The 209,666-nt window shown below is 71.1% G+C and carries 173 protein-coding genes, 1 tRNA gene, 1 rRNA gene, 6 pseudogenes and 3 riboswitches; of the genes and pseudogenes, 61 read left to right on the top strand and 120 right to left on the bottom strand.

Annotated elements, in window-relative coordinates; translation table 11 throughout:
- Positions 1-228, top strand: a pseudogene (locus ACIPSA_RS41065) (sulfate adenylyltransferase small subunit); the annotation flags it as partial.
- Between the two features lie 2 nt (positions 229-230).
- Positions 231-1,439: a sulfate adenylyltransferase subunit 1 gene (locus ACIPSA_RS41060; protein ID WP_402644657.1), complete on the top strand. Its 1,209-nt coding sequence runs from the start codon at positions 231-233 to the stop codon at positions 1,437-1,439.
- A 13-nt stretch (positions 1,440-1,452) separates the two neighbouring features.
- Here the strand turns inward: ACIPSA_RS41060 and ACIPSA_RS41055 are convergent, their stop codons facing one another.
- Together ACIPSA_RS41055 and ACIPSA_RS41050 are read right to left on the bottom strand one after the other, a co-directional pair.
- On the bottom strand, positions 1,453-3,789 hold the full coding sequence (locus tag ACIPSA_RS41055) for a bifunctional salicylyl-CoA 5-hydroxylase/oxidoreductase (protein WP_402644655.1): 2,337 nt from the start codon (positions 3,787-3,789) through the stop codon (positions 1,453-1,455).
- Between the two features lie 65 nt (positions 3,790-3,854).
- A complete protein-coding gene (locus tag ACIPSA_RS41050; protein WP_402644652.1) occupies positions 3,855-4,682 on the bottom strand; it encodes an enoyl-CoA hydratase family protein in 828 nt (275 codons plus the stop codon).
- 291 nt (positions 4,683-4,973) lie between these two features.
- Here ACIPSA_RS41050 and ACIPSA_RS41045 point away from each other — a divergent pair, with 291 nt between their 5' ends.
- Positions 4,974-5,426, top strand: coding sequence for an ATP-binding protein (locus ACIPSA_RS41045; protein ID WP_402644650.1), 453 nt, complete (start codon positions 4,974-4,976; stop codon positions 5,424-5,426).
- Between the two features lie 45 nt (positions 5,427-5,471).
- Here the strand turns inward: ACIPSA_RS41045 and argF are convergent, their stop codons facing one another.
- Both argF and ACIPSA_RS41035 read right to left on the bottom strand, forming a co-directional pair.
- Positions 5,472-6,503, bottom strand: coding sequence for an ornithine carbamoyltransferase (gene argF / locus ACIPSA_RS41040; protein ID WP_402644648.1), 1,032 nt, complete (start codon positions 6,501-6,503; stop codon positions 5,472-5,474).
- Between the two features lie 75 nt (positions 6,504-6,578).
- Complete coding sequence (locus ACIPSA_RS41035; protein WP_402644647.1) at positions 6,579-7,802, bottom strand: arginine deiminase; 1,224 nt, start codon at positions 7,800-7,802, stop codon at positions 6,579-6,581.
- 134 nt (positions 7,803-7,936) lie between these two features.
- On the opposite strand from ACIPSA_RS41035, the gene ACIPSA_RS41030 reads away from it, so the two are divergent.
- Positions 7,937-9,151, top strand: a complete 1,215-nt coding sequence (locus ACIPSA_RS41030; protein ID WP_402644645.1) for an SPFH domain-containing protein — start codon at positions 7,937-7,939, stop codon at positions 9,149-9,151.
- Positions 9,148-10,047: a hypothetical protein gene (locus tag ACIPSA_RS41025; RefSeq protein WP_402644643.1), complete on the top strand. Its 900-nt coding sequence runs from the start codon at positions 9,148-9,150 to the stop codon at positions 10,045-10,047. The genes ACIPSA_RS41030 and ACIPSA_RS41025 overlap by 4 nt, the downstream gene beginning before the upstream one ends.
- Here ACIPSA_RS41025 and ACIPSA_RS41020 read toward each other — a convergent pair.
- The 6 genes from ACIPSA_RS41020 to ACIPSA_RS40995 all read right to left on the bottom strand — a co-directional run bounded on the left by ACIPSA_RS41020 (position 9,986) and on the right by ACIPSA_RS40995 (position 19,012).
- The gene (locus ACIPSA_RS41020; protein WP_402644642.1) at positions 9,986-11,269 is read right to left on the bottom strand and encodes an MFS transporter; all 1,284 of its coding nucleotides are present in this window, start codon (positions 11,267-11,269) and stop codon (positions 9,986-9,988) included. The two genes, ACIPSA_RS41025 and ACIPSA_RS41020, sit on opposite strands and share 62 nt — an antisense overlap.
- 3 nt (positions 11,270-11,272) lie before the next feature.
- Positions 11,273-11,815 carry a DUF5825 family protein gene (locus ACIPSA_RS41015; RefSeq protein WP_402644640.1) on the bottom strand — a complete coding sequence of 181 codons (543 nt, stop codon included), beginning with the start codon at positions 11,813-11,815 and terminating at the stop codon, positions 11,273-11,275.
- Positions 11,812-13,695: a RiPP maturation radical SAM C-methyltransferase gene (locus tag ACIPSA_RS41010; RefSeq protein ID WP_402644638.1), complete on the bottom strand. Its 1,884-nt coding sequence runs from the start codon at positions 13,693-13,695 to the stop codon at positions 11,812-11,814. Before ACIPSA_RS41010 ends, ACIPSA_RS41015 begins: the two co-directional genes overlap by 4 nt.
- A 226-nt stretch (positions 13,696-13,921) precedes the next feature.
- Complete coding sequence (locus ACIPSA_RS41005) at positions 13,922-16,492, bottom strand: polynucleotide kinase-phosphatase (protein ID WP_402644636.1); 2,571 nt, start codon at positions 16,490-16,492, stop codon at positions 13,922-13,924.
- The gene (locus ACIPSA_RS41000) at positions 16,489-17,979 is read right to left on the bottom strand and encodes a 3' terminal RNA ribose 2'-O-methyltransferase Hen1 (RefSeq protein WP_402644634.1); all 1,491 of its coding nucleotides are present in this window, start codon (positions 17,977-17,979) and stop codon (positions 16,489-16,491) included. Before ACIPSA_RS41000 ends, ACIPSA_RS41005 begins: the two co-directional genes overlap by 4 nt.
- A gap of 97 nt (positions 17,980-18,076) precedes the next feature.
- Positions 18,077-19,012 (bottom strand): hypothetical protein, encoded by a 936-nt coding sequence (locus tag ACIPSA_RS40995; RefSeq protein ID WP_402644632.1) that lies wholly within the window; start codon positions 19,010-19,012, stop codon positions 18,077-18,079.
- Positions 19,013-19,199: 187 nt separating this feature from the next.
- On the opposite strand from ACIPSA_RS40995, the gene ACIPSA_RS40990 reads away from it, so the two are divergent.
- On the top strand, positions 19,200-20,138 hold the full coding sequence (locus ACIPSA_RS40990; RefSeq protein WP_402644630.1) for a D-alanyl-D-alanine carboxypeptidase family protein: 939 nt from the start codon (positions 19,200-19,202) through the stop codon (positions 20,136-20,138).
- 71 nt (positions 20,139-20,209) lie between these two features.
- Here the strand turns inward: ACIPSA_RS40990 and ACIPSA_RS40985 are convergent, their stop codons facing one another.
- The 5 genes from ACIPSA_RS40985 to ACIPSA_RS40965 all read right to left on the bottom strand — a co-directional run bounded on the left by ACIPSA_RS40985 (position 20,210) and on the right by ACIPSA_RS40965 (position 24,111).
- Positions 20,210-21,133 carry an LLM class F420-dependent oxidoreductase gene (locus tag ACIPSA_RS40985; protein ID WP_402644628.1) on the bottom strand — a complete coding sequence of 308 codons (924 nt, stop codon included), beginning with the start codon at positions 21,131-21,133 and terminating at the stop codon, positions 20,210-20,212.
- 130 nt (positions 21,134-21,263) lie between these two features.
- Entirely contained in the window at positions 21,264-21,734 is a 471-nt protein-coding gene (locus ACIPSA_RS40980) for a DUF6099 family protein (RefSeq protein ID WP_402644625.1), read from the bottom strand.
- 179 nt (positions 21,735-21,913) lie between these two features.
- Positions 21,914-22,360, bottom strand: a complete 447-nt coding sequence (locus tag ACIPSA_RS40975) for a nucleotide pyrophosphohydrolase (RefSeq protein ID WP_402644623.1) — start codon at positions 22,358-22,360, stop codon at positions 21,914-21,916.
- Complete coding sequence (locus ACIPSA_RS40970) at positions 22,357-23,553, bottom strand: ATP-binding protein (RefSeq protein WP_402644621.1); 1,197 nt, start codon at positions 23,551-23,553, stop codon at positions 22,357-22,359. The genes ACIPSA_RS40975 and ACIPSA_RS40970 overlap by 4 nt, the downstream gene beginning before the upstream one ends.
- Before the next feature lie 138 nt (positions 23,554-23,691).
- Complete coding sequence (locus ACIPSA_RS40965; protein ID WP_402644620.1) at positions 23,692-24,111, bottom strand: cell division protein SepF; 420 nt, start codon at positions 24,109-24,111, stop codon at positions 23,692-23,694.
- A gap of 195 nt (positions 24,112-24,306) precedes the next feature.
- Here ACIPSA_RS40965 and ACIPSA_RS40960 point away from each other — a divergent pair, with 195 nt between their 5' ends.
- The gene (locus tag ACIPSA_RS40960; protein ID WP_402644618.1) at positions 24,307-26,049 is read left to right on the top strand and encodes a hypothetical protein; all 1,743 of its coding nucleotides are present in this window, start codon (positions 24,307-24,309) and stop codon (positions 26,047-26,049) included.
- A gap of 9 nt (positions 26,050-26,058) precedes the next feature.
- Here the strand turns inward: ACIPSA_RS40960 and ACIPSA_RS40955 are convergent, their stop codons facing one another.
- Complete coding sequence (locus ACIPSA_RS40955; RefSeq protein ID WP_402644615.1) at positions 26,059-26,574, bottom strand: YceI family protein; 516 nt, start codon at positions 26,572-26,574, stop codon at positions 26,059-26,061.
- 87 nt (positions 26,575-26,661) lie between these two features.
- On the opposite strand from ACIPSA_RS40955, the gene ACIPSA_RS40950 reads away from it, so the two are divergent.
- The 6 genes from ACIPSA_RS40950 (at position 26,662) to ACIPSA_RS40925 (ending at position 33,462) form a co-directional block, all read left to right on the top strand.
- Entirely contained in the window at positions 26,662-27,159 is a 498-nt protein-coding gene (locus tag ACIPSA_RS40950; RefSeq protein ID WP_402644613.1) for a MarR family winged helix-turn-helix transcriptional regulator, read from the top strand.
- 139 nt (positions 27,160-27,298) lie between these two features.
- Entirely contained in the window at positions 27,299-29,116 is a 1,818-nt protein-coding gene (locus ACIPSA_RS40945) for a methylmalonyl-CoA mutase family protein (RefSeq protein ID WP_402644611.1), read from the top strand.
- A complete protein-coding gene (scpA, locus tag ACIPSA_RS40940; protein ID WP_402644608.1) occupies positions 29,116-31,290 on the top strand; it encodes a methylmalonyl-CoA mutase in 2,175 nt (724 codons plus the stop codon). Before ACIPSA_RS40945 ends, scpA begins: the two co-directional genes overlap by 1 nt.
- Before the next feature lie 6 nt (positions 31,291-31,296).
- Positions 31,297-32,286, top strand: coding sequence for a methylmalonyl Co-A mutase-associated GTPase MeaB (meaB, locus tag ACIPSA_RS40935; RefSeq protein WP_402644605.1), 990 nt, complete (start codon positions 31,297-31,299; stop codon positions 32,284-32,286).
- Between the two features lie 99 nt (positions 32,287-32,385).
- A complete protein-coding gene (locus ACIPSA_RS40930; protein ID WP_402644603.1) occupies positions 32,386-32,700 on the top strand; it encodes a hypothetical protein in 315 nt (104 codons plus the stop codon).
- A 141-nt stretch (positions 32,701-32,841) separates the two neighbouring features.
- On the top strand, positions 32,842-33,462 hold the full coding sequence (locus ACIPSA_RS40925) for a DedA family protein (RefSeq protein ID WP_402644600.1): 621 nt from the start codon (positions 32,842-32,844) through the stop codon (positions 33,460-33,462).
- A gap of 18 nt (positions 33,463-33,480) precedes the next feature.
- Here the strand turns inward: ACIPSA_RS40925 and ACIPSA_RS40920 are convergent, their stop codons facing one another.
- The 4 genes from ACIPSA_RS40920 to ACIPSA_RS40905 all read right to left on the bottom strand — a co-directional run bounded on the left by ACIPSA_RS40920 (position 33,481) and on the right by ACIPSA_RS40905 (position 36,973).
- The gene (locus tag ACIPSA_RS40920; protein WP_402644670.1) at positions 33,481-34,641 is read right to left on the bottom strand and encodes an MFS transporter; all 1,161 of its coding nucleotides are present in this window, start codon (positions 34,639-34,641) and stop codon (positions 33,481-33,483) included.
- Positions 34,642-34,667: 26 nt separating this feature from the next.
- A complete protein-coding gene (locus ACIPSA_RS40915; protein WP_402644598.1) occupies positions 34,668-34,892 on the bottom strand; it encodes a Chromate resistance protein ChrB in 225 nt (74 codons plus the stop codon).
- Between the two features lie 77 nt (positions 34,893-34,969).
- A complete protein-coding gene (locus ACIPSA_RS40910; RefSeq protein ID WP_402644596.1) occupies positions 34,970-36,175 on the bottom strand; it encodes a permease in 1,206 nt (401 codons plus the stop codon).
- A gap of 90 nt (positions 36,176-36,265) precedes the next feature.
- Positions 36,266-36,973 carry a PucR family transcriptional regulator gene (locus ACIPSA_RS40905; RefSeq protein ID WP_402644593.1) on the bottom strand — a complete coding sequence of 236 codons (708 nt, stop codon included), beginning with the start codon at positions 36,971-36,973 and terminating at the stop codon, positions 36,266-36,268.
- A gap of 34 nt (positions 36,974-37,007) precedes the next feature.
- On the opposite strand from ACIPSA_RS40905, the gene ACIPSA_RS40900 reads away from it, so the two are divergent.
- From ACIPSA_RS40900 to ACIPSA_RS40890, 3 genes are read left to right on the top strand one after another with little or no spacing between them, the layout of a single operon-like run.
- Positions 37,008-37,391, top strand: a complete 384-nt coding sequence (locus ACIPSA_RS40900) for a hypothetical protein (protein WP_402644592.1) — start codon at positions 37,008-37,010, stop codon at positions 37,389-37,391.
- Positions 37,384-37,713 (top strand): branched-chain amino acid transporter permease, encoded by a 330-nt coding sequence (locus ACIPSA_RS40895; RefSeq protein WP_402644589.1) that lies wholly within the window; start codon positions 37,384-37,386, stop codon positions 37,711-37,713. Before ACIPSA_RS40900 ends, ACIPSA_RS40895 begins: the two co-directional genes overlap by 8 nt.
- 20 nt (positions 37,714-37,733) lie before the next feature.
- Positions 37,734-38,540: a thioesterase family protein gene (locus ACIPSA_RS40890; RefSeq protein WP_402644588.1), complete on the top strand. Its 807-nt coding sequence runs from the start codon at positions 37,734-37,736 to the stop codon at positions 38,538-38,540.
- Between the two features lie 268 nt (positions 38,541-38,808).
- Here ACIPSA_RS40890 and ACIPSA_RS40885 read toward each other — a convergent pair whose 3' ends face one another.
- From ACIPSA_RS40885 to ACIPSA_RS40865, 5 genes are read right to left on the bottom strand one after another with little or no spacing between them, the layout of a single operon-like run.
- Positions 38,809-40,068, bottom strand: coding sequence for a TIGR02679 family protein (locus ACIPSA_RS40885; protein WP_402644585.1), 1,260 nt, complete (start codon positions 40,066-40,068; stop codon positions 38,809-38,811).
- Positions 40,059-44,252, bottom strand: a complete 4,194-nt coding sequence (locus ACIPSA_RS40880) for a TIGR02680 family protein (RefSeq protein ID WP_402644583.1) — start codon at positions 44,250-44,252, stop codon at positions 40,059-40,061. The genes ACIPSA_RS40885 and ACIPSA_RS40880 overlap by 10 nt, the downstream gene beginning before the upstream one ends.
- Positions 44,253-44,260: 8 nt before the next feature.
- Entirely contained in the window at positions 44,261-45,484 is a 1,224-nt protein-coding gene (locus ACIPSA_RS40875; protein WP_402644580.1) for a TIGR02678 family protein, read from the bottom strand.
- Positions 45,481-47,022, bottom strand: a complete 1,542-nt coding sequence (locus tag ACIPSA_RS40870; protein WP_402644578.1) for a TIGR02677 family protein — start codon at positions 47,020-47,022, stop codon at positions 45,481-45,483. Before ACIPSA_RS40870 ends, ACIPSA_RS40875 begins: the two co-directional genes overlap by 4 nt.
- A gap of 58 nt (positions 47,023-47,080) precedes the next feature.
- Positions 47,081-47,557, bottom strand: a complete 477-nt coding sequence (locus ACIPSA_RS40865) for an ATP-binding protein (RefSeq protein WP_402644575.1) — start codon at positions 47,555-47,557, stop codon at positions 47,081-47,083.
- A 233-nt stretch (positions 47,558-47,790) separates the two neighbouring features.
- Between ACIPSA_RS40865 and ACIPSA_RS40860 the strand changes: the two are divergent.
- A pseudogene (locus ACIPSA_RS40860) lies at positions 47,791-47,933 on the top strand (DUF397 domain-containing protein).
- 44 nt (positions 47,934-47,977) lie between these two features.
- Here the strand turns inward: ACIPSA_RS40860 and ACIPSA_RS40855 are convergent.
- Positions 47,978-49,318, bottom strand: coding sequence for a class I SAM-dependent RNA methyltransferase (locus ACIPSA_RS40855; RefSeq protein ID WP_402644573.1), 1,341 nt, complete (start codon positions 49,316-49,318; stop codon positions 47,978-47,980).
- A 65-nt stretch (positions 49,319-49,383) separates the two neighbouring features.
- The gene (locus tag ACIPSA_RS40850) at positions 49,384-51,435 is read right to left on the bottom strand and encodes an APC family permease (protein WP_402644570.1); all 2,052 of its coding nucleotides are present in this window, start codon (positions 51,433-51,435) and stop codon (positions 49,384-49,386) included.
- 604 nt (positions 51,436-52,039) lie between these two features.
- On the opposite strand from ACIPSA_RS40850, the gene ACIPSA_RS40845 reads away from it, so the two are divergent.
- Both ACIPSA_RS40845 and ACIPSA_RS40840 read left to right on the top strand, forming a co-directional pair.
- Positions 52,040-52,711, top strand: coding sequence for an NAD-binding protein (locus ACIPSA_RS40845; protein WP_402644567.1), 672 nt, complete (start codon positions 52,040-52,042; stop codon positions 52,709-52,711).
- Positions 52,711-53,382, top strand: a complete 672-nt coding sequence (locus ACIPSA_RS40840; protein ID WP_402644564.1) for a potassium channel family protein — start codon at positions 52,711-52,713, stop codon at positions 53,380-53,382. The genes ACIPSA_RS40845 and ACIPSA_RS40840 overlap by 1 nt, the downstream gene beginning before the upstream one ends.
- Before the next feature lie 146 nt (positions 53,383-53,528).
- On the opposite strand, the gene ACIPSA_RS40835 is transcribed toward ACIPSA_RS40840, so the two are convergent.
- The 9 genes from ACIPSA_RS40835 to ACIPSA_RS40795 all read right to left on the bottom strand — a co-directional run bounded on the left by ACIPSA_RS40835 (position 53,529) and on the right by ACIPSA_RS40795 (position 62,222).
- Positions 53,529-54,290 carry a DUF3159 domain-containing protein gene (locus tag ACIPSA_RS40835; protein WP_402644561.1) on the bottom strand — a complete coding sequence of 254 codons (762 nt, stop codon included), beginning with the start codon at positions 54,288-54,290 and terminating at the stop codon, positions 53,529-53,531.
- Positions 54,291-54,293: 3 nt separating this feature from the next.
- The gene (locus ACIPSA_RS40830; protein WP_402644559.1) at positions 54,294-54,692 is read right to left on the bottom strand and encodes an OB-fold nucleic acid binding domain-containing protein; all 399 of its coding nucleotides are present in this window, start codon (positions 54,690-54,692) and stop codon (positions 54,294-54,296) included.
- Positions 54,693-54,781: 89 nt separating this feature from the next.
- On the bottom strand, positions 54,782-55,501 hold the full coding sequence (locus ACIPSA_RS40825; protein WP_402644556.1) for a response regulator: 720 nt from the start codon (positions 55,499-55,501) through the stop codon (positions 54,782-54,784).
- Positions 55,495-58,041, bottom strand: coding sequence for an ATP-binding protein (locus ACIPSA_RS40820; RefSeq protein WP_402644553.1), 2,547 nt, complete (start codon positions 58,039-58,041; stop codon positions 55,495-55,497). Before ACIPSA_RS40820 ends, ACIPSA_RS40825 begins: the two co-directional genes overlap by 7 nt.
- A gap of 144 nt (positions 58,042-58,185) precedes the next feature.
- A complete protein-coding gene (locus tag ACIPSA_RS40815; protein ID WP_402644551.1) occupies positions 58,186-58,878 on the bottom strand; it encodes an ABC transporter ATP-binding protein in 693 nt (230 codons plus the stop codon).
- A gap of 66 nt (positions 58,879-58,944) precedes the next feature.
- The gene (locus ACIPSA_RS40810) at positions 58,945-60,135 is read right to left on the bottom strand and encodes an alginate lyase family protein (RefSeq protein ID WP_402644549.1); all 1,191 of its coding nucleotides are present in this window, start codon (positions 60,133-60,135) and stop codon (positions 58,945-58,947) included.
- Positions 60,136-60,278: 143 nt separating this feature from the next.
- Positions 60,279-61,040, bottom strand: coding sequence for a DUF3710 domain-containing protein (locus tag ACIPSA_RS40805; protein WP_402644546.1), 762 nt, complete (start codon positions 61,038-61,040; stop codon positions 60,279-60,281).
- A gap of 1 nt (position 61,041) precedes the next feature.
- Positions 61,042-61,596: a dUTP diphosphatase gene (gene dut, locus ACIPSA_RS40800; RefSeq protein WP_402644544.1), complete on the bottom strand. Its 555-nt coding sequence runs from the start codon at positions 61,594-61,596 to the stop codon at positions 61,042-61,044.
- 41 nt (positions 61,597-61,637) lie between these two features.
- Positions 61,638-62,222: a PaaI family thioesterase gene (locus ACIPSA_RS40795; RefSeq protein ID WP_402644542.1), complete on the bottom strand. Its 585-nt coding sequence runs from the start codon at positions 62,220-62,222 to the stop codon at positions 61,638-61,640.
- Positions 62,223-62,280: 58 nt separating this feature from the next.
- On the opposite strand from ACIPSA_RS40795, the gene ACIPSA_RS40790 reads away from it, so the two are divergent.
- Positions 62,281-62,748 (top strand): DUF3093 domain-containing protein, encoded by a 468-nt coding sequence (locus ACIPSA_RS40790; protein WP_402644539.1) that lies wholly within the window; start codon positions 62,281-62,283, stop codon positions 62,746-62,748.
- A gap of 392 nt (positions 62,749-63,140) precedes the next feature.
- Here the strand turns inward: ACIPSA_RS40790 and ACIPSA_RS40785 are convergent, their stop codons facing one another.
- The 4 genes from ACIPSA_RS40785 to ACIPSA_RS40770 all read right to left on the bottom strand — a co-directional run bounded on the left by ACIPSA_RS40785 (position 63,141) and on the right by ACIPSA_RS40770 (position 66,770).
- The gene (locus tag ACIPSA_RS40785) at positions 63,141-64,100 is read right to left on the bottom strand and encodes a hypothetical protein (RefSeq protein ID WP_402644537.1); all 960 of its coding nucleotides are present in this window, start codon (positions 64,098-64,100) and stop codon (positions 63,141-63,143) included.
- Between the two features lie 13 nt (positions 64,101-64,113).
- Positions 64,114-64,410 (bottom strand): DUF4193 domain-containing protein, encoded by a 297-nt coding sequence (locus ACIPSA_RS40780; RefSeq protein WP_005481602.1) that lies wholly within the window; start codon positions 64,408-64,410, stop codon positions 64,114-64,116.
- A gap of 450 nt (positions 64,411-64,860) precedes the next feature.
- On the bottom strand, positions 64,861-66,111 hold the full coding sequence (locus ACIPSA_RS40775; protein WP_402644535.1) for a sensor histidine kinase: 1,251 nt from the start codon (positions 66,109-66,111) through the stop codon (positions 64,861-64,863).
- 5 nt (positions 66,112-66,116) lie between these two features.
- Positions 66,117-66,770 carry a response regulator transcription factor gene (locus ACIPSA_RS40770; RefSeq protein WP_003993508.1) on the bottom strand — a complete coding sequence of 218 codons (654 nt, stop codon included), beginning with the start codon at positions 66,768-66,770 and terminating at the stop codon, positions 66,117-66,119.
- Between the two features lie 416 nt (positions 66,771-67,186).
- On the opposite strand from ACIPSA_RS40770, the gene ACIPSA_RS40765 reads away from it, so the two are divergent.
- Positions 67,187-67,360 (top strand): hypothetical protein, encoded by a 174-nt coding sequence (locus tag ACIPSA_RS40765; RefSeq protein ID WP_402644532.1) that lies wholly within the window; start codon positions 67,187-67,189, stop codon positions 67,358-67,360.
- 223 nt (positions 67,361-67,583) lie between these two features.
- Here ACIPSA_RS40765 and ACIPSA_RS40760 read toward each other — a convergent pair whose 3' ends face one another.
- The gene (locus ACIPSA_RS40760; protein WP_402644529.1) at positions 67,584-68,399 is read right to left on the bottom strand and encodes an inositol monophosphatase family protein; all 816 of its coding nucleotides are present in this window, start codon (positions 68,397-68,399) and stop codon (positions 67,584-67,586) included.
- 8 nt (positions 68,400-68,407) lie between these two features.
- Complete coding sequence (locus ACIPSA_RS40755) at positions 68,408-69,535, bottom strand: ferrochelatase (protein ID WP_402644526.1); 1,128 nt, start codon at positions 69,533-69,535, stop codon at positions 68,408-68,410.
- Between the two features lie 130 nt (positions 69,536-69,665).
- Here ACIPSA_RS40755 and ACIPSA_RS40750 point away from each other — a divergent pair, with 130 nt between their 5' ends.
- The 3 genes from ACIPSA_RS40750 (at position 69,666) to sepH (ending at position 73,672) form a co-directional block, all read left to right on the top strand.
- Positions 69,666-70,904: an MFS transporter gene (locus ACIPSA_RS40750; protein WP_402644524.1), complete on the top strand. Its 1,239-nt coding sequence runs from the start codon at positions 69,666-69,668 to the stop codon at positions 70,902-70,904.
- Positions 70,864-72,183 (top strand): D-arabinono-1,4-lactone oxidase, encoded by a 1,320-nt coding sequence (locus tag ACIPSA_RS40745; RefSeq protein WP_402644521.1) that lies wholly within the window; start codon positions 70,864-70,866, stop codon positions 72,181-72,183. Before ACIPSA_RS40750 ends, ACIPSA_RS40745 begins: the two co-directional genes overlap by 41 nt.
- Before the next feature lie 457 nt (positions 72,184-72,640).
- Positions 72,641-73,672, top strand: a complete 1,032-nt coding sequence (gene sepH / locus ACIPSA_RS40740; RefSeq protein ID WP_402644518.1) for a septation protein SepH — start codon at positions 72,641-72,643, stop codon at positions 73,670-73,672.
- A gap of 117 nt (positions 73,673-73,789) precedes the next feature.
- Here sepH and ACIPSA_RS40735 read toward each other — a convergent pair whose 3' ends face one another.
- Positions 73,790-74,641 (bottom strand): sulfurtransferase, encoded by an 852-nt coding sequence (locus ACIPSA_RS40735; protein ID WP_402644515.1) that lies wholly within the window; start codon positions 74,639-74,641, stop codon positions 73,790-73,792.
- Between the two features lie 321 nt (positions 74,642-74,962).
- Here ACIPSA_RS40735 and ACIPSA_RS40730 point away from each other — a divergent pair, with 321 nt between their 5' ends.
- Positions 74,963-75,763: a VOC family protein gene (locus ACIPSA_RS40730; RefSeq protein ID WP_402644513.1), complete on the top strand. Its 801-nt coding sequence runs from the start codon at positions 74,963-74,965 to the stop codon at positions 75,761-75,763.
- 99 nt (positions 75,764-75,862) lie between these two features.
- On the opposite strand, the pseudogene ACIPSA_RS40725 reads toward ACIPSA_RS40730, so the two are convergent.
- The 7 genes and pseudogenes from ACIPSA_RS40725 to ACIPSA_RS40695 all read right to left on the bottom strand — a co-directional run.
- Positions 75,863-75,994 (bottom strand): annotated as a pseudogene (locus ACIPSA_RS40725) (helix-turn-helix domain-containing protein); the annotation flags it as partial.
- 232 nt (positions 75,995-76,226) lie between these two features.
- A pseudogene (locus tag ACIPSA_RS40720) lies at positions 76,227-76,421 on the bottom strand (hypothetical protein); the annotation flags it as partial.
- 644 nt (positions 76,422-77,065) lie between these two features.
- The gene (locus ACIPSA_RS40715) at positions 77,066-77,716 is read right to left on the bottom strand and encodes a thymidine kinase (RefSeq protein ID WP_402644510.1); all 651 of its coding nucleotides are present in this window, start codon (positions 77,714-77,716) and stop codon (positions 77,066-77,068) included.
- A 46-nt stretch (positions 77,717-77,762) separates the two neighbouring features.
- The gene (locus tag ACIPSA_RS40710) at positions 77,763-78,953 is read right to left on the bottom strand and encodes an alkaline phosphatase family protein (protein WP_402644509.1); all 1,191 of its coding nucleotides are present in this window, start codon (positions 78,951-78,953) and stop codon (positions 77,763-77,765) included.
- Positions 78,953-79,549 carry a DUF5998 family protein gene (locus ACIPSA_RS40705; RefSeq protein ID WP_402644506.1) on the bottom strand — a complete coding sequence of 199 codons (597 nt, stop codon included), beginning with the start codon at positions 79,547-79,549 and terminating at the stop codon, positions 78,953-78,955. Before ACIPSA_RS40705 ends, ACIPSA_RS40710 begins: the two co-directional genes overlap by 1 nt.
- A 1-nt stretch (position 79,550) precedes the next feature.
- Entirely contained in the window at positions 79,551-79,964 is a 414-nt protein-coding gene (locus ACIPSA_RS40700) for a hypothetical protein (RefSeq protein WP_402644503.1), read from the bottom strand.
- Positions 79,965-79,981: 17 nt separating this feature from the next.
- Entirely contained in the window at positions 79,982-82,810 is a 2,829-nt protein-coding gene (locus tag ACIPSA_RS40695; RefSeq protein WP_402644500.1) for a GNAT family N-acetyltransferase, read from the bottom strand.
- Between the two features lie 178 nt (positions 82,811-82,988).
- Between ACIPSA_RS40695 and ACIPSA_RS40690 the strand changes: the two genes are divergently transcribed.
- Positions 82,989-83,270 carry an HPr family phosphocarrier protein gene (locus ACIPSA_RS40690; protein WP_391005010.1) on the top strand — a complete coding sequence of 94 codons (282 nt, stop codon included), beginning with the start codon at positions 82,989-82,991 and terminating at the stop codon, positions 83,268-83,270.
- 146 nt (positions 83,271-83,416) lie between these two features.
- Here the strand turns inward: ACIPSA_RS40690 and ACIPSA_RS40685 are convergent, their stop codons facing one another.
- The 4 genes from ACIPSA_RS40685 to ACIPSA_RS40670 form a co-directional block, all read right to left on the bottom strand.
- Entirely contained in the window at positions 83,417-84,112 is a 696-nt protein-coding gene (locus ACIPSA_RS40685; protein ID WP_402644497.1) for a GntR family transcriptional regulator, read from the bottom strand.
- A 188-nt stretch (positions 84,113-84,300) separates the two neighbouring features.
- Complete coding sequence (locus tag ACIPSA_RS40680; RefSeq protein ID WP_402644494.1) at positions 84,301-85,080, bottom strand: M23 family metallopeptidase; 780 nt, start codon at positions 85,078-85,080, stop codon at positions 84,301-84,303.
- A gap of 12 nt (positions 85,081-85,092) precedes the next feature.
- Positions 85,093-85,256: riboswitch (cyclic di-AMP (ydaO/yuaA leader) on the bottom strand.
- A 202-nt stretch (positions 85,257-85,458) separates the two neighbouring features.
- Positions 85,459-86,847, bottom strand: a complete 1,389-nt coding sequence (locus tag ACIPSA_RS40675) for a M16 family metallopeptidase (protein WP_402644493.1) — start codon at positions 86,845-86,847, stop codon at positions 85,459-85,461.
- Positions 86,844-88,247, bottom strand: coding sequence for a M16 family metallopeptidase (locus ACIPSA_RS40670; protein ID WP_402644490.1), 1,404 nt, complete (start codon positions 88,245-88,247; stop codon positions 86,844-86,846). The genes ACIPSA_RS40675 and ACIPSA_RS40670 overlap by 4 nt, the downstream gene beginning before the upstream one ends.
- 290 nt (positions 88,248-88,537) lie before the next feature.
- On the opposite strand from ACIPSA_RS40670, the gene ACIPSA_RS40665 reads away from it, so the two are divergent.
- Positions 88,538-90,997: a DNA topoisomerase (ATP-hydrolyzing) subunit A gene (locus ACIPSA_RS40665; protein ID WP_402644488.1), complete on the top strand. Its 2,460-nt coding sequence runs from the start codon at positions 88,538-88,540 to the stop codon at positions 90,995-90,997.
- On the opposite strand, the gene ACIPSA_RS40660 is transcribed toward ACIPSA_RS40665, so the two are convergent.
- Positions 90,994-92,058 (bottom strand): CobW family GTP-binding protein, encoded by a 1,065-nt coding sequence (locus ACIPSA_RS40660; RefSeq protein ID WP_402644485.1) that lies wholly within the window; start codon positions 92,056-92,058, stop codon positions 90,994-90,996. The genes ACIPSA_RS40665 and ACIPSA_RS40660 overlap by 4 nt on opposite strands.
- A gap of 157 nt (positions 92,059-92,215) precedes the next feature.
- On the opposite strand from ACIPSA_RS40660, the gene ACIPSA_RS40655 reads away from it, so the two are divergent.
- The 4 genes from ACIPSA_RS40655 (at position 92,216) to ACIPSA_RS40640 (ending at position 93,699) form a co-directional block, all read left to right on the top strand.
- Entirely contained in the window at positions 92,216-92,365 is a 150-nt protein-coding gene (locus tag ACIPSA_RS40655; protein WP_402644484.1) for a hypothetical protein, read from the top strand.
- Positions 92,366-92,378: 13 nt separating this feature from the next.
- The gene (locus tag ACIPSA_RS40650) at positions 92,379-92,909 is read left to right on the top strand and encodes a DUF6082 family protein (protein WP_402644481.1); all 531 of its coding nucleotides are present in this window, start codon (positions 92,379-92,381) and stop codon (positions 92,907-92,909) included.
- Between the two features lie 123 nt (positions 92,910-93,032).
- The gene (locus ACIPSA_RS40645) at positions 93,033-93,269 is read left to right on the top strand and encodes a hypothetical protein (protein ID WP_402644479.1); all 237 of its coding nucleotides are present in this window, start codon (positions 93,033-93,035) and stop codon (positions 93,267-93,269) included.
- Positions 93,270-93,453: 184 nt separating this feature from the next.
- Positions 93,454-93,699, top strand: coding sequence for a hypothetical protein (locus ACIPSA_RS40640; RefSeq protein ID WP_402644477.1), 246 nt, complete (start codon positions 93,454-93,456; stop codon positions 93,697-93,699).
- An 85-nt stretch (positions 93,700-93,784) separates the two neighbouring features.
- Here the strand turns inward: ACIPSA_RS40640 and ACIPSA_RS40635 are convergent, their stop codons facing one another.
- Complete coding sequence (locus ACIPSA_RS40635; RefSeq protein ID WP_402644475.1) at positions 93,785-94,951, bottom strand: citrate synthase/methylcitrate synthase; 1,167 nt, start codon at positions 94,949-94,951, stop codon at positions 93,785-93,787.
- Positions 94,952-95,049: 98 nt separating this feature from the next.
- Between ACIPSA_RS40635 and ACIPSA_RS40630 the strand changes: the two genes are divergently transcribed.
- The 4 genes from ACIPSA_RS40630 to ACIPSA_RS40615 all read left to right on the top strand — a co-directional run bounded on the left by ACIPSA_RS40630 (position 95,050) and on the right by ACIPSA_RS40615 (position 99,754).
- Positions 95,050-96,309 carry a citrate synthase gene (locus tag ACIPSA_RS40630; protein ID WP_402644473.1) on the top strand — a complete coding sequence of 420 codons (1,260 nt, stop codon included), beginning with the start codon at positions 95,050-95,052 and terminating at the stop codon, positions 96,307-96,309.
- A 54-nt stretch (positions 96,310-96,363) separates the two neighbouring features.
- Positions 96,364-97,305: a sucrase ferredoxin gene (locus ACIPSA_RS40625; protein WP_402644471.1), complete on the top strand. Its 942-nt coding sequence runs from the start codon at positions 96,364-96,366 to the stop codon at positions 97,303-97,305.
- Between the two features lie 101 nt (positions 97,306-97,406).
- Positions 97,407-99,077 carry an ATP-binding protein gene (locus ACIPSA_RS40620; protein WP_402644470.1) on the top strand — a complete coding sequence of 557 codons (1,671 nt, stop codon included), beginning with the start codon at positions 97,407-97,409 and terminating at the stop codon, positions 99,075-99,077.
- A complete protein-coding gene (locus ACIPSA_RS40615; RefSeq protein ID WP_402644468.1) occupies positions 99,074-99,754 on the top strand; it encodes a response regulator in 681 nt (226 codons plus the stop codon). The genes ACIPSA_RS40620 and ACIPSA_RS40615 overlap by 4 nt, the downstream gene beginning before the upstream one ends.
- Before the next feature lie 27 nt (positions 99,755-99,781).
- On the opposite strand, the gene ACIPSA_RS40610 is transcribed toward ACIPSA_RS40615, so the two are convergent.
- The 3 genes from ACIPSA_RS40610 to ACIPSA_RS40600 form a co-directional block, all read right to left on the bottom strand.
- The gene (locus ACIPSA_RS40610) at positions 99,782-100,840 is read right to left on the bottom strand and encodes an ABC transporter substrate-binding protein (RefSeq protein ID WP_402644466.1); all 1,059 of its coding nucleotides are present in this window, start codon (positions 100,838-100,840) and stop codon (positions 99,782-99,784) included.
- A gap of 173 nt (positions 100,841-101,013) precedes the next feature.
- Positions 101,014-101,877, bottom strand: coding sequence for an ABC transporter permease (locus ACIPSA_RS40605; protein WP_402644463.1), 864 nt, complete (start codon positions 101,875-101,877; stop codon positions 101,014-101,016).
- A complete protein-coding gene (locus ACIPSA_RS40600; RefSeq protein ID WP_402644461.1) occupies positions 101,867-102,682 on the bottom strand; it encodes an ABC transporter ATP-binding protein in 816 nt (271 codons plus the stop codon). The genes ACIPSA_RS40605 and ACIPSA_RS40600 overlap by 11 nt, the downstream gene beginning before the upstream one ends.
- Before the next feature lie 158 nt (positions 102,683-102,840).
- Between ACIPSA_RS40600 and ACIPSA_RS40595 the strand changes: the two genes are divergently transcribed.
- Positions 102,841-103,533, top strand: coding sequence for a response regulator (locus tag ACIPSA_RS40595; RefSeq protein WP_402644459.1), 693 nt, complete (start codon positions 102,841-102,843; stop codon positions 103,531-103,533).
- Positions 103,534-103,602: 69 nt separating this feature from the next.
- On the opposite strand, the gene ACIPSA_RS40590 is transcribed toward ACIPSA_RS40595, so the two are convergent.
- The 6 genes from ACIPSA_RS40590 to ACIPSA_RS40565 form a co-directional block, all read right to left on the bottom strand.
- Positions 103,603-105,207: a cation acetate symporter gene (locus ACIPSA_RS40590; RefSeq protein ID WP_402644456.1), complete on the bottom strand. Its 1,605-nt coding sequence runs from the start codon at positions 105,205-105,207 to the stop codon at positions 103,603-103,605.
- A complete protein-coding gene (locus ACIPSA_RS40585; protein ID WP_402644454.1) occupies positions 105,204-105,752 on the bottom strand; it encodes a DUF485 domain-containing protein in 549 nt (182 codons plus the stop codon). The genes ACIPSA_RS40590 and ACIPSA_RS40585 overlap by 4 nt, the downstream gene beginning before the upstream one ends.
- A 69-nt stretch (positions 105,753-105,821) precedes the next feature.
- Complete coding sequence (locus tag ACIPSA_RS40580; protein WP_402644451.1) at positions 105,822-106,499, bottom strand: response regulator; 678 nt, start codon at positions 106,497-106,499, stop codon at positions 105,822-105,824.
- Positions 106,496-107,647 (bottom strand): sensor histidine kinase, encoded by a 1,152-nt coding sequence (locus ACIPSA_RS40575; RefSeq protein ID WP_402644448.1) that lies wholly within the window; start codon positions 107,645-107,647, stop codon positions 106,496-106,498. The genes ACIPSA_RS40580 and ACIPSA_RS40575 overlap by 4 nt, the downstream gene beginning before the upstream one ends.
- Positions 107,644-108,159, bottom strand: a complete 516-nt coding sequence (locus ACIPSA_RS40570) for a DUF1453 domain-containing protein (protein WP_402644446.1) — start codon at positions 108,157-108,159, stop codon at positions 107,644-107,646. The genes ACIPSA_RS40575 and ACIPSA_RS40570 overlap by 4 nt, the downstream gene beginning before the upstream one ends.
- A 527-nt stretch (positions 108,160-108,686) precedes the next feature.
- A complete protein-coding gene (locus ACIPSA_RS40565; RefSeq protein WP_402644444.1) occupies positions 108,687-110,810 on the bottom strand; it encodes a type IIA DNA topoisomerase subunit B in 2,124 nt (707 codons plus the stop codon).
- Positions 110,811-111,249: 439 nt separating this feature from the next.
- On the opposite strand from ACIPSA_RS40565, the gene ACIPSA_RS40560 reads away from it, so the two are divergent.
- Positions 111,250-111,480: a hypothetical protein gene (locus ACIPSA_RS40560; protein ID WP_402644441.1), complete on the top strand. Its 231-nt coding sequence runs from the start codon at positions 111,250-111,252 to the stop codon at positions 111,478-111,480.
- 99 nt (positions 111,481-111,579) lie between these two features.
- Here ACIPSA_RS40560 and ACIPSA_RS40555 read toward each other — a convergent pair whose 3' ends face one another.
- The 7 genes from ACIPSA_RS40555 to ACIPSA_RS40525 all read right to left on the bottom strand — a co-directional run bounded on the left by ACIPSA_RS40555 (position 111,580) and on the right by ACIPSA_RS40525 (position 122,996).
- The gene (locus tag ACIPSA_RS40555; protein ID WP_402644439.1) at positions 111,580-112,440 is read right to left on the bottom strand and encodes a serine protease; all 861 of its coding nucleotides are present in this window, start codon (positions 112,438-112,440) and stop codon (positions 111,580-111,582) included.
- A gap of 124 nt (positions 112,441-112,564) precedes the next feature.
- The gene (locus ACIPSA_RS40550; protein ID WP_402644437.1) at positions 112,565-114,106 is read right to left on the bottom strand and encodes an RNA polymerase sigma factor; all 1,542 of its coding nucleotides are present in this window, start codon (positions 114,104-114,106) and stop codon (positions 112,565-112,567) included.
- A gap of 428 nt (positions 114,107-114,534) precedes the next feature.
- Entirely contained in the window at positions 114,535-115,422 is an 888-nt protein-coding gene (locus ACIPSA_RS40545) for a FadR/GntR family transcriptional regulator (RefSeq protein ID WP_402644434.1), read from the bottom strand.
- 162 nt (positions 115,423-115,584) lie between these two features.
- Positions 115,585-117,762 carry an ATP-binding cassette domain-containing protein gene (locus tag ACIPSA_RS40540; protein ID WP_402644432.1) on the bottom strand — a complete coding sequence of 726 codons (2,178 nt, stop codon included), beginning with the start codon at positions 117,760-117,762 and terminating at the stop codon, positions 115,585-115,587.
- A gap of 161 nt (positions 117,763-117,923) precedes the next feature.
- Complete coding sequence (locus ACIPSA_RS40535; protein WP_402644429.1) at positions 117,924-118,682, bottom strand: NUDIX domain-containing protein; 759 nt, start codon at positions 118,680-118,682, stop codon at positions 117,924-117,926.
- A 132-nt stretch (positions 118,683-118,814) separates the two neighbouring features.
- Positions 118,815-120,725, bottom strand: coding sequence for a glycogen debranching N-terminal domain-containing protein (locus tag ACIPSA_RS40530; protein WP_402644427.1), 1,911 nt, complete (start codon positions 120,723-120,725; stop codon positions 118,815-118,817).
- 705 nt (positions 120,726-121,430) lie between these two features.
- Positions 121,431-122,996, bottom strand: coding sequence for a DUF4192 family protein (locus ACIPSA_RS40525; RefSeq protein ID WP_402644424.1), 1,566 nt, complete (start codon positions 122,994-122,996; stop codon positions 121,431-121,433).
- A gap of 140 nt (positions 122,997-123,136) precedes the next feature.
- Here ACIPSA_RS40525 and ACIPSA_RS40520 point away from each other — a divergent pair, with 140 nt between their 5' ends.
- Positions 123,137-125,302, top strand: a complete 2,166-nt coding sequence (locus ACIPSA_RS40520) for a RecQ family ATP-dependent DNA helicase (protein ID WP_402644422.1) — start codon at positions 123,137-123,139, stop codon at positions 125,300-125,302.
- Between the two features lie 270 nt (positions 125,303-125,572).
- The gene (locus ACIPSA_RS40515) at positions 125,573-126,193 is read left to right on the top strand and encodes a hypothetical protein (protein ID WP_402644419.1); all 621 of its coding nucleotides are present in this window, start codon (positions 125,573-125,575) and stop codon (positions 126,191-126,193) included.
- Between the two features lie 305 nt (positions 126,194-126,498).
- On the opposite strand, the gene ACIPSA_RS40510 is transcribed toward ACIPSA_RS40515, so the two are convergent.
- From ACIPSA_RS40510 to ACIPSA_RS40500, 3 genes and pseudogenes are all read right to left on the bottom strand, one after another.
- A complete protein-coding gene (locus ACIPSA_RS40510) occupies positions 126,499-127,131 on the bottom strand; it encodes a hypothetical protein (protein ID WP_402644417.1) in 633 nt (210 codons plus the stop codon).
- Positions 127,132-127,199: 68 nt separating this feature from the next.
- Positions 127,200-127,901, bottom strand: a complete 702-nt coding sequence (locus ACIPSA_RS40505; RefSeq protein WP_402644414.1) for a ribonuclease HII — start codon at positions 127,899-127,901, stop codon at positions 127,200-127,202.
- Positions 127,902-127,983: 82 nt separating this feature from the next.
- Positions 127,984-128,602, bottom strand: a pseudogene (locus ACIPSA_RS40500) (TetR/AcrR family transcriptional regulator).
- Between the two features lie 292 nt (positions 128,603-128,894).
- Here ACIPSA_RS40500 and ACIPSA_RS40495 point away from each other — a divergent pair.
- Positions 128,895-129,171 (top strand): annotated as a pseudogene (locus tag ACIPSA_RS40495) (winged helix-turn-helix transcriptional regulator); the annotation flags it as partial.
- Between the two features lie 1,109 nt (positions 129,172-130,280).
- Here ACIPSA_RS40495 and ACIPSA_RS40490 read toward each other — a convergent pair.
- The 3 genes from ACIPSA_RS40490 to ACIPSA_RS40480 form a co-directional block, all read right to left on the bottom strand.
- Positions 130,281-131,186, bottom strand: a complete 906-nt coding sequence (locus tag ACIPSA_RS40490) for an ADP-ribosylglycohydrolase family protein (RefSeq protein ID WP_402644413.1) — start codon at positions 131,184-131,186, stop codon at positions 130,281-130,283.
- Positions 131,187-131,198: 12 nt separating this feature from the next.
- Entirely contained in the window at positions 131,199-131,858 is a 660-nt protein-coding gene (locus ACIPSA_RS40485) for a histidine phosphatase family protein (protein ID WP_402644410.1), read from the bottom strand.
- 119 nt (positions 131,859-131,977) lie between these two features.
- On the bottom strand, positions 131,978-132,583 hold the full coding sequence (locus ACIPSA_RS40480; protein WP_402644408.1) for a YdbC family protein: 606 nt from the start codon (positions 132,581-132,583) through the stop codon (positions 131,978-131,980).
- Between the two features lie 151 nt (positions 132,584-132,734).
- Between ACIPSA_RS40480 and ACIPSA_RS40475 the strand changes: the two genes are divergently transcribed.
- Entirely contained in the window at positions 132,735-133,268 is a 534-nt protein-coding gene (locus ACIPSA_RS40475) for a TerD family protein (protein WP_402644406.1), read from the top strand.
- Positions 133,269-133,271: 3 nt separating this feature from the next.
- Here the strand turns inward: ACIPSA_RS40475 and ACIPSA_RS40470 are convergent, their stop codons facing one another.
- The 3 genes from ACIPSA_RS40470 to nrdR form a co-directional block, all read right to left on the bottom strand.
- Positions 133,272-133,418 (bottom strand): hypothetical protein, encoded by a 147-nt coding sequence (locus tag ACIPSA_RS40470; RefSeq protein ID WP_402644403.1) that lies wholly within the window; start codon positions 133,416-133,418, stop codon positions 133,272-133,274.
- Between the two features lie 374 nt (positions 133,419-133,792).
- Positions 133,793-136,687: a vitamin B12-dependent ribonucleotide reductase gene (locus tag ACIPSA_RS40465; protein WP_402644401.1), complete on the bottom strand. Its 2,895-nt coding sequence runs from the start codon at positions 136,685-136,687 to the stop codon at positions 133,793-133,795.
- Between the two features lie 164 nt (positions 136,688-136,851).
- Entirely contained in the window at positions 136,852-137,403 is a 552-nt protein-coding gene (gene nrdR / locus ACIPSA_RS40460; protein WP_402644399.1) for a transcriptional regulator NrdR, read from the bottom strand.
- Between the two features lie 564 nt (positions 137,404-137,967).
- On the opposite strand from nrdR, the gene lexA reads away from it, so the two are divergent.
- Complete coding sequence (gene lexA / locus ACIPSA_RS40455) at positions 137,968-138,747, top strand: transcriptional repressor LexA (protein WP_402644395.1); 780 nt, start codon at positions 137,968-137,970, stop codon at positions 138,745-138,747.
- A gap of 228 nt (positions 138,748-138,975) precedes the next feature.
- Here lexA and ACIPSA_RS40450 read toward each other — a convergent pair whose 3' ends face one another.
- The 4 genes from ACIPSA_RS40450 to ACIPSA_RS40435 all read right to left on the bottom strand — a co-directional run bounded on the left by ACIPSA_RS40450 (position 138,976) and on the right by ACIPSA_RS40435 (position 145,514).
- Positions 138,976-140,952 carry an ATP-dependent DNA helicase gene (locus tag ACIPSA_RS40450; protein WP_402644392.1) on the bottom strand — a complete coding sequence of 659 codons (1,977 nt, stop codon included), beginning with the start codon at positions 140,950-140,952 and terminating at the stop codon, positions 138,976-138,978.
- 210 nt (positions 140,953-141,162) lie between these two features.
- On the bottom strand, positions 141,163-141,918 hold the full coding sequence (locus ACIPSA_RS40445) for a GNAT family N-acetyltransferase (protein WP_402644389.1): 756 nt from the start codon (positions 141,916-141,918) through the stop codon (positions 141,163-141,165).
- Positions 141,919-141,929: 11 nt separating this feature from the next.
- Entirely contained in the window at positions 141,930-143,891 is a 1,962-nt protein-coding gene (locus ACIPSA_RS40440; RefSeq protein WP_402644387.1) for an IucA/IucC family protein, read from the bottom strand.
- Positions 143,892-144,026: 135 nt separating this feature from the next.
- A complete protein-coding gene (locus ACIPSA_RS40435) occupies positions 144,027-145,514 on the bottom strand; it encodes a diaminobutyrate--2-oxoglutarate transaminase family protein (RefSeq protein WP_402644384.1) in 1,488 nt (495 codons plus the stop codon).
- A 287-nt stretch (positions 145,515-145,801) separates the two neighbouring features.
- Here ACIPSA_RS40435 and ACIPSA_RS40430 point away from each other — a divergent pair, with 287 nt between their 5' ends.
- Positions 145,802-147,034 (top strand): trypsin-like serine peptidase, encoded by a 1,233-nt coding sequence (locus ACIPSA_RS40430; RefSeq protein WP_402644383.1) that lies wholly within the window; start codon positions 145,802-145,804, stop codon positions 147,032-147,034.
- A gap of 64 nt (positions 147,035-147,098) precedes the next feature.
- Here the strand turns inward: ACIPSA_RS40430 and hflX are convergent, their stop codons facing one another.
- From hflX to miaA, 6 genes are all read right to left on the bottom strand, one after another.
- Entirely contained in the window at positions 147,099-148,592 is a 1,494-nt protein-coding gene (gene hflX / locus ACIPSA_RS40425) for a GTPase HflX (RefSeq protein ID WP_402644381.1), read from the bottom strand.
- 132 nt (positions 148,593-148,724) lie between these two features.
- Positions 148,725-150,335, bottom strand: coding sequence for a M1 family metallopeptidase (locus ACIPSA_RS40420; RefSeq protein WP_402644378.1), 1,611 nt, complete (start codon positions 150,333-150,335; stop codon positions 148,725-148,727).
- Positions 150,336-150,405: 70 nt separating this feature from the next.
- A complete protein-coding gene (locus tag ACIPSA_RS40415; protein WP_402644376.1) occupies positions 150,406-152,646 on the bottom strand; it encodes a RelA/SpoT family protein in 2,241 nt (746 codons plus the stop codon).
- 282 nt (positions 152,647-152,928) lie between these two features.
- Positions 152,929-153,798 (bottom strand): diaminopimelate epimerase, encoded by an 870-nt coding sequence (dapF, locus tag ACIPSA_RS40410; RefSeq protein ID WP_402644373.1) that lies wholly within the window; start codon positions 153,796-153,798, stop codon positions 152,929-152,931.
- A gap of 141 nt (positions 153,799-153,939) precedes the next feature.
- Positions 153,940-154,452 carry a hypothetical protein gene (locus ACIPSA_RS40405; protein WP_402644667.1) on the bottom strand — a complete coding sequence of 171 codons (513 nt, stop codon included), beginning with the start codon at positions 154,450-154,452 and terminating at the stop codon, positions 153,940-153,942.
- Positions 154,453-154,560: 108 nt separating this feature from the next.
- Positions 154,561-155,499 carry a tRNA (adenosine(37)-N6)-dimethylallyltransferase MiaA gene (gene miaA / locus ACIPSA_RS40400; protein ID WP_402644370.1) on the bottom strand — a complete coding sequence of 313 codons (939 nt, stop codon included), beginning with the start codon at positions 155,497-155,499 and terminating at the stop codon, positions 154,561-154,563.
- 182 nt (positions 155,500-155,681) lie between these two features.
- Between miaA and ACIPSA_RS40395 the strand changes: the two genes are divergently transcribed.
- Complete coding sequence (locus ACIPSA_RS40395; protein ID WP_402644368.1) at positions 155,682-156,029, top strand: hypothetical protein; 348 nt, start codon at positions 155,682-155,684, stop codon at positions 156,027-156,029.
- Between the two features lie 31 nt (positions 156,030-156,060).
- Positions 156,061-156,339 (top strand): antitoxin, encoded by a 279-nt coding sequence (locus ACIPSA_RS40390; protein ID WP_402644366.1) that lies wholly within the window; start codon positions 156,061-156,063, stop codon positions 156,337-156,339.
- A 77-nt stretch (positions 156,340-156,416) separates the two neighbouring features.
- Here ACIPSA_RS40390 and ACIPSA_RS40385 read toward each other — a convergent pair whose 3' ends face one another.
- From ACIPSA_RS40385 to ACIPSA_RS40365, 5 genes are all read right to left on the bottom strand, one after another.
- On the bottom strand, positions 156,417-157,130 hold the full coding sequence (locus ACIPSA_RS40385; protein WP_402644365.1) for a class III extradiol dioxygenase subunit B-like domain-containing protein: 714 nt from the start codon (positions 157,128-157,130) through the stop codon (positions 156,417-156,419).
- 90 nt (positions 157,131-157,220) lie between these two features.
- Positions 157,221-158,747, bottom strand: a complete 1,527-nt coding sequence (gene miaB, locus ACIPSA_RS40380; RefSeq protein ID WP_402644362.1) for a tRNA (N6-isopentenyl adenosine(37)-C2)-methylthiotransferase MiaB — start codon at positions 158,745-158,747, stop codon at positions 157,221-157,223.
- A 566-nt stretch (positions 158,748-159,313) separates the two neighbouring features.
- Positions 159,314-159,724: a CbtA family protein gene (locus ACIPSA_RS40375; protein ID WP_402644665.1), complete on the bottom strand. Its 411-nt coding sequence runs from the start codon at positions 159,722-159,724 to the stop codon at positions 159,314-159,316.
- Positions 159,715-159,936, bottom strand: coding sequence for a CbtB-domain containing protein (locus ACIPSA_RS40370; protein ID WP_402644359.1), 222 nt, complete (start codon positions 159,934-159,936; stop codon positions 159,715-159,717). Before ACIPSA_RS40370 ends, ACIPSA_RS40375 begins: the two co-directional genes overlap by 10 nt.
- 36 nt (positions 159,937-159,972) lie before the next feature.
- Positions 159,973-160,113: riboswitch (cobalamin riboswitch) on the bottom strand.
- A 43-nt stretch (positions 160,114-160,156) separates the two neighbouring features.
- Positions 160,157-160,582, bottom strand: coding sequence for a (2Fe-2S) ferredoxin domain-containing protein (locus ACIPSA_RS40365; RefSeq protein ID WP_402644663.1), 426 nt, complete (start codon positions 160,580-160,582; stop codon positions 160,157-160,159).
- Between the two features lie 105 nt (positions 160,583-160,687).
- A riboswitch (cobalamin riboswitch) is annotated at positions 160,688-160,812 on the bottom strand.
- A gap of 327 nt (positions 160,813-161,139) precedes the next feature.
- On the opposite strand from ACIPSA_RS40365, the gene ACIPSA_RS40360 reads away from it, so the two are divergent.
- Positions 161,140-162,564, top strand: a complete 1,425-nt coding sequence (locus tag ACIPSA_RS40360) for a hypothetical protein (protein ID WP_402644357.1) — start codon at positions 161,140-161,142, stop codon at positions 162,562-162,564.
- A gap of 7 nt (positions 162,565-162,571) precedes the next feature.
- Here the strand turns inward: ACIPSA_RS40360 and ACIPSA_RS40355 are convergent, their stop codons facing one another.
- Positions 162,572-162,979: a hypothetical protein gene (locus ACIPSA_RS40355; protein ID WP_402644354.1), complete on the bottom strand. Its 408-nt coding sequence runs from the start codon at positions 162,977-162,979 to the stop codon at positions 162,572-162,574.
- Between the two features lie 86 nt (positions 162,980-163,065).
- Between ACIPSA_RS40355 and ACIPSA_RS40350 the strand changes: the two genes are divergently transcribed.
- Positions 163,066-164,064 carry a TAXI family TRAP transporter solute-binding subunit gene (locus tag ACIPSA_RS40350; protein ID WP_402644352.1) on the top strand — a complete coding sequence of 333 codons (999 nt, stop codon included), beginning with the start codon at positions 163,066-163,068 and terminating at the stop codon, positions 164,062-164,064.
- 96 nt (positions 164,065-164,160) lie between these two features.
- Here ACIPSA_RS40350 and ACIPSA_RS40345 read toward each other — a convergent pair whose 3' ends face one another.
- Positions 164,161-165,567, bottom strand: a complete 1,407-nt coding sequence (locus ACIPSA_RS40345) for a sensor histidine kinase (RefSeq protein WP_402644350.1) — start codon at positions 165,565-165,567, stop codon at positions 164,161-164,163.
- 9 nt (positions 165,568-165,576) lie between these two features.
- Entirely contained in the window at positions 165,577-166,263 is a 687-nt protein-coding gene (locus ACIPSA_RS40340) for a response regulator transcription factor (RefSeq protein ID WP_402644347.1), read from the bottom strand.
- A gap of 299 nt (positions 166,264-166,562) precedes the next feature.
- On the opposite strand from ACIPSA_RS40340, the gene ACIPSA_RS40335 reads away from it, so the two are divergent.
- The 8 genes from ACIPSA_RS40335 (at position 166,563) to ACIPSA_RS40300 (ending at position 172,906) form a co-directional block, all read left to right on the top strand.
- Positions 166,563-167,339 (top strand): amino acid ABC transporter ATP-binding protein, encoded by a 777-nt coding sequence (locus ACIPSA_RS40335; protein WP_402644345.1) that lies wholly within the window; start codon positions 166,563-166,565, stop codon positions 167,337-167,339.
- Between the two features lie 85 nt (positions 167,340-167,424).
- The gene (locus ACIPSA_RS40330) at positions 167,425-168,261 is read left to right on the top strand and encodes a glutamate ABC transporter substrate-binding protein (protein ID WP_402644343.1); all 837 of its coding nucleotides are present in this window, start codon (positions 167,425-167,427) and stop codon (positions 168,259-168,261) included.
- A gap of 80 nt (positions 168,262-168,341) precedes the next feature.
- Positions 168,342-169,007: an amino acid ABC transporter permease gene (locus ACIPSA_RS40325; RefSeq protein WP_402644341.1), complete on the top strand. Its 666-nt coding sequence runs from the start codon at positions 168,342-168,344 to the stop codon at positions 169,005-169,007.
- On the top strand, positions 169,004-169,885 hold the full coding sequence (locus ACIPSA_RS40320; RefSeq protein WP_402644338.1) for an amino acid ABC transporter permease: 882 nt from the start codon (positions 169,004-169,006) through the stop codon (positions 169,883-169,885). Before ACIPSA_RS40325 ends, ACIPSA_RS40320 begins: the two co-directional genes overlap by 4 nt.
- 186 nt (positions 169,886-170,071) lie before the next feature.
- On the top strand, positions 170,072-171,703 hold the full coding sequence (locus tag ACIPSA_RS40315) for an FAD-dependent monooxygenase (RefSeq protein WP_402644335.1): 1,632 nt from the start codon (positions 170,072-170,074) through the stop codon (positions 171,701-171,703).
- Positions 171,704-171,754: 51 nt separating this feature from the next.
- A complete protein-coding gene (locus ACIPSA_RS40310) occupies positions 171,755-171,868 on the top strand; it encodes a putative leader peptide (RefSeq protein WP_402644334.1) in 114 nt (37 codons plus the stop codon).
- Between the two features lie 100 nt (positions 171,869-171,968).
- Entirely contained in the window at positions 171,969-172,508 is a 540-nt protein-coding gene (locus tag ACIPSA_RS40305; RefSeq protein WP_402644333.1) for a cysteine dioxygenase, read from the top strand.
- Positions 172,505-172,906 carry a rhodanese-like domain-containing protein gene (locus tag ACIPSA_RS40300; protein ID WP_402644331.1) on the top strand — a complete coding sequence of 134 codons (402 nt, stop codon included), beginning with the start codon at positions 172,505-172,507 and terminating at the stop codon, positions 172,904-172,906. Before ACIPSA_RS40305 ends, ACIPSA_RS40300 begins: the two co-directional genes overlap by 4 nt.
- 76 nt (positions 172,907-172,982) lie before the next feature.
- Here ACIPSA_RS40300 and ACIPSA_RS40295 read toward each other — a convergent pair whose 3' ends face one another.
- The 4 genes from ACIPSA_RS40295 to recA form a co-directional block, all read right to left on the bottom strand.
- The gene (locus tag ACIPSA_RS40295) at positions 172,983-175,511 is read right to left on the bottom strand and encodes an FtsX-like permease family protein (protein ID WP_402644329.1); all 2,529 of its coding nucleotides are present in this window, start codon (positions 175,509-175,511) and stop codon (positions 172,983-172,985) included.
- Complete coding sequence (locus ACIPSA_RS40290) at positions 175,511-176,122, bottom strand: ArsR/SmtB family transcription factor (RefSeq protein ID WP_402644327.1); 612 nt, start codon at positions 176,120-176,122, stop codon at positions 175,511-175,513. The genes ACIPSA_RS40295 and ACIPSA_RS40290 overlap by 1 nt, the downstream gene beginning before the upstream one ends.
- Before the next feature lie 163 nt (positions 176,123-176,285).
- Positions 176,286-177,146 (bottom strand): recombination regulator RecX, encoded by an 861-nt coding sequence (gene recX / locus ACIPSA_RS40285; protein ID WP_402644324.1) that lies wholly within the window; start codon positions 177,144-177,146, stop codon positions 176,286-176,288.
- A 3-nt stretch (positions 177,147-177,149) separates the two neighbouring features.
- Entirely contained in the window at positions 177,150-178,274 is a 1,125-nt protein-coding gene (gene recA, locus ACIPSA_RS40280; protein WP_402644322.1) for a recombinase RecA, read from the bottom strand.
- Positions 178,275-178,576: 302 nt separating this feature from the next.
- Between recA and ACIPSA_RS40275 the strand changes: the two genes are divergently transcribed.
- A complete protein-coding gene (locus ACIPSA_RS40275; protein WP_402644320.1) occupies positions 178,577-179,332 on the top strand; it encodes a hypothetical protein in 756 nt (251 codons plus the stop codon).
- A gap of 56 nt (positions 179,333-179,388) precedes the next feature.
- On the opposite strand, the gene ACIPSA_RS40270 is transcribed toward ACIPSA_RS40275, so the two are convergent.
- Both ACIPSA_RS40270 and ACIPSA_RS40265 read right to left on the bottom strand, forming a co-directional pair.
- Positions 179,389-180,672 carry an AI-2E family transporter gene (locus ACIPSA_RS40270; RefSeq protein WP_402644317.1) on the bottom strand — a complete coding sequence of 428 codons (1,284 nt, stop codon included), beginning with the start codon at positions 180,670-180,672 and terminating at the stop codon, positions 179,389-179,391.
- A 60-nt stretch (positions 180,673-180,732) separates the two neighbouring features.
- On the bottom strand, positions 180,733-180,927 hold the full coding sequence (locus tag ACIPSA_RS40265; RefSeq protein WP_402644315.1) for a DUF3046 domain-containing protein: 195 nt from the start codon (positions 180,925-180,927) through the stop codon (positions 180,733-180,735).
- Between the two features lie 80 nt (positions 180,928-181,007).
- On the opposite strand from ACIPSA_RS40265, the gene ACIPSA_RS40260 reads away from it, so the two are divergent.
- Positions 181,008-181,952 (top strand): hypothetical protein, encoded by a 945-nt coding sequence (locus tag ACIPSA_RS40260; protein WP_402644312.1) that lies wholly within the window; start codon positions 181,008-181,010, stop codon positions 181,950-181,952.
- Positions 181,953-181,964: 12 nt separating this feature from the next.
- Here ACIPSA_RS40260 and ACIPSA_RS40255 read toward each other — a convergent pair whose 3' ends face one another.
- From ACIPSA_RS40255 to ACIPSA_RS40245, 3 genes are read right to left on the bottom strand one after another with little or no spacing between them, the layout of a single operon-like run.
- Complete coding sequence (locus ACIPSA_RS40255; protein WP_402644310.1) at positions 181,965-182,273, bottom strand: AzlD domain-containing protein; 309 nt, start codon at positions 182,271-182,273, stop codon at positions 181,965-181,967.
- Positions 182,270-183,049: an AzlC family ABC transporter permease gene (locus ACIPSA_RS40250; protein ID WP_402644307.1), complete on the bottom strand. Its 780-nt coding sequence runs from the start codon at positions 183,047-183,049 to the stop codon at positions 182,270-182,272. The genes ACIPSA_RS40255 and ACIPSA_RS40250 overlap by 4 nt, the downstream gene beginning before the upstream one ends.
- Positions 182,950-183,912: an AraC family transcriptional regulator gene (locus ACIPSA_RS40245; RefSeq protein WP_402644305.1), complete on the bottom strand. Its 963-nt coding sequence runs from the start codon at positions 183,910-183,912 to the stop codon at positions 182,950-182,952. The genes ACIPSA_RS40250 and ACIPSA_RS40245 overlap by 100 nt, the downstream gene beginning before the upstream one ends.
- Before the next feature lie 119 nt (positions 183,913-184,031).
- On the opposite strand from ACIPSA_RS40245, the gene ACIPSA_RS40240 reads away from it, so the two are divergent.
- The 3 genes from ACIPSA_RS40240 to ACIPSA_RS40230 are packed head-to-tail and all read left to right on the top strand — an operon-like array spanning position 184,032 to position 190,648.
- Positions 184,032-188,963 carry an ATP-dependent helicase gene (locus ACIPSA_RS40240; RefSeq protein ID WP_402644302.1) on the top strand — a complete coding sequence of 1,644 codons (4,932 nt, stop codon included), beginning with the start codon at positions 184,032-184,034 and terminating at the stop codon, positions 188,961-188,963.
- A gap of 45 nt (positions 188,964-189,008) precedes the next feature.
- On the top strand, positions 189,009-189,851 hold the full coding sequence (locus ACIPSA_RS40235) for a DNA-formamidopyrimidine glycosylase family protein (RefSeq protein ID WP_402644300.1): 843 nt from the start codon (positions 189,009-189,011) through the stop codon (positions 189,849-189,851).
- A 32-nt stretch (positions 189,852-189,883) separates the two neighbouring features.
- Positions 189,884-190,648 (top strand): SDR family NAD(P)-dependent oxidoreductase, encoded by a 765-nt coding sequence (locus ACIPSA_RS40230; RefSeq protein ID WP_402644297.1) that lies wholly within the window; start codon positions 189,884-189,886, stop codon positions 190,646-190,648.
- Positions 190,649-191,014: 366 nt separating this feature from the next.
- Here ACIPSA_RS40230 and ACIPSA_RS40225 read toward each other — a convergent pair whose 3' ends face one another.
- The 9 genes from ACIPSA_RS40225 to ACIPSA_RS40185 all read right to left on the bottom strand — a co-directional run bounded on the left by ACIPSA_RS40225 (position 191,015) and on the right by ACIPSA_RS40185 (position 205,429).
- On the bottom strand, positions 191,015-191,485 hold the full coding sequence (locus ACIPSA_RS40225) for a Dps family protein (protein ID WP_402644294.1): 471 nt from the start codon (positions 191,483-191,485) through the stop codon (positions 191,015-191,017).
- Between the two features lie 198 nt (positions 191,486-191,683).
- The gene (locus tag ACIPSA_RS40220) at positions 191,684-192,058 is read right to left on the bottom strand and encodes a helix-turn-helix domain-containing protein (protein ID WP_164587610.1); all 375 of its coding nucleotides are present in this window, start codon (positions 192,056-192,058) and stop codon (positions 191,684-191,686) included.
- 109 nt (positions 192,059-192,167) lie between these two features.
- Entirely contained in the window at positions 192,168-192,713 is a 546-nt protein-coding gene (locus ACIPSA_RS40215; protein ID WP_402644291.1) for a CinA family protein, read from the bottom strand.
- Complete coding sequence (pgsA, locus tag ACIPSA_RS40210) at positions 192,710-193,501, bottom strand: CDP-diacylglycerol--glycerol-3-phosphate 3-phosphatidyltransferase (protein ID WP_402644289.1); 792 nt, start codon at positions 193,499-193,501, stop codon at positions 192,710-192,712. Before pgsA ends, ACIPSA_RS40215 begins: the two co-directional genes overlap by 4 nt.
- Entirely contained in the window at positions 193,498-194,973 is a 1,476-nt protein-coding gene (rimO, locus tag ACIPSA_RS40205) for a 30S ribosomal protein S12 methylthiotransferase RimO (RefSeq protein ID WP_402644288.1), read from the bottom strand. Before rimO ends, pgsA begins: the two co-directional genes overlap by 4 nt.
- A gap of 91 nt (positions 194,974-195,064) precedes the next feature.
- Positions 195,065-195,907 (bottom strand): helix-turn-helix domain-containing protein, encoded by an 843-nt coding sequence (locus ACIPSA_RS40200; RefSeq protein WP_402644286.1) that lies wholly within the window; start codon positions 195,905-195,907, stop codon positions 195,065-195,067.
- 277 nt (positions 195,908-196,184) lie between these two features.
- Entirely contained in the window at positions 196,185-198,896 is a 2,712-nt protein-coding gene (locus ACIPSA_RS40195) for a DNA translocase FtsK (protein ID WP_402644284.1), read from the bottom strand.
- Positions 198,897-199,020: 124 nt separating this feature from the next.
- Positions 199,021-199,704: a two-component system response regulator gene (locus tag ACIPSA_RS40190; protein ID WP_402644281.1), complete on the bottom strand. Its 684-nt coding sequence runs from the start codon at positions 199,702-199,704 to the stop codon at positions 199,021-199,023.
- 274 nt (positions 199,705-199,978) lie between these two features.
- A complete protein-coding gene (locus ACIPSA_RS40185; protein WP_402644279.1) occupies positions 199,979-205,429 on the bottom strand; it encodes a HAMP domain-containing protein in 5,451 nt (1,816 codons plus the stop codon).
- Between the two features lie 395 nt (positions 205,430-205,824).
- On the opposite strand from ACIPSA_RS40185, the gene ACIPSA_RS40180 reads away from it, so the two are divergent.
- Positions 205,825-208,581: a SpoIIE family protein phosphatase gene (locus ACIPSA_RS40180; protein ID WP_402644277.1), complete on the top strand. Its 2,757-nt coding sequence runs from the start codon at positions 205,825-205,827 to the stop codon at positions 208,579-208,581.
- A 53-nt stretch (positions 208,582-208,634) separates the two neighbouring features.
- Here the strand turns inward: ACIPSA_RS40180 and ACIPSA_RS40175 are convergent.
- From ACIPSA_RS40175 to rrf, 3 genes are all read right to left on the bottom strand, one after another.
- Positions 208,635-208,710, bottom strand: a tRNA-Thr gene (locus tag ACIPSA_RS40175).
- A gap of 86 nt (positions 208,711-208,796) precedes the next feature.
- Positions 208,797-209,459: a DegT/DnrJ/EryC1/StrS family aminotransferase gene (locus tag ACIPSA_RS40170; protein WP_402644660.1), complete on the bottom strand. Its 663-nt coding sequence runs from the start codon at positions 209,457-209,459 to the stop codon at positions 208,797-208,799.
- Between the two features lie 114 nt (positions 209,460-209,573).
- Positions 209,574-209,666: ribosomal RNA gene (rrf, locus tag ACIPSA_RS40165) — 5S ribosomal RNA — on the bottom strand; the annotation flags it as partial.

The raw sequence follows: 209,666 nt of genomic DNA, 5'->3' as shown, positions 1-209,666 counted from the left end.
GAGTGGGGCGGCCCGAAGGACGGCGAGACCGTCGAGAAGCGGCAGGTCCGCTACCGCACCGTCGGCGACATGTCCTGCACCGGCGCCGTCGACTCCGACGCCGACACCATCGACAAGGTGATCGCCGAGATCGCCGCCTCCCGGCTCACCGAGCGCGGCGCCACCCGCGCCGACGACAAGCTCTCCGAGGCCGCGATGGAAGACCGCAAGCGCGAGGGGTACTTCTAAGCATGAGCACGACCATCGACACCCTGCGGTTCGCCACCGCGGGCTCCGTCGACGACGGCAAGTCCACCCTCGTCGGCCGGCTGCTGCACGACTCCAAGTCGGTCCTCACCGACCAGCTGGAAGCCGTGGCGCGCGCCTCGGCGAGCCGGGGGCAGGACGGTCCCGACCTCGCGCTCCTCACCGACGGCCTGCGCGCCGAGCGCGAGCAGGGCATCACCATCGACGTGGCCTACCGCTACTTCGCCACGCCCCGCCGCCGCTTCATCCTCGCCGACACCCCCGGCCACGTGCAGTACACCCGCAACATGGTGACGGGTGCCTCCACCGCCGAGCTCACGGTGGTCCTCGTCGACGCCCGCAACGGCGTCGTCGAGCAGACCCGCCGGCACGCCGCCATCGCCGCCCTCCTCCGCGTCCCGCACGTGGTCCTCGCGGTCAACAAGATGGACCTGGTCGGCTACGAGCGGGCGGAGTTCGAGCGCATCGTCGACGACTTCGCCGCCCACGCGGCCGAGTTGGGGCTGCCGGGCTTCACCCCGATCCCGGTCTCCGCGCTCGTCGGCGACAACGTCGTCGACCGCTCGGCGCACATGGACTGGTACACCGGCCCGGCCCTGCTGGAGTTCCTGGAGAGTGTCCCGGTCTCCGCCGACCCGGCCGGGGCGCCGACCCGCCTCCCCGTCCAGTACGTGATCCGGCACGGCGAAATCCGGTACTACGCCGGGCAGTTGGTGTCCGGCTCGCTGCGGGTGGGCGACCGGGTGACCGTCCATCCGTCCGGCGAGACCTCCGTGATCACCGCGATCGACGTACTGGGCAGCGAGGCCGACGCGGCCCACGCGCCGCAGTCGATCGCCGTGCGCCTGGCCGACCAGCGGGACGTCTCGCGCGGCGACATGATCACCACGGGGGCGGACGCGCCCGTACTCACCCGGGACGTCCCGGCGGCCGCGTGCCACCTGGCCGACCGGCCGCTGCGGGTCGGCGACCGCGTGCTGCTCAAGCACACCACCCGGACCGTGCAGGCGATCGTGCGGGATCTCGCCGGTGCCACCGGGATGACGGCGAACGACCTGGGCCGGATCACCCTGCGCACCGCCGAACCGCTGCCGCTCGACGACTACGCGGTCTCCCGCCGCACGGGCGCGTTCATCCTGATCGACCCGGCGGACGGCGCGACGCTGACCGCGGGCATGGTGACGCTCGCCTGACCTCCGGACGCCGTCAAGTACCCAGCGAGAGCCGGGGCTTGGGGGCGTCGGTGCGTCCGGTCTGCGGACGCCGGCTGCCCGCGCGGTACGGGTCGGGCCAGACGACGCCCGGCCCCTCGTACCCCTGCTCGGCGGCGGCGTGCAGCGTCCAGTGCGGGTCGTAGAGGTGCGGGCGGGCCAGCGCGCACAGGTCGGTACGCCCGGCCAGGATCAGGGAGTTGACGTCGTCCCAGGAGGAGATCGCGCCGACCGCGATGACCGGGATGCCGGCCTCGTGCCGGATCCGGTCGGCGAACGGCGTCTGGTACGACCGCCCGTACTCCGGCTGCTCCTCGGCCACCACCTGCCCGGTCGAGACGTCGATCGCGTCGGCGCCGTGCGCGGCGAAGGCACGGGCGATCTCCACGGCGTCCTCGGCCGTGGTGCCGCCCTCGGCCCAGTCGGTGGCCGAGATGCGCACGGTCATGGGCCGCTCTTCCGGCCACACCCCGCGTACGGCGTCGAAGACCTCCAGCGGGAAGCGCAGCCGTTTGGCGAGCGAGCCGCCATAGGCGTCGGTGCGCCGGTTGGTCAGCGGGGAGAGGAAGCCCGAGAGCAGATAGCCGTGGGCGCAGTGCAGTTCGAGCAGGTCGAAGCCCGCGCGGGCGGCACGCCAGGCGGCGGCCGTGAACTGTTCGCGGATGTCGGTGAGCTGGGCGCGAGAGAGCTGGCGCGGGGTCTGGCTCTCCGGCTTGTACGGGATCGGGGAGGCGGCCACGAGCGGCCAGTTGGCGTCGGGCAACGGCTCGTCCATGCCCTCCCACATCAGCTTGGTCGAGCCCTTGCGGCCGCTGTGGCCGAGCTGCACGCCGATCGCGGTGCCCGGTGACTGGGCGTGCACGAACCCGGTGATCCGCCGCCAGGCCTCGCCCTGTCTGCCGGTGTAGAGGCCGGTGCAGCCCGGGGTGATCCGCCCCTCCTCGCTGACGCACACCATCTCGGTCATCACCAGACCGGCGCCGCCGAGGGCCCGCGAGCCCAGGTGGACGAGGTGGAAGTCACCGGGGACACCCTGCACGGCCGAGTACATGTCCATGGGCGAGACGACGACCCGGTTGCGCAGCGTCAGGCCGCGCAGCCGGAACGGGGTGAACATCGGGGGCGTGCCGGGCGGGCAGCCGAACTCGCGCTCCACGGCCTCGGTGAAGCGGGCGTCGCGCAGCCGGAGGTTGTCGTGCGTGACGCGGCGGCTGCGGGTGAGCAGGTTGAAGGCGAACTGGCGGGGCGGCCGGCCGAGGTACCGGCCGATGTCCTCGAACCACTCCAGGCTGGCGCGGGCGGCGCGCTGGGTGGAGGCGACGACGGGCTTGCGCTCCTCCTCGTAGGCGGTCAACGCCTGGGCCAGGGTGGGCTGTTCCTCCAGGCAGGCGGCCAGTGCGAGGGCGTCCTCGACGGCGAGCTTGGTGCCGGAGCCGATGGAGAAGTGGGCGGTGTGGGCGGCATCGCCGAGGAGGACGACGTTGCCGCAGGACCAGTGTTCGTTGACGACCGTGCGGAAGGTGGTCCAGGCGGACTTGTTGGAGCGCAGCGGCCGCCCGCCGAGCGCGTCCGCGAAGATCTTGGCGCAGCGCTCGACCGACCCCTGCTCGTCGAGTTCCTCGAAGCCCGCGGCACGCCACACCTCCTCGCGCATCTCGACGATGACGGTGGAGGCGCCGAATTGATTCTGCGGCCCGGAGGGCCTCGTTGAGGGGTGGTGGTCGGGAGACGGGCGGGCGTAGGGGTAGCCGTGCAGTTGCATCACGCCGTGCTCGGTCTCGGCGATCTCGAAGCGGAAGGCGTCGAAGGCGAAGTCCGCGGCGAGCCAGATGTAGCGGCAGCGGTGAGTGTCCACATGGGGCCGGAACACATGGGCGTAGGCCTCGCGGGTTGCGCTGTTCACGCCGTCGGCGGCGATGACGAGGTCGTAGGCCTCGGAGAGCCAGGCCGGGTACGGTGCCTCGCTGCGGAAGCGCAGCTCCACGCCGAGGTTGCGGCAGCGCTCGTGCAGGATTTCCAGGAGGCGTTTCCTGCCCAGGGCCGCGAAGCCGTGTCCTCCGGAGGTTTGGCGGGTGTTCCGGTGGACGATGTCGATGTCGTCCCAGCGGACGAAGTCCTTCTGGAGGGCCTCGTAGACCACGGGGTCTGCGTGTTCGATGCCACCCAGGGTCTCGTCCGAGAGGACTACTCCGAAGCCGAAGGTGTCGTCGGGGGCGTTGCGTTCCCAGATGGTGATTTCTCGGGTCGGGTCTAGGCGTTTCAGCAACGCTGCCGCGTACAGGCCGCCGGGGCCGCCGCCAATGATCGCGACGCGTAGGGGGTGGCTTGTCATGTCGTGCGACTGCGGGTCGCGTGTGGCTTGTCGCGCAGTTCCCCGCGCCCCTTTGGTTGGCATGGTCACCGCCCCTGCCATTTCGGCGGGCGCTTCTCCGTGAACGCCGCGTGGAACTCGGCATAGTCCTCGCCGTTCATCAGCAGCGCCTGTGTCGAGGCGTCCAGCTCCACCGCCGCCGCCAGCGGCATGTCCAGTTCGGCGGTCAGGAGCGCCTTGGTCTGGGCGTACGCGAGGGCCGGGCCGTCGGCCAGGCGGCGGGCCAGGGACCGCGCGGCCTCGTCGGCGTGGCCCTCCTCGGCCAGCTCGCTGATCAGGCCGATCCGCTCGGCCTCCGCCGCCCGCACCGGCTCGCCGAGCATCAGGAGCCGGGTGGCGTGGCCGAGGCCGACCACCCGGGGCAGTAGATAGGCCGCGCCCATGTCGCCGCCGGACAGGCCGACGCGGGTGAAGAGGAAGGCGAAGCGGGCCGAGGGGTCCGCGACCCGGAAGTCGGCCGCGAGAGCCAGTACCGCTCCCGCTCCGGCCGCCACCCCGTGCACCGCGGCGATCACCGGGAACGGGCACTCCCGTACGGCCCGCACGACCTGCCCGGTCATCCGGTTGAAGTCGAGGAGTCGCGCGGTATCCATGGAGAGCGTCGCGCCGATGATCTCGTCGACATCGCCGCCCGAGCAGAAGCCGCGGCCCTCGCCGGTCAGCACCAGGGCCCGGACGGACCTCTCCCGGGACAGCTCGGCGAGCAGGTCGCGCAGGTCGGCGTAGGCGCCGAAGGTGAGGGCGTTGAGTTTGTCGGGGCGCGCGAGGGTGACGGTGGCGACCCCGTCGGCGAGCTCGACCCGCAGGTGCTCCCAGTCGGAGGTGCGGGCGGCGGAGCCGGTGAAGGGACTCATGCGGCCTCCTTGGGCGGCGGTGCCTCACATAGCTCTACCCCATGAAGCTATCACCCATTTGTGACTGTCGTCACGAGTACGCGACAGGGGTCCCGCGGATGGCCGAGTCCCGTCACGCCCGTCACGGGTCGGCGACAGGGCGGTAACAACGGGAGGGGACGTGGGAGGCGGGCCGTCGGGCCGGGTAAGCCGCCCGGTACCGGGGCCGAAGGTCCCTTACGGTGCCCCTTGAGGGACGCTGAAGTCGGGCGCCGTACCATCTCTTGGGTTGAAAGCAGGACAGCCTGCTCCATGAACGGACTCGCCTTGTACGAACCCCCCTCCGCCCCAGCCTCGTGGCGCGTCGCGCTGCCGCACACCGCCGCCGCGGTGCCCGCGGCGCGTGCGCTGGTCCGCACGGCGCTGGCAGACATGGAGCACGCGGCCGACAGCGACACCGCTGAGCTGCTCACGGCGGAGCTGGTGGCCAACGCGGTGGAGCACACCGCGGGGAAAGGTCCGATAGAGCTGGTGGTGGAGATGCTGCCGACCAGCTGCCAGGTCGAGGTGCACGACCCGGACCCGGTGCCGCCCGGTCACCTCACCCGGCCCTCCCTCGAAGCCCCCGACCCGTGGCAGGAGCACGGGCGAGGTCTCCTGCTGATCCGCGCCCTGAGCTCGTCGTGCGGCCACCGCCCGACCGAGTCGGGCAAGGCGGTGTGGTTCAGGCTGCCTGTGGTACCGCGTCAGCGGCGTCCCACGTGACCTCGGCGGCGGGCCGCCTACCAGGACATGACCTGGTGAGGCCGGTCAGGCACGGTTGAGTGACGGGGCTCGGGCGAGGGTGGCCACGAGGACGGCCTTGATGGTGTGCATCCGGTTCTCCGCCTCGTCGAAGACGACGGAGTGCTCGGACTCGAACACCTCGTCGGTGACCTCCAGCTCGGTCAGTCCGTGCCGCTCGTGGATCTCGCGGCCGACGGCGGTGCCGAGGTCGTGGAAGGCCGGCAGGCAGTGCAGGAACTTCACGTCGTCGTTGCCGGTGGCGCGCAGCACGTCCATCGTCACGGCGTACGGGCCGAGCAGCGCTATGCGCTCGTCCCAGACCTCCTTGGGCTCGCCCATCGACACCCATACGTCGGTGGCGATGAAGTCGGCGCCGCGTACGCCCTCCTTCACGTCGTCGGTGAGCGTGATCCGGGCGCCGGACGCACCGGCGAGCTGCTGGGCCACCTCGACGATCGTCTCGTCGGGCCACAGGAGCCGGGGCGCGACGATACGGACGTCCATGCCGAGCAGGGCGCCGGTGACGAGGTAGGAGTTGCCCATGTTGTAGCGGGCGTCGCCGAGGTAGGCGAAGGCGATGCCGGTCAGCGGCTTGTCGCTGTGCTCGGCCATGGTGAGCACGTCGGCGAGCATCTGGGTGGGGTGCCACTCGTCGGTGAGGCCGTTGTAGACGGGGACCCCGGCGTATGCGGCCAGTTCCTCGACGACGCCCTGGCCGTGTCCGCGGTACTCGATGGCGTCGAACATCCGGCCGAGGACGCGGGCGGTGTCCTTGACCGACTCCTTGTGTCCCATCTGTGAGCCGGAGGGGTCCAGATAGGTCGTCGAGGCGCCCTGATCGGCGGCGGCGACCTCGAACGCGCAGCGGGTGCGCGTCGAGGTCTTCTCGAAGACCAGCGCGATGCTCCTGCCCCGCAGGTACTGCGTCTCGGTCCCCGCCTTCTTGGCGGCCTTCAGCTCGGCGGCCAGCTCGACCAGGCCGCGGAGCTCCTCCCCGGTGAAGTCCAGCTCCTTGAGGAAGTGGCGGCCGGCGAGGGCGGTCGGGACTGTCGCCATGGGGGGCGCTCCAGGGGTACGAGAACACAGGACTGAACACAGGACTGATGGAAGTCTATACGATCGACCACATTTCTATACAGCACCCCGTTCCACCGGACAGCTCATGCAGCGCGGACCGCCCCTCCCCCGCCCCAGCTCGCTGCCCGGGATCTCGATGACCTCGATGCCCTGCTTGCGCAGATGGGTGTTGGTGGTGGAGTTGCGCTCGTAGGCGACGACGACTCCGGGCTCGACGGCGAGGACGTTGCAGCCGTCGTCCCACTGCTCGCGCTCGGCCGCGTGCACGTCCTGGGTGGCGGTCAGGACGCGGATCTCGCTCAGCCCGAGGGCGGCGGCGATCGCGCGGTGCATGTGCTCGGGCGGATGGTCGGTGACCTTCAGCTCCTTCTCGCCCGCGCCCGGCTCGATGGTGTACGAGCGGAGCATGCCGAGACCCGCGTACTGGGTGAAGGTGTCGCCGTCGACCATCGTCATCACGGTGTCGAGGTGCATGAAGGCGCGCCGCTTGGGCATGTCCAGCGCGACGATGGTCCGGGCCGACCCCGCCGCGAACAGCTTGTGGGCGAGCATCTCCACGGCCTGCGGGGTGGTGCGCTCGCTCATGCCGATGAGGACGGCGCCGTTGCCGATCACCAGGACGTCGCCGCCCTCGATGGTGGACGGATAGTCGGCCTGCCCCTCGGACCAGACCCGGAACCTCTCGTCACGGAACAGCGGGTGATACCGGTAGATCGCCTCGAAGTGCACGGCCTCGCGCTGCCGGGCGGGCAGTCGCATGGCATTGACGGCGACCCCGTCGTAGATCCAGGCGGAGGTGTCCCTGGTGAAGAGGTGGTTCGGGAGCGGACCGAGGAGGAAGTCGTCGAGGTCCATCACATGGAAGCGGACGGAGATCGGCTCCTCGTGCGCGTCCAGGAACTCCCGCTTGGTCATCCCGCCGACCAGTGCCCCGGTCAGCTCGTGCGCGGGCAGGGACTCGAAGGCCGCCCGGAGGTGGTCGGTGGCCAGGGGGCCGTACTCCTTCTCGTCGAAGACCCGGTCCAGGACGAGGGTCCTGGCCTCCGGGATCTCCAGGGCCTCGGCGAGCAGGTCACCGAAGAGGTGGACGGTGACCCCGCGGTCGCGCAGCACGTCGGCGAACCCGTCGTGCTCGGCGCGCGCCCGGCGCACCCACAGCACGTCGTCGAAGAGGAGGGCGTCCTTGTTGCTGGGGGTGAGCCTTTTGAGCTCGAGATCGGGCCGGTGCAGGATGACGCGGCGCAGCCGCCCGGCTTCGGAGTCGACGTGGAATCCCATGCATCCATCCTGACCACCGGGGACCGCCTTCACCCTCTGCTCGACCGTTTCCGCACCTTCTTGTTTTCGTCCTATTGACGACAAGCGGCATCGCCGCTTATCGTCCACATGACGAAAATCAGCGAGGGGGCTCCATGGCCGACATCACCCGGCGCCTGGGCTGGCGCCATCTGCGCGGCGCTCCGACGGCGCACATCAGACACCACCGCTCGGGACAGCTCGCGCACGACGGCCCGGGGCTCAGCTTCTGGTTCCGCTCGCTGACCGCCGCCCTGTCCGAGGTACCGGTCGACGACCGGGAGCTGGCGATGACCTTCCACGCCCGCACCTCCGACTTCCAGGACGTGGCCGTGCAGGCGACGGTCACCTACCGGATCAGCGACCCGGCCGTCGCCGCCGCCCGGCTGGACTTCTCGATCGACCCCGACACCGGCGTGTGGCGGGGTGCGCCCCTCGAGCAGCTGGGCACACTGCTCACGGAGTCGGCCCAGCAGCACGCACTGGCCGTCCTCGCCCGTACGCCGCTGTCGTCGGCACTGGTCGACGGGGTGAGCGCGGTGCGCGAGCGGATCGCCGAGGGGCTGGGCGCGGAGCCCCGCCTCCCGGCCACCGGCATCGAGGTGGTCGCCGTCCGCGTGGTGGCGCTGCGGCCCGAGCCCGAGGTGGAGCGGGCGCTGCGCACTCCGGCCCGCGAGCAGATCCAGCAGGAGGCCGACCGGGCCACCTACGAGCGGCGGGCCGTGGCCGTCGAGCGGGAGCGGACGATCGCCGAGAACGAGCTGGCCAGCCAGATCGAACTCGCCCGCCGCGAGGAGCAGTTGGTCGAGCAGCGCGGCACGAACACGCGCCGCGAGGCGGAGGAGCAGGCGGCGGCGGACGCGGTGCGCGCCCAGGCGGAGGCGGCACGGACGGTCAGGCTCGCGGAGGCCGAGGCAGCCCGCTCGGTGAAGCTGGCCGAGGCAGAGGCGGACCGGTCGGTGAAGCTCGCGGAGGCCGAGGCCAACCGGTCGCTGCGGCTGGCCGACGCCGAGGCGCGGCGCACCGCGCTGCTGACCGACGCGGAGGCCGGCCGGACGGCCCGGCTGGCGGAGGCGGAGGCGGCCCGTTCGGTACGACTGGCCCGCGCGGAGGCCGAGGGCGCACGCGAGGTGGGTGAGGCGCGGGCGCAGGCCCAGGCCGCGTGGCTGCGGGTGCACGCGGACGCCGGAGTCGACGGCGTGGCGACGCTGCACGCCCTGACGGCGACCCGGCTGGCGGAGAACCTTCCCCGGGTCGACAGCGTGACCGTGTCCCCGGACGTGCTCACCGGGCTGCTGGCGAAGCTCGGCGGCCCGGGGGCGCGGGAGTGAGTCTCGCCCCGCGGGCCGTGCTGGTCCACCGCACCACGGAGTACGAGGAGCTGGTGGCCCGGCACGGCACGCACGGCCAGGCCGCCTTCTTCCTCGCCTCCCGCGGCCGCGACATCGACGAGGTCGCCGAACGCCACCACCGCACCCGCCGGGCGCTGGCCGAGGTCGCCTCGGCGGTGCCCCTGACCTGGCGGCAGAGCCGGGTGGAGCGGGCCGACCTGGACCGGTTCCTGTTCGCGCCCGAGGACGTGGTCGTCGTGGTCGGCCAGGACGGGCTGGTGGCGAACGCGGCGAAGTACCTCATCGGCCAGCCGGTCCTCGGCATCGACTCCGACCCCGGCCGCAACCCCGGCGTGCTCGTCCGGCACCGGCCGGCGGACGCGGCGACCCTGCTGCCGGCCGCCCTGGCCCGGGGCACCGGCGTCGACGAGCTCACCATGGTCGAGGCCGTCGCGGACGACACACAGCGCCTGGTTGCGCTCAACGAGATCTATCTGGGGGCGGCCGGACACCAGACGGCCCGTTACCGCCTGGGCCTCGACGGCGACGGGGGTGTCGTCGAGGCCCAGGCCTCGTCCGGGGTGCTGGTCGGGACCGGGACCGGGGCCACCGGGTGGCTCCGGTCGGTGTGGCAGGAGCGGGCCAGCGGGCTGCCGCTCCCCTCCCCCACCGAGGACCGGCTGCTGTGGTTCGTGCGGGAGGCCTGGCCGTCACCGGCCACCGGAACGTCGCTGGTGGCGGGCGAACTCGCGGCCACGGCGGCCCTGTCGGTCACCGTCGAGTCCGACCGGCTCATCGCCTTCGGCGACGGGATCGAGAGCGACGCGCTGGAGCTCACCTGGGGGCAGACGGTCCGGGTTCGGGTGTGCGGGGAGCGGCTGCGGCTGATCGGCTGACGCCCGGCGTCCACAGGGTCGTCGCCGCCAGCAGCGCGACCGCGGCCGACCCCAGGAGGACGGGTACGTTACCGAACCCGGCGGCCAGCGCGCCGCCCGCGAGCGCTCCGACCGGCACCGTGGCGAGCAGCGCGGCCTGCACGAACCCGGCGACGCGGCCCTGCATGCCGTCCGGCGTGGCCAGTTGCTGCAAGGTGGTCATGGAGATCGCCCACACGGTGACGGCGAGCCCGTAGCAGGCCTGGTAGGCGAGCAGCAGGGGGAACGCGTGGCCCAGCGCGGCCGCCGGGATCAGGAAGACCGCGCCGCCCGCCAGCAGTGCGCAGATCCTCGTGGCCGACCACAGCCCCGTCGTCCGGGCGAAACGGCCGGCGACCAGCACGCCCGCCAGCGTGGCCGCGCTGTGCACGGCGTACGAGGTGCCCAACTGCCAGGCGGGCAGGGCGAGATCGCGGGTCGCGTAGTACACGAACAGTGCGCCCGCCGCTCCGCTGCCGAGGTTGAGTCCGGCGCCCGCGAGGACCATCCGGCGCAGCCGCCGTTCGGCCCGGACCACTTCGAGTCCCGCGCGCAGGAGGGCTGTCGGCGGCTCCTTGCCCTTCGGCTCGGCCCGGTCGTTCAGCGCCGCGGGCAGGGCGAGCAGGAGCAGCGCCTCGACGGCGTAGGCCGCGCTGCCCGCCAGCAGGGCCGGGGCGGGGCCGAGGACACCGACCAGCACACCGCCCAGTGCGGGTCCGCCGATCTGTCCGGCCGTACGGGCCCCGGTGAGCGCGGAGTTGGCGGCCAGCAGCCGCTCCGGTCCGACGACCCGGGGCAGGGCCGCCTGCAGGGCGACCGAGAGCGTGAAGGTCAGGGCTCCCGAGACGACGGCCACCCCGTACAGCTGCGGGCGGCCGACTCCTCCCAGGGCGTACGCGAGCGGGACCGAACCGACGACCAGGGCCTGGGCGGCGGTGACCGCGACGAGCAGCCGGCGCAGCCGCACCCGGTCGACAAGCAATCCGGCGAACGGGCTCAGCAGGGCCCCGGGCAGGTAGGTCAGCGCGAGCACCGCCGCCGCCCCGAACGGTCCCGCGTCCAGCCCGGTCACCGCGAGCAGCGCCACGGCCAGGGCGGTGACCTGCCGTCCTACGGAACCGGCGATCTGCTCCCCGCAGAGCAGGACGAAGGCCCGCTGCCGCCGCAGCGGAAACGGCCGGGCCTCGACAGGTGCCGTGCCCAACCCTCAGATCCCCGTGCTGGGCACGGGCCAGCGCCTGATGCGCGGCGGCAGGGCCACCGCCCACCCGTCGGTGACCAGGGCCAGCCGCTCGGCGGCCAGCAGGTCGGCGGCCTCCCGCCGGCCGGAGCTCAGGCCGTCGAGCGCAGTGGGCTCCAGAAGCGTGTGGAAGGCGGAGAGCAACTCGGGGTGGTCGAGGGTGAACCGGGCCGCCGAGCCGGGTTCCCTGCGGTCCATGACGGTGACGAAGCCCGGACCACGACGGTGATAGAGCATCCCGTACGAGTACCCCGCCCGCCAGCGGTCCAACTCATCTGGTTCGTCGACCGGTTGGGAGGGCGGCGGCAGATGGCGGAGGAGCCCGATGTCGTACGGGGTCTCCGCGCCGTCCGCCTCCCAGCCGACCTGGAGCCCCAGGCTCTGGCACTCGCGCAGGAACTGGACCGCCACCGCGGTCCGCCGTCCGCCCGCGCCCAGGCCGAGCGGCTCGGTCACCTCGACCCGGCGGCCCAGGACGCGGTGCGCGACGGCAGCGGGCAGCCCGGTCATCCGGCCACCCCCGCTCCGTCGGGCAGGCGGACCGGCTCGTCCCAGGTGGGCAGGGCGACGTACGTCCGGCCGTCACGGAACAACAGACCCAGGGAAAACGCCTGTTGAACCCATCGGCTCAACTCCTCCGCGCAGACGTCGTGGCCCTGTGCCGTCAGCAGCCGGTGCAGCGCCGACTCGGTGCGTCCGTCCTCCAGGCGGCGCAGGGCTGCCGCAGCCCAGCCGGTGAAGCGATGGGTGGTCCGGGGCCTGCCGTGCCGCCGGTCGTGCACGAGCAGGGCGGCCCCGCCCTCCCCCTCTTCCCCTTCTTCTTCGTGCTCCTCGAACAGCAGCCGCGAGTGGTGGTGTCCGGCCCGCCACTCGGCCACGGCCGCCTTGAGCCGCTCCTCGGCCTCGCCCGTGATGCCCGCGTCCTCCGTGTCGAACAGGTAGACCAGGTCGGCGAGTTCGCCCTCGGGCAGGTCGTAGACGTGCTGGTACATCTCGGCCGGCCGCCGCTTGCCGAAGCCCAGGCCGGGGTCGGTGAAGTGCGGGCTGAACCGCTCCAGCTGGATGCGGTGGGCGCCGCTGGGCGGCTGGAGGTGGACCAGTGCCGGAAGCTGGTCCACGACGGACGCGTAGTCCTCGGCGGTCTCGCCGGGGAAGCCGTAGAGGAGGTTCCAGGAGCAGGTGAGCGAATGGTTCTCGCACTCGCGGAGCGTACGGACGTTGCGGGCGCCGGTGACACCCTTGTCCATGAGGTCGAGCACCCGGCTGCCCAGGCTCTCGATGCCCGGCTGGATGTGCACGGTGCCGGACCGGCCGAGGAGCCCGAGCTGGTCGGGGGTCAGGTTGGACTTGACCTCGTAGTGCAGCCGCAGGTCCCAGCCGCTGTCGACGACACGCGGGAGGAAGTCCCGGAAGTACGCCATGTCGATGATGTTGTCGACGGTGACGACGTCCAGGATGCGGTGCCGCCGTACGAGGCGGTCGATCTCGTCCCACAGCCGCTCCCCCGGCTTGGCGCGGAAGGCCATGGCCGAGCCGTTGAGCCCGCAGAAGGTGCAGTGGTGCTTCTCGCCCCACCAGCAGCCCCGAGCCCCCTCGACGACCAGCTTCGGGTGGACGTACTCCAGCACCGGGGACGCCTCCAGGGCGGCCTGCCACTGGTCGTAGTCGGGCGAGGGGATGTCGGCGGGCGCCACGGTCCGCCGGGTCTCGGCGTTGGCCCGGGACACCTCGCCGTCCCACCAGCACAGGCCGGGGACATCGGCCGGCGGGGTGCCGTCGTCCAGGTGGCGCAACAGGGCGGGGAAGGCGTACTCCCCCTCGCCGCGCACCACGTGGTCGACGAACCGGTGGGTGCGATGCAGGGCGTGGCCCATGGGGCCGTCGCAGTTGCCGCCGCCGAAGACGACGGTGAGCCCGGGGCGGCGGCGCTTGAGCTCCCGGGCGAGGGCCAGGGAGGCCACGTTCTGCATGAACGTGGTGGTGAACCCGACGAGGTCGGGCTCCGCCGCGAGCACCTCGGTCGCGGCCTCGGCGATGAACCCGGCCGCGTACGGCCGCATCCCGACGGCGGTGTCGGTGAACACGTCCCGGCCGGCCGCGTAGTCCCGCAGCCGTGCAGCGCCCCAGCCGGGGTCGTCGTACAGGACGCCCGAGAAGACCCAGTCGCCGAGGCCGTGGAAGATCGAGTCGCTGCCGACCGTCACGTAGTCACCCGGACGGAGCCGTCCTCCGGAGTGTTCGAGGAGGAACTCCGCCCAGCGCAGCGAACCGTGGAACTCGGTCACCTCGTCGGACGGGCGGGCCTGCCGCACCAGACGGTGCAGCAGGCCCACTTGTAGCGAGGGGAGGTCGATCGGATGCCAGGGCATCGTCACCAGGTGAACGCGCATACCACCCCTTCGGTCAGCGAGTCGGCCGTCAGCGGATCAGCCGTCAGCGGGACGGCCGCTTCTCCACGATCGCCGGCCGGCGGCTGGTGCTCTGGTCCTCGCGGACCACTACCTTCTTGATCTCCACGTGCCTCACTCCCTCCGGTGTTCCGAACACACGTACGCCGCAAGGTGTTTCACCATATGAACAGATATATGTGAGGCACAAGGGTGCCCGTGGGACGCCTCACAGACGCGGGTCCACCGGCTCCGACTCCAGCGCCAGCACCCCGAACACCGCCTCGTGCACCCGCCACAGCGGCTCACCCTCGGCCAGCCGGTCCAGGGCCTCCAGGCCGAGGGCGTACTCGCGGATCGCCAGCGACCGCTTGTGGTTCAGGAATCGCTTGCGCAGCCGGTCGAGGTTGTCCGGCCGGGTGTACTCGGGACCGTAGATGATCCGCAGGTACTCGCGGCCCCGGCACTTGATGCCCGGCTGGACCAGCCGGCCGTGCTCCTCGTCGCGCACCACCGCGCCGACCGGCTTGACGACCATGCCCTCGCCGCCCCGGCCGGTCATCTCCAGCCACCAGTCGACACCCGCCCGCACCGACTCCGGGTCGCCGGTGTCGACGTACAGCCGCCGCGTGGTCTGCAGCAGTCCCGTCCCGTCGTGCTCGACGAGCCGGTCGATCAGCGCGAGCTGCTGGTCGTGCGGCACGGCGGCCAGGCTGCGTCCCTGCACGGCCAGGATCTGGAACGGGGCGAGCCGCACCCCGTCCAGCCCGTCCGTGGTCCAGCAGTAGCGCCGGTACGCGTCCGTGAACGCGGCCGCGTCGGCGGCCCGCTCACGCTGCCGGGAGAGCAGCCCGGCCACGTCCACGCCCCGCGCCGCCGCACCCTCCAGGGCCGACAGCGCACCCGGGAACACCGCGCCGGAGGCGGCACCGACGGCCGCGTACTGGGAGCGCAGCAGGCCGGACGCCTTCAGCGACCACGGCATCAGCTCCGCGTCGAGCAGCAGCCAGTCCCCCGCGCCGGAGGCGCTGTCGGATGCAGCGAGCTCGTCCCACAGGCCCGCCTCCCCGATCGCCGACCGGACGCGCCCGAGGATCTCCTCGGTCACGGCGTCGTCGTCGAAGAACGGCCGTCCGGTGCGGGTGTACAGCGACCCGGTGGGCCCGTCCACGCCGAACCGCTTCCGGGCGGCCTCCGCGTCCCGGCACACCAGGGCCACCGCCCGCGAGCCCATGTGCTTCTCCTCGCACACGACCCGGGCGACGCCGTCCCGCGCGTACTGCGCGAACGCCTCGGCCGGGTGCTCCAGGTAGCCCTCCATATGACTCGTGGCCGTAGGTGCCATGGTCGGCGGCAGGTACGGCAGCAGCCGCGGGTCGACGGCGAAGCGGCTCATGACCTCCAGGGCCGCCGCCGCGTTCTCCTCACGGACCGCGACCCGGCCCGCGTGCCGTGTCTCCACGGCCCGGCGTCCGTACACGTCCGCCAGGTCCAGCGGCCGCCCGTCGTGCCCGCCGGGCGCCTCGCTGCGCAGCGGCTTCGCCGGCTCGTACCAGACCCGCTCGGCCGGTACGTCGACCAGCTCCCGCTCCGGCCAGCGCAGCGCGGTCAGCTTGCCGCCGAAGACGGCGCCGGTGTCCAGGCAGATGGTGTTGTTGAGCCAGGTGGCCTCCGGCACCGGGGTGTGGCCGTAGACAACGGCGGCCCGGCCTCGGTAGTCCTCCGCCCACGGGTAGCGCACCGGCAGCCCGAACTCGTCGGTCTCCCCCGTCGTCTCGCCGTACAACGCGTGCGAGCGCACCCGGCCGGAGGTGCGGCCGTGGTACTTCTCGGGCAGACCGGCGTGGCAGACGACCAGCTTGCCGCCGTCGAGGACGTAGTGGCTGACCAGCCCGTCCAGGAAGCGGCGCACCTCCGCCTTGAACTCCTCGCTCTCGCCCTCCATCTGCTCGACGGTCTCGGCGAGCCCGTGGGTGTGCTGGACCTTGCGGCCCTTGAGGTAACGCCCGTACTTGTTCTCGTGGTTGCCCGGCACGCACAGCGCGTTGCCCGACGCCACCATGGACATCACCCGGCGCAGCACGCCCGGGGTGTCCGGGCCCCGGTCGACCAGGTCGCCGACGAAGACGGCCGTACGGCCCTGCGGGTGCACGCCGTCGGTGTAGCCCAACTTGGCGAGCAGGGAGTTGAGTTCGGAGGCGCAGCCGTGGATGTCGCCGATGATGTCGAAGGGCCCGGTGAGGTGGGTCAGGTCGTTGAAGCGCCTCTCGGTGACGACCGTGGCGCTGTCGGCCTCCTCCACTCCGCGCAGGACGTGCACCTTGCGGAAGCCCTCGCGCTCCAAGTGCCGTACGGAACGGCGGAGTTCCCGGATGTGCCGCTGGATCACCCGGCGCGGCATGTCGGCGCGGTCGGTGCGGGTCGCGTTGCGCTCGGCGCACACCTCCTCGGGCACGTCGAGCACGATGGCGATGGGGAGCACGTCGTACTTCCTCGCCAGCTCGATGAGCTGGCGCCTGCTGTCCTGCTGCACGCTGGTGGCGTCGACGACGGTACGCCGGCCGGCGGCCAGCCGCTTGCCCGCGATGTAGTGCAGCACGTCGAAGGCGTCACTCGTCGCGCTCTGGTCGTTCTCGTCGTCGGAGACCAGACCCCGGCAGAAGTCCGAGGAGATGACCTCGGTGGGCTTGAAGTGCCTTCGGGCGAAGGTGGACTTGCCCGAGCCGGAGGCGCCGACGAGCACCACGAGGGAGAGGTCGGTGACGGGGAGGACCCGTCCCTTGTCCTGCGTCTCGGTCATGCTGCCTTCGCCTCCTTCTTGATCTCGTTCCGGTTCTCGTTCCGGTTCTCGTTGCGGTGGAACGCGGCCATCTGGGTGGGCGGCCCGACTTCCGGGTCGTCCGGTCCGACGGCCGTGAACTCCACCTCGTAGCCGTGCCGTTCGGCCACGGCCGCCGCCCAGGTGCGGAACTCCTCGCGGGTCCACTCGAAGCGGTGGTCGCCGTGCCGGACGTGTCCGGCGGGCAGGGTCTCCCAGCGGACGTTGTACTCGACGTTCGGGGTGGTCACCAGGACCGTGCGTGGGCGCGCGTGCCCGAACACGGCGTACTCCAGGGCGGGCAGCCGGGGCAGGTCGAGGTGCTCGATCACCTCGCTGAGCACGGCCGCGTCATAGCCCTTGAGCCGGTTGTCCGTGTAGGCGAGCGAGCCCTGGAAGAGCTGCACGCGGGCCGCCTGCCGCTCCCCCATGCGGTCCAGCTTCAACCGGCGCGAGGCGATGGTGAGGGCCCGCACGGAGACGTCGACGCCGACGACCTCGGTGAACCGCACGTCCCTGAGCAGCTCCTGCACCAGCTGGCCCTGCCCGCAGCCGAGGTCGAGGACCCGGGCGGCACCGGCCTCGCGCAGGGCGGCGACGATCGCCTCCCGGCGCTGTACGGCGAGCGGTGTCGGCTTCTCCTCCGCCTCCGTCTCCTCCTCGACCGCGTTGTCGATCGCCTCGACCTCGCTGTCGTCGGCCTCGGCGAGGCGCACCAGCTCCAGCCGCTCCATCGCCTGCCGGGTCAGCGACCAGCGGCGGGACAGATAGCGGCTGGTGATCAGCTTCTGCTCCGGGTGCGTGGGCAGCCAGCCCTCGCCGGCGCGCAGCAGCTTGTCGACCTCGTCGGAGGCGACCCAGTAGTGCTTGGCGTCGTCGAGGACGGGCAGCAGGACGTACAGGTGACGCAGCGCCTCGGCAAGGGTCAGCGACTCCGACTCCAGGACGAGGCGGACGTACCGCGAGTCGCCCCACTCCGGGAACTCGGAGTCGAGGGTGACGGGTTCGGCGGTCACGGCCCAGCCGAGCGGCTCGAAGAGTCGTCGTACGAGCTCCGGGCCGCCGCGGGCGGGCAGTGCGGGTACCTCGATGCGCAGCGGCAGGGGTGCGGCGGCCCGCTCCGGGCGGGCGTTGCACACGCCCCGCAGGGCGCTGGAGAACACTCCGCTCAGCGCGACCGCGAGCAGCGAGGAGGCCGCGTAGGGGCGGTCGTTGACGTACTGCGCGAGTGCCGCGTCGGGAGCTCCACCGCGGCCCTTGCCCTTGCCCCGGCGGACCAGCGCGACCGTATCGACCTCCAGCAGGAGCGCGGCCGTGCAGCGCTCGGTATCCGCCTCTGGGTAGAAGACCTGCGCGGTGCCGTAGGAGGTGGAGAAGGTCTGTGCCTTCTCGGGGTGCTTGTGCAGCAGGAACCCGAGGTCGGTGGCCGGGAGGGCGGCGGTGCCGCTAGTGGAGATCGTCAGGAACACACGTCCGAGTCTCTCGTGTGCGGCACCGTTCTGACCACCGGTTTTACCGAAGCGGCCGGCTGTCGGGCCCGTGGCCGGCGTCGGACCGCAGCTCTGCTCATGACTCTTTCTCGATAATGGTCCGGGAGTTCTCGACCGCCCGCTCGTTCGCGGCGCGCAGGGCGTCCAGATCCTTCTTGCGCTTGCTGACGGCCGTCTTCTGGGCGCGGGCCTCGACGGCGTGGACGGTGTCGATGTAGCCGGTGTCGAGCTTGCACCGGGCATCGGCAGCCGCTGTCTTCTTCTCCCTGCTCGACGGCTTCTCCGTCCGGTACCAGGCGGTGTCGACCGATACCTCGTCCGGATCGGGGTAGTGGAAGCCCTTCTTCTTCATGCAGGCCGACCAGGCGCGGTCGGCCTTCTTCCAGGCCGGGTCCTTCCGCGCCTCCTTGTGGGACTCGTACCACAGTTCGAGGCCGAGGGAGTAATAGCCGGTGACCTTGAGGCCGTTGACCTTCGTCGTTTTGGGCGGAGCGCCGTAGATCTTCTGCATCGCCTGTCCCAGACAACCCCCCTGGGGGATGGGGTGCCCGTGGGCGCGGCGGCTGTCGCCGGAGTCGAACGTGCCGGTGAGGGCGACGTACTGGTCGGCCACCCACTCCTGGGGCTGGGAGGACTCCGTCTGCTTCCGGTTGTGGTATCCGTGCTCGATGGCCTCGTCGGGATCGTCGACCCCGTAGGGGCGGTCGTCACCGGTCGTGCTGCTGAGCGCGAGGGTTCCCCGCCGGACCGGATACGTCGACTCGACGGTCTTGGTGTTGAGCATCGTGAAGCCGGCGAAGCCGAGCCGGACCATGCACTTCTTCGCGAGGATCCACTGCGCCGAGCCGATGGCCTTTCCCGCGTCCGACGACGGGTCCGGCAGGTAGGCGTGCAGCGGGAACGACTCCATGGTGTTGAGGCGGCCGGCCTCGTCGGCCGGATCGTCATGGCCGGCGAACTGACAGGCCGACAGCGCAAACAGGCCGGTGACTGCGACAGCGAGAGGGAGCACTTTACGCACCCGGTCATCCGATCAGGCCTGGATCATGCGCGCCGTGATGGAGCCCACAGTTCCGGCACAGAGAGTCCACACGGCGAGCACATCGCCTTGGTTCCTGTGATCTCCGCCATGGCTCTCCCGGCCGGGACCTGATGGAGTGACTGATCGTCAACTGACCACTGACAGAACGGGAATTGGCATGACCATCAGCACAGGCACACACGTGGGGAGACGGGCCGCTGTCGCGGCGACGGCCGCCGCCGTCCTGTCCACGGGGGTTCTCGCGGCCGCTCCCGCCCAGGCGGCTCCGTCGGCACCGCAGGCTCCGTCGGCGCCTTCCGTGTCGGCGCAGGGCGCGTACGCGATGAACGCCGCCACCGGCAGGACGCTGTTCGGGAAGGGGGCGGACACACAGCTGAGGACCGGTTCCACGACGAAGATCATGACGGCGCTCGTGGTGCTGTCGCAGCAGCACCTGAACCTCGACCGCAAGGTGAAGATCAAGAAGGAGTACACGGACTACGTCATCGACCCGGTCACCCACACCCAGCGGTACTCCAGCGCCAATCTGATCCTCGGCGACTCGATGAAGGTGAAGGACCTGCTGTACGGGCTCCTGCTGCCGTCCGGGTGCGATGCGGCGTACGCGCTGGCGGACACCTACGGATCGGGGTCGACGACGGCCCAGCGGACGAAGTCGTTCATCGCGAAGATGAACAGCAAGGCGCGCGAGCTGGGGATGACGAACACCCACTTCGACTCGTTCGACGGGGTGTCCAACGGCCGGAACCTCGCGTCTTCCCGTGATCTGGCCAAGCTGGCCGTTGTCGCGCTGAAGAACAAGACGTTCAAGAAGGTCGTCGGCACCAAGGAGTACGACGACATGCAGTCGTACCAGCCCGGTGGCGGAACGCACGCCATGGCCCCCTGGAAGAACTCGAACAAGCTGCTCTCTTCCTACCGGGGTGCGATCGGCGTGAAGACCGGATCGGGGCCGGAGGCGAAGTTCTGCCTGGTGTTCGCGGCGACCCGCGGCAACAGGACGGTGGTGGGAACCATCCTCGCGGACACGTCGGCGGACGAGCGGTTCAAGGACGCGAAGAAGATCCTCGACTACGGCTTCGCACAGCACGGCTGAGAACGGCCGAGGACGGCCGAGTACGACGGCTGGTGCGGGGCGGGCATGTTCGTGCCCGCCCCGCACCGGCGTCACGACAGCTGCGACTGGACCTGGGAGGAGATCAGCTCCAGGTGGTCCAGGTCGGTGAGGTCGAGGACCTGGAGGTAGATGCGCCGCGAGCCGGCCTCGGCGTACCGGCCGATCTTGTCGACGACCTCGGCCGGGGAGCCGGCCAGACCGTTGGTCTTCAGCTCGTCGACCTCGCGGCCGATCGCGGCGGCCCGGCGGGCGACCTCCCGGTCGTCCCTGCCGGCGCAGACGACGAGGAGGTTGGAGCAGGTCAGGTCGTCGGCGTCGCGGCCCTCCGCCTCGGCCGCGGCGCGCACCCGGCCGAACTGCCGCTCGCTGTCCTCGGGCGAGGCGAACGGCATGTTGAACTCGTTCGCGTACTGCGCGGCCAGCCGCGGGGTGCGGGTGGCGCCGTGGCCGCCGATCACGACCGGGACCTTGGCCTGCGCGGGCTTGGGCAGCGCGGGCGAGTCGGTGAGGTCGTAGTACGTGCCGTGGAAGTCGAAGGTCTTGCCGACCTCGGTCGCCCACAGGCCGGTGACGATCGCCAGCTGCTCCTCCAGGCGGGCGAACTTCTCCTTCGGGAACGGGATGCCGTACGCCTTGTGCTCATCCTCGAACCAGCCCGCGCCCAGGCCGAGTTCGACCCGGCCGCCGGACATCTGGTCGACCTGGGCGACCTGGATGGCGAGCACGCCCGGCAGCCGGAAGGTGGCGGCGGTCATCAGGGTGCCGAGGCGGATGCGCTTGGTCTCGCGGGCCAGACCGGCGAGCGTGATCCAGGCGTCGGTGGGGCCGGGCAGGCCGTCCACGTCGCCCATGTGCAGATAGTGGTCCGAGCGGAAGAAGGCGTCGAACCCGAGGTCTTCGGTGGCCTTCGCCACGGCGAGCAAGGTGTCGTAGGTCGCCCCTTGCTGGGGCTCGGTGAAGATTCGAAGATCCATACCTCCATCCTGCACGCCAGGGACACGTCAGGCACGTCAACCCCACCGGCACCTCCTGCCCCAGCCGCCCCCGGTCGGGTGAAATCGCGTCAACCGGGCGCACGGGGCCCGCCGAGGTGGGGGAACCCGCCTACCCCGCCTCCTTCTCCGGCAGCGCCGCCTCCCGCGCCGCCAGCTTGCGCAGCATCTCCCGTACGCGGTCCCGGGACTCGTCCGCCGCGTCGATCGCCTCCATGCACTGCCAGTACGTCGCCTGGTCGTCGGCGGAGCTGGCCATGCCGACCAGGGCGATGCCGACCTCGCCGAGGAGGCCGCCGAGGCAGAGGAGGGTCCCGCGGGCGTCGTCCAGTTCGGTGAGCTGGGCGGCGCGCAGGTCGCCGGGGTCGAGGACCGGGGCGTCCAGGACGCCGCAGCCGCGGCCGGCCAGTTCGGTCAGGCCCAGCGCCTCGCCCCGCAGTTCCGGCGGCCCGGAGACCGCCAGCCGGCTGCCGATCGCCTGGGCCAGGGCCTGGGCCTGCCACACCTCTGCCAGGATCTCCGGCGCGTCGCCGCTTTCCGCCAATGCGCTCCTGCTGGTCACGATGAGCCGCATCGCATCCATGGGCCGTCCCCGTCCGCCCGACGTGCTGGTCGCACGCTCTCCACCCGAACACCCTTGTTCACTACCCAGAGTGAGGGGGGATGAGACAGAAAGCCAGAGGAAGACGGAAATCTGCGGACAACAATTCGGATTCGGGCAGCAATTCAACTTCGGAGAGTGATAGTGGAATCCGGGGCTCCCTAGTGGTTCCCCTCGTGGTTCCCCTCGTCCTTGTCCGCTCCGTCGCCCACTCGCCCGCCCTCTTCCTCGCTCTCCCCGCCCTCTTCCTCACTCTCCCCTTCGCCCTCTCGCCCGCCCTCCCCCGGCACCGGAAACCTCTGCTCGTTCCGGTCGATCTTGGCGTCCAGGGCGGCGAGCGGGTCGATGCCGAGGACCTCGCACAGTTGCAGCAGATAGGCGAGCACGTCCGCGACTTCGTCCGTGACGCGGTGCGCGGTGTCGGGGTCGTCCATGACGCGGGCCGACTCCTCCGGCGTCAACCACTGGAAGATCTCGACCAGTTCGGAGGCCTCCACACTGAGGGCGGCCGCGAGGTTCTTGGGGGTGTGGTACGGCTGCCAGTTCCGGGCGGCCGCGAACTCGGCCAGCCGGCGCTGCAGTTTCGCCACGTCCAGGTGTTCCGTCACGGCTCCAGGTGTACCACCGTGACTCCGTCGGTCCCGGCGGCCCACGTCGCGTCGCTCACCGCCCCGACGAAGCGGATGTGCCCGAGTCCGCACATCCGGGTGGCGAGCCGCAGCAGTTCGGTCCGCTGCCGGCCGTCCAGCGCGTGGTCGAGGCCGTCGGCGAGGACGGTGAGCGTCCGCATGGCGTCGGGCACCTCGTGGGGCGCGTCGACGTCCAGGACTCCCGGGCCGGTGAGCAGCACCAGGGCCAGCGCGAGGTATCTCAGCTCGCCGTCGCCGAGCCGGCCGAGTCCGGTCCGGATGCCGTCGCCCCGGTCGAGCAGCGCCCGGACGGTCCCGTCGCCCAGCGGCTCGGCGGCCAGGTCGGCCACGGGTCCGGCGCATCCGGCGCGCACCGCCGCGACGAGCTGCGCGTGCCGGCGGCCGCATTCCGCACGGGTGCGCCACAGGACCTCGGCGAGGTTGTCGCAGCCCGGCAGGAGCCGTCCGGGGCCCAGGGGGACGGCCTCGCGCATCCGGTCGGGGCGCGGCTCGCAGGCGAAGACGGAGCGCAGCGCGACCACGGTCTGTTCGGCCGCGGCGAGCACCTGACGCTGCCCGTCCGTCTTGCCTGCCACGCGCAGCGGGAGGAGCGCGGTGCCGAGGCGGTCGTCGGGGAGCGGGGCGCGCGTCACCGGTGACGATCCCGCGGTGTGCCAGGCGGCCTGGACGGAGGGTCGCCTCGGGTCGCGCAGGGCCGTCTCCAGCAGGACGAGCCCGCCCGCGGTCAGCCGCTCGCCGACGATGCGAAGTTCGGGCTCGGCCTGCACGGCGACATCGAGCCGGACCGGGCCTTCGGGGCCGTCCGTCGTACAGCCGATGCGGAAGCCGCGCCGGTGCTGGGCGTCGGGCCGGGCACGCTCCGGCACACAGGCCACCGGGTCCGGGAACACCGCGGCGAGCGGTGCCCCGCCGCCGAGCCGGGCGAGCGCCTCGTACGCCCGCAGCGCCGTCGACTTGCCGCACCCGCTGGGCCCGGCGAAGAGGGTGAAGGCGCCGAGCGGAAACCCGGCCCGCCGATGCCCCGCGAACGCGGAGAGCCGCAACTCGGTGACCCGCGGCCGGGCCCACCGTTCCGGGCCGGCCGGATCCGCGGGCGGGGGCACCGTGGGAGAAGTACCGGGCTCAGGTGCTGGACCCGGTGGAACGGACATGGGGGACGTGGGGCATGTGGGGGGCACGGCCATGACCGGACCGTAGGGCTCCCCTGTCGCGGCGAACCGTTCCGGCGTCGCCACCTTCCTACGAACGAGGGACCGCGCTCACCCGCGAGGAGATCCCGGCCCCTCCGCTCACCCGCCGGAAAGCCCGGCCCCCTGCATGAGCCCGCTGACCTCGGTGCCGGGCGGGGTGAGCAGGAACACGTTCCGGTCGACGCGGTGCATCCCGCTGCCCAGGCCGAAGACGACGCCGGTGCTGAAGTCGAGGACGCGCTTGGCGACCTCGGTCTCCGCACTGGAGAGGTCGAGAAGGACCGGCACGCCCGCCATGAGCGTCTCGGCCACTTCACGGGCGTCCGCGAACACATTGACCCGCAGGACGACGAACCGCCGCCGGGTCTCGGTCTCCGCGTCCGGGAGGGAGCGGTGGCTCACCGCGGACGGCCAGGCGTCCCGCCCTCGCAGCGGCACGACCTCGGCGAGCCCCTCCCACTGTTCGTCGGTGACGTCGTAACGGCTCACCGGATCCCCCCGAACTGACTCGCATTCCATGCCTGCACCAGCCAATTCTTACGCCAAGTCACCCGTTCGGCCCAACAGCGACACGAAGCGCGACGGTCACGGCGGCCCCTTTTCTCGCCCCCCGTGTGACACATGTACGAAAAAACCCATTTCTTACCGCCCTCACACCGGACTCTTCACCTCCTGCGACGCGCCGCTCACCGGTCGCGATTACGGTCCGATGTCGTGCACTTGGCAGAAACACAGCTGGTGACACCCGGCCGGCGGACGCAGTCGGCGGTGTCCGCCGCCCCGGGGTCCCCGGCACAGTGGCACCGCGTCCTGACCCTCCTCGCCGACGTGAGCCTGTTCATCGGGACCCGGGCGGTATGGACACAGGCGGCCTCCCACCGCCTCCTCCTCGCGGCGGTCATCTCCGTCTGTTACGCCTCGATCCTGGTGACCGGGGTGCTCGCCCTGACGGTCCGTCGTGCCCGCTCGCTGGCGCACCTGGACCTGGTGGTGCTGGTGACCGCGGTGGCACTGACCCTGTGCAGCTGGGCGCTGAACCACAGCGGCGGCGACGAGGCGGTGCTCACCACTCAGGCCGCCAAGGAGCTGGTCGCCGGGCACACGGTCTACGGGCAGCCCTGGCCCTGGCTCTTCACCGGCAAGGGCGTCGCCATCACGCCGACGATAAGCGGCGGGTACGACTTCACGTACGGCTATCCCCCGCTGGCACCGCTGCTGACCGCCCCCATGCTGTGGCTGGGGCGCGGTGGCGCCCCAGCGACGGCGGCGGCCACCGGCGCGCTGATCGTCGGCGCGGTCGTGATGTGGCGGATGCTGCCCGTTCCGTGGCGGTCGGCGGCCACGATGGCCTGCCTGGGCTTCGGATTCCTGCCGTCGTACGCCCGGCTCGGCTACCCGGCGATCCTCGGCATGGTCCTGCTGGTGCCGGTGGTGGTGCGCTGGCCGCGGACCGGGCGGGGCGGGCGGCTCGGCGCCGCCGGGATCGCGCGGGCGGCGTGTCTGGGGGCCGCGTGCGCGGCGCAGCAACTCCCCTGGTTCGTCGCCCCGTTCCTGCTGGCCGGGATCTACGCGGTGCGCCGAGGCGAGCTGGGCGGGCGCGCGGCGGGGCTGGTGATACTGCGGATCGTGGGGGTCGCCACCACGGCGTGGCTGCTGATCAACACGTACTTCATCGTGTCCGAGCCCGGCCCGTGGCTGAAGGGGATCGCCCTGCCGCTGACGCAGGGCGCGGTGCTGCACGGCCAGGGCCTGGTGGGCATCTCGCTGTACTTCACGAACGGCAGCGACCGGCTCGACTGGTACTCGCACGCGAGCATGCTCCTCGCGGCCGCCCTGCTCGCGCTGTTCGTGCTGTTCGTACGGCGGCTGGGCCCGGCGGCGACCGTGCTGCCCTGGCTGGCCTTCTACCTGGCGACCCGTTCCCAGGACGGCTACTACCTGATGATGACCCCGCTGTGGCTGGCGGCGGCGGTCACCACGCCCCTGTCGGAGTTCGAGCACGCCTGGCAGCCGCGCCCCCGGCCGCTGACCGGGACCCGCCGCCGCCCTGCCCTGGCCGCGGCGATCGTGCTGCTGATCACCCCGGCGCTGGTGAGCGCGGCCCTGGCGGTGTCGGGCAGGCCGCCGCTGAGGATACAGGTCACCTCGGTGCGGCGGACCTCGGAGAGCGTGGTCTCGGCGCTGATCCTGAAGGTGGTCAACACGGAGGACTCCGCGCTCACCCCGCACTACACGCTCACCACGGGCCAGGGCATGAACAAGTACTGGTCGGTCGTGCGGGGCCCGGCCACGATTCCCGCTCACAGCACGGTGAGCGTCGAACTCCGGCCGCCCGAGGGAAGGTTCCCCCTCCCCAGGCCGAGCGTCCGCATCCGGCTGCGCGCCTTCACGGCGACCCCGCAGACGCTGTCCAGTCAGGACATAAAGCTGAGGAAGTCCACGGGCGGGGCGGGCTGACCCGCCGGCTCAGGCCGCCGCGCGCGTGAACCGCAGCGTGGCGGCCACCGTGGTCAGCCCGCGGAGCATGCCCATCTGGTTCCAGCCCATGCCGAACTGGTCGCGGTCCACGGTGAACTCCGCCTCCAGCGTGAGCGCCTCGGCGTCGGCCGCGGCCAGACGTGCGGTGACGGACTGGGGCCTGCTGATGCCGCGCACGGTCAGCTGACCGGCGATGTGCGCCGTGTCGCCGCCGCGGAGCTCGGCGCCGCGGACGGCGAAGGTGATCTCCGGGTGGTTCTCGGCGTCGAAGAAGTCGGCCGAGCGCAGGTGGGTGTCGCGCTTGGCGTTCTTGGTGTCCAGCGAGGCGACGTCCAGTGTCACGGTGCCGGTGGCGGACCCGTCGGCCCCTACCTCGCCCTGGCCGCCGACGGCGGCGAAGGTGCCCTTGACGGTGACCAGGCCCCAGAAGGTCTTGTGGCTCAGGGCCACGGTGGAGGCGGTCGGGTCGAGCTGCCAGAGGCCCGTTTCCACGGCGACGGTCATGGTCGTACTCCCGGATTGGTGGTTCAAATTTGGATGACCTCACGCTAACCCATCATCCAAATTTGAACAACAGGTAGACTCGAAGCCATGGCCGCCCCCGACGAACACCCCGCCGACCAGCCTGGATGTCCCTCCCTGGAGGGCAGCGGGCTGCTCCCCAGGGAGCTGCGAGCCTGGATGCTCCTGCTGGCGGCGACCGGCGCGGTGGAGCAGCGGCTGCGCTCCGTGGTGAAAGAGAACCTCGACGTCTCCCACGACGAGTTCCTCATCCTGTGTCTGCTGGCCGAGCACCCGCGGGACGGTCTGCGCATGACCCGGATCGCCGACCTCCTGGGCCGCCCCAAGACCCGGCTCACCTACCAGATCGCCTGCCTCCAGCACGCCGGGCTGGCCACCCGCCAGACGGTCTGCGGCGACAAGCGGGGCGTGCAGGTCACCCTCACCGAGAAGGCCCGGCGACTGCTGAAGGAGACCTCCGGACTGCTCGCCGCGGCGGTCAAGGAGGCGCTCGCCGAGTTCGTCGGACCGGAGCAGCGCGAAGCGGTGAACGGGCTGCTGCCGGGGCTCGCCGACGGAACCTGCTGACGGCCGTTCCGACGCCCCCTGCCGACGGTACAAAAGGGGGCGTACGGAACCCGGGAGGCGCAGGTCACAACCGCGAGGAGGGCAACGTCACAGCCCCCGCTCTGCTATCACTTGAGCGCCCTGCCCTAGCATCCGAGCCATGACGGTCCTGCCTGACGACGGGCTCTCACTGGCCGCCGAGTTCCCTGACGCGACACACGAGCAGTGGCAACACCTGGTCGAGGGTGTACTGCGCAAGTCGGGCAAGGAAGTCTCGGGCGCGGCAGCTGAGGACACCCTGTCCACGACGCTCGAGGACGGCCTGCGCACCCGGCCCCTCTACACCGCGCGCGACACCGCGCCCGACCCCGGCCTGCCCGGCTTCGCCCCGTTCGTGCGTGGCAGCCGCGCCGAAGGCAACACCACGGGCGGCTGGGACGTGCGGCAGCGGCACGCGGCGGCCGAGGACGGCGCGATCCTGACCGACCTGGAGAACGGCGTCGCCTCGCTCTGGCTGCTCGTGGGCCAGGGCGGCATCCCGGTCTCCGGGCTCGCACGCGCCCTCGACGGTGTGTACCTCGACCTGGCCCCGGTGGTGCTCGATGCCGGCCGAGACGTCGAGGCCGCCGCGGCGGAGCTGCTGCGGCTGTACGAGGAGCGGGGCGTCGACCCGAAGGCGGTGCGCGGCAACCTCGGCGCGGACCCGCTGGGTCACGAGGCCCGTACCGGCACCGCCCAGGACTTCGCGCCGGTCGCCGCCCTTGCTGCCCGGTGCGCCGAGGCGTACCCCGGGCTGCGCGCGCTGACCGTGGACGCGCTGCCGTACCACGAGGCCGGCGGCTCGGCCGCGCAGGAGCTGGGCGCCTCCCTCGCGACCGGTGTGGCCTACCTGCGTGAGCTGACCGAGGTGGGCCTCACGGTCGAGCAGGCCTGCGGTCAGCTGGAGTTCCGCTACGCGGCCACCGCCGACCAGTTCCTGACCATCGCCAAGCTGCGCGCGGCGCGCCGGCTGTGGGCGCGGGTCGCCGAGGTGTGCGGGGCGCCCGGCGCGGGCGTGCAGGTGCAGCACGCGGTGACCTCGCCGGTGATGATGACCCGCCGCGACCCGTGGGTGAACATGCTCCGCACGACGGTCGCGACACTCGCGGCCGGGGTCGGCGGCGCCGACTCCGTCACCGTGCTGCCGTTCGACCATGCGCTCGGCCTGCCGGACGCGTTCGCCCGCCGTATCGCGCGCAACACGTCGACGATCCTGGTCGAGGAGTCCCACCTGGCCCGGGTCATCGACCCGGCCGGCGGCTCCTGGTACGTGGAGTCGCTCACCGACGAGCTCGCCCGCGCGGGCTGGGAGTTCTTCCGGACGATCGAGCGCGACGGCGGCCAGGCGGCCGTCCTGCGCTCCGGCCGGATCCGTACGGACCTGGCCACGACCTGGGCGGAGCGCTCCAAGAAGCTCGCCAAGCGGCGCGAACCCATCACCGGCGTCAGCGAGTTCCCGTACCTGGCCGAGAAGCCCGTGCAGCGCGAACCCGCTCCCGAGCCGGCGTCGGGAGGTCTTCCGCGCGTGCGCCGGGACGAGGCGTACGAGGAATTGCGCGCCCGCTCCGACGCCCACCTCGCGGCGACCGGCTCCCGCCCCCGGATCTTCCTCTCCACGATCGGATCGGCCGCCGCGTACACCGCGCGCTCGACGTTCGCCGCCAACCTCTTCCAGGCCGGCGGCATCGAGCCGGTCACCGAGGGAAGCTTCGAGGACAGCGGCGCCACCGAGGCCGTGGTGTGCTCCAGCGACGCGCTGTACGAGGAGCAGGCCGAGCAGACGGCGCAGTTCCTGAAGGCGTCGGGCGCCCGGCACGTGGTCCTCGCGGGCCGCCCCGCCGAACCCTCGGGGTATCCCGGCGTCGACTCGTACGTCTTCGCGGGCTGCGACGCCGTCGACGTGCTGTCCGCGACCCTCGACCGCATGGGAGTGTCCTGATGGGAATCCCCGACTTCTCCGGCATCGAGCTGGGGGCCCCGGTGGCCGACGGCGGTGCCGAGGAGTGGCATACGGCCGTCAAGCAGGCGACCGGCGCCGAGGAGCGGCTCTGGGAGACCCCGGAGGGCATCGGGGTCAAGCCGCTCTACACCGGCCGTGACCTGGAGGGCCTGGACTTCCTGGGCACCTACCCGGGCATCGCGCCGTACCTGCGCGGCCCCTACCCGACGATGTACGTCAACCAGCCCTGGACGATCCGCCAGTACGCGGGCTTCTCGACCGCCGAGGAGTCGAACGCGTTCTACCGGCGCAACCTGGCGGCCGGTCAGAAGGGCCTGTCGGTCGCCTTCGACCTGCCCACGCACCGTGGCTACGACAGCGACCACCCGCGCGTGACGGGTGACGTCGGCATGGCCGGCGTGGCGATCGACTCGATCTACGACATGCGGCAGCTGTTCGACGGGATTCCGCTGGACAGGATGACCGTGTCGATGACGATGAACGGTGCCGTGCTGCCGGTGCTCGCGCTCTACATCGTGGCGGCGGAGGAACAGGGCGTACCGCCCGAGAAGCTGGCCGGGACCATTCAGAACGACATTCTGAAGGAGTTCATGGTCCGCAACACCTACATCTATCCGCCGAAGCCGTCGATGCGGATCATCTCCGACATCTTTGCCTACACCTCGCAGCGGATGCCCCGCTACAACTCCATCTCCATCTCCGGGTACCACATCCAGGAGGCCGGAGCCACGGCCGACCTGGAGCTGGCGTACACCCTCGCGGACGGTGTCGAGTACATCCGCGCCGGGCGGGAAGCCGGCCTGGACGTCGACGCGTTCGCGCCGCGGCTGTCGTTCTTCTGGGCGATCGGCATGAACTTCTTCATGGAGATCGCCAAGCTGCGGGCCGCGCGCCTGCTGTGGGCCAAGCTGGTCAGTCAGTTCGACCCGAAGAACACCAAGTCGCTGTCCCTGCGCACGCATTCGCAGACGTCCGGCTGGTCGCTGACCGCGCAGGACGTGTTCAACAACGTCACGCGTACGGCCGTGGAGGCGATGGCGGCGACCCAGGGCCACACCCAGTCGCTGCACACCAACGCCCTGGACGAGGCGCTGGCGCTGCCGACCGACTTCTCGGCGCGCATCGCCCGCAACACCCAGCTGCTCATCCAGCAGGAGTCCGGCACCACCCGGGTCATCGACCCGTGGGGCGGCAGCGCCTACGTCGAGAAGCTGACGTACGACCTCGCCCGGAAGGCCTGGGCGCACATCCAGGAGGTCGAGCAGGCCGGCGGTATGGCGCAGGCCATCGACGCCGGTATTCCGAAGCTCCGCGTGGAGGAGGCGGCCGCGCGCACGCAGGCCCGCATCGACTCCGGTCGCCAGCCGGTGATCGGTGTCAACAAGTACCGGGTGGAGAACGACGAGGCGATCGAGGTCCTCAAGGTCGACAACTCCTCCGTGCGCGCCCAGCAGATCGAGAAGCTGCGGCGGCTGCGCGCGGAGCGTGACGAGACCGCCTGCCGGGACGCCCTCGACGCGCTCACCCGGGCCGCCGACGGCGAGGGCAACCTGCTGGAGCTGGCCGTGCGCGCGGCCCGCGCCAAGGCCACCGTCGGCGAGATCTCCGACGCCCTGGAGAAGGTGTACGGCCGCCACGCCAGCCAGATCCGTACGATCTCCGGCGTGTACCGCAACGAGACAGGGGAGTCCCCGTCCGTGGACCGTACCCGCGCCCTGGTGGACGCCTTCGACGAGGCCGAGGGACGCCGGCCGCGCATCCTGGTCGCCAAGATGGGCCAGGACGGACACGACCGCGGCCAGAAGGTGATCGCCACCGGCTTCGCCGACCTCGGCTTCGACGTCGACGTCGGCCCGCTGTTCCAGACCCCGGAGGAGGTCGCCCGCCAGGCGGTCGAGGCGGACGTCCACGTGGTCGGCGTGTCCTCGCTGGCCGCCGGTCACCTCACCCTCGTACCGGCGCTGCGCGAGGCACTCGCCGAGGAGGGCCGGGAGGACATCATGATCGTGGTCGGCGGGGTGATCCCGCCGCAGGACGTGCCGACCCTGCTGGAGATGGGCGCCACGGCCGTGTTCCCGCCCGGGACGGTGATCCCGGACGCGGCGTACGACCTGGTGAAGCGGCTGTCGGCCGATCTCGGCCACGACCTGTAGTCCCCCATGGCAGCGATCGATCTCGACACATATGTGAAGGGTGTGCTCGACGGGAAGCGGGCGATCGTGGCCCGCGCCATCACGCTCGTCGAGTCCACCCGGCCGCAGCACCGGACGCTGGCGCAGGAGTTGCTCACCGAGCTGCTCCCGCACAGCGGCCGGGCGCGGCGCATCGGCATCAGCGGGGTGCCGGGCGTGGGCAAGTCGACGTTCATCGACGCCTTCGGCACGCTGCTGACCTCGCTGGGGCACCGGGTGGCGGTGCTCGCCGTGGACCCGTCCTCCACCCGCACCGGAGGCTCCATCCTGGGCGACAAGACCCGGATGGAGCGCCTCGCGGTGGACCCGGCGGCCTTCGTCCGTCCCTCCCCCAGCGCGGGCACGCTGGGCGGGGTCGCCAAGGCCACCCGTGAGTCCATGGTCGTGATGGAGGCCGCGGGCTACGACGTGATCCTGGTGGAGACCGTCGGCGTCGGCCAGTCCGAGACGGCGGTCGCCGACATGGTCGACTCGTTCCTGCTGCTCACGCTGGCCCGCACCGGAGACCAGCTGCAGGGCATCAAGAAGGGAGTCCTGGAGCTGGCCGACGTGATCGCGGTCAACAAGGCGGACGGCCCGCACGAGCGCGACGCCCGCGGCGCCGCACGGGAGTTGGCGGGCGCGCTGCGGCTGATGCACGGCAAGGACGCGTTCTGGTCCCCGCCGGTGCTGAGCTGCAGTGCCCGCGAGTCGACCGGCCTGGAGATCGTCTGGGAACGGCTGGAGCAGCACCGCGCGCTGCTCGACTCCGCCGGGCGGCTCACCGCCAAGCGGCGGGAGCAGCAGGTCGGCTGGACCTGGGCGATGGTCCGCGACGAACTGCTCGGCCGGCTGCACGCCGACCCCGCGGTACGCGACGCCGCCCCCGGCCTCGAACAGCAGGTCAGGGAAGGCTCGTTGACGGCGACGCTGGCCGCCGAACGCATCCTGGAAGCGTTCCGGGGCTCTGCCGGCTGACGTCCGGGGCCGCACCGACGCCCAACTGGCCGTGAAAGCATGGGAACTGACGGAGCATGAGTCAGAAAAGGACCTCGTTCCCATGACCAAGCAGCGCGCGTGGAGGTCCCCGCGACGACCGCCGTGCATCTGACCTCGGGCGTCGGCGACATCATGGTCCACCGCCTGTCGGGCACCACGTACGCCAAGTCCGGGACCGGCTCGGTCGACATCGGTGATTCCTCCGCCAAGTCCGTGACCGCGGCCGACGTCGCCGGCGCCGGCGCCGGCGACGGCGACGTCACGGTCTCCTTCAAGAGCGTGCCCGACAAGGCCGACGCCGGCACGGAAGGGGGTGACGCCACCGTCCGTCTGCCGCAGGGCGCCTACGACTGGACGCCACCACGGAGGGCGGTCACCGGTCGGTGGACGTGAAGACCGACTCCGGCTCACCGCACAAGGTCAGGGCACACACGGAGGGCGGCGACGTCACCGTGGAGTCCACGGGCTGACGTCACCGTGGAGTCCACGGGCTGACGTCACCGTGGAGTCCACAGGCTGACGTACGGTGGGCACATGGCCCCGCCCCTGCCCGGCCCGCTGGCCCACCTGGCCCCGCTGCTCGGCCACTACGGCTACTGGGCCGTCGGCGCCGTGGTCCTCGTGGAGGACTTCGGCGTTCCCGCCCCTGGCGAGACGATCCTGATCGCCGCCGGGACCTACGCCGGGGCCGGGAGGCTGAACATCGTGGCCGTCGCGGCTCTCGCGTTCGCCGCGGCCGTCGCCGGGGACAACATCGGCTATCTCATCGGCCGGTCCGGCGGCCGCGCCTTCGTCCAGCGCTGGGGTCGTTATGTGTTCCTGACTCCGGAACGCTTCCGTACGGCCGAGGAGTTCTTCACCCGCCACGGCGGCAAGATCGTCACCGTCGCCCGCTTCGTCGAAGGACTGCGCCAGGCCAACGGCATCATCGCCGGCACCAGTGGCATGCCCTGGCGCCGCTTCCTCGCTTTCAACGCGCTCGGAGCCGCGCTGTGGGTGGGCCTGTGGGCGACTCTGGCCTACGAAGCCGGCACCCACATCACCGCCCTCTACGACGAGATCACCCGCTACCAGCTCTACGCGCTCATCGCCCTCGGCGTGCTGGCCGCCGCGCTCGTCGGCCGGCATCTGCTGCGGCGCAGACACCGGAGCTGACGCAGCACCTGCGTGCGCTCACCCTTCCGTTCCGGGCGGGGGTGCCACCGGCGCCGGACGCCGGTGGACGAACGCGAGCACCGCGCCCGTCCCGATCAGCGCGGCGAGCGCCCCGAAGCCGTAGGTGAGCGTGGTGAGTGAGGCGACGGCGGCGACGAGGAGGGGCCCGCCCGCGTCACCGAGTTCCCGGCCGAGTTCGGCGGCTCCCATGGTCTGGCCGAGGCGCTCCGTGGGGGTGCTCGCGGCCAGCGCCGCGAAGCCGAGCGGGGTGATCAGACCCGTACCGACGCCGGTGAGGGCGGCTCCGACGAGGATGCCGGTCAGGCCCGGCAGCATCGCGCAGGCCAGACCCGCCGCGGTGACCGACAGCCCCGCGGCCACCCCGGAACGGGTGGTGAGGCGCCCGTCGTCCAGAGCGCGCCCCGCTCGCGGCTGGACGACCGCGGCGCAGCCTGCGAGCACCGACACCGCCGCGCCGGTCGCGACCGTGCCCAGCCCGGCGGCGCGGCCGGAGACCGGAAGGAAACCGACCCCGACCGACAGGGCCGCGGTCGCCGCCGTGAGCGCGGCCGTCGGTGCGAGGAAGGCCGGATCGGCCAGTCGCCGGGCCAGGTCCAGCACCGTCTGCCGGGCCTTGGGCAGCGGTGGTACGACGGGGACGGCGAGCGCGGCCCAGGCGGCGACCGCCGCGCCGAGCACCGCGAGGACGACGAACAGCAGCCGCAGGCCCCCGGCCCACACCAGCACTCCGCCCAGCAGCGGGCCGAGCGTGTAGCCGACGGACTTGTAGAAGCCGTAGCTGCCGAAGGCCCGCCCGTGTTTCGCCGCCGGGTTGAGCCGGGCGACCAGCGTGGCGGCCGAGGGGGAGAACGCGGAGGCCGCGGCACCCTGGCCGAGGCGGGCGGCCCACAGCCAGCCGGGGCTGTCCGCGACGACGTACAGCGCGGACGCGACGGCGAAGGCGGCGAGCCCGCCGAGCAGCACGGGGCGGGCGCCGACGCGGTCGGCGAGGGTGCCGAAGAGCGGTTTGAGGAGCACCTCGGCGCCGTCGTAGAGGGCGAGCAGCCCACCGAGCACCAGCAGGGAGGTGACCGCGCCCTCCGTGTGACCGCCGAGGTTGGCGGCGATGCCGTGCGCTCCGAAGGCGGTGGTGAACCCGGCCGCGTACAGCGGCCACATCTGCCGTGCCGGGGCCGCCCGCGCGGTCACCGCTCGTCCTCGGGTGTCCGGTGCAGAGCGGAGAAGACACGCTCGGCGTAGTCCTCGCAGGCCGCGGCGCACCGCTTGAGCCGCCGCCCGGCCTCGGTCGCCTCCGGAGCACCGAACACATCGCGCGCGGTCAGATCGCGATGCCGGCGCCGCAGCCGCTCCAGGGGCCGGCACGTCCGGCACGGCCCAGATCCCCTGGCCGAGGGAGAGCGCGCCTGCACGAAACCGAATGTAGCAAGCGTTGCATCCACTGTCGTACCGGCTGTGCACGTCCTCCGCCCGCGGTGGAGGACCACCGTCAGTGGTGGTGCTCGCCGTGCGCGCCGCCCTGCGCATGGTCATGTCGCGCGTGCTGGTCGTGGCCGTGGTCCGCGTCCGGTGCCCCGCCCATCATGCGGAGCATGGACCGCCCGCCGGTACGGAAGAACCGCACGAGCAGGATCGCGGCCAGGGCCAGGAAGGCGATGTTGAGCCAGGTGGTGTAGTTCCAGGAGACGCCTTCCATGGGGATCTTCGCGTGGCCGCGGTCGGGAACGAGGCCGAGACCGCCGAAGACGAATTCCACGACGTATCCGGCGACGACCATGGCCAGGTAGAAGGTGCCCAGGAGGAAGGCGGCCATCCTGGCGCCGTAGTACTTCCGGTAGATGTTGAGGATCGGCAGGATCAGCAGGTCGGCGAAGATGAACGCCACGACACCTCCGAAGCTGATGCCGCCCTGCCACAGCACCACCGCCAGCGGCACGTTGCCGATGGAGCACACGAACGACGCCATCGCCACCAGCGGGCCGATGACGGGACCCCACAGCTTGGCCGCGAGTGGGTGGCCGTCGAAGAAGAAGGCGTGCCAGAACGAGTCGGGCACCCAGGCGGCGATGGCACCGGCGATGAACAGGCCCAGTACCAGGTCGCGCAGGATCGCCGCCCACTCCATGACGAAGACGTGCGCGGTGGCGGTGAAGCCCGCCGGGGAGAACAGCCGTCGGGTGAAGGAGCCCTCTGCGTGGACGGACATGTCCATCGCCGCATGGCCCTCCATCGACCCGGCCAGCCCCCTCTCGGCCTGCGCGCGGGCTCGGCGCAGCAGCGTGTCCCGCAGGAACAGGCGGAACAGGACGGCCAGCAGAAGGATCATGATCGGGCCGCCGACGAATTCGGCGGCGGTGAACTGCCAGCCCATCAGCAGCGCCAGGATCACACCGAGTTCGACGACGAGGTTGGTCGAGGCGATCTCGAAGCCCATCGCGGCGGTGAAGTTCGCGCCCTTGCGGAACAGCGAGCGCGCCAGCGCGACCGCGGCGTAGGAACACGAGGAGGAGGCTGCGCCCAGGCCGGCGGCGGTGGCGAGGGTGCGGGGCCGGTCGTCGCCGAGGAGGGAGACGATCGTGGACTTGCGGACCACGGCCTGGACGACGGCCGACAGGGCGAAGCCCAGGATCAGGGCCCAGGTGATCTCCCAGGTCATGGATCCGGTGATGGACAGTGCGTGCAGTACGGCGTGCATCTGTAGAGCCTTCCCCGCCCTTGCGGGCGTCAGCCGGCCCACGGAGTCAGGGCCGCCGTGTGGAGGTTGCCGTGCGGAGGTTGCCGCAGTTCAGGCGCTGCGGGTGAGGTCGTCGATGGCGAGCGCCGCGCGCAGGGTGGTCAGGTCGCCGACGCTGGTGAGGGAGACGCCGAGCAGGCTCTCGATGCGCTTGACGCGCAGGCCGACGGTGTTGGGGTGGACGAAGAGAGCCCTGGCGGCGGCACCGGTGTTGAGATCATGGTCGAGATAGGTGCGCAGGGTGGCGACGAGATCGGTGGCGCGACGCCGGTCGTAGTCGCGCAGGGGACCGATCCAGCGTTCCGCGAGGACGCCCATGCGGTGGGGGTCGACGTCCGCGAGGAGCATGCCGATCATGCCCGCCGACGTGACCGTGAGGATGTCCTCGCCGGGGGCGTACGGGATGAGCCGCAGCAGACCGAGGACCAGACGGAAGGCGCCGGACAGCCGGTCGGGCGTCGGGCACGTCTCGCTGACGGCGACGCGTACGCCGCCCTCCATCGTCCGGGCCGCGACCGTACGGACGTGCCGGGCGAGTTCCACCACGCCTTCCGCGTCGGCCGCCGGCGCGACGACCGCGACGGCGCCGTCGCGGAGGGCGAGCAGGGGTCTGGGCCGGGGGCGGGCGAGGACGAGGGACTGGACCAGCCGCAGGAGCTGCGCGGTGCCGGATTCGGGTACGGGCTCCGCATGGCGCACGGCCAGGACGCGCTGGGGCAGCCGCAGGTCACTGCCGAGCCGGTCGGCGCGCGCGATCAAGCACCCGGCGGCCAAGGCGTACGCCGTCTACGCGATGATCGACGAGGCGTACGCCGTCAACGCCTCCCTGCCCGAGCACGAACGCTCGGCACCCCGGCTGCTGGCCATGCAGATCGCCTGCGAGACGTACTGGGTCGGCGGCGGACTGATCGGCGTCGCCCTGGGCGCGGCCCTGCCCGCGCCGGTCAAGGGCCTGGAGTTCGCCCTGTGCGCCCTGTTCACCGTGCTCACCCTGGACGCGTTCCGCTCCCGGGCGGAGCTGCCGTCCCTGCTGCTCGCCGGCGCGAGCGTCACCGTAGCGCTGGTCCTCACCCCGGGCATGGCCATGTTCACCGCGTTGCTGCTCTTCGTCGGCCTGCTCCTGGTCCGCCACGCCGTCACCGCCCGCCGCACCGCCCGGGAGCCCGCGCATGCCTAGCACCCCGTACCTGATCTCCGTCCTGGCGATCGTCTTCACCATCACCTTCGCCCTGCGTGCCGTCCCCTTCGCCGTGCTCGGCCGGCTGCGCGGCTCGGCGGTCGTGCGACGGCTGGCGGTGTGGATGCCGGTCGGCATCCTCGCCGTCCTCGCGGTGACCGCACTGCACGGCACGATGACGAAGGACCCGCACGGCACCTGGTACGCGCTGCTCGCCGTCGCCGTCACGGTCGCCGTCCACCTGGCCTTCGGCCGCCGCACCATCCTCAGTGTCGGTGCCGGTACCGCCGTGTACGTCGTCCTGCTCAACGCCTGCGCCTGACACCCAAGGAGAATCGGCCGTTGTCCCTCTCGACCGCGCCCCGGGGCAGTTACTTCGAGCCCATCGACGACCACCGCTACAAGCCGACACCGCACGCGAGCGGGGCCTGGGCCCCGGACGAGCAGCACTTCAGTCCGCTGGGCGGGCTCGTCGCCCACGCCCTCGACCGCCACCGGGCGGCCGGTCCGGACAAGGGGCTGTCCCTTTCCCGGATCAGCTACGACATCCTCGGGCGCCTCGCCCTCGACGAGTGCGAGATCGAGGTGGAGACCGTCCGCCCCGGCCGGACCATCGAGCTCCTGGAGGCGGTCGTACGGATCGCCGGCCGCCCGGTCGTCCGGGCCCGTGCCTGGTATCTGGCCGACCTCGACACCAACGCCGTCGCGGGCGGCCCCGACGACCGGCTCACCCCGCCGGATTCGCTCGCCTCGTGGCCGATCGCCGAGGTCTGGCCCGGCGGCTACATCCATTCCCTGGACGTCCGCCCGGTCGCACCGCCCCGGCCGGGCCGTACGGCCGCCTGGGTCTCCACGCCACTGGACCTGGTCGCCGGAGTTCCGGTCGGCCCGCTCGCGTCGTATCTCGCCCTCGTCGACACCGCCAACGGCATCGCCGTGCGCCGGCCGCCCACCGAGTGGATGTTCCCCAACGTCGACCTGACCGTCCACCTCCACCGCCGGCCACGGGGCATCTGGACGGGACTGGACACCAAGGTCACCTTCGGCCCCTCCGGCCAGGGCCTCACCAGCACGGTCCTGCACGACGTCGACGGCCCGGTCGGACATGCCTCGCAGATCCTCACGGTCCGTCCGCTGCCGGGGGCTTAGGCGGCCCCGCGACGAGGACCCGCCCCCGTCCCCCGGTGTCCTCGGGGTCCGCGGCACGCAGCGCCTCCGGGCGGGGCGGTGTGCGTTCAGCTCGCCGCCCGCACCCGGGCAGCCGTCTGATGGACATGCCGGAGCTGTACACGCGGCTGCTGACGAAGTGACCTCACTCGGCTTCCCGTATTCCCTCGTCCTCACCGGTGGGTAGGCCGTCAAGGCCCGGCGGCTCGTCAACCGCCGGTCGAGAAGCCTCGGCGCCGTCCCACGTCTCTCAGTGAGCCGCCGTCCGCAGATCCGAGAGCAGAGCATCGAGGATCGACTCCTCTTCGACACGTACTCCGTGCTCGGTCATCGCGGCGGCCAAGCGCGGATCCCACGGCGTCGCGGCGGCCGTGCCTGTCAGGTACTGCGGCTCGCTCACCCCGGCCACGGCCGCCTGGTAGTCGGCGGCTTCGAACCGCCAGGGGCGCCACGGGGCCACTCTCCCGAGTGCGGTGGCGATGCGCACCCCGCCCCAGTCGAAGTCCGCGTGGTGGAGGAGCACCGCTCCGCGTGCGGACAGGCCGCGCAGCAGGGCGAGCGCGGCCGCCGAGGGCTGCCCCTGGAGGCACACCATGGGCGGGCAGGCCGGGCCGAGGGCGTCGGCGGCGGCCGACAGGACGGCCGGGTTCTCGCACACGTGGACGTCTCCAGTCGCCGTCGTGATCCCGTTCGCGGTCCGGCGGGTGAGGGAACGCAGCGTCAGGGCCGTGGGTTCACCCTCGTCGGCCATCCAGTCGAGGGCGGGTGTGCCGCGCAGGTTGAGGGTGAGGACGGTGGATGACACGTCGTCCTTGAGCAGTCCGGCCGAAGCCCAGGCCTCGCGTCGCCACTCGGCACCGGCTCCGTCGGGGAAGCCGGTGAGCGCACGGATCCCCGAGAGCACGAGCGTGGCGAGCGGGGTTCCTTCGTCCAGGGCGTGGGCGCCGGTCAGCCGCAGTGCCGCGAACGCCGCCCGTGACGTCGGAGGGTCGGCCGGCAGTGCGTGGAGTGCGCGCACGGCGGCGGTGACGAGGGGGCCCGCGGCCTCGGGGGTGCGGGCGAGTCGCCGTACGAGGCCGTCCTCGCGGATCCGACCGGCCCAGTCGGCCAGTTCGGCGTTCACGCCGGCGAGGGGGGCCAGTGCCTCCTCCCACGCCTCGGCGAGCCTGTCCCGTGCCTCCGCGCGCGGTACGACCGGCCCGGTGAGGGCGACCACGGCGGTCTCCAGGCCGTCTGGGCTGACGCCGGAGCGGCGCAGGACCTCGTCCACTGTGTCGAGGCGTACGGTCAGGGACCGTCCGGCGCTCGGGGGGCGTCCCAGCAACCGCTCGGCGGCCCGGCGCTGGAGGTCGTCGGGGCGTGCCAGGGTGACCGTCCCGGTGAGCGGCCGTCCGGCCGCCATCCGCTGCCTGACGCGCTCCAGGAGCCAGGCCAGCCCCGGGTCCCCGAGCAGCCGCCCGAGCCGGTCACCGTCGACCTTCGCCTCGGTCGCCGACGGGTTCACGTCCACGGGGTCCCCGGTTCCACCGTGGCGCGGAAGGCGTCGAGCGCGCCGACTTCATGGGCGGGACCGGGGAATGGTGCAGGAACCGGTACCGGGCCCGCGGTGGTGCCGGGCTCGGGACCGCGTCTCCGTTCGCCGCCGTCCCATTCCCATCGGGTCACCAGCACGGCGTCGATGTCGTCGACCCGGGACAGCTGAGCGATGGCGATGCCGGGGACCTGCGGGTAGCAGGCCCACTCGCGTTCGCTGGTCATGACGACGTCGAGGTCGAAGGCGCGCAACAGGCCCAGGCACTTGGCGCGGGAGTCGTCGTCGACTCCCGCGAACGCCTCGTCGAGGGTGACGAGGCGCGGCGCGTGGGCGCCGCCCGCGCTCGCGTAGTGGGAGGAGGCGGCGGCGAACAGGGGGACGGACGCGGCGAGGACGCGTTCGCCGCCGGAGGCGGGGCCGGTGGCCGGTACCCATCTGCCGTGCTGGTGGCGCTCGACGCCGAACTCGTGCCAGGCGCGGTAGTCGAGGGCGGCGGTGAGGTCCTCCTGCCAGCTGCCGGTACGGTCGTCGGCCTGTCGGCGGGCGATCTGCTCCTGGAGGAAGGCGCCGACGGCGGCCCGGTCCTCGGGGGACCAGGCGTCGGCGGACTGGCGCAGCCGGTCCCTGGCCTGGGCCAGCCCCTGCGGGGCGCGGCGGGAGGCGCGCCAGACCAGGCGCAGCTTCATGCCCGTGGACGTCGGGCGCTCCTCCAACTCCCGGTTCATGGCCTGCACTTGGCGTTCGGCCGAGCCGATCAGTTCCTGAAGGGTGCCGGCGACCTCGGTGATGAGGTGGGTCTGCAGGATCTCGCGTTCGTGCGCGGACAGGATGCGGGTCAGTTCGGCGACCTCGGTGGCGAGGGCTTCGGCGAGCTCGGGGACGCCGCGTTCGCGGCCCTGGTAGACGATGTCGACGCGCATGCCGTCCTCGCCGGGGCGGGCCGTGGCGGTGTGGCCGTGCCGGGACAACGCGTCCTGGAGCCGTCCGAGTTCCTCGCTGAGATATCGCTGGATGCGTTCCCAGGCCGCGTCGGAGTCCTCGGTCGTGGCAAGACGGGACTCGATGGCGCGGGCGAGGGTCACGGCGGGGGTGGCCGCCCAGGGCCCGCCGTCCTCGTCCGGTACGGGCAGGTCGGGGAGGGCCACGGCGAGCAGTCCGGTCGCCGTGAACCGCTGGAGCGCGGCGACGGCCCGTTCGCGTGCGGCGGTGGCGTCGGTGACGTCCTCGGCGAGCCGCTCGATGCGCCCCTCGGCATGGCCGGCCCGCCGGTCGGCGGCCTGGATGTCCTCCTGGGCGCGCTGCTGTTCGCGCTCGCAGGCGCGTGCGGCTTCCCCTGTCTCCTCCAGCAGCCGCTGGAGTTCGGCGACGGCCGCTCCGACGGTCGAGCGGAGGGTGCGCAGGTGTTCGTCGGCGGCCGCGGCGAGGCGGGCCGCCTCCGTTGCCCGTGCGGAGAGCTCGGCGGCCAGTTGTTCGGCGCGGCCGGTCTCGGTGCGTTCCCCGTCGACCGCCTGCTCGGCGTCCGCACGCTCGCGCGAGGCGGGCCAGAGCGCGGCGAGGTGCACCGCGTGGTCGGCGAGCGCATGCCGTACGGCGGCCAGACCGTCCCGTCCGGCGGGGAGGTTCAGGTCGGTTGCCGTGCCGTCGAGTTCGTTCGCCGCACGATCGGCCTCGGTCACCGCGCCGGCCAGTTCGGCGGCCCGCTCCCGCTGCCGGGTACGGGCCCGGTGGACGGCTTCGGCCGCCGCGCCGAGCTGGGCGTGGGCGCGACGCAGGTCGTCCTCGCCGGGCACGGCGGCGAGTTCGGCGTCGAGGACGGTGCGCCGTTCGGACACCGCCCGTCGCTCCTCGGCGAGTTGCTCCCGCTCGGCCTCCAAGGCCGTCTGTTCGATGTGCAGTTCGGCGATCCGGTTCCGGCGGTCCTGTTCCCGTGCCTTCTCCCCCACGTACTGGGCGCTGTCCTTGGCCCAGCCGCCGGTGAGCGCGCCGACCCGGAAGCGGCCGTCGGCACAGACCCAGGTACGGCTGTCACCGTCCTGGTCCGCGTCCACCAGCGTGATAGCGGCCAGCAGGCGCTGGACGGTCTGCTCGCCGACGGCCGCGGCACCGGCGTCGGTGTGGTCGACGGCCGGGCACAGCGCGCGGTCGAGTCCGTTGCCGGTGGGCAGGTCGAGGGGGTCGAGAAGGACGTCGTGGCCGTGCGCCGATACCGCCGTGCCGTCCGGCCGCACCCAGGCGTCGAGGAGCCCGGAGGCCTCCAACGCGGCTTCCAGTCCTGCCTGTTGCGCCTGCGTCACGTGCGGACGGAAGTCGACGAGCCGCCACAGCGGGGCGCCGAGGGCGCGGGTGCGGACGTCGGCGGTGCGGGTGTGGGGGGCGGTGGGTCCGCGCTGACCGCCGGTTTCGAGAGCGGCCAGTTCCTCGGTGCCCCGGCGCAGGCGTTCGGCCGTCGCCTTCTCCGACTGGGCCAACGCGGCGGCCCGGTCGGCCAGTCGGGCGCCGAGGACGCGGTGTGCGGCGGTGGCGGCGAGTCGGGCCGGGTGAGGTCCGTCCAGGGTGCCCGTCCAGCCCTGTACGGCGTCGAGCACCCCCGGCAGCCCGTCGACGCGCAGTTCCACGAACCCCGACAGCTTCTCCCGGACGGCCGCGACCAGGGCGTGTCCGGCCTCCGCAACCGCCTCTTCCGCCTCCGCCAGCTGTACCGCGCTGCGCCCGGCCTCCTCGTCGGCCTCGTCGGCGCGCAGCCGGGCGGCCCTGCGGCCCTCCTCCGCGCGTTCGGCCGCCGTCACCAGGGTCTCCACATGGTCCACGGCCCGCCGTCTGCTCGCCATGGCCTCGTCGGCGGCCCGCCGCAGGGCCGGGGCGGGGGCTCCGGAGGTCCGGGGTACGTCGATGCGGGCCGCCGCCGCGCTGTCGGCGACCCTGCCTTCGATGTCGTCCAGGGCTTCCTGGGCGGCGGTCAGCCGGTTCGTGGCGGTGGCGAGCCGCCCGAGGGCCCGAGTGTGCGCTGCGGCGGCCTGCTGCCGGTCCGCCTCGAAGCGGACGGCGTCCCCGGCGGTGCGGGAGGCGTCGACCGCCGCCTGGTCGAGGGCGCGGGCGTCGCGCATCTCGGGCCCGGACCGCAGTGCCGCGTCCTGGGCACTGAGCCGGGCCGCCCGCTCGGCGAGCGCCGCCGCGCGGTCCTGCGCCTCGGTACGGTCGGTCACGGCCCGGTCGTGGTCGGCCTGTGCCCTGACGAGTTCCCGCTGGAGGTGTTCGTAACGGGCGTGTTCGGCGCGGGGCAAGCGAGCCCGGCGGCGGGCGGCGATGCGGGCGTAGCGCCGATAGTGGTCGAGGAACGCCGACGACGCCTGCTGGGCCTCCCGGGCCGCCCGCAGTTCCTCCTTCTCCTCGTCCAGTGACCGGAACGCCTCCGCCGCGTCGGCGACGACCGCCTGGTCCATCGGCGCCAGCGCCTCCGTCAACGCCCGTGACAGCGCTGCCTCGTTGGGCCGCTTGGACAGCTGGGGCTGGCGCAGCTGGATGAGCAGGTCGACGAGCGCGCCGTAGCGGCGCTCCCCCAGCCCGAACAGGGCCTCGTCGACCGCGCGGCGGTACGCCTTGGCGGTGTCGTAGACCATGCCGTGGCCGCCGATGGCCTCGGCGAGCCGGTCCCGGGACAGGGCGGTTCCGGTGGCGTCGAGCAGGTCGAGTCCCGCGGCGATGCGCTGGGTGGTGACGGCGAACCAGTGGCGGGCGATGCCACGTCCGGCGACGGCCTTCAGGCCGCACAGCAGGGTGCGGAAGTGGGCCTCGCCGGTGGTGTCGTCGAGCCGACCGAACTCGATCCAGGTGTAGCCGAGACGTTCCGGGTGGGGGTGTTCGCCGCCCAGGAGCAGGTTCCACTCCATGCGTTTGCCGGGGTCGCCGTCGGGCTCGACACGGCGCGCGGAGAGGTCGCCGTCGAGCAGGAACGGCAGCGTGAGAGCGAGCACCTTCGACTTGCCGGTGCCGTTGTTGCCGCGCAGCAGCAGCCGGCCGTCGCGGAACCAGAACTCCTCGACGTCGTAGTGGAACAGGTCGACGAGCCCGATCCGCAGGGGCCGCCACCGGCCGGGCGACGGGGCGGGCAGCACGAACGCCGGGGGCTCGGTGCGTACGGTCTGCGCGGGCGGGGCGGTCACGGCGCGGGTCACCTTTCGTCGCCGGTGGTTCTGATGACGGCGTCACCGACCGCGTACCGCGCGAGGGCGGGGCGGGGCACGACGCCTCGCGGGGTGTCCTCGGCGAGTCCGAGGGCCTGGAGCTTGGTCAGGGCCTGGGCCACGAGTGCGGGTTCGGCCCCCGGCTCGCGGGCCGTCTTCGACCAGAAGTTGCCGTGCTCCACGGCGAGTTCGCGCACGTGCGCGGCAAGCTCGGCGACCGTGACGGGCCGGTCGGCCTGGGCCAGGTGCTGGGCGAGGAGCAGGGTGATGTGGCCGTGGGTGCCCTGTTCCGGCATGCGTACGTCGGTCAGGTCGTCCAGCGGATCGACCATGGCGATGCCTTCGGCCCGCACCTCCGCGACCAGGCCTGTCAGTTCGGTGATCCGGGCCGTGATGAAGCCGCGTTGCCTGGTGAGATAGGCGAGTTCGTCGTCGGCTAGGTCGTCGTAGTAGAGCACGGGGTCGTCGAGGAGGCGGCGGGTCAGCGTCCAGCGGATGGTGCGGAAGCGCAGTTCGTCGCTGTCGAGGGCGGTCCGCGCCGTCATCTCCGTCAGGCGTCCCGCGAAGTCCTCGGCCTCGACCAGGGAGGGGCCGCGCAGGGCGGCGGGCATCCCCGCGAGGACGCGTCGGCGTACGTCGTACAGCACGTCACCGGAGCCGCTGACGTACGCCTCCTCGTCGCCTGCGACCCGCCGCAGCACACCGAGCCGGAGCAGCAGGCGTACGACGGCGGCGAGGTCGAGGCGTTCGTCGCGCCGCTCCAGGGTGAACTCGATTCCGGCGGAGAGGAGTTCGGGGTCGGCGGCGGCCAGGACGACCTGTTCGGCAAGGCGGCCGAGGGCGACCTGGGCCTCACCGCGCTCCAGGGCGGCGAGGGTCAGGCAGAGCAGGACGTAGCGGCGGCGGGTGAAGGGCAGGGCGGTGCGGGCCGCCTCGCGGGCGGGGTGGGTGGCGTCGGCGAGGGTGCCGGGTGTCTTGCGCAGCCGGGCGGCGTCGGCGTCGGTGCGCAGCGTCCAGCCGACGTTGCGTTCGAACCAGTCGCGCAGCGCGGTGGCGTGCCGGCGCACCAGCCGGAACTCGTCGGCGTACGGCCCGTCGGCGGTCAGCAGCGGCTCCTTCAGCAACGCGCGTGCGGCGCGCTGGAGTTCGGCCTCACGCTGGCCTTCGAGGACCTCCGTCAGGGGGCCAGAGGGGCCAGAAGGGCCGGTCATCGGTTCTCCCCCGTCCCGGTCGCGGTGAGGTCGACGATGTCGATCAGGTGGTCGGGACCGCTGAACACCCCGTCGGGGGTGTGCACTTCGGCCGTGGCGCCGTCGTCGAGCGCGGTCAGCCGTATCTCCATCGACCCGTCCGAGCTGGTCGCCGTGGTGGTGGTCATGCCGGGCCGCCAGGTGGCGAGGGCGTCGCCGAGCAGGCGCAGGAACAGCTGGAAGGCGAGGGGGTCGAGTTCGCCGAGCCGGGACAGCCGTACCGGCCCGTCCGTCGCGAGCCGGTCGCGGGCCCGTCCGGCCTCCGCCGTCTGCCGGGCGGCGAGTTCGGCGAGCCGCCGTTTCGCCTCGCCCCGGTCGGCGACCCGGCGCGGCTTGCCCCGGCGTTCGTAGCTTCCGGTACGGCGTAGCTGGGGGCTGATCCGCAGGGGACGCGACTTGGCCCAGGGCGTCGAGGCGGGCTCCGGGGCGGCGGCACGTTCGGCGAGGGTGTCGGCGTCGACGGTGAGATGCCGGGACGAGTGCAGTCCGAAGGCCACCCGCCACAGCCGGTGCCGCGTCTCGTCGTCCGGTGCCTGGGCGAACCAGCGGGCCAGCGTGCGGAAGTCGGCGGAGCGGTCCGAACGCCCGGCCCGTCGCTCGTTCAACTGCCGGACGACGGCGAGAAGTTGCGGAATGGCACCGAGGGCTCGACCGCGCAGCAGCCGGGCCTGCGACTCCCGGTCCTCCTCCGACACGAACCACTGGGCGAGCCCGGACCAGCGCGCCGCCCACCTCTCGTACGCCGCCGCTTCCGCCCGCTCGGCCTCCTCGGGAGCGGCGTCTGCGGCCTCCCGCCCGGCGGCGAGGGCCAGCAGCGGCTCCACCCTCCCCTGTTCCTCCAGCTCGCCGATGAGCAGGGCGATCCGCCCGCCGAGCGTGATCAGATCCTGGATGAACCGCTCCAGGTACTGGATCAGCCGGTCCTTGTAGGCGAGGAACGCCTCGACCTCGATGTCGTGCAGGTCGATGGTGCGCTGCAACGACCCCATGAAGGCACGCGCGTTGTCCGCGAGGTCGGTGAAGCGTGTCGTGAGGACGGACAGCGCGATGGACACCTTGGCCGGGTCGGGCTCGTCCTCCTGGGCGATCACCAGCAGCGCCCGCAGTTGCGTGACGATGTCGTGCAGCGCGACCGCCTGGAGTTCCCCGCGCCGTCCGAGCGTCGCGTCGTACGTTCCGAGCGCCGCCTCGGCCGCCTCACCGGCCCGGGTGAGCTGGTAGATGAACCGCCTGCGGTAGAAGTCCTCGACCGCCGTCACCCGGGCGTGGTCGGGATCGGCCCGTAGGTTTCCCCATCCCACGAGCCTGTCCAGCGCCGTCACCACCGACTCGACGTCACCGGGCCGCGCGTCCGCGTCCAGCGCCGCGAACACGTCCTCCGGCCGCAGATGCACCGCGAACCGCTCCTTGGCGGCGAGGAACGCCCCCATCACCTGGCGGTAGAGGGCGGAGTTGGGCGTGGTGAGGTGCGCGAACGGGCTGTAGTCCTGCGAGGTCATCGTGGAGCCATTGTCCCTGATGGCCGCCCCTGCCCGGGCGCGATGTCCGGTTTTCGTCTCACACCAGGGGCGTGGCCGCCGCACACTCCGCCCACACCGTCTTGCCCGGCCCGCCGGACCGCGCGTGCCGGCCCCAGCGGGACGCGAGCCCTGCGACGATGACCAGCCCACGGGCCTCGGGGTCCGCGGCGCGCAGCGCCTCCGGGCGGGGCGGTGTGCGTTCGGCGCGGGTGTCGGTGACCTCGATCCGGACCACCGCAGCGGCGGGTCCGGTCACGTACAGGCGCAGGTGGAAGTCCCGGCCGGACACGTGCCCGTGCCGCACCGCGTTGGCGGTCAGCTCGCCGACGACCAGCGCGACCGCCTCGTGCGGGCCGCCGCCGTACGGGATCCCCCAGGTGTCCAGCCGGTGGGCGGCCGGCCTGCGGGCGAGACGGGCGCCGCGCGGGGTGGAGGTGAAGCACATCTCGAAGGCGCGGCCCGGCGCGACAACGGCGGTCAAGTCGTCCGGTGGGCAGGCGGGTTTGTTCGTCATGCCGACAACGGTGTCTTCGGTCGCGTAGCGTGACCAGTGGTGACGCACTGACGCGGGCCGGTTGTACGCGCGGTGGCGGTACGAGTACGAGCGGCGCGGCGTGACGCCGCCCCGGACGCGGGCGTTGGGGCAGGGAGGTGGTAGGGGTGACGGAGGCTACGGAAGAAGAGAGCACCGCGGGCCAGGCGGCGGACGCCTCGGGCCGGGGCGTGGTCGTCGCGTTCGGCCAGACCATGTTCAGCGGCGCTGAGGGCGGACAGTGCGTCGAAGTCGCGACCGCGGGAGTCGTGTGCACATCCGTGACTCCAAGGCCGTAGCCGCACCCGTCATCCGTGTGTCGCGTGCAGCGTGGGCGGAGTTCGTCGGGGAAGCCTGACGGTCGCGGTGATCTGAAAGGCGAGGGGTCCAACGGCCCGCAGGTCAGGAGCCCTTCGCCACCGGCTCCAGAATCGCGACGCACTCCACGTGATGCGTCATCGGAAACAGATCGAACGCCCGCAGCGTCCGCACCCGGTACCCGCCCTCGCGGAAGTACCCGAGGTCCCGGGCCAGCGCCGCCGGGTCACAGGCGACGTAGGCGATGCGGCGGGCGCCCAAGGACGTCAGGTGAGCGACCGTCTGCCGGCCGGCGCCTGCCCGCGGGGGATCGAGGACGATCAGGTCCACCTCGGTGATGCCGGTGCGGGGGAGGACGGACTCGACCTTGCCCTGCTCGATGCGAACACGGGGGAAACCGGCCAGGTTGTGGCGGGCGTCCTCGACGGCGCGCTTGCCGGACTCGATGCCGAGCACCGCGCCCTTCTCGCCGAGGCGGTCCGCGAGCGCGCCGGCGAAGAGGCCGACGCCGCAGTAGAGGTCGAGGGCCATCTCGCCCTTGCGCGGGAGCAGGCCCTGCATGACGGCCTTGACCAGGGTGTCGGCGGCCTTCGGGTGGACCTGCCAGAAGCCTCCGCTGCCGACGCGGTACGTACGGTCGTCGGCGCGCTCACGCACGAACGCACGGCCGTGGACGCGGTGGATGCCGCCGTCCTTCTCGTCGACGCGCATGACGGAGACGGGCTTGTCGAGCTCGACGAGGGGCAGCCGGGCGCCGGGGCGGGGCTCCAGGATCACCATGCGGTCCTGGGAGCCCGTGGCGGCGATCGCGTCGACGGACGCCATACCCGACCAGTCCCGCTCCTCGATGCCGAGTTCGGTGACACCGGGCGCGGCGATCATGCAGTGCTCGATCGGCTCGACCTCGTGCGAGCGGTGGCGGCGCAGTCCGGCGTTGCCGTCGGCGTCCACCGCGTACTGCACGCGGGTGCGCCACTGGGGCACCTCGCCCGTGGGGAGCTTGTCGCCCTCGGCGGGCATGACGGTGCCGTCCCAGCCCGCCTCCTCGGGCGTGAGGCCCGCCAGCCGCTGGAGCTGCTCGGCGATGACCTCGCCCTTGAGGCGGCGCTGGGCGCCGGGCTTGGCGTGCTGCCAGTCACAGCCGCCGCAGCGGCCGGGGCCGGCGTACGGGCAGGGCGCCTCGACACGGTCCTTGGAGGCCTCCAGTACCTGGACCGCGTCGGCACGCAGGTACCGCGCGCCCTCCTCGCCCTCCGTCACCCGGGCCACGACCCGCTCGCCCGGCAGCGCGTGCCGGACGAACAGCACCTGGCCCTCGGACGTACGGGCGACGCAGTGACCGCCGTGGGCGACGGGGCCGACCTCGACCTCGTACTCCGCCCCCACCAGCGACTCCACCTGCGACTTCTTCGGTTCTGCCTGCATGGTGGGGTGACTCCAGATCGAGGGGCGTACAACAGCCCACCAGTCTACGTCGTCACCCGCACCCCTCAGTCCCGGCCGCTGGGCTCCTTCGCCCGCTGCTGCTCGGCCGGACCGCGGCGCACCGCACCCGGCGCGCTCCACTCCTGCCGCTTGCGGGCGCGGAGCTTGGCCGCCTCGGAGGACTCCAGCTGGTACGGCACCGAGGTGACCATGACGCCCGCTGTGAACAGCAGACGGCCCTTGAGCCGCAGGGCGCTCTGGTTGTGCAGCAGGTGCTCGTACCAGTGGCCGACCACGTACTCGGGGATGATCACCGAGACCGCGTCACGCGGGGACTCGGCGCGCAGGCCCTTGACGTACTCGATGATCGGCCGCGTGATCTCGCGGTACGGCGAGTCCAGCACCTTCAGCGGTACGTCGATGCCGCGCCGCTCCCACTCCTCGCGCAGCGCCTTCGTCTCCGCCGGGTCGACGTTGACGGTGAGCGCCTCCAGGGTGTCCGAGCGCATCAGCTTGGCGTAGGCCAGAGCGCGCAGGGTGGGGCGGTGGATCTTGGAGATGAGGACGACGGAGTGGACGCGGGACGGCCGCACACTGTCGTCGCTCGGGCCCTCGGGGGCGGCGATCTCCTCGGACACGCGGTCGTAGTGGCGGCGGATCGCGGTCATCGTCGCGTAGAAGATGACCATGCCGAGCAGGGCCACCCAGGCGCCGTGCGTGAACTTGGTGACGAGGACGACAACCAGCACCAGGCCGGTGAAGAAGGCGCCGAAGGCGTTGATCGCGCGGGAGCGGACCATGTGGCGGCGCTTCGCCTGGTCCTGCTCGACGGCGAGGTGGCGGTTCCAGTGCCGCACCATGCCGGTCTGGCTGAGCGTGAAGGACACGAACACGCCGACGATGTACAGCTGGATCAGCCGGGTCGAGTCGGCGCCGTAGATGACGGTCAGCAGGGCCGCCGTGCCCGCGAGCAGCACGATGCCGTTGGAGAAGGCGAGGCGGTCGCCGCGGGTGTGCAGCTGGCGCGGGAGGTAGCGGTCCTGGGCGAGGATCGAGCCGAGCAGCGGGAAGCCGTTGTACGCCGTGTTCGCCGCGAGGAACAGGACCAGGGCGGTGGCGGCGGCGAGCACGATGAACAGGAAGCTGCCCTTGCCGAACACGGCCTCGGCGACCTGGGAGATCACCGGGTTCTGGACGTAGCCGGAGCCGATCGGGACACCGTTGTGGATCAGGTCGGTGGCCGGGTTCTCGGCCATGCGGACCTTGGTCGCCATGGCCAGGGCGATGATGCCGCAGAACATGGTCACGGCCAGCAGGCCCATCATCGCGAGCGTGGTCGCCGCGTTCTTGGACTTGGGCTTGCGGAAGGCGGGCACGCCGTTGGAGATCGCCTCGACGCCGGTGAGCGCGGCACAGCCGGAGGAGAAGGCGCGCAGCAGCAGGAAGACGAGGGCGAAGCCCGCCAGGCCCTGATGCTCGGCCTTGATGTGGTAGTCGGCGGTCGGTGCGTGCATGGTGTCGCCGAGGACCAGGCCGCGGAACGCACCCCACGCGATCATGATGAAGACGCCGCCGACGAACACGTACGTCGGGATCGCGAAGAGCTTGCCCGACTCCTTCACGCCCCGCAGGTTCATCAGCGTCAGCAGCACGATCACCACGGTCGCGCAGAGCACCTTGTGCTCCACGACGAAGGGGACCGCGGAGCCGAGGTTCTCGATGCCGGAGGCGATGGAGACGGCGACGGTGAGGACGTAGTCGACCAGCAGCGCGCTGGCGACGGTGAGTCCGGCCCTGGGGCCGAGGTTGGTGGTGGCCACCTCGTAGTCGCCGCCGCCGCTCGGATAGGCGTGGACGTTCTGCCGGTAGGAGGCGACGACGGTGAACATCAGCACCACGACCGCGACCGCGATCCAGGGGCTGAAGTGGTACGCCGACACGCCCGCGATGGACAGGACCAGCAGCACCTCTCCCGGGGCGTAGGCCACGGAGGACAGCGGGTCGGAGGCGAAGACGGGGAGTGCGATGCGCTTCGGCAGGAGGGTTTCCCCCAACCGGTCACTGCGCAGAGCGCGCCCGATCAGGATCCGTTTGGGCACGTCGGTCAGTTTGGACACGACTGAGCATGGTAGGCCTTCGAACTGGCTGTCGCCCACCCGAGTCTCACGATCTGCCTCAAGAGTGAAATCGAACCCGACTGGAACTGCGGATTCCGTGGTCGGCGCGCTCACCGTGCCTAGATGGCAAGCCCCGCCTGTCGCCGCCCCTCGGAGGTTCCATGCCCGCGACCGCAGAGCTCATCGGCGCAGCGGCCGCCCTCGTCGGCCTCGGAATCCTGACCTTGATGAGCGTGCGCAGCATCACTCGGGGCGCCGACCTATCCGGTGCTGCCCCGGGCACGTCGCGGGCTGTGGGTCCCGGTCCGCGGCGCGCCCGGGGGCGGACGGCGCCGCCGAGCCGTCCGCGGGGCCCTCACCCGCGCGGTGCAGGCTCCCCGGAGGCCCGAGCCGGGCTGTCGGTCCCTGCGGTTACGGTGGACTTGGGCACACACGGGTGGCGATCCGTACCCGCGGGGGATCACACGGGGGATTCCCCGGCATGATGTTGCCTGGTGGACCGCGAAACAGGTCCCCCGACCCGTTGCCCCGGCGAGCCGAGAGAAGGATATGAGCACTGCGTTCACGCAAGTCAGCGGCCTAGCGAGGAGTGCGGGGTAAGACCGTGCACATCGTCATCATGGGCTGCGGAAGAGTGGGCTCCGCTCTTGCCCAGACCCTGGAACAACAGGGCCACACGGTCGCCGTGATCGACCAGGACCCCACGGCCTTCCGCCGGCTGGGCCCGGGATTCGGCGGCCGCCGGGTCACCGGCATCGGCTTCGACCAGGACACGCTGCGCGAGGCGGGCATCGAGGAGGCCGGCGCCTTCGCCGCGGTCTCCAGCGGTGACAACTCGAACATCATCTCCGCGCGCGTGGCCCGCGAGATGTTCGGCGTGGAGAACGTCGCGGCCCGTATCTACGACCCCCGCCGCGCGGAGGTCTACCAGCGCCTGGGCATCCCCACCGTGGCGACGGTCCGCTGGACCGCCGACCAGATGCTGCGCCGCCTGCTGCCCTCCGGCGCGGAGCCGCTGTGGCGCGACCCCACCGGCGGCGTCCAGCTCGCCGAGGTGCACGCCTCGCCCAAGTGGGTGGGCCACAAGATCAGCAAGCTGCAGGAGGAGACGGGCGTCCGTGTGGCGTTCCTCACCCGCCTCGGCGAGGCGATCCTGCCCACCTCGCAGACGGTGCTGCAGGAGGGCGACCTCGTGCACGTGATGATGCGGCCGGACGACGTCGAGAAGGTCGAGGCGGCGTTCGCCGGGGGCCCCGAAGAGGAGGGCGGTCACTGATGAGGGTCGCCATTGCCGGTGCCGGTGCGGTCGGCCGTTCGATCGCCGGCGAACTGCTGGAGAACGGCCACGAGGTCCTGCTGATCGACAAGGCGCCGACCGCCATCTCGGTCGAGCGCGTTCCGCAGGCCGAGTGGCTGCTGGCCGATGCCTGTGAGATCACGTCCCTGGACGAGGCGGCGCTCCAGCGCTGCAACGTGGTGATCGCCGCCACGGGCGACGACAAGGTCAACCTGGTCGTCTCGCTGCTCGCCAAGACGGAGTACGGCGTCCCGCGCGTCGTGGCCCGGGTGAACAACCCCAAGAACGAGTGGCTGTTCACCGAGGCCTGGGGCGTCGACGTGGCCGTCTCCACGCCGCGTCTGATGTCCGCCCTGGTCGAGGAGGCGGTGAGCGTCGGCGACCTGGTCCGCCTGCTCCGCTTCAGCCACGGCGACGCCAACCTCGTCGAGCTGACCCTCCCGGAGGAGTCGGCCCTGGCCGGCACCCAGGTCGGCGAGGTCGAGTGGCCCGAGGACACCTCTCTGGTCACGATCATCCGCGGCACCCGAGTCCTGACCCCCACCAAGGACGACTCCCTGGAGGCGGGCGACGAGCTCCTGTTCGTGGCCGCTCAGGCCCGGGAGGAGCAGTTGGAGGACCTGCTGTCGGTGCGGCGCGAAGAGAGCTGACCGTTTCGACGGGTACGACGGTGAAGGGCGCCCTGGCTTCCAGGGCGCCCTTCTTCATCAGCCCGTCCGGCGCTTGAGGACGAGGCCGCCAGGCCGACGGGGGGCCCGGGGGCGCAGCCCCCGCGGACGTGGACACCAGTGCCGGATCACGTCTCGCGCCGGTGACGTCCACTCGTCGTCTCGCCCTGCACCGCCGCCAGTGCCGCCTTGCGCTCCTCCTCGGCCTTCTCCTCCGCCTCCATCTCCGCGAAGACGTCGATCGGCGCGGGCGCCTTGGCGAGGAACACCCAGGTCAGCCAGACCGCGAGCAGGAAGGGCGGGATCTTCAGGGCGATCAGGACCCAGCCGAGCTGAGCCGTGTTCGCCCACCAGTAGAGCGGGAAGAGGATCGCGCACTTGGCGAGGAGGATCAGGCCCCAGGCCCAACTGGCCTTGGCGTATGCCTTCTTGCGGCCGGGGTTGCGGGTGCGCCAGGAGAGGTTCTCCTTGAACACCGGGCCGAGGATGAGGCCGATCAGGGGAACGCCGGCGAGGGTCGTGATGATGTACGCCAGGGCCAGGCCCAGCGTGTACAGCATGCCGGGGAGGTAGAAGTCCTTGGCATTGCCGGTGAACATGGCGAAGACCACACCGAAGGCGACGCCGAAGACACCGCTGAAGGCGTGCTTGACGGTGTCCTTCATCGCCAGCCGGACCACGACCAGGACGAGCGACACGGCCAGCGCGGCGATCGCGGACCAGTGCAGGTCCTTGTTGATCGTGAAGATGGTGACGAAGAGCAGTCCGGGCAGGACCGTCTCGACCATGCCCCGGACACCGCCGAACGCCTCGAACAGCGCGGCCTCGGTCACCGCCCTGGCGTCGTCCTGCTGAGTGGTGTCTTCGGTCGGCTTGTCGAGTGACGTCACGGGCTACTCCCGTCCGAGGGGTCTCAGTTCGTACTTGGGATTGAACAACACACGGCGGCCCCGGCTCATGGAGATCCGGCCCGACGCGATCAGCCTGCGCCCCGGTTCTATCCCCACGATGGAACGCCTGCCGAGCCACACCACGTCCAGGGCGGCGGAGCCGTCGAACAGCTCGGCCTCCAGGGCCGGGACTCCGGCACGCGGCCGCAGGGTGACCGTGCGCAAGGTACCAGTAACCGTGACGATCTGCCGGTCGTGGCAGTCACCGATCCGGACACAGCCCGCTATGTCGGCGTCCTCCCGCAGCTCCTCGGACTCCAGGTCCTCCTGGGACGAGGAAAGCCGGTCGAGCATGCGCCGGAAACGGCCCACCGGCTTTTCGGAACGAGGAACAGCACTCATATCTGAAGCGTACCGGGGAGCACTGACGGCAACGTACCCACGGCCCTACCACTCGAATCCGTATCCGTATCCGTGTCCGCCCCCGCAGCTCACCTGTCGAACCGGTACCCCATCCCCGGCTCCGTGATGAAGTGCTTGGGGTGCGACGGGTCCGCCTCCAGCTTGCGGCGCAGTTGGGCCATGTACACGCGCAGGTAGTTCGTCTCCGTCCCGTACGACGGCCCCCACACCTCCTGCAGCAGCTGCTTCTGGCTGACCAGGCGGCCGGTGTTGCGCACCAGCACCTCCAGCAGGTGCCACTCGGTCGGGGTCAGCCGTACGTCCTTCCCGGCCCGGTTGACCTTCTTCGCGGCGAGGTCCACGGTGAACCCCCCGGTCTCCACCAGGACGTCGTCCTCGCCGCCTGCGGCGACGGGCTCGGCCCGGCGCACGGCGGCCCGCAGCCGGGCCAGCAGCTCGTCCATGCCGAAGGGCTTGGTCACGTAGTCGTCGGCACCCGCGTCGAGCGCCTCGACCTTCTCGTCCGAGGTGTGCCGGGCCGAGAGCACCAGGATCGGCACCCGTGTCCAGCCGCGCAGGCCCCTGATCACCTCGACGCCGTCCATGTCGGGCAGGCCCAGGTCCAGAACCACCACATCGGGGTGACGGGAGGCGGCCAGTTCGAGGGCGGTGCGACCGTCGGCGGCCGCGTCGACCTCGTACTTGCGCGCCTTGAGGTTGATCACGAGGGCGCGCACGATCTGCGGCTCGTCGTCGACCACGAGCACCCTCGTGGGGGTCTGGGGGGAACCCCCGGTCGGGCTCAGCATGTGGGCTGCCTTTCCGGTTGTACGGGTGTGAGCTGTCCGGTACGCGATCCTGCCGCGCGGAGGCTCAGGACCATCGTGAGACCGCCGCCGGGCGTGTCCTCGGCGTCGAGGGTGCCGCCCATGGCCTCGGCGAAGCCGCGCGCGACCGCCAGGCCGAGGCCGACCCCGGCCCCGCGAGGGGCGTCGCCGTAGCGCTGGAAGGGTTCAAAGATGCGTTCCTTGGCCTCGTCCGGGACGCCCGGCCCCCGGTCCACGATCCGCACCTCGGCCCGGTCGGCGATGGCGCTGGCGGAGACGAGCACGGGCTCGCCCGGCGGGCTGTACTTGACCGCGTTCTCCACCAGGTTGGCCACCGCGCGTTCGAGGAGTCCGGCGTCGACGGCGACCATCGGCAGGCTCTCGGGGACGTCCAGGTCCACGCTGCCCTCGGGTACGCCGCCCAGCGCCATCGGGACCACCTCGTCGAGGTCGATCTCGCGGACGATCGGGGTGACCGTGCCGGTCTGCAGACGGGACATGTCGAGCAGGTTGCCCACCAGGTGGTCGAGCCGGTCGGCGCCCTTCTCGATACCCTCCAGGAACTCCGCCTGGTCCTCCTCGGACCACGCCACGTCGTCGGACCGCAGCGAGGAGACCGCCGCCTTGATGCCGGCCAGGGGCGTACGGAGGTCGTGGCTGACGGCGGCCAGCAGCGCGGTGCGGATGCGGTTGCCCTCGGCCAGCGCGCGGGCCCGGTCGGCCTCCTCCTGGAGGCGCCTGCGGTCCAGCACGACGGCCGCCTGCGCGGCGAAGGCGGCCAGCACCCGGCGGTCCTCGGCGGGCAGCACCCGGCCCGTCAGCGCGAGTGCCAGGTGGTCGCCGACCGGCACGTCGACGTCGGCGTCCTCCGGCCGCTCCAGCGCGGGCCCGAGTCCGGCACGGCCGACGCAGGTCCACGGCTCGACCTCGCCCGCCCGCTCCAGCAGGGCCGCCGACTCCATCCCGAAGGTCTCCCTGACCCGCTCCAGGACCTCCTCCAGGCTGGTCTCGCCGCGCAGCACGTTGCCGGCCAGGAAGGAGAGGATCTCCGACTCGGCGCGCAGCCGGGCCGCCTGGTGGGTGCGCCGGGCCGCGAGGTCCACCACCGAGGCCACGGACACCGCGACCCCGAAGAAGATCACGATGGCGACGATGTTCTTCGGGTCGGCGATCGTCAGCCGGTGCAGCGGGGGTGTGTAGAAGTAGTTCAGCAACAGCGAGCCGAAGGCCGCCGAGGCCAGAGCCGGGAGGAGCCCGCCGAGCAGGGCCGCCGCGACCGTCAGGGTCAGGAACAGCAGCATGTCGTTGGCGAGGCCCAGGTTCACGGTGTCCAGCAGCACCGCCATGACGGCGGGGCCGGCCAGTCCGACGGCCCAGCCCCAGATGATCCGGGCCCGGCCGAGCCGTGCGCCCCGTGCCACGGGGAGTCCGCGCCCCTTGGCCACCTCTCCGTGGGTGACGATGTGCACATCGAGGTCGGGCCCCGATTCCCGGGCGACGGTGGCGCCGACACCGGGCCCGAAGACGTACTGCCACGCCTTGCGCCGTGAGGAGCCGAGGACGATCTGGGTGGCGTTGACCCCGCGCGCGAAGTCGAGCAGGGCGGTGGGTATGTCGTCGCCGACGACGTGGTGGAAGGTGCCGCCGAGGTCCTCCACGAGGGTGCGCTGGACGGCGAGTTCCTTCGGGGACGCGGCGGTCAGGCCGTCGCTGCGGGAGATGTAGAGGGCGAGCACCTCACCGCCGGCGCCCTTCTCCGCCAGGCGCGCGGCCCGCCGGATCAGCGTCCGTCCCTCGGGCCCTCCGGTCAGGCCCACCACGATCCGCTCCCGCGAACCCCAGATCGCCGAGACCTGGTGCTCGCTGCGGTACTGCTTGAGGTACTCGTCGACCCGGTCGGCGACCCACAGCAGGGCCAGCTCCCGCAGGGCGGTGAGGTTGCCCGGCCGGAAGTAGTTCGAGAGCGCCGCGTCGACCTTGTCGGACTTGTAGATGTTGCCGTGCGCCATGCGGCGCCGCAGCGCCTGCGGCGACATGTCGACCAGCTCTATCTGGTCCGCCCGCCGGACCACCTCGTCCGGCACGGACTCCCGCTGCCGTACGCCGGTGATCGACTCCACGACGTCGCCGAGCGACTCCAGATGCTGGATGTTCACCGTCGAGACCACGTCGATCCCGGCGGCCAGCAGCTCCTCCACGTCCTGCCAGCGCTTGGCGTTGCGCGAGCCCGGAATGTTGGTGTGGGCGAGTTCGTCCACCAGGGCGACGGCGGGCGCGCGACGGAGGACGGCGTCGATGTCCATCTCGGCGAAGACGGCGTCCCGGTACTCCAGTTCCCTGAGCGGGACCTGCTCCAGGCCGTGCAGCATCACCTCGGTGCGCGGCCGGCCGTAGTGCTCCACGAAGGCCACCACGCAGTCGGTGCCCCGCTCGACACGCCGGTGCGCCTCGGACAGCATCGCGTAGGTCTTGCCGACGCCCGGTGCCGCACCGAGGTAGATCCGAAGCTTGCCGCGTGCCATGGCCCCATTGTCTTCCGGTTACTGCTCCCTACGCAGCGTCGACCTTACGGCCAACAATCCCGGCGAATGGGGCAGGGGGTCGAGGAGCAGGCATCTTTGACGCAACCCTGATGTGCGGCGATGTGCCGCGCCGTGCCGCACGGCTCAGTGCTCGACGATCTCCCCGTCGCCCAGTTCCAGCACCCGGTCGGCCAGGTCGAGCAGCGTGGCGTCGTGCGTGGCGACCAGCGCGGTGACCTGCTCGCTGTGGACGACGGCCCGCAGCAGCTCCATCACGGCGTGACCGGTCTCGGCGTCCAGCTGGCCCGTCGGCTCGTCGGCGACGAGCAGTGCGGGGCGGTTGGCGAGGGCGCGGGCGATGGCGACGCGCTGCTGCTGGCCGCCGGAGAGTTCGCCGGGCCGCTGGGCGGCGTGGTCGGCCAGGCCGACGAGGGAGAGCAGCAGCTCGACGCGCTCCTCGCGCTCGCGGGGGTCGGCCCGGCGCAGCCGCAGCGGCACGCCGACGTTCTCGGCGGCCGTGAGGATGGGGATGAGCCCGAAGGACTGGAAGACGAAGCCGATCCGGTCCCGGCGCAGCTCCAGCAGGCCGCTCTCGCCGAGCTCCGCCAGGTCGCGCCCGTCGACCGCGACCCGCCCCTGGTCGGGGGTGTCGAGCCCGCCGACGATGTTCAGGAGCGTGGTCTTGCCGGATCCCGAGCGCCCCTTGAGGGCGACGAGCTCGCCGCGCGGGACCTCGAAGGAGACGCCGCGCAGGGCGTGCACGGCGGCGGCACCGTGACCGTACGACTTGTGGACGTTCTCGACGCGCACCATGGTCTCGGTGACCACTCGGCTCATGTCGCCTCCCCCGTGGGCCGGACGCCAGTATCGCCGTCGGACGCCCGGCCGTTCAATGGTTTCGGATCAGCCGGCGTTGTCGCCGTGGGTGAGGGTCTCCCAGGCGACGAAGAGGTTGTTGCTGCCCGCCGGGCGGTTGTCCACGGTCAGGGTCTGAGTGTTGGTCATGGCGATGCCGAGACGGTTGTGCAGCGCGTTGTAGCCGACCTCGGTGACCGGCCCGAGTCCCAGGGTGAGGGAGCCGCCGCACAGCCAGCTCGGGACGGCCGCGCCGAGCTGGTACTTGGCCTGGAAGCCGAGCGCCTGCCGCAGCCGCTCGCCGACGTCGGTGCCGTACAGGTCCTGGCCCTGGATCCGGCTGGTCTCGGCGACGTGCGAGATCGCGGAGATGCCGTACCCGGTGTGGACGAAGTCCCGGCAGGTCTCCTGGGTGAGCCCGGTGACGAAGGTCGACTGACCCTGCCAGTAGGCGACGATCTTGGCGGTGGTGTCGAGGTTCTGGCTGGGCACGGTCTTCGGCACGGAGCCGTCGGAGGACAGGTAGACGTATGCGGCCGTGCGCGTGCGGAACTTGGCCATGGCCGTGTCGTACGACGTCTTGTCGTCCAGGAAGACGGAGATGCCGACGGCGGCCTCCATCATCGACAGCTCCCAGTTCCCGTTGGAGTTGGAGCCCTTGATGACGACCGGGAGGTAGACGTTGCGGAGCATGGTCGCGAAGCGGCCGGAGTTGGCCCAGCCGCCCGTGTACGTGTACTTGATGATCTCGGCGGCCTTGGGCCAGGAGGAGCCCGCCCAGCCGGTCTGCAGGGGCGCGTTGCTGTTGGTGTGACCGGTGATCGTGGCCGACCAGGCGTCCATGATCTGGATGGCCTTCTGGGCGTAGCGGGCGTCCCGGCTGATGTACCAGGCGAGGGCGTCGGTGTAGGCGGCGATCGCGTCCTCGCGCTCGTCGGTGCAGCCGTAGTTCGGATTGGAGTACGGGCCGCACTCGACGGTGGCGCGGGGCTTCGGGGTGCGGTTCAGGTCGGCGTACTTGCTCGCCAGCATCTGGTCGTAGGCGCCCTTCCAGGGCTGGGCGCCGGCCAGGACCTTGGTGCGGGCGAAGTCCAGCTGGCCCTGGGAGACGGTGACGCCGGGGTGGGCGAAGGCGGTGGGGGCGGAGTGGGCGGCGGGGGCCGCTAAGGCGCCCAGTAGCAGGGAGGCCACAACTGCTGGCAGTGCGGTTCGGCGCACGGTGACTCCGTTCTCGTACATGAACACGGAGCGCCTTTGTGAACACAGGCGTTGGCCGGAGACCATAGGTACGGACCAATCACCCGTCAAGGGGTCACGCATGCGAAAGGGCCGCACCCCGTGTCCGGGGTGCGGCCCTTGAACCGCTCGGCCGAGCGTGGCGCCTAGCGGACCTCGGTGATCTCCGGTCCGCGCTGCAGCTGGCCCATGCCACCGGAGAAGCGCGACGACTCCTCCTGCTGGACGCCTTCGGGGACCATCTGGGCGTCGTTCGGCAGCTTGAGGACGATCGGGTCGCGGGGGGCCATCGGGCCCTCGCCACGGACCACGACCGTGTCCCGGAAGATCTGCTCCAGCAGACCGGCCGCCTGCGGCTGCACCGCGCCCTGGCCCGAGATCACACCGCGCAGGAACCAGCGCGGGCCGTCCACACCGACGAACCGCACGACCTGGAAGCCGCCCGTGCCGTCCGGGAGCTGCACCGGCACCTGGGCCCGCAGCTCCCAGCCCAGCGGGCCCTCGACCTCGTCGACGATGCCGCCCTGCTGGGTGATGCCGGTGCCGATCTCCTCGCGCACCTCACCCCAGATGCCCTCGCGCTTGGGCGCGGCGAAGGCCTGCAGCTGGATGGCGCTGTCGCGCAGCACGACGGTCGCCGCGACGATCGCGTCGCCCGCGACCTCCACCCGCAGCTCCATGCCGTCCACGCCGGGCACGAACAGACCACCGAGGTCCACGCGGCCCTCCCCGGGCTCGCGCACCTCGGAGTCGTCCCAGGGCCCGTCGGGCCGGGGCTCCGGCTCGAGGCGAACGCGCTCGCGCTCGCCCTCTTCCTCGTCCGCCTCGGTGTCGACGCTGTCGACGACCTGCTCGGCCTCGCCGGCCGCGTCCTCGGCGGCACCCTTCTTCTTGCGACGTCCGAACACGTCACTGTCCTTCCCGGTCGGATACGACCGAAGCGTATCGATTCCCACCCGTCCGACCGCCTTCGGCGGCCTGACCGCTTGTGCCGCTCACGTCGCCCACCGCGGCGTGACCGCCGGTGGACCCGAAGCCCCCCTCGGCCCGCGCCGAGTCGGGAAGTTCCGCGACCTCCTGGAAGCGGACCCTCTCGACCTGCTGGACGACCAGTTGGGCAATCCGGTCGAAGCGCTCGAACCGCACAGCCTCGCGCGGGTCGAGATTCACCACGATCACCTTGATCTCCCCACGGTACCCGGCATCGACCGTCCCCGGGGCATTCACGAGGGCGACACCGCAGCGGGCGGCGAGACCCGACCGGGGGTGCACGAAGGCCGCGTACCCCTCCGGGAGGGCGATCGACACTCCCGTGGGCAGCACGGCCCGCTCCCCCGGCTTCAGCTCGCACGCCTGCGTCGTCCGCAGATCGGCTCCCGCGTCACCGGGGTGCTCGTATGCCGGAAGCGGTACGTCGGGGTCGACGCGGCGGATCAGTACGTTCAGGGGACTCACTGGACTCACTGGACTCACGGCACTCACAGGACTCACGGGGCCCACGGGGCTCACGGGTTCACCTCGAAGGCGCGGGCGCGCCGGATCTGGTCCGGCTCGCTCATGGCCGCCCGGATCTCCTCCTTGCGGCCGTTGTTGACGAAGTGCTCGACCGCGACCTCGACGAAGAGGGCGTCGGCACGGACGGCGACGGGCCCGTCGGAACCGTCGATCCGCCCGGTGGCGGTGGAGTAGATCTTCCGCCCGGCGACGGCGGTCACCTCGGCCTCCAGGTACAGCGTCGTCCCCACGGGCACCGGCCGCACGAAATCCGTCTCCAGCCGCCCGGTGACGGCGATGGTCCGCAGCAGCCAGTTGAGCGAACCGAGGGTCTCGTCGAGGGCGGTGGCCAGCACGCCGCCGTGCGCGAGGCCCGGGGCGCCCTGGTGGGCGGGCTGCACGGTGAACTCGGCCGTGAGGGAGACGCCCTCACCGGCCCGTGCCTCCAGATGCAACCCGTGCGACTGCTCGTGGCCGCATCCGAAACAGTGTTCGTAGTGAGCACCGAGAAGCTCACCGGGCGCGGGAGCATCAGGGTGCCGCACCGGTTTCACGGCATCGGCGGGAGGCTTGAGACCTGCGGAACTACCACTCACAGCCGCAGACCTTACCCGCGCGTCGGCGGGATCCGGACACCGTGCCAAGCTTGGCTCCATGCAGCTCTCCGCCACCCCCTACGAAGAACGCCTCACCGCCCCCCGCTCCTGGTGGCTGATCAGCTTCCTGGTCGGGGTCTCGTTCGCCCTGATCCTGCTCCCGTTCGGCCCCCTTCCGCTGCTGGGCGGCCTGGTGGGCGGCACGGCGGCCGCCGCGGTGGTCGCCAGCGCGTACGGCTCGGTCCGCATCCGCGTCGTGGGGGACTCCCTGATCGCGGGCGAGGCCAAGATCCCGGTGTCGGCCCTGGGCGAATCGGAGATCCTGGACCCGGAGGAGGCCCGCGCCTGGCGCACCTTCAAGGCCGACACCCGCGCCTTCCTCCTCCTGCGCGCCTACATCCCCATGGCCCTGCGCGTCGAGGTCACCGACCCGGACGACCCGACGCCGTACCTGTACCTGTCGACGAGGGAGCCGGAGAGGCTGGCCGCGGCGATCAAGGCGGCCCGGGAAGCGACCGCGGCCTAGGGCGGGCCCCTGGGCCGGCCCGGGGCCCGCCAAGGGCTTGTCCGGCGGACCAGGCCGCGGGGAATGCGAGGGCGCCGCATCAAACCAGGCGGGCGGGGCCATGGGGTTCCCTGCCGCAGCGCGGTCGAGAGCTTGGGGGAGGGCGTGCCGGACCGGCGTCTGCGGCATGGTTCCGATCCACCGGACAGACCCTGGGCTCTGGGCCCTGCCCCGGGGCCGGTCGGCCCGGTCCGAGAGGGGCGAGCGACCGTCGGCGACGCGTGGCGGCGCGGCGGAGTCGGGTTCGGCATCTCGGTCGGGCCCACTGTGCCCGCTGTGATGGGCGGCCGGGCACGGCGGGCGGCGCGTGTGGGTGGTGCGCGTGTGGGTGGTGCCGGGTCGAAGGCGGAGCGTCAGTGGCCGAGTTCCTTGGTGATCTCCCCCATCGTCAGCGGTTCCGCCGGAGGCTCCAGCGGCGGCAGTGGGGGCAGGGCGTCCCACGGAACCTGGATCTTGCGGAGGTCCGAGCGGACGTGTGCCGCGAGCTTCCTGGTGTCCCGGCGGTTCATGACCGCCCCGACCGCCGCGCCGACCATGAACGGCATCAGGTTGGGCAGATCGCGCACCATCCGCTTCATGATCTGCTGGCGCAGCTCGCGCTTCATCTGGCTGCCGAGGGCGCGGTCGTACGTCGACGGCTTCGTCACGTCGATCCCGCGCTCCCCCGACCAGGAGGCCAGATACGCGGCACTGCGGTCCTTGAGGCCGCCTGGCGGCCGTACGCCGTAGACCTCGTGCAGTTCGGCGATCAGTTTCAGCTCGATCGCCGCCACGCCGGTGATCTCCGCGGCCATCTCGGTCGGCATGGCCGGCGGTATCGGCAGCATCGCGGCGGCGCCGACACCGGCCCCGACCGTCGAGGTCCCGTTGGCCGCGCCCGCCACGAGCTTGTCCGCGAGCTCCTCGGGCCCAAGACCCGGGAACTGTCTGCGCAGCGCGCCGAGGTCCCGTACGGGGATCCGAGGCGCTATCTCGATGATCCGGTCCGCCAGGTACCCCAGGCCCGCCCGGGCGCGGCTGCCGCCCTTACGGACGCCTTCCCGGGCCATGTCCCGCGCCTTGTCCCGGACGACGGAGGCCCTCCCCCGAGCTCTCGGCTCCGCTCGAGCGGGGGGCGCCTCCGTCCCTGCGACGGGCGCGACCGGCGGGGCCGATGCCGGGAGGTCACCCCGGTCGGCCGCCGGTTCGAGCGAGGCTCCCGTACCGGATGAGCCCCGCTCGTCGTCACGTGCGCGCGTGGGACCGTCGGACGGCCCCTGGTCCGCTCCCGGAAGACGGAAGCGGCGCTTCCGAGGAGGGGTCGAGCCAGTCACGGCCGACCCGTCCTCAGTCGCAGTCGCGGCAGATCGGCTGACCGTTCTTCTCGCGGGCCAGCTGGCTGCGGTGGTGCACCAGGAAGCAGCTCATGCAGGTGAACTCATCCTGCTGCTTCGGCAGCACACGGACGGCCAGCTCCTCGTTCGAAAGGTCGGCGCCGGGCAGTTCAAGACCTTCGGCGGCCTCGAACTCGTCGACGTCCACCGCGGAGGTCGACTTGTCGTTCCTCCTGGCCTTCAGCTCTTCGAGACTGTCCGAGTCGACGTCGTCGTCGGTCTTGCGTGGAGTGTCGTAATCGGTTGCCATGTCGCTCTCCCCCTCTGGGTGTCTGCGGTGTCTCCAGCGCACGTAACGCGTGAGAGGCCGGACTTGTGCCCGACCCGAGGCGGAGATTTTGCCTCACATCAAGGTCTGTTACTCAATCGACACCCAACCGGACTCCTCAAGAGTGATCGGCTTGGATGGCGATGGGGACCGTACACGGTCCGAATGCCGCACCTCAAAGGCGTCTCACCGTGTACTTCCCGTGATCAAGACCCCCGAAAACCCGGATTTTCCCGGCTTTCCGCCTACAGTCATGATCACGGAGAGTAGATGGCCTGAAATCCGCCCATGTGATCGATCACACACGGGGAACCCCGTCGGGCTGCCCGAAAATTCCGCGCAAAGCGAACATCCCCGTGTGTGTCGGCGACACGATCAGTTGTGATCAGTTTTGCACCACTCTCGGCACCGCACTGGGCATCACGCTGCGCATCACAACGGCAGGGTGACCCGCATCACGAGCCCACCGCCCTCGCGCGGCCGTGCCACGATATGGCCGCCGTGTGCGCGCGCCACGGACCGCGCGATCGACAGGCCGAGGCCCACACCCTTGTCGCTGCCCGTTCGCTCCGTACGGAGCCGTCTGAAGGGCTCGAAGAGGTTGTCGATCTCGTACGCCGGCACGACCGGTCCGGTGTTCGCGACGGTCAGCACCGCCTGCCCGTGCTCGATCTCGGTGGCGACCTCGACCCAGCCGTTCTCGGGGACGTTGTAGCGCACCGCGTTCTGCACCAGGTTCAGGGCGATCCGCTCCAGCAGGACGCCATTGCCCTGGACGACCGCCGGCTTGCGCTCGCCCTCGATCCGCACGCCCTTGGCCTCCGCCTCGGCGTGCACCTGGTCGACGGCCTGCGAGGCGACCTCGGCGAGGTCGACAGGCTTGCGCTCGACGATCTGGTTGTCGCTGCGGGCGAGCAGCAGCAGGCCCTCGACGAGCTGTTCGCTGCGCTCGTTGGTCGCCAGCAGCGTCTTGCCGAGCTGCTTCAGCTCCGCGGGCGCGTTCGGATCGGACAGGTGCACTTCGAGGAGCGTGCGGTTGATCGCGAGCGGGGTCCGCAGCTCGTGCGAGGCGTTCCCGACGAAGCGCTGCTGCGCGGTGAAGGCACGCTGCAGCCGCTCCAGCATGTCGTCGAAGGTGTCCGCCAGCTCCTTCAGCTCGTCGTCCGGACCGTCCAGCTCGATACGGCGGGACAGGTCCGAGCCGGCCACCGCGCGCGCGGTGCGGGTGATCCGGCCGAGCGGGGAGAGCACGCGGCCCGCCATCGCGTAGCCGAACGCGAACGCGATGATCGCGAGACCGAGCAAGGCCAGCAGGGAGCGGCTGAGCAGGTCGTCCAGGGCCACCTGGCGCTGGTGGTCGATGCACCGGCTGATCGCGTCGTTGAAGTCGGGCAGAAGCAGGCTCCCGTTGATCGCGGGGCACTCGACGCTGGAGACCTTGAGCTGGTCAAAACTCACGATCTTGAACGGCGGCTGGTTCCCCGTGTTGATCGCCTGCGCGGCCAGCAGATAGATGATCGACAGCAGCAGGATGCCGGCAATCAGGAACATGCCGCCGTACAGCAGCGTGAGCCGTATCCGGATGGTCGGGCGCAGCCAGGGGAACGGGGGCTCCGGCCTACGGGGGTCCCAGGTGGGCTTCGGCGGCGCCTGCGCGGGCGCGGGTGTCGGTGTCGCGGCCACGGCCATCAGATCCGGTAGCCCGAGCCGGGAACGGTGACGATGACGGGCGGCTCGCCCAGCTTGCGGCGCAGGGTCATGACCGTCACGCGCACGACGTTGGTGAACGGGTCCGTGTTCTCGTCCCAGGCCTTCTCCAGAAGCTGCTCCGCGGAGACGACCGCGCCCTCGCTGCGCATCAGCACCTCCAGGACGGCGAACTCCTTGGGCGCGAGCTGGACCTCCTTGCCGTCACGGAAGACCTCGCGACGGTTGGGGTCGAGCTTGATGCCGGCACGCTCCAGGACGGGCGGCAGCGGGACGCTGGTGCGCCGGCCGAGGGCGCGCACGCGCGCGATGAGCTCGCTGAACGCGAACGGCTTGGGGAGATAGTCGTCGGCGCCGATCTCCAGACCCTCGACGCGGTCACTGACGTCGCCGGAGGCGGTGAGCATCAGCACGCGCGTGGGCATGCCGAGCTCGACGATCTTTCGGCAGACGTCGTCGCCGTGCACGAGCGGGAGGTCGCGGTCGAGGACGACCACGTCGTAGTCGTTGACGCCGATGCGCTCCAGGGCGGCCGCACCGTCGTACACGACGTCGACGGCCATGGCCTCCCGGCGCAGTCCGGTGGCCACCGCATCGGCGAGCAGTTGCTCGTCCTCGACGACGAGTACGCGCACGTCGCTTGTCCTTCCTGTGTCCACCCGCGTAGCGCACCGTGGGCGCGCGCGGGCAGGGGTCTTCGTAGGGTGTGACCTCCATCCTGCCCTTTTCGGCCATAAGTCGGCGGTAAGACGGGTACCGACCGGACGGATCGAGCGTGCAGGGCCGGGAATGCGAGATTTTCTCTTCCGGTTGAGGTTTCCACGGAAGGGAGCGGGGGGAGGACGGCTTTACACCCCGCGATCACGCTCTGCATGTGCCGCAACACCATGCGGTACGTCGCGATCCGCTTTTCCGCAGAGCGGGCTTGGGTGTCCGGCACCGTCGCCGCCCAGCAGGGGCAGCGCTGGGCACCCGCAGGAGACGTGATCGCCCCTTCCGAACGGCACACCCCCGTGCCACCGACCCACGACCCAGGACGAGGGGGCGCAGCATGGACGCATTCACCACAGGACTTCTGCAGCGCATAAAGGCGACCGAGTCCGACCTGACGCGGGCTCGTGACGAGGGCGACGACTTCCTCGTCGAGGTGGAGCAGGGAGAACTCGACGACCTGCGCCGCCTCGCCGCCGAACACGGTGTGGAGGTCACCGCGTCACGCGTCTGATCGACCCGCAGTACGCCAGTGGGGCCCCGGCGAATCCAGCGCCGGGGCCCCCCTTTTTTTTTGGCTCGTTCGCCTACGGGGTGCCCAAGCCGGTGTCGAGACGGTGGGCGTTGGTGGGCCCTGGCTGTTGGCCGGGGTGATCGCCGTTGGCCGGGGTGAGCGCTGTTGGACGGGGTGCGGCTGAGCCGGACGGTGGGCGTTCTCGATCGTTGCGTGGGTGGTGTCAGTCGTGCCAGGCGCCGAAGTCCTCCAGGAGCCGCTGGAGGGGCTCGAAGACGCCCGGGGTGCCCGCGACCGTCAGATCGCGTGCGGGGCGTTCTCCGGGGCGTCCGCCGGTCAGCGCGCCCGCCTCTCGGGCGATCAGGTCGCCTGCCGCGACGTCCCAGGCGTTCAGTCCCCGCTCGTAGTACCCGTCAAGCCGGCCGCAGGCCACGTCGCACAGGTCGACCGCGGCCGAGCCGCTGCGCCGGATGTCGCGCAGCAGCGGGATCAGCTTCGCGGCGACCTCGGCCTGGTGGGCGCGGACCTCGGAGACGTAGTTGAAACCGGTGGAGACCAGGGCCTGGTCCAGGGGCGGGGCGGGGCGGCACGCCAGCCTGCGCTCACCCTCCCAGGCGCCGGTGGCCCAAGCGCCGTCGCCGCGTACCGCGTGGTACGTCTCGCCGCGCATCGGGGCCGCGACGACCCCTACGACGGTCTCCCCGTCCTGCTCGGCGGCGATCGACACCGCCCAGGTGGGCAGCCCGTACAGGTAGTTGACCGTGCCGTCCAGCGGGTCGATGACCCAGCGGATGCCGCTCGTGCCCTCGATGGAGGCGCCCTCCTCGCCGAGGAAGCCGTCGTCGGGGCGGTGCCCGGCGATCAGGTCGGTGATCAGCTTCTCCGCCGCGATGTCCATCTCGGTGACGACGTCGATCGGACTGGACTTGGTGGCGGCGACCGTCAGGTCGGCCGGGCGGCCGTCCCGCAGCAGCTCGCCGGCGCGGCGGGCGGCCTCCTGGGCCAGCCGCAGAAGGTCGGAATGCGGGGCGTCGGTCACGGGGCTCCTCACGCGTAGGGGCTGTCGGTGCCCGCGGCGGCGGGGCGGGGGGCGCGGGCGGGGCAGCAGCCGACCGGGCAGAGGTTGTGGCTCGCACCGAGCGTGCCCAGGGCGCACGGCGTGACCTCCCGGCCGCTCTCGGCCCCGGCGCGCTCCAGGATCAGGTCGCGGACCGCGGCGGCGAACCGCGGGTCGGCGCCCACGGTGGCCGAACGGCGCACCGGCAGGCCCAGCTCCTCGGCCTTGGCCTCGGCCTCGGTGTCGAGGTCGTACAGGACCTCCATGTGGTCGGAGACGAAGCCGATGGGGGCCATGACGACAGCCGGGGCGCCCGCCTCGTGCAGCGCCTCCAGGTGGTCGCAGATGTCGGGCTCCAGCCACGGGATGTGTGGGGCGCCGGAGCGGGACTGGTAGACGAGCCGCCAGGGGTGGCCGACGCCGGTGCGCTCGCGGACCGCGTCGGCGATCAGCTGCGCGACGTCCAGGTGCTGCTCGACGTACGCGCCGCCCTCGCCGTGGTCCTCGACCGGGCCGGAGGTGTCGGCGGCGGAGGTCGGGATGGAGTGGGTGGTGAAGGCGATGTGGGCGCCGTCGCGGACGTCCTCGGGGAGGTCGGCGAGGGAGCGCAGGACTCCGTCGATCATGGGCTCGACGAAGCCGGGGTGGTTGAAGTAGTGCCGCAGCTTGTCGATCTTCGGCAGCTCCAGGCCCTCGGCCTCCAGCGCGGCCAGCGAGTCCGCGAGGTTCTCGCGGTACTGGCGGCAGCCCGAGTAGGAGGCGTAGGCGCTGGTGGCCAGGACCAGGATGCGGCGGTGGCCGTCGGCCACCATCTCGCGCAGGGTGTCGGTCAGGTAGGGCGCCCAGTTGCGGTTGCCCCAGTAGACGGGCAGGTCCAGGCCGTGCTCGGCGAAGTCCTTGCGGAGGGCGTCCAGCAGGGCGCGGTTCTGGGCGTTGATGGGGCTGACCCCGCCGAACCGGAAGTAGTGCTGCCCGACTTCCTTGAGGCGTTCCTTGGGGATGCCGCGCCCGCGCGTCACGTTCTCCAGGAACGGGACCACGTCGTCCGGGCCTTCCGGGCCGCCGAAGGAGAGCAGGAGCAGGGCGTCGTAGGGGGTGGCATCGAGCGCGTCTGGCATGGGTCCGATCCTGCCACCCGGCACTGACGGCCGGGAAACAGCAGGGTGACGAGTCCGGTTCGGGGCAGTGCGTTAGGGTTACCTAACCCGTAAGCTGTAACGACTCTCTTCACACCTTACGGAGACCCGCGTGCCCAGCCCCTACCGCGCCCTGTTCGACGCTCCAGGCACCAAGGCGTTCTCCGCCGCGGGCTTCCTCGGCCGGATGCCGTTGTCGATGATGGGCATCGGCGTGGTCACGATGATCTCCCAGCTCACCGGGCGGTACGGGCTCGCCGGCGCGCTGTCGGCGACCATCGCGCTCGCCGCCGCGGCGATCGGGCCGCAGATATCCCGGCTGGTGGACCGGCACGGGCAGCGCCGGGTGCTGCGTCCCGCGACGCTGGTCGCGCTCGCCGCGGCGGCCGGACTGCTGCTCGCCGCGTACTACGGGTGGCCGGACTGGGTGCTGTTCGTCTGCGCCGCCGGAATCGGCTCCGTGCCGAGCCTGGGCGCGATGATCCGGGCCCGCTGGGCGGCTCTGTACCGGGGCACGCCGAAACTGCACACTGCGTACTCGTTCGAGTCCGTGGTGGACGAGGTGTGTTTCATCTTCGGACCGATCATCTCCATCGGACTGTCCACTGCCTGGTTCCCGGAGGCGGGGCCGCTGCTGGCAGGTTGTTTCCTGGCCGCCGGTGTGTTCTGGCTGACGGCCCAGCACGCGACCGAGCCGGAGCCGCACCCGCGGGAGCACCACGGCGCCGGATCGGCGCTGCGTTCCCCCGGACTCCAGGTCCTGGTGGCCACCTTCGTGGCCACGGGGGCGATCTTCGGAGCGGTCGACGTGGTCACCGTGGCCTTCGCCGACGAGCACGGCCACAAGAGCGCGGCGAGCGTCGTCCTGGCGCTGTACGCGGCGGGTTCCTGCCTGGCCGGGGTCGTCTTCGGGCTGCTGCGCTTCGCGGGGGCGCCCGAACGCCGGTGGCTGCTGGGCATATGCGCGATGGCCGTGAGTATGATCCCCCTCCTACTGGTCGGAAACTTGCCGCTTCTGGCCGTGGCGCTGTTCGTTGCGGGCCTGTCCATCGCGCCGACGATGATCACGACGATGTCCCTCATCGAAGAGCACGTACCTCGCGCCAAACTCACCGAGGGGATGACCTGGGTGAGCACCGGCCTCGCGGTCGGGGTCGCCGTCGGCTCCTCCGTGGCCGGATGGGTGATCGACGCGGCCGGCGCGCGCGCCGGGTACGGGGTTCCGGTCGTGTCCGGGACCGTCGCGGTCGCGGTCGGTTTCCTCGGGTACCGCCGGCTCAGCAGGCCGGCCACGGGTCGGGGAGGCACCGTTGAGCAGCACAGCGAGCGGGAAGAACGGCACGTGGCGTAACTGGGGAGGCAACGTCGTCGCCCGTCCCGCCCGGGAGGTGACGCCCGCTTCCGTGGAGGAGCTGGCGGCGGCCGTGCGCCGGGCCGCCGAGGACGGCCTGACGGTGAAGGCCGTCGGCACCGGGCACTCCTTCACGTCCATCGCCGCCACCGACGGCGTGTCGATCCGCCCTCAACTGTTGACCGGCATCCGCAACATCGACCGCACGGCCATGACCGTCACGGTGGAGGCCGGCACCCCGCTCAAGAGACTCAACATGGCCCTGGCGCGCGAGGGTCTGTCGCTCACCAACATGGGCGACATCATGGAGCAGACGGTCTCCGGGGCCACCAGCACCGGCACCCACGGCACCGGCCGCGACTCCGCCTCCATCGCCGCCCAGATCAGGGGTCTGGAGCTGGTCACGGCCGACGGCTCGGTGCTCACCTGTTCCGAGAAGGAGAATCCGGAGGTCTTCGCGGCCGCCCGAATAGGCCTGGGCGCGCTGGGGATCGTCACCGCGATCACCTTCGCCGTGGAGCCCGTCTTCCTGCTCACGGCCCGCGAGGAGCCGATGCCCTTCGACCGGGTGCTCGCCGAGTTCGACGAACTCTGGGCCGAGAACGAGCACTTCGAGTTCTACTGGTTCCCGCACACCGGGAGCACCAACACCAAGCGGAACAACCGCAGCGCGGGCCCGGAGCAGCCGGTGGGGCAGCTGGCCGGCTGGTTCGAGGACGAGTTCCTCTCCAACGGCGTCTTCCAGGTGGCCCAGTGGGTCGGCCGGACGGTGCCCGCGACGGTCCCTACGATCGCCCAGGTCTCCAGCCGGGCGCTGTCCGCCCGGACGTACACGGACATCCCCTACAAGGTCTTCACGTCGCCGCGACGGGTGCGGTTCGTGGAGATGGAGTACGCCGTCCCGCGCGAGGCGCTGGTGGACACGCTGCGGGAACTCAAGTCGATGGTGGACCGTTCGCCCCTCAGGGTCAGCTTCCCGGTGGAGGTCCGCACCGCCCCGGCCGACGACATCACCCTGTCCACCGCGTCCGGCCGGGACAGCGCGTACGTCGCCGTCCATATGTTCAAGGGCACGCCGTATCAGGCGTACTTCACCGCCGCCGAGCGCATCTTCACCGCGCACGAAGGGCGGCCGCACTGGGGCAAGGTGCACACCCGGGACGCGGAGTACTTCGCCGAGGTCTACCCGCGCTTCGGCGAGTTCACCACCCTGAGGGACCGCCTCGACCCTGACCGGCGGTTCCAGAACGACTACTTGCGGAGGGTTCTGGGGGCGTGAACAGGGGTCGAACAGGGGCGGCAATAGGGGCCTAAAAGGGGACCTGCACCCGGAAGTGCCGGTTCCACTTCTGGCGATTGCGTGAAGAACGCCACGTTCACGATCACGGAAATCCGCTTGCGGACGGCCAAGTCCCGTCCCTTGCCAGAAGTTGGGCGGCGCGCCAATCCGCGCACGTGGCCCAAATGGAGTACTGTTGCGAGCCTTGGGCCGGGCCTCCCGTCAGGGTGTCCACGGCCCTGCAGGACCGCCGGGAGGGGGCTAGTTGCACAGGGTGACAGCTTTGGTCACTTAGCGTTGCGAATAGGTAACCGTGCCATAACGGCGGCCCTGGGCCCACGCCCGACACGCCGGGCAACTCGGCAAGGTTGTGGCAGGCTGCACCCGGGCAGGCCACACTCGACTAGCGGAAGCAGCGACGCACGTGACGTCGGCAGGCACCACCCGGGAGGTCCCCATGCCCGAACTGCGTGTCGTGGCCGTCTCGAATGACGGCACACGGTTGGTGCTGAAGGCTGCCGACTCCACGGAGTACACGCTTCCGATCGACGAACGGCTGCGTGCCGCCGTACGCGGTGACCGGCCCCGCCTCGGCCAGATCGAGATCGAGGTCGAGAGCCATCTGCGCCCCCGCGACATCCAGGCGCGGATACGTGCGGGTGCGACCGCGGAAGAGGTCGCCCAGCTCGCCGGCATCCCCGTCGACCGCGTGCGGCGCTTCGAGGGCCCTGTGCTCGCCGAGCGCGCCTTCATGGCGGAGCGGGCCCGCAAGACCCCGGTCCGCAGACCCGGCGAGAACTCCGGTCCGCTGCTGGGCGAGGCCGTCCAGGAGCGGTTGGTGCTGCGCGGCGCGGAGAAGGACACCGTGCAGTGGGACTCGTGGCGCCGCGACGACGGCACCTGGGAGGTCCTGCTGGTCTACCGGGTCGCGGGCGAACCGCACTCGGCGAGCTGGACGTACGACCCGCCGCGGCGGCTCGTCCAGGCCGTCGACGGCGAGGCGCGCTCGCTGATCGGCGAGTCCGACGACCTCGCCGCACCGGAGCCGAGCTTTCCGTTCGTGCCGCGCATCGCCCGGCTGCCCCGTGACCGTCCGCTGGACCGTTCCCTCGACCGCGAGCGGCCGAGTCTGCCGGCGCAGGCGTCCGAGCCCGTCGAGGAGAGCACGAGCGAACGGGATTCGCTGACCAGCCTGTTGGAGGCGGTGCCGAGCTTCCGGGGCGACCTGGTGGTCCCGGAGCGCCCGGCGGAGGCCCCGGAGGAGCCGGTCGACGAACCCGAGGCGGAGGAACCTCCCGCCCCTGCGGCCTCGGCCGGTTCCGCCTACGCGGACGTCCTCATGCCGCGCTCCGTCGGCAGCCACCGCGACCGGCTCATCGGCGCGACCGACCGCCAGGCAGAGGCCGATGGCGTCCGCCCCGGCCGCCGGGCGGCCGTCCCGAGCTGGGACGAGATCGTGTTCGGGACGCGCCGCAAGAAGCAGGAGTAGCAAGGCAGTCGGTCATACGACGGCACGGAAGAGGGGCGCGGCTCGCGAGCCGGGCCCCTCTTCCAGCCTTTCCGGCCTTTCCGGCCTTTCTGACTTTTTTGGCTTGTCCGGGATCTGCTACCGGGGGTCGGGGCCCACGGCCACCGGTCGCGACGGGTCGGAGGACCACTCCGACCAGGAACCCACGTACAGCGCCGCCGGAATGCCCGCGACCGCGAGCGCCAGGACCTCGTGGGCCGCCGAGACGCCCGAGCCGCAGTACACGCCGACCTCAGCGTCCTCGGACGCGCCAAGGGACTTGAAGCGCGTCCGCAGCTCCTCGGCGGGCAGGAACCGCCCGTCCGCCCCCACGTTCTCCGTCGTCGGCGCGGACACGGCCCCCGGAATGTGCCCGCCGACCCGGTCGATCGGCTCCACGTCGCCCCGGTAGCGCTCCCCCGCCCGCGCGTCGAGCAGCACGCCGGAACGGGCCAGCGCGGCGGCGGCGTCCGCGTCCAGGAGCCGCACGGCACCCGGCGCCGGCACGAAGTCGCCCTCGGCGGGCGTGGGCACCTCCGTCGACAGCTGCCCCTCCCAGGCGGGCAACCCGCCGTCCAGGACCCGCACGTCCGGGTGACCCGTCCAGCGCAGCATCCACCAGGCGCGGGCCGCCGCCCAGCCCTGCCCGCCGTCGTACACAACGACCGGTCGGCCGGAGGACACGCCCGCACGGCGCATCGCGGCGCCGAACTCGGCCGTGTCCGGCAGCGGATGTCGGCCGTGCTCCCCCGGGGCCGCGGCCAGTTCGGCGTCCAGGTCGACGAAGACCGCGCCGGGAATGTGCCCGGCCGCGTACTCGGCCCGTCCGTCGAAGGCCGGCGCTCCGGCCGCCTTGGCCAGGCTGAGCTGCCAGCGGACGTCGAGGAGCAACGGCGGGTTGTCCCCGGTCAAGTCGTGCACAAGTCGGGTTGCGGTGATGATGGCTTTCATGGCCCCCATCCTTACGTCAGGGGTGGCCGCATCGTCCAGGTACGACTACTCTGCTCGGCCGGACAGGCTCGATCACGAGGCGTACGGGATCGGGCACATGCTGTGCAGCCGATGGACACCCGGCGGCAATCACCTGGAAACAGGAGAGAAAAGGCACTGCAGGCATCCTCGCGGCAGCGCCGCGCGACGGCGACGCCCGTCGTGGCGCGCGACGTCACGGAGGGTGCGACCATCGGCACGGGGCGTGCGCGCGGCTGCGGCACACCGATCCAGAGAGCGGAAGCGACACGGCCACCGCGAGGGGCCGGGGAGAGAGTGACGATGACCGAGGCACGGGGGTCGGCCGGCCAGAACGGCACGCACACTCGGCGCGAGCCCGGCACACCCTGCTGGGTGACCCTGATGGCACACGGACTGGCCGCGACCGAGGAGTTCTACGGCGCGCTGTTCGGCTGGGAGTTCCAGCCCGGCCCCCAGCAGCTGGGCCCCTATGTGCGGGCGCTCCTCGACGGGCAGGAGGTGGCCGGCATCGGCCAGCTGCCACCGGACCACCATCTGCCGATCGCGTGGACGCCCTACCTCTCCTCGGACGACGTGGACCAGATGGCCGAGACGGTGCGGCTGTGCGGCGGCACCGTGGGCGTGGGCCCCCTGGACACGGCCGAGGCCGGACGGCTCGCGATCGCCTCCGACCCCTCGGGCGCGGTGTTCGGCATCTGGCAGGCGACGGAGCACCACGGCATGGCCGTCACCGGCATGCCCGGCACGCCCGCCTGGAACGAGCTGCTCACCTTCGAGACGGCCAGTGTCGCCAAGTTCTACAAGACGGTGTTCGGCTTCGAGGAGGAGCCGGTGGTCTCCGCCGACATCGACTACCTGACGCTGCGTGTGGGCGGCCGCCCGGTCGCCGGCATCCACGGCATGGGCCACGCGCTGCGGCGCGACCGGGGCCCGCACTGGCTGACGTACTTCGAGGTCGCCGACACCGACGAGACACTGCACCGGGTCGCCGGACTGGGCGGCCAGGTCCTGAGGCCGGCGCACGACAGCGAGCACGGCCGGGTGGCGACGGTGGCCGATCCGGAGGGGGCGGTCTTCTCCGTGGTCCAGAGCCCGCGCTGAGCCTCGGCCCGCCGAAACGTCTCGGTCCGCGGAAACGTGCCTGTCCGCCAAGGCATCTCAGTCGACCGCGACGGCTCAGTCGGCAGAGGTCGGCAGGACGGCCCGCGTGCGCTCCTCAAGCGCCTTGTTGTACACGGGGCGGACACGGCCGAACGTACGGCACAGCTCCGCCGCCTGCTCGTCCGTGGGGTAAAAGCGGTACTTGAACGCCCGCTTGACCTGCCGCGTCATACGGGCCCAGGGTGAACGCCTTGATGCCGGCGTCGAACTCGGGGGCGATCAGGGACATCCCGGTGGCGCCGGTGGCGCTCATCGCGTACGGGCGGTTCGCAGCCTCCCAGCCCTTCTTGCGGGCGTCGGCCCCCTGGACGTAGGCGACGGCGCTCGCCCGGTCGGCGCGCAGGGCGTCGTCCAGGGGGCTCGGATCGATGTTGCCCTTGCCCAGCAGGGCGGCGGCGAGATCGGCGTCGGTGCCGTTCAGGGCCTTCGTCGCGGCGGCCTTGACCGCGGCGCCGCCGATGTGGAGGGCATGGCCGACCTCACAGCGGTCGGCGCGCGGGCCCTGGCCGAAGGCGATGCGGGCCCCGGCGCCGTTGTCCGGGAGCGGGTCGGCCGCCTGGGCGGGCAGGGCGTACGCCAGGCCGGTGAGCAGGGACACGGCGGTGGTCAGCGCCGTACCTGCGAGTCCTCGTCTTAACCGTCTTGACCGACTTGACCGTCTTGACCGTCGATGTCTGAGCACGTGGCTCCCCCTCACGTCGTACGGGCGACCGGGAGGAAGCGGGCACACGTGACGTCATGACGGGCCGCCAGAAAGCCGACGGCGGGCATGACAGCGCCACACGGCGCGTGAGGAATCTCAATGAATCAGGCGCGGCCGTCGCAGTGGTCAGGAGTGGACGGCCGCCCTCTTCCCCCGTTGAACGCACAAGATCGTGACACATCGAACGGGCTTGCGAAAGGGCTTTCCCGAATACGGCAGGATGGATGATCGCGTCCCCCTGGGGGCGCGCCGGCGCATCCCGGAATCGAGCGGGTGACCGGGTGATGACATGTCACATCAGCTGCGTTCTAGGCGAGTTGACGGGAGATGACCCGCGCTGACCCATGAACTCACCGCGTACATCACGGTGTCGGCCGACACCCGACTACAGTTCGGAATGACTCCGTAGGCGCGGTCGAACACAGTGGCTGTGCAAACGACAAGTGTCGTCACCGGACGGGATACCCCGCGCAGGCGGAGACCGAGAGGCTCTGCAGACCACGGCCACAGTGAACCGCGCCCTACAGGGCCGACCACCCTCAGTCGGAGGCCACCGGCAGGACGTCCGGCGAGAGCGCGCCGGCATGTGCGGAGATGCTTGTCATCCGGCGGCGGTGGTGACGTCGGCACAGCACCTCGTAGCCGACCTCCGCGGCGGGGCCGTTCACGTCACCGACAACGACCTGCTCACCCTCCACCACCATCTCGCCACCCACCGTGCGGGCGTTGTGCGTGGCACGCGCTCCGCACCAGCACATCGCCTCGACCTGAAGCGTCTCGATCCGGTCCGCCAGCTCGATCAGCCGCTGCGAGCCAGGGAACAGCTTCGTGCGGAAGTCGGTGGTGATACCGAAGGCGAAGACGTCCAGACCCAGGTCGTCCACGACGCGCGCCAGCTGGTCGATCTGCTCCGAGGCGAGGAACTGCGCCTCGTCCACGATCACGTAGTCCACCCTGCCGCCCTTGGACAGCTGGTCCACCAGGTAGGCGTGCAGATCCATGCCCGGCGCCGCCTCGACCGCATCCGTCACCAGGCCCAGCCGCGAGGAAAGCTTCCCTTCCCCCGCACGGTCGTCCCGCGTGAAGATCACACCTTGTAGTCCCCTTGCCGACCGATTGTGACCAATCTGGAGAGCCAGCGTCGACTTCCCGCAGTCCATCGTTCCGGAGAAGAACACCAGCTCGGGCATGGGGGGTTGAGCACCTTTCGGCGAGGCGGGAAAAGGGAACGGTTCTTCAGGAGCGTACTTCGAGCAGCGGGACCAGCTGCTCCGCAGGGGTCATCGAACCGTGGTTGCCGACCAGCGCCGACTCCTTCGGTTCCCGCTCGGAGGCGATGATCAGGACGTCGTCGTGCGCGGCCGCGACCACGTCGCCGATACGCGCGTACACACGGTCGTCGACCCGGGGGCCGAACCACCCCGCCGCGATCGCCTCGTCCCGCGAGGCCACCCAGAACTGCTCGCCGAGCACCTCGCGCCAGCAGGTCAGGACGTCGTTCTCGGCGCCCGGCACCGCGTAGACATGGCGGGCGCGGCCCTCGCCGCCCAGCAGCGCGACGCCGGCGCGCAGCTCCCAGTCCTCGTCGAAGTCGAAACGGTGCTGCTCGCCGAAGGGCACGTCGACCATGCCATGGTCGGCGGTGACGTACAGCGCGGTGCGCGGCGGAAGCTGCTCGGCCAGGCGCTGGACGAGCCGGTCGACGTACATGAGCTGGCCGCGCCAGGTGTCGGAGGCGACGCCGTAGCGGTGGCCGGCGCCGTCCAGCTCGGCGTAGTACGTGTACACCAGGGAGCGGTCGGCGGCGGCCAGTTGCCCGGCCGCGATGTCCATGCGGTCCTCGCCGGTCAGTCGCCCGTGGAACGTTCCGCCACTGAGCGCGATCTTGGTCAGCGGGGTGTTCTGGAAGGCGGGGGACGACACCTGGGCGGCGTGCACACCCGCCTCGTGGGCCAGCTGGAAGACGGTGGGGTACGGCTGCCAGAGGCGCGGGGAGGTCCAGGGGTGCCAGCGGAGCTGGTTCATGAGCTCACCGGTCTCCGGATTCCGGGCCGTGTAGCCCGGCAGGCCGTGCGCGCCCGGCGGGAGGCCGGTGCCGACGGAGGCGAGGGAAGTCGCGGTGGTCGCCGGGAAGCCGGCGGTGAGCGGGCGTCCCGTGCCCCCGCGGGAGCTCGCGAGCAGCGAGGTCAGGAAGGGGGCCTCGTCCGGGTGCGCCCGGAGCTGCTCCCAGCCCAGGCCGTCGATCAGGAAGACGCAGTTCCGGTCGGCCGCGGTCAGCTCCGGGATCGCGGCGGTCATGCCCGGTACGGCCATACCGGCGGCCAGGGTGGGCAGGAGGTCGGCGAGCGAGCCGCTGCCGTACTCGGGGAGCGGGGCGGTGCCGAGGGCGAGCGGTTCCGGGTGGTCCCAGGAGGCGGGGTACGCCATCAGCGCGTGACGTCCGCTGTCGCCTCGGAGACGGCCTGCGCGAAGGCGAGCGCCTGGCGCACCGTCTCCGGGCCGTCCCCGGCCTCGCTGACGCGCAGGCTCAGGTCGTCCGCCGTCGAATTGCCCGTGTAGCCGTGGTCGGCCTCGCAGTTGGGGTCGCCGCAGGCGGCGGGCTCCAGGTCGATGCGGGAGACGGCACCCCAGCCGATGGTCAGCACGACTTCGCGGGGCAGCGTGCCCGGCGCGTACTGCTCGGGGTTGGCGACCACACGGCTCACCACGACGGACGAGATCCGGCCGAGCTTCACGGACTCCGTGGACGTCGTGGCGTACGGCGTCGGGGAGGTGCTGTCGGCGGCCTGCTCGTCGGTGTGGCTGACGATGAAGCGGTTGCCGGTGAGGACGAGCACGGTCACGTGCCGCCGCACCTCGTTCTGGTCGAACGTCGTCTCCTGGTGGACCAGGTACGACCGGATGGGCTCGCCGCCCACAGCGGCCTCCACCGCCTCGGCCACGAGGGCCGGGTAGTAGCCGCTGCGCTCGATCGCCGCGCGCAGCCCCTGGGTCGTCGTACTGGTCTTGGCCATGACGTCCATCCTAATCCGTGGGCAAGGGGGGTCCGGGCCAGTCGTGGGCGGCCGGTGCGGTCTCCTTACCCGGGCGCGGGTGCCGGGGCACGAACCCGGACAGGATGTCCAGCCGTTCCGCAGCAACCAGACAGGAGACGGGTTCCCGGCCGCCGGCGTCCGCTTCGAACGCGACCACGAAGGGCGGTGTTTCGCCGAGCGCCTCCGTGAGACGTGCCGTCTCCTCGGCCGTGGGCGGGCGGAAGACGGGGTCCTGGAAGCCTGGCGGACAGGACACGAAGGTCGGGGCGACGAAGACCAGCTCCAGACCGTGGTGGTGGGTGAGGTCGTACCCGGCCGCCAGGCGGAGCCGCCCCGCGTCCCAGGCGATCACTTCCCAGTCCCACCAGCTGCCGTCGGGCAGCTCCCGTCCGGCGATCTCCATGCGGCCGCCTCCCCCGTTCAGTAGGCCGGCAGCGTGCGCGGGCCGAGGTCGTCCCTGGCGGGCGGGGGCGCGAGCCGCACGGTGGCGCCGAGGACACTCAGGCCCTGGGGGGCCACGACGACCGGTTCCAGGGTGACCGCGACGACCTCGGGGTGGTCGTCGACCAGCCGGGACACCCGCAGCAGCAGCTCTTCGAGGGCGGGCGTGTCGACGGGGGTGGACCCGCGCCAGCCGAACAGTAGCGGTGCGGTCCGGATCGACCGCACCAGCGAAGTCGCCTCCCGGTCGGTGACCGGCACCAGCCGGTGCGCCATGTCACCCAGCAGCTGCGAGGCGGCTCCCGCGAGCCCGAAGGACAGCACGGCCCCGGCCGCCGGATCGATCACGGCCCGCACGATGGTGTCGACGCCCCGGGGCGCCATCGCCTGCACCACCGGCCGCAGCTCCTCCGGCTTCCCGAACAGGTCGGTCAACTCGGCGTATGCCCGGCGCAGTTGTTCCTCGTCCGCCAGGTCCAGCCGGACCCCGCCCAGGTCGGCGCGGTGCCGCAGATGGGGGGCGGTGGCCTTGAGGGCGACCGGGTAGCCGAGGGCACGGGCGGCTTCCGCGGCGGCGTCGGAGGTCGCGGCGGGCAGTGCGCGGCGGACGGGGACGCCGTATTTCCCCAGCAGCTCGCAGGTCTCCTCCGTCCCGAGGGTGAGCCCCTGGCCGCGCGCGAGCAGCCCGCCGATCAGCTCGGCAGCGCCCTTCTCGTCGATGTCGTCGTACTCGGGCACCTTCCCCGGGTCGGCGGCCTCCCGCCGCCACTGCGCGTACTTCACGGCTTCGCCGAGGGCACGGACGGCCCGCTCGGCGGCAGGGTAAGCAGGGATGAGGCGCGAGCAGCTCTGGGACGAGTCCTCCTGGACCGGTACCGTGCCGGGCGACACCTGTGCCGCCCCGGCGGCGGGCGGTCGTTCCGCGAGGCGGGCCGGTGCGGTGCTTGCCGCGGCCGACAGCGCCCCCGCGAGCCCGCCGAGCTCCACGTGCACGACGAGCACCGGCTTCGAGGGAGCGGCGGCGGCAGCGGACCGCAGTGCCTCGGCCAGTTCGGCGTCGTCGGGTGACCCCTCCCCGATGGCCGGTATGGCCGTCACGACCACCGCGTCGCACGAATCGTCGGCCAGCGCCCGCGACAGCGCCTGCCGGAAGTCCTCCGCGGTGGCCCCGGTGGTCAGATCGAGCGGACGCGACGGCCGCAGCCCCTCGGACAGACACACGTCGTACGTCAGCAGGCCCAGGGACTCCGAGTTCCCCAGGATCGCCACCCGCGGCCCGGAGGGCAGCGGCTGCCGTGCCAGCAGCAGGCCCGCGTCCACCAGCTCGGTGATCGTGTCGACCCGGATCACGCCCGCCTGCCGGAGCAGCGCGGACACGGTCGCGTGCGGCAGGCGCGTGGCCCGTACCGCGTGCCCCTGCGGAGCGGATCCCGCCCCCTGGACCACGACCAGCGGTTTCGCCGCCGCCGTCCGCCGGGCGAGGCGGGTGAACTTGCGCGGATTGCCGATGGACTCCAGGTACATGAGGACGACGTCGGTGTCGGGGTCGTCGTACCAGTACTGGATGACGTCGTTGCCGGACACGTCCGCACGGTTGCCGGACGACACGAAGGTGGACACGCCCGTGACCCCGGTCACCCCACCCCCGCGCCGGTGGAGCCGGGACAGCAGCGCGATGCCGATGGCTCCGGACTGGGCGAAGAGCCCGATCCGGCCGGGGCGGGGCAGCTCCGGTGCCAGGGATGCGTTGAGCCGCACCTCCTCGGAGGTGTTGACGATCCCGAAGGCGTTCGGCCCGATGATCCGCATGCCGTACGTGCGCGCGTGCCGTACGAGTTCGCGCTGCCGCTCGCGGCCCTCGGGCCCGCTCTCCGCGTACCCGGCGGAGAGTACGACGAGTCCCTGCACGCCGTGTTCCCCGCACTCGGTGACCACTTCGGGGACGCGTTCGGCCGGTACGGCGACGACCACGAGGTCGACCGGGCCTTCGATGTCCCGCACCGAGCGGTGGGCGGGCACGCCGTCGATCTCCTTCAGTTCCTCCGGGAAGGCCTTGTTCACGGCGTGCAGGCGGCCGGTGAACCCCGCGTCCCGGAGGTTGCCGAGGACGCCGCGGCCCACCCCGCCGGGCGTGCGGCCGACTCCGACGACCGCGACGGAACCGGGCGCGAGGAGCCGTCGTACGGACCGTGCCTCCGCGCGTTGCTCCCGCGCGCGCTGCACGGCGAGCGAGCGGTCGGTGGGTTCGAGGTCGAACTCCAGGCGTACGACGCCGTCCTCGAAGCTGCGTTTCTGGGTGTACCCGGCGTCCGTGAACACCTTGATCATCTTGCTGTTGGCGGGCAGCACCTCGGCGGCGAAGCGACGGATGTCACGCTCGCGCGCGACGGCCGCGATGTGTTCGAGGAGGGCCGAGGCGACCCCGCGGCCCTGGTGCGCGTCCTGCACCAGGAAGGCGACCTCTGCCTCGTCGGCGGGCGCGGAGGCGGGCAGGCCGTCGGCACCAATGCGGTCATAGCGTACGGTTGCGATGAACTCGCCGCCGATCGTGGCGGCGAGTCCCACCCTGTCCACAAAGTCGTGGTGCGTGAAGCGGTGGACGTCCTTGGCGGACAGTCGTGGGTACGGCGCGAAGAAGCGGTAGTACTTCGACTCGTCCGAGACCTGCTCGTAGAAACTGACCAGGCGGTCGGCGTCATCAACGGTGATGGGCCGGATGCGCGCGGTACCCCCGTCGCGCAGCACCACGTCCGCCTCCCAGTGGGCGGGGTACTCGTGCCGGTCCTGCCGGCCCGCCGAGGTCTGCATGGGCCCCAGAGTACGGCTCGCGTCGGACAACGGCGCGAGGCAGTCTGTGGAGGACGGAAGTCGGATCGAGGCCGAGGTCCGACGCCACCTCCGGAGCGGGACACAGGACCGCTCCGGACATGCTTCACGATGTGGGAAACTGGTCTAGACAACCCTGAAAAGTGAAGGGCAGCATCACATGGCTGAGCGCCGCGTCAACGTCGGCTGGGCCGAGGGCCTCCACGCCCGCCCCGCCTCCATCTTCGTCCGGGCCGCCACGGCCTCCGGCATCCCCGTGACGATCGCCAAGGCCGACGGCAACCCCGTCAACGCGGCCTCCATGCTCGCCGTTCTGGGCCTGGGCGCCCAGGGCGGCGAGGAGATCGTCCTCGCCTCCGACGCCGAGGGTGCGGACATCGCCCTGGACCGTCTCGCGAAGCTGGTCGCCGAGGGTCTCGAGGAACTGCCCGAGACCGTCTGAGCCACCGCACCGAACGCCGGAGCCGCGTCAGCCCTTTCGGACGGCGCGGCTCCGCCGTATTCTCGCAGAAATTCCAGGCATGCAAGAATTAGGGCAACAGAAATACGCGTCCGCCGAATAACACCTCTTTGTATACGGCGTCCGTGTTAATGCCGCGGACCCGAGATGTTTACGGCATGTTGCGAAGTCCTCACACGTTCCAGCCGGTCGCCACCGCCGGGAAAACGGAGCCGGTGCGCGGATGTCGCGCGCTCGGCGTGCAGCGCCGTGATCGCCCGCGCGCGCTCCCCGTCGCCGCGCGCCACCGCGTCCACGACGGCACCGTGCTCCGCCCAGGACTCCACCGGGTTGGCGGGCGCCTCCACCGCGTACATCCAGGCGATCTTGTGCCGCAACTGGGTCAGCATCGAGGTCAGGGCGTGGCTGCCGGAGGCCTGGGCGAGCGTCTCGTGGAACCAGCCGCCCAGCGAGCGCAGATCCTCGCTGCTGCCGCTCCTGGCCCGCTCCTGGCCCAGCCTGACAAGGCCGCGCAGCACCTTGAGATGGGCCTCGGTGCGCCGCTGCGCGGCCCGGGCGGCGCCGAGCGGCTCCAGGAGCATGCGCATCTCCAGCAGGTCGGCGGCCTCCTGCTCGGTCGGTTCGGCGACGCACGCGCCCGCGTGCCGCCGGGTCACCACGAAGCCCTCGGCTTCCAGCGTGCGCAGGGCCTCACGGACGGGGACGCGTGAGACGCCGTAGCGGCGGGCCAGGAGTTCCTCGGTGAGCCGGCTGCCGCGCTCGTAGACACCCGCGACGATGTCGTCCCGGATCGCCGTGCATACCGAGTGCGCCGGAATACGCATGACCGACCTCCGCCTTAATCCCCGTGAAACGTCGCCGCTTGACGTGTGTTCCGTGACTCTATTGCAATGAGCGGGAATTTCCGACGGCGAGCCGGAATCCATGGATATTTTTTGGACAGCGGCGCGTTCGAAACGACGAAAGCCCCGGCTCGGGGAGCCGGGGCTTCGGAAAGCGGTGCGCCGTGTCCTCAGACGTTCACGCCGTGCTTGCGGAGGTAGGCGACGGGGTCGACGTCCGAGCCGTACTCCGGGGTCGTCCGGGCCTCGAAGTGGAGGTGCGGTCCGGTGACGTTGCCGGTCGCGCCGGAGAGGCCGATCTGCTGGCCGGGGACGACCTTCTGCCCCACGGAGACGCCGATGGACGACAGATGGCCGTACTGGGTGTACATGCCGTCGGCCATCCGGATCACGATCTGGTTCCCGTACGCCCCGCCCCAGCCGGTCGACACGACCGTGCCGGAGCCGACCGCGTGCACCGCGGTGCCGCTCGCGGCGTGGAAGTCGATGCCGGTGTGGGAGCCGGAGGACCACAGGGAACTGCTGGCCTGGTAGCCGGTGGAGACGTACGAGTTCGCGATCGGCGCCACGAACGCGTTGAGGCGCTCGCGCTCGGCCTCGCGGGCGGCGCGCACCTTGGCCTCGCGCTCCTTCTCGGCCAGCGCGGCGGCCTTCTTGCGGGCGGCCTCCTCTGCGGCCTTCTTGCTCGCGGCGTCCTCGGCCGCCTTCTCCTCGGCGGCCTGCGTCTGGGCGGCGGCCTGGGCGTCGATCTGCTCGGCGACCGAGTCGCCGATGGTGATGACGGGGGTGAGGCCGGTGTCCTCGACGGACGGCTCGGCGGCGAGCGCCGGGGCGGCCAGGGTGCCGATGGCGCCGGTGGTGGCGAGGGCAGCGACGCTCGCCGCGCCGACGGTGGTGCGGTGCATGCGGCTGGGACGGCGGTGCTTCCCGGTGGCCCGCGTGAACGCCATGTAGTGGCTGGTCCTTTCCTTCCCTCTCGCCTACCGGGTTAGCTGACGGGTTCGGAACAGGAAGGTCTCCTACGGACCCCCTCGCGGCGCGCGGGCGTCCGATTCACCCCAGGGGACTGCTGTGGGTCCCCGGCTCCCCTGGCTCGCGCCGTACGGGGACTCGGCGATGACTGTCCGGTGCCGCGGGTGCGGCGCACTGCCCGACGAACAGCCTGGACGACGCTATGCGGGCGGTCTTTCAATCCCCAAACCGATCCCGGCTTTTGTAGCGCATCCCACAGGGCAGACAGGCAACCTCCGCCTCAATTCGGACATCTTGGGGGAACACGCGTGGGCCCTGACGACCCGTCGGTCATCAGGGCCCACGCGCGCGTGCCCCTACTCGGCGGAAACGACGGTGACTTCTCCGATGCCGAGGGCCTCGACCGGCTCCTTGATCTGGGCGGCGTCACCCACGAGTACCGTCACCAGACGGTCCACCGGGAAGGCGTTCACCACCGCGGCGGTGGCCTCCACGGTGCCGGTGGCGGCGAGCTGCTGGTACAACGCAGCCTGGTAGTCGTCGGGCAGGTACTGCTCGACCTGGTCGGCCAGCGTGCTCGCCACGGCCGCCGCGGTCTCGTACTTCAGCGGCGCGACCCCCACGAGGTTCTGCACGGCGACGTCGCGCTCGGGGTCGGTGAGGCCCTCCTCGGCGAGCTTGCGCAGCACCGCCCACAGGTCCTCCAGCGCGGGACCGGTGTTCGGGGTGTCCACGGAGCCGCTGATGGCGAGCATCGAGGCACCCGTGCCGTCCGGGGCGGACCTCAGGACCTGCCCGAACGAACGCACACCGTAGGTGTAGCCCTTCTCCTCGCGCAGGACGCGGTCCAGGCGGGAGGTCAGGGTGCCGCCGAGGCAGTACGTGCCGAGCACCTGGGCGGCCCACACGCGGTCGTGCCGGTCCGCGCCGACACGGCCGATGAGCAGCTGCGTCTGGACGGCCCCCGGACGGTCCACGATGACGACCCGGCCGGTGTCGTCGGCGGTCACCGGCGGCACCGGCCGCGGCTGCGCCGTGGAGCCGGTCCAGCCGCCCAGGGTGTCGCCGAGCAGTTCGTCGAGATCGATGCCGGTGAGGTCGCCGACGATCACGGCGGTGGCCGTGGCGGGCCGGACGTGCCGCTCGTAGAAGGCGCGTACGGCCGCCGCGTCGAGCTTCTCGACCGTCTCCTCTGTGCCCTGGCGCGGGCGCGACATGCGCGAGGTCGGCGGGAACAGCTCCTTGGAGAGTTCCTTGGCCGCGCGGCGGGAGGGGTTCGCCAGCTCGTGCGGGATCTCGTCGAGGCGGTTGCGGACCAGCCGCTCGACCTCGCTGTCGGCGAACGCGGGCGTCCTGAGGGCGTCGGCGAGCAGGCCGAGCGCCTTGCCGAGGCGGGAGGCCGGGACCTCCAGGCTCAGGCGGACGCCCGGGTGGTCGGCGTGCGCGTCCAGGGTGGCGCCGCAGCGCTCCAGCTCGGCGGCGAACTCCTCGGCGGAGTGTTTGTCGGTGCCCTCGGAGAAGGCCCGCGCCATGATCGTGGCGACGCCGTCGAAACCGGCCGGCTCGGCGTCCAGCGGTGCGTCCAGGAGCACCTCGACGGCGATGACCTGCTGGCCGGGGCGGTGGCAGCGCAGAACGGTCAGGCCGTTCTCCAGCGTGCCGCGCTCGGGGGCCGGGAAGGCCCACGGCTTCGCCTCGCCCGCGTGGGGCTGGGGGTGGAATTCCATCGCGGCGAGCTCGGTCACTTGGCCGCCTCCTCGTGGTCGTCGCCGGCTTCGACGGTGGCTTCGGACTCCGGGTCCTCGGGAAAGTCCTCGTCCTCGGTGTGCTGCGCGGACTCGGCGGAGAGGGGCTCGTAGACGAGCACCGCGCGGTTGTCCGGGCGAAGGCGGGCCTGGGCGACCTCCCGGACCTCCTCCGGGGTCACCGCCAGGACGCGCTGGACAGCGGTGAGGGCGAGCTGCGGGTCGCCGAACAGGACCGCGTAGCGGCACAGCTCGTCGGCGCGGCCCGCGACCGTGCCGAGCCGGTCCAGCCACTCGCGCTCCAGTTGCGCCTGGGCGCGCTCCATCTCCTCGGACGTGGGGCCCTCCTCCGCGAAGCGGGCGAGCTCCTCGTCGATGGCGGCCTCGATGACCGGCACCTCGACATCACCGGAGGTCTTCACGTCCAGCCAGCCCAGGGAGGGCGCCCCGGCCAGCCGCAGCAGGCCGAACCCGGCCGCGACGGCCGTACGGTCACGCCGTACGAGCCGGTTGTAGAGGCGGGAGGACTCGCCGCCGCCGATGATGGTGAGCGCCACGTCGGCCGCGTCCGCCGCGCGCGTGCCGTCCTGCGGGAGCCGGTAGGCGGCCATCAGAGCCCGCGCCGGAACCTCCTCCACGACGACCTCGCGCAGCTGCCCGCCGATGACGTCCGGCAGCGAGCCGTCGCGGGGCTCGGGCTTGCCGTCGTGGCCGGGGATCGAGCCGAAGTACTTCTCGATCCAGGCGAGGGTCTGCTCCGGGTCGATGTCGCCGACCACCGAGAGCACGGCGTTGTTCGGCGCGTAGTACGTCCGGAAGAACCGGCGCGCGTCCTCCAGAGTGGCCGCGTCCAGATCGGCCATCGAGCCGATCGGCGTGTGGTGGTACGGGTGGCCCTCCGGGTAGGCGAGGGCGGTCAGCCGCTCGAAGGCGGTGCCATAGGGAACGTTGTCGTAGCGCTGCCGGCGCTCGTTCTTGACGACGTCCCGCTGGTTCTCCATGGACTCGTCGTCGAGGGCGGCGAGCAGCGAGCCCATGCGGTCGGCCTCCAGCCAGAGGGCGAGCTCCAGCTGGTGGGCGGGCATGGTCTCGAAGTAGTTGGTGCGCTCGAAGCTGGTGGTGCCGTTGAGCGAGCCGCCGGCGCCCTGCACGAGCTCGAAGTGGCCGTTGCCCTTCACCTGTGCGGAGCCCTGGAACATCAGGTGCTCGAAAAGGTGAGCCAGGCCGGTACGTCCCTTGACTTCGTGACGGGAGCCGACGTCGTACCAGAGGCACACCGCCGCGACCGGGGTCAGGTGGTCCTCGGAGAGCACCACGCGCAGACCATTGGCCAGGCGGTGCTCGGTCGCTGTCAGGCCCCCGGAGCCTGCCTCGGCTTCGGTCGTGTGACCCATGGGCATGTACGTCCCTTCGATCGCGGAAGCGGTCGTGAAACCGCGGTCTTCCTGCCAGTCCTGCCACTGTATGCAAGCGGCCGGAGCCTCGGTGAAGTTCCCGCCGGACGTACGCCCACAGCGGATCGCGTAGCCTGCGGGAGTCGTGCCGCGGGGCGGCTCCTCCGGCGCCTGCCGGAACCGGGAAGGACCGTCTGCACCGGGTCCTGGCCCGGCTTGTCAGTACCGCGGTCCACAATGGTCCGATCAGTTCCCGTTCACGCTTCGAGCGACCAGATACAGAGGAGCCGGCAGCGATGGCCCGCCGCAGCACGAAGACCCCGCCGCCAGACGACTCGTACGAGGAGAAGATCCTCGACATCGACGTCGTGGACGAGATGCAGGGCTCCTACCTCGAATACGCGTATTCGGTCATCTACTCCCGTGCCCTGCCCGACGCCCGCGACGGGCTCAAGCCGGTGCACCGGCGCATCGTCTACCAGATGAACGAGATGGGCCTGCGTCCCGACCGCGGTTACGTGAAGTGCGCGCGTGTCGTCGGTGACGTGATGGGCAAGCTCCACCCGCACGGAGACGCGTCGATCTACGACGCCCTGGTGCGTATGGCCCAGCCGTTCTCGATGCGCGTCCCGCTCGTCGACGGCCACGGCAACTTCGGCTCGCTGGGCAACGACGACCCGCCGGCCGCCATGCGGTACACCGAGTGCCGGATGGCCGAGGCCACGAGCCTGATGACCGAGTCGATCGACGAGGACACGGTCGACTTCGCCCCCAACTACGACGGCCAGGAGCGGGAGCCGGTGGCCCTGCCCGCCGCCTTCCCGAACCTGCTGGTGAACGGCACGTCGGGCATCGCGGTCGGCATGGCCACGAACATGCCGCCGCACAACCTCGCCGAGGTCGTGGCGGCCGCCCGTCACCTGATCCGCTACCCGAACGCGGACCTGGACACGCTGATGAAGTACGTCCCGGGCCCCGACCTGCCCACCGGCGGCCGTATCGTCGGCCTCTCCGGGGTCCGGGACGCGTACGAGACGGGCCGCGGCACCTTCAAGATCCGCGCCACGGTCTCCGTGGAGAGCGTGACGGCGCGCCGCATGGGCCTCGTCGTCACCGAGCTGCCCTTCACGGTCGGCCCGGAGAAGGTCATCACCAAGATCAAGGACCTGGTCAACGCCAAGAAGCTCCAGGGCATCGCCGACGTCAAGGACCTCACGGACCGCGCGCACGGCCTGCGTCTGGTCATCGAGATCAAGAACGGCTTCGTGCCGGAGGCGGTCCTGGAGCAGCTCTACAAGCTGACGCCGATGGAGGAGTCCTTCGGCATCAACAACGTGGCCCTGGTGGACGGCCAGCCGCTCACCCTGGGCCTCAAGGAGCTCCTGGAGGTCTACCTCGACCACCGCTTCAACGTCGTGCGCCGCCGCTCGGAGTTCCGCCGCGGCAAGCGCCGCGACCGGCTGCACCTGGTGGAGGGCCTGCTCACCGCCCTCGTCGACATCGACGAGGTCATCCGTCTGATCCGCTCCAGCGAGAACTCCGCGCAGGCGAAGGAGCGCCTGATGGAGCGCTTCTCGCTGTCGGACATCCAGACGCAGTACATCCTCGACACGCCGCTGCGCCGCCTCACCAAGTTCGACCGCATCGAACTGGAGGCGGAGAAGGACCGGCTCAACTCGGAGATCGCCGAGCTGACCCGGATCCTGGAGTCGGACACCGAGCTGCGCAAGCTGGTCTCCGCCGAACTGGCCGCGGTGTCGAAGAAGTTCGGGACCGAGCGGCGTACGGTCCTGCTGGAGTCGTCGGGCGCCCCGGCGGCGGCCGTGCCGCTGCAGGTGGCGGACGACCCGTGCCGGGTGCTCCTGTCGTCGACGGGGCTGCTGGCCCGTACGGCGAACGGCGAGCCCTTCGCGGTGGACGAGGAGGGCAAGCGCGCCAAGCACGACCTGATCGTCTCCGCGGTGCCGGCCACGGCACGCGGCGAGGTGGGCGTGGTGACCTCGGCGGGCCGCCTGCTGCGGGTGAACGTGGTCGACCTCCCGCAGCTGCCGGAGACGGCGGCGGCGCCGAACCTCTCCGGTGGAGCGCCGATCACGGAGTTCGTCTCCCTGGAGGACGACGAGACGGTGATCTGCCTGACCACGCTCGACGAGTCGTCCCCGGGCCTCGCTCTGGGCACGGAACAGGGTGTCGTCAAGCGTGTGGTGCCCGACTACCCGTCCAACAAGGACGAGTTGGAGGTCATCACGCTCAAGGAGGGCGACCGGATCGTCGGCGCGGTGGAACTGCGCACCGGCGAGGAGGACCTGGTGTTCATCAGCGACGACGCGCAGCTGCTGCGCTACCAGGCGTCCCAGGTCCGCCCCCAGGGCCGGCCGGCCGGCGGCATGGCGGGCATCAAGCTCACCGAGGGCGCCAAGGTCATCTCCTTCACCGCCATCGACCCGGCCGCGGACGCGGTGGTCTTCACTGTGGCGGGCTCGCGCGGCACGCTCGACGACTCGGTCCAGACGACCGCCAAGTTGACCCCGTTCGACCAGTACCCGCGCAAGGGCCGCGCCACGGGCGGTGTGCGCTGCCAGCGGTTCCTGAAGGGCGAGGACTGCCTGTCCCTGGCCTGGGCGGGCACGGTCCCGGCGCGGGCGGCGCAGAAGAACGGCACCCCGGCCGACCTCCCGGAGATCGACCCGCGCCGGGACGGCTCGGGCACGTCGCTGCCGAAGATCGTGTCGGTGGTGGCGGGACCGGTGTTCTAGACCGACGGGTCTCCGGGGTCCGGTTCATCGGGATCTCGTACGTAGCGCAGGACGCCCCACATGCCGTGCTCGTCGGCGTGTGGGGCGTCGTTCCTGCACGCCTCCAGTTCCTTGGCGAGGGTGGCGGCGTCGATGCCGGAACCGATCAGGACGAGCTGGGTGAGGCGTGCCTGGGCGGGCGCCCAGGGTTCGGGGTAGAAGCGCAGGAACCGCCCGACGGCGTGGACGCCGTACCGGTTCCGGGCGTCGTGGGGCCCGAAGTCGACATACCCCTTGATGCGGTAGAGCCCCTCGGGCCGGCTGTCGAGGAACTCCATCAGCCTGCGGGGATCCAGGGGGACTTCGGAGGTGAAGGACAGGCTGTCGTAGGCGGCGTGCAGATGTCCGGCGTGGTCGTCGGCGCTGTCGTGGTCGTACAGGTCGTCGAAGGACAACTGCCCGACGCGCTCCTCGCTCGGCCGGCAGTCGAAGAGGAACTCGGGGTCGACGCGCCCGTAGGTGGCGGGGACGACGGCGGCGCCGTCGGTGAGTGAGCCGACGAGGCCGAGGACGCGTTCGGCGTCGGCCGCCCGGTCGAGCTTGTTGACGACGACCAGGTCGGCCAGGGCGAGGTGCCGGTCGATCTCGGGGTGCTGTGCCCGGGTGGTGTCGAACTCGGCCGCGTCGACGACCTCGACGAGTCCGCCGTACACGATTCCGGGGTGCTCGCTGGCGAGCACCATCCGCACGAGTTCCTGGGGTTCGGCAAGGCCGCTGGCTTCGATGACGATGACGTCGATGCCGGCGGAGGGATGCGCGAGCCGCTCCAGGTACAGGTCGAGTTCGCTCGCGTCGACGGCGCAGCACAGACACCCGTTGCCCAGCGAGACCGTCGAGTCGCCGAGCGCGCCGGCCACGGCCATCGCGTCGATCTCGATGGCGCCGAAGTCGTTGACGATCGCCCCGATACGGCTGCCTCCGCCGCGGTGGAGGAGGTGGTTGAGGAGTGTGGTCTTCCCGGAGCCCAGGAATCCGGCGAGTACGACGACCGGGATCTGCTGCGGACTGCGGCTGTGCCCCACTCTGCGACCTCTCTCACGCGGACGCGTGCACCGGCTCTCTGCCTGGCGCACGCGCGAGAATTGAATGCCGACTCAGGATACGAGTGGGAAGAAACGCCACGAAGTGAACGATTGTTAGCAGCCCTTGCGGGGCAGACGTTGGGCAAGGCGCCGGAGCGTGCGACCCTCGCTTCCCTCCGTGCGCCGCCTCTCCGCCTCCCCGCCGATCAGAGCCGCTCGGCACACTCTGGGAGACGGCAAGCGCCGCCCACCGCTCGCCGGTCCCCTCCAGTCGACCCGCACCGACGACCGGCGGACGGCCGCCTGAATCGGGGGTTGACATGGCCACACAGAAGTCCGGGATACGGGGGTGCGGTTCCGCCATAGTGGTGGGACTCGCCGCTGTCGCCGCCGCAGCAGTCATCGCCCAGCAACGGCAGCAAAAGCAGCGCGACCGCGAACTGCTCGACGCTCAGCAGCACGTGAACCTGGCCAACCAGCAGCGCCTCCACTGGGAACTGCTGAGCAAGGCCATGGAGGATCCGGCGCTGGCCGCGGTACTCGACACGCACGGCGGCGCCATCGCACCGGATAAGTACCGGCAGTTCCTGTTCGCCAACGCCGTGTACACCAACGCCCTGCTGGCCTACCGCATCGGCAACGTCAATCGGGTGGAGCTCTTCGGACATCTGCGCGGCACTGTGCAGAACCCGATCTTCAGGGAGTACTGGGAAGCGACCCGCGCCGCCCGCGCGAGCCTTGAACAGAACTCCGTGGAGGCACAGGTGGGGCGCATGCTGGACGGCCTCATCCACGACCTGGACGAGGCGGACACCGACGAGTGGTGGGTCGTGGGTGAACCGCCCGAGTGAGTGCGCCGGTCTTCAAGCCGACGACCACCCCGGCACGGCCCGCCGATTGCAGGGGCGGGCATGTCCAGGCCGCTACCCTCCTGTGGCCACACCACGTCCCTGACCGCTTAGGACGGGAATACTTTGAAGATCATTCGCCGCATCGGCCCCTCCCCCGAGCAGCGCGGGAGCATGACCGGCGAGACATGCCCCGACATCTTCGAACTCAGCGACGGCCGTTTCGCCGTGATCGGGACCGACGCCACCGCGGAGCTCGAGCACGAACTACCCGCCGACGCCGCACGAGCCGCGGACGAACGCATCGTGGTCATCACCCGGGAGACGCTGGTCCGCGCCAAGGCCGACATCCCGCCCGAATAGCACCGACAGCACACGGATTCGGGCACCACTGGCCGGTTTTCACTCGGTTCACTTCCGCACAGTGGCCCCTGGATCGCCCACGCCGCACCTAAACACTCGCGCCAAATAATGGCGAGATCTCGCCTCTGGCGTTTCGCGAGTCTTGCCCGTTAGTAACCGATTGGAGATCGCTAGCGTACGCTCCGTGACCTCACCACACATCATCCGCCGCATCGGCGCATCCCCTCGTCAGCGCGGCAGCCTCGACGGCAACACCTGTCCAGACATTTTTGAGCTGAGCGACGGCACTTTCGCCGTCATCGGGGCAGACAGAACCGAGGCGCTGGAGGGCAAACTCCCCTCCGACGCGGGCCGGTCTAGCGACGAGCGGATCGTGGTCATCACTCGCGAGACGCTACTTCAGGCCAAGATCGACATCCCGGACGCCTGAACTCCGGTCGCAAACAGCAGGACCACCAGTTGACGAGGCCTGGTCGCGCATGGGCGGCCAGGCCCTTTCTCTGCCGCCGCGCCCGTCAGGCCACGACAGGAACGGCCGCCGGCGCCACCGGCCCCACATACCGCGCCACCGGTCGGATGATCTTCGAGTCCGCCGCCTGTTCCAGGATGTTGGCGCTCCAGCCGATCACCCGGGCCGCCGCGAACGTCGGTGTGAACATCTCGCGCGGCACGCCGCACAGTTCCATGACCACGCCGGCGTAGAACTCGACGTTGATGTGGAGCTCACGGCCCGGCTTCAGTTCGGCGAGGATCGCCTCGACATGGCGTTCGACCTCGACGGCGAACTCCACGCGCGGGCCGCCGAAGCTCTGCGCGACTTCACGCAGCATCCGGGAGCGCGGATCCTCCGTCCGATAGACCGCGTGACCGAAGCCCATGATCCGCTCGCCGGCGAGGACCCGCTCGCGGATCCACGAGTCGATGCGGTCGGGAGTGCCGATCGCGTCCAGGGTGTCCAGCGCGCGACTGGGAGCGCCGCCGTGGAGCGGACCGGAGAGCGCCCCCACCGCCCCCACGAGGCATGCCGCCACGTCCGCCCCGGTCGACGCGATGACGCGTGCCGTGAAGGTTGACGCATTGAATCCATGGTCAATGGTGGAGATCAGATACTGCTCGACCGCCCGGGCATGCCGCGGATCGGGCTCCGAACCCGTCAGCATGTAGAGGTAGTTCGCCGCACAGGAAAGATCGATGCGCGGCTCCACCGGGTCGAGCCCCCGGCCCAGCCGATGCAGTGCCGTGAGCAGCGTGGGTACGGCCGCGGCGGCCACGAGGGTGTCCTGCCGCCGCTGGTCGGCGTCGATGTCGTACACCGGCCGGAATCCCTTCGCCGCGCCCAGCAGCGACAGCGCCGTGCGCATCCCGGCCAGCGGGCCGGAGGTGCGGCTCGCCGCGGCGATGGCGGGCAGGGCGGCCCGGACCTCGTCGGGCAGCCGCCGCAGCGACGCGGTCTCGGCGGCGAAGGCCGTGCGCCGCTCGGCATCGGGCAGTTCGCCGTGGACCAGGAGATGCCAGACGTCCTCGAAGCCGCGGGTGCGCGCGAGTTCCACGGCCGAGTACTGGCGGTAGTGGTAGAAGCCCTCAAGCCCCCGGACATCACCGATCTCGGTGTCGGTGACGACGACGCCCGCGAGTCCGCGCGGGACGTCGACAAGGGTGGCCGCAGCCCTGTTGATGGACATGGGTCTCCTCTCTGAACTTGATTAAACTGTCAATGCTTGACCATCTCTCTGTCAACATTGATCCAGTCAATGTATCTGGGGCGGCTACGGTGACACCCATGCGCGATCAACAACCCGCTCCCGGCCGTCCCGGGCGGAGGCTGAGCACCAAGGAGACCGCCGAAGTGCTCGGCGTGAAGCCGGAGACCGTGTACGCGTACGTGAGCCGCGGTCAGCTCAGCAGCACGCGCGAGCCCGGCGGCCGCGGCAGCACCTTCGACGCCAAGGAGGTGGAGGCCCTCGCCCGGCGCAACCGGCGTGAGACCAGCATGAGTTCGGGGTCCGGCGGCGAACTGTCCGTGCGCACCCGCATCACGTTGATCGACAAGGACCGGTACTACTTCCGGGGTGTCGACGCCACCGAGCTCGCCGCGCACCACTCCTACGAGGAGGTCGCCGAGTGGCTGTGGACGGGGCGGATGCGCCCGGGGGTCACCTTCACCGCGCCCGAGGCCGCCGTCGCCGTGGCCCGCCGTGCCGTGGACGCCCTGCCCGAACACACCGCTCCCATCGACCGGCTACGGGTCGGGGCGATCGCCGCGGCGGCCGAGGACCCGCTGCGCTTCGACCTGTCCGAGGAGGCCGTGCTCGGCACCGCGCGCGTCCTCATCCCCACACTCGTCGCCGCCCTGCCGCCCCAGCCCTACGCCCACCACCACGACGAGGGTCCGCTGGCCCGCCGCCTGTGGGGCCGGCTGACCGGACACGAGGCCGACGAGGCGTCACTGCGCGCCCTGGACACGGCACTCGCCCTGCTCGTCGACCACGACCTGGCCGCCTCGACGCTCGCGGTGCGGGTCGCCGCCTCGGCCCGTGCGCACGCCTACGCGGCCGTCTCGGCCGGACTCGGCGTGATCGAGGGCCCGTTGCACGGCGCGGCCAGCGGACTCGCCCACCGGATGCTGCTGGACGTACTCGAGCGGGGCACAGCGGTTCCGGTGATCGCGGACGAGCTGCGCGCGGGCCGCCGTATCCCCGGACTCGGCCACCGGCTCTACCCGGGCGAGGACCCGCGCGCGCGTGCGTTGTTCGCCCTCATGGAGCGGGTCCCGCGCGCGGAACCCGCCCTCCTCGCGGCCCGCGACATCGTCGCCACCACCGCCCGCCACACGCCCCTGCACGCGAACGTCGACCTCGCCCTCGCCGTGCTCACCGTCTCCTCCGGCATGCCCGCCACGGCGGGCGAGACGGTCTTCGCCATCGCCCGGACGGCGGGCTGGATCGCCCACGCCCTGGAGGAGTACGGGGAACGCCCGCTGCGTATGCGCCCCAGCGGCCACTACGTGGGCCCGAGGCCGCCCCAGGCCCTGCCGGAGTAGAACTCAAGCCCTACTGAAAGCCACTCCAAAGAAAGTCAGGTTAGGCTCACCTCTGTGAGTAGGTGTGCGACCGTCTCCCGGAGCCTCGACGAGCCCGTTTCCGGTACCGCGGCCACTGCGACGACATGGCTGCTGCTGGAACAGCCCGGCCCCTGGGGTGCCAAAGCGCTCACTTCGAGCCACCTGGACCCCGCCCTCGGCCGCGCCCTGGAGGCCGTAGCCGAGGGAACAGGCGTACGGATCGCGCTGATCCGGCGTCCCGGACGGCACGCCGACCCCGGCGGGCCCGCCGTACGGCAGGTCTACGCCGCCCACACCGTTCCCGGGAACACCTGGCTGCACAGCGCCACGACCCGCGACCCGGAACGGCTGCGCGCCCTCGACTTCGCCGCCCTCGGTGCGGGCGACCACCGTTCGTTCGACGCGGTGCTCCACGGCCGGCCCCACTCGGACGGTCCGCTCGCGCTCGTCTGCACCAACGGCAAGCGCGACCGATGCTGCGCCCTCCTGGGCCGCCCCCTCGCCTCTGAGCTCGCCTCCTCCGGTGTGCTCGGCACCTGGGAGGTCACTCATCTGGGTGGCCACCGCTTCTCGCCCACGGTCCTCGTCCTGCCGTACGGATACGCGTACGGCAGGGCCGAGGCGCACGCCGTCAAGGAGGTCCTGCACGGCGTCCGTGAGGGCCGTGTGGTCCTCGACGGATGCCGCGGGTGCTCGGCCTGGGAGCGGCCCGGACAGGCGGCCGAGCTGGCCGTGCGCGCGGCCGCCGACGAGTACGCGGCGGGCGCCCTCAGTGTCGTACGGACGGACGGCGGGGCACCACACTGGGAGGTGACCGTCGCCCACACCGACGGCCGCCTCTGGCGCGTCACGGTGGCCCAGGGCGCCTCGCTGCCGCCCCGGCCGGAGAGCTGCGGGGCGGCGGTGCTCGGCGCGCCGGCCCGGATGGACGTGGTGGCGGTGCACGAGCTGACGGCGCCGACGCTGGCGAGCTGACGGCGCCGGAGCGCGGCATCACCACTTTCCCAAGATCTGGTCAAGAGATCCACGCCACACCCCCTACGGCGGGGCGCGCCCGTCCACGTACCGTCGTGGGCATGAGCCCCACTCCCCCCGCGCGCCGTCTGCGCCTCGGCCTGCCTCGGCGGGTGTTCTCGCAGGTCCTGCTGATGCAGGTGGCGATCGCCGCGGGAGTCGCGGTGCTCGCGACCGGGCTGTTCCTGGCTCCGCTGAGCAAGCAGCTGGACAACGAGGCGATGCGCCGGGCGCTGGCGATCGCCCTGACCACCGCGCAGGAACCGCAGATCGCGGAGCAGGTTCAGAACACCCCGCCGAGCATCGACGGGCCGGTGCAGAAGGAGGCGGAGCGCATCCGCCACGCCACCCACGCCGAGTACGTCGTGGTGATGGACCGGTCGGGCGTCCGCTGGTCCCACACGAACCCGCAGCAGATCGGCTTGCCCGTCTCGACCGACCCCAAAGAGGTCCTGTCCGGCAAGCAGGTCATGGAGATCGACACCGGCACCCTGGGCCGCTCCGCCCGCGGCAAGGCGCCGCTGTACGACGCCGACCACCGGATCGTCGGGGCGGTCTCGGTGGGCATCGCGTACGACAGCGTGCGGGCCCGGCTGATCGGCGCGATCCCGGGGCTGTTGGCGTACGCGGGCGGTGCCCTCGCGGTCGGCGCGCTGGCCGCCTGGCTCATCTCCCGCAGGGTCCAGCGGCAGACGCGGGACCTGGCCTTCTCCGACATCTCGGCGCTGCTCGCGGAGCGCGAGGCGATGCTGCACGGCATCCGGGAGGGCGTCGTCGCCCTCGACCGCACCGGCCGCATACGTCTGCTGAACGACGAGGCGCACCGGCTGCTGGGCATCGGCGACGAGGCCGTCGGCCGGTCGCCGGACGAGGCGCTGGGCGCCGGCCGCACGACGGATGTCCTGGCCGGCCGGGTGACCGGTACCGACCTGCTCACCGTCCGCGGCCAGCGGGTTCTGGTCACCAACCGCATGCCCACCGACGACGGCGGGGCCGTGGCCACCCTGCGCGACCGCACCGAGCTGGAACAGCTCGGCCGCGAACTCGACTCCACGCGGGGCCTCATCGACGCCCTGCGTGCCCAGGACCACGAGCACGCCAACCGCATGCACACCCTCCTCGGCCTGCTCGAACTGGAGATGTACGACGACGCGGTGGAGTTCGTCGGAGAGGTGGTCGGCGACCATCGGGTCACCGCGGAACAGGTCACCGAGAAGATCCTGGACCCCCTGCTCGCCGCCCTGTTGGTCGGCAAGGCGACCGTCGCGGCCGAGCGCGGGGTCGCCCTGTGGGTATCGGACCGCACCCGGCTCCCGGACCGGCTGATCGACCCCAGGGGCCTGGTCACCGTCGTGGGCAACCTGGTGGACAACGCCCTCGACGCCGTCGCGGGCACTCCACACGCGCGCGTGGAGGTCGAGTTGCGCGCCGAGGGGCGTACGGCCGTCCTCCGGGTACGCGACACCGGCCCCGGGATCCCGGCCGAGCAACGGGAACTGATCTTCACCGAGGGGTGGTCCACCAAGGAGCCGCCCGCGCACGGCAAGCGCGGCATAGGGCTCTCCCTGGTGCGCCGGCTCGCCGAACGGCAGGGCGGGAGCACGACGGTGAGCGAGGCGGACGGCGGGGGCGCCGAGTTCACGGTCGTGCTCCCGGAGGCCCTGACCGAGCCGGAACTGGAACCGGCGCTCACCGCACAGCTGGAGCCCCCTGCCGAGGAGGAGGCGCGATGATCGAGGTCCTGGTCGTGGACGACGACACCCGGGTCGCACGGGTCAACGCCGCCTACGTGCAGAAGGTGCCGGGCTTCCATGTGGCCGGCGAGGCGCACAACGCGGCCGAGGCGCTGCGTCGGCTGGAGACGCTGCCACGGCTCGACCTGGTCCTCATGGACCACTACCTGCCCGACGAGACGGGCCTCGCGGTCGTCCAGGAGATGCGCCGGCGCGGCCACCAGACCGACGTCATCATGGTCACGGCGGCACGGGACGTGACGACCGTGCAGGCGGCGATGCGGCACGGCGCCCTGCAGTACCTGGTCAAGCCGTTCGCCTTCGCGGGCCTGCGGGCCAAGCTGGAGGCGTACGCGCAGCTGCGTCGCACCCTGGACGGCGGCGGCGAGGCCGAACAGGCCGAGGTGGACCGCATCTTCGGCGCGCTGTCCGCGCCGGCGGAGCCGGGGCTGCCCAAGGGGCACTCCCCCACCACCGCCGAGTTGGTCCGCCAGTCCCTGATGAGCGCCCAGGGCCCGCTGTCGGCCCAGGAGATCGCCGAACGGACCGGGGTGAGCCGGCAGACCGCCCAGCGCTATCTGAAGCTCCTGGAACGCACAGGACGAGCCCGGCTGACCCTCAAGTACGGCGACGCGGGCCGCCCGGAACACCGTTACGTGTGGGCGACCCGCGTCTGATCGCGGCTCGTGGGTCCGTCCGCCGGTCTACTTCGCGGCGTCGACGAACTCGGTCGTGTAAGTCTTGCTCAGGTCCACCTTGGCGTTCTGGATGTTCGGGTTGAACGCCTTGAGGACCTTCTCGACGGTCTCCGGACCGTTCGCGGGCATCACGCCGTCGTCGGTGAACATCGGCAGCGTGCTCTTGATGGCCTCGGCGTAGAGCGTCTTGCCACCCTGGGAGTAGTCGGCGGGCATCTTGGCCGCGATCTCGGACGCGCTGTGGGTCGACATCCACTTGAGCGTCTTGACGAATGCATTGGCCAACTTCTGGACGGTGTCCTTGTGGCTGTTCACCCAGTCCGTCTGCATGTACAGACTTGACGAGGGGTACGGACCGCCCAGCGCCTCCTGCGACCCCTCGGGCGTCCGCATGTCCAGGAGGACCTTTCCGGCCTTCTTGTCCAGGACGGCGGCCACGGTCGGGTCGGTCGTCATGCCGGCGTCGATCGAGCCCTGCTGGAGCGCCGCGATGAACGTCGGGCCCGCCCCCACGGCGACCGAAGTGAAGTCGCTGATCTTCACGCCGTTCTTGACGGCGAGGTACTTGGTGAGGAAGTCGGTCGAGGCGCCGAGACCGGTGATGCCGAGCTTCTTGCCCTTGAAGTCCTTGGGCGAGGTGATGTCCCCGGCCTTCTTGGTGGAGACGACCTCCACCTCGCCGGGGGCGTGCGAGAACTGCACGACGGACTCCACGGCCTTGCCCTTCACCTGGAGGTCGAGGGTGTGGTCGTAGAAGCCGACGGCGCCCTGGACCTGGCCGGAGACGAGCGCGGTCTCGGCCTGGACACCGGCGGGCTCGCTGAGCAGTTCCACGTCGAGGCCCTCGGAGTCGAAGTAGCCGAGCCGCTGGGTCAGCATCGCCGGCAGGTAGATGACCTTGTCCAGGCCACCGACCATGATCTTGACCTTCGTGCCCTTGCCGTCGCCCTTGCTGCCGGAGCCGGCGGAGGCGGTGCTCGCCGCGTCATTGGCGCACGCGGTGAGCGAGGAGAGGGCGAGCAGGCCGGTGGCGGCGAGCGAGGCGTATCTGGCGGTCTTGCGCATGGCGGTTCACGTCCTTGTGAGAGGGCGGTGCGGAGAAGGGGGGTGTCTGGGGAGTGCTCGGCATCGGGGCTGCGCACGGCGGGCCGGGCTCAGCGGGCCGGGCTCAGCGGGCCGGGCTCAGCGGGCCGGGCTCAGCGGGCCGGGCTCAGCGGGCCGGGCTCAGCGGGCCGGGCTCAGTGATCGGAGTTCGCCGGCTTCCAGCGGAAGATGCGGCGCTCGGCGAAGGTCAGCAGGCCCTCGGCGGCGAGCGCGACGACCGCGAGGATGACCATCGCGCCATAGACACCGGCGGCGTTGAAGTTGCCCTGCGACGCGGCGACCAGCAGGCCGATGCCCTTGGTCGCGCCGATGTACTCGCCGACGATGGCACCGATGAGGGCGAAGCCGAAGCTGACATGGAGACTGGTGAAGATCCAGGAGGTGGCCGACGGGATGACCACCTGAAGCGTCACCCTGCGATTGCTCGCGCCGAGGATCCGGGCGTTGGCGACCAGGTCGCGGTTGACCTCACGGGCGCCCTGGAAGGCGTTGAAGAACACCGGGAAGAACACCAGCACCACGGCCGACGCGACCTTGGAGGCGGGGCCCAGCCCGAACCAGATCAAGAAGATCGGGGCCAGGACGATCCTGGGTATGGAGTTGAGCACCTTGATGTAGGGACCAAGGACGTCGGCGAGGAGCGCGATCCGCCCCAGGGCGATACCGAAGACCACTCCGGCGACGACACCGATGACCCAGCCGAGCAGCGCCTCGTACAGCGTGTACCAGATCTGCTCGCCGAGGGAGCCCTGCGCGGTCCCGTGCATCACCCACGTGTAGATCTGGTCCCAGATCTGCGAGGGCATCGAGAAGTTGAACGGGTCGATGACCTTGGCCCGGGAGAGCGCCTCCCACAGGCCGAGGACGGCGACCAGGAGCAGCAGACGGGCCGCGGTGACGACGACCTTGCGTCTGCGTGCGGCACGGGCCCGGGACTCGGCGCGGTCGGGCGTCTTGACCGTGTCGACAACCGGCGTGGTGATGACCTCAGGCGACATTCGCGGCACCCCTCTCGCGGGTGATGCGGACCTCTTCGCCGAGGGACTCCCAGATCTCGCGGTAGATCTCGATGAAGCGCGGCTCCAGACGCACCGACTCGACCTTGCGCGGCCGGGGCAGGTCGATGTCGAAGACGTGCTTCACGGTCGCGGGCCCGGCGGTCATCACGACGACCTTGTCGGCGAGCGCGATGGACTCCTCCAGGTCGTGGGTGACGAAGACGACGGAGGCGCCCGTGCCCTCCCACAGTTCCAGGAGTTCGTCCGACATCAGCGCCCTGGTCTGCACGTCGAGCGCCGAGAACGGCTCGTCCATGAGCAGGATCTCGGGGTCGTTGACGAAGGTGGCGGCGAGGGCGACGCGCTTGCGCTGGCCACCGGAGAGCTGGTGCGGATAGCGGTCCTCGAAGGCGGCGAGCCCGACCCGGGCCAGCCAGTCGCGCGCCTTCTCCTTGGCCTCCGCCTTCGGCACGCCCCGAAAGCGGGGGCCCGCCATGACGTTGGACAGGACCGTGCGCCAGGGGAAGGTGGCGTCCTGCTGGAAGACGAAGCCGACCTTGTCGCCGACGCCGGAGACCGGCTCCCCGGCCACCAGCACCTCGCCCTCGGTGGGCTCCTCCAGCCCGCTGACCAGGGTCAGCGTGGTCGACTTGCCGCAACCGGTCGGTCCTACGACGGCCACGAACTCACCGCGTCCGACGGTGAGGTCTAGGTCCCGGACGGCCGTGTGCAGACCCCCCGACGGGGTCCTGAAGATCTTGCTCGCGCCCCGCAACTGGATGGCGGGGCTGGTGTCTGCGCTCATGGCCGGGACGGTAGGTGTGGCCCGGGCCACAACAGCAGTCTTGTGAGCGCAAGCCGTTCTTTTGCTCGCAAGAACCTGTTGTGCTCATTTTGCGCGCGCTACAACTGCGGAGCACGAAACACGGGCTTAACGCTCGCCGGCCTTGAAGGAGAGGCCTGATGATCAACGTCCTGGTGGTGGACGACGACTTCCGTGTCGCCGAGATAAACGCCAAGTACGTGGGAAAGGTTCCCGGCTTCCGGGTGGCCGCCCGCGCGCACAGCGCCGCCCAGGCCCTGGCCGCTGTGGAGCGCGGGGCCATCGACCTGGTTCTGCTCGACCACTATCTGCCGGACCGGACCGGCCTCGAACTCGTCCACCGGATGCGGGAGCAGGGCCATGGCACCGACGTCATCATGATCACGGCGGCCAGCGACGTGGCGACCGTGCAGAAGGCGATGCGTCTGGGCGCCCTGCACTACCTGGTCAAGCCGTTCACATTCGCCGCCCTGCGCACCCGCCTGGACTCCTACGCCGCCCTGCGCCGCACCGTCGACCGGGTCGGTGGCCGGGGCCTGACGGGACAGGAGCAGGTCGACCGGATCTTCGGCGCGCTGAGGACCTCACCCGCACCGAGCGCACCCGGCCTGCCCAGCGGTCACTCGGAGCCCACCACGGACCTCATCTGCGGCGTCCTGCACCGCGCCGGCCACCCGCTGTCCGCCCACGAGGTCGCCGCCGAGACGGGGCTGAGCCGGTCCACGGCCCAGCGCTACCTCCGCCACCTGGAACAGGCCGGCAGGCTCCGCCTCTCCCTGAAGTACGGCGACACGGGGCGGCCGGAGCACCGGTACGCCTGGGTGGCTCCGTAGCCGCTCACTCGCTGCCGGGGGCACGGACGGGCACCGTGATGGTTCGCCGTCCCGGCACAGGGACCGCGCCTACACCGCCCCCGCTCCGGTCAGCGACCGCACCTCGGTCTCCGCGTGCCTGCCCTCGTCCGGAATCTCGGCCGAGGTGACCGTCCCCAGCCAGCCCGAAAGGAAGCCCAGCGGGATGGAGACGATGCCGGGGTTCTGCAGCGGGAAGTACTGGAAGTCGACATCCGGGAACAGCGAACCCGGGCTGCCGGACACCACCGGGGACAGCACGACGAGCGCCAGCGCCGGAACGAGCCCGCCGTATACGGCCCACACCGCGCCCCGCGTCGTGAATCCGCGCCAGAACAGCGAGTAGAGCAGCACCGGCAGGTTCGCCGACGCGGCCACGGCGAAGGCCAGGCCCACCAGGAAGGCCACGTTGAGGTCGCGGGCCAGCAGGCTCAGCGCGATCGCCACGAGGCCGACGCCGACCGCCGCGACCCGCGCCACGGCCACCTCGCTGTGCGGCTCGCGGCCGCGCTTGCCCCGCCCGCGCCGCAGCGAGGCGTACAGGTCGTGGGCCACCGATGCGGAGGAGGCGAGCGTGATCCCGGCGACCACCGCGAGGATCGTGGCGAAGGCGACCGCTGCGACGATCGCGAACAGAACCGTCCCACCGGTGGAGTCGGCGCCGCCGCCCAGGTCGAGCGCCAGCAGCGGAACCGCGGTGTTCCCGGCGGCGTTCGAGCCGCGCACGGCCTCCGGTCCGACGAGCGCTGCCGCCCCGAACCCGAGCACGAACGTCATCAGGTAGAAGCCGCCGATCAGCCCGATCGCCCACACCGCCGAACGACGGGCGGCCCGCGCCGTCGGCACGGTGTAGAAGCGGGACAGGATGTGCGGCAGCCCGGCCGTGCCCAGCACCAGCGCGAGCCCCAGGCTGATGAAGTCGAACCGCGCGGTCCAGTCCCCGCCGTACTTGAGGCCTGGCGCCAGGAACGCTTCCCCATGACCGCTGCGCTCCGCAGCCGTGATCAGCAGCTGGTCGACGTCGCCATGGAACCGCGCCAGGACGAGCACCGTCAGCACGATCGTCCCGCCGAGCAGCAGAACCGCCTTCACGATCTGAATCCACGTGGTGGCCCGCATCCCTCCCAACGACACATAGATCACCATGAGCGCGCCGACCCCGATGACGGTCCACGCCTGCGCTGCCTCGCCCGTCCGCCCGAGCAGCAGCACGACCAGGCTGCCCGCTCCCACCATTTGCGCCACCAAATACAGAACGGACACGGTGACCGAGGAAGTTCCCGCCGCGATCCGCACCGGTCGCTCGCTCATCCGTGCCGCCACCACGTCGGCCAGCGTGAACCGCCCGCAGTTGCGGACCAGTTCGGCGACGAGGAACAGCACCACCAGCCAGGCGACCAGGAAGCCCACCACATACAGCAGCCCGTCGTACCCGAACAGGGCAATGAGCCCGGTGACTCCAAGGAAGGAAGCGGCCGACATATAGTCCCCTGCGATGGCAAAACCATTCTCCATGGGTGAGAAGAGCCGCCCGCCGGCGTAGAACTCCTCGGCGGAGCCACGGCGGTTGCGGCTGACCCACGTCGTGATCGCCAGGGTGACGGCCACGAATCCACTGAACAGCAGCAGTGCCAAGGCTTGGTGATGACCCGTCATGACGCACCGCCCCGGACCCCGCGCGTCAGCTCCTGTGTGTCCCAGCGCAGGTCGAGCGCGGCTCTGTCCCTGTGCAACCGTGCGTGCCGGGCGTAGGCCCAGGTGAGCAGGAAGGTGCTGAGGAACTGCCCGAGACCGGCGAGCATCGCCACGTTCACGGCACCCACCACGGGCGTGGCCATGAACGCGGGCGCCGTCGTCGCGGTGACCACATAGCCCAAGTACCAGGCCAAGAAGACGGCGACCCCGGGCACCACGAATCTGCGGTACCGGCTGCGCACCTCCTGGAACGCCGCGCTGCGCTGCACCTCCAGATACACGTCACGCGCGCGAACGGCAGCCCCGTCCCGCTCCTCGCGCGCGCCCGGCACGACGGGAGCAGGCACACCCGTGCCGTCCAGCTCGCCCCAGCCGGACGCCAGTGCGTCGTACCAGGGGTCCTCGTATCCCACTTCGTGGGAAGCCGGGTCTTGGTCTTCGTGGTTCCCGGCCGAACTCTCGGGACCGCCTCCGCCTTCGCGGGAACGGCCATTGCTTGACTGCATGCCCAAGCATGGACAGACCGGGAAGATCCCCGACTCTTCTTCCCCCGGCTCTTCACCCCATCAGGTGACTCAACCCGCTGGTGGGCGGGCCAGGCCCTTCCCGTACGCGTAACGCACCGCCTGGGCGCGGTCCTTGAGTCCCGTCTTGGCGAAGAGGTTGTTGATGTGGGTCTTCACCGTCGCCGTCGAGACATGCAGCCGACGGGCGATCTCCTGGTTGGTCAGGCCCTCGGCGATCAGCACCAGGACCTCGGTCTCCCGCGCCGTCAGTCCGTCGGACTCGGCGGGCGCCGGCCTCGGCTCCGGCTCCGACAGCCGCTCCAGCAGCCGCCGTTGGACGCTCGGCGACAGCCCTGCCTCCCCGGACAGCACGCTCTGCACGGCTCGCACGATCTCGTCGCCGCCCGCGTCCTTGGTGAGATAGCCGCGCGCCCCCGCTCGCAGCGCGGGGAACAGCGACTCGTCGTCCGCGTACGTGGTGAGCACCACGACCTGGGTCCCGGGGTGCTCCGCCCGGATCCGCCGGGTCGCCTCCACACCGTTGCAGCGGGGCATCCGCAGGTCCATCAGGACCACGTCCGGGGCGAGTTCGGCGACCAGCTTCACCGCCTCGTCCCCGTCGCCCGCGGCACCGACCACCTCGATCCCCGGCAGCAGCCCGAGCAGCATCACGATGCCTTCCCGGACCACGGTCTGGTCGTCCGCCACGACAACCCGCGCGGGCTTCTGCCCTGCCTCCTCGGTCATGCGGGCACCTTCAACGTCACCATGAAACCTTCCTCGTCCGGCCCGGCCTCCAGCGAACCGCCCAGCAGTTCGGCTCGCTCCCGCATCCCCAGCAGACCGTACCCGGCTCCGGACCCCGCCAGCTCGCCCGGCCTGCCGCCGGAGTCCCGTATGTCCAGGGTCACTTCGTGGTCGCCGTAGTCCAGCCGCACCTGGACTCTGGCACCGTGGGCGTGCTTGCGGACGTTCGTCACGGCTTCCTGGGCGACCCTGCGTACGGCCTGCGACGCCTCCGCGGTCAGCGCTCTGCACTCACCCGTGACAGTGACCTCGGCGCCGTCGGCCGCGCTGACGAGTTCGTTCAGGAAGTCCTCCAGCGGGGTCAGTTCGCCGCGCAGCGCGGAGAGCGCCTGGCGGGTCTCGGCGAGGCCGTCCCGAGCCATTCCCCGCGCCGCCACCACCCGTTCGAGGATCTGTTCCCTGTCGGCGTCGCGCTCGATCAGCAGCCGGGCCGCCTCCAGGTGCACGAGCTGGGCCGACAGGCTGTGCGCGAGTACGTCGTGGATCTCCCGCGCGATCCTGGCCCGCTCCGCCAGTGCCGCCGACTCCGCCTCGGCCGCCCGGGCGGCGCGCTCCTGGGCGAGCAGGCGCTGGGCGCTGCCCCGCGCCTCGGCGTCCAGGCGGAGGACGTAGCCGGCGAGTGCCATACCCACGACGGTGGCGGCAGTGGTCAGCCACACGTCGTTGTTGAATGCCGAGTACGAGGCGAGGGCCACGGAGGCCACGGGCAGAGCGGCGCCCAAGGGCAGTCGCTCCAGGGCGGAGATGCCGCAGCCGCACCAGAGCACGAGGGCCGGTCCCCTGAACCCCGTGGCCTGTGCCGCGACCGCGATGCCCAGCAGCACGCTGATGAGGGCCAGGGAGGGCAGGAGTCGGTGCGCGTAGGTCGTGCGGAAGAAAGCCCAGGAGACGACGGCGGCCACGATGACGCCCCCGGCGGCGGCCGCCGCTCCCCAGGCATGAGCGTGCCGCGCGTCGAAAGCCCCCCACAGCAGTATGGCGATCACCAGCACCCTCACGGCCCAGGCGAGCATCCGCCGGGGTTGTGAAGTTCCCTCGCGGCCGAGTGCCTCGCGCGAGGGCCAGCGCGTCCAGGCGTTCTCGGTCATGCAAGCTCCTTCCACGCCGGCCGGGCCACGCTGTCACCGTACGCCGCGCCCTGTACGGCGGACGCCTCCAGCGACCGCGCACGCCAGGCCAGGACCCCGGAGCGAACCAGCAGGGTGCCCGCGAGGCCGACCATGAGCGCGGAACTGTCCTGGTGCATGCCGCCGAGTGCGAAGAGGCCGACGCGCAGACAGATGCCGATGCCCCAGACGACCGCGCTCGCCTTGGTGCTCTTGGTCCAGACGACACCGTCCGGTTCCGTCCACACCCGGGTCGTCCAGGCCCAGCCGGCACCGGTGGCCAGGCCTGTCAGCACCTCCGCGGACAGCAGCACAGCGGACCCCACCCGGTGGTGGGCGTCGAGTATGCCGGGCTCGCGCAGCGCCAGGAACGCGAGGACCACGGGCACGACCCACCAGCGCCGGTCGGTGTCGATCGGGCGGGCGCGGAACTGTCGTACGACCACCAGCGCGACGACGGCGACGATCACCAACGCGTTGACGAGCCCGGGCATCAGAGCCTCCGTGAGCGGGAAAGGGAGGCCGGCAGCGAGTCCTGCCGACGCCTTCGACGCTACGGAAATTCGCAGGTCAGCTCATCGGAGCCGGGGTGGATCGCGGGTGGATCCTCACGGCCCTCCGCTCTCCACCCGCGGGTGGAGAAGAACCGACCCGCAACGCCCGGCCGGGCTCGCGCCCGGGGCAGCGGGAGCGCTGCCACGACCGAGCCTGGCCCTGAGGCCCCGCACGCGCGGCCCCCGCAATTCCGCGTGTCCGGGGGTATCGAAGACCCCGGCCGGACCCGGCCCGGTACGACCGGACGACGGACCGGGCAGGTCCGGGCCCGGCATCGGGAGGCCCCGCGCCGTAACCCGCCGTGCCCCGAGGCCTCACCACCACCCGTGCCAAGCGCTGCCGCCCCCGACACCGACACCCGGACACTCCCGACGCAACGGGCGCCTCCCGGTCCGGGCCCGGCACGGCCTGCCGCGTGCCCGCCTCGGCCTGGGGCCCAGCCCCAGCCCGAGGCTCAGCGCAGCGCCTACGCGTCGATCCGCGACCGGTCCAGCGTCGCCGCCGAGCTGGAGATGAACTCCTTGCGGGGCGCGACGTCGTTGCCCATCAGCAGATCGAAGACCTGCTCGGCGGCCTCCAGGTCGGAGAGGTTGATCCGGCGCAGGGTTCGGTAGCGCGGGTCCATCGTGGTCTCGGCCAGCTGGTCCGCGTCCATCTCGCCCAGACCCTTGTAGCGCTGGATGGAGTCCTTGTACCGGACACCCTTGCTCTGGAACTCCATGAGCTTGTCGCGCAGCTCACGGTCCGAGTAGGTGTAGACGTACTTGTCCTGGCCTTTCTTCGGCTGGACGAGCTCGATGCGATGCAGCGGCGGCACCGCGGCAAAGACCCGGCCGGCCTCGACCATGGGCCGCATGTAGCGCTGGAACAGCGTCAGCAGCAGGCACCGGATGTGGGAGCCGTCCACATCGGCGTCCGTCATCATGATGATCTTGCCGTACCGGGCGGCGTCGAGGTCGAAGGTCCGGCCCGAGCCCGCCCCTATGACCTGGATGATCGCGCCGCACTCGGCGTTCTTCAGCATGTCCGTCACGGACGACTTCTGGACGTTGAGGATCTTGCCGCGGATCGGCAGGAGCGCCTGGAACTCGGAGTTCCGGGCCAGCTTCGCCGTACCCAGCGCGGAGTCTCCCTCGACGATGAACAGCTCGCTGCGCTCGACGTCGTCGCTTCGGCAGTCGGCGAGCTTGGCGGGCAGGGACGACGACTCCAGGGCCGTCTTCCGCCGCTGCGCGTCCTTGTGCTGGCGGGCCGCGATGCGCGTACGGGCGGCGGCCACCACCTTCTCCATGACCACCCGGGCCTGGGCGGCCGCGTCGCGCTTGGTGGAGGTCAGGAAGGCCTTGAGCTCCTTGGAGATCACGTTGTTCACGATCCGGCGGGCGGCCGACGTGCCGAGGACCTCCTTGGTCTGACCCTCGAACTGCGGTTCGGCGAGACGGACGGTGACGACTGCGGTAAGCCCCTCCAGGGCGTCGTCCTTGACGATGTCGTCCTCGGCGACGCGCAGCAGCTTCTTGGCGCGCAGCGCGTCGTTCATCGTCTCTTTGACGGCCTGCTCGAAGCCGGCGACGTGGGTGCCGCCCTTGGGGGTGGCGATGATGTTGACGAACGACCTGAGGGTCGCGTCGTACCCGGTCCCCCAGCGCAGCGCGACGTCGACGGCGAGCTCGCGGGTCACCTCGGTGGGCGTCATCTGGCCGTGCTCGTCCAGGACCGGCACGGTCTCCTTGAAGGTGCCGTGTCCGGAGAAGCGGAGGACATCACAGACCGGCTTGTCGGTCGCCAGGTACTCGCAGAACTCGCTGATGCCGCCGTCGAAGCGGAAGGACTCCTCGCCCTTGCTGCCGCCCTCGCCCAGGCCGTACTCGTCACGGACGACGATGGTGAGGCCGGGCACCAGGAAGGCGGTCTGGCGGGCACGCTGGTGGAGCGTCTCCAGGGAGAGCTTCGCGTCCTTGAGGAAGATCTGGCGGTCGGCCCAGTACCGCACGCGCGTGCCGGTGCGGGTCTTGGGGATCCTCTTGGCCTTGGCCAGGCCGCCCGTGGCCTCGAACTTGGCGTCCGGGCCGTTCGCCGCGAAGGCACCCGGGGTGCCGCGCCGGAAGCTGATGGCGTGGGTGTGCCCGCCGCGGTCCACCTCGACGTCGAGGCGCGCGGACAGCGCGTTGACCACGGAGGCACCGACACCGTGCAGACCGCCGGAGGCCGCGTACGAACCGCCGCCGAACTTGCCGCCGGCGTGCAGCTTGGTCATGACGACCTCGACGCCGGACAGGCCGGTCTTGGGCTCGACGTCCACGGGGATGCCGCGGCCGTTGTCCCGCACTTCCACGGAGCCGTCGTCGTGGAGGATCACGTCGATGTGGTCGCAGTAGCCGCCAAGGGCCTCGTCCACGGAGTTGTCGATGATCTCCCACAGGCAGTGCATGAGACCGCGGCTGTCGGTGGAGCCGATGTACATGCCGGGGCGCTTGCGCACGGCCTCGAGGCCCTCAAGGACGAGCAGGTGCCGCGCGGTGTAGTTGGAACCGTCCCGGTCTGCTCCTGCCAGCAGAGCTGTGGACGGCACGGACGTATCGGCGGTCACGCGGTTCGCTCCTCGCTGAATTTCAGGTGGGCCCCGTTTGGGTAGGGGCCCGGCTTCGGTTGCCGCTCAGAGGGTACCGAGGCCTGGTAGAGCCGTTGTAACGCCACCCTCACTCTGATACTCAGACTAGTCCAGAGTCGTATGCGTGTTCGATCCCTCGATGGAGTGAAGTACATATCACGTTCCCTTCGAGGCATGAACCATTTAGGCTCCGGGCACGTCCTCATGAACAACCGGCAACCCAGCCGGGGGACCTCAACCGATAGACAGCGCGAACCCGTAAGCACACAAGAAACGCGATACGGCACATTCGCCGCCAACCGGCAGCAGACAGCCGCCCCGGAAGATTTTTCGAGGAAATGCCACGAGCGGGAACGTTTTCGGGCTGGTTGGATGTTGACCCTGGTACGACAGCTCGTCGAGCTAGAGAAGAGGCGACGTGACTACTGTTCTGACCCCCGCGAGCCCGTTGACGGCCGCCGATCGCTGCGACCGCTGCGGCGCCCAGGCATACCTGCGCGTCGTCTTGCTCAGCGGCGGAGAACTGCTCTTCTGCGCCCACCATGGCCGCAAGTTCGAGCCGGAACTCAAGAAGATCGCCGCTGAGATACAGGACGAGACGGAGCGGCTGACGACCGTTCCGGTATCCGCCGCTGAAGAAGAGCGCTGACACCTCGCATCCACGACGAGCCAGCTCCGGCAGAGGCCGGTGATCGGGCGGCCGCTCCTCCCAGGAGCGGCCGCCCGTTCTCGTGCCCTCCGCGGCCCCTCAGACCGCTTTGTGCGGCCCTTGTGAGCGGCCGCCGGTCCGGCCCAGCGCGCGTGCGACCTCGGACACCCGGGTGTAGACCCCGGGGTTCCCTGCCCGGCCGCAGCCATTGCCCCACGACACGAGCCCGATCAGCCGCCCTCCGGCGACCAGCGGGCCTCCACTGTCGCCCTGGCACGCGTCGGGGCCGCCCTGCGCTTCCCCTGCGCACAGCATGGAGTCGGCCCGGTACGTGCCGTCGGCACTGCCGGGATAGGCCTCCCCGCAGAGCGCGTCGGGCAGCACGCGTACGTGTGCGGCGTGCAACTGCCGCGTGTAGTCACCGATGCCCGTCAGGTCGCCCCACCCGGAGACCAGGGCGCTCGTTCCCGGTGTGTATGCCGGGTCACCCTCGGCCGCCATGGCGATGACCGAGCTCTGCGGCAGTGGTTTGGCGAGGGTGAGGACGCCGAAGTCTCCGGCGTTGCCGACCGGATCGTAGTGCGGGTTGATCCGGGCCTCGCGTACGGGGATCTCCTCGCCCTGGCCGGACAGCAGGTCCGTACGGCCCGCGATCACCGTGAGGTCGCCCGCCCGGTTCGACCCGCTTCCCAGGGCCTCATCGCTCAGGCAGTGGGCCGCGGTCAGCACGGTGGTGCGGCCGATCACCACGCCACCGCAGAACTGTCCCGCCCGCGTACCTCCGAACCGGTCACGGCTGGACAGCGCGACCGTCCAGGGAGTCTGGGACACATCGACGGGAAAGCCGTCCACCACGACGCCGCCGGCGGCGACGGGGACGGCGGTCACCAGCGGTATTACGGCAGTGGCGGCCGCCAGAATCAGCGGCCTCACCAGTGCCCGCGCAAAGGTACGACGCATGCACGCTCCTCACTCCGAGTGCTGTTGGGAAACCCAGAGTGATCCAGAGCGCCGCGCTCCGCAGCGCGAAGGCCCGGTCTCCCCCGCGGGGGAGACCGGGCCTTCGCGGTCGTACGACCGCGACCTAGTCGAGGTAGTCGCGCAGCACCTGGGAACGCGACGGGTGGCGCAGCTTCGACATGGTCTTGGACTCGATCTGGCGGATGCGCTCACGCGTCACGCCGTAGACCTTGCCGATCTCGTCGAGGGTCTTCGGCTGACCGTCGGTGAGACCGAAGCGCATGGAGACGACGCCCGCCTCACGCTCGGACAGGGTGTCGAGGACGGAGTGCAGCTGCTCCTGGAGCAGCGTGAAGCTGACCGCGTCGGCCGGGACGACGGCCTCGGAGTCCTCGATGAGGTCACCGAACTCGCTGTCGCCGTCCTCGCCCAGCGGGGTGTGCAGGGAGATGGGCTCACGGCCGTACTTCTGGACCTCGATGACCTTCTCCGGGGTCATGTCGAGCTCCTTGGCCAGCTCCTCCGGGGTGGGCTCACGGCCCAGGTCCTGGAGCATCTGGCGCTGCACGCGCGCGAGCTTGTTGATGACCTCGACCATGTGCACCGGGATACGGATGGTGCGGGCCTGGTCGGCCATCGCGCGGGTGATCGCCTGACGGATCCACCAGGTGGCGTACGTGGAGAACTTGTAGCCCTTGGTGTAGTCGAACTTCTCGACCGCACGGATCAGACCGAGGTTGCCCTCCTGGATGAGGTCCAGGAACAGCATGCCGCGGCCGGTGTAGCGCTTGGCCAGGGAGACCACCAGACGGAGGTTGGCCTCCAGGAGGTGGTTCTTGGCACGGCGGCCGTCCTCGGCGATGATCTCCAGCTCGCGCTTGAGCTTCGGCGCGAGCTTGTCGGCGTTCGCCAGCTTGTCCTCGGCGAACAGACCGGCCTCGATGCGCTTGGCGAGCTCGACCTCCTGCTCGGCGTTGAGCAGGGGGACCTTGCCGATCTGCTTGAGGTAGTCCTTGACCGGGTCGGCGGTGGCGCCGGCCGCGGCGACCTGCTGCGCGGGCGCGTCGTCCTCGTCCTCGTCGGACAGCACGAAACCGGCGCTCTCCGTGCCCTCGGGCTCCTCGGCGCCCTTGGCTTCCTCGGGCACCTCTTCCTCGAGGAGCTCGACGTCGTCCTTCTTGGCGGTGGTCTTCTTCGCCGCCGTCTTCTTGGCGACGGTCTTCTTCGCGACCGTCTTCTTGGCGGTCGCCTTCTTGGCTGCGGCCTTCTTGGCGGGTGCGGCTTCCTCGGCGGGATCGACAGCGGCAGGGTCAGCGGGCGCGACCGGGGCGGCCGTGGTGGCGGTGGCCTTCCTGGTGGTCACCGTCTTCGCCGCGACCGTCTTGGTGGCGGTGCGCTTGGCCGGGCTCTTCGCTGCGACGCTCTTTCGGGTGCGCTTGGGCTCCGCGGCACTGACCATCAGCGTCACACCCTCTTCCTCGAGGATCTGGTTGAGGCTGCGCAGTACGTTCTTCCACTGAGTGGCCGGAATCTGGTCAGCTTCGAAGGCCCGACGCACGTCATCGCCGGCGATCTGCCCCTCAGCCTTTCCCCGCTCAATGAGCGCCATGACAGAGACGGACTCGGCGATCTCCGGCGGGAGCGTACGGGATGTGCTGGCCGACACGAACAACCTCTCGGAACGTTGGAAAACGGCTTCCGGCCCCTTCCAGGACGGACAGGAGCCGACCGCCGGCTTGGGGATGGGCCGACGGCGCGGGCGGGGGCCGGGGAGATGCACAGCGCCTTGAACGGCGTCTGTATTCCCTCCGCGGCTATCACCTCTTAGGTCATCGCGCTCATCCCGCGAGCGTTACGCCCAATCTGCGTGGCCCGAGTCACACCCCGTAAGCGCTCAAAAGCAGTCGGACGCGGATAAATACTGTCGGCGATGGCCTTGACCGGGACCGCACCGACGGATAGGCCGCCTCGTCGTACCGCCGGACCCCGCCGGACTCCAGAGGATCCGGCAGGGTCCGGCGGCAGACGGGTTCCGGGACCCGTCGCCGTCACCCGGACGCGGCACTCTCCGACCTCACCGCCCGCGGGTCGGCGTCAGTGCTCACGCGGGGCGGGTACGACGCGCTCCACCTCGGGATGAACGGTCAGCAGCTGACGCATGGCCGCCTCGGCCCCCGCGGCGTCGCCGGTACCGAGGGCGTCGACGATCCGCGCGTGCTGCGCCAGGGACGACTCGTTCGGCCGGTCACAGCCGGTGACCGGGCCGCCCGAGACCTGGAGGGCGGCCGACACGATGCCGGAGAGGTGCTCCAGCATGCGGTTGCCCGCGATCTGGATGAGCAGCGCGTGGAACTCGGAATCGGCGCGGGAGAAGGTGAGCGCGTCGCCCTGCCCCATGGCATGGCTCATGATCTCGACCATGTCGGAGAGGCGCTGCTGGACGTCCTCGCGTCCGTGCCCGGCGGCGAGGCGCGCGGCGAGCGGCTCGATCGTCCAGCGCAGCTCGCTCAGCTCGCGCCGCTGGTCGTCGCGCTGCGGCCCGAAGGCCCGCCACTCGATGATGTCCGGGTCTAGGAGGTTCCAGTCGCTGACGGGACGCACGCGCGTGCCGACGTTCGGGCGGGCGCTGACCAGGCCCTTGGCCTCCAGGACGCGGAGGGACTCGCGGACGACGGTGCGGGAGACCTCGAAGCGCTGGCCGATCTCCTCGGGCACGAGCGGGCGGTCCGCGCCCAGGTCGCCCGAGACGATCATCTGGCCCAGCTGCTGAACGAGTTGGCCGTGCAGTCCGCGTCCGCGGCTGCCCGCGGTGCGCCGGCCCACACGGCCCAGCTCGGGTTCCGCACCGTCCCAGACAGGCGCTCCGACGCGGTCGACGGCGGGGGCCTCCGCGTAGGGGTAGCGGTCGAGTTCGCCCGGGCCGACGAGACCAGAGTCTGCGGAGCGGGCGGCGGTCATCATGGTGTGCGCAAGGGTACTCACGGATCCTTTGTCGGCGCCGTCTCCAACTCCCTTGAGGTCTTTGGTGAAAAGCACACGAAAGGGTGATCGCTCACCCCGTCGCAATTGACGCCTTATCGGAAAGAAATGGGCGCGCTCCGGGGAGTTGTGCGCACGGCAGGATCGGAAGCGTACGGACGGTCGTCATCGGACCCTGCTCCGCAGGGTCGTGAACAGATACGCGCAGAGCAGGGCGGTCAGCGACAACGTCAGTGCTCCGCCCACGGGTTGAGCGAGCATCCGGACCGCTCCGGTCAGATAGCGCTCTCCCCCGAAGGGCCACTGCACCAGGAAGACCTTCCGCATGCGCACCGGAAACCCCGCCGCCGTCCGCACCGCCGGGCCCTCCAGCACCTTCTGTACCAGGGGCACGACCACCACGGGTACGGCGAGCACCGCGGCGAGCCCGGCCGTGGTGGACCGGAAGACGCCCGCGGCCAGCACTCCGGCCCAGGCGCACCCGGTCATGAGTCCGAACCAACTCACGGCCATCGAAAGCCAGTCGGCGGGAACCTGCGTGAGCTCCCGGCCGTACACGAGATAGAGCGCTTCGGCGTCGCAGCCCACGGCGAGGAAGGCCAGCATCAGCGCCGTGGCCCCGGAGACGAGGAGTTTCGCGGTGAGCAGCCCCAGTCGGCGGGGCACGGTGCCGCGATCCGCCGCCAGGGCGGGGTGGCGGAACTCGTCGCCGAAGGCCAGCGCGCCGAGGAGCCCCGCGCCGAGCGCCGCGGGCGGCAGGGGCAGCTCCCGCGGCCACGCCGCGAACAGGCGCCCCTGCGGGGTGTGGCCGAGGCGAGCGAGCAGCACGGCGGCGAGCGCGGACACCACGAGCACGGCACCACAGGTGACGAAGCCCGTGGCGATGCCTGAGGCGCGGCGGAGTTCGTATCGGAGGGGACGGAGGGGGCTGGGGGCGGGGCGAACGGAGATGGGGGGCGGGAGAGGGGACGTATCGCCTGGAGTGCGGGACTCCGCGGTGCGTGAGGGGCCGACCTGGGGCCGGACTCCGGTCGTGTGGTGGGGACGCGAGGCGACGGCGAGCGGGGTGAGGCTGTCAGGTGCCGGACGGTCATCGGTCGCCGGCCCATCGACGGCCCGGACGTCGGTGGCGTGTGGCTGGGGCTGCTCGTTCGCGGCGGGGGACGGGTCGGCGACGAGCGCTGGTGGCGTTGCGCTCGTCGGTGCGTCCGAGGCGGTCGGACCGTCGACGGACTGCGCCGGACCGGGCACCTGCGGCTCGTCGGGGGGCTGCGGTTGGCCCGGGTCGGGCAGGTCGTCGGGGAGTTGCGGGTGATCTGCGGCCGTTGTGCCGCGAGGCGTCTCCGACCGATCCGCGGCCACCCTGGCGCCAGGCATCTTCGGACGTTCCGCCGCCTGCTGCTCGGTTGCGGACGACTGACGGGCCGGCGGAGTGCCGCACCCGTCCGGCGGGAGCACGCCAGCCCCTGGCCCCATGTCGCCCGTCTCGTCAGCGAGTTGATGCACGAGGATGCCGTGACGGAACGCGGTCTCACCGACGTCTGCGGTTGTACTGCCGTACACGGACAAGCGGTTGCCGCTCTCCCGGACGACTTCGACGGAGCGCCGGGTGGCGCGGGCCTCCTTGGCGAGCAACACCGCGAGGCGGGGGGCGTGCGGGCTGCGGACGGCCACGCGGGGACGCAGCCGGGTGCGGCCGAACTCCGCCGCCTCCTGGTCGGCGACGATCCTGCCGCACTCCAGGGTGACGACGTGGTCGGCGGTGCGTGCGGCTTCCTTGGGGTCGGCCGTGGTGTACAGGACTGTGCCGCCCTGGGTCGCGTGCGCCCGGAGCATGCCGTGCAGCCAGCGGGCCTCGCGGGCGGACAGCCCTTCCGTGAGGGTGTCCAGCACGAGTGTGTGCGGGTCGGGCAGCAGGGCGCAGGCCAGGCCGAGCCGACGGTCCATGCCGCGGGACAACGTGCCCACGCGCTCCTCGCGCAGGCCGGCGAGGCCGACCACATCGAGGACCTCGTCGGCACGCCGGGCGGGAACCCCCGCCGCGGCGCACAGCATGCGCAGATGCCCCCGGACCGAGCGGGCCGGATGCCCGGGTACGTCGCCCAGGAGCACGCCGACCTCGCCCGAGGGTTGGGCGATGCGATGCAGGGGCCGACCTCTGAAGCAGGTGATGCCGCGGCCCTGCTGGAGTTCGAGCATCAGCCGGAGCGCCGTCGTCTTGCCCGCTCCCGGCGCTCCGAGGAGCGCGGTGACACGGCCCTCTCGCGCCTCGAAGGAGACGTCGTCGACGGCGGGCGGGTTCGCCTTGCGGGGTTCGCTGGTCAGTCCGAAGGCCTGGATCACCTGCAGCAAGATAGCGCGCTGCGTCCGATTTTTCGGGTATCACCCGATCTATTACGTAATGAGCGCCATCCGGGTCGGTCTTCTGTCCGCCATTCGGCAGTTCAGGGCGCCCCGCGGCCGAGCCCCGGCTCTGCGGGTCCCCGGCTTCTGATGCCGCTCCGTCACACCTCGGGACGCAGCATCGGGGGGTTGAGCAGGGTGGCGCCGCCGGCCCGGAAGAGCTGGGCCGGGCGGCCGCCCTGGCGTGTGGTGGTGCCGCCGGTGGGGACGAGGAACCCGGGGGTGCCGGTCACCTTGCGGTGGAAGTTGCGCGGGTCGAGCGCCACACCCCACACGGCCTCGTACACCCGACGCAGCTCGCCGACAGTGAATTCGGGCGGGCAGAACGCGGTGGCCAGCGACGAGTACTCGATCTTGGAACGGGCCCGCTCCACGCCGTCGGCCAGGATCTGGGCGTGGTCGAAGGCGAGCGGCGCCACCGGCTCGCCGTCACGGCCGTAACCGCCCTGCTGCAGCAGTTCCTCCACCGGCGCCCAGCGCGCGTTGCTGGCGTCGCCGCCCGCACGGGGTGCGGGCAGATCCGGTGCGAGGGCGAGGTGGGCGACGCTGACCACGCGCATACGCGGGTCCCGCTTGGGGTCGCCGTAGGTCGCGAGCTGCTCGAGGTGGGCACCGCCGTCCTGGACCGGGGCGAAGGGATCGTGGGCCTGCAGCCCTGTCTCCTCGGCGAGCTCGCGTGCCGCAGCCTGTGCCAGGTCCTCGTCGACCCGTACGAAGCCGCCCGGCAGCGCCCAGCGCCCCTGGAACGGGGGCTCCCCCCTGCGCACCGCCAGCGCGCACAGGGCATGGCGGCGCACGGTCAGCACGACCAGGTCCACGGTGACGGCGAAGGGCGGAAAGGCTGACGGGTCGTAGGGCATGCGGCGATCATAGTCGTCTGCCTGACGATAAACACTCCCTTCGCCGAGCGCAGCGGAGGCTGATCCGCTTCCGTTCCGGTATGGGGTCCATGAGGCGGCTCCCGTATTTCGTGCGGGTCGTGTCGTACGAGGTCACACCCCCAACTGGAGGCCGTCCGCCGCCTCCTCGACCATGGCGAGTCCGAGTCGGCTGACCCGTACGGAGAAGGGGGCACCGGCGATCCGCAGCCCCATGAAGCCGATCTCGCCCAGGGGAGCGCTGCGCGTGGGACGCAGGGTGACCGTCCGGGCCGGCGTGTCCGGACGGATGCCCGCGAGCGCGGTGAGGAGCAGCACTCCGGAGGCCGCCGCCGTGGCCGCCGGGCGGCAGGCCGCCGGATGGGGAACGGGGGCGCTCCCGTCGGCGCGCTGTTCCCCCGCGTACATCTCGGGCAGCCGGTGACCGAAGTGCTCGGCCGCCGCCAGGACACCGTGCAGCAGGCCGTCGGCCTCCTTCTCGTAGCCCGCGGCGGACAGCCCGGCGACGGCGAGCACCGTCTCCTGGACGCGTACGGCTCCGGCCCGGTGGCCGAACGGGTTGTGTCCCGCCTCCTTCGCGCCCAGTCCGCGCAGTCCCCAGCCCGAGTCCATGGCAGGTCCCCCGAGCAGCCGGGCGAGCTGTTCGGTCTGCACCCTGTCGAGCAGACCGGGCGCCAGTTCTCCCGCGCCGAGCAGGCCGGTGTCCAGGAGATGGACTGCGGCAGCGTCGAGGTGTGCAAGGGGGCGTCCGTCCGGTGCAAGGGCCGCCGCCGGTCGACCGCCGCCCAGGTCCGCGGTCCAGAAGCCCTCCCGGAACGCCGCCCGCAGTTCCCGCGCCCACTGCCGCAGTTCGGAGCCGCCGGGCCTGCCGTACGCGTCCAGGAGGTCGGCACCCAGCAGGGCCGCGCGATGGGCATGGGCCTGCGTCGCGCAACGGATGAGGCCTCCGGGCTGCGGGTCGCACAGGTACGTGCTGTCGCTCACGGTGGTCCGCAGCCAGGTCAGACACCGCTCGGCCGCGGGCAGCAGCTCCTCGGCCTCCTGTTCCGGGAGCCCCCAGCGGCGCGCCTCCGCGAGCAGGGCGGGGAACAGCAGTGTGGCCTCCGTACCCGTGCAGACCGGCGGCACGTGCGGGCCCGCGTCGCGTCGCGGTCCGGGGATCATGCCCTGCTGCGGTCCTGCGGCCGTGAGTTGCGTACGGGCGAGGATGCGCAGTGTGCCTGCGGCGAGCCGGGTGCCGAGGGGCAGCGTCATCCGCGCGGCGGTCAGCGCCTCGGCCGGGGCCATACCGCAGCGCCAGGGCGCCCCTGCCGCGAGATAGGTGTCGGAGGGGTGCGCCGGGTCACGCAGGAGCAAGACCTGGAGGTCCTCGATACTCGTCCGCATCAGGGCCGGAACCCTGGGGTCGTCGCCCGCCGCCCGGGCGGGCGCCAAGGGACTCGTGGCGGAACGGCCCACAGCCCTGAGCGGTCCCGCCCCGTCCGGCCGCACTCGCAGTTCCACGGTGGCCGTTCCCCCCGGTGGGAGTTCGAACTCCCACCGCAGCAGTCCCGCCGAGGCCAGGGCGTCGGCGGGCGGCGGGTGTGCCGTGACCAAGGCGCTCCCGGCGGTGCTGGTCCAGCGCAGGCCGGAGTCGTGAACCGTGGCGGGCAGTTCGGGGCCCGCGTCGCCGGAGGCGATGGCGCTCAGGTCCGCGAGGTCCGTGCCGAGGGCCACCTCGACCGGCAGCCGCAGGGGGCGGAGGGCCGCACTGCGGAAGGTGATGCGTTCGGTGCCGTCCGCGTGCCGGATCCGCTCGACCACGACGTCCGGGTCCGGGCCGGCGGCCGGGGTGGTGCGCAGGGTCCCCACGAACCGGGCCCGGTCGGCCGCGGTCATCCTGGCCTGGACGGCCAGCGGCTCGCGGCCGGCGACGCGGACCTGGCAGCGCGAGAGCAGCCGTCGGCCCGCTCGGTAGAACCCCTCCAGCCCCCGCCCGGCCAGCTGCCCCTGATCCGTGGAGATGGCGAGGCCCGGCAAGGCCACACAGATCAGCGCCGTGTGAGTGGGAGGGAGGTCGGCGGAGCGTCGGGGGGCCGGAAGCGGCGCGCGTACGGCGGCCCCCTGCGGCGGGGACACGGGTGGGCGAGGGGCCCGGCTCACGGGCGCAGGCGGGAACCAGCCTCGAGGCGTCGACGAGGCCGGGCCCTGTGAGGCGGTTGACGACCGGTGGGACTGTTCCGTGGGAAGTGGCACGGGCCCGGCACGCCCCGAGGACGGCATGGGGTTGGGTCCCTGATTCTGCGGCGGGGCCGGAACCTCCGTGCCGCCCGGTCCCGTGGGGCCGGCGCCGTCCGGCGGGGACGGCACGGGCATCCCCGGGGCAGGGTGGTTGTCGTCGGTTGCAGAGGGTGGAGTGAGCTGGTGCATGGGGTGGTTTCTTCTGCGCTCTGTGCGCCTCGGACGTGCTCGGCGCCAGGTGGGGGTCTCCGAAGGAACAACGGACGTGCGGCGGCGCGGCCCGTCCGGGGGTACCACCACCCAGGTGAACGGAAGGGGACTCCTCCGGGTCACGCCTCCCGTCGGGGAAGCCGACCAAATGGCGGCGTCGCGGCTGCGCGGGTGCGTCCTTCGGGCCGGACGGCCGCTGCCGGTACCGGCGCAGTGGCAACAGGCCGCCGGCACCGGCTCGCCCCCATTCGGTCAGTCGGCGCAGGCACCGTACGAGCAGGGGAGGACCCGAGCCGTCGCTCATGCATCCCCCTCTGTGGCGCTGCTTCCGGACCGGGTGCCTTCTGATGCGGCGTCGCCAGGTCGCTTGCCGTCCTTCCCCGCCGCACGCGTGCGCGTACCGTCCCGCCGTGAGGCGCCGGGACGCGTACGTCCCGGGGCCGGGGTGCGTGCATGCGTGCCGTCGGGCCTGGGCCGCCGGCTGTCCGCCCGTGCCGGGCGCGGGATGCTGTCGGTGCCGTCGGTGGGACGCGCGCGGTGCCGTCGACGGGGGCCGGGCTCCGAGGCGCCGTGCCTCGCCGCCGCCGCATCGTCCTCGCTCGTCGTTTCCGATCCGGATTCCGCATCTGCGTGTCCCGCACGCTCGGCGCGCAGACAGCGGCGGACCGTCTCCGGGTCCAGGCCCTCGTTGCAGGCCTGGTGCAGCAGGCGGGCGAACAGGTAGTCCGGGTCCGCGCCCAGCGCCATCGCCAGGGCCTCCCTGGCTTCGAGGTCGTCTCCGGTCGACCATGCGACCCACCCCGCGAGGGTGAGGGGTGCCGCGGCGTGTTCGCCGTACGGTCCGACGCATCGGCGGGCCAGGGCGCGCCAGAGGCGCAGGGCCGGACCTGCCTCGTCTCCCTCCATCCACGCGGCGGCGCGGTCTCGGGTCGTGCGGTCCTGCAGGCCTAGGATCAGCGTCGCCGCTTCCTCGTGCGTGAGCAGTTCGTCGTCGCGTAGATCCGCGGGGAGTGTGCCGGACACCGACGGCGCTCCGGCGAACCGGTTCACGACGCGCTCGGCGAGGCCGAGGGTCGACTCCGCGACGTCCGCGCGGGTCGCGTCGTCGAGGATCCTGGGCACCACGGTCATGCCGACCGTGTCCAGGACGATCTCCTGGTCCAGCGCGGCAGAGGTCTCCCAGGGAAGCAGCCTGGTGCGCAACTCGCGCAGCGTGCCACGCACTTGGATCCCGGCATAGGCGGCCGCGGCCGCGAGCACGGAGGTGCCGGGCAGCCCCATCGGCGCTCCGTCGTCCGGACAGCATCCCTCGTTCGGACAGCAGTACGACCAGAAGCGGCCGTCCGAGATGCACAGTGCCTCGATGACGGGTACGTCGAGGCGCCCGCACTCGGTGCGCAGCAGCTGGGCGAGCGGACGCAGGCGCCGCATGACGTCGCGCCCCGACTCGCCTTTCGCCGGCTCCTGGCAGACGTAGGCGACCATCTGCTCGGGCCGGGCACCTCTGCGCTCGCTGCCGGCCACCAGGCCTTGGGCCAACTGACGGGCGGCCGGTTCCCAGTCGTCCGTGCTCGCGGGGATGCCGAGCCGGGCCCGGCCTCCAAAGCGGCCGCGTCCGCCGCGGTCATGGAGGGCCACGAGCACGATGCTGTCCTCGGGACGGTAGCCGAGCAGATACGGCAGGGCATCGGCCAGTTCGGCCGGGGTTCGCAGGGTGACCTGGCTTTCGTGCGCCGTGGGTCCGAGGTCTGCCATGCGTTCTGCCTCCGCCTTTCGTCCGGCGTCCGGGGTGGGCCCGCTGTGTGCGCCGCGCTGGGTGGCGTCACCGTTTTCGGACGGTCCGGTCGTTTCGCTGTGATTCGTCATGCGCAGACGATCTCGCGGATCTTGAGATTCCGCTTGAGCCTGTGGATAAGTCCGAGCAGGAACACGACAACAGTCCGGACGTTCCGGCCGGCCATCCACAGACCGCCCGGATGTCGGTCCCGTCATGTTGTATGGAACGCATGGAGCACACGAGCAACGCCGACCTCCGGGCCCAGGCCGACACCGTCCTCGCCCGTCTCGTCGGAGACGCCACGGGCGTGGCCCGGCTGCGCGAGGACCAGTGGCGGGCGATCGAGGCACTGGTCGCCGACCGGCGCCGGGCCCTGGTCGTCCAGCGCACGGGATGGGGCAAGTCCGCCGTCTACTTCGTGGCGACCTCGCTGCTGCGCGCCCGGGGCAGCGGCCCCACCGTCATCGTCTCGCCGCTCCTCGCGCTGATGCGCAACCAGGTGGAGTCCGCGGCCCGCGCCGGCATCCACGCCCGGACCATCAACTCCTCCAACACCGAGGAGTGGGACGCCATCCAGGCAGAGATCGCGGCGGGCGACGTCGACGTCCTGCTCGTCAGCCCGGAACGCCTCAACAACCCCGACTTCCGCGACCAGGTCCTGCCCAAACTGGCCGCCGCGACCGGACTGCTCGTCGTGGACGAGGCCCACTGCATCTCCGACTGGGGCCACGACTTCCGCCCCGACTACCGACGGCTGCGCACCATGCTCGCCGACCTCCCGCCGGGTGTACCCGTGCTGGCCACCACGGCCACGGCCAACGCGCGCGTGACCGCCGATGTCGCGGAGCAGCTCGGCACCGGAGGCACGTCGGACGCGCTGGTGCTGCGCGGCCCGCTGGACCGGGAGAGCCTGAGCCTGGGCGTGGTGCGGCTGCCCGACGCCGCGCACCGCATGGCCTGGCTCGCCGACCATCTGGACGACCTGCCGGGTTCCGGCATCGTCTACACGCTCACCGTGGCCGCGGCCGAGGAGGTCGCCGCCTTCCTCAGGCAGCGCGGACACGCCGTCGCCTCGTACACCGGGAAGACGGAGAACGCCGACCGGCAGCAGGCCGAGGACGACCTGCTCGCCAACCGGGTCAAGGCGCTGATCGCCACCTCCGCACTCGGCATGGGCTTCGACAAGCCCGACCTCGGATTCGTGGTGCACCTGGGCTCTCCCTCCTCCCCCATCGCCTACTACCAGCAGGTCGGCCGTGCCGGACGCGGCGTCGAGCACGCCGAGGTGCTCCTCCTGCCGGGCAAGGAGGACGAGGCGATCTGGGAGTACTTCGCGTCGCTCGCCTTCCCCTCCGAGGACCTGGTGCGCCGCACCCTGGACGTCCTGTCCCGGGCGGCCGGCCCCGTGTCCCTGCCTGCCCTCGAGCCTCAGGTGGAGCTGCGCCGCTCACGTCTGGAGACCATGCTGAAGGTCCTCGACGTCGACGGGGCCGTCAGGCGGGTCAAGGGCGGCTGGGTCTCGACCGGGCAGCCGTGGACGTACGAGGGCGACCGGTACGCGTGGGTGGCACGGCAGCGGAAGGCCGAGCAGCAGGCCATGCGCGAGTACGCGTCCACGGCCGGCTGCCGGATGGAATACCTGCAGCGGCAGCTGGACGACGAGGGGGCCAAGCCCTGCGGCCGCTGCGACAACTGCGCCGGGGCACGCTTCGCGGTGGACACGTCGGCGGTCTCACTGGACGCCGCGCGCGCCGATCTGGGCCGCGCGGGTGTCGAAGTGGAGCCCCGGCGCATGTGGCCGACGGGGCTGCCGGCGATCGGTATCGATCTCAAGGGACGTATTCCGGCCGCTGAACAGGCATCGGCGGGGAGGGCGTTGGGTCGACTGTCGGACATCGGCTGGGGCAACCGGCTGAGGCCGCTGCTCGCACCCCAGGCGCCTGACGCTCCCGTGCCGGACGACGTGTCGAGGGCCGTGGTGGGCGTGCTGGCCGACTGGGCCAAGGGTCCGGGTGGCTGGGCTTCCGGCACGGAAGGGGCGCTGCCCCGCCCGGTGGGCGTGGTCACTGTCGCCTCGCGCACCAGGCCACAGCTGATCCACTCCCTGGGCGCGCGCATCGCGGAGATCGGCCGACTGCCGCTGCTGGGCTCCGTGGAGTACGCGGGACACGCGTCGCGGGGCTCCCGCAGCAACAGCGCACAGCGCCTGAAGGATCTGGACGGCGTGCTGACCGTTCCGCCTGCCCTCGCCACCGCGCTCACCGAGGCCCGGGGGCCCGTCCTGCTCGTGGACGACTACACGGAGACAGGCTGGACCCTGGCGGTCGCTGCCCGCCTGCTCCGGAAGTCCGGAGCACAGGGAGTGTTGCCGCTGGTGCTGGCTGTGCAGGGCTGATCGCACCCCGTCCGCCGGCGGCGCACGAACGTGTCGTGCTCGAACGCCTCGTGCGTCGCGCGGCACTCCAGAGGGTAGGGATATAAGCCACGCATCACCAGATAACAGTCGGTGGCCCCAATTGCTCGTTGCCGCATCCAAGTTCGACAGCAAGAATTGAAGTCCGCTCCCCGCACGGCTCGCTCGTGATCCGGTAGGGCTTCGCTGCGGTGCGCGCTCCCCCGAATCCGACCCCGCCCGCTGTATGGGCGCGTAGCCGAAGGGAGGAACGTGACCTTCGGATTCGCTCCGTCCTCGGCGGCCTCGATGTCAACGTCCGCGTCCGCCGCTTCCACCAGTCGCCTGCTTGAGCCTGCCGAGTGGGCCGCCGCCGGTATCCCGCTTCTGCGCAATCCCCGTGAGGTCGTCAGCGGGCTGCACACGCGGCACCGTCCCAGGCCGGCGACCGCGATCGTGGCTGTCCTCGATACGGAAGAACGGCTGCTGGCGAGCGCCTCGTTCGCCCGCCGTCCCGCCCCGGCGGACGGCTGGATGTTCCGCAACGCGCTATTGGACCAGTTGCGCCGGGTCATTCCGCACGACCTGCGGCGCCGCACACCGGTGCGCACGGCCGTGCTCGTCTACTGCCGCGAGGGGGACGCGCGTTGGACGGAGGAGGACGGCGCGTGGATGTGGGGGCTGCGTGACGCCTGCACGCTGCACGGGCTGCGCTGCGGGGCGTACATCACGCTGACGCATGACGGCTGGCAGGTGCTCGGCGAGGGCCGCGGGGGCCGCCGCCCGAGCACGGACTCGACGCCTGAGCCCTGGGGCAGTTCGGACGTCCCGCCTCTGTCGCCCCGCACCGGCGGTGCCATGTCGGAGGTCCTGCGCCGCGCCGCGGCCCGCTGAGGACCGCCGACTCCGCCGGGAAGCCCTGGGGCGCTCCGCGACCGAGCCCCGACGCGCGACGCCCGTCGGGGGGGACCGGAGCCCGGAACCCGGTGTGCGACAGCAAGCCGTCGCTGCCGCTCCTCGGACCTGGCACCGGCGTTGCCGCTCCCCACTCTGCCCGCGGCCAACCGTCAGTCCGGCGGCCGCCTCCCGGTGGGAACGGCCACCGCCGGAATCCGGGCATGGCAAAGGTCCCACCGTGCAGGTGCCGCCGCGGCGGCGCCTTCGTCACCCCCGGTGCTCCCGGAGGTGCCGAACAGGGCTCAGACGCCCGTGCCCAGCAGCGAGTTGATCTGCTGCGGGTCGCCGCAGACGATCAGCAGGGCACCGGCCCGGGAGTGAGCCAGCGGGAGGGCGGTCGCTGCAGCGCCGGCGGGACCGCCGTTGACGGCGACTACGACGACGGGACGGGACGCGGCACGCGAGGCCACGGCGGCGTCCGCGTAGAAGACGTCGTCGCCCGCGTCGTGCTGGGCCCAGTAGGAGGTTTCGCCGAAGGACAGCTCGTGGTCGGCCCACGGGTGCTGTTCACCGGTGGTGATCACCAGCACGTCACCGGGGACACGGCCCGAGTCCAGGAGCAGGTCCACTGCCTCCTCGGCGGCGTCGAGGGCACCCTCGACAGAGGCCGGGATCAGCTGGATCTGCGGGGTCGCCGCAGTTGCGGCGGGAACGGCCGGACCCGACGGGCCCGGCTTGGCAGCGGCCGAGTCGCGCGGCGTACGTTGCACCGGCGGCGTGGGCCGAAGAGGGCCGGGGCGACCGGGGCGCGACGGAGCCGCGGGGCGGGGGCCGGGTACGGGGCGGGGGGTCGGCGCGGTGCGGCCACTGGCCGGAGTGACGCGGGGACCCTGGGCACTCTCGTGAATCTGAGGCTCCTCGGGAAGGAGAGGCATGAGCTGATTTTTATCAAACATTGGTGCGACTCGCTCGACCGGGTGACACAACCGTGCGAGCGGAACCGTCAGAAGTCGAAGCCGAGCTGACCCTCGATCTCCGGAACGCTTCCATCCGCCCGGCTGCGGACCTTCTTGAGGTGCCGCCACTGGGGCAGCGCATCAAGATACGCCCACGACAACCGGTGGTACGGGGTGGGGCCCCGCTCCTCCAGTGCGGCCTTGTGCACCGGCGACGGATACCCGGCGTTGTCCGCAAAACCGAAGTCTGCATGGTCGATACCCAGTTCGGCCATCATTTTGTCGCGCTGGACCTTGGCGATCACCGAAGCCGCCGCCACCGCCACGCAGGAACGGTCACCCTTGATCACCGTCCGGACCTTCCAGGGGGCCCCTAGGTAGTCGTGCTTCCCGTCGAGGATCACCCCGTCGGGGCGGACCGGCAAGGCCTCCAGGGCGCGCACCGCGGCGAGCCGCAGCGCTGCCGTCATCCCCAGGTCGTCGATCTCCTCCGGCGAGGCGTGCCCCAGGGCGTAGGCGGTTACCCACGTCCGCAGCGCCTCGGAAAGCTCCGTGCGGCGCTTGACGGTGAGCAGCTTGGAGTCGGTGAGGCCCGCGGGCGCGCGACGGAGTCCGGTGACCGCCGCGCAGACGGTGACGGGCCCGGCCCAGGCGCCGCGCCCCACCTCGTCGACACCGGCAATGACCTTCGCTCCGGTCGTGGCGCGGAGGGAGCGCTCGACGGTGTGAGTAGGTGGTTCGTACGGCATGGCGCCCTTAGGGTACGCCGCCCGGATCGCCGAGCGACACCCCGGTTTCCCGGACCGGCCCCGGGGCCGGTCCGGACCGGGATCAGGCCCCGCCCGGCCGTAGCAGCGCAAGCATCAGCTGGTCGATCATCTCTTCGAGATCCCGATCACTCAATTCGCTGCCGCACACCTTGGACCGGCACATCATCATCGCTGGAATAGCGTCGAAGACATAGCCGTTCGCGGCATCCGGACGAACCTCTCCTGCCTCTATCCCTCGGGCGACGATCTCGCATAGCAGCTTGATGGTCGGCCCCACGACCCCTTCGAAGATCACGCCATGGAAACGTTCAGCCTGCCGATGATCGCATTCGTGAATGACCAGACGAAGAGCGAAACCGGGTCGAGAGAACATCGCCTCACGCGCCTGACGACACAGAGCCAGCAGGTCTTCGCGCACGGTCCCCAGGTCGGGCACCTCTGCCCGGCGGGGCAGTCCGGCCTGGAGCGCGTGGGCGACGAGGTCCTCCTTGGACGGTCGGCGGCGGTAGACGGCCGCCTTGCCGGTCTGGGCACCAGCGGCAACACCTTCCATCGTGAGACCGCTCCAGCCGACCGAGCTGCTCCAGCGCGGCGTCCAAAATCGCGCGTTCGAGCACGGCGCCACGCCGGCGGAGGGAGGCCGTCCGAGCGGGGGCGGCCGCCCAACGCGAGGTAACTATCTGGGTTTCTCCAGCGAGCAGGGGAAGTGGGGATTCCGGAACAGCGGACACATCGCGCGACGACTACGGGGGACGCGACGCGCGACGGCGAGCTAAGCGAACGCTCGCGTTCTCTGTCGGAGACCCACTGCCGCTGACCGGACAGTGGACGCCTGCGTTCACTAACGCCTGTGCTGGGGAGCCATAGTGACAACCTCTCAGCCGATACAGGACGACACACCAGGAGCGGCCCGCCGGGAGGGACATCCCGGCATCGCACTCACCGTCATCGCGGCCTGCCAACTCATGGTGGATCGTCGAACTCGCCAGCGGGACGCGCCGCTCCCGTGAACTCCAACGCACCGTCGTCGGCATCTCCCGGCGCATGCTCACCCTCGCCGTACGCAGGCTCGAACGCGACGGCCTCACACTGCGCACCGTGTACCCGACCATTCCGGCCCAGGTTGACTACCGCCTGACCGAGACCGCGGCCGGCCTGCCCCACCGTCAAAGCACTCGTCGGCTGGTCCCTCGCCCACCGTGCCGTCGTCGCCGAGGCGCGGCATGCGTACGACGCGACCCCACGAGGTCGCTCTCATCCGTGCGTGAGCGCCCGGGACGATGGGCTCGGGGCACCCAGAGGGGTCGTCCTCGGCGTCGGATGCGGTCGGTGTGACTGCTTTGCGAGTCGTGGGTGTTTGACCGGTGGCGGGACCGCCCGCAGGTGATCAACGGGATCCGCCGGGAAACAGGGCGCATGCCGTCACGGAGGACGTCGTCAAGGCCCTCATCAACGGTGCGCCCACGAACCGCGAGGCACTCGAGAGGAGCTCCGCTGCTGCCGTGCTGCTGGCATGACGCTTCAAATGGGCATGGGCCCTCGAAGCAGTGGAAAGTCCGCCCTGACATGCGGTCGTCGGAGTGTGAGGCGATTCGGCAGTCTGGGGGAACGGGCGCTCGACCGTCGGCGCTTTGTCATGGTCGGTGAACTACCCACATCTGGGTGAATTGGATTCCATGGCCGGAACAGTGTGCCTGGCGTGGCCCTTTGCCCGCGAGGAGTTCGAGACCCGAGTCGAGGCGGCGTACCGGGCGGACGGGGGGGACGGGCGGCCGGGCCGGGGCCGGGTCGGGCGCCGCCCGTCACGGGAAGGGGGCAGCGCGAACAGCGTGGGGTGGTCGGTGAGCTGGCGACCCGGCTACCGCCCCGGGCGCGGCCGGGGCGGCCCCGTCCGGTCGGGGTCAGAACGTGGTTGCGGCGCGGACAGCGGCGGAGCCGGTACTCTCCCGCCCAGTCGGGCCGGACATGCAGAGCTTCGGCTTCCTGACCCCATGTTCCGTGCCCCTGCCGCGGGCTCCTACCCGCGCGCCGTTCACAGCCGGCAGACACACCCGATGGCACCTCACCCCGTGCACACCCAGTGCACAAACGCCCGGGAACTCCCAGGAAACCGCAGGTAGAGGCCGACGCTCCAGCCAGACGCTCCCAGAGCCGCGGCCAGGCCGTTTCCCCTGATCACGGCCCCAATGACACCAGTACCAACACCAACGACATCGCCACACCCCCTGCCACCTGCGGGACCTCTCACCCGTGCCCACCCATTCGCCACACGGCTGATGACAGGACAACACCGGACTGTCACGCAGAGTTCCCGACGCGCACAGAGAGTCTCCAAAGGTGATGCGACGTCCGCCGGCGTCAGGCGCTCGCGCCCACCCACTCCGGCAAGGTCTCCGTCCGCTCCACCCACTCGGCCGGTGGTGTCCCGGCCTTGCCGGACGCGAGTACGCCGCCCACGATGGCGCAGGTGGTGTCGACGTCCCCACCGACCTGGGAGGTCGTCCAGAACGCCGTCTCGTAGTCACCCAGGGCCCGCGCGGCCGACCAGAGGGCGAAGGGGACGGTGTCATGGGCGGTCGTACGCCGCCCACAGCCCAGGACGGCCGCGACGGTGCCGGCATCGGCATAGTCGAGCATGTCCCGAGCCCGTCGCAGGCCCGCGCCGACGGCGCTCTTCGGCACCAGGGCGATGACGCCGTCGAGAAGCGCCTCGGCGCTGGGCGGGCCACTGCGGGCGGCGGCGAGCGCGGCGGCCGCTGCGACCGCCATGGCTCCGACGACGGCCTCGCGGTGCTGGTGCGTGGGGTACGCCGAGATCTCCGCCTGGTGGGTCGCCTGCTCCGGGTCGTCCGCGTACCAGGCCCCCAGGGGCGCGATCCGCATCGCGGCGCCGTTGCCCCAGGACCCCTGTCCATTGAACAGCCCGGCGGCCAGCTCACGCCAGTCGCCGCCCTCCCGTACGAGCCGCAGCAGCCGGTTGACCGCCGGGCCGTAGCCCCGGTCGAAGTCGTGGTGCTCGGCGAACGAGAGCGCCAGTGCGTCCTGGTCGATGCGGTGGTGGGCGGCCAGGACGGCGACCACGGAGCAGGCCATCTCCGTGTCGTCCGTCCACTGCCAGGAGCCGGGCGGCAGCTCGCGGCGCTTCAGCAGCGGGTAGTTCGCCGGAACGAAGAACTGCGAGCCCAGCGCGTCCCCCACCGCGAGTCCACGCAGGCTGGCCAGGGCGCGGTCCAGGCGCCCGGGGGAAGAGGAGTCAGCGGTCATCGCCCTGCCACTCTATCCGGTGATCCAATGAGGCACCGGGTCCCGCCAGCGCTCGAAGGGCCGGTCGAGTGTGTACTTGCCGTCGTCCCCGAGAACGAGCATGCGCATCTCGGCGTTCCCCGGATTCGAGAGCGACTCGAATTCGGCGACCGTCCAGTGGAACCAGCGCATACAGAACAGCCGCATGGCGAGACCGTGCGTCACCAGCAGCACGTTCGGCGGATGGTCGGGGTCCTCGAAGCTGCGGAACAGGCTCTCCAGGAAGCCGCCGACCCGGTCGTACACATCCGCACCGGACTCTCCCTGGGGGAATCGGAAGAAGAAGTGCCCGTAAGCATCGCGGTAGGCCTTCTGGAGGCGGACGTCATCGCGGTCCTGCCAGTTTCCCCAGTCCTGCTCGCGCAGCCGCGGCTCCTCGCGCACCCGTATGAGGTCGGGGTTGAGGTGGAAGGCCCGGAAGGTCTCGTGTGTGCGGCGGTACGGGGAGACGTACACGCTCACCCGCTCCCGCCCGAACACCTCCCGGATCCTCTTGCCGGTCTCCTCTGCCTGCCGCCAGCCCCGCTCGGTCAGCGCCAGAGCGTGGTCGGGTTCGCGTTCGTAGACGGAGTCATCAACATTGCCCGTTGATTCGCCGTGCCGGACAAGGACGATGCGCCGTGGTCGTGCCATGCCAAGACCCTAGATCGATCGACGGCCGATCGAGCACTCGTACAAGCTGCATACGGCGTACGTCACACAAAACCCGCCCCACGGGCCCCGCAAGGGCACACATTTCACGCGTCCGGATTTCAAACCGTCCAGGTCGGTTCCAGTTCCACGATGTCGCCCGTCAGGGATGCGATGTCCGCCTCCGTCTGGGCCCGCAGGGCGAGGCGTTCCACCCGCTCGGTGCGGTACTTGCCGTGCTCGGCGGCCGCCCGCCACATCGACAGGACGAGGAACTCGTGCTCCGGCGCCTCGCCGAACATGCCCCGGATCATGCCGGGCGAGCCGGCCATCGCGGGGTTCCAGACCTTCTCCTGCATCAGCGTGAAGTGCTCGACGCGCTCCTCATGGACACGGCAGAGGGCCACGCGGATCAGGTCGGAGTCCGTGAACCGAGGTTCGAATCCGGTCTTCACGTCGAACCGGTACTCGAACAATTTGACCTGGGCGTCCTTGAACGTGCCGGACTGGGAAGCCGCCAGCCGGTCGTGGGAGCGGGCCATGAAGGAGTCGTAGAAGGCACGGCTCTCCCAGAAGGCGAAGATGTGCGCCACTCCCGGCCGCTGCCGGCTCCAGCCACCGCCCTGTCCCCGAAACCCCGGCTCCCCCAGAAGCCCCGCCCACTTTCGCTGCCCCCGTTCGAAACCGCGGCGGTCCACCACGGTGCAGCGAATCCACTTGACCAGCACCGCGCCATCGTAAGGCCATAGGGCGTGGCGCCGGTCACGCTCCGGCGGAGATCATCCGCGCACACTCCCCCGCACGCGTGGCACGATGGACAACGTGCCTTGGCTGCCCAGGAGTTGGGCCAGAGGGCCACTAGGGGGAAGGGGACGCCTGGTGAACGGCTTCAGCAAAGGGATCCGCAAGGTCGAGATCGCACTCAAGTGGGACCCGAGTCCGGCGGGACAGCCGCCCACCGATCTGGACATCGTCGCCGCGCCGTATGCCGCGAACGACCCGTACGGGGCACCGGCCTATCTGGTGCACTTCGACAGCCGCTCACCCGACGGCACGATCTATCTCAACCGGGACAGCAAGGACGGCAAGGGCTTCGGCTGGGACGAGGTCATGACGCTGGAACTCGACCGGCTCGACAGCCGGTACGCGCGCGTGGTGGTCGGCGTCGTCATCCAGCAGCGCCAGGCGGACCGGACCTTCGTCAACGTTCTGAGTCCGTCCGTGCGCATCCGGGAGGGCTACAACGTCCTGGCCCAGGACGACTTCGGCTCCGTCCTCGGGGCGACGGCGGCGACCGTCGCGGAGTTCGTACGCGACGAGTCCGGCGGGTGGACCTTCCACCCCGGCATGTACGGCTTCGAGGACGACCCCGCGACCTTCACCCGGCACATGGGCAGGGCGCACCAGCCCTGACGGTCATCCCGTGCAGGGGGCGACGATCACGAGCGTCCGCGCCGACGCGTCGAGGACCGATTCCCGGTGGGTGGGCATCTGCGGTGACTCGTCCGTGTTGCGTCTGCTGACGCCGCGGTGTGTCAGGACGTAGAGCATGCGCAGTGCCACGAAGGCGGCCGCTCAGCGCGCTCGGCATGGTCCTCGGGTCGGCGAAGTGCTCGTCGAGAATCCGGTCGACGTCGATTCCCACGAGCTTTCGGTCTCGCGGAGCCTTCGGGCACGGTTCGTGTCGGCGCCGTTCCTCGTCGGGGTACGGCTCGCCGTCACGCGGTAGGGGCGTGGCAGGCGTCTGCTGATGCTGCCCGAGCGCGTGGCGGAACAGCGTGGTCAAGGTTCCGGGCAGTCCAGTGCCGGGTGTCTCGCTCACCGGTGGACGGAAGACTCGATTCTCAGCGAGGCGGCACGGACGCCGAGGGCGGTGGAGCCCAGAAACCGGCTCCACCGCCCTGACCACGAGGTTCACACCCCGGGGGTGCCCTAAATCAGCTGCAACCGCTGGTAGAGCCGCAGCCCTCGCAGATGTAGCAGGAGCCGGCCCGCTGCATCTTCGTACCGCAGGAGAAGCACAGCGGGGCGTCGGCCTGGATGCCCAGCTGCATCTCCACCAGCTCGGCGCTGGTGTGGGCCTGCCTCGGGGCGGGCTGGGCCACCTCGGACTCGGCCTTCGGGATGGCGACGGCCTTCAGCTCCTGGGCGCGCGGCGCCGACTGGGCCAGGCCCTCGACGTCGACCTCGTCGTCGGCGGGCTCGTACGAACCCGTCTCCAGGTGGCGCTGGCGCTCCTCGGCGGAGTGGATGCCGAGCGCGGAGCGCGTCTCGAAGGGCAGGAAGTCCAGCGCGAGGCGGCGGAAGATGTAGTCGACGATCGACTGGGCCATCCGCACGTCCGGGTCGTCCGTCATGCCGGCCGGCTCGAAGCGCATGTTCGTGAACTTCGAGACGTACGTCTCCAGGGGCACGCCGTACTGGAGGCCGACGGAGACGGCGATGGAGAAGGCGTCCATCATGCCCGCGAGGGTCGAGCCCTGCTTGGACATCTTCAGGAAGACCTCGCCCAGACCGTCGTCCGGGTAGGAGTTGGCGGTCATGTACCCCTCGGCGCCGCCGACGGTGAACGACGTGGTGATGCCGGGGCGTCCCTTCGGGAGGCGCTTGCGGACCGGGCGGTACTCGACGACCTTCTCGACCGTCTCGCGGATGGCCGCCTCGGCCTTCTCCGTGATCTCGGCCTTCTCCTTCTCCTTGGTCTTGGCGGAGAGCGGCTGGCCGACCTTGCAGTTGTCGCGGTAGATCGCGAGCGCCTTGACGCCCATCTTCCAGGCCTCGAAGTAGACCTCCTCGACGTCCTCGACGGTGGCGGTCTCGGGGAGGTTGACCGTCTTGGAGAGGGCGCCGGAGATCCACGGCTGGATCGCGGCCATCATGCGGACGTGGCCCATCGCGGAGATGGAGCGCTCGCCCATGGCGCAGTCGAAGACCTCGTAGTGCTCGGTCTTGAGGCTGGGGGCGTCGATCACATTGCCGTGCTCGGCGATGTGGGCGACGATCGCCTCGATCTGCTCCTCCTGGTAGCCCAGGCGGCGCAGGGCCTGCGGAACGGTGCCGTTGACGATCTGCATCGAGCCGCCGCCGACCAGCTTCTTGAACTTGACCAGGGCGAGGTCGGGCTCCAGGCCGGTGGTGTCGCAGGACATCGCCAGACCGATGGTCCCGGTCGGGGCGATGACGGACGCCTGGGAGTTACGGAAACCGTTCTGCTCGCCGAGGCGGACGACGTCCTGCCAGGCCTCCGTGGCGGCGGCCCAGATCGGCGTGTCCAGGTCGTCCATGCGGACGGCCGTGCCGTTGGCGTCGGCGTGCTGCTTCATGACGCGCTTGTGGGCGTCGGCGTTGCGGGCGTATCCGTCGTACGCGCCGACGACCGCGGCGAGTTCGGCGGAGCGCTTGTACGACGTGCCGGTCATCAGGGAGGTGATCGCACCGGCGAGGGCACGGCCGCCGTCGGAGTCGTACGCGTGGCCGGTCGCCATCAGCAGGGCGCCGAGGTTGGCGTAGCCGATGCCGAGCTGGCGGAACGCGCGCGTGTTCTCGCCGATCTTCTGGGTCGGGAAGTCGGCGAAGCAGATGGAGATGTCCATCGCGGTGATGACGAGCTCGACGACCTTGGCGAAGCGCTCGACGTCGAAGGACTGGGTGCCCTTGCCGTCGTCCTTCAGGAACTTCATCAGGTTCAGCGAGGCGAGGTTGCAGGACGTGTTGTCCAGGTGCATGTACTCGCTGCACGGGTTCGAGCCGTTGATCCGGCCGGACTCCGGGCACGTGTGCCAGTGGTTGATCGTGTCGTCGTACTGGATGCCCGGGTCGGCACAGGCCCAGGCGGCCTCGGCCATCTTGCGGAAGAGCGCCTTGGCCTCGACCTCTTCGATGACCTCGCCGGTCATCCGCGCGCGGAGGCCGAACTTGCCGCCCTGCTCGACCGCCTTCATGAACTCGTCGTTCACACGGACCGAGTTGTTGGCGTTCTGGTACTGGACGGACGTGATGTCATCGCCGCCCAGGTCCATGTCGAAGCCCGCGTCACGGAGGGCGCGGATCTTCTCCTCCTCCTTGACCTTGGTCTCGATGAAGTCCTCGATGTCGGGGTGGTCGACGTCGAGGATGACCATCTTGGCGGCGCGGCGGGTGGCGCCGCCCGACTTGATCGTTCCTGCCGAGGCGTCGGCGCCGCGCATGAAGGAGACGGGACCGGAGGCGTTGCCGCCGGAGGAGAGGAGCTCCTTGGAGGAGCGGATCCGGGAGAGGTTCAGGCCGGCGCCGGAGCCGCCCTTGAAGATCATGCCCTCTTCCTTGTACCAGTCGAGGATCGACTCCATGGAGTCGTCGACGGACAGGATGAAGCAGGCGGAGACCTGCTGGGGCTGCGGGGTGCCCACGTTGAACCACACGGGGCTGTTGAAGCTGAAGATCTGGTGCAGGAGGGCGTATGCCAGCTCGTGCTCGAAGATCTCGGCGTCGGCGGGCGAGGAGAAGTACTTGTAGTCCTCGCCGGCCTTCCGGTACGTCTTCACGATGCGGTCGATCAGCTGCTTGAGGCTGACCTCGCGCTGCGGGGTGCCGACGGCGCCGCGGAAGTACTTGCTGGTGACGATGTTGACCGCGTTCACCGACCAGAAGTCGGGGAACTCGACGCCACGCTGCTCGAAGTTGATCGAGCCGTCGCGCCAGTTGGTCATGACGACGTCACGGCGCTCCCAGCTCACCTCGTCGTACGGGTGTACGCCGGGGGTGGTGTGGATGCGCTCGATACGCAGTCCCTTGGTGGCCTTGGCGCCCTTGGATCGGGAACCTCGTGCCGGACCGCTCGCCGTCTCTGTCATGCCGCCTCCCTGTACGGGCTGAAACGCCCTGAAGTGCCACGATGTTCCCGTGACACGGTGTTCTGTCATGTGTTGCGGGCACCCTCACGCTGCCGCCCGCAACAGGTCTTGGATCGCCGCCGTCCGGCCGGATCCGGGGCCTCCGCCCGGCTCCGGTCCGCCGGTCAGTCGGCGGCGTGGGCGGGCACCGGAACCTGACCGGTCCCTCCGAGCCCGCGGTCGTCTTCCCGGCTCCCCGCTCCCGCGTCTTCGTCGTCCACGGCGGCGCCTCGCCTCGTCTCCCTGAGCTCCGCGATGGCGGCCTCGAAGTCCTCCAGCGAGTCGAACGCCCGGTAGACCGAGGCGAATCGCAGAAAGGCGACGAGGTCGAGCTCCTGCAACGGGCCGAGTATGGCCAGCCCCACGTCGTGGGTGGTCAGCTCGGCACTCCCGGTGGCCCGCACCGCCTCCTCGACCCGCTGGCCGAGCTGGGCGAGCGCGTCCTCGGTGACAGGCCGCCCCTGGCATGCCTTGCGCACACCATTGATGACCTTGGTACGGCTGAAAGGCTCGGTGACTCCGGACCGCTTGACCACCATGAGCGAGCACGTCTCCACGGTCGTGAAACGACGGGAGCAGTCCGGACACTGGCGGCGCCTGCGGATCGACGTGCCGTCGTCGGTCGTACGACTGTCGACCACACGGCTGTCGGGGTGCCTGCAGAAGGGGCAGTGCATGATCTCCAACCCTCCTCACAGCAGACTAAACAGCCCCAGGAGACCTCTCGGACCCCTCGAAGCAGCCCCAAGCATAGGCGATCCCAGAGGCCTCGAAGACCCGGGGGACCACAACTTGTGGGCTGCCGTAGCAATCCAACCACTAGATGTGGGGATTGGCCGATACACCGACCGTGCACGCGTGTCGCACGGACACGGATCCGCACCACAAGTCGGACAGGACACTCACGGAACACACACGCGCGCGTACGTACCGATGCGGCACTTACGGAGATACCGTGGGCGCCGCACGGAGGACGCACAGGACTCCGGCACAGAAGGGGACCGGTTCCCGGTTGACGGGGTTCCGGATGGCAGACTTGGGAAGCAGCCCACGAGGTCATCACCCCGGCGGCGAAGAGTACGACAATGGACCCTTTTGTCCGCCAGGTGCCACGGTAGCCATACACCCAGACACGTGATCGCGTCAGGAGAATCGCGGTTTTTCACTCGAACGTGTGTTTGGCGCAACCTTTCGAAAGCAACTACCGTTGTCCAGCAGGGAGACCATCGAGAGGGGCCGACGTGACCACCACCGCAGACAGTGCCACCATCACCGCCCAGGACCGCTCCCAGGGGCGACTCGACACGGTGCACGCGATGAACGAAGCCACGAATCCTGAGGGGCACAAGCGCTCCCTGCCGGGCCGACCTCCAGGCATCCGGGCGGACAGCTCGGGGCTCACCGACCGACAGCGCCGGGTGATCGAAGTCATCAGGGATTCCGTGCAGCGGCGCGGTTACCCGCCGTCGATGCGGGAGATCGGCCAGGCCGTCGGTCTCTCCAGTACCTCCTCGGTCGCGCACCAGCTCATGGCGCTGGAGCGCAAGGGCTTCCTGCGCCGCGACCCGCACCGCCCGCGCGCGTACGAGGTGCGCGGCTCGGACCAGACGGTGACGGTGCAGCCGACGGACACCGCGGGCAAGCCCGCCGCCTCGTACGTCCCACTGGTCGGCCGCATCGCTGCCGGTGGGCCGATCCTCGCGGAGGAGTCGGTCGAGGACGTCTTCCCGCTGCCCCGGCAGCTGGTCGGTGACGGCGAGCTCTTCGTCCTGAAGGTCGTCGGAGACTCCATGATCGAGGCCGCGATCTGCGACGGCGACTGGGTCACCGTCCGCCGGCAGCCGGTCGCCGAGAACGGTGACATCGTGGCCGCCATGCTCGACGGCGAGGCCACCGTCAAGCGCTTCAAGCGCGAGGACGGCCACGTCTGGCTCCTCCCGCACAACTCTGCGTACGAGCCGATCCCCGGCGACGACGCGACCATCCTCGGGAAGGTCGTCGCGGTGCTGCGCCGCGTGTGACGGCTGCGGCGGGCGAGCACAAGAGGCTCGCCCACTGACCGGGCCCCGGAACCCCTGCGCCGGTTCCGGGGCCCTGTTTTGTCCTGCCTCGGGGATCTGCTTCGGGGATCTGCTTTTATCGTGCGCCCTGCGCACGGGCCGCTCGCACAACCGGCCCTGCTCCCTGCTCCCTGCCGGCTGGACATCGCGGGGTAGCCTGTCCCGGCGCCGGGACAGGCTACCCCGCGATCACTCCGCTTCCGTCTGCTTCGCCGCCGCGTCGATCGCGGCCAGCGACTTCCGCACCTGGTTACGGTCCGTGGTGTACCAGAAGCCGGGCAGTGACGCCTTGAGATAGCCGCCGTACCGCGCGGTGGCCAACCGCTGGTCCAGCACCGCGACCACACCCCGGTCCCCGGACGCGCGTACGAGACGCCCGGCGCCCTGGGCCATGAGAAGTGCCGCGTGCGTGGCCGCGACCGCCATGAAGCCGTTGCCGCCGGCGTCCTCCACCGCCTTTTGACGGGCGCTCATCAGCGGGTCGTCGGGGCGCGGGAACGGGATCTTGTCCATGACGACGAGCTGGCAGCTGGGGCCGGGAACGTCGACTCCCTGCCAGAGCGAGAGCGTGCCGAAGAGGCAGGTCTTCGGGTCCGCGGCGAAGTTCTTGATCAGCTCGCCGAGGGTTTCCTCGCCCTGGAGCAGGATCGGGAACTCGGGAATCCGGGAGCGCAGTTCCTCGGCGGCGAGCTGGGCGGCACGCATCGAGGAGAACAGGCCGAGCGTGCGGCCGCCGGCTGCCTGAATGAGCTCGGTCAGCTCGTCGAGCATGTCGGCGCGGTCACCGTCGCGCGCCGGACGCGACAGATGCTTGGCGACGTACAGGATTCCCTGCTTGGGGTAGTCGAAGGGCGAGCCGACGTCGACGCCCTTCCACTGCGGGAGGTCCTCGCCCTCCGTACCCTCGGGAGCCAGCCCCAGGGAGGCACCCACCCCGTTGAAGTCACCGCCGAGCTTGAGCGTCGCGGAGGTGAGGACGACGGAACGGTCCGCGAAGAGCTTCTCCCTGAGGAGGCCGGAGACGGACATGGGGGCGACACGCAGCGAGGCGCCGAAGCGATCGTGCCGCTCGTACCAGACGACGTCGTACTCCGAGCCGTTCACGACGCGCTCCGCCACGTCGTGCACCGTCTCCACCGAGGCCAGCGCCTGCTTGCGGACCGCGTCCTCGTCCTGAACGGACTTGTCGCGGGTCGCGCCGATCGCGGAAATGACGGTACGGGCGGCATCCCGGAGCGCCATCAGGGCATAGCCCAGGTCCTCCGGAACCTCCTCCAGACGACCCGGCAGGGCCAGCTCCATCAACCGCTCGAAGCCCTCGGCGGCAGTCTGGAGCTGGTCGGCGGCCTTCTCGTCGACCAGCTTCGCCGCACGGCGCACGGCGCGGTTGACCTGGCCGGGCGTGAGCTCGCCGGTCGCGACGCCGGTGACGCGCGAGACCAGTTCGTGAGCCTCGTCCACGATCAGCACCTCGTGCTGCGGCAGCACCGGGGCGCCCTCGATGGCGTCGATCGCGAGCAGGGCGTGGTTGGTGACGACGACCTCGGCCAGCTTGGCGCGCTCGCGGGCCATCTCGGCGAAGCACTCGGCGCCGTACGCGCACTTCGAGGCGCCCAGGCACTCACGGGACGACACCGACACCTGAGCCCAGGCTCGGTCGGAGACGCCCGGCGTGAGGTCGTCGCGGTCACCGCTCTCGGTCTCGTCCGCCCAGTCACGCAGCCGCAGCAGGTCCTGGCCCAGCTTGCTGGTGGGTGCGGCCGCCTCGAACTGGTCGAAGAGGCCCTCCTCCTCGTCCTGGGGCACGCCCTCGTGGAGTCGGTGCAGGCACAGGTAGTTCGACCGGCCTTTGAGCATCGCGAACTCCGGGCGGCGGCGCAGCAGCGGGTGCAGAGCGTCGACGGTGCGCGGCAGGTCGCGCTCCACGAGCTGGCGCTGCAGGGCGAGGGTGGCCGTCGCCACGACGACGCGCTCCCCGTGCGTGAGCGCGGGCACGAGATAGCCGAGCGACTTTCCGGTGCCGGTGCCGGCCTGGACCAGTAGGTGGGATCCGTCGTCGATCACCTCGGCGACCGCTTCGGCCATGGTCACCTGGCCGGGGCGCTCCGTACCGCCGACGGCTGTGACGGCGGCGTGCAGGAGTTCGGGGAGTGAGGGCTTCGTCATAGCGCGACCACCCTACGGCCCGGCACTGACAAACGGGTGATCAACGCTGGGACCAGGGGTGGGATCACGGCCGGGGCTCCTCGGGCGGGACGGGGACACGGAATGCGGGACGGGGACGCGGAATGGGGTCACGGCGAAATTCGTGTGGGCCGCGTGGGAACCCAGCCGGGTCGCCGTGCGTACTACATGCGACGGCAATGTCACGCAGTGCTACAGCAGGTGGCGCAGGGACCGGTCCCGGATCATGAGGGCGGCCCGCTTGGCGGGCAGGTCGACCTCGGCCGCGAACCGGAATCCCGCGCTCAGGAAAGCGGCCACGGAGGGAGTGTTGCGAAGATCGGGCTCCGCGATGACGCGCGCACAGGCGGGGCGACGGTCGAGTACGAGGTCGGCTACGGCTCTGAGCAGGGCGGATCCCAGTCCCCGCCCACGGTCGGCGACGCCGCCGATGAGGAGATGGAGACCGGTGTCGTGCGGTCGGGCCGGATAGTGGCGGGCGAGCGGGTCCAGGTCCGCCCGGTAGATCTCCCAGTAGCTCATCGGGGTGCCGTCCAGCACGCCGACGCACGGGACACTGCGCCCGTCGCCGGTGAGTTGAGACCGTAGATGGTCCTCGGTCTGGGCGGGAGATCCGGCCAGCTCCCAGAACGCGGCGACGGCGGGGTCGTTCATCCATCCGCCGATGAGTGGAAGGTCGCGGTCGAGACGGACCGGGACCAGCTGGAACGGGCCTACGGGCGTGACGAGCGGGCCCCAGTCGCCGACGTGGTCCAGCAGGTCGTCGTCCGCGGCGGTGAACCGGCCGTCCGCCGGGACGGGACTGTCCACTGCCTCCCCTGCGACAAGGGCTAGGAATTCGTCGGGGAGCCGGAGATCCAGTGTGTCCTCGCTGTCCCCACCGGGACCGGAGCAGCCGGAGTGAACGGGGACAGGGCCGGCGTCGGCGCTCGCGTCGATGGGAGGCACGGCGGCTCCTCTCAGGAGACCAGTGAGTGAAGGGGGTTGGCGATGGTGACGTAGACGGACTGGGTGTCGACCGGGCCGACGAGTTCGTCGAGGCCGTGCAGCCGGGTCAGCAGATTGGCCTTGCAGCGCAGGACAGACGAGTCGAGCAGCCGGGCCGGCAAGGAAGTGCGCAGCGGAGCGGGCCCCGAGGCGACACCGGCGAGGAAGCGGCGGAAGGCGGCGAGCAGCAGCCGTTCGTCGGCGAGGCGCTGGGAGCCGAACGCACCGATCAGACCGAACACGTTGTTGATGGCGAGGTAGTACACGAAGCGTTCGTCGGTGACCTCGTCGGAGACGAAGGTGTCGCTGTGCTCCCCGATGCCGGGCAGTCGGGCGTCGAGTTCGGTGCGCCGGGACTCGCGGAAGTAGTAGCCCTGGTTGTCGCGGTAGCGGCCGCCCGCGGGCCAGCCTTCGCCGTCCAGGAGGAGCAGGGTGTTCTGCTGGTGCGCTTCCAGGGCGATGCCGGCCTCGCTGTCCAGCCAGAGCACGGGACGCACGACGTGCTCCAGATAGCGGAGGAACCACTCCGCGGCGACGGCTCCACGAGGTCGGCCGGTCCGCTCGGCGAGCCGTGTGACGACATGCGCGAGGCGGGACCGGAGGAGCACTGATCCCGTCGGCACAGGGTCTTCGACGCCGACCGGTGCGCAGTGGGGCCGAGGCGAGACGAGACCGGCGATGCAGGAGACGTCGTCGGACGGGGCGAACGGGTTGTGGCGGATCATCACGTCGAGTCCGGGCACGGGCCGGCCGTCCGGACCGTCGACGGCCAGCCAGGCCGGGTCCCGGACGATGTCGAAGCCGGGGTGAGCGGCCTGCCATGCCTTGGACAGGCCGGCCCGCAGCAGGCGGTGCACCTCGACGCCGCGGTGCAGTTCCTTGCGGAGGTTCTCGCGGCGGGAGTTGGTGATCCGCAGGCCCAGCGACAGCTTGAGCATCGCGGGGACGCCGGACCGGTGAACGGTGCGTACGGAGGAGGTGGGATGCCACAGTGAGCCGTGGGGGCCGATTTCACGGAGCAGTCCGGCGTCGAGGAGTGCAGCAGTGTCGTCACGGTGCCGGATCTCGCGGGACTGCCAGGGGTGCACAGGCAGGACGGCGTATCCGTCGGGCAGCGGCAGCCCGGCTCCGGCGAGCCGTGCCATGAGCCGGTCCGCCGGAACAGGGCGGCCTCCCTCGGTCCAGGCCGAGTCGGCCGCGAGCACGGAAGGGGCGACAGCCATCCAGTGCAGCGGGAAGGAGCCGCGGAGCTCAGGTGAGTACAGGCGGGCTTCGGCCTCGGACAGGCCCTCGCGGCTCTTCGGGGTCGGGTGGAGCGGGTGTCCGAGCAGGAGTGCCTGTTCGGCGGCGAGGAAGAGGTCGGGGCCGTCGGCGGGCCGCTCGCGCCGGTCCCTGATGAAGGTGGCTGTACGGCGGACGGAGTCGGCGACCCGGGCGACAAGTTCTCCGCCGTCGGCGCTGATGACGGCCCCTGAGCCGGTGGGAGTGGAGTCGGGTCCGCTGGGCGTCTCCCTGGCGAGCAGTGCCGCGAGGGTGACCGCGTCGAGCGGTGGGGCGGCCGCGGGGGCGTCGGCCAGGCGCGGAAGGCCGAAGCGGTGCGAGCCTGTCGGGGACCAGTAGCGGACCGGGGCGGTCAGCGAGGTGCCGCTGGCGGGCAGCGGGATGCGGACGGTGTCGGCGTCGGGCACGGCGCGGTTCGTTTCCCGCACCCAGCAGCGGAGCAGGTTCTCCGCGGCGGCGGCCTGGGCAGCGGTGTCCGGGGCGGGGTGCTCCAGGAGATCGGTGGCGGTGCCTCGCGGGCGCTCGGCTTCCGACATGCGGGGCTTCTGCTGGGGTACCGGCTCGGCCGTCGGTGGGGGCGGGGTTTGGGTGCCGGGGGATTCGTCGTGGCCGGGGGTGTGGGAACGGCCGCTGGGGGTGGGGGTGGCGTTCAAGACTGTTCCTTTTGGGCGTTCGGGGTTCCTGGAAGCCTTCGTCGGCGCTGGTGACCGTCGGGAGCGTGCCGTGCCGCGCGCCGGTGGAGCGGGACCGTCGGAGCGTGGCGAGCAGGGGCGCCGGAGTGTCCTGGCTCAGCGTCGCGACCGAGGTGGGACGACCTGTTCGGTCGCGCCGCGGGCCACCGCTGCCACCGCGTCGGACAACCGGTCGAGTACGGCTGCCGCCTGCTCGTCGCTGATGGTGAGGGGCGGAAGGAGCCGTACGACGCTTGAGTGGCGGCCGCCGAGTTCCACGATCAGGCCGCGGCGCAGGCACTCCCGCTGGACAGCGGCGGCGAGTTCGGGGGCGGCCGGACGAGGCGTACGGGCGGGTTCCAGCCCTGCGGTCGGGGCGCGGGGACCTTCCACGCGCCCCGCCCCCTCGCCCGCCCTTGCCAGATCGGCCCCTGTCAGTTCCGCTTCCCCCGGATCCGCCCTCTCCGGATCCACCAGCTCGACCCCGATCATCAACCCCCGCCCTCGGACGTCGCCCACGCACGGGAACTCCCCTTGAAGTTCCCGTAGTTGGTCCAGCAACCGAGCACCGAGCAGGGCCGCGCGGGCGGCGAGGCCGTTCTCACGGACGTGGGCGAGGGTGGCCGTACCGGCGGCCATGGCGAGTTGGTTGCCGCGGAAGGTGCCCGCATGGGCGCCGGGTTCCCAGACGTCGAGGTCGTCGCGGTAGACGACGACGGCCAGCGGAAGGCTGCCGCCGATGGCCTTGGACAGGACCATCACGTCGGGGGTGACACCGCTGTGCTCCACGGCCCAGAAAGCACCGGTGCGTCCGACTCCGGTCTGGATCTCGTCGGCGATCAGCGGGACGGACCGGTCGGCGGTGATCTGCCTCATGCGCCGCAGCCAGTTGTCGGGGGCGGGAATCACCCCGCCCTCGCCCTGGACGGGTTCGAGGATCATCCCGGCGGGGAGGGGTACGCCGGACTTGGGGTCGTCCAGGACGGACTCGGTCCAGCGGGCGGCGAGTTCGGCGCCGCGGGGGCCGCCGACTCCGAAGGGGCAGCGGTAGTCCTGCGGGTAGGGGAGGCGTGCGACCCGTACGTCGCAGGCGCCGCCGGACGCGGCCAGGGCTCCGCTGGTCATCCCGTGGTAGGCGCCGGTGAAGGCCAGGATTCCGGTGCGGCCGGTCGCGGCGCGTACCAGCTTGAACGCGGCCTCGACGGCGTCCGTGCCGGCCGGTCCGCAGAACTGGACGCGGGCGCGGTCGGCGAGGCCGGGTGGCAGTGTGCGGAACAGCTCGGTGATGAAGGCGTCCTTGACGGGAGTCGCGAGGTCGAGGACGGAGAGGGGGGCACCCGAGTCGAGGACCTTTCGGATGGCCTCCAGGACGACAGGGTGGTTGTGGCCGAGGGCGAGGGTGCCGGCGCCGGAGAGGCAGTCGAGGTAGCGGCGGCCGTCGGCGCCCTCGATGGTCAGTCCGCGTGCCCGGACGGGCACGATGGGAAGGGCGCGCGCGTAGGTGCGCGCCGACGACTCGCGCGCCGACTGGCGCTTCAGGATCCCCTCGTGCGCGGCGCGCGCTCCCCCGGACGTTCCCCCGGTCATCGACTCCGTCACGGCCACGGCTCGCTGTCCTCCCGCTGTCCAGAGGCGAGTTGATGCGCGGGGACCGGGCACGGGCAGCAGTCCCCCCACCGCTACAACCCCGGACGGCTCACCTGGTTACGGGTTGCTTCAAGATCCTTGCCGTGACGGAACCGTTGCCGTTCCGTCGGAAGTCCCCCACAGCGAGCGCATAGTGTGTGATGCCGTTCCCAGACGTCCGTGAGACCGTGGTGAACTCCCCGCGAGTTCCAGCCGACTTCACGGACACAGCACCTAGTTCCTTAACATCAGGGGGAGTCAAGACCATGCGATCCATACGGCCGTCCTTCATCGCTCGCCGAGGGAGGAGCGCGCCCCGCAGAACCTCCCCCGTGCTGGCGGCCGTCGCCCTCGCGTCGTCGCTGGCGCTCACCGCCACCGCCTGCAACGGCTCCGGTGACGACAACGCCGACGGCAACCCGACCGCCTCCGCGACCAGCGGGGACGGCGGCGACGGAAAGATCAAGATCCCGGACGACATCAAGAACAAGCTCAAAGAGCACGGGATCGACATCGACAAGTGGAAGCACGGCGCCTGGAAGAACTGGGACAAGGACGACTGGCTGCGCGAGGCCAACGACTTCATCAACCCGATCATCAAGGGTCTGTGGGACCGGGACCGTATGCGGGACGCGGGCGACCCGGACCAGGGTGTCGACGACAACGACATCTCCGGTGACCAGGGTGTGACCGACCCGACGCCGGCGCCGGTCAGGGCGCAGGCGGTGCAGCCGTCGTACCACGCCAACGCGGCCGCTTCCGGAAAGGTGTTCTTCGACTCCCCCGAAGGCAAGATGGTCTGCTCGGCGACGGTCGTGCAGGACCCGGCCCACCCGGGCAAGTCCAACCTCATCTGGACGGCGGGCCACTGTGTGCACGCCGGCAAGAAGGGCGGCTGGTACCGCAACATCGTGTTCGTGCCGTCGTACAACGACAGAGGCATGACGAACGAGCAGTTGCAGACGGCCACCAGGGACCAGATCGCACCGTACGGCGTCTGGTGGGCCGACGGGGCCCAGACCTCGCAGCAGTGGATCGACCAGGGGGGTGAGACGGGCGGCGACGGCGCCTCGTACGACTACTCCGTGATCCATGTGACGCCCGAGCAGGGCCACGGCGGCAAGTCCCTGGAGGAGACGGTCGGTTCGGCGCTGCCGGTGAACTTCAACGCCCCCGCCGTGCCGAAGGTGCAGAGCATCACGGCGACCGGCTACCCGGCGGCGGCGCCGTACGACGGCCAGCTGCTGTACCAGTGCAAGGACAAGCCGGGTCGGCTGTCGCTCAGCGACTCGGACCCGACGATGTACCGCATCGGCTGCACCATGACCGGTGGTTCGTCCGGCGGCGGCTGGGTGGAGACGGGCTCGGACGGCAAGCCGGCGCTCGTGTCCAACACCTCCATCGGCCCGGTGAAGTCGGGGTGGCTGGCGGGTCCGCGCCTGGGTGACGTGGCCAAGGGCGTCTACGACTCGGTCAGCAAGAAGTTCGCCGGTCGGTAGCCACGCCGAAGCGCCGAAGGCCCGCTCCCGTGACGAACGGGGGCGGGCCTTCGGGCTCTGCGGGTCAGACCGCGGGAGTGGGCACGTACGGTGCCAGCTCCGCCGCCAGTTCCTCGTGCACCCGCACCTTGAGCAGCGTGCCCTCCGCGGTGTGCTCCTCGGAGATCACCTCGCCCTCGGTGTGGGCACGGGCGACCAGCTTGCCGTGGGTGTACGGCACGAGCGCCTCGATCTCGACGGACGGCCGCGGCAGCTCGTTGTCGATCAGGGCGAGCAGCTCGTCCATGCCCTGGCCGGTGCGGGCCGAGACGGCGATGGAGCGCTTCTCGATCCGCAGCAGCCGCTGGAGCACCAGCGGGTCGGCCGCGTCGGCCTTGTTGATCACGACGATCTCCGGTACGTCGGTGGCGCCGACCTCCCGGATCACCTCACGTACGGCCGCCAGCTGCTCTTCCGGCACCGGGTGCGAGCCGTCCACCACGTGCAGGATGAGGTCGGATTCGCCGACCTCCTCCATGGTGGAGCGGAACGCCTCGACCAGGTGGTGCGGCAGGTGCCGTACAAAACCGACGGTGTCCGCCAGTGTGTACAGCCGGCCGCTCGGGGTCTCCGCCCGACGGACGGTCGGGTCCAGGGTCGCGAACAGGGAGTTCTCGACCAGGACGCCGGCTCCCGTGAGGCGGTTGAGCAGGGAGGACTTGCCTGCGTTGGTGTAGCCCGCGATGGCTACGGACGGCACCTTGTGGCGCTTGCGCTCCTGGCGCTTGACCTCGCGGCCGGTCTTCATCTCCGCGATCTCCCGGCGCATCTTCGCCATCTTCTCGCGGATCCGTCGCCGGTCCGTCTCGATCTTGGTCTCACCGGGACCACGGGTGGCGAGGCCGCCGCCCTTGCCGCCGCCCATCTGACGGGACAGCGACTGACCCCAGCCTCGGAGCCTCGGCAGCATGTACTGCATCTGCGCGAGCGCGACCTGCGCCTTGCCCTCTCGGGACTTGGCGTGCTGGGCGAAGATGTCCAGGATCAGGGCCGTGCGGTCGATGACCTTGACCTTGACGACGTCTTCGAGGTGGATCAGCTGGCCGGGGCTCAGCTCACCGTCGCAGACGACGGTGTCCGCGCCCGTCTCGACCACGACGTCCCGCAGCTCCTCGGCCTTGCCGGAGCCGATGTAGGTGGCCGCGTCGGGCTTGTCGCGACGCTGGGTCACGCCGTCGAGCACGAGCGCGCCCGCGGTCTCCGCCAGGGCCGCGAGCTCCGCGAGGGAGTTCTCCGCGTCCTGCACGGTCCCCGAGGTCCAGACGCCGACGAGGACCACCCGCTCCAGGCGGAGCTGGCGGTACTCGACCTCGGTGACGTCCTCGAGCTCGGTGGAGAGGCCCGCCACGCGGCGCAGAGCCGCGCGCTCGGAGCGGTCGAACTGGTCGCCGTCCCGTTCTCCGTCGATCTCGTGGCTCCAGGCGACGTCCTCTTCCATCAGGGCATCGGCCCGAAGACCTTCGGGGTAGTCGTGCGCGAAGCGCTTGGTGTCCTGGGAAGAGGAAGAAGAGGAGGTCATTGGGTCCTTACGTCGTTGGGGATTCCGTTACAGCGCTCATTGTGGCAACGCACGAGCCTCTCGGGAGATTCCCGTGTTCGTGCCGCGCCAACCCGAAGATGGTCGCACGGGACGCCACGTCTCGTCACCGCCTTATTCGCCGGGTGCGGCCTTGAGCGGGGCGGCCTTGGCCTGTGCCTCCTTGGTCCGTGCCGCCTTGGTCCGTGCCGCCTTGGTCCGTGCCGCCTTGGTCTGTGTCTGCTTGCCCTGTGCCTTTTTGGCGGGCGGCGTCGGCTTCCAGTCCGGGTGGCCCGGCATCGGCGGTGTCTTCTCGCCGTAGAGCCAGCCCTGGAAGAACCCGCCGAGGTCGCGCCCGGCGATCCTGGAGGCCAGGCCCACGAAGTCGGCCGTACCCGCCGTGCCGTCCCGGTGCTCGCGCACCCAGGTCCGCTCCAGCCGCTCGAAGGCCTCCCGTCCGATCTCCGCACGCAGGGCGTAGAGCGCCAGCGCGGCCCCGTCGTAGACGTTGGGCCGGAAGATGCCGATCTTCTGGCCGTCCTTGGGCGGCTTGGGGGCGGCGGGCGGGCCGCCCGCGGCGCGCCAGCCGTCGGAGGCGCTGTAGGCCGCCTTCATGCGGTCCACCATCGGCTTGTGCGCCTTCTCCTCCGCGTAGAGGGCCTCGTACCAGGTGGCGTGCCCCTCGTTCAGCCACAGGTCGGACCAGGCGCGCGGGCTGACACTGTCGCCGAACCACTGGTGGGACAGCTCGTGCACCATGATCGACTCGACGTACCACTTCGGGAGGGCGGGCTCCATGAACAGCGCCTTCTCGAAGAGGGAGAGGGTCTGCGTCTCCAGTTCGAAGCCGGTGGAGGCCTGGGCCATGAGCAGCCCGTACGTCTCGAAGGGGTAGGGGCCGACCTTGCTCTCCATCCAGGCGATCTGGTCGGGGGTCTTCGCGAGCCAGGGTTCGAGGGCCTTGCGGTCGGCGGCGGGGACGACGTCGCGCAGGGGCAGACCGTGCGGTCCGGTGCGGCGCGGCACGGCGGAGCGGCCGATGGACACCTGGGCGAGCTCGGTGGCCATGGGGTGCTGGGTCCGGTACGTCCAGGTGGTCTTGCCGCCTGCCCTGTCCACACCGGCCGGCAGTCCGTTGGCCACGGCCGTGTATCCGTCCGGGGTGGTGATCCGGATGGTGAACATCGCCTTGTCGGACGGATGGTCGTTGCACGGGAACACCAGGTGTGCGGCGTCGGCCTGGTTGGCCATGGCGAGGCCGTCGGAGGTCTGCACCCAGCCGCCGTCCCGGCCCTCGGTGGGCACCGGGTCGCTGGTGTGCCGCACGGTGATCCGCAGCCAGGAGCCCTTGGGCAGCGGGACGCGAGGAGTGACGACCAGGTCCTCGCCGGCGTCGGCGAAGGTGGCGGGCAGGCCGTCGACCTCGACGGACTCGACCTTGCCGTGCGCGAAGTCGAGGTTGAGGCGGTCCAGGTCGGCGGTCGTCCGGGCGTCGATGACGGTGACGGCCCGGAGGGGCTTGTCGTTGGTGCCGGGATAGGTGAAGGAGAGGTCGTACGACGCGACGTCGTATCCCGGGTTGCCCAGGTATGGAAAGAGGCGGTCGCCGACACCCAGGGGGGCGGCGGGGGCGCTCGCGGCCAGAAGGCAGACGGAGACGGCGGAGGCGAGCAGGGCCGCCGTGCGGTGCCGGGAGATCCCCGTGTTCTTCGGCCGGCGAGGCCGGGTGCGGAGAGTGAGCAGCATGCACCACCGCTACCAGCGCGCGTGGGCGCTGTTGCGGCGACGCGCGCCCGGCCCACCCGAACGAGTTGCCTCAGGAGGGGGCCGGGTTCTGGTGCTGAGCCCGGCTCACGTCGTACACGCCGGGGACGTTCCGCATCGCCCGCATGAGGGCGGGGAGGTGGGCCGCGTCGGGGAGTTGGAGGGTGTACGTGTGACGTACCCGCTGCTGGCTCGGCGGTTCGACGGTCGCGGAGACGATCTCGGCGCCTTCCAGGGCGATCGCTTCGGTGAGGTCGGCGAGCAGATGGGGGCGGCCGAACGATTCAGCGACCAGTGTGACCCGGCACGCGGTGGTGTCACCCCAGCGCACAGCGACCTCCGCGCGCCCCGTGCTCGTCATGCGCGCCACCGCGGCGCACTCCACGCGGTGCACGGTCACCACTCCGCCGCGTACGGAGAAGCCGGTGATCTCGTCCGACGGTACGGGCGTGCAGCACCCGGCGAGCCGTACGGCGGCTCCCGGCCGGTCCACGAGCACATCGGCGCCTCGGGGGCGCGCGGCGGGGGCTTCCGCGCTGCCGCGAGCGGTGCCGTCGGCGGTCCGGCGAGAGCCGCCCCTGCCGACTGCGGTCTCCTGGGCCGTCGTGCCCGCGGATGTGCGGGGAACCACCGCGCCGGTGATGGTGCCGTCGGTCGAGCGGGTTGTGGGGCCGGTGTGGGCGCCGGACTCCCCCGCCTCGCCCTCCGGATGCGCCGCCAGCCACCGTTGGATGGCGATGCGCGCGGCCGGGGTGTGCGCGTGCTCCAGCCACTCCCTGGAGGGCTCGGAGGCCGGGTCCTGGCCCATCAGAAGCTGGACGGTGTCGCCGTCCCTCAGGACCGTGCTCAGGGTCGCGAGGCGGCCGTTGACGCGGGCGCCGATGCAGGCGTGCGCGTCTTCGCCGTACTGGGCGTACGCGGCGTCCACACAGGTGGCGCCCTCGGGCAGGCCGAGCGTGCCGCCGTCGGGCCGGAAGACGGTGATCTCCCGGTCCTGGGCCAGGTCCTCGCGCAGGGTCGACCAGAAGGTGTCGGGGTCTGGTGCGGCCTCCTGCCAGTCGAGCAGGCGGGAGAGCCAGCCGGGCCGCGTGGGGTCGGCGCGCTCGCCGTCGCTCGGGGACTGCTCCTCCGCAGGAGGAGCGTAGGGATTGCCGAGCGCGACGACGCCGGCCTCGGCGACCTTGTGCATCTGGTGGGTGCGGATGAGCACTTCGGCGACCTGGCCGTCGCCGCGGGTCACCGCGGTGTGCAGCGACTGGTACAGGTTGAACTTCGGTACGGCGATGAAGTCCTTGAACTCCGAGATGACGGGCGTCATGCACGTGTGAAGCTCCCCCAGGACGCCGTAACAGTCCGCGTCCTCGCCCACCAGGACCAGCAGGCGGCCGAAGTCGGCTGCGCGCAGCTCTCCGCGCTTGCGGGCCACGCGGTGGACGGAGACGAAGTGGCGCGGGCGGATGAGGACTTCGGCCTGGATGTCGGAGTCGCGCAGGACCGCACGGACCTCGTCGGCGATCTCCGCGAGGGGGTCGTCGGGGCGTGCCGCGTTCCCGGCGATCAGCTCGCGCGTGTGTTCGTACTCCTCGGGGTGGAGGATCGCGAAGACGAGGTCCTCCAGTTCGGTCTTCAGTGCCTGGACACCGAGCCGTTCGGCGAGCGGGATGAGGACGTCGCGGGTCACCTTGGCGATGCGGGCCTGTTTCTCGGGGCGCATCACTCCGAGGGTGCGCATGTTGTGCAGCCGGTCGGCGAGTTTGATCGACATCACACGGACGTCGCTTCCGGCGGCGACGAGCATCTTGCGGAAGGTCTCGGGCTCGGCGGCGGCTCCGTAGTCGACCTTCTCCAACTTCGTGACGCCGTCGACGAGATAGCGCACCTCCTCGCCGAACTGCTCACCCACCTGATCCAGCGTCACGTCGGTGTCCTCGACGGTGTCGTGGAGCAGAGAGGCCGTCAAGGTGGTGGTCTCGGCGCCGAGTTCGGCGAGGATCAGCGTCACGGCGAGCGGATGCGTGATGTACGGCTCGCCGCTCTTGCGCATCTGGCCGCGGTGCGAGGACTCGGCCAGCACATAGGCACGGCGCAGCGGTTCGAGGTCGGCGTCGGGGAAGTGGGCGCGGTGGGCCTCGGCGACATGGCCGATGGCGTCCGGCAGCCGGTCGCGGCCGGTCGGACCGAGCAACGCGACACGGCCGAGTCGGCGCAGGTCGATCCGGGGGCGGGCCTTCCTGCGGGCCGCTGTAGGGGCTACAGGACCAGGGGTCGCAGGGTTCGTGGCCTCCGCACTCATGGGCACCTCCGGCTCGTGGACCGGCGGACGGAGCCCAGGGAATGCGCGGCTCAGGGTTGGTGATGCTCCCCCGTCCGTGCCGGTGCTTGATGCTACCGAGCCCATCACGCCCGACTGACCGCCTCTCGCCGAGCGTGAAACGGATCACCCATTCGAGCGACGATGTGGAGGTTTACGATTTTGCGCCACATGCCGCACGGCGGGCCGTGGTTTCGAACCGCCCTGGAGGCCGGGGTCCGCGAATACGTGTGTCCAGGCCTGCCGGGGCAGCGATCCGCGTGGTCAGCCGACCGCGTTTTCCAGCCATTGAGCGTCGATCTCGCCCTCGGCGACGATCACCGCCGGTCCGGTCATCTCGATCTCGCCGTCCGGCCGCTCCGTGATGACGAGGCGTCCGCCGGGCACATCCACGGTGTAGGTCGCCGGAGTGCCGGTGGCGGACGGGTCGGCGCCGTCCCGGCGTGCGGCGGCCACGGCGACGGCGCAGGCGCCCGTGCCGCAGGAGCGGGTCTCGCCGGAGCCTCGCTCGTGCACGCGCATCGCGACGTGGCGCGGGCCGCGGTCCACCACGAACTCGATGTTGACCCCGTCGGGGTAGGCGGCGGCAGGGCTGAACGGCGGCTGGGAGTACAGGTCACCGGCGTGCGCGAGGTCGTCGACGAAAGCGACGGCGTGCGGGTTGCCCATGTTCACGTTGCGCGCGGGCCAGCTGCGCTCGCCGACACTCACCATGACGTCCCCTTCGGGGAGGCGCGCACGGCCCATGCCGACGGTGACGTCTCCGTCCTTGGCGATGTGGACGGTCTTGACGCCCGCGCGCGTGGCGATCGCGATGTCCCCTTCGGCCACATGTCCGGCGTGCTGGAGGTAGCGCGCGAACACACGGACACCGTTGCCGCACATCTCCGCGATCGAGCCGTCGCCGTTGCGGTAGTCCATGAACCACTCCGCGTCGGCCGCCATCTCCGCGGCCTCCGGGTGCGCGGCGGACCGCACGACGTGCAGCACCCCGTCACCGCCGATGCCGGCACGGCGGTCGCACAGGGCGGCCACGGCGGCCGGAGTCAGCTCGATGACGTTCTCGGTGTCCGGAACGATCACGAAGTCGTTCTCTGTGCCGTGACCCTTGAGGAAGGCGATCCGCGTGCTCATCCCTCGATCGTACGGGGTCGGCACGACATCCCCGGTGGCCCGGGACGGCCGCGGCGTACCGCGGGCCGGGGTGATCGTCCCAAGGGCCGGGTGACCGTCCCGAAGAACCAGGACGGCCGTCCCGAAGGGGCGAGGCTGCGGTCAGCGCAGCCGGGCCACGCGCCACACGGCGAGGACCGCGACCACGGCCACCAGCAGGACGTAGCCGAGGGCGACCCGCCAGTCGGGTCTGCGCCCGGAGCCCCGCGGGGGCAGGCCCGGCCAGGTGTAGCCCACGCGGCGGGCGGCCATCATGCCCCAGCCGGCGGCGCAGCAACAGATCAGCAGGCCCAGCATGGCGATGACCGCGCCGCTGTCACCGAAGTCGAAGGCGAGCGGGAAGGCGAACATCAGGGAGCCGACCGCGGCCAGGCCCACGATGGGCGCGAGCTGCCAGATGCGCAGCCGCCACTGCGGACGCAGCTCGACCTCGACCTCCGGCCCGCCGGCGAACATCTCCTCGGGCTCCGGACCGTCGTCGGTCACACCGCCCGGCGTCTCGTCGGGTCCGTCGGCACTCAGATGGCTCTCGCCTCGTTCCGGTTCGACACCGCCGACACCGATGTGCTCGGCGTCCTGTGCCGCTTCTGCGGTGTCGCGAGGGCCGGCCTCCATCGCCACGCGCCCTCCCAACTAGGACTCCACTTGGTCGATCGAAGCTCGATGATGGCACGGCGTCGGAGGCCTCGATGACCGGCGGCGCATCCCGATGCCATGACGTGATCAGGCTGTAACCGGTCGTTCCACCAACGCCATCGCGAGATGCGGAAGTTCCGTGCGGTCCGCCGCGGCCCCACTCAACCAGTGCACCCTCGGATCCCGCCTGAACCACGAATCCTGACGGCGCGCGAAGCGCTTGGTGGCGCGGACGGTCTCGGCCCGCGCTTCGTCGTCGGTGCACTCCCCGGAGAGCGCCGAGAGCACCTGCTGGTAGCCGAGCGCGCGCGACGCCGTACGCCCCTCGCGCAGGCCCTGCGCCTCCAGCGCGCGCACCTCGTCCACGAGCCCCGCCTCCCACATCCGGTCGACCCGGCGAGCGATGCGCTCGTCCAGCTCGGGGCGGGCCACGTCGACGCCGATCTGGACGGTGTCGTAGACGGAGTCGTGGCCCGGGAGGTTGGCGGTGAACGGCTGGCCGGTGATCTCGATCACCTCGAGAGCCCGGACGATACGACGGCCGTTGCTGGGCAGGATCGCCCGTCCGGCGTCGGGATCGGCGGCGGCAAGACGCGCGTGCAGCGCCCCGGAGCCGCGCAGCGCGAGCTCCGCCTCCAGCCGGGCCCTCACCTCGGGGTCGGTGCCGGGGAACTCCAGGTTGTCGACGGCTCCGCGGACGTACAGGCCGGAGCCGCCGACGAGGATCGGCCACCGCCCCTGGGAGAGCAGGTCGTCGATCCTGGCGCGGGCCAGCTTCTGGTACTCGGCGACGGAGGCCGTGACGGTCACGTCCCAGATGTCCAGCAGGTGGTGCGGGACGCCCGCGCGCTCCTCCGGCGTCAGTTTGGCGGTACCGATGTCCATCCCGCGATAGAGCTGCATCGAGTCGGCGTTGACGACCTCGCCGCCGAGTTGCTGGGCCAGAAAAACGCCTAGATCGGACTTTCCGGCCGCAGTGGGACCGACGACGGCGATGACTCGGGGGGCGGGGGATGCGCTGCTCACCGCACCAGTCTCGCAAACGCCACGGCCGCGTCTCGAACGAGTTACGTGACGGCCCGTCGTCGACGTCGTTGCCCGTTGCGAGGTGCCGGCCGCCGGTTTCGAGTGGCGGTGACCCGGGCGACGCAAACGGACGCTCCGGGTGACGCGGGATTTCGCCCGCACGAGTAACGTATGGAGTGGAAATGGGCGTGTTTGCGCGACTTCTGGGGAAGTCGAAGGCGACGGAGGCGGTCTCGGCCGCCGAGGCACAGGCCGGCGTGGAGCCGGGCGGGGCCGAGCCGGAAGAAGCGGTGAAGGAAACGGTGAAGGAATCGGCGGACGAAGCTGCGGGCAAAGCTGCGGAGAACGTGGAGGAGAAGGCGGAGGAAGCGGCTGAGGCGACGGAGGCGGCAAGGGACGGCGACGAGGACGCGGCGGGATCCGGGGCCGTCGTGGCCGGGAGTTCCGCCGCCGTGAGCGCCGAGATTCCGAAGCAGCAGTCGGCCGTGGAGGCCGCCGACGACGAGGCCGGTGACGGCGCCCGCACATAGCTGCCCCGCGAAGGAAGAGGGAAGGTGGATCATGCATCTCTTGGACAACTTGAAGGCCAAGCTCGTCCCTGCCAAGCACAAGGTGTCGGATCTCGCGCACCAGCACGGGGACACGATCGACAAGATCCAGCACGGTCTCGACAAGGCCGCGAAGGTCGTCGACGAGAAGACCAAGGGCAAGTACAGCGACAAGATCCACACGGGTACGGGCAAGGCCAAGGGCGCCATGGACCGGCTCGCACACAAGAGTGGCCCCGAGCAGGGCGACGGCACGACGCCGCAGTCCGAGACGCCGCCGCCGGCTTCCTGAGCGGCGTATGGATCGGCGGACGGCCGACGAGCGTGAGGGCTCCCGGCCGCCCGCCGCCCGCCTTCCGACCGCGCGGCCTATGACCAGGCGGCGACCATGTACCCCACCCCGTACGGCGCGTCCTCGTACAGCAGCGCGCCAGTGAGGCTCGCGCCCTCGGCCGCGCCCGTGAGGACCTGCCAGGGGGCACGGCCGGAGGCCTTCAGCCCCTGGGCCAGCTCGGCGTCGAGAAACTTCAGCGCCGCCAGGTCCGCCGAACCCAGCGCACGCGCGACCTCGGCGTCGAAGGGTGCCGCCCGCTCGTCCAGGTAGCCCGGCGCCTTCACCGTGCGGCACGCGCTGGCGTCGCCCATCACCAGCAGCGCCACCCGCCCGGCCTGTGCCCCGATCTCTCTTCCGGCTTCGATGCACCGCTCGGGCGCGAGCGTTTCTCCCACACCGAGACCCTCGATCGGGGCACCCGCCCAGCCGGTCCTCTCCAGCAGCCACGCGGCCACGGCGAGCGACGGCGGCAGCTCGCGCTCGGACTCCGCTCCCTGCTTCGGGCCCAGCCGTACGTCGAGGTCGACGCCGAAGCCGCGGAAGGAACCCCGGGTGCCCTGCGGATGGCGGCCGCGCCCGCTCCGCCCTGCGGGCCCGACGACCACCAGCCGGTCGGGCCGGGCGGCCGCGAGCACCCCGAGCGCGTCCGTGCACGCGAAGCGCGCCGCGTCCAGCTCGGACGCGGCACCCGCGGCGACGACGGGCACGAGGAGCGGCGGGCAGGGGCAGACTGCGGCGGCGACAAGCACGATCGGCAGCGTAACGCCGTACAGCGTCCCGGCGTCCCTCCCCGACGTGCCCTCCTGTCGGATCGGTCGCAGCCGCAGGGGCTCGTCGGATCAGTCGCAGCCGCAGGCGCTCGTCGCGGCCGGGAGCGGCGCCGGGACGCCGATCTTCGGCAGGCCGAGCATCACGCCGGCCGGCTTCGCCGCCTCCGCCGCGTTGCGCTTCTCCCACGCGTCACCCGCGCGCGTGCGGCGCACGTCGAGGACGGCCCCCTCGGCGAGGAGGTGGTGCGGGGCGGCGTAGGTGATCTCCACGGTGACCACGTCGCCGGGGCGTACTTCCTGCTCCGGCTTGGTGAAGTGGACCAGGCGGTTGTCGGCGGCGCGGCCGGAGAGGCGGTGCGTGGCACCGTCCTTGCGGCCCTCGCCCTCGGCGACCATCAGCTCAAGAGTGCGGCCGACCTGCTTCTTGTTCTCCTCCCAGGAGATCTCCTCCTGGAGGGCGACGAGGCGCTCGTAACGCGCCTGGACGACCTCCTTGGGAATCTGGTTCTCCATGGTGGCGGCCGGGGTGCCGGGGCGCTTGGAGTACTGGAAGGTGAACGCCTGCGCGAACCGCGCCTCGCGCACCACGTGCAGCGTCTGCTCGAAGTCCTCCTCGGTCTCGCCGGGGAAGCCCACGATGATGTCGGTGGTGATCGCGGCGTGCGGGATGGCGGCGCGGACCTTCTCGATGATCCCCAGGTAGCGGTCCTGGCGGTAGGAGCGTCGCATCGCCTTCAGGATGGTGTCCGAGCCGGACTGGAGCGGCATGTGGAGCTGCGGCATCACGTTCGGCGTCTCGGCCATGGCCGCGATCACGTCGTCGGTGAAGTCGCGAGGGTGCGGGGAGGTGAAACGGACCCGCTCCAGGCCCTCGATGCTCCCGCAGGCGCGCAGCAGCTTGCTGAAGGCCTCGCGGTCGCCGATGTCGGAGCCGTACGCGTTGACGTTCTGGCCGAGCAGCGTGATCTCGGAGACGCCCTCGCCGACCAGGGCCTCGATCTCGGCGAGGATGTCGCCGGTGCGGCGGTCCTTCTCCTTGCCGCGCAGCGCCGGGACGATGCAGAAGGTGCAGGTGTTGTTGCAGCCGACGGAGATCGAGACCCAGGCCGCGTACGCGCTCTCCCGGCGCGTCGGCAGCGTGGAGGGGAACGCCTCCAGCGACTCGGCGATCTCGACCTGCGCCTCTTCCTGGACGCGGGCACGCTCCAGCAGGACCGGCAGTTTGCCGATGTTGTGCGTACCGAAGACGACGTCCACCCAGGGCGCCTTCTTCACAATCGTGTCGCGGTCCTTCTGTGCCAGACAGCCGCCGACCGCGATCTGCATCCCGGGGCGCTGGGCCTTCCTCGGCGCGAGGCGGCCGAGGTTTCCGTAGAGCCGGTTATCGGCGTTCTCACGCACGGCGCAGGTGTTGAAGACCACGACGTCCGCGTCCCCGTCGGAGCCCTCGGGGGCGCGCACGTACCCGGCCTCTTCGAGCAGCCCGGACAATCGCTCGGAGTCGTGGACGTTCATCTGGCACCCGTAGGTGCGGATCTCGTAGCTCTTGGGTGCTTGAACGTCCACTGCGGGGCTCCGGTCGCTGCTGCTGGTCATGGGTCAAGGGTAGGCGCTCCCCGGGGCCCGGCTGCCGGAGACCTTGATCGGTGGCTCACGGCGCCCGGCGCCCGACGCCCGGACCGTGGCCTGCCCGGCCCCCGGACAGGTCGCTCGTTGCTCCGCGGTGAGCTGTCGGGTGGTGCTTTGCCGTGCCGGGCGAGCGGATTGGTGCCGCTGTCCGCGCTCCGGACACGTACGGTTCCGTCGTCGCCGAGGCTCGCCACCCTGTGGCCGTCGGGGCTGAAGGACACGCCTTGCGCCGTGCCGTCGTGGCCCGCAGCACCACGGGCTCGCCCGTGCCGTCGGCGCGGCGCACACATACGGCGCCGTCGGTCGAGGCGCCGGCGACCCGTCGGCCGTCAGGGCCGAAGACGACTCCCGCCTCGCGGGCGCGGGCGGTCTGGACGACGGCGAGGGAGGTCAGGACCGTCAGGGCGGCCGCCACCGCCGCGAGTCCGGTGAGAACCGCTCTCCTGCGGCGTCTGCCGACGGCCCGTTGCCGAGCGGCCTCGCACGGTCGGTGGTCGAGGGGACGCCCAGCCCCCTCTCATGTCCTGACGGGTTCAGTGCGCAGCGGGAACTGCCCGCCCCGACCCGGAGGTCGCGGGCTTCGGATGCAGCAGCCGCTCGGCCAACTCGCCGAAAAGCAGGCCGAAGCCGCCCCACAGGACGGTCTGGATGGCCGGCGCGGAGAGCCGGAACCGCCACAGCAGGGTGGCCGGGAAGTCCTTCGGCACCTCGTTGACGACCGGCAGGAAGGCGTACGCGAGGCCGGTCACGAGGACGAGGCCGGACAGCAGCAGCGCGGTCGCCCGCAGGGAGAAACGGCCCACGCGGCCGAGCGCGAAGCAGAAAGCGAGCGCGGCGATGCCGCCGAAGGCAACGCCGTAGACCAGGACGCCGGTGGCGCGACCGGCGGTGGAGCGCAGGGAGCGGAGTTCACGGGTGTGCGGCGCCCCTGGCGTCAGTGGCAGGGGAAACCGAGCAGGTGACGGGCGTCGTGGACCCACTCGTGGACGTCCGTGCCGTTGAGCACGGACGTGGCGCCCTGCTCGGCGCCGACGAAGTAGAGCAGGACCAGCATCAGGACACCGAAGAAGACCGCCCACGGAGCGATCGTCTTCAGCGGCAGCTTGGCGGGAACGACGGGGGTGGTGGCTGTCGGCTGGGCGACGGTCTGCGCCATGGCAGGGCCTCCTCTGGGAGTTCGCGTCCCATCTCGGTGGTGCACAGGACGACGGCCACGGGTCTGACTCACGAGCCGCCCAGGGCGCTCGCTCACAGTGGCGCGACCGTGCCGGACTCCCACCGGCTTCCGTCGTACCGTCGTCGATACCGGACAGACCGTATCGCGTGACGCGTGCATGTCCAAGACCGCGTCACCGGGCGTGATCTTCCTCTCCCGGTCATGGACCGACGCGGCGCCGGACCTCGGAAGCCGTCCGGCGGCGCGGCGGCGTGATGGTGTAGAGGTCGAGAATGTCCGGCAGGGGAACGACGCCGGGGCCGCCCGCGCGCACCCAGGCAGCGATGTCCTCGGTCGCGTCCGGGTCGTTGACCAGACCCAGCCAGACCGGCCGGGCTCCGGCAGCCCGGCCGGCGGCGGAGGGTTGTACGACGATGACGTTGGCCTGCTCGCACACGTCGAGGCAGGCGGAGACGCGCACGGGCACCTCGGCACGCAGACGTGCGGTCTGCGCCGCGTGATCGACGCCGGACACCTTGGGACTGCCGCAGCAGCAGTCCCTGCACACGACGACACGGCTCGGCGCCGGGTCGGCCGCCTCCGTGGCCGCCGCCTCCGTGGCCGCCGCGTCCACGGCCGCCTCCATGGCCGCCTCGTTGTCGAACGCCTCTTCCGTCGGCTTGCCGGGCACGCCGAATCACTCCCCTCCCGGGGAGATCCGCCCCGGTGTCCGTCGAGGAGGCGACCGCGTGAGTCTCCTGGCTCTCGGGTCGTCGCCCGTCCCGGCCTTCCCGCCCGTCTGGGGGCAGTGGCCTGTCGGGACTTCGCTCACCGATCACAGTGGCGGGACCGCGCCGGATTCACACCGGCTTCCTCGGACCGCCGTCGCCCTGTCACCGATCATCATTCCATCCGGGGTGCCGTCGTCATGGCACCAGTGTTCGGTCCGCGGAACCCTGGGGCCTGAGTACGGATACTCAGGCGGCATCCGGCCACCGACGCGGCCTGAAGTCGCCGTGGGTCAGGTCACGTTGGGATGCGGCCGGATTATGTGGGTCCACTGTGCGGACCATGGCATGCTCATGGCCCGTCACCGAGTTACCGGCCAGTACGACACGTCGCTCGCCGTCCGCCGGTACCTCCTTGCCACCCCCACCCTCAGGACTCACCTTGCGCAGACGCACGAGGCACACGCATGCCCTCATGCCCGCCTTCGCCGTGACCGCCCTCCTTTTCGCCGCAGGCTGCTCCTCGCCCGCGTCGCAGGCCGAGCAGCCTGCCGCCGCCCGAAGCCAGGAGACCCAGAGCCCGGACGACACCGCCACGGACGCGGCGTACCACTCGCTCACCGTCGCCGCCGCTCCCACCGCCACCGCCACCGCGGCGGCGGGTCCGGCCGGCTCGGGCAGGCCGGCGCACAAGACCACGCTCGCCATCAGTTCGTACGACAGCAGGACCCGACGGGCCGTCATCTCCCAAGGGAAGAAGTCGACTTCCCCCTCCCCGCCGGCCACGTCCCCCTCGGCCTCCTCCTCGTCCGCCTCCTCCCCCTCTCCCAGCGCCTCCGCCGCCCAGCACGAGGCCGCCGTGGGTGACGTCATCGCGAGCGCCCCGGCGCCCGGTGCCCCGGACGGTCTGCTCGCCAAGGTCACCAAGGTGATCGGCGAGACGGACAGGGGAACAGAGGTGCAGACCGAACCCGCCACGCTCAACGCCCTGCTCGGCGACGACACGGCGAAGGGCACCGTGCCCGTCGACCCGGCCTCCTTCGACGTCGACAAGCTGTTGCCCGACGTCAAGGTCTCCTGGTCCAGGGCCGGTGATGTGCACGTCGGCCCCAAGGGCGCCACGGTGCCACTGGGCAGCCTGCGGCTCGACGTCTCCGCCGAGGTGCCAACGGCCGAGGGCGCTCCGGTGTCGGCAGCGGCCTCGGTGTCCGGCTTCGTACAGGTCGCTCCGCAGGTCGACTTCAGGTACGGCGGCGAGGGCACCGACGCCGCGCCCGGCTCCGCGTACCTGGGCGTGTCCGGCGACTGGACCTCCGGCTGGGCCGTCAAGGGCCGTGCCGCCGCCTCCACCACCACGCCACTGCGGATCCCCTTCGCGAAGCTGCACGCCGACCCGGTGCTGCAGGTCGGCCCCGTCCCGGTCGTCGTCAACCTCGACCTGACCTGCTACTTCCAGATCAGCGCCGACGGCAAGGTCACCGTCGACGTGGAGCAGAGCCTCAAGGGCGACTTCAAGGCCGGCGGCACCTTCGGCGCGGGCAAGGGCTGGACGCCGGTGAGCGCCTCCGACATGACGAGCACACCGGTGCGGACCTCGGTGACCACCGCCGGGAACGTGAAGACCGCGCTCGGCGCCGAGGCCTCGGTCGGTCTCTACGGCACCGTGGGTGTCACGGCCGACCTGGCGCCGTACCTGCGCGGCGAGGCCTCCGGGACGGTGCAGGCATCGTCGGACACCACCGGAGCGAAGACCACCGGCACATGGGGCCTGTACGGCGGCGTGGACCTGTCCGGCACCCTGCGCCTGCAGTTGTCCGTCTTCGGTACCCCCGTCCTCCAGCGGAGCATTCCGCTGGGCGTGCTGCACCGTGAGTGGCAGCTGGCGGGCGACTCGCTCTGAGGCGACGTCAGGCGCCGCCGGGTATCCATCCCTGGCGGCGCAGGACGGCCGACACGTCCGGCGCCTCGTAGTGCTCGCCCTTGAGGACCTTGCCGTCGGCCCGTCGGGCGACCTGGCCGTCGGGCCCCAGCTTGCTCATGTTGGAGCGGTGGACCTCGGCGATCACCGCGTCCAGGTCGATGCCGTGGACCAGGGCCGTGCCATAGGCCACGTAGACCACGTCGGCCAGTTCGTGCGCGAGCCGGTCGAGCGGGCCGACGACCGAGACCTCGGCGACCTCCGCGGCCTCCTCGGCAAGCAGGTCCCCGCGGTGCGCGGCCAGCTCGGGGGACACCTCCGTCGGCCTGTTGCGGGTATCGAGGCCGAAGGCCAGGTGGAACTCACGGACGAGGTCGGCGGGCGAGGAGCTGGTCATGCCGCGACTCTAGCGGCCGCCACCGACAACGCCCGCCGTGAGCCCGGCGCTGGTCAGGACTCCGGACGACTGGCAGGATCGCGCGCATGTCCAAGGTGTTCCCCCGTATCGGCAGGCGCCGGGCGCTCCAGGGCGCGGCCGCCGGCTTCGTCGCCTTCGCGCTGCTGCTGTGGTGGCTGCTGCCCCTGGGCGAGGAACCGCCGGGCGGGACGATCGTCTTCAGCACCGGCACGCCCCGCGGGGTCTACCAGGAATACGGCGAGCGGCTGCGCACCGAGCTGGACAGGGACATGCCGGGGCTGACGGTGAAGCTGCTGAACAGTGCCGGTTCCCAGGAGAACGTGCGGCGGGTGGCGACCGGGAAGGCCGACTTCACCATCGCGGCGGCCGACGCGGTGGAGGCGTACGAGTACCAGCACCCCGGCGGTGCCGGGCAGCTGCGCGGTGTGGCCCGGCTGTACGACGACTACGTGCAGCTCATCGTGCCGCGCGACTCGGACGTGAGGACCGTCTCCGACCTGAAGCACAAGCGGGTGTCCATAGGGCTGCCCAACTCGGGCGTGCGGCTGATCGCCAACCGGTTGCTCAGGGCCTCGGGGATCGACCCCGAGAAGGACATCACGCCGGTGTCCGACGGCATCGACACCGGGCCCGACGGGCTGGAGCAGGGAAAGATCGACGCGTTCTTCTGGTCCGGCGGGCTGCCGACGAACGGGCTGGCGCAGCTGACCAGGACGTTCGACTTCAGGTTCGTCCCGATCGACGGTGACCTGGTCACCAAGCTCCACGCCGAGGGCGACGAAGCGCGCTACTACCGGGCCACCAACATGCCCGAGTCGGCCTACCCGTCCGTCCAGCAGGGGTCCACGGTGGCGACCATCGCGGTGTCCAACCTGCTGATGACCCGCAAGGACATGGACCCCCGGCTGACCGAGTGGGTCACCCGAACCGTCATCAAGAGCCGCGACGACATCGGCGCCCACGTCCACTCCGCCCAACTGGTCGACCTCCGCACCGCCATCTACACCGACCCGCTCACGCTGCATGAGGGGGCGCGGCGGTACTACCGGTCGGTGAAGCCGTGACTCGACGAAGCCGTAGCTCTGTGAAGCCGTAGCCCGGTGAAGCCGTAGCTCAGTGAGGCCGTGACTCCGCCCTCGGCCGACGACCCGTCACCCGTCCTACGCCGCCGAGCCGCTCCTGGGCACCGTCACCGTCACCCGCAGGCCGTGCGGGTCGTGGTGCTCACAGTCGAGGGAACCGCCGCCCGCCGCCAGGAGGGTGCGGGTGATGGAGAGGCCGAGACCGGAGCCCTTCACGTTCTGGTGGCGGCCGCTGCGCCAGAACCGGTCGCCGACGCGGGCGAGTTCCTCGTCGGTGAGGCCGGGACCGGTGTCGGTGACCACGACCGTCGAGATCTCGCCGTTGGAGGCGACGGTCACCGTGACAGTGCCGTCCTCCGGTGTGAACTTCACCGCGTTGTCGATCACCGCGTCCAGCGCGCTGGAGAGCGTGATCGGGTCGGCCCAGGCGGTGGTCGGCGGGCAGTCGCCGGTCAGCCGCACCCCCTTGGCCTCGGCCGCCGGCGACCATGCCGCCAGCCGCTCGGCGGCCAGCCGGCCGATGTCCGTCAGCCGCAGGTCCGCCTCGGCGTGCTCGGCCAGCGCCAGGTCGAGCAGGTCGTCCAGGACCTGCGCGAGGCGCTTGCCCTCGGTGCGGACCGAGGCGATCTCCTCGTTGCCCTCGGGCAGTTCGAGGGCGAGCAGTTCGATGCGCAGCAGCAGCGCCGAGAGCGGGTTGCGCAGCTGGTGCGAGGCGTCGGCGACGAAGGCGCGCTGCTGCTCCAGCACGTCCTCGACGTTGTCCGCCATCTCGTTGAACGACCGGGCCAGCCTGCGGAGTTCCGGCGGTCCGCCGGCCACCGCGACCCGGGACTTCAGCCGCCCGGTGGCGATGTCGTGGGTGGTGGCGTCGAGGACGCGCACGGGCCTGAGCACCCACCCGGTCAGCCGGAGCGCCGCGCCCACGGCCAGCAGCATCGCGGCGATCTCACCGGCCCCGATGAGCACCCAGCCGCGCAGCGTCCGCGAACGCATCGGCCCGGTGGGCGAGTCGGTGACCACGACCGCCACGACGTCGCCGTCCCGGATCACCGGCGACGCGACGATCAGGCGGCTGTGCTGCCAGGGCCACACCTGCTCGGGGTCATGGCTGCGCCGGCTGAGCAGCGCCTCGCCGAACGCCTCCCGCAACTCGCCGCTCGGGGGCAGGAACCAGTCGTACGGCGCGTTGGCCATCGCCGCGCCGTTGCGGTAGAAGACGCCCGCGCGGATGCCGTAGACCCCGTAGTAGCTGGTGAGCTCGCGGCGCAGCGTCTCCTTGCGCTCGTCCTCGGTCGTCAGCGGTGAGCCGGTGGGCCCGTCGGTGACGAACTGGGCGAGTGCCGCGAAGCGCGCCGTGTCGTCGATCCGGTCGACGACCACCTTCTGCTGCTGGGCCGCGGCCACGCTGACGGCGAGCGGAACACCCAGTGCGAGCAGCACGGCCGCCATCAGGACGATGAGCAGCGGCAGCAGACGTGTGCGCACCCGTCCCCGCTACGCGGCCGGGGCGACGAGCCGGTAGCCGACGCCGCGTACGGTCTCGATCAGCGCGGGCATGCGCAGCTTGGCGCGCAGGGAGGCCACGTGCACCTCCAGGGTGCGGCCCGTGCCCTCCCAGCTGGTGCGCCAGACCTCGCTGATGATCTGCTCCCGCCGGAAGACGACGCCGGGGCGCTGGGCGAGCAGCGCGAGAAGGTCGAACTCCTTGCGGGTCAGTTGGACAACCGAACCGTCGACGCTGACCTGGCGGGTGGGCAGTTCGATGTGCACGGGACCGAGGCGCAGCGCGTGATCGGCGCCCGGTACGGCGTCGTCGTGCGCGGTGCGCCGGCTGACGGCGTGGATCCGGGCGAGCAGTTCCCCGGTGTCGTACGGCTTCACCACGTAGTCGTCGGCGCCGAGGTTGAGGCCGTGGATGCGGGAGCGGACGTCGGAGCGAGCGGTGACCATGATCACCGGGGTGCTGGTGCGCTTGCGGATCTTGCCGCAGACCTCGTATCCGTCCTGGTCGGGCAGGCCCAGGTCGAGCAGGACCACGCCGAAGCCGGGCCCTTCCGGGACGAGCGCCTGGAGGGCCTCCTCGCCACTGCGGGCGTGCGTGACGTGGAAGCCGTGCCGGGCGAGGACCGCGGAGAGCGCGGCGGCGACGTGGTTGTCGTCCTCGACGAGCAGCAGTCTCATTCCGGCCCCCTCCGGTTCAGCGGTCGTACGGTCCTGGTTCGTTGTCGGCTTGTAGAAAACGCGCGCACGCGCGTGTGTGCATCAAGGCAGTCACGCTGATGGACGATGATGGCGTCAAGAGGGTTCCGGTTGCCCGCCGGTTCCGTTACCCGGCCGATACGCGGCCCCGCCCCAACTGCTACAACACGTGTCCGATTGCTATCGGATCGTGATGCTCAGATTCCCCTCAGATGTAATGACGCAGGTCATTCGGGGTCACTACATTCCTCCGAAACCGAGGAGGACGGAGCCCGAAAGCGATGACCAAAGTATCGGTGGTCAAGGAAGACGTGGCCGCGACCGGCGACCTGGTCGTCCTGCAGAGCGTCAACAAGCACTTCGGCGCGTTGCACGTACTCCAGGACATCGATCTGACGATCGCCCGCGGCGAGGTCGTGGTGGTCATCGGACCCTCCGGGTCCGGAAAGTCCACCCTGTGCCGCACCATCAACCGCCTGGAGACGATCGATTCCGGCACCATCACGATCGACGGAAAGCCGCTGCCCCAGGAGGGCAAGGAACTGGCCCGGCTACGGGCGGACGTCGGGATGGTCTTCCAGTCCTTCAACCTCTTCGCGCACAAGACCGTGCTCGAGAACGTGATGCTGGGCCAGATCAAGGTCCGCAGGACCGACAAGAAGCAGGCGGAGGAGAAGGCCCGCGCCCTGCTCGACCGGGTCGGCGTGGGCACCCAGGCCGACAAGTACCCGGCACAACTCTCCGGCGGTCAGCAGCAGCGCGTCGCCATCGCGCGCGCCCTGGCCATGGGCCCGAAGGTCATGCTCTTCGACGAGCCGACCTCGGCCCTGGACCCCGAGATGATCAACGAGGTCCTCGAGGTCATGCAGCAACTCGCCCGCGACGGCATGACGATGATCGTCGTCACCCACGAGATGGGTTTCGCACGATCGGCTGCAAACCGTGTGGTCTTCATGGCCGACGGCCGGATCGTCGAACAGGCTGCGCCCGACCAGTTCTTCAGCAATCCGCGCAGTGACCGGGCCAAGGACTTCCTCTCGAAGATCCTGCACCACTGACGGCACCGAGCCCGTACGCCCCGGACGTCCCGGGGCCGCCCGTCCCTCACGGACCGCGTTCCTCACCACTCAAAGGATGTTCACGATGAAGCTCCGCAAGGTCACCGCCGCCTCGGCCGCCGTACTCGCCCTCTCCGTGGCCGCCACGGCGTGCAGCTCGAACAAGAAGGACGACGGCGGTTCCTCCGGCGGTGGCAACAAGATCGCCATCGGCATCAAGTTCGACCAGCCCGGCATCGGCCAGAAGACCCCCCAGGGCTACTCGGGCTTCGACGTCGACGTGGCCACGTACGTCGCCAAGAAGCTCGGTTACAACGCCGACCAGATCGAGTGGAAGGAGTCCAAGAGCGCCGACCGCGAGACCCTGCTCAAGCGCGGCGACGTCGACTTCATCGCCGCCTCCTACTCGATCACCCCCGAGCGCCAGAAGCTGGTGGACTTCGCCGGCCCGTACCTGCTGGCCCACCAGGACGTGCTGGTCCGCGCGGACGACAACACCATCAAGTCGCCGGCGGACCTCAACAAGAAGAAGCTGTGTTCGGTCACCGGCTCGACGTCGGCGCAGAACGTCCACGACAAGCTGGCGCCCAAGGCCCAGCTGCAGGAGTACCCCACGTACTCCGCGTGCCTGACCGGTCTGCAGAACAAGGCGATCGACGCGCTGACCACCGACGACTCGATCCTCGCCGGTTACGCCTCCCAGTCGCAGTTCAAGGGCAAGTTCAAGCTCGGCGGCTTCAAAATGACGAACGAGAACTACGGCATCGGCGTCAAGAAGGGCAGCGACCTCAAGGCCAAGATCAACAAGGCTCTGGAGGAGATGGTCTCCGACGGTTCCTGGAAGAAGGCCGTGGACAAGAACTTCGGCCCGGCCGGCTACAAGAACGAGCCCGCCCCGAAGATCGGTGACATCAAGAGCTGAGGCAGCGCCCGTCGGGTGCGCCGTCCTCAGGGGCGGCGCACTCGGGCATCCCTTCCATACACGCGGAAGCGCGGGAGATCGTGTTCGACTTTCTAGGAAGTTACGACGTGCTGGGCGCCTTCTGGACGACGGTGCAGCTGGCGCTGCTGTCGGCCGTGGGCTCTTTGGTCTGGGGCACCCTGCTGGCCGCCATGCGGGTGGGCCCGGTGCCGCTGATGCGCGGTTTCGGCACCGCCTACGTGAACATCGTGCGGAACATCCCGCTCACGGTGATCATCCTGTTCACCTCGCTCGGCCTGAAGGACACGCTGGGCATCACCCTGGGATCGGACAAGATCGATACGAGCAACTTCCGGCTGGCCGTGCTCGGTCTGATCGTCTACACGTCGGCCTTCGTCTGCGAGGCGATCCGCTCCGGCATCAACACGGTTCCGGTCGGCCAGGCGGAGGCGGCCCGGGCCATCGGCCTGAGCTTCACCCAGGTGCTGGGCCTGGTCGTGCTGCCCCAGGCCTTCCGCGCGGCCGTCGGCCCGCTGACCAACGTGCTGATCGCGTTGACGAAGAACACGACGGTGGCAGCCGCGATCGGCGTCGCTGAGGCGGCGTATGTGATGAAGGAGATGGTGGAGAAGGAGGCACAGCTGCTGTTGATCTCCGCGGTCATCGCCTTCGGGTTCTGCTGTCTGACCCTGCCGACCGGTCTGCTCCTCGGCTGGGTGGGCAAGAAGGTGGCGGTGAAGCGATGAGTTCGGTCCTGTACGACGCCCAGGGCCCGGGCGCCAAGCGGCGCAACCTCCTGTACACAGCGGGCTTCCTGGTCGCCCTCGCTGCCCTGCTGTGGTGGGTGTACACGTCCCTCGACGACAAGGGTCAGCTGGACTGGGTGCTGTGGAAGCCGTTCTTCAGCGGCTCCGAGGCGTACTCGGCGTACATCTGGCCAGGTCTGCAGAACACGTTGAAGGCCGCCGCGCTGGCCATGGTCATCGCGCTCCCGCTGGGCGCCACACTGGGCATCGCCCGTCTCTCGGACCACGCGTGGATACGCGTGCCGGCCGCGGCCGTCGTCGAGTTCTTCCGGGCCATCCCGGTACTGGTCCTGATGATCTTCGGGAACGCCTGGTACGCCGATTACACCAATGTCCCTTCGGACGACCGTCCGCTGTACGCAGTCGTCACCGGACTCGTGCTGTACAACGCGTCGGTCCTGGCGGAGATCGTCCGTGCGGGCATCCTCGCCCTGCCCAAGGGCCAGTCCGAGGCCGCGATGGCGATCGGCCTGCGCAAGAACCAGGTGATGCGGCTCATCCTGCTGCCGCAGGCGGTCACCGCGATGCTCCCGGCGATCGTCAGCCAGCTGGTCGTGATCGTGAAGGACACGGCACTGGGCGGAGCGGTCCTCACCTTCCCCGAACTGCTGGCCTCCGCGAACACGATGAGCGCCTACTACGGGGCCAACACCATCGCCTCGTTCACCATCGTGGCCCTGATCTACATCGTGATCAACTTCTCGCTCACGTCTTTCGCGAGCTGGCTGGAGGGACGGCTGCGGCGGCGCAAGAAGTCGACCGGCGCGGTGGTTCCGTCGGCGGCGGTGGCAGGCACCGCGGCTACCGGAGCCGACTGACCTTCGTCTGACGAACAGTCAAGCTGCGTGATCCGTCGGGAGGCAGTGGCATGATCGCCACCGCCTCCGTCGCTTGACGCAAACCTCGCCAATGGGTTGCATACGTTCTGTGATCGTGCACCCTGCCCCAACCTCTGGTTCACACATGTCCGTCAGGGCACAGCTGCGGGCAGGGGGCGCCACGCCGTGGACCCGGTGATCATCGTCGGAGCGGGGCCCGTCGGGCTCACGCTCGCCCTGGCGTTGGCCCGTCAGGAGGTGCCGTCCGTCGTCCTCGACGAGGGACCCGGCAAGGACGAACCGCGCGCCGCACGCACGGTCGTGCTGCGCGAGGACACCGCGGCGCTGATGGAGCGGCTGACCGGCGTCCCGCTCGCCGAGCGGGGCGTCCGCTGGGCCGGATGGCGGTCGCTGCGGCGCAAGCAGGTGATGCGCGAGATCGTTTTCGACGACACCGAAGCCGCCCCGCTGCACCTGACGCAGCACGTGCTGACCGCCGCCCTGCGCGCCGCCCTCGCCGACGAGCCGCTGGCCCGGATCGCCGTGAACAGCCGACTCGACGCGATCGAGCAGGAGCGTTCCGGCGTCAGCGCACACACCCGTGGCCCCAAGGGCACGTGGTGGCGGGGCAGTTACCTGGTCGGCTGCGACGGCCCCCGCTCGACCGTGCGCAAGCTCCAGGACATCCGCTTCCCCGGCCGTACGGCGGTGGAGCGGCATGCCGTCGCCGCGCTGCGTGTGGAACTTCCGTGGCCCGGTCGGGCGTTGCTCCATCGGATGCCGCCGTGGCGGACGTCCGGGCCCTCGGCCGGGGAGGTGACCGCCCGTCCCCTCCCGGACGGCGTGTGGCGTCTGGACTGGCTGCTGCCGCCGGGCAAGGACCTGGTCACGCCCGAACTCCTGGTGGCCCGGGTCCGCGAGACCCTCGCGGGCTGGACGGACGGCTCCACGCCGGCGTACGAACTCCTCGACACCGGAGTCCACACGGTGCACCACCGCCTCGCCCGCCGGTGGCGCGCCGGCCGGGTCTTCCTCGCCGGGGACGCGGCGCACCTGCTCGGATCGCTGGGCACCCAGGGGCTGGACGAAGGGCTCAGGGACGCCGACAACCTCGCCTGGAAGCTGGCCGTGGCCTGGCACCACGGCCCGCACGAGGCACTGCTGGACAGCTACCAGGCAGAGCGGCGCGCGGTGGTCGCGGGCCGGCTGCGCGCCGCCGACCAGGTACTGCCGGTGCTGCGCGGCGGCGGCGGTCTGCGCTCGTACGTCCCCGGTTCGGCCCGGGGCCACGACCTGCTGCTCGCGGACGGTCACCTGGGACGCGGGGCGCTGGGTGCGCCGGGGACGTACGCCGACTCACCTCTCGCACCCCGGCACCTGGAGGGAGAGGTCCCCGTCGACACGCCCTCCGGAGCACCGGTGGCCGATGTGCGGGTCACGGCGGAGGACGGTTCCTTCGTACGGCTGCACGACCGGCTCGGGCGTGGCGCACTGCTGGTCGTCCTGATCGCGCCGGGTACGGGCGTATGGGACCGCAAGCACTGGGTGACCGCCGGGATCATGCCCCGGCTGGCCGCCGCGGTGACCGCGCTGCCGCACCCTGCCGAGTTGCTGGTGGCCGAGGAGTACCCGGGCGCGCCGGCGCACACCGTGCTGCTCGTGCGCCCCGACGGCCACCTGGTCACCGCGCTGAGCGGGGTCCGGCCGGCCGATCTGTACGCGGCGGCGGAGGCGACGCTGGGCGGCGCGGTGAACGCGGAAACGGAGGCGGAGGCGCAGGAAGAGGCCGGGGCCGGGGCGGGCTCCAGCGCGCGTTGACCGTGCGTGTGGTGACCCTCCGGTCCACATGGCGACTGCCGGTTGACCGGTATGCACCGGCATGGTGTACTCCGGATCGTGACCGACACCGATGTGCGCCTGTGGCGGAGGGTCCATATGGACCTCGTCCGCTATGCGGGCTGCGTGTGTCGCTCGTCCTGCTGAATTCGCATCGCTGAATTCACAATCCCTCCTCCTTTCCCGTCGCGCGCCGCTCCCCTGTCGTCGCGCGCCACCTCAGCGAACGCACATCAGGACGGTGTACGTGTCTGTCTCTCCCTCCCCCTCGGCCGCTGCCCTCACGGCCGCTGCCGCGCCCACGCAGGCGGACCTCCTCGACTTCGTGCGGCGTACGGCCGCCGACGCCGAGCTGATCGCCTCCCTCCCGCTCGACCCGGAGGGCCGAACCTGGGTGCGGCTGGACGGGCCCGGCGGCAGCGAGGCCTGGCTCATCGGCTGGCCACCCGGCACCGGCACCGGCTGGCACGACCACGCCGACTCGGTGGGCGCCTTCCTCACCGCGTCCGGCGAACTCAAGGAGAACTCGCTGGCCGCGCGGCTGCCCACCGACGGCTGGAAGACCCTGGAGCTCGCCGACGGTGTGGACCGCGAACGGCACCTGCCGGCGGGGCAAGGCCGCTCCTTCGGCCGGCACCACGTCCACGAGGTGCTCAACGCGTCAACCGACCGGCACGCGATCTCCGTCCACGCCTACTACCCGCCCCTGCCGCAGATCCGCCGCTACAGCCGTACCGGACAGACGCTGCGCCTGGAGCAGGTCGAGCGTCCGGAGGACTGGCAGTGAGCGGGACGGAAGAACGACCGGTGGGCATCGACGACCTGCTGGAGCGGGTGCGCGCCGGCTACCGGCGGATCGGACCGCGGCAGGCGTACGACGCGGCGCGGGCGGGCGAGGCCCTGCTGGTCGACATCCGGTACGCGGCCCTGCGCGAGCGGGACGGGCTGATCCCCGGCGCGCTCGTCGTAGAGCGCAACGAACTGGAGTGGCGCCTGGATCCCCGGGGCAGCCATCGCGCCCCGGAGGCCACCAGCCACGACCTGCACGTCGTGGTCATCTGCAACGAGGGCTACGCGTCCAGCCTGGCGGCGGAATCCCTGCACCGACTGGGCCTGCACCGGGCGACGGACCTGGTCGGCGGCTTCCAGGCGTGGAAGGCGGCGGGACTGCCGGTAACGTCGTGACGCGCCTGTCCGCTCAGGCCCCCGGGGTGTGTGGGGCCTGAGCGGCAGTGCCACTGCTTCGCGGCGGTGCTGGTAGTTAGTCCTTCGCTGTCGCCACCGTCACCGCGCGCACCCTGAGCGCCGCACGCCCCGGGAGGGCGGTGGCCACGAGGGCGAGGAGGGCGGCGACCCCGACGACGGTGACGTACGGCAGCGGCGTGACCGTGGGGGCGGCCCGGCCCGTCATGCCGACGCCGAACGCGGTCAGCACCGCGAGGGCGATACCGCTGCCGAGCGCCGTGGCGAGGAGCAGGACCGACAGCGCCTCGGTGCGCAGCATCCGGAGTACCTGGCGACGCGTCGCCCCGGCCAGGCGGAGCAGCGCGAACTCCCTGACGCGTTCGGCGACCGACATGGCGAGCGTGTTGACCACTGCGATGGCCGTGAAGGCCAGGACGAGCCCCATGGCCAGATAGTTCACCTCGGCGTTCGCCTGTTGCCGGTCGGCCTGGAGCGAGTCGGCGGCGGCCGGGGAAAGAATCCGGAGCCCCGGGAACTCACGCAGAGTAGTCGAGAGTTGTGTCTGTGTACGGGTCGTGCTGACGAGGACGGAGGAGGCGAGCGGGTTGTCGACGTGGTGGGCGACGAGGTCGTGCGCGAAGGTGATGTCCCCGAAGCCGAGACCCCTGGCGTAGACGGCGGCGACGGTGAGCGTGGCGGGCGTGCCGTCGCCGAGCGTGAGCTTCAGGGTGTTGCCGGGCTTCAAGTGGTGCTGATCCGCGGCAAGTTCGCTGACGGCGATCGTGCTCTCGGTGAGCCGGTCGAGGGAGCCGGCGGTGACCTTCGGGTCCCAGGTGCGGGTGAGGCCCGCGGGAGTGACGCCCTGGGCTGCGTACTTGTCCAGGCCCACGCGGACGGTCGTGCGGACCACTTCGGTGACGGCGTCGTGGTGAGTACGCAGCTGCCGTGCGGCCTCGGCCGGGACGCCCGGCCCCTGGGCGGCGACGACCCAGTCCGCGGTGACGCCTTCGCGCGCCTGGGTCCGGGCGGCGTCGCCGAGGGTCGACTGGACGAACAGGACGGTGCAGGTCATGCCGATGAGCAGAGTGAGGGGGGTGACGACGGAGGCCATCCGGGCGGCGTTGCCGCGCAGGTTGGCGGTGGCGAGCCGGCCGCCGTGGCCGATGAGACGCAGCGGGCCGGCGAGCAGCAGCGCGGCCGCCTTGATCAGCAGGGGACCGAGGAGGGCGACGGAGGACGAGAGGACCACGACGGCGAGGAAGGTCACGGGAGTCGAGGCGGGCTCGGTGCGCAGGGAGGTGAGGACGACGACGAGGACGACTCCGCCGGCGAGCAGCAGCAGACCGGCGGCGAGCCGCCCCCAGGCGATCCGGGCACACTCGGCCCTGGCTTCGGCCAGAGCCTCGGCGGGGCGGATCCGGGCAACCCGGCGAGAGGCGACGCGGGCCGCTGCCCACGCCCCGAACAGGGTCGCGGCGACGGCAGCGAGTGGTGGGAAGACGCTGACGCTGTGCTGAAGCGTGGCGGGCACGGCGCCCAGGGCCACGAACCTGGAGTGCAGCCAGCCGCCCAGAGGAAGCCCGAGGAGTGCGCCGACCGTGCCCGCGGCCGCACCGACGACCAGGGCCTCGCGGCCGAGCAGCTTGCGGATCTGACCGGACGTGGCGGCGATGGCGCGGAGCAGGGCGAGTTCCCGGTGGCGCTGCTGGACGGAGAGCGTGAAGGTGCCGACGACCACAAGAACGGCCACGAGCAGCGAGGTTCCGCCCATCGCGCCGCCCATGCTGACCAGCCGGGTCCGGGCCGCGGCCGCGTCCAGGAACTCGACGGGCCCGCGGGCGTCCCCGCTGCTGACCTGAGCGGTGGTGCCACGCAGTGCTCGCGCCACCGCCTGTCGCAGCCGGTCCGGGTCCGTGCCCTTGGCGGGGAGCACGCCGTAGGCGGTCACCTGTCCGGGGTGCGCGGCCAGTCGGCGGGCCTCGGAGGCGGAGAAGAACAGCGACGTCTGGTGGCGTACGTCCGTGGCCGGAGCGGCGATTCCGGAGATCCGGTAGCTGCGTGGGGACCGCGTCGACTGCACGGTGAGGTGGTCGCCGGGCTGGAGGTGGGCGCGTGCGGCCAGGTAGCGGTCGATGACGAGGTCGGTTGCGGCCTTGGGGGCGGTGCCCGCGGTGAGCCGGTACGGCGTGAGGGCGGCGGATTCCCAGGCGTGTCCGTAGGCGGTGTGGCCCCCGGTGCCGGCCGGGGTCAACGGCTCGGCGAGGAAGGTCAGTTCGGGTATGACCCGGGCGACGCCGGGGGTGTGGGCGAGGGTGTTCCTGAGGCGGGCCGGGAGCCAGGCGCGTTCGGCGATGGGTTTCGCCTTGTGTTTGACCTTGGTCTTGCCCTTCTTGTGCTTGACGGTGGTCTGGTGGACGTTCTGGTCGGCGGAGACCACGACGGGGGCCGCCGCGTAGCGCTCGGTGCGGATCGTGCCGCGCAGGCCGGTGTCGAGGAGGGTGCCGCAGGCGGTGATGAGTGCCGCCGCGCACATCAGGGCGAGGAAGGCGCCGAGGAATCCGGCCTTGCGGGCGCGGACGGTCTTGAGGGCGTAGCGCAGCATCATCAGGACCGGGTCTCTTTTCTGATGTCCGTCCGGGTGTTGTGGTTGCCCGGGGCAGGGAAGGCGAGGAGGCGCGTGAGCACGGTGCGGGCGCCGGGCGGGGTGTCGGCCTCGGGGCGCTTGTAGCGGTTGAGGAGGGCGATGTACTCCTCGAAGAACTCACGGAGTTCGGGCAGCGTCAGCCGGATGGTGCCGCGTGAGTAGGGGAAGGCGTCCGCCCACGGGTCCCCGTCGTCCGCGGCCCGCTGGAGCCGCTCGTACAGTTCCAGATCGGCGGCGTAGGCGTGATGGTTCAGCTCGTCCATGACGTGCCGCAGTTCGGCGCTCTGCCGGTTTCGCGGCGGGAAGCGCAGATCGCCGGGGACGGCCCGCCACCAGCGTTCCCGGCCGTGGCCTGTCGCCGTGGCGGTCTCCTCCACGAAGCCGTATCGGGCGAGTTCGCGCAGGTGGTAGCTGGTCGAGCCGGTGTTCAGGCCCAGTGCCCGGGCGAGGGTGGCGGAGGTCGCCGGGCCGTGCACGGTCAGGTGCTGGAGCACGCGCTGCCGACGCGGGTGGCTGAGCGCCTTGAGCGCGGCGAGGTCGGAGAGCTCCACGGGAGCGGGCGGTACGGGCATGCGTACACAGTCGTCTGTGCACAGGTGCCTGTGCATTGCGGTGGCCCGGCGTCTTCGAAGGGGGGTTAGCCCCACCCCGTCCGTGGAAGTCCGGCGCCGCCCGCGACGGCGCGAACGCTCGGCGTATCGAAGAGGACCGGCCTGTCCGGGAGCTGTTGGCGGGTCAGAATTCCCCGCCGTCGAGGAACTCCGTGTCCTCGCCCTCCTCTTCCAGGGCCTGCCGGACCACCCGCAGGGCCATGCCCTCGGTGTAACCCTTGCGGGCGAGCATGCCCGCGAGACGCCGTATCCGCTTGTCACGGTCTAGGCCGCGGGTGGAGCGCAGCTTGCGGGCGACGAGTTCGCGGGCGGTCGTCTCCTCCTGCTCGGAGTCGAGCTGGGCGACGGCCTCGTCGATCAGCGTCGAGTCGACGCCTTTGGTCCGCAGTTCACGCGCGAGCGCACGCCGGGCCAGCCCCCGCCCGTGATGACGGGACTCCACCCAGGCGTCGGCGAACGCGCTGTCGTCGATCAGGCCGACCTCCTCGAACCGTGACAGCGCCTCCTCCGCCACGTCGTCCGGGATCTCCCGCTTGCGCAGGGCGTCCTCGAGTTGTTTCCGCGTGCGCGGGGTCCCGGTGAGCAGGCGCAGGCAGATCGCCCGCGCCCGCTCAGCCGGGTCCCCCGGGTGCTCCTCCTTCTCGGCCCTCGACGAGGAGAAGGAGCCCCCGTCCTCATCAGGCGCCGCACCGGACGCCTCACCGAAGCCACCGCGCCCGCGACGTCCGCGCGAGCCGCCGCGGGCACGCGTCCCACGACCACCGCGCCGCGAACCGCCACGCGGCTCGTCGCCGTACGGATCGTCCGAGTCGTGGCCCGGATCGCCCCCGTACGACCCGTCACCCCCGTACGGCCCGGTGTCTCCGAAGGCGCCGTCGTCGCCCGGAGTGTCGCCCGGCCAGGCAGGACCCGCGCCGTCTCTACCCCGCCGCTCCCGCGGAACGTCGGGGTGCGCGTACTCGGCCCAGTCGGTTCGTCGTGTCACGGGTCAGCTCTTGGCTGCGGCGGCCTTGGGCTTGGTGGCCTTGCCCGCTGCCGGGGCGGGCGCCGTCTTCTCGGCGTCCGTGCCGGCCGTGACCGCCGCGTCGGCGCCCGGCTCCGCGGTGGGCTCCTCCGGCCGCACGCCGACGCCCAGCTTCTCCTTGATCTTCTTCTCGATCTCGTTGGCCAGGTCGGGGTTGTCCTTGAGGAAGTTGCGGGCGTTCTCCTTGCCCTGGCCGAGCTGGTCGCCCTCGTACGTGTACCAGGCGCCGGCCTTGCGGACGAAGCCGTGCTCCACGCCCATGTCGATCAGACCGCCCTCACGGCTGATGCCCTGGCCGTAGAGGATGTCGAACTCGGCCTGCTTGAAGGGCGGCGCGACCTTGTTCTTCACGACCTTGCAGCGGGTGCGGTTGCCGACCGCCTCCGTGCCGTCCTTCAGGGTCTCGATGCGGCGGATGTCGATGCGCACCGAGGCGTAGAACTTCAGCGCCCGGCCACCGGTCGTGGTCTCCGGGGAGCCGAACATCACGCCGATCTTCTCGCGGAGCTGGTTGATGAAGATCGCGGTGGTCTTCGACTGGTTGAGCGCGCTGGTGATCTTCCGCAGGGCCTGGCTCATCAGGCGGGCCTGCAGACCGACGTGGCTGTCGCCCATCTCGCCCTCGATCTCCGCGCGCGGGACGAGCGCGGCGACGGAGTCGATGACGATGAGGTCGAGGGCGCCGGAGCGGACCAGCATGTCCACGATCTCCAGGGCCTGCTCGCCGTTGTCGGGCTGGGAGAGGATGAGGTTGTCGATGTCGACGCCGAGCTTGCGCGCGTACTCGGGGTCGAGGGCGTGCTCCGCGTCCACGAACGCGACCTGGCCGCCGGCCTTCTGCGCGTTCGCCACGGCGTGCAGGGTCAGGGTCGTCTTACCTGAGGACTCCGGGCCGTAGACCTCCACGACGCGGCCGCGCGGCAGACCTCCGACACCCAGGGCCACGTCGAGCGCGGTCGACCCGGTCGGGATGACCTCGATGGGCTCCCTCGGCCGCTCGCCCATGCGCATGACCGCGCCCTTGCCGAATTGCCGTTCAATCTGTGCGAGCGCGGCGTCGAGCGCCTTCTCGCGGTCGGTTCCTGCCATGGGTTCCACCCGGTTTGCTTGAGTCGATCGCTTCACGTCAAAGACGCTAACGCCTGCCACTGACAATGCGCCCCGACGCCGGCCTGGCCTGTGGATAACTCGGGCACTTCTCCACCCAAACCGTGTCGAAATCCCCGTCGAGAGCCTCGCCTGAACCTCCATAAGAATAGATGTTCGATTTTCGTGTCAAGCGCACCACCCAGCACTTCCGAGGCTGGCTCCTCGTCTACTCCTCGCGGTGTACGTCAGGTGTCTCCGGCCGGACGACGACCGTGCGGGAGGCTCTCGGGAGCCTTGGGGCCATGCTCATGGCCACGAAGACACCGCGCCCCGTCGAACGCCTCTGTCACGCGACCGGTCTGGCACTCGTCCTCTCCGGTCTCGCGCACCTGGTGGTTTTCGCCGTCGACGGCGGCCCCTGGGACGGTCCCGTCTCCTGGCGCAAGCCCGTCACCTTCGGGCTCTCCTTCGGTGTGACGCTGATCGCGGTCACCTGGGTCACGTCGTATCTGCGCGTCGGGCAGCGGCTGCGCACCGTGCTGCTCGTCGTGTTCGCCGCCGACTGCGTGGTGGAGGTCGGCGGCATCACCCTTCAGGCGTGGCGAGGGGTGCCCGCGCACCTCGACATGGAGACCCCCTTCGACACCGCTGTGTCCATGACCCTCGCGGTGGGCGGCGGTGTCCTGGTGGTGCTGCTCACCGTCTTCGCGGTGGCGTCCTTCCGGCACCGGCCGACGGGCCCGGCGGGCATGCCGCTGGCGGTACGTTCCGGGTTCGCGGCGCTGCTGGTGGCGCTGGCCTCGGGCGCCGCGATGATCGCCCGTGGGGTGGTGCTCACCCGGACCGGCCACCAGGAGGCGGCGTACCACTCGACGGCCCCGCTCAAGCCGCTGCACGGGGTGAGCCTGCACGCCGTCGTGGTCCTGCCGGCGCTGGCGTGGCTGCTGTCCCGCACGTCGTGGAGCGCGCGGGCGCGGCGGCGGATCGTGGCCGTCGCGGCCGCCTGTTACGCGGCCGCCGTCGCAGGTGCCGGGCTGTGGGCGGTGCTCACGTGCTGAGCAACGGCGCCTCGCCCGTGCCCCAGGAAGACCCGTGCCTCAGGAAGACCCGTGCCTCAGGAAGAGGCCTCCTCCGGGGCCACTGGCGGGGCCACCGGCGCGGGTTCCCCCGCCCCGGGCCGCCCCACCCACAGTCCCCGCGCACGCGTGAGCAGGCCGGGGCCGCCCGCCCCGGCTCTGCGGTGCCCGTTCACCCGGGGGTCGTCCGTGACGTCGTACCGCTTCACGTACGCGCCCAGGAAGGCCTGCAGCGTGGCGACCGCAGGGATGGCGATCAGGGCGCCGACCGCACCGAGCAGCGCGGTGCCCGCGATGACCGACCCGAAGGCGACCGCGGGGTGGATGTCGACGGTCTTCGAGGTCAGCTTGGGCTGCAGCACATAGTTCTCGAACTGCTGGTAGACCACGACGAAGACCAGCACCCACACCGCGTACCACGGGTTCACCGTGAAGGCGATGAGCATGGGCAGCGCGCCCGCGAGATACGTGCCGATGGTGGGGATGAACTGCGAGACCAGTCCCACCCAGACGCCCAGCACGGGCGCGTACGGCACGCCGAGCGCCTCGAGCAGGATGTAGTGCGCGATACCGGAGACGAGCGCCATGAGGCCGCGCGAGTAGAGGTAGCCGCCGGTCTTGTCGACGGCGATCTCCCACGCGCGCAGCACCTCGGCCTGACGGGCGGGCGGCAGGACGGAGCAGATGGCGCGGCGCAGTCGCGGCCCGTCGGCGGCGAAGTAGAACGAGAAGAGCGTGATCGTCAGCAGCCGGAACAGACCGCCGAGCACCTGGGCGGAGACGTCGAGCACACCGGCGGCGCTGGTCTGCGCGTACTTGCGCAGCCAGTCGGAGTGGAGCAGTCCCTCCTGGACGTCCACGCGTCTGAGGTCGGTGTGGAACGTCTGGTTGACCCAGTTGATCAGCGAGTCGAGGTAGCCGGGGAAGCCCTCGACCATCTTGACGATCTGACCCGCGAGCATCGAGCCCAGCAGTGTGACGAAACCGGCTGTCACGATCACCAGGCCGAGGAAGACCAGGAAGGTGGCGACCCCCCTGCGCATTCCGCGGGCGGCCATCCAGCTCACCGCGGGCTCTATCGCGAGGGCCAGGAAGAACGCGATGAGTATGTTGATCAGCAGGCCGGTCAGTTGGTGGAAGGCCCAGCTGCCGAGCTGGAACACGGCGACGAGGGCGAGCGCGAGCACCATGGCGCGCGGCAGCCAGCGCGGCATGCGGGCGCCCGGCCCGGCTGCGCTCTCGACCGGGGGCCGGACGGGCGGCGTCGTACCGAAAGGGGATGTGTGCTGGGCGATCTGCCCGGTGTCGTCAGTGGGTGCCACGGTGCAAGTCTCGCCCACGCCGCTGACAACCCGCTGCCGCCCTGTGATCTTCGTGACCGGTCAGCGCCTCTCCCCCGGCACGTTCATGACGGTGCAGACCACCCGCCACACGTCCTTGGCGTCCCAGCCGGCGTCCAGCGCCTCGTGCACCGTACGCCCGCCGAGCTCCGTCATCACGTGATCGCGCGCGAAGGTGTCGGCGTACCCCGAGCCGAAGTGTTCCACCATCCGCTGCCAGAAGACCGTCAACCGCATGACACCAGTATCCCGCCCCTGAGGGTGGGGCCTGCCGGGGACCGCTTGCCGAGACCGCTTTCCGTCCTACGGTCTGACGCATGCCCGAAACAGGAGCTTCCCCACGCCCCCCTGCGTCCGCGGCGCGTTCCCCGCTGTTCCGCGCCGGACAGTTCATCTGGCTCACCGCGCGCGTGCTGGAGCAGCGTCTCTTCGCCTTCCACTTCCTGAACGGCGGCGCCGATCCGGTGGAGACGGCGCTGGACGCGTACCGCAACGAGGACGGCGGATACGGCCACGCGCTCGAACCCGATCTGCGCGGCCCGGTGAGCCAGCCGTTGCACACCGGCCACGCGCTGCGCGTCCTGGACGCCATCGGACGGTGCGGCGGGCAGCGGGTGGAACGCGTGTGCCGCTATCTGACGTCCGTCTCCACCCTGGACGGCGCCCTGCCGGCGATCCATCCCAGCCAGCGCGGCTACCCGGCGGCCCCGTTCATCCCGATCGTGGACGACCCGCCCAGCGAGCTCCTGGCCACCGGGCCGGTGGTGGGCCTGCTGCACCGCAACGAGGTGTGGCACGCCTGGCTGTTCCGAGCCACCGACTTCTGCTGGCAGGCCGTGGAGGCCCTGGAGAAGTCCCACCCCTACGAGGTCGAGGCCGCCGTGGCCTTCCTGGACTCCGCGCCCGACCGCCCGCGCGCGAAGGCCGCCGCGGACCGACTGGGCCGCCTGGTCCGCGAGCACCGGCTCGCGGCGCTGGATCCGGAACTCCTCGAGAAGTACCCGGTCGCGCCCGGTTACGCCCCGGGCGAGCACCACTTCCCGCACGACTTCGCCAGGACACCGCAGTCCCTCGCGCGCGCGTGGTTCACGGACGACGAGATGGCGCGCTCCCTGGACTTCCTCGCCGCGGAACAGCAGGAGGACGGGGGGTGGCCCGTCCGCTGGCGTCAGTGGGCGCCCGGCACGGCCCTGGAGGCCCGCCCCATGGTGACGATCGAGGCCCTGCGCACGCTCGGGGCGTACGGCCGGTTCGTGGGCTGAGCCGGGGCGCCGTCATCCTCCGACGGCCCGCACTGCCGCCGTCACCAGCACGGCCGCCGCGACGACGAGCAGGAACGGGGCGCGCAGCACCAGCGCCACGGCGGCGGCCGTGAGCCCCGCTGCCCGGGCGTCCAGCACGAGCGCGTGCCCGTCGGCGAACGTCTGCTGGGCCGTGAGGGCGGCGAGGAGGGCGACGGGCAGCAGGGCGGCGAGCCGTTTGACCAGCGGCCGCTCCAGGGCGCCCGCGGGCACGAGCAGTCCGGCGAGCTTGACGGCGTAGCAGCCGAGGGCGGTCGCACCGATCGCGATCCAGGTGTTCAACGGTCTTCCCCTGGTACGTCGTCGGGTACGGCTGGTACGTCGTCGGGTGCATCGTGTCGGGTACGGCCTCTGCGACGGCCCTCCGCCCACAGCGCGAGCGGCGCCGCGAGCGCGGCCACCAGAACGGGCACGCCGGCAGGCAGGACAGGCAGCAGGCCGAGTCCGAGCAGCACCGCCAGGCCCGCGACAGCGCGCTCGGTGGTGGTCTTCACCATGGGGGCGAGCAGCGCCAGGAACACAGCGGGTCCGGCCGCGTCGAGACCCCACGCCTCGGTGTCGCCGATGGCCTTGGCTCCCAGGGCGCCGAGCAGCGTGGTGAGGTTCCACAGCAGGTACAGGCAGAGCCCTGTGACGGTGAAGCCGATCCGCACCGCGCGCCGGGTCGGCTGCGCCAGCGCCACGGCCGTCGTCTCGTCGATCACCCACTGGGCGGCCAACGGCCGCACCGCGCGCGGGAGCGCGAGCAACTGTGAAAGACGCAGCCCGTAGAACGCGTTGCGCACGCCGAGGAAGAAGGCACCCGCGGCCGCCGTGAGCGGGCTGCCCCCGGCGGCCAGCGCCCCCACCAGGGCGAACTGCGAGGCTCCGGTGAACACCAGGAGGCTGAGCGCACAGGTCTGCAGCAGGCTCAGCCCGCTGCCGGCCGAGGTCACCCCGAAGGCGAACCCGGACAGTCCTACGGCGACCCCGACCCCGAGGGCGTCCCGTACGACGGCGGCGTCCGGTTTCCCTCCGTCGTCGGCGCGTATGTCTGCGAGAGCTGTCTGTTCTGCCACGCGTCGGACGCTACGGCCGGTCGCCGCTTCGGGTCTTGTACGTTCTTGCGCTCGCGCTGGTAGGCCCCTGGAGGCACGCCGACGATCCGGGCGAAGTGCCGGTTGAGGTGGGGCTGGTCGGTGAACCCGACGGCGACGGCCGCCTCCGCGGGCGTGGTCCCGGTGTCCAGCAGGCGCCGTGCCCGGCGCACGCGGGCGTCGGTCAGCCAGGTGTGGGGCGGCATGCCGTAGGCGTGACGGAACGCCCGCAGCAGCGCGAAGGGGCTGGTCCCCAGGTCGGCGGCCAGCCGCTCCAGCGTGGGAGGCTCCGTCATGCGCTCCTCCAGCACGGCACGCGCGCGTGCCGCGACACGGGTCCCGGCGGTGCGCACCACGCGGCGCGGCAGCGGCCCGCCGTTGAGCCGCAGCAGTCTGGTCACGGCCACCCGCAACAGCGTGTCGGCGGCGAGCGCGTTGCCCTCGTCGGCGGCACGCAGCACCTGGTGCACCAGGCCGACGGTGTACGGATCGTCGAGCATGGGACTGACGAAGCCGGGGGTGCCGCGGATCGTGGTGGTCTCGGCCGCGATGGCTCCCACCACCTCGGGCGACGGGTAGACCGCCCCGTAACGCCACCCCTCCGGAACGCCCGCCCGACCGGTGTGCGGGGTGTCCGGATTGACCAGTGCGAGCGCTCCCGCACCCACGTGGACATCGGTCCCGCGGTGGTGGAAGACCTCCACGCCGTCGGCGATGGCGGCTATCACGAAGTTCTCGTGGGTGTGCCGGACGAAGGTTTTGCGGATGTACCGGGCCCGCAACAGGTCGACGCCGGGCAGCTCGTCGTACCGCCAGTGCCGCGCCAGCTCACCCGAACCCGCCATGAGGTCATTCTCCCCCACACCGGCTGACCCACCGCTGCTACCACCGTGCGCTCCCGCCGGGGTCGCCCGAGTTTTCGCAGGTCAGCGGGATTGTCAGTGCTCGGGTGCAGGATGGACGCATGGTCAGCTCCGCACACCGAGCCCTCGACGGCTTCTCCCCCGCGACCCGCGGCTGGTTCACGGGGGCCTTTTCCGCGCCCACCGCGGCCCAGGCGGGCGCGTGGCAGGCCATCGGGGAGGGCTCGGACGTGCTGGTGGTGGCCCCGACCGGATCCGGCAAGACGCTGGCCGCGTTCCTCGCCGCGCTGGACCAGCTCGCCTCGACGCCCCCGCCGGCCGACCCGAAGAAGCGCTGCCGGGTTCTGTACGTGTCACCGCTGAAGGCCCTCGCCGTCGACGTCGAGCGCAACCTGCGCAGCCCCCTGACCGGCATCCGCCAGGAGTCCGTGCGCCTGGACCTGCCCGAGCCCGAGATCAAGGTGGGCATCCGCTCCGGCGACACCCCGGCCGCCGAGCGCCGCGCCCTGTCCACCCGCCCGCCGGACATCCTGATCACCACCCCGGAGTCCCTGTTCCTGATGCTGACGTCGGCCACGCGCGACGCGCTGACCGGCGTGGAGACAGTGATCCTGGACGAGGTGCACGCGGTCGCGGGCACCAAGCGCGGCGCGCATCTGGCGCTCTCCCTGGAGCGGCTGGACGAGCTGCTGCCCAGGCCCGCCCGCCGCATCGGGCTGTCCGCGACGGTCCGCCCGGTGGACGAAGTGGCCCGCTATCTCTCGCCCCGCCGCAAGGTGGAGATCGTCCAGCCGCGGTCCGGCAAGGAGTTCGATCTCTCCGTCGTCGTCCCGGTCGAGGATCTGGGCGAGCTGGGCGGCTCCCCGGTCTCCGACGGCCAGGAGGGGGCCGAACGGCCGTCGATCTGGCCGCACGTCGAGGAACGGATCACGGACCTGGTCCAGGCCCACCGCTCGACGATCGTGTTCGCCAACTCGCGCCGCCTCGCGGAGCGGCTGTGCAACCGGCTCAACGAGATCGCCTACGAGCGCGCGACCGGACAGCCCCTGGACGAGCACCACGCCCCCGCCCAGCTGATGGGCGGCTCGGGCGCGGCCCAGGGCGCGCCGCCGGTCATCGCCCGCGCCCACCACGGCTCGGTCTCCAAGGAGCAGCGTGCCCTGGTCGAGGAGGACCTGAAGGCCGGCCGCCTGCCCGCCGTGGTGGCCACTTCCAGCCTGGAGCTGGGCATCGACATGGGGGCGGTGGACCTGGTCGTCCAGGTGGAGTCGCCGCCGTCGGTGGCTTCCGGTCTGCAGCGCGTCGGCCGCGCGGGGCACCAGGTGGGGGCGGTCTCCACCGGGGTGGTCTTCCCGAAGTACCGGGGCGACCTCGTCCAGGCCGCCGTGGTCACCGAGCGGATGCGCTCCGGCTCCATCGAGTCCCTGAGGGTCCCCGCCAACCCTCTGGACGTCCTCGCGCAGCAGCTCGTCGCGATGACAGCGCTGGACACCTGGCAGTTCGACGACCTGCTCGCCGCGGTCCGCCGTGCCGCGCCCTTCGCCTCGCTCCCCGAGTCGGCGTTCACGGCGGTCCTCGACATGCTCGCCGGCCGCTACCCGTCCGACGCGTTCGCGGAGCTGCGCCCGCGTGTGGTGTGGGACCGCGTGGCCGGGACGATCACCGGCCGCCCGGGCGCGCAACGCCTCGCCGTCACCTCCGGCGGCACGATTCCCGACCGGGGTCTGTTCGGGGTCTTCCTGGCCGGGGCGGATCCCAAGAAGGGCGGCGGCCGGGTCGGCGAGCTCGACGAGGAGATGGTCTACGAGTCCCGGGTCGGTGACGTGTTCACCCTCGGCACGAGCTCCTGGCGCATCGAGGACATCACGCGCGACCGTGTCCTGGTCTCCCCGGCCCCCGGAGTGCCCGGCCGGCTCCCCTTCTGGAAGGGCGACCAGCTGGGCCGCCCGCTCGAACTGGGCCGCGCGGTGGGCGCGTTCCTGCGCGAGGTCGGCTCGCTGCCCAAGGACGACGCCCGCCTGCGTCTCCTCGCCGCGGGCCTGGACGCCTGGGCCGCGGACAACGTCCTGTCCTACCTCGACGAGCAGCGCGAGGCCTGCGGTCACGTCCCGGACGACCGGACGATCGTCGTGGAGCGCTTCCGCGACGAACTCGGCGACTGGCGGGTGGTCGTGCACTCCCCGTTCGGTGCCCAGGTCCACGCCCCGTGGGCGCTCGCCCTCGGCGCCCGCCTCTCCGAGCGGTACGGCATGGACGCGCAGGTCATGCACGCCGACGACGGCATCGTGCTGCGGCTGCCCGACGCCGATCTGATGGGCCTGGACCTGCTCGACCAGGAGCCGCGGAAGGCCGGCACCCCCTTCCACACGGCGGTCGACGCCGACCAGGCTCCGGTCGGCGCGGCGGACGTCGCCTTCGACAAGGGCGAGGTCGACCAGATCGTCACCGACCAGGTCGGCGGCTCGGCCCTGTTCGCGTCCCGGTTCCGCGAGTGCGCCGCGCGTGCGCTGCTGCTGCCGCGCCGCAACCCCGGAAAGCGCACGCCGCTGTGGCAGCAGCGCCAGCGCGCGGCCCAGCTGCTCCAGGTGGCCAGCGAGTTCGGCTCCTTCCCGATCGTGCTGGAGGCGGTGCGCGAGTGCCTCCAGGACGTCTTCGACCTCCCCGGCCTCGTCGAGCTGATGGGCGACATCGAGTCCCGCAAGGTGCGCCTGGTCGAGGTCACCACCCCCGAGCCGTCCCCCTTCGCGCGCTCCCTCCTCTTCGGGTACGTGGCCCAGTTCCTGTACGAGGGGGATTCTCCCCTCGCCGAGCGCCGTGCCGCGGCGCTCTCCCTGGACTCGCGGCTGCTGGCCGAACTGCTGGGCCAGGCGGAGCTGCGCGAGCTGCTGGACGCGGAGGTGCTGACCGAGCTGGAGCAGGAGCTCCAGTGGCTCACCGAGGACCGTCGCGTCAAGGACTCTGAAGGCGTCGCCGACCTGCTGCGGCTGCTGGGCCCGCTCACGGAGGCCGAGCTGGCCGAGCGGGGTGCCGAGCCGCAGTGGGCCCGGGAGCTGGCCGGAGCCCGCCGTGCCATTCGCGTGCGGATCGCCGGCGCCGACCACTGGGCGGCGATCGAGGACGCGGGCCGCCTGCGCGACGCCCTTGGCACGGCGCTCCCGGTCGGCGTCCCGGAAGCCTTCACCGAGCCGGTCAAGGACCCGCTCGGCGACCTTCTCGCCCGCTACGCGCGCACCCACGGCCCGTTCACGTCGGCCACGGCGGCGGCCCGCTTCGGCCTGGGCGTGGCGGTCACCGAGGGGGCCCTGCAGCGGCTCGCCGCGGGCGGCCGTGTCGTACAGGGCGAGTTCCACCCGGCGGGGATCGGCCAGGAGTGGTGCGACGCGGCGGTACTGCGCCGGCTCCGCCGGCGCTCGCTGGCCGCGCTGCGGCACGAACTGGAGCCGGTGCCGTCGGCCGCGCTGGCGCAGTTCCTGCCGCAGTGGCAGCACATCGGCAAGGGCCACGGTCTGCGCGGCATCGACGGACTGGTGCGAGCCGTCGAGCAGTTGCAGGGCGCGTCCGTGCCCGCGTCGGCGCTGGAGAAGCTGGTCCTGCCGTCGCGCGTCGCGAACTACACACCGGCGCTGCTCGACGAGCTCACCGCCGCCGGCGAGGTGGTGTGGGCCGGGGCGGGCGCGCTGCCCGGCAAGGACGGCTGGGTCTCCCTCTACCTGGCGGACGCTGCCCCGCTGCTCCTGCCGCCGCCCCATCCGCTGGAGCTGACCGCGCTGCACCAGTCCGTGCTGGACGCCCTGTCCGGCGGCTACGGCCTGTTCTTCCGTCAGATCGCCGACCAGGTACGGGCCACCACGCACCCGGACGCCACCGACCCGCAACTGGCCGACGCCGTCTGGGACCTGGCCTGGTCGGGCAGGCTCACGAACGACACCCTCGCCCCGATGCGCTCCCTGCTGGGCTCCGGCCGCACCGCGGGCTCCACGGCCCATCGTGCCAAGCGCACGGTCCCGCGCGGGCGCTACGGTTCCCTGACGGCGGCCGCCCGCCCGGCCTCCCGCACCGGCCCGCCGACCGTCGCGGGCCGCTGGTCCCTGCTCCCCCAGCACGAACCGGACCTCACCGTGCGCGCCCACGCCCTGGCCCGCACGCTCCTGGACCGGCACGGTGTGGTCACCCGGGGAGCCGTCGCCGCGGAGGGCGTCGAGGGCGGCTTCTCCGCCGTGTACCGGATCCTGTCCGCCTTCGAGGAGAGCGGCCAGGCGCGGCGGGGCTACGTCGTGGAGGGGCTCGGGGCCGCCCAGTTCGCGATGGACGGGGCCGTGGACCGCCTGCGCGCGGTGGCGAACGCCCGCGAGCGGGGTGAGGGCCTGCCCGGTACGGGCTTCGGGAACGGCGGCGGCGCGGGAGTCGTCCCAGCCACCGGCATCGCCTTCCCCTCCCCCTTCGACCAGACAGGCACCGGATTCGACCTCGCCGGCCTTGAGGGCCTCGACGGCGACCTCGACTGGCCGAGCGACGATCGCACCGCACCGGGCGACTACATCTCCCCCCGAGACTTCGCCTCGCCGGGTTACGGCGGCCCGCGAGGCGGCCCTGCCGCCCCTCACGGCTACGGCGACAGCCGTACCCGTACGCCCTCCGCGGACACCCGAGCCGTCGTCCTCGCCGCGGCCGACCCGGCGAACGCCTACGGAGCCGCCCTGCCCTGGCCCGAGCCGCCGACCGGCGCCGGGCACAAGCCGGGCCGCAAGGCGGGCTCGCTGGTGGTGCTGGTGGACGGCGAGCTGACGCTCTACATGGAGCGCGGCGGCAAGACTCTGCTGGCCTGGTTCTCCGCCCCGGACACCACGGCCACCGACGATCCCCGTCTGCAGGCCGCCGCGGACGCCCTGGCGGCGGCCGCCCGCGCGGGCACCCTCGGCACGGTCACCGTGGAGCGCGTCAACGGAGCCTCGGCCCTGACCTCCCCCATCGGCACCCTCCTGGAAGGAGCGGGCTTCATCGCGACCCCACGCGGCCTGCGGCTCAGAGCATGATCGGCGGGGGCAACAGCAGGACGACCGGCATGTCACCCTTGACCCATGCCCGAGGGTGACACGGTGTGGCAGACCGCGAGACGGCTGCACGACGCGCTCGCGGGCAAGGTGCTGACCCGCAGCGACCTGCGGGTGCCCAGGTACGCCACGGTCGACCTCACCGGCCGTACGGTCCTGGACGTCACCCCGCACGGCAAGCACCTGCTCACCCGCGTCGAGGGCGGACTGACGCTGCACTCGCACCTGAGGATGGACGGCTCCTGGAAGGTCTACGACAGCGGCCGGCGCTGGAGCGGCGGCCCGGCCCACCAGATCCGCGCGATCCTCGGCAACGAGGACCGCACCGCGGTCGGGTACCGCCTCCCCGTCCTCGATCTCCTGCGCACCACCGAGGAGTCCCGCGCCGTGGGCCACCTCGGCCCCGACCTCCTGGGCCCCGACTGGGATCCCGACCAAGCCCTGGCCAACCTCCTCGCCGACCCCGGCCGCCCCCTCGGCGAGGCCCTGCTCGACCAGCGCAACCTCGCCGGCATCGGCAACATCTACAAGTGCGAGCTCTGCTTCCTGCTCGGCGCCACCCCCTGGCTCCCGGTGGGCGCGCTGCCCGCCGACCGGGCCGCCAAGCTGCCCGCGCTCGCCAAGAAACTCCTGGAGGCCAACCGCGACCGCCCGGTGCGCAGCACCACGGGCCACCGCGGCCAGGACCTCTTCGTGTACGGTCGCGCGCCCCGCCCCTGCCTGCGCTGCCGCACTCCGGTCCGTGCGGCCGACCAGGGCGACGGCTCCCGGGAACGCCCGACGTACTGGTGCCCGGCCTGCCAGCGGGGTCCCGCCCCGGCACCGGGTTCCCCGCAGGAGCGTCGATTCCGGCCCCGCACGACTGATTGACGGTCCGCCAGAAACGCTCGTACGGTCCCTTCATGTCCGTCAAGGTGTACGACCTCACCGGACGCACCGCGTTCGTCACCGGCGCCGCCGGCGGTATCGGCCGGGCCTCGGCCGTCCTGCTCGCCGAGGCGGGTGCGACCGTGCACTGCGCCGACCGGGACGCGGACGGCCTGCACGGGACGGCCGCCCTGATCAAGGACCGGGGAGGCAGCGCCCGCACCCACCTCCTCGACGTCACCGACCGGGAGCGGCTCGCGCAGGCCGTCCGGTCCTGCGAGCGCCTGGACGTGATGGCGGCGATCGCCGGAATCATGCACAGCAGCCCGGTCCTGGAGACCCGGGACGAGGATCTCGACCGGGTGCTGAACGTCAACTTCAAGGGCGTTCTGTACGCCTGCCAGGAGGCGGTCCGGCTGATGCTCGCGCACGCCATCGCGGGCAGCATCGTCACCATGGCCTCGGGCGCCGTCGACACCGGCGGACCGGGACTGCTCTGCTACGGCGCGGCGAAGGCTGCCGTGGTCCAGTTGACGAAGACCCTCGCGAACGAGGTCGGCCGGCACGGTATACGCGTCAACGCGGTCGCCCCGGGCTGGGTCCGCACGCCCATGACCGACCGTCACGACCGCGCGGCCCAGACGCACATCGAGGCACGGATGGCCCGGTTGTCACCGCTCGGACGGGTCGGCGAACCGGACGATGTCGCGCATGCCGTGCTGTATCTGGCGTCCGACGCCTCATCGTTCACGACTGGTCAGATCCTGCGCCCGAACGGGGGTGTGGCGATGCCGTGGTAACGGTCGCGGCGCTTCCCGCCCGCCAGGCGACCCCCCACTGGCCCGTAGCCACGGCCCTCACCGCCCGCGCCTTCGGCACACAGTGCACCGGCAGGAGGCTCAGCCCCCACCCCCCGGCCACCACGGCGCTCTCCAGCACCCCCGTGTCCGCCCCCGCTGCGATCCGCAGGACGGCGCACCACCACGCCGCCGCGAGCCCCAGAGCAGCCCCCCGCCGCACTATCCGCCCCACCATGGCCAGCCACCTCCAGCCGGACGCTAGAACGCCGTCTCACGTTCCGGGGAGGCGCACCAACGGCTCACCGATGCAACGCCGGACCGCAGAACAGCGGGTGGGCGTACGGCAGTCGTCGCCCAGGGTCACCCTCACGCGTTCTCCGCCTGGAACATCCAGTGGTGCTTCTCGAGATCCGCCGTGATCGTGATGAAGATGTCCTGGGACACGGGATCCGGCTCCGCGGTCGCCGCCACCCGCTCCCGCATCCGCGTGATCACCCGCCCGAGGGCATCCACGAGCGTCCCCACCGCGTCCGTGTCCTTGATCCAGCCGGCCGGTGTCGACCCGATGCCGCTGCTCGCGGCCACCGTCGCCGCGCGCCCGTCGGGCGGGACGCCCAGCGCCGACGACCGCTCCGCCACCGTGTCGGAGTGGATCCGCGCGGTGGCGACCACCTCGTCCAGCTGGAGGTGGATGGACCTGAAGCGGGGGCCGACGATGTTCCAGTGGACCTGTTTGGCGACCAGTGACAGGTCCAGGAGGTCGACGAGCGCGCCCTGCAGCGCCTCGGACACGGTCTTCCGGTCCGCGTCGGACAACGGGCTCTTCACGACGTACATGCGCATCCTCCGTTGGCTCTGCGCCGCCACGTCCCTCCACCATGACCGTCTCGTCGCATACCGGCAAATGGACGCAAACCGGATCATCGGCGGGTGTGAGCGGGCATATGAAAGCCCCGGCCTGCTCCCCGGGTCCCTCCGGAGAAGCCCCGGCCGGGGCCTCACACGTGTTGCGTCACAGAGCCACGCGCGTGAACATCACGCGGCGACCACGTCCACCGCTTCGGCAGGCGCCTTGATGGTCACCCGCTCCGGCGGCACACCGGTCACCGAGACGGAACCCAGCATCGGGCGAACCGACGTGGGCACGGACTCGGTGGCCGCGGCGGACTGGGCCAGCTCGGCGAGGGCGAGCTCGTCGCTCACTTCCCGCATGAGCTCGGACATCCGTACGTCAAGCGCGTCGCAGATGGCGGAGAGCAGCTCGGAGGAAGCCTCCTTCTGCCCCCGCTCCACCTCGGAGAGATAGCCGAGTGAGACTCGGGCGGACGAGGAGACTTCGCGCAGAGTACGGCCCTGGCGTTGGCGCTGCCGACGCAGCACGTCACCAAGCAGGCGACGGAGCAGAATCATCGGTGGCTCCCTCCTCGGACCGCGTAGCCGCATCCTTCACGCCCCACCGTACCGCCTTGCGCCGCGGCCGTGCGGGGAGCGATGTCGTGTTCACTCAGGGCTGCAAACATCAAAACCCCCCGTTCTGTTCCGTATCCTGTGCCCGCTCATTCCCGGTCTGTTCGCCCGCAAGCTCCCTCAGAAGCAGTGCGAGTACGCTCCGTACACTCTCCATACGAATTTCCGCGCGGTCGCCGTTCAACCGCAGACCCTCGACTTTTCCGCCACCGGCGGAACCGGAATCCGCCCCAAAGGGGCCGTCGACGGCTACGAACACCGTCCCGACGGGCTTGCCGTCCTGCGGCTCGGGACCGGCCACACCGGTCGTCGCGAGGCCCCAGTCGGCACCCAGCGCCTTCCGCACTCCGGCCGCCATCTGGGCCGCGACCTGCGGATCCACCGCTCCGGACTGCGCCAGCAGAGTGGCGTCGACACCCAGCAGCTCGTGCTTCAGTTCGGTGGCGTAGGCGGTGACCGAGCCCCTGAAGACCTTGGAGGCCCCGGGGACCGTTGTGATCTCCGCCGCGACCAGGCCACCGGTGAGCGACTCGGCGACGGCGAGCGTCTCACCCCTCACCGTCAGTAGTCGCACCAGTTCGGCGGCCCTGGAATTCACCCTTCCGACTCCTCCAACGCGGCCTTGCGCTCGGCGATTCCCTGCCTGCGCAGCACAATGGCTTGTCTCACATAGTCGAGCCCGGTCACGACGGTCAGGACGACCGCCACCGCCATCACCCAGAACCTCAGGGTCGCCAGCCACCCCGTCAACGCCAGGACGTACATCCCCACGGCCACGCCCTGGGTGAGCGTCTTGAGCTTGCCGCCGCGGCTCGCGGGAATGACGCCGTACCGGATGACCAGGAAACGTAGCAGCGTGATCCCCAGTTCCCGGCCGAGGATGACCGCCGTCACCCACCACGGCAGATCGCCCAGCGCGGAGAGGCAGATCAACGCCGCTCCCATGATCGCCTTGTCGGCGATGGGGTCGGCGATCTTCCCGAAGTCGGTGACGAGGTTGTACGTGCGCGCGATATGGCCGTCGAACAGGTCGGTGATCATGGCGACGGCGAAGGCCGCCCAGGCCAGCGCGCGCCATGCCGGGTCGTAGCCACCGTCGGCCAGCATCAGCGCCACGAAGCCGGGGACGAGGACCAGCCGGAGCATGGTCAGCAGGTTGGCCACGTTCCAGAGGCTGGCCTCGTTGACGGCCGCGGCCGCCAGCTTCCCGGCGCGCGCGGGCTTCGCTCCGCCCTGGGGGGCGGAACCCGTGCCGGAGGCAGAAGAGGCCGCGCCAGGAACGGAAGCGGAGGCGGAACCGTCGGCGGCACCGGAAGCGGCAGCGGGGCCCCTGGCGCCCTGCGCGCCGGAGGATCCGCCCGCGGCGGACGCCGGTACTCCGGTCATCTGCCCGCCTCCTCACTACACGCGTGCGAGCCCTGCAGGGGCTCGGCCACCAGGTCGACACCCTCCGTACCGACCACCTTCGCCTCGACCATACGACCGACGGTCAGGCCTTCGCCGCTCGTGAGCAGCACCTGGCCGTCCGTCTCCGGCGCCTGGTGCGCCCCACGGCCGTACACGCCCTCTTCCTCGTCGACGGACTCGACGATGACGTGCACGGTCTCGCCGACGCGCTCCTCCGACCGCTGCGAGACGAGTTCCTCGGCCAGTCGCGAGATGTGGGCCAGCCGCTCGGCGACGACGTCCTCGTCGAGCTTGTTCTCGTACGTCGCCGCTTCCGTGCCCTCCTCGTCGGAGTAGCCGAAGACACCGATGGCGTCCAGGCGCGCATGGTTCAGGAAGCGCTCCAGCTCGGCCAGATCGGCCTCGCTCTCGCCGGGGAAGCCGACGATGAAGTTCGAGCGCACGCCGGCCTGCGGGGCCTTGCCGCGGATGGTGTCGAGCAGCTCCAGGAAGCGGTCGGTGTCGCCGAAGCGGCGCATCGCGCGCAGCACGTCCGGCGCGGAGTGCTGGAAGGAGAGGTCGAAGTACGGGGCGATCTTCGGGGTGGAGGTCAGGACGTCGATCAGCCCCGGGCGCATCTCGGCCGGCTGGAGGTAGCTCACGCGCACCCGCTCGAGGCCGTCGACCTCGGCGAGCTCGGACAGCAGGGACTCCAGCAGGCGGATGTCGCCCAGGTCCTTGCCGTACGAGGTGTTGTTCTCGGAGACCAGCATGATCTCCTTGACGCCCTGCTCGGCCAGCCAGCGGGTCTCGTTCAGCACGTCGCTCGGGCGGCGGGAGATGAAGGAGCCGCGGAAGGACGGGATGGCGCAGAAGGAGCAGCGGCGGTCGCAGCCGGAGGCGAGCTTCACCGAGGCGACCGGGGCGCCGTCCAGGCGGCGGCGCAGGGGCGCGCGGGGGCCGGACTGCGGGGCCAGGCCGTCGGGCAGGTCCACCGGGGCGCCGTGCCCGGGCAGGGCCACCTCGGTCGCCGAGTCCTGGCGCTCGGCCGGGCTGATCGGCAAGAGCTTGCGGCGGTCCCGCGGGGTGTGGGCGGCGTGGATGCCGCCGCTCAGGATGGTCTGCAGGCGGTCGGAGATGTTCGTGTAGTCGTCGAAGCCGAGCACGCCGTCGGCCTCGGGGAGGGCCTCGGCCAGCTCCTTGCCGTACCGCTCGGCCATGCAGCCCACCGCCACGACGGCCTGGGTTCTGCCGTGCCCCTTGAGGTCGTTGGCCTCCAGGAGGGCGTCGACGGAGTCCTTCTTGGCGGCCTCGACGAATCCACAGGTGTTGACCACGGCGACATCGGCGTCCGAGGCGTCCTCGACGAGCTGCCAGCCGTCCGCCTCCAAACGGCCTGCGAGCTCCTCCGAGTCCACCTCGTTGCGGGCGCAGCCAAGAGTGACGAGTGCGACGGTACGGCGTTCAGGCATGGGCTCAAGACTACTTCGTCCGACTGACAGCCCACGTCGACGGGGTTGGCCGAGATTGGCCAACCCCGTGCGCACTCGACCGTTCGGACCCCTATCCGACCTCGGGATCACCCTTCGTGTACGTCAGCCGCTCCACGGCGCCCGGCTGGAAGTCGTCCTCGATCTTCTTGCCGTTGACGTAGAGCTGGATCGCACCGGCGTCGCCCAGGATGAGGTTGATCTTCGAGCTGTCCTGGAAGGTCTTGGAGTCACCCTTGTTCAGGAGCCCGTCGAAGAGCATCCGGCCGTTGTGGTCCTTGGCCGAGATCCAGCTGCGCCCGTTGGCGGCGCTCACCTGGACGGTGACCTTGTCCTGGGGAGCGGCCGCGATGGCGCTGTCCGAGGGCTCGGGCTTCTCGTCGGCGGGCTTGCTTTTCTTCGGCGTGGGCGAGGCGGACTTGCCGGACGTCGGCGTGGCGCCCTGGGCGACCTGGTCCGTGGCCCCGCTCCCGTCGTCGCCGCCCTTGAACGCGGTGAACCCGACGAAGCCCACCACGGCGACGATCGCGGCGACCATGGCCGCGGTCCAGTTCGGTCCGCGCCGCTCCGGGCGGATACGTTCCGCCTCGAACAGGGGGGCCGCAGGGGTCGGGGCGGGCCGCCCGCCGTGGTCGGCGTCGTACCGCTCGATCAGCGGGGCCGGATCGAGGCGCACGGCCTTGGCCAGGGTCCGGATGTGTCCGCGGGCGTACACGTCACCGCCACAGGGGGCGAAGTTGTCGGCCTCGATGGCGTGCACGATGGCGATGCGGACGCGAGTGGCGCTGCTGACGTCGTCGACGGTGAGCCCGGCCGCGATGCGCGCCTGCTGGAGGGCGCGGCCTACGGAGGTACGGGTTTCCTCGGACACGTCTTGGAACGGACGCTCGTCTTCAGGGGAGTTGCCGATGGACACGGGGGCGCCTTTCGAGCGTGTAGCCACCTGTGCTAGAGGTTCAGTCTAGGGGGGGTACGAAAGGGTGGGGCAACCGGGCGGTGTGTTTTGTACGCCAATCGGTATGGCCGGTCATCCCGATGACGGGCCAGGTACCGATCCCAGTCTGGAATCCGTACCTGTCCTTTCGCTCAACTTGACGTTCGACGCAGGGAAACGGTTGCCCGCGGATCTCTAACGGGTGGATCACGACGATGTCTCCGCCCGGCACAGTGCCTGCCGCCGAACGGCGGCATCCCTACGCGTCGGACTCCCCGCGTATCACGGCGAGCACGCCGTCCAGCTCGTCCGGCTTCACGAGAACGTCACGAGCCTTGGAACCCTCGCTGGGTCCGACGATGTTCCGCGACTCCATGAGGTCCATCAGCCGCCCGGCCTTGGCGAATCCGACGCGCAGCTTGCGCTGGAGCATGGACGTCGACCCGAACTGCGTGGAGACGACCAGCTCGGCCGCCTGACAGAGCAGGTCGAGGTCGTCGCCGATGTCCTCGTCGATCTCCTTCTTCTGTTTGGTGCCCACGGTGACGTCGTCCCGGAAGATCGGCGCCATCTGGTCCTTGCAGTGCTGGACGATGGCCGCGACCTCCTCCTCGGTCACGAACGCGCCCTGCATGCGGGTCGGTTTGTTGGCGCCCATGGGCAGGAACAGGCCGTCGCCCTTGCCGATCAGCTTCTCGGCGCCGGGCTGGTCGAGGATGACGCGGGAGTCGGCCAGGGACGAGGTCGCGAAGGCGAGCCGCGAGGGCACGTTCGCCTTGATCAGACCGGTCACGACGTCGACCGACGGGCGCTGGGTGGCCAGCACCAGGTGGATGCCGGCCGCGCGCGCGAGCTGGGTGATGCGCACGATCGCGTCCTCGACGTCGCGCGGCGCGACCATCATCAGGTCGGCGAGCTCGTCGACGATCACCAGCAGGTACGGGTACGGCTGGAGTTCCCGTTCGCTGCCCTCGGGCAGCTTCACCTTGCCGTTGCGGATGGCCTCGTTGAAGTCGTCGATGTGCCGGAAGCCGAACGCGGCCAGGTCGTCGTACCTGAGGTCCATCTCGCGCACGACCCACTGGAGCGCCTCGGCGGCCCGCTTCGGGTTGGTGATGATCGGCGTGACCAGGTGCGGAATGCCCTCGTAGGCGGTCAGTTCGACGCGCTTGGGGTCGACGAGGACCATGCGCACGTCCTCGGGAGTCGCGCGGACCATGATGGAGGTGATCAGGCAGTTGATGCACGACGACTTGCCGGATCCGGTGGCACCGGCGACCAGGATGTGCGGCATCTTCGCGAGGTTGGCCGTGACGTAGCCGCCCTCGACGTCCTTGCCGAGCGCGACCAGCATCGGGTGGTCGTCCTCGGAGGCGTCCACAAGGCGGAGCACGTCACCGAGGTTGACCATCTCCCTGTCGGTGTTCGGGATCTCGATGCCGACCGCCGACTTGCCGGGGATCGGACTGATGATCCGCACGTCCGGGCTGGCGACGGCGTACGCGATGTTCTTGGTGAGTGCGGTGATCCGCTCGACCTTCACGGCGGGGCCGAGCTGGACCTCGTAACGGGTGACCGTCGGTCCACGGGTGAAACCCGTGACAGCGGCGTCCACCTTGAACTCGCCGAAGACCTTGCGCAGGGCCTCGACGATCGCGTCGTTGGCGGCGCTGCGCGCCTTGCCGGGTCCGCCGCGCGCCAGGAGGTCGAGCGACGGCAGGGAGTAGGTGATGTCGCCGGACAGTTGCAGCTGCTCGGCGCGCGGCGGCAGGTCGCGCACCTCCTCGGGGGCCGCCTTGGTCAGGTCGGGTACGACCTGCTCGACCTTGAGCTTCTCCTGCCTGGGCCGCGCGACCGGGGCCGGGACGGGCGTGGGGGTCGGCGTCGTGTTCTCGCGGTCGCCGATACTCACGCCCTGGGTGAGGTCGGCGACGAGCGGCGAGGGCGGCATGCCGTGCAGGACGGCGCCGTCGAGGTCGGCCGCGGCCGCCGCGGCGATGTCCACGGCGTCCAGCTGACGGTCCATCGCGGGCTGGGGCACCGCGGAGCGCCTGGGGCGGCTCCGGCGCTTGGCGAAGGCCTCCTGCTCGGCACCGTCCGGGTCGTACTCCTGGGGGGCGCCCTGGCGCCTACGGGGGCGCGCGGGCAGCGCCTCACGCCACTGCTCGTCGTAGCGCTCGTCCTCCTCGGTGAGTTCGTCCTGCGCGGGGTCGTGCAGGACGCCCAGCCGCACGCCGAGGGCCCGCAGTCGCTGCGGGATCGCGTTGACCGGGGTGGCGGTGACGACGAGCAGCCCGAAGATCGTCAGCAGGACCAGCAGCGGTACGGCGAGGACCTCGCCCATGGTGTACGTGAGCGGGGTCGCCGCGCCCCAGCCGATGAGGCCGCCGGCGTCCCTTATCTCCGTCATGCCGTCGCTGCGGGCGGGCGAGCCGCAGGCGATGTGGACCTGGCCGAGCACGCCGATGACGAGCGCGGACAGACCGATCACGATGCGGCCGTTGGCCTCGGGCTTCTCGGGATGCCGGATGAAGCGCACCGCGATGACCGCGAGCAGTATCGGCACGAGCAGGTCGAGACGCCCGAAGGCACCGGTCACCAGGATCTCGACGAGGTCGCCGACGGGGCCGCGCAGGTCGGCCCAGGTGCCGGCGGCGACGATCAGCGCGAGGCCGAACAGGAGCAGCGCGATGCCGTCCTTGCGGTGCGCCGGGTCGAGGTTCTTCGCGCCCTGCCCTATGCCCCGGAAGACTGCGCCCACGGCGTGGGCGAGGCCGAGCCAGAGGGCGCGCACGAGCCGGTAGATGCCCCCGGTGGGGCTCGGCGCCGGCTTCGGCGGCGGCGCCGACTTCTTCGCCGCAGCCTTCTTGGCGGGGGCCTTCTTCGCAGGGGCCTTCTTCGCCGATGCCTTCGCGGGAGCGGCCGCCTTCTTGGCGGGCTGCTTCTTGGCTGCGGACGGACGTGAGGCCATGGAAGTGAGATTACCGGTGGAGACGACAGTGGACACGCGTGCCCAATGCTTCACCCGATCGTGTCGCCCTTGTCGGGGCGCGAAACTGACGCGCGCTCATGCGCAACTGTGACCGAGGCGGGCGTCAGTTCTGCGTCGGGACCGATGGCGCGCCGCTCTCCGTGCCCGGTTCCAGGGCGTCGAGCGCCCGACGCAGCCCCGTGAGTTTGCGTTCCAGATGGGCGGCCGTGGCCACGGCCGCCGCGTCCGCGGAGTCGTCGTCCAACTGCTTGGACAGCGCCTCGGCCTGCTCCTCGACGGCCGCGAGCCGCGCCGACAGCTCGGCGAGCAGCCCTGCCGACTCCTTGCCGGCGCCGACCGCGCCCTTGCCGCCACCCTCCAACTGGAGCCGCAGCAGCGCCGCCTGCTCCCGCAGCTGGCAGTTCTTCATGTACAGCTCGACGAACACGGAGACCTTCGCGCGCAGCACCCACGGATCGAACGGCTTGGAGATGTAGTCGACCGCACCCGCCGCGTATCCGCGGAAGGTGTGGTGCGGGCCGTGGTTGATCGCGGTGAGGAAGATGATCGGGATGTCACGGGTCCGTTCTCGCCGCTTGATGTGCGCGGCGGTTTCGAAACCGTCCATTCCCGGCATCTGAACGTCCAGCAGAATGACCGCGAAGTCGTCCGTGAGTAGTGCTTTGAGCGCTTCCTCCCCGGACGATGCCCGCACCAGCGTCTGATCGAGCGCAGAGAGGATGGCCTCCAGCGCCAGCAGATTCTCCGGCCGGTCATCGACCAGGAGGATCTTGGCCTTCTGCACCATGGCCCGCCCTCCTCGCCCCGGCGGTACACCGGGCGCCGCCCCAGGGGACGACTCCCTTTCGCCGCCCGTCCTTGTGCCGGTCATGGTAGCCGCACCCCGCCCGTCGACACACCCTGTCACCGTGATGTCACTGTGCACGTAGCAGAAACGCAGCCGGAGACCAGAAGGTTCCCCGAATCCCGCAGTTCTACACGGGTTCGGCCACCCTGAGTCAACAACTCCGCGCGTACGCCAAAGGTTCCCACAGCATTCGCCCGGACCCCGCGCGGTCCCGTCACGCCGCGCGCATCCACTGCTCCATCACCGACAACAGGTGGTCCGGGTCGACCGGCTTCGTCACGTAGTCGGAGGCCCCCGACTCGATCGCCTTCTCCCGGTCGCCCTTCATGGCCTTCGCGGTCAGCGCGATGATCGGCAGCCCGGCGAACTGCGGCATCCTGCGGATCGCCGTGGTCGTCGCGTATCCGTCCATCTCGGGCATCATGATGTCCATCAGGACGACCGCCACGTCGTCGTGCTGCTCGAGGACCTCGATGCCCTCCCGCCCGTTCTCGGCGTACAGCACGGACAGGCCGTGCTGCTCCAGGACGCTGGTGAGGGCGAACACGTTGCGGATGTCGTCGTCGACGATCAGCACCTTCTCGCCGCCGAACCGCACCCCGCGGCGCACCTGCGGCGCCACCCCCTGCTCGCCGAGCGTCCACGGCTCCGTCCGCTCCTCGGTGACCGGGGCACCCCGGCGGCGGCGCCGGAAGAGGGCCGCGGCACCGTTCTGCGTCTCCTGGTACGACTTCACCTCGGCCGGCATCTCGATGCCCGCGCCGGACAGCCCGGCCATCTGCGCCTCGGAGGCGACCAGGTCGCCCGCCTCCAGCGCGGGCACCGACTGCTGGTAGCCCTGCGGCGGGAGTTCACTGGGGTGCAGCGGCAGATACAGCGTGAACGTCGAGCCGCGCCCCGGCTCGCTCTGCGCGTGGATCTCACCACCGAGCAGCTGTGCGATCTCCCGCGAGATCGACAGCCCGAGGCCCGTGCCGCCGTACTTGCGGCTCGTCGTGCCGTCCGCCTGCTTGAACGCCTCGAAGATCACCCGCATCTTGCTCGCCGCGATGCCGATGCCGGTGTCGGTCACCGAGAACGCGATCAGCTCCCCGTCCGGGTCGCTGAGCGAACCGGCCTCGAGGAGCTGCTCCCGGATGACGACGGGAACGCCCGCACCGGCCGGCCGGATCACGAGCTCCACCGACCCGGAGTCGGTGAACTTCACCGCGTTGGACAGCAGGTTGCGCAGCACCTGAAGGAGGCGCTGTTCGTCGGTGTGCAACGTGGCGGGCAGCTCCGGCGACACCCGTACGGACAGGTCGAGGCCCTTCTCCGCGGTCAGCGGGCGGAAGGTGGCCTCCACGTAGTCGACCAGCTGGACGAGCGCGATGCGCGTCGGGGAGACGTCCATCTTGCCCGCCTCGACCTTGGACAGGTCGAGGATGTCGTTGATCAGCTGGAGCAGGTCGGAGCCCGCCCCGTGGATGGTCTCGGCGAACTCGACCTGCTTCGGGGAGAGGTTCCCCTCGGCGTTGTCGGCGAGCAGCTTGGCCAGGATCAGCAGCGAGTTGAGCGGCGTACGCAGCTCGTGCGACATGTTGGCGAGGAACTCGCTCTTGTAGCGCATCGACACGGCGAGCTGCTCGGCACGCTCCTCCAGAACCTGCCGCGCCTCCTCGATCTCGGTGTTCTTCACCTCGATGTCACGGTTCTGCTGGGCCAGCAGCTCGGCTTTCTCCTCCAGCTCGGCGTTGGACGCCTGGAGGGCCTTCTGCCGGTTCTCCAACTCGGCCGACCGTTCCCTGAGTTGCTCGGTCAGCTCCTGCGACTGCTTCAGCAGCAACTCCGTCTTGGTGTTGACGGAGATCGTGTTGACGCTGGTCGCGATCATCTCGGCGATCTGGTTGAGGAAGTCCTTCTGGATCTGCGTGAACGGCGCGAAGGAGGCCAGCTCGATGACGCCGAGCACCTTGCCCTCGAACAGCACCGGCAGCACGATCACCTGCGCGGGCGGGGCCTCGCCGAGCCCGGAGGAGATCTTCAGATAGCCGCTGGGCGCGTTCTCCACCAGGATCGTGCGCTTCTCCTGCGCGGCCGTCCCGATCAGCGCCTCGCCCGGCCGGAACGACGTCGGCATGGAGCCCATCGAGTAGCCGTACGAGCCGAGCATCCGCAGCTCATACGCGTCCTCGTGCCCGGCGCTCGCGTCCTTGCCGTCGACGAGCGGCAAGGCGAGGAAGAACGCGCCGTGCTGAGCGGAGACCACCGGGGTCAGCTCGCTCATGATCAGCGAGGCCACGTCCGCCAGGTCGCGACGGCCCTGCATCAGCGCGGAGATGCGGGCCAGGTTGCCCTTGAGCCAGTCCTGCTCCTCGTTGGCGATCGTGGTGTCACGCAGGTTGGCGATCATCTTGTTGATGTAGTCCTGAAGCTCCTGGATCTCGCCGGCGGCGTCCACGTCGAGCTTCAGGTTGAGGTCGCCCCGGGTCACCGCGGTGGCCGCGCGCGCGATGGCTCGCACCTGCCGGGTCAGGTTCCCGGCCATCTCGTTCACGGACTCGGTGAGGTCCCGCCAGGTGCCGTCCACGTCACGCACGCGTGCCTGGCCGCCGAGCTGTCCCTCCGTACCCACCTCGCGGGCGACCCGGGTGACCTCCTCCGCGAAGGACGACAGCTGGTCGACCATCGTGTTGATCGTCGTCTTGAGTTCGAGGATCTCGCCGCGGGCGTCAATGTCGATCTTCTTCGTCAGGTCGCCCTTGGCGATGGCCGTCGTGACCATGGCGATGTTGCGCACCTGGCCAGTCAGGTTGGACGCCATCTGGTTCACCGACTCGGTGAGGTCCTTCCACGTGCCGGCCACGCCCGGTACGTGCGCCTGACCGCCGAGGATGCCGTCCGTGCCCACCTCGCGGGCCACCTTGGTGACCTGGTCGGCGAACGAACTCAGCGTCTTGACCATCGTGTTGATGGTGTCGGCGAGCTGAGCCACCTCGCCGCTCGCCTCGATGGTGACCTGCCGCGTCAGGTCGCCGTTGGCGACGGCCGCCGAGACCTGGGAGATGTTGCGCACCTGCATGGTCAGGTTGTTGGCCATCAGGTTCACGTTGTTGCTGAGGTCCTTCCAGATGCCCGTGACACCAGGCACGTGCGCCTGACCGCCCAGGATGCCCTCCGTGCCCACCTCACGGGCCACACGGGTCACCTGCTCGGCGAAGGACGACAGCTGATCAACCATCGTGTTGACCGTCGTGACGAGCTCGAGGATCTCGCCCTTCGCGTCAACAGTGATCTTCTTGGACAGGTCGCCCTTGGCGACCGCGGTCGTGACCTCGGCGATGTTGCGGACCTGGATGGTCAGGTTGTTCGCCATGAAGTTCACGGACTGCGTGAGGTCCTTCCAGGTGCCCGCGACCCCCTGCACCTCGGCCTGACCACCGAGCATGCCCTCGGTACCCACCTCACGGGCCACGCGCGTGACCTCCTGGGCGAACGACGACAGCTGGTCGACCATCGTGTTCAGGGTGTTCTTCAGCTCCAGGATCTCCCCGCGCGCGTCCACGGTGATCTTCTGGGACAGGTCACCCCGGGCCACCGCCGTGGCGACCTGGGCGATGTTGCGCACCTGGGCGGTGAGGTTGCCCGCCATGCCGTTCACGGAGTCGGTCAGGTCACGCCACACACCGGCCACACCGGGCACCTGCGCCTGACCGCCGAGACGGCCCTCCGTACCCACCTCGCGGGCCACCTTGGTGACCTGGTCGGCGAAGGCGGAGAGCTGGTCGACCATCGTGTTGATCGTGTTCTTCAGCTCGAGGATCTCGCCGCGCGCGTCGACGTCGATCTTCTGGGACAGGTCGCCCCGCGCCACCGCCGTCGTCACCTGGGCGATCTGCCGCACCTGCGAGGTCAGGTTCCCCGCCATGAAGTTGACGGAGTCCGTCAACTCCTTCCACGTACCCGAGACGCCGTCCACCCGCGCCTGACCGCCGAGGCGGCCCTCCGTGCCCACGTCCCGGGCCATCCGCGTCACCTGGTCGGCGAAGCTCGACAGCTGGTCCACCATCGTGTTCACGGTGTTCTTCAGCTGGAGCATCTCACCGGAGACGTCGACCGTGACCTTCTGCGACAGATCACCGTTGGCCACCGCCGTCGTCACCTGGGCGATGTTGCGGACCTGGCCGGTGAGGTTGCGGAATGCAGTGTTGACGGAGTCGGTCAAGTCCTTCCAGGTACCGGCCGCGCCCGGCACCTGGGCCTGACCGCCCAGCTCACCCTCGACACCGACCTCCCGCGCCACGCGCGTGACCTCGGCACCGAACGACGACAGCTGGTCGACCATCCCGTTGACGGTGTTCTTCAGCTCCAGCATCTCGCCGGCCACGTCGACCGTGACCTTCTGCGACAGATCACCGCTGGCCACCGCCGTCGTCACGGCGGCGATGTCCCGAACCTGCGTGGTCAGATTCCGGAAGACGGTGTTGACGGAGTCCGTCAGGTCCTTCCAGGTGCCCGCAGCACCCGGAACATTGGCCTGACCGCCCAGCTCACCCTCGACACCGACCTCCCGCGCCACGCGCGTGACCTCGTCCGCGAAGATCCGCAGCGTCTCGGTCATCTGGTTGATCGTCTCGGCGAGCTGCGCGACCTCTCCGCGCGCCGGGACGGTCACCTTCTGCGACAGATCACCGCTGGCGACGGCGGTGGTGACCTGGGAGATCCCGCGCACCTGGGCGGTGAGATTGCCCGCCATGGTGTTGACCGAGTCGGTGAGCTCCTTCCACACACCGGCCACCCCGGGCACCTGCGCCTGGCCGCCCAGAATGCCCTCCGTGCCCACCTCGCGGGCGACACGGGTCACCTCGGAGGAGAAGGAGGACAGCTGCTCCACCATCGTGTTGACGGTGTTCTTGAGCTCCAGCATCTCGCCGGCCACATGGACGGTGACCTTGCGGGACAGGTCACCCCGGGCGACCGCGGTGGTCACCAGGGCGATGTCCCGTACCTGCGCGGTCAGCCGGTTCGCCATCGTGTTGACGGACTCGGTCAGGTCCTTCCACGAACCGGACATACCGCGCACCCGGGCCTGACCGCCCAGCTTGCCCTCGGTACCCACCTCGCTGGCCACGCGCGTGACCTCGTCGGTGAAGGTCGACAGCTGGTCGACCAGATTGTTGACGGTCCGCCCGACCCGGAGGAACTCGCCGCGCAGCGGATGCCCGGTCCCGTCCGGCGCCTGCGTCCGCAGCTCCATGCGCGGCGACAGATCGCCCTCGGCCACCGCGGTCAGAACCCGGCCCACCTCGGAGACGGGCCGTACGAGGTCGTCGACGAGCGCGTTCGAGGCGTCGATCGCGGCCGCCCAGGAGCCCTCACAGGCCCCCGTTTCCAGCCGTTCCGTGAGTTTCCCCTCACGTCCCACCATGCGCCGCACCCGCGACAACTCACCCGTCAGATGCAGGTTGCGGTCGGCCACCTCGTTGAACACCGCGGCGATCTCCGACATCACGCCGTCGCCGGACACCGTGAGTCGCTTGCGGAAGTTCCCGTCGCGCATCGCCACGAGAGCCACCAGAAGTCGGTTCAGGGCAGCCGTGTCCACCACCGTGGTCCCGTTGCGCTGCTGGGACTGTCCGCCCTTCGCTCGCGCCTTCGTCCCACGCGTAGCTGCGCCAGACTCCACTGTGTCCCTCCCGCAGGGGTCGACCGTTACTGCCGTGCTCGGGTACTGCTGCTCGGTGTACCGGTTACCTCTGCGTACCAGTCACCGCTGCGTATTACTGCCAGATGTGATCCGGCCACACCAAGGGCTGCTGCCCGACATACACGGAACACACTCAGTCTGGCCGGACCTTCACAACAAGCCTGCCCAGTGTTTCACCCCTGCTGAACCCGGCCATAACAGTTCGGCAGCTTCGCACATCGTCCGCACACTCTGAGGGCGTAAACACCGGCGACCGGCATCGGATCGGACGGCGAAGGTAAGTAACCTTGCATGCGGCTGTCCAGCCGCACCGGTCCGTCCGGCCTGGGCGGTGGCACGAGAACGAGCGGGCATCGGAGGGGCGGCCGCAGACCATGACCACCGGAGTGATCCCCGGGGGACAGACCCCGGAGCCGCGGCCGTCGGGCACGCAGATGCCGCATCAACGGCACGAGCGGGCCGGCCACGGGGCCCTGCACATCGACAACCGGTCGAGGAGTTCTGTGATCACCGCGCGCGCGGCCGCCAACTTCGAGCCCGTCGGGCGGTCGGTCGCGACCGCCCGGTCCTTCGTCCGCGACACCCTCCAGGGCTGGGGCTTCGCCGACATCGTCGACGACGCCGTGGTCCTCACCAGCGAACTGGTGACCAACGCGGTGGTGCACGCGGGCACACACGCCGACGTCCTGTGCCTGCGCAGCGAGGACGGCGTACGGATCGAAGTGGCCGACCGCTACCCGGAGCGGGAAGTCCCGCTCCAGAGCTCGGCCGTCAACATGGGCAGCCCCGACCGCGAGGGCGGCCGCGGCCTCCAGCTCTGCGCCGCCCTGGCCGGCCGCTGGGGCGTGGAGTACACGCCCACGCACAAGAACGTCTGGTTCCAACTCGACCTCCCGGAGCGCCCTGTGGGCACCCGGGCCGCGGGCCCGTCCCTCCCCGCCGACCTCCTCCCCCTTGCCGACGGGCGGGTCCGCGTCGCGGTCGTCCAGATCGACCGCAAGGGCTCCGTCACGGCCTGGAACGAGGACGCCGAGGAACTCTTCGGCCACCCCGCCGACCAGGTCACCGGCAGGCCCCTGACCGACCTCGCTGCCTGGCCGCACACCCCGGGCACCGGCACCGGCATCGCGGAGGCGCTCCAACTCTCACGCTGGGAGGGCAGCTACGGAATCCGGGGCGCGGACGGCCGGGTGACCCCGGTGTACGCCTCCCACCTCCGGGTCCGCGACACGGGCGGCGAGCCCTCCACGGTCTGCCTCCTGGTACGGGACCACGAACGCGCCGTCCTCCAGACGCCGTTGCGCGTCCCGGCCTCCGACTCCCCCGCCGCCTCAGACGGCCAGAACACCGACCCCTTCGAGGTGTTCATCGGCTCCCCGGCTCCGGACGACCTCGACGGCCTCCTGCAGCGCACAGTGGAACGCGCCCGTGACATGCTCGACGGCGACTCCGCCTTCCTCCTGCTGGCCACCGACGACGAAACGGAGTTGGAGGTCCGCGCCTCCACCGGCCTGCCCTCCGCCCGCCAGCGCTTCGCCCGCGTGCCCGTCGAGGCGGGCCCCGGCCGCTACGGCTCGGCCCGGATGCCAGCCGTCCACGACGACCTGGCTGCCGTACCAGGCGCCGTACCGCTGCTGAACGGCACCGGCATGCGCTCCGTCGTCACCGTCCCGCTGAAGGTCGAGGGCCGCCTCACCGGCTCCCTCGGCGTCGCGGCGGAGGCTCCGGGCAGATACTCCAACGAGGAGGCGCTGCGCCTCCAGTTCGCCGCCGACCGCATCGCCCTGGCCGTCGAGTCCGCCCGCCTGGGCGAGCTGGAGCGCCTGCGCCGCGGCTCGCTCAGCTTTCTGGTCGAGGCCTCCGACCTGCTCGCCGGCACCCTGGACCGCGACCAGACCCTGGCCCTGATGGCCCAGATGACGGTCCCGACCCTCGCCACCTGGTGCGCCGTCTACACGATCGCCGACCAGGCCTCCGACCCGTACCTCTCGTACGTCCTGCACGAGGACGAGGAACTCATCGACGGCATCAAGTCGTTGCTCTCCAAGGTCCCCCCGCCCGACCCGGTACCCACGCCCGGCGCCCGCGTCTGGACGGCTCCCGGCGAGGTGGCCCACCAGGCGGCCCTGCGCAGTTCCATGCGCACCCTCGGCCTGGCCGGCGGCCCCACCCACCAGGTGGCCCCGGGCATCGGCCCGACCCTCGCCACGGCCTCCGCGGTCGGCGGAGAGACGGTCGTCCTGCCGCTCGTCGCCCGTAACCGCGTCATCGGCATGCTGACGCTCGGCAAGCCGACCGACGAACACTTCCGCCAGGAAATCCTGGAACTGGCCGAGGACTTGTCCCGCCGGGCCGCCCTGGCCCTGGACAACGCCCGCCTGTACTCGGAGCGCACGGCCATCAGCCAGTCCCTCCAGCGCAGCCTCCTGCCGCCGGGACTCCCGACCATCGAGGGTGTCGAGGTCGATGTGATCTACCGCGCGGCCGGCGAGGGCAACGAGGTCGGCGGTGACTTCTACGACGTCTTCCCGATCCGCGACGGGGCGTACGGCTTCGCCATCGGCGACGTCTGCGGTACGGGCCCGAACGCGGCGGCGGTGACGGGGCTGGCCCGCCATGCCCTGAGGCTGCTGGCCAGGGAGGGCCTGAGCGGCCCGGCGGTCCTGGAGCGCCTCAACTCAGCCATCCTCGACGAGGGGGAACGTAGCCGCTTCCTGACGCTCCTGTACGGCGAGATGCGCCCCCAGGATGACGGCAGCGCGGAACTGAAGGTCGTCTGCGCCGGCCATCCGCTCCCGCTCCGCCTGCGCCAGGACGGCACGGTGCAGGTCGCGGCCGAACCCCAGCCGCTACTCGGTGTCATCGAGGACCTGGAGCTGTACGAGCAGACGGTCACCCTGGACCCGGGCGATGTCCTGCTGTGCGTCACGGACGGCGTCACGGAGCGCCGCGAGGGCACCCGCATGCTGGGCGACGACGGACTCGCCGACGTCCTCACCACCTGCACCGGCCTCACGGCGGGCGCGGTCGCGGCCCGCATCATGCGCGCGGTGGAGCGCTTCGCGTCCGACGCACCGTCCGACGACATGGCGATCCTGGCGATGCGGGTTCCCGGCCGCCACATCGACTAGGGCCTGTCCGGGGTACGAGAAAGGCCCCGCCCAGAAGGGCGGGGCCTTTTCGCTGGAGCCCCCAAACGGAATCGAACCGTTGACCTTCTCCTTACCATGGAGACGCTCTACCGACTGAGCTATAGGGGCCAGTCACCTTTTGAGGTTTCCCTCGCGGCAACGGAATAGATCATACCCCGAACAGAGCGGTGTTCCCAAACTCGTTCAGTGCTCGCTCAGAAGGCGGGCTGGAGGAGTCCCCCGAGCGCATTGCACGCGGACACTATCCGCTGCATCTCCCGCTTCGTCAGCGAGGCGTCCACCGGCAGCGCCAGCGTTTCGTCGGCGGCCCGCTCGGTTTCCGGCAGTGACACACACCGCCGGTACTCCGGCAGCCGGTGCACAGGCGTCTTCACCGGCACCCGGCACTCAATACCCTTGGCCCGCACGGCCCGCGCGAAGGCGTCGCGGTCCGGCCGCCCGTTCCCGGGCACCCGCACGACGTACTGCTGATACGTGTGTCCGTCGCCGCCGTCGGGGGTGCGTACGCCCCTCAGCTTGCCGTCGAGGAACGCGGCACGCTCCCTGCGCTGGGCTATCTCGTCGTACGGTGCCTCGGACTCCCCCTGCTCCAGCACCAGCAGCCCGTGCCGCTGCCCGACACCGTGCAACCGGGGGATGTCCGCCCGGCGTCCGAAGCGGTGCACGACAACGACGGCGGCCGAACGGGGAGTTATGGCCGCCTCGACGGCGGACGCGTCCAGGCAGTACGTCACCGCGTCTATGTCGGCGAACACCGGAAGCGCGCCGGCCAGCGTCACGGCCTCGGCGACTTCCACGTTTCCGAAGGCCGGCACGATGACCTCGTCACCGACTCCGACACCGGCGGCCCTGAGCATTGCAGCAGTACCCATGCTCTGGATGCTCCGCGCGGAACGTGAACTTGAAGTTACGCATACCAAAAAAGGGTTGGTCCCTGAACCGAAGTTCAGGGACCAACCCTTTCAAAATTTGTTCGGCGGCGTCCTACTCTCCCACAGGGTCCCCCCTGCAGTACCATCGGCGCTGTGAGGCTTAGCTTCCGGGTTCGGAATGTAACCGGGCGT

Origin of the sequence: Streptomyces sp. NPDC086549 (genome assembly GCF_044746205.1) — a bacterium.
Classification (GTDB): domain Bacteria; phylum Actinomycetota; class Actinomycetes; order Streptomycetales; family Streptomycetaceae; genus Streptomyces.
Note: the sequence above shows the minus strand (reverse complement) of the source record. Positions and strands in the feature narration are given on the sequence as shown.

What these genes read in the sequence shown, in the direction of transcription:
- nrdR (WP_402644399.1), bottom strand. Translation starts at nt 137,403, where the DNA reads ATGCACTGCCCCTTCTGCAGGCACCCCGACAGCCGTGTGGTCGACAGT.
- ACIPSA_RS40525 (WP_402644424.1), bottom strand. Translation starts at nt 122,996, where the DNA reads ATGACGAATCACAGCGAAACGACCGGACCGTCCGAAAACGGTGACGCC.
- miaB (WP_402644362.1), bottom strand. Translation starts at nt 158,747, where the DNA reads ATGACCAGCAGCAGCGACCGGAGCCCCGCAGTGGACGTTCAAGCACCC.
- ACIPSA_RS40755 (WP_402644526.1), bottom strand. Translation starts at nt 69,535, where the DNA reads ATGCCAGACGCGCTCGATGCCACCCCCTACGACGCCCTGCTCCTGCTC.
- ACIPSA_RS40395 (WP_402644368.1), top strand. Translation starts at nt 155,682, where the DNA reads ATGGGCGTGTTTGCGCGACTTCTGGGGAAGTCGAAGGCGACGGAGGCG.
- pgsA (WP_402644289.1), bottom strand. Translation starts at nt 193,501, where the DNA reads ATGACCGGAGTACCGGCGTCCGCCGCGGGCGGATCCTCCGGCGCGCAG.
- ACIPSA_RS40955 (WP_402644615.1), bottom strand. Translation starts at nt 26,574, where the DNA reads ATGACCGTCGCCGTGGAAACGGGCCTCTGGCAGCTCGACCCGACCGCC.
- ACIPSA_RS41050 (WP_402644652.1), bottom strand. Translation starts at nt 4,682, where the DNA reads ATGAGTCCCTTCACCGGCTCCGCCGCCCGCACCTCCGACTGGGAGCAC.
- ACIPSA_RS40605 (WP_402644463.1), bottom strand. Translation starts at nt 101,877, where the DNA reads ATGTCGCCTGAGGTCATCACCACGCCGGTTGTCGACACGGTCAAGACG.
- ACIPSA_RS40910 (WP_402644596.1), bottom strand. Translation starts at nt 36,175, where the DNA reads ATGCACGCCGTACTGCACGCACTGTCCATCACCGGATCCATGACCTGG.
- ACIPSA_RS40245 (WP_402644305.1), bottom strand. Translation starts at nt 183,912, where the DNA reads ATGGCGGGTTCGGGTGAGCTGGCGCGGCACTGGCGGTACGACGAGCTG.
- ACIPSA_RS41035 (WP_402644647.1), bottom strand. Translation starts at nt 7,802, where the DNA reads ATGGGATTCCACGTCGACTCCGAAGCCGGGCGGCTGCGCCGCGTCATC.
- ACIPSA_RS40415 (WP_402644376.1), bottom strand. Translation starts at nt 152,646, where the DNA reads ATGAGTGCGGAGGCCACGAACCCTGCGACCCCTGGTCCTGTAGCCCCT.
- ACIPSA_RS40225 (WP_402644294.1), bottom strand. Translation starts at nt 191,485, where the DNA reads ATGTACGTCGTGAAGAGCCCGTTGTCCGACGCGGACCGGAAGACCGTG.
- ACIPSA_RS40990 (WP_402644630.1), top strand. Translation starts at nt 19,200, where the DNA reads ATGACCATCAGCACAGGCACACACGTGGGGAGACGGGCCGCTGTCGCG.
- ACIPSA_RS40875 (WP_402644580.1), bottom strand. Translation starts at nt 45,484, where the DNA reads ATGACCGGCCCTTCTGGCCCCTCTGGCCCCCTGACGGAGGTCCTCGAA.
- ACIPSA_RS40865 (WP_402644575.1), bottom strand. Translation starts at nt 47,557, where the DNA reads ATGACGAACAAACCCGCCTGCCCACCGGACGACTTGACCGCCGTTGTC.
- ACIPSA_RS40335 (WP_402644345.1), top strand. Translation starts at nt 166,563, where the DNA reads ATGACCAAAGTATCGGTGGTCAAGGAAGACGTGGCCGCGACCGGCGAC.
- ACIPSA_RS41015 (WP_402644640.1), bottom strand. Translation starts at nt 11,815, where the DNA reads ATGACCGGGCTGCCCGCTGCCGTCGCGCACCGCGTCCTGGGCCGCCGG.
- ACIPSA_RS40420 (WP_402644378.1), bottom strand. Translation starts at nt 150,335, where the DNA reads ATGCTGCTCACTCTCCGCACCCGGCCTCGCCGGCCGAAGAACACGGGG.
- ACIPSA_RS40630 (WP_402644473.1), top strand. Translation starts at nt 95,050, where the DNA reads ATGCGCGATCAACAACCCGCTCCCGGCCGTCCCGGGCGGAGGCTGAGC.
- ACIPSA_RS40615 (WP_402644468.1), top strand. Translation starts at nt 99,074, where the DNA reads ATGATCGAGGTCCTGGTCGTGGACGACGACACCCGGGTCGCACGGGTC.
- ACIPSA_RS40950 (WP_402644613.1), top strand. Translation starts at nt 26,662, where the DNA reads ATGGCCGCCCCCGACGAACACCCCGCCGACCAGCCTGGATGTCCCTCC.
- ACIPSA_RS40320 (WP_402644338.1), top strand. Translation starts at nt 169,004, where the DNA reads ATGAGTTCGGTCCTGTACGACGCCCAGGGCCCGGGCGCCAAGCGGCGC.
- ACIPSA_RS40690 (WP_391005010.1), top strand. Translation starts at nt 82,989, where the DNA reads ATGGCTGAGCGCCGCGTCAACGTCGGCTGGGCCGAGGGCCTCCACGCC.
- ACIPSA_RS40620 (WP_402644470.1), top strand. Translation starts at nt 97,407, where the DNA reads ATGAGCCCCACTCCCCCCGCGCGCCGTCTGCGCCTCGGCCTGCCTCGG.
- hflX (WP_402644381.1), bottom strand. Translation starts at nt 148,592, where the DNA reads ATGACCTCCTCTTCTTCCTCTTCCCAGGACACCAAGCGCTTCGCGCAC.
- ACIPSA_RS40670 (WP_402644490.1), bottom strand. Translation starts at nt 88,247, where the DNA reads ATGCCCATGGGTCACACGACCGAAGCCGAGGCAGGCTCCGGGGGCCTG.
- ACIPSA_RS40705 (WP_402644506.1), bottom strand. Translation starts at nt 79,549, where the DNA reads ATGGACGTCATGGCCAAGACCAGTACGACGACCCAGGGGCTGCGCGCG.
- ACIPSA_RS40310 (WP_402644334.1), top strand. Translation starts at nt 171,755, where the DNA reads ATGCACCGGCATGGTGTACTCCGGATCGTGACCGACACCGATGTGCGC.
- scpA (WP_402644608.1), top strand. Translation starts at nt 29,116, where the DNA reads ATGGGAATCCCCGACTTCTCCGGCATCGAGCTGGGGGCCCCGGTGGCC.
- ACIPSA_RS40265 (WP_402644315.1), bottom strand. Translation starts at nt 180,927, where the DNA reads ATGCGGTTGACGGTCTTCTGGCAGCGGATGGTGGAACACTTCGGCTCG.
- ACIPSA_RS40600 (WP_402644461.1), bottom strand. Translation starts at nt 102,682, where the DNA reads ATGAGCGCAGACACCAGCCCCGCCATCCAGTTGCGGGGCGCGAGCAAG.
- ACIPSA_RS40370 (WP_402644359.1), bottom strand. Translation starts at nt 159,936, where the DNA reads ATGGCGCAGACCGTCGCCCAGCCGACAGCCACCACCCCCGTCGTTCCC.
- ACIPSA_RS40980 (WP_402644625.1), bottom strand. Translation starts at nt 21,734, where the DNA reads ATGGATGCGATGCGGCTCATCGTGACCAGCAGGAGCGCATTGGCGGAA.
- ACIPSA_RS40510 (WP_402644417.1), bottom strand. Translation starts at nt 127,131, where the DNA reads ATGCCTCTCCTTCCCGAGGAGCCTCAGATTCACGAGAGTGCCCAGGGT.
- ACIPSA_RS40505 (WP_402644414.1), bottom strand. Translation starts at nt 127,901, where the DNA reads ATGCCGTACGAACCACCTACTCACACCGTCGAGCGCTCCCTCCGCGCC.
- ACIPSA_RS40465 (WP_402644401.1), bottom strand. Translation starts at nt 136,687, where the DNA reads ATGACAGAGACGGCGAGCGGTCCGGCACGAGGTTCCCGATCCAAGGGC.
- argF (WP_402644648.1), bottom strand. Translation starts at nt 6,503, where the DNA reads ATGGCGACAGTCCCGACCGCCCTCGCCGGCCGCCACTTCCTCAAGGAG.
- ACIPSA_RS40595 (WP_402644459.1), top strand. Translation starts at nt 102,841, where the DNA reads ATGATCAACGTCCTGGTGGTGGACGACGACTTCCGTGTCGCCGAGATA.
- ACIPSA_RS40290 (WP_402644327.1), bottom strand. Translation starts at nt 176,122, where the DNA reads ATGCCCGTACCGCCCGCTCCCGTGGAGCTCTCCGACCTCGCCGCGCTC.
- ACIPSA_RS41060 (WP_402644657.1), top strand. Translation starts at nt 231, where the DNA reads ATGAGCACGACCATCGACACCCTGCGGTTCGCCACCGCGGGCTCCGTC.
- ACIPSA_RS40820 (WP_402644553.1), bottom strand. Translation starts at nt 58,041, where the DNA reads ATGGCACGCGGCAAGCTTCGGATCTACCTCGGTGCGGCACCGGGCGTC.
- ACIPSA_RS40190 (WP_402644281.1), bottom strand. Translation starts at nt 199,704, where the DNA reads ATGGTGCAGAAGGCCAAGATCCTCCTGGTCGATGACCGGCCGGAGAAT.
- ACIPSA_RS40965 (WP_402644620.1), bottom strand. Translation starts at nt 24,111, where the DNA reads ATGGAATGCGAGTCAGTTCGGGGGGATCCGGTGAGCCGTTACGACGTC.
- ACIPSA_RS40430 (WP_402644383.1), top strand. Translation starts at nt 145,802, where the DNA reads ATGCGATCCATACGGCCGTCCTTCATCGCTCGCCGAGGGAGGAGCGCG.
- ACIPSA_RS40815 (WP_402644551.1), bottom strand. Translation starts at nt 58,878, where the DNA reads ATGAGCCGAGTGGTCACCGAGACCATGGTGCGCGTCGAGAACGTCCAC.
- ACIPSA_RS40275 (WP_402644320.1), top strand. Translation starts at nt 178,577, where the DNA reads ATGCTCATGGCCACGAAGACACCGCGCCCCGTCGAACGCCTCTGTCAC.
- ACIPSA_RS40900 (WP_402644592.1), top strand. Translation starts at nt 37,008, where the DNA reads ATGATCGACGAGGCGTACGCCGTCAACGCCTCCCTGCCCGAGCACGAA.
- ACIPSA_RS40650 (WP_402644481.1), top strand. Translation starts at nt 92,379, where the DNA reads ATGGCCACACAGAAGTCCGGGATACGGGGGTGCGGTTCCGCCATAGTG.
- ACIPSA_RS40855 (WP_402644573.1), bottom strand. Translation starts at nt 49,318, where the DNA reads ATGCAGGCAGAACCGAAGAAGTCGCAGGTGGAGTCGCTGGTGGGGGCG.
- ACIPSA_RS40665 (WP_402644488.1), top strand. Translation starts at nt 88,538, where the DNA reads ATGGCCCGCCGCAGCACGAAGACCCCGCCGCCAGACGACTCGTACGAG.
- ACIPSA_RS40535 (WP_402644429.1), bottom strand. Translation starts at nt 118,682, where the DNA reads ATGCCCTACGACCCGTCAGCCTTTCCGCCCTTCGCCGTCACCGTGGAC.
- ACIPSA_RS40635 (WP_402644475.1), bottom strand. Translation starts at nt 94,951, where the DNA reads ATGTCCATCAACAGGGCTGCGGCCACCCTTGTCGACGTCCCGCGCGGA.
- ACIPSA_RS40230 (WP_402644297.1), top strand. Translation starts at nt 189,884, where the DNA reads ATGTCCGTCAAGGTGTACGACCTCACCGGACGCACCGCGTTCGTCACC.
- ACIPSA_RS40390 (WP_402644366.1), top strand. Translation starts at nt 156,061, where the DNA reads ATGCATCTCTTGGACAACTTGAAGGCCAAGCTCGTCCCTGCCAAGCAC.
- ACIPSA_RS40295 (WP_402644329.1), bottom strand. Translation starts at nt 175,511, where the DNA reads ATGATGCTGCGCTACGCCCTCAAGACCGTCCGCGCCCGCAAGGCCGGA.
- ACIPSA_RS40580 (WP_402644451.1), bottom strand. Translation starts at nt 106,499, where the DNA reads ATGACCGAGGAGGCAGGGCAGAAGCCCGCGCGGGTTGTCGTGGCGGAC.
- ACIPSA_RS40350 (WP_402644352.1), top strand. Translation starts at nt 163,066, where the DNA reads ATGTCCAAGGTGTTCCCCCGTATCGGCAGGCGCCGGGCGCTCCAGGGC.
- ACIPSA_RS40405 (WP_402644667.1), bottom strand. Translation starts at nt 154,452, where the DNA reads ATGGAGGCCGGCCCTCGCGACACCGCAGAAGCGGCACAGGACGCCGAG.
- ACIPSA_RS40235 (WP_402644300.1), top strand. Translation starts at nt 189,009, where the DNA reads ATGCCCGAGGGTGACACGGTGTGGCAGACCGCGAGACGGCTGCACGAC.
- ACIPSA_RS40180 (WP_402644277.1), top strand. Translation starts at nt 205,825, where the DNA reads ATGACCACCGGAGTGATCCCCGGGGGACAGACCCCGGAGCCGCGGCCG.
- ACIPSA_RS40985 (WP_402644628.1), bottom strand. Translation starts at nt 21,133, where the DNA reads ATGGATCTTCGAATCTTCACCGAGCCCCAGCAAGGGGCGACCTACGAC.
- ACIPSA_RS40790 (WP_402644539.1), top strand. Translation starts at nt 62,281, where the DNA reads ATGCAGCTCTCCGCCACCCCCTACGAAGAACGCCTCACCGCCCCCCGC.
- ACIPSA_RS40485 (WP_402644410.1), bottom strand. Translation starts at nt 131,858, where the DNA reads ATGGCACGACCACGGCGCATCGTCCTTGTCCGGCACGGCGAATCAACG.
- ACIPSA_RS40575 (WP_402644448.1), bottom strand. Translation starts at nt 107,647, where the DNA reads ATGACCGAGAACGCCTGGACGCGCTGGCCCTCGCGCGAGGCACTCGGC.
- ACIPSA_RS40330 (WP_402644343.1), top strand. Translation starts at nt 167,425, where the DNA reads ATGAAGCTCCGCAAGGTCACCGCCGCCTCGGCCGCCGTACTCGCCCTC.
- ACIPSA_RS40680 (WP_402644494.1), bottom strand. Translation starts at nt 85,080, where the DNA reads ATGGCGTTCACGCGGGCCACCGGGAAGCACCGCCGTCCCAGCCGCATG.
- ACIPSA_RS40555 (WP_402644439.1), bottom strand. Translation starts at nt 112,440, where the DNA reads ATGCGTCGTACCTTTGCGCGGGCACTGGTGAGGCCGCTGATTCTGGCG.
- ACIPSA_RS40970 (WP_402644621.1), bottom strand. Translation starts at nt 23,553, where the DNA reads ATGTCCGTTCCACCGGGTCCAGCACCTGAGCCCGGTACTTCTCCCACG.
- ACIPSA_RS40520 (WP_402644422.1), top strand. Translation starts at nt 123,137, where the DNA reads ATGGAGCACACGAGCAACGCCGACCTCCGGGCCCAGGCCGACACCGTC.
- ACIPSA_RS40700 (WP_402644503.1), bottom strand. Translation starts at nt 79,964, where the DNA reads ATGGAGATCGCCGGACGGGAGCTGCCCGACGGCAGCTGGTGGGACTGG.
- ACIPSA_RS40765 (WP_402644532.1), top strand. Translation starts at nt 67,187, where the DNA reads ATGGACGCATTCACCACAGGACTTCTGCAGCGCATAAAGGCGACCGAG.
- ACIPSA_RS41055 (WP_402644655.1), bottom strand. Translation starts at nt 3,789, where the DNA reads ATGACAAGCCACCCCCTACGCGTCGCGATCATTGGCGGCGGCCCCGGC.
- ACIPSA_RS40590 (WP_402644456.1), bottom strand. Translation starts at nt 105,207, where the DNA reads ATGACGGGTCATCACCAAGCCTTGGCACTGCTGCTGTTCAGTGGATTC.
- ACIPSA_RS40610 (WP_402644466.1), bottom strand. Translation starts at nt 100,840, where the DNA reads ATGCGCAAGACCGCCAGATACGCCTCGCTCGCCGCCACCGGCCTGCTC.
- ACIPSA_RS41030 (WP_402644645.1), top strand. Translation starts at nt 7,937, where the DNA reads ATGGCCGACATCACCCGGCGCCTGGGCTGGCGCCATCTGCGCGGCGCT.
- ACIPSA_RS40810 (WP_402644549.1), bottom strand. Translation starts at nt 60,135, where the DNA reads ATGTACGAGAACGGAGTCACCGTGCGCCGAACCGCACTGCCAGCAGTT.
- ACIPSA_RS40360 (WP_402644357.1), top strand. Translation starts at nt 161,140, where the DNA reads ATGCCCGCCTTCGCCGTGACCGCCCTCCTTTTCGCCGCAGGCTGCTCC.
- ACIPSA_RS40925 (WP_402644600.1), top strand. Translation starts at nt 32,842, where the DNA reads ATGGCCCCGCCCCTGCCCGGCCCGCTGGCCCACCTGGCCCCGCTGCTC.
- ACIPSA_RS40355 (WP_402644354.1), bottom strand. Translation starts at nt 162,979, where the DNA reads ATGACCAGCTCCTCGCCCGCCGACCTCGTCCGTGAGTTCCACCTGGCC.
- ACIPSA_RS40585 (WP_402644454.1), bottom strand. Translation starts at nt 105,752, where the DNA reads ATGCAGTCAAGCAATGGCCGTTCCCGCGAAGGCGGAGGCGGTCCCGAG.
- ACIPSA_RS40945 (WP_402644611.1), top strand. Translation starts at nt 27,299, where the DNA reads ATGACGGTCCTGCCTGACGACGGGCTCTCACTGGCCGCCGAGTTCCCT.
- ACIPSA_RS40570 (WP_402644446.1), bottom strand. Translation starts at nt 108,159, where the DNA reads ATGCCCGGGCTCGTCAACGCGTTGGTGATCGTCGCCGTCGTCGCGCTG.
- ACIPSA_RS40710 (WP_402644509.1), bottom strand. Translation starts at nt 78,953, where the DNA reads ATGGCGTACCCCGCCTCCTGGGACCACCCGGAACCGCTCGCCCTCGGC.
- ACIPSA_RS41010 (WP_402644638.1), bottom strand. Translation starts at nt 13,695, where the DNA reads ATGCGCGTTCACCTGGTGACGATGCCCTGGCATCCGATCGACCTCCCC.
- ACIPSA_RS40840 (WP_402644564.1), top strand. Translation starts at nt 52,711, where the DNA reads ATGAGGGTCGCCATTGCCGGTGCCGGTGCGGTCGGCCGTTCGATCGCC.
- rimO (WP_402644288.1), bottom strand. Translation starts at nt 194,973, where the DNA reads ATGCCTGAACGCCGTACCGTCGCACTCGTCACTCTTGGCTGCGCCCGC.
- ACIPSA_RS40920 (WP_402644670.1), bottom strand. Translation starts at nt 34,641, where the DNA reads ATGTGGCCGCTGTACGCGGCCGGGTTCACCACCGCCTTCGGAGCGCAC.
- sepH (WP_402644518.1), top strand. Translation starts at nt 72,641, where the DNA reads ATGCCCGAACTGCGTGTCGTGGCCGTCTCGAATGACGGCACACGGTTG.
- ACIPSA_RS40730 (WP_402644513.1), top strand. Translation starts at nt 74,963, where the DNA reads ATGACCGAGGCACGGGGGTCGGCCGGCCAGAACGGCACGCACACTCGG.
- meaB (WP_402644605.1), top strand. Translation starts at nt 31,297, where the DNA reads ATGGCAGCGATCGATCTCGACACATATGTGAAGGGTGTGCTCGACGGG.
- recA (WP_402644322.1), bottom strand. Translation starts at nt 178,274, where the DNA reads ATGGCAGGAACCGACCGCGAGAAGGCGCTCGACGCCGCGCTCGCACAG.
- ACIPSA_RS40830 (WP_402644559.1), bottom strand. Translation starts at nt 54,692, where the DNA reads ATGAGTGCTGTTCCTCGTTCCGAAAAGCCGGTGGGCCGTTTCCGGCGC.
- ACIPSA_RS40490 (WP_402644413.1), bottom strand. Translation starts at nt 131,186, where the DNA reads ATGACCGCTGACTCCTCTTCCCCCGGGCGCCTGGACCGCGCCCTGGCC.
- ACIPSA_RS41045 (WP_402644650.1), top strand. Translation starts at nt 4,974, where the DNA reads ATGAACGGACTCGCCTTGTACGAACCCCCCTCCGCCCCAGCCTCGTGG.
- ACIPSA_RS40895 (WP_402644589.1), top strand. Translation starts at nt 37,384, where the DNA reads ATGCCTAGCACCCCGTACCTGATCTCCGTCCTGGCGATCGTCTTCACC.
- dapF (WP_402644373.1), bottom strand. Translation starts at nt 153,798, where the DNA reads ATGAGCACGCGGATCGCCTTCCTCAAGGGTCACGGCACAGAGAACGAC.
- ACIPSA_RS40450 (WP_402644392.1), bottom strand. Translation starts at nt 140,952, where the DNA reads ATGACGAAGCCCTCACTCCCCGAACTCCTGCACGCCGCCGTCACAGCC.
- ACIPSA_RS41005 (WP_402644636.1), bottom strand. Translation starts at nt 16,492, where the DNA reads ATGACCGAGACGCAGGACAAGGGACGGGTCCTCCCCGTCACCGACCTC.
- ACIPSA_RS40220 (WP_164587610.1), bottom strand. Translation starts at nt 192,058, where the DNA reads ATGATTCTGCTCCGTCGCCTGCTTGGTGACGTGCTGCGTCGGCAGCGC.
- ACIPSA_RS40715 (WP_402644510.1), bottom strand. Translation starts at nt 77,716, where the DNA reads ATGCCCGAGCTGGTGTTCTTCTCCGGAACGATGGACTGCGGGAAGTCG.
- ACIPSA_RS40870 (WP_402644578.1), bottom strand. Translation starts at nt 47,022, where the DNA reads ATGACCTCGCAGGACTACAGCCCGTTCGCGCACCTCACCACGCCCAAC.
- ACIPSA_RS40195 (WP_402644284.1), bottom strand. Translation starts at nt 198,896, where the DNA reads ATGGCCTCACGTCCGTCCGCAGCCAAGAAGCAGCCCGCCAAGAAGGCG.
- ACIPSA_RS40780 (WP_005481602.1), bottom strand. Translation starts at nt 64,410, where the DNA reads ATGGCAACCGATTACGACACTCCACGCAAGACCGACGACGACGTCGAC.
- ACIPSA_RS40695 (WP_402644500.1), bottom strand. Translation starts at nt 82,810, where the DNA reads ATGCAGACCTCGGCGGGCCGGCAGGACCGGCACGAGTACCCCGCCCAC.
- ACIPSA_RS40735 (WP_402644515.1), bottom strand. Translation starts at nt 74,641, where the DNA reads ATGAAAGCCATCATCACCGCAACCCGACTTGTGCACGACTTGACCGGG.
- ACIPSA_RS40240 (WP_402644302.1), top strand. Translation starts at nt 184,032, where the DNA reads ATGGTCAGCTCCGCACACCGAGCCCTCGACGGCTTCTCCCCCGCGACC.
- ACIPSA_RS40685 (WP_402644497.1), bottom strand. Translation starts at nt 84,112, where the DNA reads ATGCGTATTCCGGCGCACTCGGTATGCACGGCGATCCGGGACGACATC.
- ACIPSA_RS40260 (WP_402644312.1), top strand. Translation starts at nt 181,008, where the DNA reads ATGCCCGAAACAGGAGCTTCCCCACGCCCCCCTGCGTCCGCGGCGCGT.
- ACIPSA_RS40340 (WP_402644347.1), bottom strand. Translation starts at nt 166,263, where the DNA reads ATGAGACTGCTGCTCGTCGAGGACGACAACCACGTCGCCGCCGCGCTC.
- ACIPSA_RS40825 (WP_402644556.1), bottom strand. Translation starts at nt 55,501, where the DNA reads ATGCTGAGCCCGACCGGGGGTTCCCCCCAGACCCCCACGAGGGTGCTC.
- ACIPSA_RS40365 (WP_402644663.1), bottom strand. Translation starts at nt 160,582, where the DNA reads ATGGAGGCGGCCGTGGACGCGGCGGCCACGGAGGCGGCGGCCACGGAG.
- ACIPSA_RS40170 (WP_402644660.1), bottom strand. Translation starts at nt 209,459, where the DNA reads ATGCTCAGGGCCGCCGGTGTCGGAGTCGGTGACGAGGTCATCGTGCCG.